The sequence below is a fragment of the Pseudomonas sp. CC6-YY-74 genome, from assembly GCF_002025205.1.
GTDB lineage: Bacteria > Pseudomonadota > Gammaproteobacteria > Pseudomonadales > Pseudomonadaceae > Aquipseudomonas > Aquipseudomonas paeninsulae.
The window spans coordinates 2,986,763-3,214,052 of record NZ_CP019947.1 but is presented as its reverse complement, the minus strand read 5'-3'; the positions used below and the strand labels follow the sequence as shown (position 1 = coordinate 3,214,052).

Genomic DNA, 227,290 nt, shown 5'->3' with positions numbered 1-227,290 from the left:
GGCATCACCCGCAACACCATCCTGGCCCTGGCCGACGAGCTGGGCATCCAGGTGATCGAGAAGCGCATCACCCGCGACGAGGTGTACATCGCCGACGAGGCCTTCTTCACCGGCACCGCCGCCGAAGTCACGCCGATCCGTGAAGTCGATGACCGGCAGATCGGCGCCGGCCGCCGTGGCCCGGTGACCGAGAAACTGCAAAAAGCCTATTTCGACCTGGTGGCCGGCAAGACCAGCAACCATGCCGAATGGCGCACGCTGGTTAAATAAGCAGCAAGCCGCAAGTAGCAAGCTGCAAGCGCTCCGGCTGCTTTAGCTTGCGTCTTGTAGCTTGCGGCTCGAGGCTGCCCCTATGAATATTCTGATTGTCGGCCCCAGCTGGGTCGGTGACATGGTGATGGCGCAGACGCTGTTTCAGTGCCTGCAACAGCGTCATCCTGGTTGCGCGATCGACGTGCTGGCGCCCGAGTGGAGCCGGCCGATTCTCGAGCGCATGCCCGAAGTGCGCCAGGCCCTGAGCTTTCCGCTCGGCCATGGCGTGTTGCAATTGGCGACCCGGCGCAAGATCGGCAAATCCCTGGCGGGTCAGTACGATCAGGCGATTCTGCTGCCTAATTCGCTGAAGTCGGCGCTGGTGCCGTTCTTTGCCGGTATCGGCAAGCGCACCGGCTGGAAGGGCGAGATGCGCTATGGCCTGCTCAACGATGTGCGCGTCCTGGATAAACAACGCTACCCGCTGATGATCGAACGCTTTATGGCGCTCGCCTTTGAACCGGGCGTCGAGCTGCCCACGCCCTATCCGCGGCCGTCCCTGCACATCGACGAAGACAGTCGTGCGGCGGCGCTGGCCAAGTTCGGCCTGAGCCTGGACCGGCCGGTGCTGGCGCTCTGCCCCGGGGCCGAGTTCGGTGAAGCCAAGCGCTGGCCGAGCGAGCATTACGCCCAGGTCGCCGAGGCGAAGATCCGTACCGGCTGGCAGGTCTGGCTGTTCGGCTCGAAGAACGATCACCCGGTGGGTGAAGAAATCCGCCTGCGGCTGATTCCCGGGCTGCGCGAAGAAGCGGTGAATCTGGCCGGCGAGACCAGCCTGGCCGAAGCCATCGACCTGCTGTCCTGTGCTGGCGCCGTGGTCTCCAACGACTCGGGCTTGATGCATGTGGCCGCCGCGCTCAATCGTCCACTGGTGGCGGTCTACGGCTCCACTTCGCCGCAGTTCACCCCGCCGCTGGCCGAGCAGGTGGAGATCGTCCGGTTGGGCATCGAATGCAGTCCCTGCTTCGACCGCACCTGCCGCTTCGGTCACTACAACTGCCTGCGCGAGTTGCCAGCGCGGCCGGTGCTGCAGGCGCTGGATCGCCTGGTGGCCGATCCGATCGAGCCGGTTGAGGTCGAATAGTGCGGGTTCTGTTGATCAAGACGTCCTCGCTCGGCGATGTCATCCATACCTTGCCGGCGCTCACCGACGCGGCGCGGGCGATACCCGGTATCCAGTTCGACTGGGTGGTGGAAGAGGGCTTCGCCGAGATTCCCGTTTGGCACCCCGCGGTGGCCCAGGTGATCCCCGTGGCGATCCGCCGTTGGCGCAAGCACCTCTGGCAGACCCTGAAAAACGGCGAGTGGCGGCGCTTCAAAGAGCGTCTTGGCGAAACCCGTTACGACTTGGTGATCGATGCTCAGGGCTTGCTGAAAAGTGCCTGGCTGAGCCGTTACGTCAAGGCGCCGGTGGCTGGCCTGGCGCCGGACTCCGCACGCGAGCCGCTGGCCAGCCGCTTCTATGACCGCCGTTACAGCGTGCCGCGCGAGCAGCACGCGCTGGAGCGGGTGCGTCAGTTGTTCGCCCAGGCGCTGGGCTATCCGCTGCCAGCGGGTATTGGCGACTATGGGCTGAATCGCGCGCGCCTGGCCGGTGTGGTGGAGCAGCCGTATCTGTTGTTCCTGCACGGCACCACCTGGCCGAGCAAGCATTGGCCAGAGGCCTGCTGGCGCGAACTGGCCGAACGCATGAGCGCGCTCGGCTGGGTGGTGCGTCTGCCGTGGGGCAACGAGGTCGAGAAGGCGCGCGCCGAGCGCATCGTCGCCGGCCTGGACAATGCCGCGTTGCTGCCAAAATTGAATCTGGCCGGCGTGGCCAAGGTCATCGCCGGTGCCAGCGCTTGCGTGGCGGTCGACACCGGGCTCGGTCATCTGGCCGCGGCCCTGGATGTGCCGACCCTCTCGCTCTACGGGCCGACTTTGCCGGGGCGGGTGGGTGCCTATGGCCGTTCCCAGGTTCATCTGTGCGCCACGGGCCCAGGGGCCGGTTCGGGCGACCGCAACACGCCCTGTTTCGAGACGCTGTTGCCGGAGCGGGTGGTCAGCGAGTTGCAGGCGTTGCTGCTGTCCGAGGAAGCCGTCTGATGCAGGTGCCAAGCATTTTTCCCGGGTTGCATCCGGGCTACGCGATTGAAGGGCACGCCTGATGCAATTGGCTTTTATCCTCTACAAATATTTTCCCTTTGGTGGCTTGCAGCGCGATTTCCTGCGCATCGCCCTGGAGTGTCAGCAGCGCGGCCATGCGATTCGCGTGTATACGCCGATCTGGGAAGGCGAAGTGCCTGATGGTTTCGAGGTGGTGGTGGTGCCGGTCAAGGCGCTGTTCAACCATAAGCGCAACGAGAAGCTCACGGCCTGGGTCGAGGCTGACCTGGCCAGGCGCCCGGTAGACCGGGTGATCGGTTTCAACAAGATGCCGGGGTTGGATGTGTATTACGCCGCCGACGGTTGTTTCGAGGACAAGGCGCAAACCCTGCGCAATCCGATTTACCGCATGTGGGGCCGTTACAAGCATTTCGCCGACTACGAGCGGGCGGTGTTCGCGCCGGAATCTGCGACCTCGATTCTGATGATCTCCGAGGTGCAGCAGCCATTGTTCATCAAGCATTACCACACCCCGCTGCAGCGCTTTCACCTGCTGCCGCCGGGCATCGCCCAAGACCGCCGCGCGCCGGCCAATGCCGCCGAGATTCGCGCCGAGTTCCGCCGCGAATTCGGCCTGGCGGATGACCAGCTGTTGCTGGTGCAGATCGGTTCCGGGTTCAAGACCAAGGGGCTGGACCGTAGCCTGAAAGCCGTCGCCGCCCTGCCGCGCGAGCTGCGCAAGCGCACCCGGCTGATCGTCATCGGCCAGGACGACCCCACGGCGTTCCTCCTGCAGATCAAGACCCTGGGGATTTCCGAGCAGGTGCAGATCCTCAAGGGCCGCAGCGATATCCCGCGTTTCCTGCTCGGCGCCGACCTGCTGATCCACCCGGCCTACAACGAAAACACCGGCACCGTGTTGCTCGAAGCGCTGGTCGCAGGCCTGCCGGTACTGGTCACCGATGTCTGCGGTTACGCCCATTACATTTGCGACGCGGATGCCGGGCGGGTGCTGCCGAGCCCCTTCGCGCAGGAACGGCTCAATCACACCCTGGCCGACATGCTGGCCGACGATCAGCGCCGTGCATTCTGGGGGCGTAACGGCCTGGCCTATGCCGACTGCGCTGACCTCTATTCCATGCCGCAGAAGGCCGCCGATGTGATCCTGGCGGGGCGCCCATGAAACTGCTGCTCAGCGAGCCGTTCAAAACCCTGTGGGCCGGCAAGGATGTCTTTACCGCGGTGGAGGCCTTGCAAGGCCAGGTCTATCGCGAGCTGGAGGGCCGCCGCACCTTGCGCACCGAAGTGGCCGGGCGTGGTTACTTCGTCAAGATCCATCGCGGCATCGGTTGGCGCGAGATCGTCAAGAACCTGCTCACCGCCAAGCTGCCGGTACTCGGCGCGGGGCAGGAGTGGCGGGCGATCCAGCGCTTGCATGAAGCCGGCGTGGCGACCATGACCGCGGTGGCCTATGGCGAGCGCGGCAGCAACCCAGCACGGCAGCATTCCTTTATCGTCACCGAGGAGCTGGCGCCGACCGTCAGCCTGGAAGACTTCAGCCTCGACTGGCCGCAGAACCCGCCCGCGCCTGCGCTCAAGCGCGCACTGATCGCCACAGTGGCGCAGATGACCGGCAGCATGCACCGCGCCGGAGTCAATCATCGCGACTGCTATATCTGCCACTTCCTGCTGCACACCGATAAGCCGGTTAGCGCAACCGATTTCCGCCTGTCACTGATCGATCTGCACCGTGCGCAGATCCACGCCAGGTTGCCGTTACGCTGGCGTAACAAAGACCTGGCCGGACTGTACTTCTCGGCCCTGAATATCGGCCTGACCCGGCGCGACAAGCTGCGCTTTCTCAAGGGCTATTTTGCTGCCGTGCAGGGCCAGCAACCCCAGAATCCGCTGCCGCTGCGGCAGATTCTGCGCGATGAGGCGCGGCTGTTGGCCTGGCTGCAGCGCAAAGCGGACCAGTTACTGGCCCGCTATGCGCGCAAATACGCACCAGGTGCCGGTCATGAGTAAGTGGCGGCTGAGCGAAGAGGCGTCGCCGCGAGTGGCGGCTGCCTTTGCCGATCTGGAGACGGTATTCGCCCTGCAAGGCGAGCGCATCACGCGCGACCCGCTGTCCGAGGTGCTTCGCGTCGAGTGCGAGGGCGTGCGCTACTACGTCAAACGCTATCACGGCGCCGGCAAGGGTTTGCGCCGCTTTATCGGGCGGCCGCGGGTCAAGGCCGAATGGCAGAATCTCAAGTATTTTGCCAAGTGGGGCATCGCCACGGCGCCCATCGTCGCCTACGGGCTGGAGCGCAAGGCGGGCGCTTTCGTGCGTGGCGCGCTGATTACCCGCGAGCTGGTCGACACCGAGGACATGGCGCAGTTGGCGCAACGCGATGCGGCCTGCCTGCGCGACCGTACCTGGGTGGCGCGCGTCAGCCAGCAACTGGCCGCCGCGACCCGTGCCCTGCATGACCATCACTTCACCCATAACGACCTGAAGTGGCGCAACGTGCTGGTCAACAATCAGTCCGAGCTGTTTCTCATCGATTGCCCGACGGGTGCCTTCTGGTGGGGGCCGTTGTTGCGTTATCGCATCGTCAAGGACCTGGCCTGCCTGGACAAGGTGGCCAAATACACGTTATCGCGCACCCAGCGCCTGCGTTTTTATCTGCAATACCGCGGTCGACAGCGCCTGAATGCGGCAGACAAGCGCCGTGTGCGGCAGATCGTGGGCTATTTCGAGGGCCGCGAATGAAGGATTTTATCGCTGAGCAGGATCGTGAACTGCTCGAGCGCCACGGCCTGGCCAATTATGACGCGCTCTGGGCGCTCAAGCTGGAGGCGGTGGACGAACCGAATACCGAGCGCGGCGGCTGGAGCAGTGTCTATCGCCTGGACCTGGGCGAGGCTGCGTTCTATCTCAAGCGCCAGAGCAATCACCTGACCCGCCGACTGACCTGTCCGCAGGGGGAGCCGACTTTTACCCGTGAGTTTCGCAATATCCAGCGCTACCAGCAGCTGGGTATTCCGGCATTGCAGGCGGCGTTTTTCGCCGAGCGCCGGGTCGCGGGTGAGCGCCGGGCGATTCTGCTGACCCGCGCCCTGGATGGCTGGCAGGATCTGGAGGCGCTGCTGGGCAGTTGGCAGGAGCGCGCCGAGGGCGAGCGCACGAGCATTCTGCGCAGTTGCGGCGTACTGGCGCGGCGTCTGCATGACGCCGGGCAGATGCATGGCTGCTTCTACCCCAAGCATATTTTCCTCAAGCAAAACGCCGACGCATTCAGTGCGCAATTGATCGACCTGGAAAAGACCCGACCGCTGCTGTTCGGCGAGCGAGATCGGATCAAGGACCTGGAGCCGCTGCTGCGCCGCGCCAGCCTCTGGAGCGAGAGCGAGGCGCGCCAGTTGCTGGCCGCCTACCTGGGGGCGGACGCTGATGTCGAACACTGGTGGCAACGCCTCGGTAGCCGCCGGCGTAACAAGGAGGCACGCCCTTGACCCTTGCTGAGTTGAGTCGGAGCGGACGCAGCCCGCCGTTGCCGCTGCATATCGAGCTGGCGGATGCTGCCGGCCCAGCCACCCTGGGGCTGCAACAACTGCTACGCGTGCTGCCTGGGCAGCGCTATGTCGGCGTGGCCGAATGGCGTGGGCGCAAGGTACTGGCCAAGCTGTTGGTGGGCGACAAGGCGGCGCGCGCCTTCCGCCGTGAGCTCGATGGCGCCCGCCTGTTCGCCGGGCAGGGCTTGCCGACGCCGCTGCTGTTGGCCGATGGTCTACGTGAAGGCGAGGGCGGCTGGCTGTTGTTCGAGTACCTCGATAATGCGCAAAGCCTGGGGAAGCCTGGCGCGCGGTCGAAGGGCAGCCACTGCTGTCCGCTGGCCAGCAAACCGTACTTGGCGAGGCCCTGGAACTGATTGCCCGGTTGCACGGCCAGGGGCTCTGGCAGGCTGACCTGCACCTGGACAACCTGCTGCGTCATGACGGCCAACTGCAGGTGATCGATGGCGGCGGCGTGCGTGGCGAAACGCCCGGCCAGCCACTGTCGCGCAACAAGGTGCTGGAAAATCTCGGGGTATTCTTCGGTCAATTGCCGGCCAGCCTGGATGCCTATATCGAAGAGCTGCTGGTGCATTACCTGCTGGTCAATGGCGAACATGCCCTGCCGGTGGAGGCATTGCTCAAGGAGGTTGGCAAGGTTCGCCGCTGGCGCCTGCGCGACTACCTGCGCAAGATCGGCCGCGACTGCACTCTGTTCAGCGCGCGCCGCGGTGCATCGGTCCTGCGGGTGGTGCGGCGTCAGGATGAAAGCGGATTGGCGGCATTGCTGGCCGATCCAGATGCGGCCATCGCTGCTGGTCAGACGCTCAAGCTGGGTGGCACGTCGACGGTGGCGCTGGTCGAGCAGGCTGGCCGCCAACTGGTGGTCAAGCGCTACAACATCAAGGGCTTCGCCCATTGGCTCAAGCGTTTCTGGCGGCCCAGCCGCGCCTGGCACAGTTGGCGCGCAGGCAATCGCCTGGATTTTCTCGGCATCGCCACGCCAAAACCGCTGGCTCTGCTGGAGCTGCGCACCCTGTGGCTGCGGCGGCGAGCCTATCTGATTACCGAATACGCGGCCGGTGAGGATATAATCGCGCGCTTTAAACCCTGCCTGGACGCGTCGGGCGCGGCCACTTCGCCGCCCGAGGCCGAACTCCAGGCACTGGATCTGCTGTTCGCGGCCCTGCTGCGCGAGCGCATCAGTCATGGCGATTTCAAGGGCAGCAATCTGCTCTGGCAGAACGGTCGCTGGACCCTGATCGATCTGGATGCCATGCAGCAACACCAGAGCACGCAGCGTTTCGCCCGGGCCTATGCTCGTGACCGCGCCCGCTTTCTGCGCAACTGGCCGGCCGACTCAAGGCTGTTCCAGCTGCTTGACGAACGTTTACCGCAGGTGCCCGGCACCTGCCCTGAATAGAGGTTTCACCTGTGGCACTGACGATTCTTGGCCTGTCCGGCGCTCTCAGTCACGATCCTTCCGCCGCCCTGTATATCGACGGCAAGTTGATCGCGGCCGCCGAAGAAGAGCGCTTCGTGCGCGACAAACACGCGAAGAACCGCATGCCCTATGAGTCGGCCAAGTTCTGCCTGGAGCAGGCCGGCATCAAACCGAGCGACGTCGATGTGGTGGCGATTCCCTTCGCCCCGATCAGTCTGTTCGGCGAAGCCCGCTGGAAGTACGCCAAGCGCTACTGGTACGCCCCGGACCGGGCGCTCGACGCCATCCTGATGGGTAATCGCCGCTACAAGCGCTACCGCAACAAGATCGTCTGGTGCCTGGAGCAACTCGGCTTCGATCCGAAGAAGATCAAGATCGAGCCGGTCGAACACCACCTGGCCCACGCCTCCAGCGCCTACCACTGCTCCGGGTTCAAGGAAAAGACTGCGATCCTCGGCATCGACGGCAAGGGCGAGTACGCCACCACCTTCTTCGGCTACGGCGAGAACGGCAAGATCCACAAGATCAAGGAGTTCTTCGATCCGGATTCGCTCGGTGGCCTGTACGGCGCGATCACCGAGTTCCTCGGTTTCGAGATGCTCGATGGCGAGTTCAAGGTCATGGGCATGGCGCCCTACGGCGACGCCAGCAAGTACGACTTCTCCCGGTTGGCCAAGTTCGAGAACGGTGAGCTGATCATTAACACCGAGTACGCCAACGTCATCGGCCTGCGTCGTTATAAAGAGAAGGGCAAGGGCTTCTACTTCTCGCCCAAGTTGATCGAGTGGCTGGGCCCCAAGCGCGAAGGCGACATTGCCGACGATCCCTACATCCACTATGCGGCCAGCATGCAGGCGCTGTTCGAGAAGCTGGCGCTGCAGATGATGGATTACTACCTGGGTGACATCCTCAAGGAAACCGGCAAGCTCGCCTTCGCCGGCGGCTGCGCACTGAACGTCAAGCTCAACCAGAAGATCATCGCCCGCGACGAGGTCAAGGAGCTGTTCGTTCAGCCCGCTTCCGGCGACGCCGGCACTGCGGTGGGCGCTGCCGCCTATGTGTCGCATGCCCGCGGCGTGCCGGTGGAGAAGATGGAGCATGTTTACCTCGGCCCGTCCTTCTCCAATGAAGACGTGATTGCCGCCTGCGCCAAGCACCCGAGCAAGCCTGCATTCAAGCAGATCGACAACATGCCGCAGCGCATCGCCGAGATCATGGTCGCGGGCAACCCGGTGGCCTGGTTTCAGGGGCGCATGGAATTCGGCCCGCGCGCCCTTGGCGGCCGCTCGATCATCGGTTGTCCGAGCATTCCCGGGGTGGCCAATCGGATCAACGAACAGATCAAGTTCCGCGAGCGCTGGCGGCCCTTCTGCCCGTCGATGCTCGACACCGTCGGCCCGCAGATGCTCAAGGTTGATCACCCGTCGCCGTTCATGACCTTCACCTTCGAAGTCAACGAAGAGTGGAAGAGCCGCGTCAGCGAAGTGGTCCACGAAGACGGCACCTCGCGCGCTCAGGTGCTCAAGCGCGAATACAACCCGCGCTACTACGACATGATGCTCGAACTGGAAAAACTCACCGGCAACGGTGTGTCGCTGAACACCTCGCTGAATCGCCGTGGCGAACCGATGATCTGCTCGCCTAAGGATGCGTTAGACATGTTCTATGGCTCGGATCTGCAGTACCTGATCATGGAAGACATCCTGGTGGTGAAGGACGGCATGGACTGGCATGAAAATGTTGGCTAAGCCGCTGCTTAGCGTCGTCATTTCCACGTACAACTACGCGGTGGTGTTACCGCGTGCGGTGGAGTCGGTGCTGGCGCAGCTGGATGAGGCATCTGCCGAACTGGTCGTCATCGATGATGGTTCAACGGATGACACCCAGCAGGTGCTTGCTGAGTCGCTGGCGGCTCAGTCCGGACGTTTTCGCATCGTCCACAAGAGCAACGGTGGTGCCTCCTCGGCGCGCAACCTGGGCCTTCGCGAGACTGCAGGTGACTACCTGATCTTTCTCGATGCCGATGACGAATTGGCCCCCGCAGCCCTGGCGGCGCTGAGCGCGCATCTGGCTGCGCAGCCGCAGACGCGCATGGTGATTGGCGGGCATATCGCCGTGTCTGCTGATGGCAACCGCCGGGAACACAAACCCGCCGCCTTGCCCGAGCAGCCGCTTGCGCGCTTGCGCGCCTATCTGCTGGACAAGCGCCTGGCCCTGTCCAATGGTGCTTGTGCCATGCACCGCGACGTGTTCACGCGCGGTAACTACCCCGAGGCGTTTCGCAGCGCCGAGGATATCCCGGTGTTCGCTCAGGCCCTGGCCAATTACCCCTGTACCCTGCTGGAGCAGCCGCTGGCGCTGATCCACAAGCACGACGACAGCCTGCGCCACCAGTTCAGCCACGCCAAGGCCGGCGGCCTGGCGCTGGTCGATGAGGTGTTTGCCCCGCAGCGGCTGGATGCTCGCTTCCAGTCGCTGAAACCTGAGTTCTATGTACAGCGCTGCCTGTCATTGTTCCGCAGCGCCTACCTGGCCGGCGATGTGACGACGGCCAAGTCTTACTTCACTGCCGCGGTGAAGGTGGATTGGCAGGTGCTGTTCAAGGGCTCTTATGCGCGCAAGGCCTTGCGCCTGTGGTTGGGCGCGGCTAGATGAAGGTCCTGGCGCTGAGCTCGGCCCGCCGAGAACCCGATTTTTCGAGCGTTTTCCAGCACCTGGGGCAGCACGTTGAGCTTGATCTACGGGTGCTGGATAAGCAGGCCCAGCGCGATTTACGCGGTACTCTGCGTGGTATCGACCTCTCTCGTTATCAGCGCATCCTGCTTGACCTGCACTTCAAGCACATCTGTCGCCAGGCCGGGTTTCTCCAGAGCTTGCCCGGCCTGTTGATCTATGAGGAGGACGCCTGCCAGAATTATCTGCATGGCTCTCGTTGGCGCGGCCGCTTCAGTCGCTTTTACCGTGCCCTGCCCAATGCGCGGGTCGTCGTAACCGGCGCTGACGTCGCCGAGCAACTGGCAGCGGAAGGCTTTGCTGTCAGTTTCATCCCTAAGGGCTACGATCCGGCCATGATCTTCGCTGAGGCAGGCGAGCGCGATATCGAGTTGGGCTTTATCGGGCGTACCGGTAGTGCGGCATACACGCAGCGCAAGGCGCTGTTGGAGCAGTTCGCCGCCAATGAGCCATTGCAGGTGCTGCGCACTGAACCGGGTGAGCCCTATCGGAAGATGCTCAATCGGATTAGTTTCTTCGTCAGCGCCGATGTCGGCCTGGGAGAGTACATGGCCAAGAACTTCGAGGCGATGGCCTGTGGTTGTGTCCTGCTGGCCTGGCGTCAGGGGCGCGAGGAAGAGGTCATCGGCTTGCAGGATGGTCATCACCTGTTGCTGTACTCCAGTATCCAGGAGTTGCGTGGCCATTTGCAGCGGCTGCGTCGCGATCCCGCCTGGGCGCAAGGCATCGCGGACAATGGGCGCTGTTTCGTCGAGCAGCATGTAGCACATCCTCAACTGGCCAGGCGACTTGCTGATGAGCTTGGCAAGCCGCCGTTGCCGGTTGCCATTTCAGCCTGGCGGACACTGTGGTCGCGGCTATCACCGTTTTGAGACACTCCCATGTCCAGTAATCAGCAGCCTTTGGTCAGCGTGATCATTGCGTCTTACAACCATGCGCATTACATCGAGGCCAGTATCCTCAGCGTGCTGGCGCAAAGCTATTCCAGTGTTGAACTGCTCGTTGTGGATGATGGCTCCAGCGATGACAGCGTTGCCCGGATCGAGGCTTTACAGCGGGTACATGGCTTTGATTTTCGCGTGCAGGCGAACCAGGGTTTGTCGCGAACCCTGAATGAGGTGATCGCACGGGCGAAAGGCAGTCTGATTGCGCCTTTTGGTTCGGATGACATCATGTTGCCCGAGAGGCTGGCTCTCCAGGTCGCCCACCTGGCGGATCGTCCCGAGGTGGGCATCTGTGCCGGCGCTATCCGCAGCATCGATGCGGCGGGGCTACCGCTGGGGGGGGGCGCGATTTGCCGTCGCGGCGGCTGGATTTCGAGGATGTATTTCTGCATCGAAAACCCGGCGCTCCGGCACCGACCCTGCTGTTCCGGCGCGAAGCGCTTGAGCGGGTAGGCGGTTTCGATCCGGAAGTTCGCCTGGAAGACCTGATGATCGAGCTGAAGATTACCCGCGCCGGCTACGTCATCGACGTGCTGGCGGAGGTACTGGCGCTCTATCGCGTACATGGCAGCAACACCTACAAGAACTACCGCTTCATGGTGGATAACGTGTTACGTACCTATGCGCGCTTCAGCGACCATCCTGCCTATGCCCAAGTCTGCGCCAACTACCGCAATTCGATGTTGCTCAAATGCGCGCGTTTGGACAAGGCGTTGGCGCGTGAGTTATTGGCCGAATTGCCGGTGCGCCATTGGAATCGAAAGACCCTGCGCGGGCTCTGTCGTCTGCTTTTACCGGCTCAGGGGCGTGATCGGGCGTAAGCTAGAAACGCTGCTATGTCGTTGCTGCAGAGCTTTTCGACTATGTGTCGTATTTCTTCTTCTGGCCACTCCCACCAAGCACTCTCGAGCAGCGCGGTGCGCGTATCTTCGTCGAAGCGCCAGCGAACGTGGCGTGCCGGGTTGCCGGCCACTACGGAGTAAGGCGCTATATCTTGAGTGACCACCGCGCTGCTGGCCACCACGGCTCCGTGACCTACGTTCACTCCCGAGAGGATCGTGCAGTTCGAGCACAGCCATACGTCACTGCCGATCACTACATCGCCGCGGGTTCCGCCGAATCCCTCGATATGGGCTGCTTCAGGCAGGTACGCTGGGAAGGGGTAACTACTTACCCAGTCGATTCGATGTTGCCCGCCAAGAAATATCTGCACATTAGCGGCAATGGAGCAGTAGCTGCCGATATGTAGCGTACTGCCCTCGCTCCAGTCGTGTACCACCGGCATACCGTAGCTACCCAAGCCTATCCGGTAGAGCGGATAGCGCTCACGAAAACGGCTTTGGGCGCGATAGAAACGCGGCTCAGCGGATTTGCCGCGCCAGCCTTTCCAGAGCTTTCGCAGGCGTTGTTCAAGTCTTTTCAACAGGCGCATGTGCGGTGCTTCCACTTGGCGAGATGAATAGAGCGGCCGTCAGCAGTGATATGGGGATCCAGATCAGGAACCAGTGCTCATTGGGGCGGGACAGGTAACCTCGGCCCTCGGTCAGGCCGGCTCCCAATCCGTATACCACCAGTGCCGATGCGATCATCACTAAGGGGGTATGGCGGTTGCGCCAGGCGAACAGAAACATGATTGCGTAGAGGCTGATCCACATGAGCAGGCCAGTCAGCCCGCCCGAGAGTAGTACCGCCAGTTCGATATTGTGCGGGTCGTTGAACGTAAGGCTCTTGGTTTGCAGCGCAATGCTCAGGGTGTGGTCGAAACCGTGGCCGAACCAGGGCTATCAGCGGCAAGTTGCAAGGCGCCAAACCAGATTTCAGGGCGGTAGGAAAGACCACGTTGCAGCAGTGACTCCGGGAACAGCAGCAACAATCCGGCGGCCAGCACAATCGCGCAGGCACCCGCGATCAGGCTACGCCGACTGGCATGGGTCGCGGCCAGCCAGATCAAGGTCAGCGACAGTGCCAATAAAGGCGTGCGCGACCCGGTGCTCAGTAGCACCACGCCGAGCACAAGCAGCAGCAGGACTGGCAATGCCGCATTGCTGTGCGCATCCACTCGGGTGAACCAGGTGGCCAGCCAGAATGCAGAAAAGAAGCCATAGACATGGGCGCTTAGCAGTGGGTTGAATAACGCGCCGTATCCGCTGAAGCGTCCCGCACCGCCTGTGCTGTACAAAAAGTAGGCAAATGACAGTGCGCCACTGCCTGCGGCGATGATTCCCGCGAGCAGCAGCAGTGTGCTCAGGCGTTGTGGCGACTTGAGCGCGAGTAGACCGACGCCGAGGAAGAGCATCAGGACGTACAGGGGGCGCTTGACCAGTGAGCTGAATTTGTTATCGGTGTCCGACCACAGCAGGCTGAGCACGGTGTAACAGCCAAAAACGATGAATGTGAGGATCAGCGGGTTGCGCAATAACCTCTTCAGCAGCCTCGGCTGCAGCATCAAGGCGAGCAGGGTCGGTGCGGCCAGCAGGGCGTAGTACAGCTTAGTGTAGAGCGTGCGGTCGCCGCTCCAGAACATGCCGGTCAATAATACCAGCCAACCGATGGGCAGTAGATAAGCGATTATCCAGTCTGACAGGCGTGTGCAATGAGCAGTGGCTGTAGGGTATTGCCGATCATTGCATGGGCTCTTTGGTCACGTGTCTGAGGAGGTCGCCCAGCTTCCAGTTCACTTGGGCATGACGTAGGTAGCTATCGAAAAACGCCTGCCCCTTGTCCACCAGCAACCATTCCTGATCGCGCGGGTCGCGCAGGATGTGCTGGAAGTTACGCATGCGCTTGAACTTGCCGAGGGCGCTACGCTGCGCACGTAGGTCGGCGATATCGATCAGGCCGAGTTGACCCTCGGGCGTCAGGACGATATTGCCCAGGTGCAAGGAACGGAAAAGAACCCCCTTTGCATGCAGTTGAGCTACGAACTCGCCGAGCCGAGGCCGTAGTCTGCTGCGGGTCGGCTCATCATCGATCTGCCGCAAGGTGATACCGGGTAGCGGCGCATAATGCACGGCATCACGCTGGATCTGCGCGATGCGGAATACATTGAGAATCTTGGGGCAGGGTATGCCTCGCTGCTCAAGTGTGTCGGCATTGTTGGCGAAGCGTTGCGCGTAGGGGTACAGCGCAGCGGATGACAGCAAGCGCTTACGGCGGAACAGCTTGAGCATGTTGCCGTCGGCCAGCCGTAGCACTTTCTCGCCATGGTAGTCGGCCTCAAGCACTTCAGCCTTGTTGCGCAGGAGGAGGAATTGCTCGTGGGAAAGTGGCGTCATAAGAACTGGGCAGAATCGGAGAAGGGCGCAGTTTACCTGAAGCCATTTCCGGGCTGGGCTCTTTCTGCAAGCTGTGATGGGGCGATGGGCTGGACCGGCAAGGCTGCAAAGCGGGCAGTCCAGTGCTGGCATGCTAGTATTCGCACTTTTAATCTGGATTAGCTTTCCTGATGAGCACACCCTCTGTAGCCTCTGGCCAGCAGCCATCTAGTCTTAAGATATATCTCCGCCTGCTCGGTTACGTAAAGCCCTACATCGGCTACTTCGCGATCAGCATCCTCGGCTATGTCATCTTCGCGTCCACCCAGCCGATGCTCGCCGGCATCCTCAAGTATTTCGTCGACGGCCTGTCCAACCCCGAAGCCGTGCTCTTCCCGACGGTGCCCTACCTGCGCGACCTGCAACTGCTGCAGGCGGTGCCGTTGCTGATTGTGCTGATCGCTGCCTGGCAGGGGGTGGGGGCCTATCTGGGTAACTACTTCCTGGCCAAGGTTTCGTTGGGGCTGGTGCACGATTTGCGCGTTTCCTTGTTCAACAGCCTGCTGGCGCTGCCCAACCGCTATTTCGATAGTCATAACTCCGGGCATCTGATCTCGCGCATCACCTTCAATGTGACCATGGTCACTAGCGCGGCGACCGATGCGATCAAGGTGGTGATTCGCGAAGGCTTGACGGTGATTTTCCTGTTTGCCTACCTGTTGTGGATGAATTGGCAGCTGACCCTGGTGATGCTGGCCATCCTGCCGGTGATTGCGCTGATGGTCGGCAGCGCGAGCAAGAAATTTCGCAAGCAAAGCAAGAAGATCCAGGTGGCCATGGGCGATGTCACCCATGTTGCCTCCGAGACCATCCAGGGCTATCGGGTGGTGCGCAGTTTTGGCGGCGAGGGTTACGAGTCCAAGCGTTTTGCTGCCGCCAGTCAGGACAACACCAGCAAGCAATTGCGCATGACCAAGACCGGTGCGGTCTACACCCCCATGTTGCAACTGGTGATTTACAGTGCCATGGCGGTATTGATGTTCCTGGTGCTGTTGCTGCGCGGCGATGCCACGGCGGGCGATCTGGTGGCTTACATCACCGCCGCCGGCTTGCTGCCCAAGCCGATTCGCCAGCTCTCCGAGGTCAGCGCCAATATCCAGAAAGGCCTGGCTGCTGCCGAAAGCATCTTCGAACAACTCGATGAAATTCCGGAAGTCGATCATGGCACTGTCGAGCTTGAACGGGTCAGTGGCCGTCTGGAAGTACGCAATCTGAGCTTCCAGTACCCTGGCGCCGAGAAGCCGGTGCTCAGCGATATTTCCTTCAGCGCCGAACCTGGGCAGATGATTGCCCTGGTCGGGCGCTCCGGCAGCGGCAAGTCGACCCTGGCCAGCCTGATTCCGCGCTTCTATCACCATGAGACCGGGCAGATTCTGCTCGACGGTGTGGATGTCGAGGATTACAAGTTGCGCAACCTACGCCGGCATATCGCGCTGGTGACTCAGCAAGTCACCCTGTTCAACGACAGCGTGGCCAATAACATCGCCTACGGCGACTTGGTCGACGCGCCGCGTGAGGCTATCGAGCAGGCGGTCGAGGCGGCCTACGCTAAGGAATTCATCGACAAGCTGCCGCAGGGGTTGGACACCGAGGTCGGCGAGAATGGCGTACTGCTCTCCGGCGGCCAGCGTCAGCGCCTGGCGATTGCCCGGGCCTTGCTCAAGGATGCGCCGATTCTGGTGCTGGATGAGGCGACTTCGGCCCTCGATACCGAATCCGAACGGCATATCCAGGCGGCCCTAGATCGGGTGATGACGGGGCGTACCACGCTGGTCATCGCGCACCGCCTGTCCACCATCGAGAAAGCCGATCTGATTCTGGTAATGGACCAGGGGCGGATCGTCGAGCGTGGCACCCATGCCAGTCTGCTCGAACAGAACGGTTTTTATGCGCGCCTACATGCGCTGGGGCTGGATGAAAGCGCGCCACTGGATATCGCCTGATAAACTACGCGCCCACCACTTGAGGCCACCGGAGTCCCCATGAAATTGTCCATGCCCCGTTTCGACCAGGCCGCCGTATTGGTGGTCGGTGATGTCATGCTCGACCGCTACTGGCATGGCGGCACCTCGCGGATTTCGCCGGAGGCGCCGGTGCCGGTGGTCAAGGTCGAGCAGATCGAAGACCGTCCAGGCGGTGCCGCCAACGTGGCGTTGAACATCGCTGCCCTCGGTGCTCCGGCAGTTTTGGTTGGCGTGACCGGTGCAGACGAAGCGGCCGAGAGCCTGTGCAATAGCCTGGCGGCCGTGGGAGTGAAAACCCGGTTTCAGCGCATCGCCAGCCAGCCGACCATCGTCAAGCTACGGGTCATGAGTCGGCATCAACAACTGCTGCGCATGGACTTCGAAGAACTGTTCAATACCGATGCCGCAGCATTGGCGGTCGAGGTCGAAGCGCTGCTCGCCGGGGTCAAGGTGCTGGTGCTGTCCGACTACGGCAAAGGCGCGCTGAAGAATCATCAGGTGTTGATCCAGGCGGCGCGGGCCAAGGGCATTGCGGTACTGGCCGACCCCAAGGGCAAGGATTTCTCGATTTATCGTGGTGCTAGCCTGATCACGCCAAACCTCAATGAGTTCGAGACTATCGTCGGTCATTGCGTCGACGAGGCCGAACTGGTGGCCAAGGGCGCCCGCATGATGCGCGAGTTAGAGCTGGGCGCGCTGCTGATTACCCGTGGCGAGCACGGCATGACCCTGCTGCGCCCCGAGCATCCAGCGCTGCACCTGCCGGCTCGCGCCCGTGAGGTCTTCGATGTCACCGGTGCCGGCGATACGGTGATCTCGACCCTGGCGGCGTCCCTGGCCGCCGGCGAGGAATTACCCCAGGCCGTGGCGCTGGCCAACCTGGCCGCCGGTATCGTGGTCGGCAAGCTGGGTACCGCCGCCATCAGTGCGCCGGAACTGCGCCGGGCGATCCAGCGCGAGGCCGGTTCCGAGCGCGGCGTGCTGAGTCCGGATCAGCTGTTGCTGGCGATCGAGGACGCCCGCGCCCATGGCGAGAAGATCGTCTTCACCAACGGTTGTTTCGACATTCTGCACGCCGGCCACGTGGCCTACCTGGAGCAGGCCCGTGCCCAGGGTGACCGCCTGGTGCTGGCGGTCAACGACGACGCCTCGGTCAGTCGCCTGAAAGGCCCCGGTCGACCGATCAATTCGGTGGATCGGCGCATGGCCGTGCTCGCCGGCCTTGGCGCAGTGGATTGGGTGGTGAGCTTCAGCGAAGACACCCCGGAGAACCTACTGCGTGAGGTCAAGCCGGACGTGCTGGTCAAGGGCGGCGACTACGGCATCGATCAGGTGGTCGGCGCCGACATCGTCAGCGCCTACGGTGGCGAAGTGCGCGTGCTGGGCCTGGTGGCAAACAGCTCGACCACCGCGATCGTTGAGAAAATTCGCAGCACCTGATCCCACGTATATGCCGTTCAGCCCAGTTGGGCGGCATTCAGCTTGAGTGGCGCAGAGGCAGTCGGCGATCGCGGCTTCGCCGAAGGTTTGACTGGTGCGGCGCTTAGGCTTTGCTGGTTCAGCCAGTCCTTCCAGCGGATGCGCTCGTCGCGCACCAGCCAGCCATCCTGCGGCGCGAAGCTCTCGGCCAGCCACAGGCCACGGGTGCTGGCGGCTTTCAATACACCTTTTTTGAGCGTCAGCAGTTCGGCGGTTGGCCGGCCATGTTGCAGCGGAATCAGGTACAGGTCCGGTCGAGTGCGGTCGAGGCGGGCGACCAGCTTGCCGTCTTCCAGGCGTTCGTCGACGTGGAACAGGCTGGGCTGCCTGGCCTCTTTGGGCAGCGCCAGGCGTAGGTCATAGACCAGTTGCAACGAAGATGTGGGCAGATGCACGTAGGCGCGTGGCCGTTCCAGCAGGGTCAGGTTGCCGCAGTGCACCGGACGTGCCGCGCCGGACAGTGGGCTGAGTTGAAAGTGCAGGGTCTCGCGGTAGCGCAAGGCACCTTGATAGGGCGAGGGCAGCCAGGTTTCGCCGAAGCGGCCACTCAGCCAGCCTTCTGGGGTTTCCAGCAGGCACTCTTCAGCGACCTCTTGAATGGCGGTGAGCAGCGGCAGATTGAGTTCGTGGGCGGGCACGTAGCCGGAGATCAGCTTGAGCACCACGTCGCCACGGTCCAGGCGCCGTTGACGCACCAGTATCCAATACTCCCGGCCTTGCCAGCTCAGGGTCAGGCGTACCGAAACGCCCAGGTTGGCCAGCTCAACGGCGAAGCGTTGGCTGTCGCTCACCTCGATCACGCGGCGGCGTTCAAGCATCTCGCTGAAGTTCAGGGGGCGGCCCTGGCTCTGGTAGCGCAGGCCGTCCGCGCTGGCCTCGACGAGCAAGGGTAGGGTTTTGAAGGCGCTGGGGTCCTGGCGGCTAAGCGTGCGCGACATATCGGCTCCTGCAGTGCGTTGGGGCGGCCCGGCAAGGCCGGGTGAGGTATTGCCCTGCCAGGCATGGTCGCAAGGGCTGAGGTTTGCTGGCGGGCAGTGCTCGAGCACTTGCGCGCAGTGCGTCATGGCGAGTCAGGCAATATCCTGAATGACCGCCGCGGCAGTCGCGACGTTATGGCCCAGGTGTTGCGCATTGATGGTGCCGACAATCGCACAGCTCACCGCCGGGTGGGCGAAAATCAGTTCGAAGCTGGCGCGCACCGGATCTTGCCCTGGGGCCAGGCAGGCATGCCCGCTGGCCAGGGCTTTCTTGATCAGGATGCCTTTGCCGTGCTGCTCAGCGTAGTCCAGTACCGGCAGTTCACCCTGTTCCTTGAGGTTGTAGGTGACCATCCCACAGTCGCCTTGCGCGAGTGCCTGCAGGCCGCCCTCGACGGTTTTGCCGGACAGGCCGAAGCCGCGAATCTTGCCTTCGCGCTTGAGCTCGGCGAGGGTCTCGTAGACCCCGCTGTCATGCAGGATAGAGAGATCGTTGCCGTCCGAATGCACCAGCACTAAGTCGATGAAGTCGGTCTCCAGGCGCTTGAGACTGCGCTCCACCGAGAAGCGCGTGTGGGCTGCAGAGAAGTCGAAACTGGAGTGGCCGTTGACGAATTCTTCGCCGACCTTGCTGACGATCACCCACTGCTGGCGCTGGCCGCGCAACAGCGGACCGAGGCGGCTTTCACTGCTGCCGTAGGCGGGGGCGGTGTCGATCAGGTTGATCCCCAGATCATGGGCCTGGGCGAGCAGCTCAAGTACCGCCGCGTCGTCCGGAATGCTGAAGCCGTTGGGGTACTTCACGCCCTGGTCGCGGCCGATCTTCACCGTGCCGAGGCCCAATGGCGAGACCATCAGCTCGGTCGCACCGAGCGGGCGGTGCAGGTTGTGCAGGGTATGCAAGGCGTGCATTAGAACAATTCCTCCCAGGCTGGGCGCGCTACGGCCGGGCGTGGCAGGGCCGGGAGCGGCGCATGGATGGCGGGTTGGATGCCGTCACGGACGAGAGCCGCCAGTACGCGGTCGGCGAAATCCGGGGCTAATGCCAGTTTAGTCGGCCAACCGACCAGTAGCTGCCCTTGCTCGGCGAGAAAGGCGTTGTCCGGGCGCACCAGGCCGGACTGTGCCGGCTCGGCGCGGTCGACGCGCAGCGTTGTCCAGCGGGCGTTGGAAAGGTCGAGCCAGGGCAGCAGGGCGCTGATTTCCTGCTGCGCGGCTTGGATCTGCGCGGCGGCGTCGCGGGCCACGCCTGCCGCTTCGGCGAGGTCGCCGCCGAGGTACCAGACCCACTCGCCATCGGCTGCCGGATGAGTGGTGACGGTGACTCGCGGCTTCGGTCCGCCGCCGAGGCAGTGGGCATACAGCGGTTTCAGGGTCGGGCCCTTGACCAGCACCATATGCAGCGGCCGCAGTTGCTGCGCGGGCTGAGTGAGGCCCAGCGCGGCGAGCAGTTCGGCATTGCCGCGGCCGGCACTAAGGACGATGCGCTGGGCGCGAATCTCGCGGCCGTCGACGAGCAGGCCGACCAGTTGACCCTGCTCGTGCAGTGGCGCGATGGACTCGGCGGCCAGCAGGCCGTCGGCGGCCAGTTCGGCCAGGCGGGCGATCAGGCTGGGTATGTCGAGCACCAGTTCGGCCAGGCGGTAGACCTTGCCCCTGAATTTCGGATGTTGCAGGGCCGGCGGCAGTTGCTCGCCCTTGACCTGGTCGACGCGGCCGCGCACCGCCTTGCTGGCGAAGAAGCTGGTGATATTGCCGGCCAGGCTACCGGGCGACCACAGGTAATGCGCATCGGACAACAGGCGCACGCCGCTCAGATCCAGCTCGCCGCTGCCAGCCAGCGCTTCGCGCCAGCGTCGCGGCATGTCGGCGATGGCTTCCGAGGCGCCGGTGAGCGCGCCATGCAGGGCGTACTTGGCGCCGCCGTGAATGATGCCTTGCGATTTGACGCTCTGCCCGCCGCCTAGGGTGGCGTTTTCCACCAGCAGGGTGGCAAAGCCCTGGCGGCGCAAGCGCGCATTCAGCCAGAGGCCGGCGATACCTCCGCCGACGATCAGAATGTCAGTGCTCAGAGCCTGGGACATGCGAGGTCCTCATTGGGAATCAGGCCCGCAGTATACCGGCAACTGCTGGTGTCGGGCCTCCAGCCCCAAGCGCCAGCTTGGCGCTTGGCCCAACTCAATGGCCGACGCTGTGCGAGAACAATTGAATCACCACCACGCCGCAGACGATCAGGGCCATGCCGAGCATGGCCGGCAGGTCGAGGCGCTGCTGGTAGAGAAACGCGGCGGCAATGCTCACCAGTACGATCCCCAGGCCCGCCCAGACGGCGTAGGCGACGCCGACCGGAATGGTTTTGACCACCAGGCTGAGCATCCAGAAGGAAATGACGTAGCCGACCACTACCAACAGCAGGGGGAGTGGTTTATTGAAGCCGTCCAGGGCCTTCATCGAGGTAGTCGCGATGACTTCGGCGGTGATGGCGACAGCGAGATAGAGATAGCCGCTCATGGTGGGCCTCCTGTTTGATCTGTCGGCCATTCTAGTCGTTCAGCTGATGGGATAAAGTGATTACCTATCTGGTTTGGAGATTGGTTATGCAGTGGAACCTGGAGCAAATCCGCCTGTTCGTCAGCGTGGCCGAGGGCCAGTCGTTTTCTGCCGTGGCCCGGCAGATGAATCGCGCGCAGTCGGCGGTCAGCAATGCGATTGCCATGCTGGAGGCCGATCTCGGGGTGCTGTTGTTCGAGCGCAGCAGTGGCCGCCAGCCACGCCTGACGGCCGCCGGTGCGTCGCTGCTGGAGGAAGCGCGCGAGGTGCTGCGCCAGTGCGAACGTCTGGAAGGCCGGGCGCTGGGGCTGGTGCGCGGCGAAGAAGTGCGCCTGCGCCTGGCCCAGGACGAGGCCATGCCCTATCAGCCGGTGCTCGACAGTCTCGAGGCCCTGGCCCAGGCCTTTCCGCTGCTGGAGGTACAGCTGGCCAGCGGCGCTCAGGGCGATGTTGCGCGCAAGCTGCTGGAGCGCCGCGCCGACCTCGGTCTGCTGTTTCACCACGAGCAGATGCCTGAAGCCCTGGAGCGCCAGCGGCTGGGCACTATCGAGATGGTCACGGTGTGCGGTGCCGGGCATGCGCTGGCGGGGGCGGGGCATGTCGACCGGCGCGAGTTGGCGCGTCACCGGCAATTACTGATGGCGCCGCAGGACAGTCACTATCCGGGCGGCGAGCAGCTCAGCCCATGGATCTGGCGTGCTGACAGTTTCTACGTCATGGCCGAGCTGTTGATGCGTAATTTAGGCTGGGCCTGGCTACCACGCCATGTGATGCAGTACCCGACCTATCAGAACCAGCTGGTTGAACTGAGCAGCGACTGGACGCCGCCGCCGCTGGTGGTGGAGTTGGTCTGCCGGCGTGATGAAGCCCTGGGGCCGGCAGCACTCTGGCTGGCCGAGTGTTTCGCCGAGCGGCTGCAAGCCATCGGCTGATTGCTGGCAGCCGCTCTGCTAAGCTGCGCGCCCATGAATAGACACCTCTACACCCTGCTGCTGCATCTCGCTCTGCCCCTGGTCGCCGGGCGTCTGGCTTGGCGCGCGTGGCGCGCACCGGCGTATGCCAAACGCATTGGTGAACGCTTCTCCCTCGGCTTGCCGCCTCTGCAAACCGGCGGCATCTGGCTGCATGCCGTGTCGGTGGGCGAGAGCATTGCCGCCGCGCCGCTGATCCGCCAGCTGCTGGCGCGCTACCCGCAGTTACCGATCACCATTACCTGCATGACGCCGACCGGCTCCGAACGGATTCAGGCCATGTTCGCCGGGCCCGATTATGCAGGACGCGTGCAGCACTGCTATCTGCCCTATGACTTGCCGTGGGCCGCGGCGCGCTTTCTCGATCGCGCGCAGCCTCGGCTGGCGGTGGTCATGGAGACCGAATTGTGGCCCAACCACATCCACCAATGTGCCCGCCGTGGCATTCCCGTGGCCCTGGCCAATGCACGGCTATCCGAGCGCTCGGCGCGTGGTTATGCGCGCTTCGCCAAGCTGACCGGGCCCATGCTGGCCGAGTTGAGCCTGATTGCGGTGCAGACCACCGCCGAGGCCGAGCGCTTTCGCAGTTTGGGTGCGCGGCCCGAGTGCGTCGAGGTGACCGGCTCGATTAAGTTCGACCTGACCATCGACCCCGCGTTGCTTGCACGCGCCGCCGAGTTGCGCGAGCAGTGGGGCGCGGTGCGGCGGCCGGTGTGGATCGCCGCCAGCACCCATGCCGGTGAGGATGAAATTGTCCTGGCGGCGCACCGCGAGCTACTCGAACAATGGCCCGAGGCGTTGTTGATTCTGGTGCCGCGACACCCGGAACGCTTTGCCGCGGTGTACGAGCTGTGCCAGCGCCAAGGCTTCGCCACGCGCCAGCGCTCCAGTGGCGAGGCGGTGGTGGCGGGCGACCAGGTGTTGCTCGGCGATACCATGGGCGAGCTGTTGTTGCTCTATGCCCTGGCCGATCTGGCTTTCGTCGGTGGCAGCCTGGTGGGCAATGGTGGGCATAACCTGCTGGAGCCGGCGGCGCTGGGCAAACCGGTACTCAGCGGCCCGCACCTGTTCAACTTTCTCGAGATCGCCGCGCAGTTGCGTGAGGCCGGCGCGCTGCTCGAAGTGGCGGATGCCGAGGGACTGGCGCACCGGGTCGATCAGCTTTGGCGCGAGCCTGCCCTGGCGCAAACAATGCGCGGGGCGGGCCAAGCAGTAATGCAGGCCAACCAGGGCGCGCTGGCGCGCTTGCTGGCGGGGCTGGCGCGCTTGTTACAACACTCATGAACGACATGGCGCACATGGCGCGGTAGCCGCACTCCAGCACGCCGCAGGCACTACGAGCCGTCAGGCAGTACCCCACAAAAAAGCCCGACTCGCGTCGGGCTTTTTTGCTGAACAGGAGGGCTCACTGTGAGCCAATCAATCTAAGCCACCCAATATGTGAGCCACTCAAATCTGAGCGACTCAATGTGAGCCACTCAATAATCCAGATTGCCGCGTAACTGCGCTTCGGCGGCCTTGGCCAGGTCCGGTGGCAGGAAGTCCTGGTCTGGGTCGTAGTCCGACTTGAGGTATTGCTCGAGGGCTTCCAGGTCGGCCGGGCTCAGGGTGCCGGCGGCCTGCTTGAGACGCAGGTTGTTGAGAATGTAGTCGTAGCGCGCGTCGTTATAGGTGCGCACCGAGCTGTACAGCTGGCGCTGCGAGTCGAGCACGTCGACGATGTTGCGGGTGCCGACCTGATAGCCGATTTCCGTGGCTTCCAGGGCGCTCTGGTTGGAGATGATCGACTGTTTGCGCGCCTGCACGGTTTCCACGTCAGTGTTCACCGCGCGGTGCAGGTTGCGGGTGCTTTGCACCACCTGCCGGCGCAGGCTTTCGCGCAGCTGCTCGCTCTGGGTCAGGCGCTGGTAGGCCTCGCGCACCTGGGAGCTGGTCAGACCGCCGCTATAGAGAGGGATATTCAGTTGCAGGCCGATCGAGCGCTGTTCGGCATCACCATTGAAACGAGGTTGACCAGCAAAGCTGGTGCTGGAGTTGCTGAAGCCGAGGCTGTCGTTATCGCCTCTCTGATAGCTGGCCACCGCGTCCAGGGTCGGCGCATGCCCGGACTTGCGCTGGCGCAGGGTTTCTTCGGCGGCGTTCACCGCGTAATTGCTGGCTTGCAGATTGAGGTTCTGCGCGGCGGCGGTATCGACCCAGGCCTTGGCGTCGTTCGGCGTCGGCGCCAGGATCGGCAGGCTGTGTTCGATCCCTTCGAGTGCTACATATTCGCGGTTGGTCAGGGTGATCAGTGCCTGGAAGGCATCCTCGACCTGGCGCTGGGCGATGATCCGGTTGGCCCGTGCCGTATCGAAGCCGGCCTGGGCCTCGAGTACGTCGGTCTTGTCCGACAGGCCGACGTCGAAGCGTTCGTTGGCTTGGTCGAGTTGGCGTTTGAAGGCGGCTTCTTCGGCCTTGGTCGAGGCCAGGGTGTCCTGGGCACGCAGTACCGCGAAGTAGGTTTCCGCACTCTGCAGGATCAGCGTCTGTTCGATCGCGGACAGCTCCAGCGCTGCCTGCTCGCTGCTGGCTTCGGCGGCCTGCAGCTGGAACCAGCGATCGGCGCGGAACAACGGCTGGCTGAGGTTGGCCTGGTAGACCATGCCACTGCGTGAAAGTGACTGCGAGCCGCTCGACGTGTCGACATCTGTCTGGGTGTCGCTCAGGTTGGCACCGGCCGAGAGGTTCGGCAGCAAGCCGGAACGAGCCTGTGGCACCACTTCGCGGCGGGCCTGATAGTCGGCGCGGGCGGCCGCCAGGTCGGCGTTGTTGTTGGCGGCTTCCTGATAGACCGTGACGAGGTTCGTTTTGGTCGATAGCGGGGCCTGTTCGGCCCAGGCCATGCCAACGGAAGCAGCAGCCACAGCAAGAGTCAGGGAGAGTCTGCGCAACATGGGGGGAGATCCTGAATTTGGCGGTAATCGGCAAGGCTAAGGGGCGCTGCCAAGGGGGTCAAGGCATGCTTAATGTGCCTGAGTGTAGTTTGCAACAAGCTATGTTGCCTGTGCGCAACAATCGGCTTGGCTGGGATGGCGTCGTCACTATCCGACGCGTGGGTCAGGCTTTTTTGACTCCCCGGTTGGTTTTATTGCGGAGTCTTGATTAGACTGGCCAGGTTCTTGTCGGGGTGCCCCATATGTGGGCTGAGATTGGCAGCTGCCGGATCCCGTTGAACCTGATCAGGTTAAGACCTGCGTAGGGAACAAGATGGCCTCGTCACCCCCTCGGCGAGTGCTCTCGGCACCACTAGCGGTGCACTCCGTACGCTCATCCGCCCCAGGTTCGCTCCGACATTTCGTCCCAGGAGAGCACCAGCCGATGAGCACACAAGAAAAAAACCTCAACACCACGAATCTGAGTGATTCCGCCCAGGTCGACCAGCAGTCGATCCAGCCGTTTCCGCGTTCGCAGAAAATTTACGTGCAAGGCTCGCGTGTGGACATCCGCGTACCGATGCGCGAGATCAGTCTCGACATCACCCCGACCGAGTACGGTGGCGAGATCAATGCGCCGGTGCTGGTCTATGACACCTCCGGCCCTTACACCGACCCGAGCGTGACCATCGATGTGCGCCAGGGCCTGGGCGACGTCCGTTCGGCCTGGATTGACGACCGTGGTGATACCGAAATGCTCGACGGCCTGTCCTCGCACTTCGGCCAGGAACGCCTGGTCAATCCCGAGCTGACCAAGATGCGCTTCGCCCATGTGCGCAACCCGCGCCGGGCCAAGGCCGGCAACAACGTCAGCCAGATGCACTACGCGCGCCAGGGCATCATCACCCCGGAGATGGAATACGTCGCCATCCGCGAGAACCTCAAACTGGAGGAAGCCCGCGCCGCCGGTCTGCTCGATCAGCAGCACGCCGGCCACAGCTTCGGCGCTTCTGTGCCGAAGGAGATCAGCGCCGAATTCGTCCGCGAGGAAATCGCCCGCGGCCGGGCGATCATCCCCGCCAACATCAACCACACCGAGTTGGAGCCGATGATCATCGGCCGCAACTTCCTGGTGAAGATCAACGGCAACATCGGTAACTCGGCGCTGGGCTCCTCCATCGAAGAAGAAGTGGCCAAGCTGACCTGGGGTATCCGCTGGGGTTCGGACACCGTGATGGACCTGTCCACCGGCAAGCACATCCACGAAACCCGCGAGTGGATCATCCGTAACTCGCCGGTGCCGATCGGCACCGTGCCGATCTACCAGGCGCTGGAGAAGGTCAACGGCGTGGCCGAAGACCTGACCTGGGAGCTGTTCCGCGACACCCTGATCGAGCAGGCCGAGCAGGGCGTGGACTACTTCACCATCCACGCCGGCGTGCTGTTGCGTTATGTGCCGCTGACCGCCAAGCGCGTCACCGGTATCGTCAGCCGCGGCGGCTCGATCATGGCCAAGTGGTGCCTGGCGCATCACCAGGAAAACTTCCTCTACACCCATTTCGAAGACATCTGCCAGATCATGAAGGCCTACGACGTCAGCTTCTCGCTGGGCGACGGCCTGCGTCCGGGTTCGATTGCCGATGCCAACGACGCGGCGCAGTTCGGCGAGCTGGAAACCCTCGGCGAGCTGACCAAGATCGCCTGGAAGCACGACGTGCAGTGCATGATCGAAGGTCCCGGCCACGTGCCGATGCAACTGATCAAGGAGAACATGGACAAGCAGCTGGAGTGCTGCGACGAGGCGCCGTTCTACACCCTCGGCCCGCTGACCACCGACATCGCGCCGGGCTACGACCACATCACCAGCGGCATCGGTGCGGCGATGATCGGCTGGTTCGGCTGCGCCATGCTCTGCTACGTCACGCCCAAGGAGCACCTGGGCCTGCCGAACAAGGATGACGTCAAGACCGGGATCATCACCTACAAGATCGCCGCCCACGCCGCCGACCTGGCCAAGGGTCATCCGGGTGCACAGATCCGTGACAACGCCTTGAGCAAGGCGCGTTTCGAGTTCCGCTGGGAAGACCAGTTCAACCTCGGCCTGGACCCGGACACCGCGCGCAGCTACCACGACGAAACCCTGCCGAAAGATTCGGGCAAGGTCGCGCATTTCTGCTCCATGTGCGGGCCGAAGTTCTGCTCGATGAAGATCACCCAGGAGGTGCGCGACTACGCCAAGCTCAATGGTCTGACCGACGAGCAGAAGGCCATTGAGGCTGGCTTCAAGGAGCAGTCCGGGCGCTTCAAGGACGAAGGCTCGGTGATCTACAAACAGGTCTGACGGCATGACCCTACGCCAGGAGCAAGCAGGCTCCTGGCGTTCCCTATTCAGTTCTTTGAGACCTCCCCCATAGTGAACACCCCAAGTAGTTACTCACCGCATGTGCCGGTGTCGATCGGCCAGCGTGTGTTTGGCGCACGTGACATGTTTTCCCTGTGGTTTTCCTTAGGGATCGGCCTGATGGTGCTGCAACTTGGCGCCTTGCTGGCGCCGGGCCTGGGCCTGAGCGGCGCTTTGCTGGCGATTGCCTGTGGCACCGCCGTCGGCGTGTTGCTGTTGGGCTCGGTCGCGGTGATCGGCAGTGATACCGGGCTGTCGTCCATGGCGGCGCTGAAACTCAGCCTGGGCAGCAAGGGGGCCGTGGTGCCGGCCTTGCTCAACCTGTTGCAACTGGTCGGTTGGGGCGCATTCGAGATCATCGTCATGCGCGATGCCGCCAGCGTGTTGGCGGTGCGGGCCTTCGGCGAGGGCAGCCTATGGAACAGTCCGGGCCTCTGGACTCTGTTGTTTGGCGCCCTGGCGACCCTGCTGGCGGTGGCCGGTCCGCTGACCTTCGTGCGCCGGATCCTGCGCAAATGGGGGATCTGGTTGCTGCTCGGCGCCTGCCTCTGGTTGACCTGGAACCTGTTCGACAAGGCCGACCTCGCGGCGTTGTGGGCGCGCAGCGGTGATGGCTCGATGCCGTTCGCCCTGGGCTTCGACATTGCGATTGCCATGCCGCTGTCCTGGTTGCCGCTGATCGCCGACTACTCGCGCTTCGGCAAGGCGGCCGGCCGGGTGTTCGGTGGCACCGCGCTGGGTTTCTTTGTCGGCAACTTCTGGTTGATGAGCCTGGGCGTGGCCTACACCCTGGCCTTTGCCGACAGCGGCGAAGTCAACGCCTTGCTGCTGGCCCTGGCGGGCGCCGGTTTGGGTATTCCGCTGCTGCTGATCCTGCTCGACGAGTCGGAGAACGCGTTTGCCGACATCCATTCGGCGGCGGTTTCCGTCGGCATTCTGCTGCCATTCAAGGTCGAATTACTGGCGTTGCTGATTGGCGCCTTGTGCACCCTGATCGCCTGGTTCGCGCCGCTGGCCGAGTACCAGAACTTCCTGTTGCTGATCGGCTCGGTGTTCGCCCCGCTGTTCGGTGTGGTGCTGGTCGACCACTTCATCCTGCGTCGCCGTCGTGCCGAGCTGGCGCCGCGCGTGGCGCTGCGTTGGGACACGCTGCTGGCCTGGGCTTGCGGTGCGACCATCTATCATGTGCTGGCGAATTTCTGGCCCGATATCGGTGCGACCCTGCCGGCCTTGTTGCTGGCCGGCGTTCTGCAGTTCGCCTTCGGTTCCTTCAATCGTAGTCGGGAAAGTATTGCGCTTTGAGGATTCCCTTGAGTTGGCTATAGGGGATCGTCAGCTGCGGATGCCCGCTGGAGTAGGGCGCAATGCTGTAGACGTTGTATTTCAGCAGCAGTGCGGCTTGACCGAGGGCGACGTTTTCGCTGCGCTCGAACGGCCAGTTGCTGATGTACTCGGGGTCCTGATCCAGCTGGTTGGCTGTCAGCCAGCGCTGGTGGGCTTGGCCGGCGAGGTCCCAGAATGCGGCCGTCTGCCCGGGCAGTAGCATGTCCTGCAGGCTCAGGGCCTTTTTCAGCGTGCGGTCGTAGTTGATGAAGCCGCGGCCCGGCATACCGTGCGCCCCGCCCGTGGACAGGTAGCTGGAAAATTCGATGATCACCAGTTGATCATGTTGCTCGCGCACCTTGGCTTGCAGGTAGGTGTTCCAGCCGCGCTTGGCACTGTGCAGGAAGTCCTTTTCGTAGGACTGCAGCGAGGCGGGCAGAGGCGCGTCCGGCGAATCATTGGTCATCTGCAGCAGGCGCTGTTCAATCAGTTCGCTGAGCGGCGTTTCGTCGGGAAATATCAGCGTGTCGATATTCACCAGTGGGCAGGCGTCGCCCTGGCAGCCAGGCTGAATACTCTCCCAGGCGACACGTTGCACCGCTAGCGCGCCATCGCCTGAAGGCAGGCTTTGGCAGGCGCTTAGCAGGAGGCCAAGACTGATGGTGACGAGTTTTTTACGTGCAAACATTGAGTTCAGCGCCAGACGGGGAGAGGGTAGGGGTCGCGGGGTTGGACTGCCGGTTATCCCAGTGGTTCGCCAGGGCAGTCAGCCGCAACAGCACTGCATAATCCCAGGCAGCGCCTAATATGCAAAGAGGCTGCGCAAGGCTGGATGCCGGGGTAGGATGCGCGAAAGCCAAGATTATCGGATTGAGAGAGACGTGGATGACCGACACCTTCAAACCTGGCCCGGATGCCGTGCAGATCATTGAGCGAGAAGCCTGTTTTCGCGGGTTTTATAGCCTCGATCGCTTGCGTCTGCGCCATCTGCAGTTTTCTGGCGAAATGGGCCCGACGCTCAGCCGCGAACTGTTTATCCGCCACGATGCCGTATGCGTGCTGCCCTATGACCCGCAGCGCGATGAAGTGGTACTGATCGAGCAGTTCCGCGTTGGCGCCATGGGCAAGTCCGCCAGCCCCTGGCTGCTGGAACTGGTCGCCGGGCTGATCGATACCGACGAGCAGCCGGAAGAAGTGGCGCTGCGTGAGGCGGTGGAGGAGGCCAACCTGGCGCTGACCGCACTGTGGCCTATTACCGAATATTTTCCTTCGCCCGGTGGTTCGGACGAGCGGGTGTACCTGTACCTCGGCCGCTGCAATAGCCTGGGTGCCGGGGGCGTGCATGGTCTGGCCGAAGAGGGAGAGGACATCCGGGTGCATGTCCTGCCGCTGGAAGATGCCCTGGATGCGGTCAAGGACGGGCGGATCAACAATGCGGCGAGCATCATCGCCTTGCAATGGCTGGCGCTGAACCGCGCCGAGGTTAGGGGGTTATGGTCGTGAATCTGTTGCGTGACCGCTATCGGGTTGACTTGATCGAGTTGCAGGCGGCTTGTGAAGTCAACTACGCACGCCTGATGCGCCTGCTGCCGGACATGCGCGAGGCATCATGCGCGCGGCGGGTTGCCCTGACTCAGGGCGAGCAGCTGCTCGGTGTGCTGGCTCTGGAAGTGCTGGAAACCTGTCCCTACACCTCGACCGTGCGGGTGTGCCAAGAACACAGCCTGCCCTGGTTGCCGGTGCCGCAACTGGACGTGCGGGTGTATCACGATGCACGCATGGCCGAGGTGATCGGTGCACAAAGTGCCCGGCGTTTTCGCAGCATCTACCCTTACCCGAATGCCGCCATGCATCAGCCGGATGAAAAGTCCCAGCTCAACCTGTTTCTCGGCGAATGGCTGAGTCATTGCCTGGCCTGTGGCCATGAACTGGAACCAGTGGTTTAAAACGGCGACAAGCACTAAGCCGCAGGCTTCAACAACAGCCTGATTGCGACACCCTCCTGCCTGACTTCGCCTTGTCGCTGCTTTATGTGACCCATGCCCGCTTCTTGGGTTTACCGCTGCCGGGACTAACCACCATAATCCACGCATTCCGCTCAAGGAGACGGCCTTGCCGAGCGCGCTCAATTCCGCTGCTGATTCCTCGGTCCTGCTGGTGCAGTTGTCCGACAGCCATCTATTTGCCGAAGCGGCCGGCAAGCTATTGGGTCTGGATACCCAGGACAGCCTGCAGCAAGTGATCGAGCGGGTGCTGCAAGAGCAGCCGCAGATCGACCTGATGCTCGCCAGCGGCGATCTGTCGCAAGACGGTAGCCTGGCGTCCTATCAGCGCTTTCGACAGATGACCGCGGCGCTTGCGGCGCCAGCCCGCTGGTTTCCCGGCAACCATGACGATGTCCCGACCATGCAGGCCGCCTGCGCCGATAGCGATCTGCTGGAGCCGGTGATCGATCTGGGTAATTGGCGCATCATTCTGCTCGACTCGTCGATTCCCGGCGCGGTGCCGGGCTATCTTGGCGAGCAACAGCTGGCCCTGCTGGAGCGTGCGCTCAGTGAAGCGCCGGAGCGCCATCACCTGATTTGCCTGCACCATCATCCGGTGTCCATCGGTTGCCGCTGGATGGAACCCATCGGCCTGCGCAACCCCGAGGCGCTATTCGCCGTGCTGGAACGCTTCAGTCAGGTGCGCGCGGTGCTCTGGGGGCATATCCATCAGGAGTTCGATCGCCAGCGCAATGCTGTGCGCCTGCTGGCTTCGCCTTCCACCTGTGTGCAGTTCGCCCCGGGCAGTGAAGAATTCCAGGTCGACAGCACTGCGCCCGGCTACCGCTGGCTGCGTCTGCACGCCGACGGTCGGCTGGATACCGGCGTGTCGCGGGTGACCGGGATCGAGTTCGAGGTGGATTACACGGTGAAAGGTTACTAAGAGCGCAGGCGTTCAGCGCGGCAACGCTACTGGCTAGCCGGCCAATGTGACCACTGAGCGATGTCTAGCAAACTCGCGCGGAGCCAAGTGAATCGCCCCGCTTTTTACCCTTGGCTATCTGTTGTTTAATTTGTCTCGGCTCGCGTTCTGCCTGATAAACAACCAGGTCCGGCGATGCTGTTCACGTCATGGATTAGCCCGCGGTACCGCCGACCGAGCGCTTAGCGGCAACTGACCGTTCTCTCCCGCTCAGTATCGTCGCCTGACTCCCGCCGCCCTGGTACAACGCCACGGATAAAAACTGCCTCGCCACGGCCGTAGGCCCACCCTCGGTTCGCGCCGTTCCTCCAGCGCTTGCCAGCCTCCAGCAAAAAACACTTATCATTCAGTCATATACCTCATGCTCCAGGTGGGAATCGTCGAATGTTGTCTGCTGTCGAGCGCTACAAACTGCTCCTCTCCGGTGCCTTGGCCCGTTATTTCCCGCGGACCACGGCCTATCTGCGCGCCGAGCGCGAGGCGGGCTTGCCGCAGAAGAAACCGCGTTCCCGGGCGAAGAAGGCCACCGCCGCGGTAGGTAAGAGCAAGGCGGGCACTGGGAAACAACCTGCCAGGTCGCGTGGCAAACCCGGCCAACCGGCGAGCACGGCCATCTACGGGCCGGCGTTGCTGGCGGTCGATGCGGCGCAGGTCGAGGCCATGCGCGAGCGGGTCGCCCAGGCGGTAGTGGCGGGGGTGATCAATGCGCCTTCGGACGAGCAGTGGGCGATGATCCTCGGTCGCCATCCGCTCACGCGGATCTTTGCCGGGGCGGGTTCGGGCAAGTCCACCACCCTGGTGCTGCGCGTGGTGTTCATGCTCTGTCATCTGGGCATCGAGCCGGGACGCTTGACGGTGATTTCCTTCACCAACGCCTCCTGCGCCGAGCTACGCACGCAGCTGCTCAGGGTGCTGGGTTTCTGGCAATACCCTTTCGACGCCGCCCAGGCCCGCCAGTGCGTGCGCACTTTCCATTCGGCCATGGGCGTGCTGGCCAAGCAGGCGCTGAACAGCCCGCGTTGGTTCGAGCAGCTGGATGATGCGCCCGGCGCGGCCCGTGAGCTGGATAACCCGCTGACGTCCGCGCGTCTGCGTCCGGCCCAGCAGCGCCTGCTCAAGCAGGCCTATCAGAGTTGCTACGCCCAGGAGCCGGTGTTTCGCGAGCGCGTGCACAGCCTGCTGGGGTTGCCGGCGCCGCCGGCTGACACTGGCGAAGGCAAACGGCCGCGGGTGGCCAAGGCGCCGCTGGATGGCTTCAAACTGGCGGGGGAGTTCACTGCATTGCCGCTGTTCGAGGCCTTCTATGTGCAGGCCGGCTTTATCCAGAGCATCGGCATCCGCCCCGACCAGATAGATGTCCAGGCGCTGTCCTGCTCCGCTCGCGAGCGTGATTTTATCGAGGCCCTGGTGTTGTTCTGCAAGGCCTTCGAGGCCTGCCTGCAGGCGCAGGGCTTGATGACCTTCGATGGCGCCTTTCAAACGCTCGGCGAACGTTTGGCCGCCAATGCACCGGGAATCTCGGCCGAGGCGCTGGCGCCGTTCAATCACCTGCTGATCGATGAATTCCAGGATATCTCGCCGCAGATCGTCCAGTGGCTGCAAGCGCTCCACCGCGCGCTGGCGCGTCAGGGCGCGGCGGTCAGCCTGATGGCGATCGGCGACGACTGGCAGTCGATCTATGGTTGGCGCGGCAGTTCTCCGGAGCTGTTCATGGACTTCGACAGGCACTTCCCGGGCAAGGGCAAGGCCAAGAGCAGTGCGCTGCTGATGCTGGCCACCAACTACCGCTCCATCGAGCCGTTGATCCGCGACGGCGAGGCGGTGCTCGCTGGCGTCGCCTGCAAGCAAGCCAAGACCAGCAAGGCGTTCAAGGCCATGCAGCCGGGGGATCACGGGGTCAAGCTGGTGCAGGGCTTCGATATCAAGGCGCGCCTGCCGGAGCTGCTGAAGGTGATCAACGCCGAGTGCGCGCACGTGGCCAGCCGCACAGTGGCCGACCGCAGCGCGGTGCTGCTGCTCAGTCGGCGCAACGCAGACTTGCAGACGATTCAGGCCCAGTTGGACAAGAAGTTGCCGGTCAAGGCCTACACCATCCACCGCGCCAAGGGCCTGCAGGCCGAAGTGGCGATCATCGTTGATGATTGCGCGCCAGCGGAGCCGCACCCGCTGCGCAATGCGCTGTATGCCTACTCGGGATTCTTCCGCAACAGCTACGACCAGGCGATGACCGATGAAAGCCTGCGCCTGGCCTATGTGGCGATCACCCGGGGCGTGAGCCGGGTGCTCTGGTTTACCCGCAAGGCCCAGGGCGCGACCCTGGTGCTGGCGGGGCGCGCCAGTCGGCGCGGCGGAGGGGGCTGAAGCCTGCGCGGCCCGACCCACCCTACAGTGCCGGCTCGGGCTAGCCCAGTTGGCGCTCGGCCCAGACCTCGGCCGCGCTGTGATGGAGGATGCCGTGACGGCGGGCCAGGGCGTGGCGGTCTTTGTCGTAGCCGCCGCCGATCAGGCCGACCACCGGGATGTCGCGGCCCAGGCAGTGGTTGAGCACCGCCTGGTCGCGGGCGGCGACTCCGGCGTCGGTCAGTTGCAGGTAGCCGAGGGCATCGTCCTGGTGCACGTCGACGCCGGCGTCGTACAGCACGATGTCCGGCTGGTACAGCGGCAGCAGGTAGTTCAGCGCATCGTCCACCACCTTCAGATAAGCGGCGTCGCCCATGCCCATCGGCAGGGGAATGTCCCAGTCGCTGGCGGCCTTACGTGCGGGGAAGTTCTTTTCGCAGTGCAGAGAGACGGTGATCGCCTCCGGGATATCGGCGAGCAAGCGGGCGCTGCCGTCGCCCTGGTGCACGTCGCAGTCGAAGATCAGCACCCGTTGCGCCTTGCCGGCTTCGAGCAGGTAACGGGCGATCACCGCCAGGTCATTGAAGATACAGAAGCCAGCCGGGTGATCGTAATGGGCGTGATGGGTGCCGCCGGCCAGATGGCAGGCCAGGCCATGCTGCAAGGCTTGCTCGGCAGCCAATAGCGAACCGCCCACCGCGCGCACGGTGCGCTGCGCCAGGGCCGCGCTCCAGGGCAGGCCGAGGCGGCGCTGGTCTTCGTGGGGCAGTTCGCCGCTCATGTAGCGCTCGATATAAGCGGGGCAGTGGGCCAGGGCCAGTATCTCCGGCGGGCACAGTTGCGGACGCAGCAATTCGGCATCGCGGGTCAGGCCGCTGGCCACCAGGTGATCACGCAGCAGGCGGAATTTTTCCATGGGGAAACGATGGCCGGCCGGGAAGGGCGGGCTGTAGTCGTCGTGATAGACCAGCGGCAGGCGCATACAATGGCACTCTTTAATGCAGCGTCTGAGTATGGCGGCGCTGCCTGGGCCGACTCAAGTGGAGCCGTAATGACCGAGCAGGACGCCGTGCGCGCCTATCACCAACTGAGCAAGCATCAGCCGCAGCGCTTCGCCCCCGGGCCCGGGCAGCTGGACTGGGCGACCCAGCCCGCCGCCTTTCGGCGTTACCGCGGCGCCCGCCTGATCGAACTGTGGCACCGGCCGTTGCTGGAGTCGCCTGACTACGATGCGGTGTTCGCCGCGCCGCTGGGCACGCCGGCGCCGCTGAATCAGGCCAGCCTGTCGCAGCTGCTGTATGACAGCCTGGCGCTGTCGGCGTGGAAGGAGGCCGGCGGCAGCCGTTGGGCGCTGCGGGTCAATCCGTCGTCGGGCAATCTGCACCCGACCGAGGCGTATCTGCTGCTGCCGCCCGGCAGCCTGCAAGACCAGGCTTTGCTGGCCCATTACACCGCCGATGCGCATGCCCTGGAAGTGCGCGCCGAGCTGCCGGCGCCGCTGGCCGCGCAACTGTCCCAGGCGTTGCCGGCGGGCGGCTGCCTGCTGGCGCTGGCCAGCATCCCCTGGCGCGAGGCGTGGAAATATGGCGAGCGGGCCTACCGTTATTGCCAGCATGATCTCGGCCATGCCCTGGCTGGCCTGGCGCTTGCCGCCAGCGCGCTGGGCTGGCAGGTGCGTCTGCTGCGCGGGGTGGCCGAGGCGCGGCTGGACGGCGTGTTCGGCCTGGATCGCCAAGGTTTTGCCGAGGCCGAGCATATCGACTGCCTGCTCTGGATAGGCCCGGCCCAGGCCGCCGAGTTCGCCCTGCCAGAGGATCTGTTAAACGGGCTGGCGGCGCTGGAGCTGCAGGGCACGCCTAATCGCCTGTCGCGCCAGTACCACGACTGGCCGGAGCTGGCGCGGGTGCAGGCGCTGTGCCGTGCCCCGGCCTTGCCCGCTCAGCCCTGGTTGGTCGAAGCCGGCCGCGCGCAGGCGGATAACCCCGGCTTGGCGCTGCGGCCGATTCTGCATCGACGCCGTAGTGCGCAAGCCATGGACGGCAAGAGCGGGATTCACGCCGAGCTGTTGTTTGCCTGGTTGCAGCGGCTGATGCCGGCCAATTCGCCGGTGCCATTCGCCCTGACCGGGGAGGCGGCGCAGGTCGATCTGCTGTTGTTCGTCCATCGCGTGCAGGGCCTGGAACCCGGCTTGTACTGGTTGGCGCGGGTTGATGGCCAGGCGCAACTTGGGCTGCGCGAGGATTTTCTCTGGCAGCGCGCGCACGACCAATTGCCGCTGTACCGCCTGCTTGCAGGCGATGCCCGCGGCTTGGCGGAGTTTCTCTCCTGTGGTCAGGACATCGCCAGCGATGGTTGCGTCGCCCTGGCCATGCTCAGTCGCTTCGACACAGCCCTGGACGCCGGCACCTGGCGCTATCCACGGTTGTACTGGGAGTGCGGGCAAATCGGCCAGTTGCTCTATCTGGAAGCCGAGGCGGCGGGGCTATCGGCCACTGGCATTGGTTGCTATTTCGACGATTCGGTACATGAATTACTAGGACTTGCCGACAGCCGCTGGCAAAGTCTTTACCATTTCACCCTTGGTCGTGCCGTGTGGGATGAGCGCCTCAGCTCACTGCCGGCCTATCCCGAATTACGTTTACCCCGCTCTTAGCGGTTACTGGAGAACAAGCATGAGTCAGGTACTGGACGAATTGGTCGCCCTGTTGAGCCTGGAGGCCATCGAAGAAAACCTCTTTCGCGGTGCCAGTCAGGATCTGGGTTTCCGTCAGCTGTTCGGCGGTCAGGTGCTCGGTCAATGCGTGTCGGCGGCCAGCCAGACGGTCGAGGCGGATCGCCATGTGCACTCCTTGCACGGTTACTTCCTGCGTCCTGGTGACTCGGCCCTGCCGGTGGTCTATCAGGTCGACCGGGTACGCGATGGCGGTAGCTTCAGCACTCGGCGGGTGACGGCGGTGCAGAAGGGCAAGCCGATCTTCACCTGCAGTGCTTCCTTTCAGTACGACGAGGAAGGCTTTCACCATCAGAACCCGATGCCGGATGTGCCGGGGCCTGAAGGGTTGAAATCGGAAACCGAGCTGGCCCGACTGGTCGCCGACTCTCTGCCAGAGCGCATGCGCGAGCGCGCAGTGGCCGACTCGCCAATCGAAATCCGCCCGGTGACGGTCAGCAACCCTTTTGCCCCGCAGCCGAGCGAACCGGTCAAGTACGTGTGGTTCCGCGCCGCCGGTGACCTGCCGGACGACCCGCAGTTGCACAAGTACCTGCTCGGCTATGCCAGCGACTTCAACCTGCTGACCACCTCGATGCTGCCGCATGGGGTGTCGGTGTTCCAGAAGTTCATGCAGGTGGCCAGCCTCGATCACTCGCTGTGGTTTCACAGCAACCTGCGCATGGACGAATGGCTGCTCTACGCCATGGACAGCCCCTGGGCCGGCAACGCCCGTGGCTTCTCGCGCGGCAGCATCTTCAATCGCCAGGGCCAGCTGGTCGCCTCGGTCGCCCAGGAAGGCCTGACCCGAATCCGTGAGGATTGGAAGTGAGCCGCGAGGACTGGCAATGAGGCTGCAAACGGCGCGTCACTGGGTGTTCGACATGGACGGCACCCTGACCCTGGCGGTGCATGACTTCGAGGCGATCAAGCGGGCGCTGGACATCCCCCTGGAGCACGACATCCTCCATCACCTGGCAGCCTTGCCCGAGGATGTAGCGGCCGCCAAGTACCTCTGGCTGCTGGAGCACGAGCGCGAGCTGGCGCTGAGCGCCGAGCCGGCGCCGGGGGCCATCGAGCTGGTTCGCGCCCTGAAAGAGCGCGACTGCCGGCTCGGTATCCTCACCCGCAACGCCCATGAGCTGGCGCTGGTGACGCTGCAGGCGATCGGTCTGGGCGATTGCTTCGCCAGCGGCGACATTCTCGGCCGCGACGAGGCGCCGCCCAAGCCCGATCCCGGCGGTTTGCTGCACCTGGCCGAGCGCTGGCAGGTGACGCCGAATGAGCTGGTGATGGTCGGCGACTACCGCTTCGACCTGGAATGCGCCCGCGCCGCCGGTGCCTGCAGCGTATTGGTCAACCTGGCGCAGAATCCCTGGCCGGAATTGACCGATCACTTCGCCGTGGATTGCGCCGTGCTGCAGCGGTCGCTCGTGCCGTAGGGCGGCTTCGGAGCGCAGCGACAACCCGCCAGTTTTTCTGCCGCGCCGATAAACCAGGGTGCACTGCCTGCGGGTAGGGCGGCTTCGGAGCGCAGCGACAATCCGCCGGCTTTTGTGCTGCGCCGATAAACCATGGTGCACTGCCTGCGGGTAGGGCGGCCTCGGAGCGCAGCGACAGCCCGCCAGCTTGTGTGCCACGCCAAGCAGCCAATGGTGCACTGCCTGCGGCGAGTGACACCCTACGGGTTGCTGACTGTGTGGTTGCTGCCGCCGGACTCCAGATCCTTGAGGATCGGGCAGTCGGGGCGGTCATTGCCCTGGCAGTGCTGCATCAGGTCCTGCAGGGTGTCGCGCAGGCTGCTGAGTTCGGCGATCTTGTGGTTGAGTTCGGCGATATGCCCGGCGGCCAGTGTCTTGACGTCGGCGCTGGCGCGCTGGCGGTCCTGCCACAGGGTCAGCAGTTGGGCGACCTCGGCCAGGGAAAACCCCAGATCCCGCGCACGTTTGATAAAGGCCAGGCGATGCAGGTCCTGCGCGCCGTACTGGCGATAGCCGCTGTCGCTACGTCCGGCGGCCGGTAACAGTTCGATGCTCTCGTAGTAGCGGATCATCTTGGCGCTGAGGCCGGTCTTCTGTGCGGCTTGGCCGATATTCATCGGTCGCTCTCCAGTTGGGGCGTGGGCACAAAATGTAGGAGCGAGGGGGGCGCCGAGCCCCATGCCCGCGAAAGCCGTTCGAGCAAAAGCTTCGTGGGCATGAACTAGGCGTCCCCGCCGCTCCTACGAATTTCATGCAGGCTAGGTGTGGTCCTTGGGTTTCCAAGTCTTGAGCAGCAGCGCATTGCTCACCACGCTGAGGCTGGACAAGGCCATGGCGGCCCCGGCGAGCATCGGGTTGAGCAGGCCAGCGGCGGCCAGGGGGATGCCGATCAGGTTGTAGACGAAGGCCCAGAACAGGTTCTGCCTGATCTTGTTGTAGGTGCGCCGGCTGATGTCCAGCGCCGCCGGCACCAGGCGCGGGTCGCCGCGCATCAGGGTGATGCCGGCGGCATGCATGGCCACATCGGTGCCGCTGCCCATGGCGATGCCGACATCCGCGGCAGCCAGCGCCGGGGCATCGTTGATGCCGTCGCCGACCATCGCCACCACCCCGTTGTTTTTCAGCTCGCCGATAATCGCCGCCTTGTCTGCCGGCAACACTTCGGCATGCACGGCGTCGATGCCCAGGGCGCTGGCTACCGCATTGACGCTGCCGCGGTTGTCGCCGCTGATCAGGTGGCTGCTGATGCCTTGCGCCTTGAGCTGGGCGATGGCCTCGGCGGCGCCGGCTTTGAGGGTGTCGCCGAAGGCAAACAGCCCCAGCACCTGAGGCGTCGGTGCCTGTTCGATCAGCCAGGACAGGGTACGGCCTTCGGCTTCCCAGGCCAGGGCCTCGGCGACCAGGGTCTGGTTGTGCAGCCAGCCCTCCTCGAGCAGGCGTTTGTTGCCCAGGGCCAGCTGGCGTTCGCCGATCTGCCCGGCAATCCCGCGTCCGGCCAGGGCCTGGCTGTTGACCACCTCGGCCAGCGGCAGCTGCTGGGCGGTGCATTCATCCAGCACGGCCTTGGCCAGCGGGTGTTCGCTGCCACGTTGCAGGGCGCCGGCCAGTTGCAGCAGGCTGGCGGTGTCGCCATCGAGCGCGCTCATGTGGGCGATTCGTGGCGTGCCAGAGGTCAGGGTGCCGGTCTTGTCGAACGCCACTGCCGTGACGCCATGGGCCACTTCCAGCGCCTCGGCGTCCTTGATCAGGATGCCGTGGCGCGCGGCCACTCCGGTGCCGGCCATGATCGCCGTTGGCGTGGCCAGGCCGAGGGCGCAGGGGCAGGCGATCACCAGCACGGCGACGGCATTGAGCAGCGCGGTTTGCAGCGTGGCGCCGAACAGCAGCCAGCCCAGCAGGGTGGCCAGGGCGAGCAGCAGCACCGTCGGTACGAATACCCGACTGACCTTATCCACCAGTTTCTGGATCGGTGCCTTGGCCGCCTGGGCGTCCTCGACCAGGCGGATGATCGTGGCCAGCACGGTTTCTGCGCCCAGGGCGGTGGTCTCGATCAACAGGCGGCCCTCGCCGTTGATCGCCCCGGCGGTAACCTTGTCACCCGGCTGCTTGGGCTGCGGCAGGCTCTCGCCGCTGATCAAGGCTTCGTCGGCATGGCTCTGGCCTTGCAACACCTGGCCGTCGACCGGGAAGCGCTCGCCGGGCTTGACCAGCACCTGATCGCCCAGGGTCAGGGCACTCAGTGCCACCCACTGCTCGACGCCATCGCGCAGACGCAGCGCCTGATCCGGGCGCAGTGCCTGCAGGGCACGAATGGCGCTGGTGGTCTGCCGTTTGGCGCGGCTTTCCAGGTATTTGCCGAGCAGGATCAGGCTGATGATCACCGCCGAGGCTTCGAAGTACAGGTGCGGCATCGTGCCGCTCGGGGTGATCGCCCATTGATAGAGGCTCAGGCCATAGGCGGCGCTGGTGCCCAGGGCGACCAGTTGATCCATGTTGCCAGCACCGGCGCGCAGGGCTAGCCAGGCGGCGCGGTAAAAGCGCGCGCCGAGGACGAACTGCACCGGCGTGGCCAGGGCGAACTGGAGCCAGGCCGGCAGCATCCAGTGGGCGCCAAACGGCTCCGCCAGCATCGGGATCAACAGTGGCGCGGTGAGCAGCAAGGCCAGTGCCAGCGCCCAGCGCTCGCGCTGCAAATGACGTTCGGCCTGGGGCTTGGCGGGCGTCTCGCTATCCAGCAGGGTGGCCGTGTAGCCGGCTTTGGCGACTGCCTGCAACAGGCTTTGTGGGTCGAGACCCGCAGTGACCTGTAGCAGCGCGTGCTCGGTGGCCAGGTTGACGCTGGCCGTGAGGACGCCTGGCAGTTGCGCCAGGGCGCGCTCGACGCGGCCGACGCAACTGGCGCAGGTCATGCCGCTGATGGCCAGCTCCAGGCGTTCGCTGGGCACTTCATAGCCGGCGCCGGCGACGGCGGCGAGCAACTGCTCCAGGCTGTCCACTGGCGCCTCGATACGCGCCTGTTCGTTGGCCAGGTTGACCGTGGCGCTGGTGACGTTGGGTACTTTGCGCAAGGCGCGCTCGACGCGGCCGGCGCAACTGGCACAGGTCATGCCGCTGATAGGCAGGTCGAAAGTGGTCAGGCTGGACATGGAGGAGCCTCGGTTAAGTTCCGCTACAGGATCAACCTTGACCCATGGGGAAGGTCAAGTGTTGTTTTATGCCTTGACCTTACCTGTGGGGGAAGACGGACACTGAGCACATCCCGCAAAATGCGGACGTACATTTAATCAGGAGGTTGCACATGCAAGCATCAAAGGTTCACACATTCAGGATCGACGGCATGACATGCGAGCATTGCGTGAAGACGATTACCGAGGCCTTGCAGGCGCGTGATCCGGCTGCCGATGTAAAGGTGAAGTTACAAGGCGGTGAGGCGCGCGTGGTAAGCAGCTTGTCGAGCGATGAGCTGATCATTGCAATTGCCGAGGCGGGTTATGGCGCAGGCCTGGCGTAACCATCGATGCCGTCATGCACCCGCGGCGGTTGACCCGGGAGAGTAGCCCGGCGGCAACCTGGGGCAGGTTGTGCGGGCCATGCGCTTCCCCGGATTGCATCCGGGCTACGAGAGCCGGGCAAGGTGGAGAGGCTTCACCCATCCACCAATAGCGGGGGATGACCAAAGCGTCATCCCCCTTAGCACCTATCCTTGCTGCCAGTCGCGCACCAGGCCGCGAAAGCAGGCGTCGATCATCGGTGCGCTGTCGCTCAACGGGTCGAACAGTGTCGGATCGCGCAGCCAGTCGCTAAACAGGCCGATGATCATCGCGTGCAGTGTGCGGGCCGCCAGGCGTGGGCTCATACCTGGCTGCAGGCGCGGTTTGACGCCGGGCTGGTCGAACTGCTGTTCGCACAGGGCGATGAACTGATTGATAAAGGCGGCGTGGCGCTGCTCCGCCTCACGCAGTTCGTCGGTGAATTCGCAGCGGCGCAGGAGAATGGTGAAGATGCGTTGCTGCTGCGGGTCGCGGGCGAGGTTTTCGATGGCCTCGATACACAGTTCGCGCAACGCCAGCAGGGGATCGCGCCCGGCGCAGGCGCTCAGGCGCATGGCCATTTGCTCGGGTGGCAGGCGCACCTGGCTGAGCAGCTCGTGAAACAGGTGAGCCTTGTTCTCGAAATGCCAATACACCGCCCCACGGGTGACTCCGGCGTGGCGGGCGATATGCTCCAGGCTGGAGTGGGCCACACCTTTTTCCAGAAACAGTGTCTCGGCGGCGGCGAGGATGGCGCAGCGGGTCTGTTCGGCTTGTTCTTTGGTTCTGCGCATGACGGTCGGGTGGATTCTGTCTAGGCTCTGCATTGAGGAACAGAGTGTACTGAATTTGAACACGATGGTTTGTTTACAAGCAGCAGTGTATGTAATTAGCATCGTCACCTTTGTGCGGTACGCATTGTGTTGCTCCGGAGAGCCTTATGTTTTTTGTCCGTCACCTCGCGCTTGTTCTTGGGGCGTTAGCCTATGGCGCGCTGGCGCCCATGACCCAGGCCGCTGAGGCTCCCCCCGCACCTGAAGTGCTGGTGGAGACCGTCAAGGTTGGCCCGCTGCCGCTGGAGCTGGAGTACTCGGCCCGCACCGCGGGCTTTCGTGAGGTACAGGTGCGTGCCCAGGTCAGTGGCATCCTGCAGGAGCGTACCTATCTGGAGGGCAGTGCGGTCAAGCAGGGCCAGGTGATGTTCCGCATCGACCCACGCACCTACCAGGCCGCCCTGGCTCGGGCCAAGGGCGCACTGGCCCAGGAACAGGCGCGTTTTCGGCAGACCGAACGCGACCTCAAGCGGATCCGCGAGCTGCAGAAGAAGGGCTACGCCAGCGAGAGCGAGCTGGACAATGCGATTTCCAACTTCGAGCAGAGCAAGGCCAACATCCAGGCCGCCGAGGCCGAGGTGCAATCCAAGCAGATCGATCTCGATTACACCACGGTGAAGGCGCCGATCTCGGGGATCACCAGCCGCGAAACCGTTTCCGAGGGTAGCCTGATGGTCGCGGGCGATCCGAACGCCAGCTTGCTGACCAACATCACCCAGCTCGACCCGATTTTCGTCAATTTCGCCGCCCCGGACACCGATGTTGCGGTTGTGCGCAGCGGTTTGAAAAGTGGCGCGCTGACCCTGCCTGAAGACCAACACATGCGTGTCGAAATCAAGTTCGGCGATGGCTCGGTCTATCCATTGGCAGGCAAGGTGGACTTCACCGGTAGCCTGATCGACCGCAGCACCAGTACCGTCAGTGCTCGCGCCGTGGTGCCCAACCCGGAACAGAAGCTGCTCCCCGGCCAGTTCGTGCGGGTCGTGGTCAAGGGCATCACCTTGCCCGGCGCCATCACAGTGCCGGAGCGCGCGGTTGCGCAAGGCCCGCGCGGTACCTTCGTGTACGTGGTCGACGCTCAGAACATCGCCCGCACGCGCCAGGTCAGCACCGGGCGCACCGCCAATGGTCGCTGGGTGATCGAGTCCGGCATCAGCGCCGGTGACCGGGTGATCGTCGAGGGGTTGCCCAAGGTGCGCCCGGATACGCCGGTCAAGGTCGCCGAGCCCAGCGACTCATCCGCCAAGCAGTCCTAAGGAGCGTACCCCGTGTTCTCACGCTTCTTTATTGATCGCCCGGTTTTCGCCGCAGTTATCTCCATCATTATCGTACTCGCCGGCCTGATGGCCATGCGCGCGCTGCCGATTGCCCAGTACCCGCAGATTCTGCCGCCGCAGGTGTCGGTCAGCGCCGGTTATTCTGGCGCCAGCGCGCAGGTGATCGCCGAGACCGTGGCCGCGCCGCTGGAGCAGTCGATCAACGGCGTCGAGGGGATGATCTACCAGCAGTCAAACTCCGGCGGCAACGCCATGAGCCTGTCGGTGTATTTCCAGGTCGGCACCGATCCCGATCAGGCCACCATCGACGTCAACAACCGGGTCCAGGCCGCCCTGGCCAAGCTGCCGGAAGAGGTGCGTCGGCAAGGCGTCAAGGTGGAGAAGAAGTCCTCGGACATCCTCCAGGTGGTTGCCCTGTTCTCCCCGGATGGCTCGCGCGACCCGGTGTATATCAGCAACTACGCGCTGATCAACGTGATCGACGAGCTCAAGCGCTTGCCGGGGATCGGTGACGCCCGCCAGTTCGGCTCGAAAGACTACTCGATGCGCATCTGGCTGCGCCCGGACAAACTGGCACAGTACAACCTGACGCCGGCCGATGTGGTCAGCGCCATTCGCGAGCAGAACTCGCAGTTCGCCGCCGGCAGCTTCGGCCAGCAACCGCTGCAACAGGAGCAGGACTTCACCTATACGGTGACCACCCAGGGGCGGTTCACCGATCCGCAAGAGTTCGAGAACGTGATTTTGCGCAGCGACGAGACCGGCGCCAGCCTGCTGTTGAAGGATGTGGCGCGGATCGAGCTGGGCGCCCAGGACTACTCGCTGATGACCTCGCTCAACGGTCAGAAGAACGCCGCCTTCGGCATCTACCTGCAACCGGGTGCCAACGCGCTGGACACCGCCGAAGCGGTGCGGACCACGCTGCAGCGTCTGTCGAAGAACTTCCCCGAGGGCATCACCTACAAGATCCCCTACGACACCACCAAGTTCGTCAAGGTCTCCATCGAGGAGGTGATCTACACCTTCTTCGAGGCTCTGGTGCTGGTGGTGCTGGTGGTGTTCATCTTCCTGCAGAACTGGCGCGCCACGTTGATTCCGTTGCTGGCCATTCCGGTGTCGCTGATCGGCACTTTCGCCGGCATGTACCTGCTCGGTTTCTCGATCAACCTGCTGACCCTGTTCGGCATGGTGCTGGCGATTGGCATCGTGGTGGACGACGCCATCGTGGTGATCGAGAACGTCGAGCGGGTCATGAACGAGGACAAGATCGGCCCGCGCGAGGCGACCATCAAGGCCATGCAGGAGGTCACCGGGCCGATCGTCGCCATCGTCCTGGTGCTCTGCGCGGTGTTTGTGCCGGTGGGCTTTCTCGGCGGCCTGGCGGGTGAGATGTACAAGCAGTTCGCGATCACCATCGCCGTGTCGGTGGTGATCTCCGGCATCGTCGCGCTGACCCTGAGTCCGGCGCTGTGCGCGGTATTGCTCAAGCCGGGCCATCAGCAGCCGGCCGCACCGTTCCGCGCCTTCAACCGCCTGTTCGACCGCCTCACCAACGGTTACACCGCTGGCGTACGCTTCTTCCTCAAGCGTTCGGCGATCGGCCTGCTGCTGTTTGGCGTGATGATCGCACTGATGCTGGCGCTGTTCAGCCGAGTGCCCAGCTCACTGGTGCCGGATGAGGATCAGGGTTATGTGATCAATGCCTACTTCCTGCCACCGGCGGCCTCGCTGACCCGCACCGAGAAGCTGACCAGCGCGGTCACCCAGCAGTTGATGGACCACCCGGCAGTCGCGGATGTGGTGACCTTCGCCGGTTTCGACATTCTCACCTTCGGCACGCGCAGCAACGCCGGGGTGTCCTTCGTGCCGCTGAAGGACTGGAGTGAGCGCACCACGCCGGAACTGGACGCGCGCAACCTGACGAAAACCTTCATGGCCATGGGCGCGGCGCAAAAGGATGGTCTGGTGATGACCTTCAACCCGCCGCCGATTACCGGCATGAGCACCACCGGCGGTTTCGAGGGGTTTATTCAGGATCGCAGTGGTGGCAGCACCGCGCAGTTGGCCAGCAAGGTCACGGCTTTCCTCGAGGCCACGGCCAAACGGCCGGAGCTGGCCGGGGTGCGCACCACCTTCAGTGCCAACGTGCCGCAGTACTACATCGACCTCGATCGGACCAAGGCGAGTGCCCTGGGCGTGTCGATCAGTGATGTGTTCACCGCCATGCAGGCGACGTTCGGCAGTTACTACGTCAACGATTTCAGCCTGTATGGGCGTACCTTTCAGGTCAGCCTGCAATCGGAGTCGGAGTTCCGCAGCAAGCCGGAAGACCTGGCCCAGGTCTATGTACGCTCGTCCAGCGGCGAGCTGGTGCCGTTGTCCAGTCTGGTCAAGGTCGAGCGGATTCTCGGCCCGGACAGCTACGCGCGGTTCAACGTCTACCCGGCGGCGAAGATTCTCGGGGGGCCGGCACCCGGTTACAGTTCCGGTCAGGCCCTGGCGGCAATCCAGCAAGTGGCCGATGAGATGCTGGGCAGCGACTACAGCATCGGCTGGACCGGTTCGGCCTTTCAGGAGCAGGCCACCCAGGGTTCCGGCAGCACTGCGTTTGTTTTCGGTCTGATCATGGTGTTCCTGATTCTCGCGGCGCAGTACGAGCGCTGGACCCTGCCGCTGGCGGTGGTGAGCGCCGTACCGTTCGCGGTGTTCGGGGCGATTCTGGCGGTCTGGCTGCGCGGCATCGAGAACGACGTGTACTTCCAGGTCGGCCTGTTGACTCTGATCGGGCTGGCCTCGAAGAACGCCATCCTGATCGTCGAGTTCGCGGTGATCTGCCGCAAACAGGGCATGGGTATCTTCGAGTCGGCATTGGAGGCTTCGCGCCTGCGCTTTCGGCCGATCATCATGACCTCGCTGGCCTTCATCCTCGGCGTGGTGCCCCTGGTCATCAGCAGTGGCGCCGGCTCAGCCAGCCGCCACTCGATCGGCACCGGGGTGATTGGCGGCATGCTGGCGGCGACCTTCTTGGCGATATTCCTGATCCCGATGTTCTACCTGCTGGTGGAATCCTTGGCGGAAAAACTGCGCAAAGGCCGGAACAAAGCCGAAGAGCCGGCCGGCGAGCCATAGGCGCAGGGCGGTCGAGGACGGCCAGGTTAGCGGCCTGCCCCGATAGCAAATTCACCACGCCCAGCGAAGGCCGCGTACCCGGTAGCGCCGGTACCAACAGCGGAAATGCCGGAAATGCCGGAAACGGTGGGTTACCGCGCGTCAGGCTGCGCACTCCGGGCGGGGATGGAGGCACGCGGCAAACTCCCCTACGTCTGGCGTTGGATTGGTTTATCGGCGCCGGGCCCGCCCCGTCAATATCCACATTCAAACTGCCCTGGAGCTCCATGCCATTACGCCTTTTGCTGATCCTCGGCGCTTTGAGCGCGTTTGGCCCCCTGGCCATCGACTTCTACCTGCCGAGTTTTCCCACCCTGGCGCGGGTTTTCGCCACTGACGTCGAGCATGTGCAGTTGTCGTTGGCCGCCTATTTCATTGGCCTGGCGCTGGGACAACTGATCTATGGGCCGTTGGCCGACCGTTTCGGCCGGCGCAAGCCGCTGCTCGCCGGGGTGCTGCTGTTCAGCCTGGCCTCGCTGGCCTGTGCGCTGGCACCGAGCCTGGAATGGCTGATAGCCGCGCGTTTCGTCCAGGCCCTCGGCGGCTGCGCCGGCATGGTGGTGAACCGCGCCGTGGTGCGCGACCTGTGCGACCCAATTACCTCGGCCAAGGTATTTTCCCAGTTGATGCTGGTCATGGGCCTGGCGCCGATCCTCGCGCCGCTGGCCGGTGGCATGCTCTTGAGTTGGCTCGGCTGGCAGTCGATCTTCGTCTGCCTGTTCGCGTTCGGCGTGCTCAGTTGGCTCGGCGTGGCGCTGTGGCTACCGGAAACCCTGGCTGTCGACGCGCCGAGAGCGCCATTGCGCGGCGCGCTGGGCGAGTACCGGCGGCTGCTCGGCGACTTGCCGTTTCTCGGCCATGCGCTGACCGGCGGCTTGGCCGTCGCCGGAATGTTCGCTTATATCGCCGGTTCGCCCTTCGTCTTCATCGAATTGTACGGCGTACCGGCCGAGCACTACGGCTGGCTGTTCGGCAGCAATGCCCTGGGCTTTATCCTGGTGGCGCAACTCAATGCCTGGCTGGTGGCGCGGCATGGGCCGGGCTATTGGCTGCGGCGCACGGTGTGGTTCTATCTGGCCTGCGGTTTGCTGCTGCTAGCGATTGCGACCTCGCGCCCGACGGCGCTGTGGCCCCTGTTGATTCCCTTGTTCGGCTGCATCGCCTGCCTCGGCATTCTCCTGCCGAATGCCTCGGCCTGCGCCATGGCCGGCCAGGGCACGCATGCCGGCAGCGCCTCGGCATTGCTCGGTTGCCTGCAGTTCGGCATAGCCGCCAGCGCTGCGGCATTGGTCGGTGTGCTGCATGACGGCAGCGCCTGGCCGATGGCGCTGGTGATCTGCGGCTGCGCCGCGCTGGCCGTACTCTGCTCGCGCTTCACCCGCTGGGCGGAGCGGCGTAGTGGCTATCCGGGTTGGTAAGCGGGGTCGTCCCGTCTTCGACGCCGCGCTGTCGCGCAGCAAACGTGGGCACTCAAGGATCAAGACCGTAGATGGGTGAGGCGCCCGCAAATTGACCTGCTGTCAGCAGAACAAACGCGCCGTAACCCATCATCGATATTCGCCCTGTCAGCGGCTACAGGCATAAGCCGCCCGATGGGTATCGCTGCGCTCAGCCTACGCGGCCCGCACATCCTACGGTCTCGGGCTGCATGCCACGTGGACGGTTCGACGCCTCGACGTGGAGACGATCAAGCGATCTCGAGCAATCCGCCCGATCTGGGGCAGTCCACGAACAGGGTGTCACTCGCCGAAGGCAGTGCACCACTGGCCGCTTGGCGCGCCACAAAGGCTGGCGGTTTTTCGCAGCGCTCCGATCGGAACGCCGCCCGGATCTCCCTGCGTTCTGCTGCTCAGCTGGCGGCGCGTTGTATCTGACTCGGCCATTGATGCGGGGCTTACAGGCGCGTTTCAAGGGTGGCGACGAACTGGCGGGCTTCGGCTTCGCTGCGGAAGGTCACGCTATGGCGGGCGAAACGTACTTGCCAGCAGACACCTTCGGCTTGCTGCAGTGACTGAATGCTGATGTTCATGAACGACACCTCCGCGAGTTAGGCGGATCAGTCTAGTCCTGGCAAATGTACGTTTCCTGACAGGGATCAAGTGGCCGACTGGTGGTGGTCGGCCTGCGCCGTTCATCGCTGCCGCTGCAACTGTTGCACGGCCAGGCTGGCCAGGCGGGTGAACTCGGTGACCAGGGCGATATCGCTCTGGCTCGGCCGTTTGGGGTGGTCGTAGTAGATGCCGAAGGTGCCGAGTACCCGCGCGTTGTCGTCCTTGAACGGCAGCGACCAGCAGGCATGTAAACCGGCGGCCAGGGCCTGGGTGCGAAACGCCTGCCAGTAGGGATGAGTATCGAGGTTTTCCGCGATCACCAGTTCGCCGCTGCACGCGGCGTGACCACATGAGCCGAGTTCGAGCCGCGCCGGCAGGCCGTCGATGGCCTGCCGATACAGCTCGGGCAGGCTGGGCGCGGCGACCAGACGCAGGCACTGCTGCTCGTCCAGCAGCATGATCGACACCTGCATGTGCGGATTGAGATCCTGTAAACGCTGGCTGATGCCGTCGAGGATGTGCGCCAGGGGGCGGCGGGCGAGCAATTCATCGAGTACCGCGTTGCGCGCGTGCTGCAGTTGCTGCAATTGCTGGCGGTCATGAATGTCATGCAGGCTGCCGTTGAGCATGCTATTCGATGGGCTGTGGCTTAACTGAATGTCTATCCAGCGCAGTTGGCCCTGGCGGGTGAGCAGGCGGAATTCGCCACGCAGGCCGGTCTGCTGGCCGTTGTCGATGGCACTGAGCTGCTGGTTGAAGCGCGCCGCGTCTGCGCCGTCGAGAAACTGGGTCAACGGTCGACCGAGGCATTCGTAGCCGGCATAGCCGCTAAGCTTTTCCCAGGCCGGGTTGAGAAAGTTCAGGTGGCCGCTGGCGTCCGTCAGCACTATCACTTCGTTCAGCTGTTCGACCAGTTCGCGGTAACGCCCCTCGCTGGCTTGCAGTTCGAGATTGATCTGCTTCTGTTCGCTGAGATCGATGTCGATGCAGTACAACTCCAGTTGGTCGCGGCTGTTGGGCAGCATCGAATGGGTGGAGTACACCCATACCTTGCTGCCGTCCTTGCGCTGCAATTGCAACTCCGCTGCGGCAATCGGCGGGCCACCGAGCAGCCAGCGGTTGATTGCGCTGATGGCCTTGCTGCGCGCGGCGGGCGGGATGATCAGCTCTTCCAGACGCCGGCCCATGGCTTCCTGCAGGCTATAGCCATAGAGCTGGGTGCTGGCCTGGTTCCAATAGATCACCCGACGTTCGCGGTCATAACCCTGCACGGCAATCCGCGGGGTTTGCTCGAACAGTTGGCGGAAACGCTGCTCGCTTTCACGCAGGGCGGTTTCGTCGCGCTTCTGGGGGCTGATGTCCTGCACGGTACCGAGGATCTGCCCATTGGCGTCCGCCTCGCCCCGCAACATCAGCCAGGTGACCTGTTGTTGCGTCGGTTGATGCAGACGCACACTGGTTGCCATCGGCGTGTGCTGTTCGCGCAGACTCTGCAAGGCGCGCTGCAGGGTCGGGCGCTCGGCCGGGTAGAGCCAGCTGAGCAATTGCTCGGTGCTGCTGTATTCACAGCCCGGGTCGCGGCCTAGCAGTTGCAGGGCCTCAGGGCTCCAGTGCATGTGCCCATCATATTCCCAGCTGCCGAGGGCGGCGTTGCGCTGGGTGTGCTGCAGCAGTCGGCTGTTGTGCGCCAGGGCGTTGAGCAACTCATGCCGGGCGCGGCGGTTACGGTAGCTGAGGTAGAAGATCAGCAGGCTGCTGAGCAGTACGAAGAACACGGCCTTGGCGGTTTGCAGCTGGCTGTTCAAGGCTCTGTCGTTGACCATGGCCATCAGTAGGGAGTCGCTGGCGAGAATCCAGACGCTGCTGAACAGGATGTAGACGCCGGCCAGGCGCACTGGGGCTGTTAGCTCGGAACGCATCCTTACCTCCGATGAGTCGCGGGTTCGCGAGAGGCCGCTGGGCATGCCGTAATCTGCCTGGCATGCCTTGAGCGTACTTGTAGTCTAGTCGGCTGTTGGCCGCTTGTTGGGGGAAAGGGCTGCCAGCGCCGCGCTGGCAGCCCGCCTGCCGGCGAATAGCCAGATAGCAGGCGCCAGCGGGGTGAGTGGCGGGGTCAGTCGCTGCTGTCGTGGTGACCCAGTTCCAGGTAGTTGACCTTGTGCAGCTTGCCGTTGCTGTCGAGGAAGGTGATGGTCGCGGGCACCACGCGGACCTTGTTCGAGTTGTCGCTGATCTGGATGACTTTCTGGATATCCAGGGACATGCCGTAGTGATAGTCCACCGCTTGCACGTCTTCAGGGTTTTGGCTGAGAGGGGTTTGGGCCCACGTTGCGCCAACGATGGCGAAGCTCGCGGCGAGGGTGAGGGGGATGAGAGGTTGCATGATGCTGACCTGGTAAGAATGCTCACATCTCAATAGATCGATCAACCGGCATGCCGTTACAGGCTCGACATGCCGTTGCTCGGCGTTGCCGGGGGCCGGCAACGCCACGGTTTCAGAACCCCTCGAGCACCACCTTGCCGCGGGCTTGGCCGCTTTCCAGCAGGGTGTGGGCGCGGCGCAGATTGGTCGCATTGATGGTGCCGAAGTGTTCGCCGAGGGTGGTTTTCAGTACGCCGGCATCAATCAGTTCGGCGACATGATCGAGCAGGCGGTGCTGCTCGATCATGTCGGCGGTTTCGAACAGCGAGCGGGTGAACATCAGCTCCCAATGCAGCGACAGACTCTTGCCCTTGAGCTTCATCACGTCCAGCGGTTGCGCGGGGTCGTCGATCAGCGCCAGGCGCCCTTGCGGAGCCAAGGCTTCGACCAGTTGAGCGAAGTGCTGGTCGGTCTGAGTCAGGCTGGCGACGTGGGTCACCTGATCGATGCCGATGCGCTTGAGTTCTTCGCTCAGGGGCTTGCTGTGGTCGATCACGTGGTGCGCACCCAGCTCGCGCACCCAGGCCTGGGTCTCCGGGCGTGAGGCGGTGCCGATCACGGTCAGCCCGGTGAGTTGACGGGCCAACTGGGTGAGCATCGAGCCGACCCCGCCGGCGGCGCCGACGATCAGCAGGCTCTGGCCCTGATCGGTGTTGCCTTCGGCAATCTGCAAGCGCTCGAACAGCAATTCCCAGGCGGTGATTGCGGTCAACGGCAGCGCCGCGGCCTGGGCGAACGACAAGCTGCTGGGCATGTGACCGACGATGCGTTCGTCCACCACATGCAGCTCGCTGTTGGCGCCGGCGCGGTTGATCGCGCCGGCATAGAACACCTGGTCACCCGGTTGAAACAGGCTGACCTCGCTACCTACGGCTTTGACCACGCCGGCGGCGTCCCAGCCGAGCACCTTGGGTTGCCGATTCTCTGGCGCCACGTTACTGCGGATTTTAGTGTCCACCGGATTCACCGAGATGGCTTTGACCTCGACCAGCAGGTCTCGCGGGCCAGGGCTGGGCGCTGGCAGTTGCAAGTCCTGCAGCGACTCGGGGTGTTCGGCGGGTAGCGATTGCAGGTAGGCGATGGCTTTCATAAGGGTTCCTCGATCTGGGGGCGCAGTCAGATGATGCGTCGCAGGTGGTTGAGTTCGACACTGACGAGTTGCGCGTTGAAGGCCGCGCCGAATGCTCGGTAGTGCGCAGTAGCCTGATGTGCGGCGAGGGCCTCGGCGTCGAGCCATTGCTCGATCATTACCAGGACATTGTCAGCGCTGTGCTGTTGGTGCAGGTCGTACTGCAGGCAACCCGCCTCGGCGCGGCTGGCGTTTACCAGTTTCTCCAGGCCTTCGAGCTGCAGGGCATCGGGAGCCCGGTGCAGGGTCAGGGTGGCGATCAGGGTGATGGGTGTGGGCATGGGGGGACTCCAGGTTAGAGAGCCATGCTCGTCTATTTATTAACCCGAAAAAAGCGTATGGGAGTAGAGTCTCTTTCAATATTTTTTTGAAAATGGCCCGCCATGTTGCGTTTCGATGACTTGCAGCTGTTCGTGCGCACTGCGGAGGCCGGCAGCCTGTCAGCCGCTGCCCGGCTCCTGGATATATCGCCGGCGGTGCGAATCGCGCCCGAATCCAATGCTAGAGTCGCGCCCCATGAACCTGCCCCGTAACGACCGCTCGCTGATCGCCTGGATGCTGTATTTCAGCGTCCTGTTCAGTGCGTTCGCCTGCAGCATCGGCCATGGCCAGATGGCCGGTTTACAGCTCAGCGGCCTGGATGGTCAGTACTGCTCCTTCGAGGGCAATTTCGCTGCCGGAGTGGATCTGACTGGTTCCGGGATACCTGCGGTCAGCCCGGCCACGGGTTCCGGTTGCTCGCTCAGTTCGACCTTCAGTGCCATCATCCTCGCCGCCTTTTTCGGCCTGCTCGGGCTGCTCGCGGCCAGTCGCCCGCCGCTGGCTGCGCCAGCCTTGGTCCCGCGTCCCGTCCGCTATCTCTGGCCCTCGGCCAATCCCCGCGCCTCCCCGTCGCTCGCCTGATTTCGGCAAACCTTCAAGGTTGAATGCTGCCCAGAGCAGCCGGTTGAGTCTGTTGGCACCGCGCCGACGGCCAACCGACCAATGCGTTACCGCGCGCCGCAGCAGATGGCTCGGCGCCGCCACCCCCGATGATTTGGAGAGTCCGCATGTTGAAGAAAACCCTGCTCCTGGCTGCACTGCTCGGCACCAGTCTGCTGGCCAGCGCCCACGACTACCGGGTAGGCGAGCTGCAGATCGAGCACCCCTGGTCGCGCGCGATGCCGCCGGTGGCGCCGACCGCCGCAGCCTATTTCGTGGTGCACAACCAGGGCCCGGAAGCCGACCGCCTGCTCAGCGTACAAACCCCGGTGGCCGCCAAGGCCGAGATGCATGAGCACATGCATGCCGATGGCCTGATGAAGATGCAGCAGGTGCAGAACGTGGCGATTCCGGCCGGTGGTGCAGTGAAGTTCGAGCCCATGGGCTACCACGTGATGCTGTTCGGCCTGCAACAGCAGGCCAAGGAGGGTGAGCGTTTCCCGCTGACGCTGACCTTCGAAAAGGCCGGCAAGGTCGAGGTCCTGGTTGTCGTGCTCACGGAAGCGCCCGCAGCCACGACTGCGCCCGCGACCCAGGACGCCGCCCATCAGCACTGATGATGGCTGTCTTGACCGGGGACAATGAGCGTCCTGCCACACTGGACAATAATTGCGGCAGGACTCACGGGCACTGATCGATGCAGGCACCAGCACAGCTAGTTAACCGTCGCAGGGGGCTGAAGCCAGCATTGCTGGCCATGCTGTTGCTCTGTATCGGCCCGCTGCTGTCGCAGTGGCTGGTGCCCGCGCAACCGCCCGGGCGCGCCGAGCTGGGTTGCAGCGAACACCCGGCCAGCCACTCTGCGGGTGCCAGCGACAGCCATGCGCATGATCCGCTGTGGGCCAAATGCGGCTACTGCACCCTGTTGTTCAGCAGCCCGGCGCTGGCCAGTCCGGCGTTGGTGCTGCTCGGGTCAGCGCTCTTCGCTACGCCCTCTATCCCTGCCGGCGGCTCGCAGCATGTTCCCGCTTCGCCGGTATTCCCCGGTTCGCGCAGTCGCGCGCCGCCGTTGCTTTGCTGATCGTTTTTGTTGCTCTCACGCGCCAGCACCCTCTGTAGGACGGCTGTTGCCGGCGCGCTGGATTGTCTCGATCTTGGAAAAATCATGCCTGCCCTTACCTGTGCTCGTATTCCAGGCGCCTTGCGTCTGCCTGCCCCTTTTCGCCTGGCGCCGCTGTGCGCTGCCGTGTTCTGTAGTTCTCCGGCGCTGGCCGATGACGCGGCCATCGCATTGCCCCCGCTGGTCATCACCGGCGCCAGCCATCACTCACCGCTGACCGTGGTGACCGACCCCAAACAACCGCGCCAGCCGATGCCGGCCAGCGATGGCGCCGACTACCTGAAGACCATTCCGGGTTTCAATGCCATTCGCAACGGTGGCGCCAATGGCGATCCACTGTTTCGCGGCATGTTCGGCTCGCGTCTGAACATCCTCATGGACGGCGGTCAGATGCTCGGCGCCTGCCCCAATCGCATGGATGCGCCGACCTCCTACCTGTCGCCGGAGAATTTCGACCAGCTAACCGTGATCAAGGGGCCGCAGAGCGTGCTCTGGGGGCCGGGCGGTTCGGCCGCGACCATTCTCTTCGAGCGCGACACCGAGCCCTTCAACGAACTGGGCGGGCGTGTCGATGGCAGCATTCTGGCCGGCTCCAACGGCCGCTTCGACCGCCGCATCGATGCCACTGCCGGTGGCCGCCAGGGTTATCTGCGGGTATTGGCGAACAAGGCCCGGGCCGACGATTACCAGGATGGCAACGGCGATACCGTGCCGTCGCGCTGGGACAAATGGAACAGCGATGTGCTGCTTGGCTGGACCCCGGACGACGACAGCCTGATCGAACTCAGTGGTGGCCGTGGCGATGGCGAGGCGCGTTACGCCGGGCGTGGCATGGACGGCAGTCAGTTCCTCCGTGAGAGCCTGGGGCTGCGCTTCAAGAAGGACAACATCGGCGAGCTGTTCAGCGCGCTGGAAGGGCAGGTGTATTACAACTATGCCGACCACGTGATGGACAACTTCAGCCTGCGCACTCCCTCGGGCAGCGGCATGATGGCCAATCCGCTGGCCAGCAATGTCGATCGCCGCACCCTGGGTGGCCGTCTGGTCGGCACCTGGAACTGGCAGCAGGTCGAGCTCAAGAGCGGTATGGATGGCCAGCGCAACGAGCACCGCAAGCGCGCCTCCAGCTTCACTATGATGAACAGCGCTTATACCGACTACGACCAGTTCGCCTGGGACAAGGACGCGGTGTTCCACAATTATGGCCTGTTCGGCGAGCTCACCTGGAATGTCACCCGCGGTCAGCGCTGGATTGCCGGTGCGCGGCTGGATCGCGCCTCGGTCAAGGATTACCGCCAGACCCTGGGCAGCGGCATGACCCTGCGTGCCAACCCGACGGCCGACGAAACCCGCAGCGATACCCTGCCCAGCGGTTTTCTGCGCTATGAGCAGGATCTCGCCGGCGTGCCCGCGACTGTCTATGTCGGTCTTGGTCACGCCCAGCGATTCCCCGATTACTGGGAGTTGTTCTCCGCCAGCCATGGCCCAGTCGGTTTTGTCCAACCGATGGAAAGCCTCGTCCCGGAGAAAACCACCCAGCTCGATTTCGGCGCGCACTACCGGCGCGACAAGCTGGAGGCCTGGGCGTCTGCCTATGTCGGCCAGGTGCGTGACTACATCCTGTTCAGCTACGGTCCAGGGATGATGCCGGGGCATACCCGTTCGCAGGCCAGCAATATCGATGCACGCATCATGGGCGGCGAGTTGGGCGCCAGTTACCGCCTGGACAGCAACTGGAAAACCGATGCCAGCCTGGCTTATGCCTGGGGCAAGAACAGCTCGGACGACCGCCCGCTGGCGCAGACGCCGCCGCTGGAGGCCCGCTTCGGCCTGGGCTATGAGCGCAGCGACTGGAGTGCCGGGGCGTTGTGGCGGGTGGTTGCCGCGCAGAACCGGGTGGATCAGGGCAAGGGTAATGTGGTCGGTAAGGATTTCGGCAAGAGTGGTGGTTTTGCCGTGTTCTCGCTCAATGGCGCTTACCGCATCAGTGCCTCGGTCAAGCTCAGCGCCGGGGTCGACAACCTGTTCGACCGGGACTACGGCGAGCACCTGAATCTGGCGGGCAACGCCGGCTTTGGCTTCTCGGCGGATGATCCGCAAGCGGTCAACGAGCCGGGCCGTATCCTCTGGAGCAAGCTCGACTTCAGCTTCTGAGTGCGCCGGTCCGCCGCGCTGGTCGCTGCCCATACCGGCGGCCAGCACGGCGGTGCCAACTTCGTAGGATGTGGCGGGCCGCGTAGGCTTGAGCGCAGCGCTACTCATAGGCGATTGAAAACGCCCTAGGCAGATGCTGGCTAGCAGCAGGTCTCAGGGCGCAGGCTGGGCGTTCAGCAGTTGCATCAACTGCCCCTCGGCCTTGAGGCTGGCGAACGCGCCGCGGCTACGCGTCACTATCTCGTCGGCCGTCGAATTGCTGTAGGCCATATAGAGGTCGCTGGTGAGCGCGTCCAGGGTGTAAACCTGCTCCAGGCTGGCGTAGTCGACCCCAGTCTCTGCGCACAGCAGGATGACGTCGCGCTTCGGCATGGGGACCAACTGGACCTGCCGATTGAGCAGTCGCTTGAAGTTGTCGCGGTTGTGCGCCGCGACCACCAACTTGGTGAAATCCTCGGCCTGCAGGTACTCATGGCGCACGTCGTCGCGCAATACGCCAATGCTGTAGTTTTTTGCGTCCGCCAGTGAGTGCACTCGAATGTCCGGCTGCTCGCGCAGTTTGTAGAAGTGATATTCGATGCGCGTGACCTCGCCCACCCACTTGAACAGCGGCTCGCGCTCCGGGGTGCGGGCGATCAGGTAGATCAGCACGTCGGGTTGCTGCAACGCCATGTCGTAGGCGCGCGCCCAGGGGTACAGGGCCAGGCTGTAATCATTGAGTCCGGCGCGCTGCAGCATGGCTTCGACCACCCGACTCGCCGGCCCGGCCACTTGGCCGTCTTGCAGGTAGCTGTAGGAGGTGTCTTCGGTGACGGCCTTGATGCTTTCGGCGTGACTGCTGGCGCAGAGCAGTGCCAGCAGCAGGGCGAACCAGATGGTTGGGCGCAATCTCATGAGGGGCCTCGGTGTGGTTATCAAACGGCGATTCGATTGCGCCCCAGATGCTTGGCCCGGTACAGGGCCTGGTCGGCGCGCAGCATGAGCAAATCGAAATGATCCATCGTCTCCGGCTCGAACTGGGCGACGCCGATGCTCAGCGTCACATAGGCGGCCACCGGCGAACTGCTGTGTTCGATCGCCAGCTGCGCCAGCTCCAGACGCAGACGCTCTGCGGCCGTGCGTGCGGCCAGCGCATCGGCGCCCGGCAGCAACACGGCAAATTCTTCGCCGCCGATCCGCGCCACCAGCTCGCCAGCGCGGGCGAAGACCCTGTTCAGGGTGGCGGCCACCGCTTGCAGGCATTGATCGCCGAGGGCGTGACCGTAGGTGTCGTTGTACAGCTTGAAGCAATCCAGGTCGCACATCAGCACCGACAACGGCTGGCCCAGGCGCAAGGCACGGCGAAACTCGACGTCCTTGAGTTCGTCGAAATGCCGGCGGTTGGCCAGTCCGGTCAACGGGTCGCTGCGCGTGAGTTCCTCCAGGCGGCTATTGGCCGCGCGCAACTCGACCGTACGCGCTTCGACCAGCTCGGCCAGGTGGTCGCGGTGCGCCGCCAGGTCGTGTTCGTCCTGGCGTTGCCGCTCGAGGTAGGTCGACAGTTTGTCTTGCAGGCCGTTGACGCCCACCGCCAGCAGGCTCAGTTCATCGTGGCGCGCCTCCGAGCGGCCGAGGCGCAGGGTCTGCTTGAGGTTGGCGGGGGATAACTGGTTCAGGTGGCGGGCGATATGCTGTACGTGCACGGTGACCGAGCGGTTGAACATCCACATGATCAGCCCCGCCAACAGCAGCGACTGGATGATCTGGGTGAGGACGATGCCGGCCACCTCCATTTGCAGGCGCTGCCAGAGCAGCTGCTCATCGCCTTCGAGGGTCAGCTCGCCGACCGTCTCGCTGGCGCCGGGATAGGGCGCGTAGATCAGCATGTGCTGTAGCACGGGCGCCAGTGCTGAGGGTGGGCGCGATCCGCTCTGCTTCTCGAGTATTTCGGCCGGGCGGCCGGCGCGCAGAATGCGCAGCTGCACTCGGCCTACGGGGGCGACCTGGGCGACGCTGTCGAGTTGGGTCTGCAAGGATTCATGATCCACTTCCCAGAGCGCCTTGGCCAGCGTGCGCTGGAACACCTGGTCGATCAGGGTCAATTCGCTGGTCATCGCGGCCAGGTTGCTGTGCCATGCCGACCAGGTGCGCACTGCGACCGTGATCAGGGTGAACACCAGGCAAAACACCAGGGTCGCCAGCACCAGCCGGCGGCCAAGCGAGCCTACTGGCCTGGGGCGCGTCACCTCGCTGGCAGGCAGGCCAAACACGCTACAACCACTTCCTGGCGATGGCGTCGTAGGTGCCGTTGCTGCGGATGGCTTGCAGACCCTGGCGGAAGCGCTCGACGGTGGCGTCCGCGGTCTGCAGGCTGAAGGCCATGTTCAGTCCGTCGTCACCACCGAGGCCGGGCAGGCTCAGCACGGGCACCACCATGCTGGCTGGGTCTTCGCCTGCCTGGCGGATCAGGTACAGGGCGTTTAGCTCGATGGAGATCCACAGATCGACCCGGCCGAGTTTGAATTTTTCGTAGTTATATTGGTACTTGTTGTTCGACTGCAGGTTCTTGCCGACGGTGAACCCCTTGGCTTTCAGGTACTGCTCACCGGCGTCGTCCTTGACCGTGGCGATCTGGTACTGGCGCGCCTCGTCGAGGCTATTGAGGCTGATATTGCGCTCGGGCCGCGCGTACAGGTACCAATGCATCGGCGCGACCACGCCGACCCACTTGAACAGGTGCTCGCGTTGGGCGGTGCGGGTGATCGAGTAGATCAGCACGTTCTCGGCATTCAGCGCGATGTCGTAGGCGCGTGCCCAGGGCATGGACTGGATGCTCGCCTGCTCGCCGATTTCCTGCAGTACCGCCTGTACGACTTCGGTACTCATGCCAGTGAGCTTGCCGTCCTGGGTCATGTTGTAAGGCGGCAGCTCCTCGGTGACGATCTGGATCTGGTCGAGCGCAACGGCCAGCTGCGCGAAGCCGGCCAGCATCACGAAGAGCAGGGCGCGGGCGCTTGGGCAGGTGAACATGGGCAGTTTCATCGGCTCGGCGATCTCGGCGGCGGCAATAGGCAGGTGCGATTGATAGCAATGATAGCCATTATCTGGCCATCATTTTTCGGTCATCTGATCAAGTTACACCTTCTGTGTCGGCGCCGGGCGCGCAAACTTCAGGGTGCTCAGCTTAATCGTGCCTCCAGGCTGTTCTGCGCCAGGCGCTGGGCTTGCTCTTGGGTCATGCCCAGGCTGTCGTGCAGGGCGGCGAAGTTCTCGTTGACGTAGCCACCGAAGTAGGCCGGATCGTCCGAGTTGACCGTGACCTTGACCCCGCGCTCGAGCATCTCGAGGATGTTGTGCTGGCGCATGTCGTCGAACACTCGCAGCTTGGTATTCGACAGCGGGCAGACGGTCAGCGGGATCTGCTCGTCGATGATCCGCTGCATCAGCCGCTCGTCCTCGATGGCGCGCACGCCGTGGTCGATGCGTTCGATCTTCAGCAGGTCCAGCGCCTGCCAGATGTACTCGGGCGGGCCTTCCTCGCCGGCGTGGGCGACGGTCAGATAGCCTTCGCTGCGCGCCTTGGCGAACACCCGCTGGAACTTGCTCGGCGGGTGGCCCAGCTCCGAGCTGTCGAGGCCGACGGCGATAAAGGCATCGCGAAACGGCATGGCCTGCTGCAGGGTGTTGAACGCTTCTTCCTCGGACAGATGACGCAGGAAGCTGAGAATCAGGCCGTGAGTAATTCCAAGCTGTTGCTCGCCATCGACCAGCGCCTGCTTGATCCCGCGCAGCGCCACCTCGAAGGGGATGCCGCGGTCGGTGTGGGTTTGCGGATCGAAGCACGGCTCGGTGTGGATGACGTTCTGCGCCTTGCACTTGAGCAGGTAGGCCCAGGTCAGGTCGTAGAAATCCTGCTCCGTGCGCAACACGTCGGCGCCCTGGTAATACAGGTCGAGAAACTCCTGCAGGTTATTGAAGGCGTAGGCGCCGCGTAGCGCCTCGACATCGTTCCAGGGCAGTTTGATCTTGTTGCGCGCGGCCAGGGCGAACAGCAGTTCGGGCTCCAGTGAACCCTCCAGGTGCAGGTGCAGTTCGGCCTTGGGCAGGGCGTTGAGCCAGTCGTACATGATGAGGTCTCGCTATTGGGCGGGGTCGAGGACGAGTTTAACTGCTGGTATCGATTGGCGCGTGGGTTGTAGTTCGAGGATGGCGGCACAGGCATTGACCGTGGGAGTGGCTTCAGCCGCGATATTCCAACGTTTTCGCGGCTGAAGCGGATCGCCGCCCGACCGCTCCTGCAGGGGGTATCGACTCAGCCGGCGATCAGCTCGCGTGCTGCCTGGCGGTGATCGGCGATCAATTGCGCCACGTCCAGGCCTTCGATCTGTCCGTCGATCACTCGCCACTGACCGCCGATCATCATCCGGTCGGCGCGGTCGGCGCCGCACAGCAGCAGGGCCGAGAGCGGGTCGTGGCTGCCGGAGAAACGCAGCTCATCGAGCTTGAACAGCGCCAGGTCAGCCTGCTTGCCGACCGCCAGCTCGCCGATATCCGTGCGCCCGAGCAGGCGTGCCGAACCTTGCGTGGCCCAGCCCAACACCAGCTGCGGGGTGATCTTTTCGGCGCCGTAGCGCAGGCGCTGCAGGTACAGGGCCTGGCGCGCCTCGAGGATCATGTTGGAGGCGTCGTTGGAGGCCGAGCCATCTACGCCCAGGCCGATCGGTGCGCCGGCCGCCTGCAGGTCGAGGGTCGGGCAGATGCCCGAGGCCAGGCGCATATTCGAGCTCGGGCAGTGGCTGATGCCGGTGCCGGCCGCGCCGAGGCGGGCGATCTCGTCCGGGTTGAAGTGGATGCCGTGGGCCAGCCAGGTGCGCGGGCCGAGCCAGCCGACGCTGTGCAGATAATCCACGGTGCGCAGGCCGAAGCGCTGCAGGCAGAAGTCCTCCTCGTCGAGGGTTTCCGCCAGGTGGGTGTGCAGGCGCACGTCCAGTTCCTCGGCCAGTTCGGCGCTCTGGCGCATGATCTCTGGCGTCACCGAGAACGGCGAGCAGGGCGCCAGGGCGATCTGGATCTGCGCACCTGCAGCGCGCTCATGGTATTGGCGAATCAGGCGCTGGCTGTCGGCCAGGATCACCTCGCCCTGCTGCACCGTCTGCTGCGGCGGCAGGCCGCCGTCGGCCTCGCCCAGGCTCATCGAACCCCGGGTGAGCATGGCGCGCATGCCCAGCTCGCGCACCGCCTCGACTTGCACATCGATGGCGTGCTCCAGACCGTCTGGAAACAGGTAATGATGGTCCGCCGCGGTGCTGCAACCGGACAACAGCAGTTCGGCCAGGGCCACTTTGCTGGCCAGCGCGAGCTTTTGCGGGGTCAGCCGCGCCCATACCGGATAGAGGGTCTGCAGCCAGGGGAACAGCGGCTGGTTGACCACCGGCGCCCAGGCGCGGGTGAGGGTCTGGTAGAAGTGATGATGGGTGTTGATCAGCCCCGGCAGCAGCACATGCTCGCGGGCGTCGAACACCTGATCGCAGGGACGCGAAGGTTGCTCGCCGGCGCCGAGCAGTTCGCTGATCAGGCCATTGTCGATTACCAGACCGCCAGTGGCGTCGAGCTGGTTGGCGGTGAAGACGGCCAGGGGGTTCTTGATCCAGATACGGGTAGCTGCCATGAGCAGGCTCCTCTGAGGGTGAATTCAGGTTAGCCAGCTCAGTGTTGACCCTGTCTGCTGATCCAGGTGCGCCGAACGGCGTGTCGCTGAAGATACCTGTCCTGGCGGTCAGAATCAACGGCAGTCGCGGCTAAAGCGGACCGCCGCCCGGCCCTCTCACAGTGAACCGCAGCGCCTGTGGGAGGGGCTTTAGCCGCGATTAGCAATCCGCCAATTCGGCTGCTATACAGGCTTGAACGAAAATCAGGGAGGCAAAGGAATGCCCCGTTCAGATCAATTGCGCATCGGCCGTTTTTCAGAGCATGAGCGCATCTACCTGCTGACGGCGACTGTCGAGAAGCGTGAGCCGATCTTCGCGAATTGGCGTGTAGGCAGAGTCCTGGTCGATGAGTTGCGTAGTGCTCATGTCGATGGCCTGGTTGAGTCCTTGGCCTGGGTGGTGATGCCCGATCACGTGCACTGGTTGCTGGTTCTGCAGCGCGGATCACTCAGCGCGTTGATGCGTCGGGTGAAAGGACGCAGTGCCAAGCAGATCAATCAGCTCAATGGACGAAGCGGAAAGCTGTGGCAGGACGGTTTTCATGACCGTGCGCTACGCCGCGAAGAGGATGTGTTGCCGGTCGCCCGCTATATCGTTGCCAATCCATTGCGGGCCGGGCTGGTGGCGCGGGTAGGGTGCTACCCGCTGTGGGATGCAGTCTGGGTTTAGGATTTGTCGCGGCTAAAGCCCCTCCCACAGGATTGTGGTGATCCGTGGGAGGGGCCGGGCGGCGATCCGCTTTAGCCGAGATGGTTTTACCGGCGCTGCAATTCAATACGCCCGCGACTGATATCGGCCAGCAGCCGTTGCAGCTCGGCGAAGCGCGCTTCGGGCACCGCCAGGTGCAGTACGGCGCCGCTGGCATCGAAGGTCTCGCTGTCCAGCACCGCGTCCAGTTCGCTCAGGCGCGCCTTGAGCAACGCCAGTTCGGCGAAGCCGCAGTGGCAGGCGCAGCGCGTGCGCGTGACCAGTTCGCGGCGTTGGCCGCCCTGCAAACATTTGTTGGCGCTGCCGCCATAGGCGCGGGCCAGGCCGCCGGTGCCGAGCTGGATGCCGCCGTACCAGCGGATCACCAGCAGCGCGACCTGGTCGCAATCCTGGCTGTCGATGGCGGCGAGGATCGGCCGCCCAGCGGTGCCGCCGGGTTCGCCGTCGTCGCTGAAACGGTACTGCTGGCCGACCTTCCAGGCCCAGCAGTTATGCGAGGCGCCGGGGTCGCTGACGCGGGCGATAAACGCCTGCGCCTCGGCCGCGCTGGCCACCGGCGCGGCGAGGGCGAGAAAACGGCTCTTGCGGATCTCCTCGCGGTAGTCGCAAGGGCCGAGCAGGGTGTAGGGCATCAGGTTGTGGCGGGCGGGGTCAGGCCGCAGCCCTTGAGGATGATGCGCACCAGGTTGTCGCTGGCCACCTCGAAGTCCTGTTTGCTCAGGCGCGTGCGGCCGGTGACCCGGCAGATCTGCGAGGCAAAGTCGGCGTAGTGCTGGGTGCTGCCCCACAGCAGGAAGATCAGGTGCACCGGGTCGACCGGGTCCATCTTGCCGGCGGCGATCCAGGCCTCGAACACGGCGGCGCGGCCACGGAACCAGCTCTGATAGTCCTGGTTGAAGTACTCCGACAGGCACTCGCCGCCGCTGATCACCTCGATGGCGAAGATTCGCGAGGCCTTGGGGTAGCGCCGCGAGAATTCCAGCTTGGCGCGGATGTAGCGGGCCAGGGCCTCGGCCGGATCGTCGTCGACGCTCAGGCTGTTGAAGGTGCTGTCCCAGAGTTCGAGGATGTTGCTCAGCACTGCCAGGTACAGGCCCAGCTTGTTGCTGAAGTAGTAGTGCAGGTTGGCTTTCGGCAGGCCGACGGTCTGCGCGATGGTGTTCATGCTGGTGCCCTTGAAGCCGTGACGGGCGAATTCTTCCTCGGCGGCGGCAAGGATCGCTTCTTCGTTCTTCTGGCGGATGCGCCCGGCCGGTTTGCCGGCGGCATGGGCGCTGTGCGCGGGTACTTCAACGGTCATGGGGCGGTTCCACGGTGGTCAGGTGTTCAACGACTGCACTGATAACCCACTGTCATCGAGGTGACAAGCGCAAGGCGCAGAAAAACCGCAGCGGATGCTCTCCAGCCCAGGCCCTGCACCAAGGTTGTGCGTATAGGTGACGTGGCGAGGTGTTCTCGGGTCTGGCAGTGTGTCTTGGTCGCCCGGATGCAATCCGGGGGAATCTGCCTACTACCAATCGTTCCCGGATTGCATCCGGGCTACAGGGGTGGCTGGTCGCGGGCGCGCGGTTCTGCCTGGGCTTGCTGCGCGCTCTGCTTCCCGCCCAGGTACCAACCGAGCGCGGCCCAGGCGGCGGCGCAGGCGGCGCCGACCAGTGCGGCGAGCAACGCGCCCTGGCTGATCAGGTCGAGCAGCGCCTTGACCCAGGCGCTGACGGCGTCGCCACCGCGGTAGACCACGGTGTCGATGAAGTTCTTGGCTTTGTACTTGGCCTGTGCATCGAGCGGGGCGAAGAGCATTTCCCGGCCGGGGCGGACGAAGGAGTACTCGCCGACCCGGCGCACGATCATCAGCGCCGCGAGCATGGCGAAGGTCGGTGCCAGGGCCAGGCCGAGAAAGCCCAGGCAGACCAGCAGCGGCACCCCGGCCAGCAGCGCGCGCAGGCCGAATTTCTCCGCCACCCGCCCGGTGATGAACAGCTGGGCCAACAGCGACAACGCCTGCACGCTGAAGTCGATCAGGCCGAACACGCGGATCTGCTGGTTGCGCTCTGGGAAGGTCAGCGCCACCAGGCGCGCCTGCTCGAAGTAGAGGAAGGTACTCGCCGTCGCCAGGAGGATGACGAAGGCGCTGATGCCCAGCAGGTAGGGCGAGGCCAGCACCCGGGTCATGCCGCTGAACGGGTTGCCCGTCACCGGCTCGCGCGGGTTCTCGCTGGGCGCTGCGCCGGGGCGGCCGGCACCGCCCTGGGCGCGCCAGGCCATCAGATGGTGCTTGGCCAGCACGGCGCCGCCGAGCAGCAGGGCGGCGCAGAGGATCAGGCCACTCTGGCCGATGGCACCGACCAGCAGGGCGCCGAAAGCCGGCCCGGCCAGACCGCCGCAACTGGCGCCGGCGGCGATAAAGGCGAACAAGCGCTTGGCCTGGGCCGCATCGAAGACATCGGCCATCAGGCTCCAGGCCACCGAGACCACGAACAGGTTGTAGACCGAGATCCACACGTAGAACAGCCGCGCCGCCCAGATATCGTCGCCGACTTGCTGGAACAGTGCGGCGAAGGCCAGCAGGTTGACGATGAAGAAGCCGTACACCCAGTCGATATAGCGTGCTCGCGGCACCCGCGAATTGAGCCAGGCGAACAGCGGTACGGCGGCCAGCATGACCAGGAACGTGCCGCTGAACAGCCACTGCAAGTTCTCCACACCGCCGCGAATGCCCATCGCTTCGCGGATCGGCCGTAGCATGAAATAGCCGCTGAACAGGCAGAAGAACAGGCCGAAGCCACCCAGTGCGGCGAGCAGTTCGGCCGGTTTGGCGTTGATCGCAATGGCCAGACGCTGGGTTGGGCTCATTGATCGTTCCTTCGGCGCGGAGTGAACGGCTTGGGCCACGCATGCACGGGAGAAGCACTATCTCGTGGGAGGGGCTTTAGCCGCGATTTTTTCAACGCACAGCCCAAGCATCGCGGCGAAAACCCCTACCAAGGCACGCGCAAACGTAGGGTGGAGATGCCACCAGGCTTGCCCGCAGCAGGCTTCGCCATGTCCACCCTATGCACGCCTCAGCTGAACGCGCGAACGATCCGCTCGCGCAGCGCCGCATCCGGCAGGCGACCCTGGCCGGCCAGCAGGTTGTCGGTCATATAACGCACCTTGGAGGTAGCCGGGATCACCACGGTCACCGCCGGGTTGGCGAGGATGAACTTGAGCAGCAACTGTGCCCAGGAGGTGGCGTCGACCTCGATCGCCCAATCCGGCAGCGGCTTGCCCTCGACCCGGCGGAACAACTGGCCGCGCTGGAACGGCCGGTTGATCAGGGTGGCGATACCGCGGTCGGCGCAGTAAGGCAGCAGGCGCTTCTCGGCGTTGCGCTCGGCCACCGAATAGTTGAACTGGACGAAATCCACCGGCTCCTTCGCCAGCACCTCGAGCAGGTCGGCGTGGGCCGCTTCGCGGTAATGGGTGATGCCGATGTAGCGCACCTTGCCTTGCTCCTTCAGCTCACGCAGCAGGGCCAGTTGGGTGCGGGTGTCCTGCAGGTTGTGCACCTGGAGCAAATCGAGTGTGTCGGTTTGCAGGGCGCGCAGGCTGGCCGCGACCTGGGCCATGCCGCGCTCGCGGCCGTTGGCGGACACCTTGGTCGCGAGAAACGCCTTGTCCTGGGTATTGGTCCGCCTGAGCAGTTCGCCGCTGACGGCCTCGGCGTTGCCATAGCTGGGTGCGCTGTCGATCAGGCTGCCGCCGCCGTTGATAAAGGTCCGCATCACCTCGTCCAGGGGGTTGAGGCTGGCATCGTCGAGGTTGACGTCGAAGGTGCGTGAGGTGCCCAGGCCGATTACCGGCAGGCGTTCGTCGCTGCCGGGAATCTGCCGCTGCAGCAGTTGCTCGGGGGGCAGGGCGAAGGCATTGCGCGCCAGCCAGGGCGCGGCGGCAATAAGGCTGAGCAGGGCGGCGCTGCGCTGAATGAAGTGGCGACGGCTAGGCATGGCATCCTCCGTGGTGACACCGCGTGGGTATCGAGCATAGTTGTGTGACCGCCCCGCGCGCCACCTGCGCCCGCCCAGTTGTTACCTGGTGTGTCGGCGTTCCGAGGCGCCGTGGGCAGTGCATCCGGACCGCCATCAGGTCCGGGGCAATCGCAATCTGTAGGGTGTCACTCGCCGTAGGCAGTGCACCATTGGCCGCCTGACGCGGCACAAAAGCTGGCGGGCTGTCGCTGCGCTCCGAACGGATCGCCGCCCGAGCCGGCCTACCCGCAGGCAATGCACCATTGGTTCATCGGCGCGGCATAAAAACTGGCGGGCTGTCGCTGCGCTCCGAACGGATCGCCGCCCGGACCGCCCTACGCCCGGAACGCCATCGCCACCCGAGCCGGCCCTACGGCGTCGCCGATCAGCCACTCGCTTCCAGCGCCTCGAGAAAGCTCTCCAGCACCAGGTGCGGGCGGCGGCCCTTGCGGGTGACGGCGGCCAGGTTGACGTCATAAAAGCGCGAGTCCGCTTTCAGTGCGCGCAGGCGGCCCTGCTGGACCCAGGCTGCGGCGTAGTGGTCGGGCAGGTAGCCGATGAAACGGCCGGTGAGAATCAGGAAGGCCATGCCCTCGCGGTCCGAGGCGCTGGCGGTGCAGTTGAGTGCCTGGTAGTGGCTCTGCACGTCGGGCGGCAGGCGGAAGGTCGGCGCGATGGCGTCCTGGGCATTCAAGCGCTGATCCTCAAGCTGCTGGTCGTCGACATAGAACAGCGGATGGCCGACCGCGCAGTAGAGCAGCGAGCGCTCGTCGTACAACGCCTGGTAGTCCAGCCCGGACAGTGCGCCGGCCTGCGGCACCACGCCGATATGCAGGCGGCCGTCGAGCACGCCTTGCTCGACCTCGCTCGGCGGGGTCATGCGGATATGGATGCGCACGTCCGGGCCGCGTTCCTTGAGGCGCGCCAGGGCGTTGGTGATGCGCATATGCGGCACCGTCACCAGGTTGTCGGTCAGGCCGATATTCAGCTCGCCGCGCAGGTGCTGATGCAGGCCGTTGACCTCGGTGCGAAAGCTCTCCAGCGCGGCCAGCAGTTGCTGGGTCGACTGGTACACCTCGCGGCCTTCCTCGGTCAGGGCGAACCCCGCGCGACCGCGCTGGCACAGGCGCAAGCCGAGGCGCTGTTCGAGGTCGCTCATCTGCTGGCTGATTGCCGAGCGGCCAATCCCCAGGACGCTCTCGGCGGCGGAAAAGCCGCCGCATTCCGCCACGCTGCGAAACAGCTTGAGCAGGCGAATATCGAAGTCGCTGACCTGGGCCAGGGGATCGGGGCGGCGTGTGCTCATTGTTTAGCCATCGCTTAACTAAAGATAAGAAGAGTGTGCTTTTACTGACTGTATTCCCGTGGCACCTTGTCTGGCAACAGATTCGCTTTTGCTGGGTGGGAGCGCCGTTCGGCCCCTCCCACAAACTAATCAAGTTGCCCATACGCGAGGCCACCCGATGAACATGCCGCAGACCGCCACCCCGCCATTGGCCAGCCAGCTCAAGCTGGATGCGCACTGGATGCCCTTTACCGCCAATCGCAACTTTCAGCGCGACCCGCGCTTTATCGTCGCCGCCGAAGGCAGCTGGCTGACCGACGAGAGCGGGCGCAAGGTCTACGACAGCCTGTCCGGCCTGTGGACCTGTGGCGCCGGTCATTCGCGCAAGGAAATCCAGGAGGCGGTGGCCAAGCAGCTCGGCACCCTCGACTACTCGCCGGGCTTCCAATACGGCCATCCATTGGCCTTCCAGTTGGCCGAGCAACTGGTCGAGCTGGTGCCGGATGGCTTGAACCATGTGTTCTTCACCAGCTCCGGCTCCGAGTGTGCCGATACCTCGGTGAAGATGGCCAAGGCCTACTGGCGCCTCAAGGGCCAACCGGCCAAGACCAAGTTCATCGGCCGCGCCCGTGGCTACCACGGCGTCAATATCGCCGGCACCAGCCTCGGTGGTATGGGTGGCAACCGCAAGATGTACGGCCAGTTCATGGACGTCGACCACCTGCCGCACACCCTGCAGGCGGGTCTGGAGTACACCATGGGCATGGCCGCGACCGGCGGCGTGGAGCTGGCCAACGAACTGCTCAAGCTGATCGAGTTGCACGACGCCTCGAACATCGCCGCGGTGATAGTCGAGCCGATGTCTGGTTCGGCCGGGGTCATAGTGCCGCCGGTGGGCTACCTGCCGCGACTGCGCGAGATCTGCACGCAGCACAACATCCTGCTGATCTTCGATGAAGTGATCACCGCATTCGGGCGCATGGGCAAATGGAGCGGCGCCGAGTACTTCGGCGTCACCCCGGACATCATGAACACCGCCAAGCAGATCACCAACGGTGCGATCCCCTTGGGCGCGGTCATCGCCTCCAGCGAGATCTACAACACCTTTATGCAGCAGGCTACGCCCGAGCATATGGTCGAGTTCACCCACGGCTACACCTATTCCGCCCACCCGGTGGCCTGCGCCGCCGGCCTGGCTTCGCTGGAGCTGCTCAAGCGCGAGAGCCTGGTGCAGCAAGCCGCCGAGCTGGCGCCGCAGTTCGAGAGCGCCCTGCATGGCCTGAAAGGCAGCAAGCACGTCCTCGACATTCGCAACTGCGGTCTGGCCGGCGCGATCCAGATCGCTCCGCGTGACGGCGACCCGGTAATCCGCCCCTTCGAGGCCGGCATGGCCCTGTGGAAGGCTGGTTTCTACGTGCGCTTCGGCGGCGACAGCCTGCAATTCGGCCCAACCTTCAACGCCAAGATGGAAGACCTCGACCGCGTCTTCAATGCGGTTGGCGAGACCCTGAACAAGCTGGACTGAAGCAACGACAACCTGTAGGAGCGGGCCATGCCCGCGAACACCGCGAACACCGCGAATCGCGGGCGCGGCCCGCTCCTACAACAACACAACTATTTGGCTGGATGCCGCTACCTTCATCCACCCTACAGAATTCGATCACGGAGATTTTTATGAGCCATATCCCGCACCTGATCAACGGCGAGCGCGTTGCCGGCACCGGCCGCCACGCTGATGTATTCAACCCGTCCACCGGCGAGGTGATCCACCAGGTCGCCCTGGCCGACCGCGCGACCATCCAGCAGGCCATCGACGCCGCCAAGGCCGCCTTCCCGGCCTGGCGCAAGACCCCGCCGGCCAAGCGCGCCCAGGTGATGTTCCGCTTCAAGCACCTGCTCGAACAGCACGAAGGCGCCATCGCCAAGCTGATCAGCGAAGAACACGGCAAGACCATCGAGGACGCCACCGGCGAACTCAAGCGCGGAATCGAAAACGTCGAGTTCGCCTGCGCCGCCCCGGAAATCCTCAAGGGTGAATACAGCCGCAACGTCGGCCCGAATATCGACGCCTGGAGCGACATGCAGCCGATCGGCGTGGTGGCGGGGATTACCCCGTTCAACTTCCCGGCCATGGTGCCGTTGTGGATGTACCCGCTGGCCATCGTCTGCGGCAACTGCTTCATCCTCAAGCCGTCCGAGCGTGACCCCAGCTCGACCCTGTACATCGCCGCCCTGCTGATCGAAGCCGGCTTGCCGAATGGCGTGATGAACGTGGTGCACGGCGACAAGGAAGCGGTCGACGCGCTGATCGAAGCCCCGGAAGTCAAGGCCCTGAGCTTCGTCGGCTCGACCCCGATCGCCGAATACATCTACAGCGAAGGCACCAAGCGCGGCAAGCGCGTGCAGGCCCTCGGCGGGGCGAAGAACCACGCGGTGCTGATGCCCGACGCGGATCTGGACAACGCCGTCAGCGCCCTGATGGGCGCGGCCTACGGTTCCTGCGGCGAGCGCTGCATGGCCATCTCGGTCGCCGTGTGCGTGGGTGACCAGATCGCTGATGCCCTGGTGCAGAAGATTACTCCGCAGATTCACGAACTGAAGATCGGCGCCGGCACCTCCTGCGGCCTCGATATGGGCCCGCTGGTCACCAGCGCCGCCCGCGACAAGGTCACAGGCTACATCGACGCTGGCGTCGCCGCCGGTGCCGAGCTGGTGGTCGACGGCCGTGGCCTGAGTGTCAGCGGCAACGAGAACGGCTACTTCCTCGGCGGCACCCTGTTCGACAAGGTCACCTCGGAGATGAGCATCTACACCGACGAGATCTTCGGTCCGGTGTTGTGCATCGTCCGCGTGGGCAGCCTGGAAGAGGCCATGCAGCTGATCAACGACCACGAATACGGCAACGGCACCTGCATCTTCACCCGCGACGGCGAGTCGGCGCGGCTGTTCTGCGACGAGATCGAAGTCGGCATGGTCGGCGTCAACGTGCCCTTGCCGGTGCCGGTGGCCTACCACAGCTTCGGCGGCTGGAAGCGTTCGCTGTTCGGCGATCTGCATGCCTACGGCCCGGACGGTGTGCGTTTCTACACCCGCAAGAAGGCCATCACCCAACGCTGGCCGCAGCGCGCCTCGCATGAAGCCGCGCAGTTCGCGTTCCCCAGCAATGGCTAACAGCGGGTAGGGCGGTACACAAAAAGGCCAGTCGAGAGACTGGCCTTTTTTCTGTGTAAACCATCGGCATCGCTGCGCTCAACCCATCCTTAGGGCCAGCGAGGAGAGTCAACTCGCCAGGCCTACTGCTTACCCTGGCGCGTCTGTGCCGCTAATGGCGGGTGGGGCGCAGGCTTACCTCGCGAACGCTTGCGCCGCGCAAACGTTGGCTGGACCATATGGCTGACAGGCCGTTGCACCCGGTAGCGAGCGAAGGCTAGGCGGACACGTCGGCGATATCAACCGACCCCCCAGTGTCCGCAACGCTGTTCACTTAAGTGACCTTCTCAGGGTGCTTGTCGTAAGTCAGCCCCCGCGCCAGGTGCGGGGCTGTTGTCTGTACGGCCGCTGACGATTGATGCCCATCGTAGGAGCGGGCCACGCCCGCGAAACTGCTGTCGCGCCCATGGGCCGCTCCTACGGGGCCGATACTTCCCCGGATTTCATCCGGGCTACGAAAAATGCTGCTCACTAGGCTTAAGTGAACAGCATTGCCCCAGTGTCCGAGCTGTACAGGCGCAGTTGATGCGCTTCGCTCACCCTGCCTGCGGCGGTTACTCCGCTTCGCGATCTTGCAAGGCCGCTTAGCCGAACGGATAGTTTTCAACCGCCTGCTCATGCCGCGCGAGCGCTAGCCAACGAGTTTACCGCTATCCCCTGTTAAGCCCCCTGTAGTCTCAGACCAGGGCGTTCGCTGTTCCAGGCGCGTTGTATGTTCAATACCAGCTGATCGATCTGCGGCACCAGCAGATTGGCGGCGAGCACGGCGAAGCAGAGACCATCGGCATACAGCCCGAATTCGCGAATCAGCTCGGTCAACGCGCCAATGATCACGCCGAACAGGATGCGGCCGGCAGGCGTATCGGGACTGGTGACCGGATCGGTGGCGATGAAAAAGGCGGTGAACAGAAAACCGCCGAGGCTGAGGCTGTACAGGCTTTCCTGTGGGCTATGGCCGGCGGCCAGGCACAGCACTGCGGCGGTGGCGAGCATCGCCAGCGGAATCTCGATGCGGATCACCTTCAAGATGCCCAGCAGTAAGCCGCCGGCTATATAGCCGACCCCCGACAAATTGGGGGTGGTAGGGCTGAGCTCTCCCAGGGCCAGTTGGGTGGCGCCAGCGAATGCATCGAGGCTGAGGCGTGGCGCCAGTTGCAACTGCTGCAGCAGAACCTCTTTAGCGTCCAGGGTGAAGGTCCAGGGGGCCAGGTTCGATGGCGCGGGGTACAGCAGTTGGTAGAAACCCAGGGCGATGATGCCCAGGCCAACCATGGCGGGGTTGAGGCGGTTGCGGCCAAGGCCGCCACTGCCGTATTTACACAGTACGACGGCGGCAAAGCTGGCCAGCGCGATCATCCACAGCGGCACCAGCAGCGGCAGTGCCCGAGCCAGAATCAGGCCTAATACCAGCCAGCTCAGGTTGCCCAGCCCCGCCCGCACATCAGATCCGCGCAGGCGCAGCACAGCGGCTTCGAAGCCCAAGGCCAGCAGCACGCACCAGAAGGCCTGCAGCCAGACCACGATGCCGAATTGCCAGGCATACAGGGCGGTGCCCGGCAGCAGGCACAGGCTGACCAGCAGCATCAGCGTCCTGAGGCGGTGCGGGGTAGGGCGGAGTATCAGGCTCATTTGCGCAGCTCCGCCTTGCTCTGGCGAAAGCGCTCGCGCAGCGGCAGATTGCTCGGGCAGACGCTGCTGCAGCTGCCGCACTCGATGCAGGCGTCCAGCTGCAGTGTCTGCAATGTCGCGTGGTCAGTGCGCTCAGCCGCGGAGTAGAGATCCAAGGGTCTCAGCGAGATCGGGCAGACATCTACGCAGCGGGTACAGCGGATGCAACTGCTCGCAGGTTCGGCTGCCGGCAGGTAGCGCTCGGCAGCAAATATCAGGCAGCTGCTGGTCTTGCTGATGACTGCGCTGGGGTCCGGTAGTGGCAGTCCCATCATCGGGCCGCCGACCTGGGTCAGACGGCCCGCGGGATCGGCACCGGCAATCTCGCGCAGTGCGCTGACCGGATAACCAAGCGGCACTTCGACATTCCCGGGGTGCTCACAGCCCCCGGTCAGCGTCAACACCCGTGATATCAAAGGCTCGGCGTGGAACACCGCGCGGCCCAGTGCGTAAAGCGTGGCGACATTCAGCGCCAGCACGCCGATCTCGGCCGGCCGGGCACCCGGCGCCAGGTTACGACCGCTCAGGCTCTTGATCATCAGCGGTTGGCCGCCTGCCGGGTAACGCGCCGGTAACGGACAGATCTCGACGTGGGTACGCGCCTGGCGGGCGGCGGCACGCAACGAGGCCATCGCCTCAGGTTTGTTGGTTTCGATACCGAAGCGGGTCTGGGTTATTCCCAGCAGGGTAGCGAGATAGTCGGCAGTCTCGATCAGCGCCTCGGCGCGTTCGCGCATGAGACGGTCATCGCAGGTCAGGAAGGGTTCACATTCGGCGCCGTTGATCAGCAGCAGGTCGGGCTGCTGGGCGCCGGCCAGCTTGAGGGCGGTCGGGAAACCCGCGCCACCCAGCCCAACGATGCCCATCTGCAACGCCCGTTCGACCAGCGCCTCGGACGTGTGGGGTAGCCCCAGCACGGGGCGTTCGATCCACTCATCCAGACTATCGGCGTTCAGCATAACGGCCATAACCGGCTCGGCTGAGTCGGCGGCGAAGGCGAGACCGACCTGTTCCACGATGCCGGAGGTGCTGGCATGCACCCAAGGGGTGTTGCCATCGCCGATGCCGATCACCTCGCCCTTGCGCACATGCTGGCCCGGCTGCACGCAGGGCTGGGCGCATCTGCGACCGCGCTGGAGCGGAATCGCCAACTGTAGTTTGCCGACCGCGACCGGGGCAATCGGCGTGGAATTGGATAACTGCTTGTAGCCTCTGAGCTTGAGTCCGCCGCGCCAGCTGTGCTGAGTGGGCGCGGCAATGGCGAGCAGGCGCCGCCAGAAGGGTTTCTGTTGCGGTTGGCGTTGGGCTCGGATGGGGAGCTGCATGCGTTCGACGCTCTGAAGCGAATGCTTAGACATTATCTGTCCTCCAATTTTTGGACATAAAACACCCCCGTGCACTCATGCACATAAGAGGATTTTGCTTCCGGGTCTTTGAGGGAAAAGCGAGGGGGGACACTCGATCACTCGTGAGGTTCAGAGCGCTCGATGCGTGGGTTGTTCACTTATTGATCAATTCTGCTGATAAACGGTAGGTCAACTGCCGGTCAGTGTGGTGATTGACAGGAGCACTGCCAGGCGTCGCCGCCAGTGGCTGCGGGGTTTCCAGCGCTTGGCCGAGGAGTACGGCCGTGGTGTTTCGCAAGCCTTACTCGATCGGCCTGCGCCGCTGGAATTTCGCGTGCTGAGCTGCATGGCACGTAGGATTCGGTTGAGCGCAGCGATACCCATCGGCTGTTCATTGAGGTTGATACCCAGAAGCTGTCTTCTGGTTACCGTTTCGCCCTGTCGGGCGAGTCACTTCTGGCAGTCGCCCCAGAAGTAACCAAGAGGGCTTGCCCCGCCATCCGGCCCGCCTACGGCGGGTTCCCTCACTCCATCATTGCTCCAGGGGCCGGCGTACAAGGGCCGTCCCTGGCCCTTTACGCCTCTCGGCTTTGGCATCCTGCGTCGCCCTACCTCCTGCATCCATGCAGTCGTCGCCGCATCCATGCGGCTCACTCCCTTGCGCAACGACTCCGTTCGGCCTCCTGAAGGGGCTTTTGGCGTCGCCAGATAGATCTCATCCAATTACTAAACAGATCAAAAACACCGCCCACGCGAAGCGTGGGCGGTGCTTGCTTCCGATTGTGCCCACGCTCAGTTCGTAGGGCGGGTGTAACCCGCCGCGTAGAGATTGATTGTGCCCACGCTCCAGCGTGGGCACACCGCCTGTGACGCTCCGCGTCACGGTTTGCTTTGCCTCTCGCCGAGCAAGGACGCGGAGCGTCCGGTGCTGCGTGCCCACGCGGAGCGTGGGTACGATCAAGTGCTTTTGGCGTGGCCGTCCACAAATCGCCCAGACGACGCGATCCCCGATCCCGTCAGGAGGCCGAGTGGAGGTGCTGTGGAGAGGGGCGTTTGGCATGGATGCCAAACGAGGAGCGATGGGCCAGGGATGGCCCTTCGTGACGACCCTCGGAACAGTGCCGGAGCGAGGGAAGTTGAGCGAAGCGAAACCCGTATGCCGGGCGCGCTTTCTCTTTGGTTACTTTCTCTTTAGCGCGAGCAAAGAGAAAGTAACTCGCCGTAAGGGCGAAACACGTAATTAAGTCCAATAGAGTTGCGGCGGATCAACACCGGATGTTTGGATGGATGCTGGTCAAGAAATTGATGGGTATCGCTGCGCTCAACCCATCCTACAAAGTAGTTTCGCGTCACATTAAAAGTTAGGAGTAAAAACCGGTGGTTGTTTTCAACTGGTCGGAAAAATCGTAGATTTCGTCCAGTGAGTTGATCGGGTGGCGGGTCTCGGTTTTTTCTTGGTCAAAGATACCGATGTACTTTTGCATGCGATTAAAGTGCAGGCGGCAAATCGGTTTACGGTTATTGTCGTCCAGCAAAATTCCGAAGTAACTCTGGGTGTCACGCTGGATAATTCGCTTCGCGTCAACAACCGAACGCACAATCGCTTTAACGATATGGTAGCCCTCAAGCTCTTCAAGCGTGGTCATGATTTTGTCGTCTGCGGGCTCGTCGAGTTGTTCTGCAGAGGCTTCGGTTGCTGTAGGTGCGGCAGTGCTATAGCTGGGTTGAAGCGCACCGCTCATCGCTGACTTCAAGCGATCGTTCACTTGGTCGCTCAAAAATTGAGCAACAGCCTTTCGGGTCAGTTCGGCGAATTGCTCACGCACTTTTTGCGTGATCATTCCGTCATAAACGCGGGAGGCAAAGAACTTTACAAAGTCATCATCAGGTTTGCTGAACTGGGATGCGATCTCTTTTTTTATTTGGCTGACATACTTAAGTTCGCCCGCAGAGTTGACGATGGAGTCAACGTCGAAAGCCGATTTTGTGAGCTTTATTAGTTCAGGTACGGCGTGTTCATCGATGTCGAGTAAATCCAGTTCAAGAAAGGGCTTCTCGTCCATCTTGTTTGGGGCGTCCAGGTCAGTAAAAAATTTGTAGACTTGGCCGTTTGTGAGGATGGAGATACGAGCATTTGTTACATGGAAATAGCGAAACAGTTGGGAGGCGTGATTGACATTCAGTGGCTCGCCAATTTTCTTGCATTCGATCAACATTTGAACTTCGCCATCTTTCAGGATTGCGTAGTCAATCTTTTCACCTTTCTTCGTCCCTACGTCACAGACGAATTCTGGAGTTACTTCCCGAGGATCAAATACGTCGTAGCCAAGCACGCTGTTGATGAATGGCATGACAAAGGCATTTTTTGTAGCTTCTTCCGTTTTTATCGCTGCAGCCTGTTGGCGAATCTTGGCGGAGAGACTGTTAAGTTTTTCGAAGAATTCCATGTCTAATTCCTTGCTGTATTAGCGTCCGTGGTTTGTGTTGGGTTATGCGGTACGCGTGTCACTTCCCCACCTTCCGAGTCCTCACATACAACGCCTCGCCCCCCATCGCACTGCTCCCGCGCACCTGCAACTCGAAGCGCTTGGGATGGCCCTTGATCAAGTCGCTGAGTTTCCTGAAGCCATACAGTCGTGCATCGAACGCCGGGCGTAGTTTGCTGATGGTCGAGCCGAGGGAGCCGAGTTGAATCCAGCCGTCCTCGTCGCTGATGTCTTCGATGACCTTGGCGATAAAGTCCGTCGGCACCTTCTGCGCTTTCGGTTTGGCGGCGGGCTTGGTCGGTTCGTCGGGTTGTTCGCTGGGCGCGTTCGGTTGCGATTTGTCGCCGCTGGCGGCGGGTTCGTCCTGGGTATCGGCGGCGTCGGCGCGCAGCAGTTCGGTGTAGATGAACTTGTCGCAGGCCGAGACAAACGGCTTGGGCGTTTTCTCCTCGCCGAAGCCGTAGACGGTCAGGCCTTCCTCGCGCAGGCGGGCGGCCAGGCGGGTGAAGTCGCTGTCGCTGGAGACCAGGCAGAAGCCGTCGAAGCGCCGGGTGTAGAGCAGGTCCATGGCGTCGATGATCAGCGCGCTGTCGGTGGCGTTCTTGCCGCGGGTGTAGGCGAATTGCTGGATCGGCTGGATCGAGTAGTCCAGCAGCACCTTCTTCCAACTGCCGAGGTTGGGCTGGGTCCAGTCGCCGTAGATGCGCTTGACGCTGGCGACGCCGAACTTGGCGATTTCCTCGAACAGGCCTTCGACGATCGCGGCGGAGGCGTTGTCGGCATCGATCAGCAGCGCCAGAAGCTGTTGCTGACGCTGCGGGTGGGCTTTGCTGGCCATGGGGTCATCCGTGAATAAACGTACCTCGAACATACTGCGGATGCTGGCAGGGCGCCATAGGCAGCAGCCCGCCGCCTGGGTGCAGGCGGCCAAGGGGTAAACAGGGCCTGGAACTTGCTATGGGTCTAGTGTCCGGGCGCCCGTCCGGTCGACCACGACTCGCTAGCCCCACGGGAGCCCGCTCGATGAACACTGCCGCTATTGCCGATTACATGACCAAGGACTTTGCCAGCATTGGCGCCGATATGCCGGTGGTGGAGGCGGCCAGGCAGCTGATGCGTTATCCCATTCTCGGCGGGCCGGTCACCGATGCGCAGGGCCTGCTCTTGGGCTGGATTTCCGAGCAGGAGTGCCTGCAGGTGGCGATCCAGGTGGCTTATTACAACCAGCGAGTGGCCACGGTGCGCGACATCATGCGCACCGACGTGCTCAGCGTGACCACCGCCATGGACGCCGTGGCGCTGGCGCAGCAGATGCTCGGCGACAAGCCGAAGAGTTACCCGGTGGTCGATGCCGGCGGCAAGGTGATCGGGGTAATTACCCGCCGGCACATGCTCAAATTGCTGGATAAGCTGATGGAGTTGCCGCTTTCCCGCTCGGCCTGAACCGCGCTTATGCCCCTTCTGTGTGCATGCGCAGGGCGGCCTGACCGGTGCATGCACCAAAAGCGGCTGATTGCGTCCGGACGCAGGGGGGCATCTTAGGCCTGAGCGCCTCCTCAGCCAGGTTTTGCATCCATGCGGTGCCGCCGCCCAGGCCGCGCGTTGCGCCGCGCTATCTGCCATTTGCTTGACCTGCGCCGGGGTACGGCCGGGTGGTTGCGCCTATAGTCGCCGCCCGTCCTACCAAGCAAACCAGGCAAAGGTCTCCCGCCATGCGCGTACTCACCCTTGTGTTCTTCTGTTGCATCGCCAGCCTGGCCCAGGCCAACGATGAGGCCATGCAACGCTTTACCCGGCTCAACGCCGACCCGGTGTTGCGCGAGCAGGCCTATGCGGCCGGCCAGGAACGGATGCTCTTCTGCGGTAATTGCCACGGCGAGAACGGCAACAGCAAGCGCCCGTACATTCCCAATCTGGCCGAGCAGAACCCGGTGTACCTGTTCAACGCCTTCGAGAAATTCGCCAGCGGCGAGCGCAAGGACTTCGTCATGTCCAAGCTGGCGCCGACCCTGACCCTGGAAGATCGGGTCAACGTCGCCATCTACTTTGGTCAGCAAAAGCTGCTGGCGCATAGCGAGCCGGTCGATGCGGCGTTGCAGCAGCAGGGCGAGGTGACGTTCAAGACCATCTGCACCGGCTGCCACGGCGTGCATGCCGAGGGCCGCGACAACACCCCGCGCCTGGCCGGTCAGCCGGCCGAGTACCTGCGCAAGGCGCTGACGCGGTTTCGCGACAAGGACCCGAGTCGCGCCGGCTCGGTGATGATGTCGATCGCCGCCGACTTCAGCGACGCACAAATCGACGCCCTGGCCGCCTATCTGCAGCAGTTGCAGCCCTGACGCTTAGGCGGCCCGGCGTTCGGTTGTAATGGGTAGCGCTGCGTTCAAGCACATTCCCTAAAGCAACTGCATCCCGCCAAAAAGCGTCCCGTCAGCCGCTGCTGCGGCGTGGCTCGCCGGCGCGCCGCAGCGGGCTGCAGTTGGCCGGGTCGACTGCGCCGATGTAGGGGTTGCCGTGGCCCATCACGCAGCCGACTTTCTGGTTGCGCCAGCGCTCCCACTCGCTGATCGGGTATTGGCGGTTCCAGGCTTCGTAGGTGCGCCGGTCAAGCTTGGACAGGCGCAGCTTGTAGTGGTCGGCCATGTACAGGTAGATGCGCGCCGAGGCGCCGCGTGCCGGCTCGGGTGGCATGGCGGTTTTCTGCTTGAAGTTGACCACCATGGGGCAGGCGCCGTACTGCTGCGGTTTGTCGCTGAGCATGCCGAGGGCGTAGTTGGAGCGGTCGCCATTCACTTCGCCGATGCTCGGCACCAGGTTGTGCAGGTCGGCTTCGGCGGCCTTGAACACCGGGTCGCTGCGCGTGCAGTTCTTGCGTCCGCCGTGCTGCCAGCACTGGCGCTGGTGACCGATCACCCAGGCCGGCACCACGTGCTCCCATTCCAGGCGCTGCGCGCGGCGTTGTTGCTTGCGCACCTTATAGCCGCAACTGGCCAGGTCGACGCGCTTGCCTTGGTAGGCGCAGCCGCAATAGAAGGTGCTTTGTCGGTCGGCGTAGAGCTGCCAGGCAATTTTCTTGGCGGCGGCGAAGTTGTGCGGGGCGTCGGCGTGGATGGAGACGGCAAACAGCAGGCAGAGCAGGGCGATCAGGCGCGGCATGGAGGACTCTAGGCAAAAAGCTGCGCATGATAGTGCTGGAAGAGCTGGCCAGGGGCCTGCAAGACGCTCTAGCCCGGATGTTTCATGAGCAAGGCAGTCTGCTCGAATTATCAGCAGGCAGCCGTTTTTGCTCGTGCGCTGGGTGGCCAGCGTTTGGGCTGCGTGCGGCGCTGCGGGTTGCTGGCGTCATCGCCGGTCGCAGGCGCTCTGATAGATCCGCTGGCGCAGTAGTTCGCCGACGCTGTGCTCGCTATAGGACGGATACCGGCCGTCATGGATGGCTTCCTCCAGGCGGCCGGTCAGCCCACACTGCGATGTGAAGCCGCGTAGCCGCATTGGAGCAAATCGCTTGATCGCTCGGGAGCGCGGCCTTCGCAGTCGGTGCGCACGGTGACAGCGGCGATGGCAGGAAGACCCGCTGGCGCGGGCTAGAATCACCCATAGCGGTCGCGTTTAAGCTCCGTGCGAAGCGTTATTGGCATAACGCCTTTTATATCGAAAGGTTAAATGGGCTTTGCGTCTGCTTGTGAACGGTTCGCGCGAGTGGCGTTATGGCTTTCGCGCCCAGCGCAGGGCGGATGACGCTGCACCTGCATGCCGGGACGCTACGCGAAACTGAATAGTGAATGACGAGGCGTGCCACGCCGGGAGGTTGCAATGGCTAGTGGTTGGGCAAATGACGGTGCGGTGCAAGAACAGATCGACAGCAGCATAGAGGACGCCATTGCTCGCGCCCGCAGCCAGTTGCCGACCGGCGAGAGCCTGGAGCACTGTGAGGAATGCGCTGCGCCGATTCCGCTGGCGCGCCGCGAAGCGATCAGGGGCGTGCGCCTGTGCGTGGCCTGTCAGTCCGAACTGGATAAGCAGCAGAAGGCGGGCGGCGGTTATAACCGTCGCGGCAGCAAGGACAGCCAGCTGCGCTAACCTGTAGGGCGGGTGCAACCCGCCACCTGCGATTTAGCGCGACAAGGACGTTGCCATGCCTGACTACCGTCGAGCCAGCGTACCCGGCGGCAGTTACTTCTTCACCCTGGTAACGGCACGCCGCCAACCGATCCTGACCCGTCGCGATATTCGTCAAGCGCTGCGCGAGGCCATCGAGGTCGTACGCTCAACCCAACCGTTGCGTATCGATGCCTGGGTTCTATTGCCCGATCATCTGCATAGGATCTGGACCTTGCCTCCAGGCCATGCCGATTTCTCCAACCGTTGGCGTCTGCTCAAGCGGCATGTCACCCATGCTTGTGGCGATCGCTACAACCGTGTTGACCGGATGACCAATCGCCGTGCCGGCAAGGGTCAAGGCACCCTTTGGCAGCAGCGTTTCTGGGAACACCTGATTGGCGATGAGGCGGACTTCGCCCGGCATTTCGCTTACCTGCACGGCAACCCGATCAAGCATGGTTTGCTCAAGCGAGTGCAGGATTGGCCCTGGTCATCCTTTCATCGCTGGGTCGGGCCGGGCGTCTATCCGTTGGACTGGGGTGGCGCACCGGCGACGGACGCGCTTGTCGTCGGTGAGTGAGGTGGCGGGTTGCACCCGCCCTACATGGCTGCGCCAGGTAACCCTGAGCGGACTGCAGGCGGAGGCTGTACGTCAGGGTAGAGGCTGCGATAGCTCGCGGTGCTGAAAGGCTACCAGACCGGCTGCTGGGAGACGGTCTGGCCAGAGTCGCTTACTGAACGCTGCTGAGCTTGACCACGTCGCCGGAAACGGTGGTGGTATAACCGGTCAGTACCCAGGCCCAGAACCAGTTTTCCTGAATCTGAGTATTGATCAGCGCATCGCCGCCCTTGGCCTTGATGGCTGCGTTCTGCGCGCGGACGAAGCGGTTGTTCTGCTGGATGGGGATCAGGCCGAACAGCAATAAGCCGGTAGCGCTCGCCTGGCTGTGACCGATTACGGTGTATTGCTGGTTGTCCAGATTCTGGGTTTTCATCGGCGTGCCTGTGCAGCCGGTGATGGCCAGGGCGAACAATAGGGTGGCGATGATTTTGCTAGCGTAGTTCAAAGGTCTTACTCCATAGGGTTGCGATCCTGAGCGTCATTTCTCAGGGGCGAGCAATTTAGCGGCTGCGATACCAAAATGGAATCAGTGCATTGAAAACCAGCCTGCGATCTGGGTTTTCGTGTTCGATTCATCGAAGTGGGCACTTCGCCAGTCTGGGCGGGTCACATGACTCACACCATTTATTGCCAAGGAGGAGGTTTACTCCATGAATATTTTTGAAGCTTTGCGCTTGAGCCACCAGACGCAGCGTGAGCTGTCGACAAAACTGATCGACACCAGTGGCGATACCTCAGCGCGCCAGGCGCTGTTTACTCTGCTGAAGTCGGAGTTGGCGGCGCACTCGGTTGCCGAGGAGCGGCACTTCTATATTCCACTGATGCAGGAGGATCTCGGCGTCGACCTCTCGCGCCATGCGATTGCCGAGCATCACCAGATGGACGAGATGGTGGAAGAGCTCGAGGACACCGACCCCAGCAGCCCGAGCTGGTTGGTGCAAGCCAAGAAGCTGGCGGAAAAGGTGCACCACCATCTGCATGAGGAGGAACAGAAGTTCTTCCAGATGGCCGGCAAGCTGCTCAGCGAGACGCAGAAAGAGCAACTGTCCGGCGACTACCTCAGTACCTATGAAGCACACAAGAAAGCCGAAGCCTAAACTGTCGCGCCGATGGCCACAGGTGACCGTATGGCGCTCGCCAGGGCCAACGCCAGCGCTGCCCCGTGGCGCGTGGTAACGAGCAGTCGCCCCTCAGAATAGGAAATAGCGCTGCGCCATCGGCAACACCTCGGCCGGCTCGCACCAGAGCAACTGGCCATCGGCCTTGACCTGGTAGGTCTGTGGGTCGACCTCGATATTCGGCAAATAGTCGTTGTGGATCAGGTCGGTCTTCTGCACTGAGCGGCAACCCTTGACCACGGCGATCTGCTTTTTCAGCCCTAGCTGTTGCGGTACTCCGGCGTCCAGCGCGGCCTGGCTGATAAAGGTCAGGCTGCTAGCGTGCAGGCTGCCGCCGTAGCTGGCGAACATCGGCCGGTAGTGCACCGGTTGCGGCGTGGGAATCGAGGCGTTGGCGTCGCCCATCAGGCTGGCGGCAATCGCTCCGCCCTTGAGGATCAGACTCGGCTTGACGCCGAAGAATGCCGGACGCCAGAGCACCAGATCGGCCCACTTGCCCACCTCGATCGAGCCCACTTCATGGCTGATGCCGTGGGTGATCGCCGGGTTGATGGTGTACTTGGCGATGTAGCGCTTGGCGCGGAAGTTGTCGTTGCCTTCACCGTCTTGCGGCAGTGGGCCGCGTTGCTTTTTCATCTTGTCCGCGGTCTGCCAGGTGCGCAGGATCACTTCGCCGACCCGGCCCATGGCCTGGCTGTCGGAGCTGATCATCGAGAAGGCGCCGAGGTCATGCAGGATGTCTTCGGCGGCGATGGTCTCGCGGCGGATGCGGCTTTCGGCGAAGGCCACGTCCTCGGCAATCGAGGGGTCGAGGTGGTGGCAGACCATCAGCATGTCCAGGTGCTCGTCGATGGTATTGCGGGTGAACGGCCGGGTCGGGTTGGTCGAGCTGGGCAGCACATTGGCGAAGCCGCAGGCCTTGATGATGTCCGGAGCGTGGCCGCCGCCAGCACCCTCGGTGTGGTAGGTGTGGATGGTGCGGCCCTTGAATGCGGCCAGGGTGGTTTCGACGAAACCAGACTCGTTGAGGGTGTCGGTGTGGATCGCCACCTGCACGTCATACTGGTCGGCCACGTTCAAGCAGTTGTCGATCGCAGCCGGGGTGGTGCCCCAGTCTTCGTGCAGCTTGAGGCCGATGGCGCCGGCCTTTACCTGCTCGATCAGCGGCTCCGGCAGCGAGGCGTTGCCCTTGCCGGTAAAACCCAGGTTCATCGGGAAGGCGTCGGCGGCCTGCAGCATGCGCATCATGTGCCAGGGCCGGGGGTGCAGGTGGTGGCGTTGGTGCCGGTGGCAGGCCCGGTGCCGCCGCCGATCATGGTGGTTACACCGCTCATCAATGCCTCTTCGATCTGCTGCGGGCAGATGAAGTGGATGTGGCTGTCGATGCCGCCGGCGGTGAGGATCATGCCCTCGCCGGCGATCACCTCGGTGCCGGCGCCGATGGCGATGGTCACGTCCGGCTGGATGTCCGGATTGCCGGCCTTGCCGATGGCGGCGATACGCCCGTCCTTGAGGCCGACATCGGCCTTGACGATGCCCCAGTGGTCGAGGATCAGCGCGTTGGTGATCAGGGTGTCGACCACGTCCGCCGCGCAGAGTTGGCTCTGGCCCATGCCGTCGCGGATCACCTTGCCGCCGCCGAACTTCACTTCTTCGCCGTAGTTGGTGAAGTCTTTTTCCACTTCGATCCACAGCTCGGTGTCGGCCAGACGCAGCTTGTCACCGACGGTGGGGCCGAACATGTCGGCGTAGGCTTGGCGGGAAATCTTCATCAATAAAGTCCTGACACAGTGTGTTCGCTGTAGTGCTGTGGGAGGGGCCGGGTGGCGCTCCGCTTTAGCTGCGATACGTTGGCGTCGCGGCTAAAGCCCCTCCCACAGGCCCTCTATACGTGCGTTTAATCCAAGTCGCCCATCACCCGCCCAGCAAAGCCGAACACCCGGCGGTCACCGGCGAGGTCCACCAGCTCCACGTCGCGACTCTGCCCTGGCTCGAAGCGCACCGCCGTGCCTGCGGGAATATTCAGACGCATACCCCGTGTTACAGGCCGATCAAACGTCAGCGCATCGTTGGTTTCGAAGAAGTGGTAGTGCGAGCCAATCTGGATTGGCCGGTCGCCGCTGTTGGCCACGCTCAACGTCAGGGTGCGGCGGCCGACGTTGAGTTCGATCTCACCGTCCTGGATCTGGTATTCGCCGGGAATCATTGGTTTATCACTCCAGGATCAATTGCATAAAGGTCAGGTCGAGCCAGCGGTCGAACTTGCGTCCGACCTGGGACATTTGCCCGCTGATGGTGAAGCCGAGGCGCTCATGCAGGCGGATCGATGCACTGTTTTGCGCCTCGATGGCCGCGACCATGACGTGCAGCCCAGCCGCTTTGGCCCGATCGATCAGCGCCTGCATCAGCAGGGGACCGAGGCCCTGGCCGCGTTGGTCGCTGCGCACATACAGCGAGTGTTCGACGGTGTGGCGAAAGCCCTCGATGCTGCGCCAGGTGCCGTAGCTGGCGTAACCCAGCACCTCGCCGGCAGCATCGTGGGCCACCAGCACCGGGAAGCCGGCGGCATTGCGTTCGGCCAGCCAGGTTTGCCGATTGTCCAGGTCCACCAGGGTTTCGTTCCAGATCGCCGTGGTGTGTTCGACCGCATCGTTGTAGATGGCCAGGATGGCGGGCAGGTCGGTGGCGGTGGCGTCTTCAATCGTCATGGGATGTTCCTGGAGTCCATTCGAGGTCGTGGTGAGCAGGGTCAGGCGATCGGCTGGTGGACGGTAACCAGCTTGGTGCCGTCGGGAAACGTGGCTTCGACCTGGATCTCCGGGATCATCTCCGGGATGCCTTCCATCACCTGATCGCGGGTCAGCAGGGTGGTGCCGACGTGCATCAACTCGGCCACGGTGCGGCCGTCGCGGGCGCCTTCCAGCAGGGCGGCGGAGATATAGGCCATGGCTTCCGGGTAGTTGAGTTTCACCCCACGGGCGAGGCGGCGTTCGGCTACCAGGCCGGCAGTGAAAATCAGCAGTTTATCTTTTTCGCGAGGCGTCAGGTCCATCAGTCAGGTGCTCCAAATTCGTGGGGGTACGGCGTCGCGCCCGAGCAATTCAGGGCGCAGCAGGCGCCACAGGTCGATCAGCCAGGCGCGGGCATGCAGCGCCTCATCGGCCAGGCAGCGGGCCACCAGCAGGCCGGGTAATTGGCTCAGGTCGCCGCGTACGCGGGTGGTCAGATTACGGCAGCGTTCGAGCAACTCGGCGTCGATTTCACCACTGATCAGCAGGGTGGCAAACACCGGTTTGCCGTTCAGGCCGATGGGCGAGTCGAGCAGGCCGTCGCTGCCTTCGATGCGCTGGCGTTCGTGCCAGAGCAGCAGGCCGTCGCGGCGGATATTCAGCTGCGCTTGGAAATGCCCGGTATCGAAGCGCTCGCCACTGGCCGGGCGGCCGAGGGCGACCATGTCCCAGTACAGCAGCTTGGCATCGCCGAGCAGTTCGATCTCGCCGTGCAACTCGGCCTGGGCGCCGGCGTAGACGATGGTTTCCTGGGGCAGCCATTCCAGGGTGGCGCCGGCTTCGACGCGCAACTTGAGGCGTTGATAGGCCGGGCCGGCGGCGCGGTACCACTTGGCGGCGCCGGGGCTGGTCAGTTGCGCCCAGGCGCCGCTGCCGACACTGGCGCTGATGTCCAGGCGATCGCCACCGGCGATGCCGCCGGGCGGGTGGACGATGATGTGCTGGCAGACTTGCGGACCTTCGGCGTACAGGTGCTTCTGCACCCGCAGCGGGCCTGTGTGGCGGCGCAGGGTCGGCCGCGTACAGTCGCCGTCGCGGCCATAGCCCAGCTCCAGCTCGGCGTGCCAACTGGGGGTGAACAGGGCGGTGGGGGCAGGTGCGTTCATGGTTTTTTTTCGTGCTGCTCTGGTTGATGGCTATCGCTGCGCGCAGCGGAGCGCCGCGCGAGCCAAGCTACGGGAAAACTCAAATCGTCACCAGCCCGCGCACGCCGTCGGCTTGCATGGCCTGACCACGGCCTTGCTGGACGATCTCACCGCGGCTCATGACCAGGTATTGGTCGGCCAGTTCGGCGGCAAAGTCATAGAACTGCTCGACCAGCAGAATCGCCATGTCGCCGCGTTCGGCGAGCGTCTTGATCACCACACCGATTTCCTTGATCACCGACGGCTGGATGCCTTCGGTGGGTTCGTCGAGGATCAGCAAGCGCGGCTTGCTCGCCAGGGCGCGGCCGATGGCCAGCTGTTGCTGCTGGCCGCCGGACAGGTCGCCGCCCCGGCGTTGTTTCATCTCTTGCAATACCGGGAACAGCTCGTAGATAGATGCCGGGACGACCTTGGCCTGGCTGCCGGGAAAACGCGACAGGCCGATCAACAGGTTTTCTTCCACCGTCAGGCGGCCGAAAATTTCCCGGCCCTGGGGCACGTAGGCGATGCCGGCATGTACACGCTGGTGCGGCTTGAACGTGGTAATCGGCTGGCCTTCCCAGTTCACCGCGCCTTGTTTGGCCGGCAACAGGCCCATCAGGCATTTCAGCAGGGTGGTCTTGCCCACGCCGTTTCGGCCGAGCAGGCAGGTGACTTCGCCGACCTGGGCCTCGAACGACAGGCCACGCAGGATATGGCTGCCGCCGTAGTATTGATGCAGTTGTTGGACTTGCAGCATGTCGATGTCCTTCAATTCGTTCGGTGGGAGGGGCTTTAGCCGCGACGCTTTTGATCTTTAAGAGCTCGCGGCTAAAGCCCCTCCTACAGGTATGCATTAGCGGCCCAGATAGACCTCGATCACCCGCTCATCGGCCTGGACCTTGTCCAGCGAGCCTTCGGCCAGCACGCTGCCCTGGTGCAGCACGGTGACGTGGTCGGCGATGCTGCCGACGAAGCCCATGTCGTGTTCGACCACCATCAGCGAGTGCTTGCGCGCCAGCGACTTGAACAGCTCGGCGGTGAACTCGGTCTCGGCGTCGGTCATGCCCGCCACCGGCTCGTCGAGCAGCAACAGTTGCGGGTCCTGCACCAAGAGCATGCCGATCTCGAGAAACTGCTTCTGGCCGTGCGACAACAAGCCGGCCGGGCGCAAGCGCGAGCTGTCGAGCTTGATCGTCTGCAGCACTTCATCGATTCGGTCCTTCTGTTCGCCGCTGAGTGTGGCGCGCAGGCTGGCCCATACCGTCTTGCTGGTCTTCTGCGCCAGTTCGAGGTTTTCGAACACGCTGAGGGCCTCGAATACCGTGGGCTTCTGGAACTTGCGGCCGATGCCGGCCTGGGCAATCTCGACTTCGCTCATCTGGGTCAGGTCGAGGGTTTCGCCGAAGTAGGCGACGCCGCTGTCCGGGCGGGTCTTGCCGGTGATCACGTCCATCATGGTGGTCTTGCCAGCGCCATTGGGGCCGATGATGCAACGCAATTCACCGACGCCGATATACAGGCACAGGTTACTCAGGGCCTTGAAGCCATCGAAGCTGACGTTGATATCTTCCAGGGTCAGGATGGTGCCGTGGCGAATATTCAGGCCCTGACCGGCGGCTGTGCTGGCGCCGATGGCATCGCGGCCGCTGCCGGCGGGATCAAAGGCGGGTTCGAGCATAAATTCGGCAATGGGCACGGCTTTCATTGTTCGCCTCTCTTGCGTAGCAGGCCGATCACGCCCTTGGGCAGGAACAGGGTGACGACGATAAACAGCAGGCCCAATGCGAACAGCCAGTACTCCGGGAAGGCCACGGTGAACCAGCTCTTCATGCCGTTGACCAGGCCGGCGCCGAGCAGCGGGCCGATCAGCGTGCCGCGCCCGCCGAGGGCGACCCAGACGGCGGCCTCGATGGAGTTGGTCGGCGACATTTCGCTGGGGTTGATGATGCCCACCTGCGGCACATAGAGCGCGCCGGCCAGGCCACAGAGCACCGCGCTGAGGACCCAGATGAACAGCTTGTAGCCGCGCGGGTCGTAGCCGCAGAACATCAGGCGGTTCTCGGCATCGCGTAGCGCCGTCAGCACCCGGCCGAACTTGCTGCGTGCCAGCCGCCAACCGAGGCACAGGCTGGCCACCAGCAGGGTCACGGTGGCGAGAAACAGCACGGCGCGGGTGTGGGTCGCGGTGATGTCGAAACCGAGGATGGTCTTGAAGTTGGTAAAGCCGTTGTTGCCGCCGAAACCGGTTTCGTTACGAAAGAACAGCAACATGCCGGCGAAGGTCAGTGCCTGGGTCATGATCGAGAAGTACACGCCCTTGATCCGCGAGCGGAAGGCGAAGAAGCCGAACACCAGGGCCAGCAAGCCGGGGCCAGGACCACCAGACACAGCGCCCAGAGGAAATTCGAGGTGCCGTACCAGTACCAGGGCAGCTCGGTCCAGGCGAGAAAGCTCATGAACGCCGGCAGGCCGGTACCTGCGGCTTCGCGCGACAGGTACATGCCCATGGCGTAGCCGCCCAGGGCGAAGAACAGGCCATGGCCGAGCGACAACAGGCCGGCGTAACCCCAGACCAGATCGAGCGCCAACGCGACTATGGCGTAGCAGAGGATCTTGCCGACCAGGGTCAGGCTGTAGGCCGACACGTGCAGGGCGTTATCCGCCGGCAGCAGGTGCAGCAGCGGCAGGGCTATCAGCCCGGCCAGCACCAGCAGGCCGATGGCGAGCGACAGTTGCGGGCCGAGCCTGGCACCGGCGCGGGCCAATAGCGTTTGGTTAATTGGCATAGTCATCAGTCGATCACCTGTCCTGTCGCGGCAAATGATGTTTGGCTTGGAGTGAGCTCGTCAGCCTGTAGGCGCGCGCCATGCGCGCGAACAATGGCGGCGACGCGGGCGCAGGCATGGCCAGCTCCTACGGGCTCAATGCAGTTAATCCGACTCAATCGATCACCCTTCCTTTCAGTGCGAACAGTCCCTGCGGGCGTTTCTGGATAAACAGAATGATCAGCCCGAGGATGAGGATTTTGCCCAGTACGGCGCCGATCTGCGGTTCGAGAATCTTGTTGGCGATGCCTAAGCCAAAGGCCGCCATCACGCTGCCGGCCAACTGGCCGACGCCGCCGAGTACCACCACCAGGAAGGAGTCGATGATGTAGCTCTGGCCCAGGTCCGGGCCGACGTTGCCGATCTGGCTCAGGGCCACGCCGCCGAGGCCGGCGATGCCGGAGCCGAGGCCGAAGGCGAGCATGTCCACCCGCCCGGTCGGTACGCCGCAGCAGGCTGCCATGTTGCGGTTCTGCGTCACGGCGCGAACGTTGAGGCCGAGGCGGGTCTTGTTCAGCAGCAGCCAGGTCAGCACCACCACACACAGGGCGAAGCCGATGATGACGATGCGGTTGTACGGCAGCACCAGGTTCGGCAGGACCTGGATGCCGCCGGACAGCCAGTAGGGATTGGCCACTTCGACGTTCTGCGCGCCGAACAGCACCCGTACCAGTTGGATCAGGATCAGGCTGATGCCCCAGGTCGCGAGCAGGGTTTCCAGCGGCCGGCCGTAGAGGTGGCGAATCACCGTGCGTTCCAGGGCCATGCCGATGGCGGCGGTGACGAAGAAGGCCACCGGCAGCGCCACCAATGGGTAAAGGGCAATGGCTTCGGGGGCGAAGCGCTGGAACAGCACCTGCACCATGTAGGTGGCGTAGGCACCGAGCATCAGCATCTCGCCGTGGGCCATGTTGATCACCCCGAGCAGGCCGAAGGTGATGGCCAGGCCGAGGGCCGCGAGCAGCAGGATCGAGCCGAGCGACAGGCCGCTGAAGGCCTGGCCGAGCAACTCGCCGATCAGCAGCTTGCGCTTGACCTGGGCCAGGCTGGTCTGCGCGGCGGTACGCACGCCGGCATCGTCCTCCACTGCAGGGTCGAGCAGGGTTTCCAGGCGGGTACGCGCCAGCGGATCACCGGTTTCACCAAGCAGGCGCACGGCAGCCAGGCGGATCGCCGGGTCGCGGTCGACCAGTTGCAGGTTGGCCAGGGCCAGCGTCAGGGCCGTGCGCACCTGGGCGTCGGTTTCGCTGGCGGCGCGGGCATTGAGGAGGGCGAGTTGCGCCGGTTTGGCGCGCTTCTGTAGTTCCCTCGCAGCGGCCAGGCGCAGCGCCGGATCTGCGGCGAGCAGTTGATGGCTGGCCATGGCGGTACCGATCAAGCCGCGCAGGCGGTTGTTCAGGCGCAGTTTGCGCGGCGCCTCAGTGGGCGCAACCTCAGCTTCGGCGGACTGATAAACGCCATTCACTTGGATAAACGCATTCTTGCTGCTGTCGGCGGCCAGGCGGCCTTGTTGCAGGGCTTCGAGCAGCGGCAGGCGCGTGGCGTCGGGGGCGGCTGACCAGCTTTCCAGCAGGCTTGCCTGCCTGGACGGGCTGGCCGCGACGAAGTCATTGGCGTCGCCGGCATGGCCGGTGAGCGGCAGCAACACGGTCATAAAGAGGAAAAAGCGGGACCAGGCAGTGGGCATATCAAGAAACCTTGGGAGTACAGCGCAAGCCCCCGCGCCGAGGCGGCAAAGGGGGCGCTCAGCGTAGCCCGGAGGCAATCCGGGGCTAGCTTTTGCCGAATTGCATCCGGACTACGACATCGCTTAGTTCGACTTCACCGCGTAATCCGGCTTCTTGGCGTTGCCTTCGATGTACGGGCTCCACGGCTGGGCGCGGATCGGGCTGCTGGTTTCCCAGACCACCGAGAACTGACCGTCCTCCTGGACTTCACCGATCATCACCGGCTTGTGCAGGTGGTGGTTGCTGGCGTCCATGGTCAGGGTGTAACCGCTCGGCGCGGCGAAGGTCTGGCCGGCGAGGGCGTCACGCACCTTGTCGACGTCGGTGCTGCCGGCTTTCTCGACCGCTTGTGCCCACATATGGATGCCGACGTAGGTGGCTTCCATCGGGTCGTTGGTCACGGCCTTGTCCGCGCCCGGCAGGTTTTTGGCCTTGGCATAGGCCTTCCACTTGTTGACGAACTCGCTGTTGGCCGGGTTTTCCACTGACTGGAAGTAGTTCCAGGCGGCCAGTTGGCCGACCAGCGGCTTGGTGTCGATGCCGCGCAGTTCTTCCTCGCCGACCGAGAAGGCCACCACCGGAATGTCGGTGGCTTCGATGCCCTGGTTGGCCAGCTCTTTGTAGAACGGTACGTTGGAGTCACCGTTGACGGTGGAGATCACCGCGGTCTTGCCGCCGGCGGAGAACTTCTTGATGTTGGCGACGATGGTCTGGTAATCGCTATGGCCGAACGGGGTGTATACCTCTTCGATATCCTTGTCGGCCACGCCTTTGCTGACCAGGAAGGCGCGCAGGATCTTGTTGGTGGTGCGCGGGTAGACGTAGTCGGTGCCGAGCAGGAAGTAGCGCTTGGCGCCGCCGCCGTCTTCGCTCATCAGGTACTCGACCGCGGGGATGGCCTGCTGATTTGGCGCCGCACCGGTATAGAACACGTTCGGCGAGAGTTCTTCGCCTTCGTACTGCACCGGGTAGAACAGCAGGCCGTTGAGCTCCTCGTACACCGGCAGCACGGATTTGCGCGACACCGAGGTCCAGCAGCCGAAGGTCACGTCAACCTTGTCCTGGCTCAGCAGTTGCCGCGCCCGTTCGGCGAACAGCGGCCAGTTGGAGGCCGGGTCGACCACCACCGGTTCGAGTTGCTTGCCGAGTACGCCGCCCTTGGCGTTGATCTCGTCGATGGTCATCAGCGCCATGTCTTTCAACGAGGTCTCGGAAATAGCCATGGTGCCGGACAACGAGTGGAGGATGCCGACCTTGATGGTCTCGGCCGCCTGCACGGTGAACGGGAACAAGCCGCTGAGCAGCAGGGCGCTGGCAGCTAGGGTGGATTTCAGCAGAGGACGACGCTTCATTGTTATGGCTCCATGCGCAGCGATTGGGGTGGGCCCAGGAGGGTCGCCAATCTAATGGCAGCTTCCGTGCCAATGCTCGCAAAGCCTTGTGCCATAAGGGGTCGAGCGGGGTTAATGATTTTTCAGGGGGCAAGGCTGCGCCAGTATGGTGCGCGCGCAGGACCTGGAGCGAACGCCCAGGCGGCCCTGCACCGATTCAGAGCGAGAGGAAGTTCTTCACCCCGGTGAAGATGATTTGCGCGGCCAGGGCGCAGACGAACAGGCCCATCAGCCGACTGACGATCTGCAGACCTTGATCGCCGAGCAGGCGTTCGAACTGGTTGGACAGGTACAGCACCACGCCGACCGTCAGGCTGGCCAGGGCGATGCCGACTACCGCCACCAACTTGTCGTCCCAATGCGGCTGGCTGGCGCCCATCAACAGCAGTGCGCCTATGGTGCCGGGACCAACGGTGAGCGGGATGGTCAGTGGCACTATGGTCACGTCCTGCTGCACGTTGTCGCTTTGCACCGCCGACTTGCCCTGCGCCATGCCCAGTGCCGAGATAAACAACACGCTGCCGGCGCCGATGCGGAAGGCGTCGATGGTGATGCCGAACAGGGTAAAGATGTGCCTGCCGAACAGGTACAGCAGCAGGCTGGAAATCAGTACGCCGAGCGCGACCTTCCAGGCCAGGCGCTTGCGCTCCTTGACCGTGTAGCCACGGCTCAGGGCGATAAAGCAGGACAACACGAAGAATGGGCTGTAGAGCACCAGCAACTTGAGATACAGACTGAACAACTCGGACGCCATGGGTTGGGCTCGTCTCTTGGGTAAAGGGGGCGTGGCCGGCACCATCGGCGCCGCCTGCATGATCCGGGATTGTCGTCCCGATCTCCAGTGCCTGCTGCGGCAATTGCGCGCACAGCAGGCAGCCGTTCGGCAGCCGAGGCGGAGCCGGGCAACGGCGTCGGCTATACCTGTTGGGTGAACCACTGTTGGCAACGGCTGCATGCCGGGAGCGGCGGATGGCACGTATCAGCTTCACCCCCAACCTGCAGCGTCACCTCGATGTGGCGCCGTGCGCGGTGATCGGCGACACAGTCGCTGGCGTGCTGGCCGAGGTATTCGCCGTCAACCCGCGGCTGCGCAGTTACCTGCTGGACGACCAGGGGCAGGTGCGTCGGCATGTGATGATTTTCGTCGATGCCGAGCGGATTGACGACCGCCGGCACCTGAGCGACAGGGTCGGCGTCGACAGCGAAGTCTATGTGGTGCAGGCGCTTTCTGGCGGCTAGCGGGAGATCGATATGGCGGATGTGCTTTATGTGGCTACGCGCAAGGGCCTGCTGACCTTCGCCTGCGCTGGCGGGGGCTGGCGCCTGGCGCGCACCGACTTTCTCGGCGAGCCGGTCAGCATGGTGCTGGTCGATCGCCGCGACGGTTATCTGTATGCGGCCCTGAACCTGGGGCATTTCGGCCCGAAACTATGGCGCTCGACGGATACCGGCCAGCACTGGCAGGAGATCGCCGCGCCGGCCTTCGCCGCCTGCGAGGAGGGCGAAGGGCCGTCAGTGACGATGATCTGGTCGCTGGAAGCTGGCGGCGCCGAGCGACCCGGCAGCCTGTGGGCCGGCACCCTGCCGGGCGCCTTGTTCCACTCGGCAGATCACGGCGACTCCTGGCAGTTGAACGAATCGCTGTGGCAGCGGCCGGAGCGGGCCAAGTGGTTCGGTGGCGGTTACGATCAGCCGGGTATCCACTCGATATGCGTCGACCCGCGCGACAGCGCGCGGCTGCGCGTCGCCGTGTCCTGTGGCGGGGTCTGGTGCAGTGACGACGACGGCGTCAACTGGGCCTGCCGCACCCAGGGCATGCGCGCCGCCTATATGCCGGCGGAACTGGCGCAGACCCCGGAGATCCAGGACCCGCACCGCATGCTGGCGTGCCCGACCGCGCCCGAGACCCTGTGGGTGCAGCACCATAACGGCATCTTCCTGTCCCGTGACGATGCCGCGCACTGGCAGGAGCTGCTCGACGTCGAGCCCTCGAGCTTCGGCTTCGCGTTGGCGGTGCACCCCCGCGAGCCGGAAACGGCCTGGTTCGTGCCGGCGGTGAAGGATGAATGCCGGGTGCCGGTGGGCCAGCGTCTGTTGGTGACCCGCACCCGCGATGGCGGGCGCAGTTTTACCCGCTTGAGTCGCGGCCTGCCGCAAACCGATTGCTTCGATCTGGTCTATCGCCATGCGCTGGAGGTGGACGAGCGCGGCCAGCGCCTGGCGATGGGTTCGACTACCGGTCATCTGTGGCTATCGGACGATCAAGGCGACAGCTGGCAGGCGTTGGCCGGTAACCTGCCGCCGATCCATGCCCTGCGCTTTGCCTGAACCACCGCAGTCAGGAGCCGCCGATGCAGGTGCCTGGTGACTCAGGGCCGGGCCTCGCGCTGTTGGCGGATCTCCCGCTGGGCGATCCAGTATTCGAGCAGTTCACGCAATTGCGAGAGTTCCACCGGCTTGGCCATGTGGCCATCCATGCCGGCCTCACGTGCCCGTTCCTTGTGTTCGTTGAGGATGTGCGCGGTCAGTGCCACCACCGGCGTGCGCGGGCGTTGCTCGGCGGTTTCCCAGGCGCGCAGTTGTTCGGTGGCGGAGAAGCCATCGAGTACCGGCATCTCGCAGTCCATCAGCACCAGGTCATAGTGCTGCGCCTTTATCGCGCTGAGGGCTTCTGCGCCGTTGCTGGCGGTGTCCGGTTGCAGGTTGAGCTTGCCGAGCATGCCGCGGATCACCTTGGTCGAGATGCTGTTGTCTTCGGCGACCAGGATGCGGAAATCGCTCGGCACATTCAGCGGGGTGCTGACCCGGGTCGGGGTGAACACCGGCGAGCTGCCACCGCCGCGCTGGGACAGTTCATCGGCCAGGGTGGTTTTCAGGGTGTAGCCGGCCACCGGCTTGGCGAGGATGCGTTTGATCCCGGCATTACGCGCGATGATCTTGCTCGGCGCATTGCTGATGCCGGTCAGCATGATCAGCAGGATGTCGTGGTTGAGGCTGGGGTCTTCCTTGATCTTCGCCGCCAACTGCATACCGGTCATCCCGGGCATGTCCTGGTCAAGCAGGACCACGTCGAAGTATTCGCGCATATGCGCCTTGGTGCGCAGCAGGGCCAGGGCTGCCTTGCCCGAGGGGACGGCACTGACCTGCAGGCCCCAGCCATTGCATTGCTGCACCAGGACTTTGCGGCAGGTGTCGTTGTCATCCACCACCAGCAGGCGCGCGCCTTGCAGCGGACCATCGAGGTCGGCCGTGGGCTGTTCGAGACGCTGGCTGTCCAGGGGCAGGGTCAGCCACAGGGTCGAGCCCTGAGCGCCGCCGCTCTGGATGCCAAACTCGCCGTGCATCAGGCGCACCAGTTGGCGGGCGATGATCAGGCCGAGGCGGCCGCCGAGCTTGGTCGCCGCGAGGAAGTCCTTGCTGTGCAGTTCGGTATTGAGCAGGGCGTCGCGCTCGCTGGCCTGCAGCGGGCGGCCACTGTCCTGCACGGCGATGCGCAAGCGCGGTTGCTCACCTGCGGTGTCGAGGGCTACGACCAGGAGAATTTCGCCTTCGTCGGTCTGCTTGAAGGCATTGTCGAGCAGGCTCAGCACCGTCTGGCGCAAACGCGTCGGGTCGCCGCTGATCACCCGTGGCACCTGCGGTTGCATGAAACTGATCAGTTCGACCTTCTGCTGCTCGGCCTTTGCGCGGAAGATGTCCAGGCAGTCCTCGATCAGCGCATTGAGGTCGAACTGCACGTCGTCCAGCTCGATCTGCCCGGATTCGAGCTTGGAAATGTCGAGGATCTCGTTGATCAGCGCCAGCAGTTCGTTGCCCGAACTGTGGATGGTCTGCACGTAATCACGCTGCTTGGCCGACAGCGGGGTGCCGAGCAGCAACTCGGTCATGCCCAATACGCCATTCATCGGTGTACGGATTTCGTGACTGATCTTGGCGAGGAAGTCGGCCTTGGCCTTGAGTTCGGCTGCACTGGCGGCCAGCGCGGTGCTTTCGCGGAACCTGGTGCGCTGGATCTGGCGTTGTCGTTCGGCGGGCGAGAGGCTGAGGAAGATGCCGCCGAGCATGGCGATGCCGAAGACGGTGATCACCAGCCAGCCGGGGTTGAGCTGGTCGAGGCCGAGCAGCACCGGGATGCAGGCGCTGAAACCGAGGGTGAATACCAGCATGCCGACGACGATGAAGCGCGCTGGCTGATAACCGCCGTACCAGAGGCGACTGGCCACCAGCAACGCGCTCAGGGCACTGAGCAGCACCAACAAGTAGATCAGCGTGCTGTACCAGAGCAGGCCGGTGCCGGCGATCACCAGCGCGACGGCGAGGATCAGCACGGCGTTGCCTTGCAACAGGTGCTTGAACCGACCCGGTTGGGCCGGGGTGTGCTGCATGAAAGCGAGGCAGAAGGCCTGCAGGCAGAAGGCGGCCAATAGCGCCGACACGTCGGCGACCAGCGATTGGTTGTAGCTCTGGCTGGGCACCCAGACGGCGAAGAGGCCGAGATTGGCCGCCGCACAGACCGCCAGGCTGATATGCAGGGCGCTCAGCCACAGACTGCTGGTGGCGCGGCTGTAGAAAAAACGGATGAGGTTGTACAGGGTGATCAGCAGCAGGCCGCCGAGCAGGGCACCAAACACATAGGCGGGTTTTTCCTGCGCCACCAGTCCGGCTTCGTCGATGACCTTGAACCAGGCCATCAGCGGGTGGTTCGAGGTCATGCGCACATAGGCTTCGCGCGGCTGGCCATCGTTCGGCAGCGCCATCAGGTAGGCGCGGGAGTCGAGCGGTCGCGAACTCATCGGCCTGGATTCGCCGGTCAGGATCTCGCGCTCGAGCGTGCCATCGTGCAACAGGTGGTAGTCGAGGTACTGCACGCGCGGGGCGAAGATCCACAGCCAGCTCGGCTGTTGGTTGCGCGGCAGCTCGACATGCAGCCAAACGGCCTGCTCGCTGAGGGGGAAGGTAAAGGCCTGTTTGCTCAGGGGCTGGAACTGCTGGCGGCGTGCTCGCACATCCTCCAGGGTCAGCGCGGCACTCGGGTCGAGCAGATATGACCAGTGCTCGGACTGACCGCCAGCTGCGCCGGGTACGTTCTCGGCCATGGCTGACGGCAACAGACAGGCCATAAGCAAACCGACGAGTAGTCCTGTGGCAATCCTGAGCCCGCGCACGCTGAATTCCCTTTGAATGATAAATGGCCAGATTATAAGCAAGCCGTTGTTTAGCGGAATATGGCCAGGAAGGCCAGTCCAGACGCGGTGAAAGCGACCACTGGCACTGCGACGCCAGCTGCAGCGTGGCGCCCTCACTGCCTGGTGTTGCCGCGTTTAGCGGTTGCGACACGACCCCCGGGGGAGTGGGCCGTGCCCGATGCCTGCCGCGGCTGAGCGGGTTTGCCGTCCGTTATGCCTCGCCACGTTCGCGGGCAATCGCGCGGTAACCGATGTCCTGGCGGTAGAAACAGCCATTCCAGCGGATTTTTTCCGCCAGGCGATAGGCCTGCTGCTGGGCGTCGGCAACGCTGGCACCAATGGCCGTGGCGCAGAGTACCCGGCCGCCGGCGGTAACCACCTGGCCGTCCTTGAGTGCAGTACCGGCATGGAACACCTTGCCCTCCAGCGCGGCGGCGTCGGCCAGACCTTCGATCACCTCGCCCTTGGCGTAGTCACCTGGGTAGCCGCCGGCGGCCAGTACCACGCCGACGGTTGGGCGCGGGTCCCAGCGGGCCTCGACCTTGTCCAGCGCTTGCGCCAGGGCGGCGTCGATCAGCAGGACCAGCGATGACTCCAGGCGCACCATGATCGGCTGGGTTTCCGGGTCGCCGAAGCGGCAGTTGAATTCGATGACCTTCGGCTGGCCGGCTTTGTCGATCATCAGCCCGGCATAGAGGAAGCCGGTGTAGACGTTGCCTTCGCTGGCCATGCCGTTGACGGTGGGGTAGATCACCTCGTCCATCACCCGCTGGTGCACGGCGGCGGTGACCACCGGCGCGGGCGAGTAGGCGCCCATGCCGCCAGTATTCGGGCCGCTGTCGCCGTCGCCGACGCGCTTGTGGTCCTGGCTGGTGGCCATCGGCAAGACATTCTTGCCGTCGACCATGACGATAAAGCTGGCTTCCTCGCCTTCGAGGAACTCCTCGATCACCACCCGCGAACCGGCTTCACCGAAGGCATTGCCGGCGAGCATGTCGCGCACCGCGTCTTCGGCTTCGCTCAGGGTCATGGCGACGATCACGCCTTTGCCGGCCGCCAGGCCGTCGGCCTTGATCACGATCGGCGCACCGACTTTCTGCAGGTAGGCCAGGGCCGGCTCGACTTCGGTGAAGTTCTGGTAATCGGCGCTGGGGATCTGATGGCGGGCGAGGAAGTCCTTGGTAAAGGCTTTCGAACCTTCCAGTTGGGCAGCGCCGGCCGTCGGGCCGAAGATGTCCAGTTTGCGTGCGCGGAACAGATCGACCACCCCGGCCACCAGCGGCGCTTCCGGGCCGACGATGGTCAGCTGGACGTTGCTGGCCGCGAAATCGGCCAGTTGTTCCAGGGCCAGCACGTCGATGGCGACGTTCTCGCACTTGGCTTCAGTGGCGGTGCCGGCGTTGCCCGGGGCGACGAAGACTTTTTCGATCCGTGGATCCTGGGCGACTTTCCAGGCCAGGGCGTGTTCGCGCCCGCCGCTGCCGATGATCAGTACGTTCATGTCTGTCTCCTTGTGGAGGCGGGCCTGCGGCCCGTTTGGTGGATAAGCAAAGCGTTATCCACCCTACAAAATGATGTTGGGTATCGCTTTGCTCAACCCAACCTACGGTTCAAAACTGGCGACGACTATCGAGGTTGTGATCAAACGGGTGGATGCAAGGCGTGGCTGGCTTCGATAAGCGGAGTTGCCTGGTGGCAATGAGCATTATCGGAGCCAGCCACAACGCAGCAGGCGCCTGTTTGAACGCGACCGTCCTTAGTGCCTAAAGTGGCGCATAGAGGTGAACACCATGGCGATGCCCGCTTCGTCGGCGGCGGCGATCACTTCCGCATCGCGCATCGAACCACCCGGCTGGATCACCGCGGTGATGCCGTTGGCGGCGGCGTTATCCAGGCCGTCGCGGAACGGGAAGAAGGCATCCGAGGCCATAACCGAGCCGGCTACCTGCAGGCCGGCATGCTCGGCCTTGATCGCGGCGATCCGCGCCGAGTTGACCCGGCTCATCTGGCCGGCGCCGACACCGATGGTCTGGCGGTTCTTGGCGTAGACGATGGCGTTGGATTTGACGAACTTGGCCACTTTCCAGGCGAAGATCAGGTCGTGGACTTCCTGCTCGCTGGGCGCGCGCTGGGTGACGATCTTCAGGTCTTCTGCCTTGATCATGCCGATGTCGCGGCTCTGTACCAGCAGGCCGCCGTTGACCCGCTTGAAGTCCCAGCCAGCGCTGCGCTCGGCTGGCCATTCGCCGCACTCGAGCAGGCGTATGTTGGCCTTGGCCGCCACCACATCGCGGGCCGCCTGGGAAATCTTCGGGGCGATGATCACTTCGACGAACTGACGCTCGACGATGGCCTGGGCGGTGGCGCCATCCAGTTCGCGGTTGAAGGCGATGATGCCGCCGAAGGCCGATTCGGTGTCGGTGGCGTAGGCCAGTTCGTAGGCCTGACGGATGCCGCCTTGCTCGTCCAGCGCCACGGCTACGCCGCAGGGGTTGGCATGCTTGACGATGACGCAGGCCGGCTTGACGAAGCTCTTCACGCATTCAAGGGCGGCATCGGTGTCGGCGACGTTGTTGAACGACAGCTCTTTGCCCTGCAGCTGCACGGCGCTGGAAATGCTCGCTTCGCCTTTCTTCGCCTCGACATAGAAGGCCGCGCTCTGGTGCGGGTTCTCGCCGTAACGCATTTCCTGGGCCTTGACGAACTGGCTGTTGAAGGTGCGCGGGAAGGTGCCGCGGGCTTCGGTGCTGAGGGTTTCGCCGCTCTGGTCGATGGTGCCCAGGTAGTTGGCGATCATGCCGTCGTAGGCGGCGGTGTGCTCGAAGGCCTTGAGCGCCAGGTCGAAGCGCTGGGCATAGCTCAGGCCGCCGCCTTTCAGGCTGTCGAGGATGCCGGCGTAGTCGCCAGCCGAGACCACGATAGCCACGTCTTTGTGGTTCTTGGCTGCCGAGCGAACCATGGTCGGGCCGCCAATATCGATATTTTCGATGGCGTCGGCCAGGTCGCAGTCAGGCTTGGCGACCGTGGCTTCGAAGGGGTAGAGATTGACCGCGACCAGGTCGATCGATTTGATCCCGTGCTGCTCCATGACCGCGCCGTCGAGGGCGCGACGACCGAGAATGCCGCCGTGGATTTTCGGGTGCAGGGTCTTCACCCGGCCGTCCATCATCTCCGGGAAACCGGTGTAGTCGGCGACTTCCACGGCGGCCACGCCGTTGTCCTTGAGCAGCTTGTAGGTGCCGCCGGTGGAGAGGATTTCCACGTTGAGGGCGACGAGCTCGCGGGCGAATTCAAGGATGCCGGTCTTGTCGGAAACACTGATCAGCGCACGGCGGACGGGGAGGCGGGTAGTCTGGTCGGTCATCAATCGGATCCGGTTGCGTAATAGAAAATTGGCTTGAAGCCGCGGCGGCCAGCTTCAAGAAAAAGCCGTTTGCCCGGCCTGCAGCTTCAGAGCAGGTCGTACTGCTTGAGCTTCTTGCGCAGGGTGCCGCGATTCAGGCCGAGCAGTTCGGAGGCCTTGGTCTGGTTGCCCTTGACGTAATTCATCACGGTTTCCAGCAGTGGCGCTTCCACTTCGCTGAGCACCAGGTTGTAGACATCGGTGACGTCAGCGCCCTCAAGGTGGGCGAAATAGTTATGCAGGGCTTTCTCGACACTTCCGCGCAGGGTTTGCCCTTCTTCGCTCGGTGTACTGAGGTGCTGTTTCAAGCTTGTACTGTCGCTCACGGGAGCCATTCCAGTTCCTAAAGTGTCGGTCAACATCGTCATGCGGCCACCCCATCTCCATCATTATGCCGTTCGCCGAAGAACTGGCGAACGTTGGTGCACTGCGCGTCCGTACTTTCCAGACGATTGAATTGGGCGCGAAACTCCCTGGCGCCTGGCAGGGTAGCGAGGTACCAGCTGACATGCTTGCGGGCGATGCGCACCCCCATCACCTCGCCATAGAACAGGTACAGCTCGGCCATGTGCCCTAGCAGAATACGTTCCACCTCGAACAGGCTCGGCGCCGCCAGCTTCTGGCCGGTGCGCAGGTAGTGCTCGATCTCGCGGAAAATCCACGGCCGGCCCTGGGCTGCCCGGCCAATCAGCAGGCCGTCGGCACCGGAGGCGGCCAATACCGCCTTGGCCTTTTCCGGCGAATCGATGTCGCCATTGGCCAGCACCGGAATCGACACCGCCTGCTTGATCGCGGCGACGGTGTCGTACTCGGCTTCGCCGGTGTAGAGGTCGGCCCGGGTGCGACCATGCACGGCCAATGCCACTATTCCCGCCTGTTCGGCAATCTTCGCTACCGCGATGCCGTTCTTGTTCTGTCTGTCCCAGCCGGTGCGGATTTTCAGGGTCACCGGCACATCTACCGCAGCGACCACCGCCTGAAGAATCTCGCGCACCAGAGCCTCGTCCTTGAGCAGGGCGGAACCGGCTGCCTTGTTGCAGACCTTCTTGGCTGGGCAGCCCATATTGATGTCAATAATCTGCGCGCCCAGTTCAACGTTGCGCTGAGCCGCCTCGGCGAGCATCTGCGGGTCACCACCGGCGATCTGCACCGAACGCGGCTCGGCATCGTCCTGGTGGATCAAGCGCAGGCTCGACTTGCGGGTATTCCACAGACGCACATCGCTGGTGACCATTTCCGATACCACCATGCCCGCCCCCATACGGTGGCAGAGCTGGCGGAACGGCCGGTCGGTGACTCCCGCCATGGGCGCGAGTATCAGCGAATTGGGCAATGTGTAGGGGCCGATACATAACGCCGACATGGGGCTTCCCTGCTCAAGAGACGTACTGTTGAGACCAATAGGAGACAGCGAAAAAGGGTGGGAATCATACCCGCTCTGGATGACCGGATAAAGGCTGTTTTGAACAAATTCTGAACAGCTATGGGCTTATCGCCAAGGGTTAGATACGTTCCCGGAAAACCTCAAAGAACGTGTGGGGCCGGCTAGGCGCGAGAGGGGAGAGGGTTGTGGTGGTCTTGATCGCGATTGCTCATGCCTTACTCCGGCGAGTGGAAACTCAGGCTGTAGTTCACCGCCTGGGTGCCTGGGTCGAGGATATCCAGGGACACATGAATGGGTGTCTGCGGCGGCATTTCCGCCTGTCCGGCCAATTCGCCGGCGAGGTACTCGCTGGGCTTGAAGCGGCGACTGGCCAGTAGTCGACCATTGATGTCGGCAAAACGCATTTCCAGCAAGGGGAATGGCTGGGCGAAGGGCGCACGGTTATAGAGGATTGCATCGACTATCAGGGCGCCGCTGAAATCGGGATGACTACGCACCACCAGATTGCTGCTCTTGATCTGGCTGATATCGACCTTGGACGGCAAGCTGCAGCCCATGACTGGGCAGAGCTGCTCGAACCAGGGGCGGTATTGATCCTGGCGAGCCAGGTCGTCGAAGTTGTAATGGATGTGCTGACCGATCAGGGCGGCCGCGGCTAACAGGTTCAGCAGGCCCCAGCCGAGCCAGCGGCCCCAGGGCTTGCGCGGTGGTTGCCAGTCATCCAGTTGCAGCGGTTCGTCGTCCAGCTCGAACAGGTGTTCGTCGCGCAGGCTTGGCTCGCTACGCGCCGTTCTTCTATCGAATGGGTGCGGCTCGGCGGGGTCTTCCTGTTCCTCGTCCGGCGTGTCGAGGATGTCCGCGTCAATACTGGGATCGTCGCGGCGGGCGCTCAGGCTAGGCTCGTCCAGTGCGGATTCCTGGTCGTCTATCTCCAGTGCGTTGAGCGTGAACGGCGGTACGTCACGAACAGGGGGGGCTGCCACTTGCACCGCGCCTGGGGGCGTTGGCGCAGGTGTATCGTTCGATGAGGCAAGTGCCTGGGGCGCATCGCTGGGGGCTGCGGGGGTGATGCTCAGTGGCGGCTGGGGCGAGTCCTCTTGCAGGAGGGCCTCGGCCCAGTCTTCGTCATGGTCCCCGGTATCCGCGGCTGGACGGAAGGTCTCAGCATGCGCGGGGGCGGAGTTCAGCGCGAGGAACTGCTGCGAGAGTTGCTGTTCCTGCTCCTCCAGCTTGGCCAGCTCCTCGTCGAGATCGAGGCTGTCGAGGTCCAGGTCGTCGTGAATCCACAGCGTATCGCTGTCACTCTTGTGCCGTGCAACAGTCTGCTCGGGCTCGGGCTCGGGCTCGGGCTCGGTCTGGGGCGCTGGCGCGCCGACCGTGCTAGTCGCTACAGGCGTCAAGGGCGCTGCCTGGGGCGCGGTTCCGGGCAGCGGTTGGCCCTGATCGAGCAGTTGCTGCGCGGCATTGAATACGTGCAGGCAGGCTCCGCAGCGCACGGCGCCACGGGCGGCGCCGAGTTGCATGAGGCTCACGCGAAAGCTTGTGCGGCAATGGGGGCACTGAGTGACGAAACTTTCGGTCATGCGACGATCCGTCGGCCTGCGATCAGGGGAGTCAAGGCGATTAGTCTAACGCAAGTGCCTGAACAAGCGGCAGTGCCTGGGTTAGCGACGAGTACCGCTGATGCGTACCCAGCCGTCCTTCTCCTCGGTCGGGTCAAGCGCGAAGGCCTCGGCGTAGGCTGCGCGCACTTCCTCGGCTTGCTCGGCGAGAATGCCCGACAGGGCCAGGCGTCCGCCGGTCTTGGCCAGGCTGGTGATCTGCGCTGCCAGGGCCACCAGCGGCCCGGCGAGGATATTGGCAACCACCACGTCGGCCTGCTGCGGCGGCAGGTCGGCGGGCAGGTAGAGCGGGAAGCGGTCTGGGTCGATGCCATTACGCCCGGCATTGTCGCGCGACGCTTCCAGGGCTTGCGGGTCGATGTCGGTGCCAACTGCCTGCGGTGCGCCCAGCAGCAGGGCGGCGATGGCCAGGATGCCCGAGCCACAGCCGAAATCCAGTACCTCGCAATGGCTCAGGTCCTGGCTGTCGAGCCATTCCAGGCACAGTGCGGTGGTTGGATGGGTGCCAGTGCCGAATGCCAGGCCCGGGTCGAGCAGCAGATTGACTGCGTCTGGTTCGGGCGCCGCATGCCAGCTTGGCACTATCCACAGACGCTGGCCGAAGCGCATGGGGTGGAAGTTGTCCATCCAGCTGCGTTCCCAGTCCTGATCGGCGATCACTTCGGCGTGATGTTCCGGTAGCGCGGTACCTGTCAGCAATTGCAGGTGGGCAAACACGGCGTCGGCCGAGGTATCGGCTTCGAACAGGGCGAGCAGGTGGGTGTGCGACCACAGCGGAGTGGTGCCCAGGTCCGGCTCGAAAATCGGCTGATCTTCGGCGTCCATGAAGGTTACCGACACGGCGCCGACCTCGAGCAGGGCGTCTTCGTAGGTTTCAGCCTGATCCGGAGTGATGGCGAGACGGACTTGTAACCAGGGCATGGGAAACCTCGTGAGCGCTGTGGGCTGATGGTGCAATTGGCCGCGCAGCTTACTTGAAGCGATGGCCCGGCTGCCACCGCCGCGCCGCGCAGACACGACAAGGGCCGCCCAATGGCAGCCCTTGTCGAGACTTTAAGCATGACCTGGCGAGCTAGAGCGAGGCTGTTTTTAACCCAGTATCGCCAGCGCGCAGCAGGTCATGGGGTCAGTGCTTATCCATACCCAGTTTCTTTTCCAGGTAATGGATATTCACGCCACCTTTGCAGAAGCCCTTGTCGCGTACCAGGACGCGGTGCAGCGGCACGTTGGTCTTGATGCCGTCGACGACGATTTCGTCCAAGGCATTGCGCATGCGCGCCATGGCCTCGTCGCGGGTCGCGCCGTAGGTGATCAGCTTGCCGATCAGCGAGTCATAGTGCGGTGGCACGGTGTAGCCACTGTACAGGTGCGAATCGACCCGTACGCCGTTGCCGCCGGGGGCGTGGAAGTGCTTGACCTTGCCGGGGCAGGGCATGAAGTTGTCCGGGTCTTCGGCGTTGATTCGGCATTCCAGGGCGTGGCCGCGGATCACCACGTCCTCCTGGGTGAACGACAGCTTGTTGCCAGCGGCGATGCTGAGCATCTCCTTGACGATGTCGATGCCGGTGACCATCTCGCTGACCGGGTGCTCGACCTGGACGCGGGTGTTCATCTCGATGAAGTAGAAGTTGCCGTCTTCATAGAGGAACTCGAAGGTGCCAGCGCCGCGATAACCGATCTCGATGCAGGCATCGACGCAGCGCTTGAACACTTCGGCGCGGGACTTCTCGTTGATGAACGGCGCCGGCGCTTCTTCCAGTACTTCTGGTGGCGGCGCTGCAGCGAGCAGTCGCGGTCACCCAGGTGGATGGCGTTGCCCTGGCCGTCGGACAGCACCTGGACTTCCACGTGACGTGGATTACCAAGGAATTTTTCCAGGTAGACCATCGGGTTGCCGAACACCGAACCGGCTTCGCTGCGCGTCAGCTTGGCCGATTTGATCAGGTCTTCTTCCTTGTGCACCACGCGCATGCCGCGACCACCGCCGCCGCCAGCGGCCTTGATGATCACCGGGTAGCCGACTTCACGGGCAATCGCCAGGGCGGTTTCCTCGTCTTCCGGCAGCGGGCCGTCGGAGCCGGGTACCACCGGCACGCCGGCGCGCTTCATGGCGTCCTTGGCCGATACCTTGTCGCCCATCAGGCGAATGGTTGCAGCTGTTGGGCCGATAAAGGCGAAGCCGGAGTTTTCCACCTGTTCGGCGAAATCGGCGTTTTCCGCGAGGAAGCCGTAGCCTGGGTGGATAGCGGTGGCGCCGGTGACTTCGGCGGCGCTGATGATCGCCGGAATGTTCAGGTAGGACAGGGCGCCGGACGCCGGGCCGATACACACCGATTCGTCGGCCAGGCCCAAGTGCATCAGTTCGCGGTCAGCAGTGGAGTGCACCGCGACGGTCTTGATGCCCAGCTCTTTACAGGCGCGCAAGATGCGCAGGGCGATCTCGCCGCGGTTGGCGATCAGGACTTTTTCCAACATCGGAGGCTCTCCGCGGTTCAAACGATGGTGAACAGGGGCTGATCGTATTCCACCGGCTGGCCGTTCTCGCCCAGGATGGACTCGATGGTGCCGCTGCTCTCTGCCTCGATGTGGTTCATCATCTTCATCGCTTCGACGATGCAGAGGATGTCGCCTTTCTTCACGCTCGTACCGACTTCAACGAAGTTGCCCGAGGTCGGCGAGGAGGCGCGGAAGAATGTCCCGACCATTGGTGAGCGGACCACGGTGCCATTCAGCTTGGCGGCGGCCGGGGCGGTCGCTTCGGCGGCGGCAACAGGAGCGGCAGGGGCTGCCGGTGCTGGCTGCGGAGCGTACATGGGTTGCTGGGCGTAGGTCGGTTGCTTGCCATGACGGCTGATGCGCACGGACTCTTCGCCTTCGCGAATTTCCAACTCGTCGATGCCGGACTCTTCCAGCAGTTCGATCAGTTTTTTGACTTTACGTATATCCATAGTGGCTCAACTCCCAGTGAGGTCAGGGCTGTTCAAGTTGTTCAAGTGCGGCCTCCAGGGCCAGCCGATATCCGCTGGCGCCAAGACCGCAGATCACCCCTACTGCGACATCGGAAAAGTAGGAGTGATGGCGGAAAGCTTCGCGTTTATGCACGTTGGACAGGTGCACTTCGATGAATGGGATGCTCACCGCCAGCAATGCGTCACGTAATGCGACGCTGGTATGGGTGAAAGCGGCGGGATTGATCAGGATAAAGTCGACACCTTCGCCTTTTGCGGCGTGAATGCGCTCAATCAGCTCGTACTCGGCATTGCTTTGCAGGTAGAGCAGATGATGGCCAGCCTCGCGGGCGCGGCGCTCCAGGTCGAGATTGATCTGTTCCAGGGTGGTGGCGCCATAGACGCCCGGTTCGCGGGTACCGAGCAAATTGAGATTGGGGCCGTGCAGCACCAGTAGGGTGGCCATGATCCGGTGTTCCTTGTTGTTTGCACTGGCGGACTATGCCGGAGACGGCGCAAGGCTGTCCAGTTACCAGCAGTAGTCGACACGATGGCGGTAGTTTGCGTCATTCATGCGGCGGTGGGCGTTAGAAACGTTCGCTTGCCTGGTTGAGGCGAGTGGCGAAGTCTGCCGCGTCGATTTCACCGACCACGCGCAGGTCCTGCCATTCGTCACCCTTGGCATCGAACAACAGGATCGCCGGGGGGCCAAACAGTTGGTAGCGATCGAGCAGGGCGCGCTGGGCCGGGCTGCTCTCGGTGATGTCGAAGCGCACCAGGCGGTAGTCGCCCAGTTGGCTGGCGACTTGCGCGGCGGTTAGCACTTCGCGCTCGATTACCTTGCAGCTGATGCACCAGTCGGCGTACCAGTCGAGCATCAGCGGTTTCCCTGCGCTTTGCGCGGCGGTAAAGGCCGCGTCCAACTCGGCCGGGCTGCTGATGGTCTGCCAGCTGCTTGGTTCCAGTCGTTCGCTTGAGTTGCTGGCCAGTGGCATGCGTCCGAGTGGGCGCAATGGATCGTTCTGGCCTTGCAGGGCGCCGGTCCAGGCGGCCAGGGCGTAGACCAGCAGCGCCAGGCCGGCCAGCTGGCCGAGTTTCTGCTTGTGGGTTTTCGGCCCGAGTTCCAGGGCGCCGAGAAACAGCGCCACGCCGCCGGCGAGCAGGCCCCAGAGTGCCAGGGACAGCTGGCCGGGCAGCACCCGTTCGAGCAGCCAGATGGCCACGCCGAGCAGTAGGACGCCGAAAGCGTTGCGCACGCCGACCATCCAGGTGCCTGACTTTGGCAGCAGGGCGCCACCTCCGGTGGCGAACAGCACCAGTGGGGCGCCCATGCCCAAGCCCAGGGCGAACAGTTTCAAGCCGCCGCCCAGCGCGTCGCCGCTGGCACTGATATAGAGCAGGGCGCCGACCAGGGGGGCCGACACGCAGGGCGACACCAGCAGGCTGGAGAGCACGCCAAGCACCGCAGCGTTAGCGTGGGAGCCGCCGCGGGTCTTGCCGGCCAGGCGGTCCAATGGTTCGCTGAAACGGCGTGGCAGGCGCAGTTCGTAGACGCCGAACATGGCCAGGGCGAACAGGGCGAAGAAGGCGGCGAAGGGCACCAGAATCCAGGCCGACTGCAGGCGCGCCTGCAGGTTGAGGCCGGCGCCGAAGACCCCCATCAGGGCGCCAAGCACGGCGAAGCAGGCCGCCATCGGTAGCACGTAGGCCAGCGACAGGCTGAAGCTGCGCAGGCCGCCAACCTGGCCGCGCAACACCACGCCGGAGAGGATCGGCAGCATCGGCAAGACGCACGGGGTAAAGGTCAGGCCCAGCCCCGCCAAGAAGAACAGGGCCAGATCGCTCCAGCTCCAGCTGTTGCCTGTGGCGTCGGGTGTGCCCGGCGTGGCGCTGGGGGCAGGCACGCCGCCGGCAATCTTCAGCTGCTCGGTTTCCGGCGGGTAACACAGGCCCTGGTCGGCGCAGCCCTGGTAGCTGACGTTGAGATTGAATGGGCGGTTGTCCGGATTATCCAGTGGCAGCTCGACATCCAGCACGCCGTAGTACACCTCGACATCGCCGAAGTATTCGTCGACCTTGGCCTTGCCGGCCGGCAGTTGCGCGGCGGCCAGGTCAATATCGGCCGGCTCACTGCTGAATTGGAAGCGGTGTTTGTAGAGGTAGTAGCCCTCGGCAGCGACGAAGCGCAGTTTGATCGAGTCGCTCGAGCTGTCGATCAGGCTGAGCCTGAACGCCTCGCGTACGGGGAGGAAATCTGCGCTGTTATTCAGCGCCGCGCCCAGCGGCGCCGGGGCGGGGCGGTTATCGAACAGGCCAGCGCCGGCGGGCAGGGCAACCAGCAGCAGGATCAGGTAGAGCAAGCGGCGCATGGCGGTCTCGCGGGTCGGAAGTGAGTGCATCATAACCAAGCTGGCGCCCCAGCGTCAGGGCCAGGCTGTAAGCGGTCTTGTCAGGCGCCTCAATGGCCGGCAATCACGCTGGTATGGCGCGCCTGCGACAGATGGTCGCGGCTAGTCGGTCGGGCGCCTTGCCTGGTCTGTTACAGGCGAAACGCCTGGACCGCGGTGTGCAACTGGTCACCCACCTGCAGCAGCCGATCGCCTTGCTGACGGCCTTCGCCGATGCGCACCAGGTTGTCGCCGCCGAGTTGGTGGATGCGCTCGCTGTGGCCGCGAATCTCGCTGACCGCGCCGCTCTGCTGGGCGGTGGCGTCGGCGATGCGCTCGGCCATGCTGGCGATGGTACGAATCGCCGCGATGATTTCGTCCAGCGCACCATCGGCCGCCTCGGCCTGGCCGGCGCTGGCCTGGGCGTGTTCGACCTGGGTCCGCATGGCGCTGACCGATTGTCGGGCGGCCAGTTGCAGGCGGCCGATCAGTTCCTGGATTTCTGCTGTGGCACCGCTGGTGCGCTGCGACAGGGAGCGCACCTCGTCGGCGACCACGGCGAAACCGCGTCCAGCCTCGCCGGCGCGGGCCGCTTCGATGGCGGCGTTGAGGGCCAGCAGGTTGGTTTGCTCGGCGATGCTGCGGATCACCGTCAGCACATTGCCGATGGTTGCGGTTTCCTCGGCCAGGCGTTCGATGGCCTGGGCGTTGTCCTGCACTTCGCCGACCAGCGCATGCAGCCCGCTGAGACTCTGGCCGATCACCTGCTGGCCTTGTTCCAGAGCGCGGTCGGCATCGCGGCTGGCATCGGCTGCCTGACTGGCATCGCCGGCGACTTGCTGGATGGTCGCCTGCAGATCACCGAGGGCATCGCGAATCTGGGCGGTATCGCCGGCCTGGCGTTCGGCGCCGGCATGCAGGCCGCCGCTGAGGTCGGCCAGGGTGCGGCTGGAGCCGGCAACCTGTTCGGCATGCAGGCGGATGCTGCCGACCAGGCCGACCAGATAGGCGCGCAGGCGATTCAGCGATGCCTCGATGTCGCACAGTTCGCGGGTGCGTGAGCCGAGCGTGATGTCCTCGGCGAAATTGCCCTGGGCCCAGGCCGACAGAGCCGGTACCAGAAGGTTGAGAACTCGGGTCAGGCGCCGTTGAATGGTATCGATGGTCAGCGCAATCAGCAGAATCAGGCCGATCATCAGGCCCTGGAGCAGGCGCACTTCAGCCTGGATCCGCCCATGTTCGGCGCGCACGGCTGGCTCCAGGGTGGCGAGGGCCTGTTGCACGCCATCGACCTGGCTGCGGGTGGCGCTGGCCAGGGCGGCGCGCTGTTCGATCAGGCGCCGGGTGCGTTGCAGTTCGCTCGGGTAGCGACTGATCAGGCTGGCCAGGTCGCGCTTGAGGGCGATGCCGCGATCTTCTGCTGGCGTGCTGTCACTGTCGCCGGCGAGGCCCAGCAGGGCGGAAAAGGCATCGCTGCCAGAGCGGCTGTCATCGGCCACGCCGAGCAAGGGCAGGGCCTCCAGGGTTTGAGCCTGCAGGCCGAGTGCAGCCAGTTCGCGTTCGACGTCGCGGGCCAGTTCGCTGCGCCCACTGCTGACCAGCTTGTCGCGGGCGTGGGCCAAACGGGTCAGGTGCTGGGCCGCGGCAAACAATGGCTGGCGGTATGTGCTCGCCGCATTGCTGGTGCCGCTATCGGCATAGTCCGCCAGTTGCTCCAGGGCGCTGCCCATCTCGCGCTCGGCCTGCAGCAGCAAGCCCTGAGGGTCGCCGGCCAGCTTGCCGGCGGCGAGCAGTTGGTTGGCGCTGAAACTTTGCAGCTCGGCCAGGCTGGGGCGCACCCCCTCGGCCAGCTGTGGCGGCAGCTCGGCAATGGCGGGAGCCAGATTGGCCAAGGCCTGGAGCGCCGCGCTGTGCTGCAGGGCGTCACCGCTGCCGAGATAGCCGAGGATGTTGCGCGCCGCCTCCCGCTGGAACTGCTGGGACAGGCTCAGATAGCGCTCCATCAGCAGATAAGGGCGCTCCAGGGCGCGTTGCGACCACCAGAGGGTGGCGGCCAGCGCCACGCACACGGTGACCAGCAGCAGGGTATTGAGGTTGGTAAGTGATTTCAGGCGCATAGGACTCGACCGCAGACGGAAGGGTGCTGGCGTGCACCCGATGACGTCTGGGCACAACCGCTATGTCGCTGAAGTTATTGCGTTTTCATGACAGGGTTATGACGGCGCAGGTAACCCAGGGATTATTTTGGCGCAGAGATTGTGGAAATATCGAGCGCCGTCGCGAGAGCGTCTCCAGGCGTTCGCGGCAAGGCGCGCAACGCCGCTGCGGCCGTTGGGAAACGGCCGCAGTAGGCGACAGTTTTTCACAGCTTCTCAGTCAGGGTTGAACACTTCGACCCGATTGCGCCCGCCGTGCTTGGCCACGTAGAGCGCCTCGTCGGCGTGCTGGGTCAGGGTTTGGCTGCTCATCTCGCCCTGCAGTTGAGCGATGCCGCCGCTGAAGGTGCAGGACAGATCGAGCGGCTGCGCCGGGTAGTGGATCTCGGCGAAGCGCCGGCGAATCTCGTCGAGCACCTGGTAGGCGGCTTGGGCGTTGGTGTTGGGCATGACCACGGCGAACTCTTCGCCGCCGTAGCGGCCGATGTGGTCGCTCTTGCGCAGGCGCTGCTTGAGGAACAGGGCCAGGCTCTTGATCACCCGGTCGCCCATGGGGTGGCCATAGTTGTCGTTGACCTTCTTGAAGAAGTCGATATCGAGCATGGCGAAGCTCAGCGGCTGCTGATCACGCTGGGCGCGGCAGCGCGCATCTTCGAGCAATTGCAGGCAGTGGGTGTGGTTGTACAGGCCGGTGAGGCTGTCGCGCACCATGCGCGCCTTGAGGTTGCGCGCGCGGGCGGCGCGGTTGCGCACGGTGGCGATCAGGTGACGCGGCTTGATCGGTTTGGTGAGGAAGTCGTCGCCGCCCTCACTCATGGCGTCGAGCTGCTTGTCGAGGTCGTCTTCGGCAGACAGGTAGATGATCGGCACGCTGACGTAGCGGTCGTTGTGGCGGATCACCTTGGCCAGTTCGGTGCCGTTGCAGTCCGGCATGTACATGTCGAGAATGATCAGGTCTGGCTGGAATTCGGCCAGCTCGGTCATCGTCTGGATCGGTTCGATCAGCGTGCGGGTGAGGATTCCGGCGCTGTTGAGCGCCCGTTCGGTATAGGTGGCCTGGGCGCGCGAGTCGTCGACGATCAGCACTTTGTAGGGTTCGTACTGCGCCACATGGGCGAGCACTTCGATGCGTTCGAGCAGGCTGGAGGCGTCCAGGGTGCCGGTGAAAAACTCCTGGCCGCCAGCGCGCACCGCCGCCAGGCGGGCCGGCATGTCGGTGTCCAGGTGGCTGTAGAACAACAGGGGAATCTTCTCTTCCAGGTCTTGCTGCACCGCTTGGGCCAGTTGCAAGCCGGCTCCGGGGCCGGAGAAGTCCACGTCCATGAGGATGGCGGCCGGGTGACGCTCGAGCATCGCCGCGCGAAAGGCGTTGGCGCTGTCCAGTGGTAGCGCGGTCATGCCGAAGTACCCCAGCTGCTGCGCCAGGCGCTCGGCCCGCTCGAGATGTTGCAGGGCCAGGTACACCGGTTTGCGCAGCGGCGGCAGCACGGTTTGCCCGAAGCTGTCACCGTGACGCAGTCCGGTGCGCGACAGGCGTTGCATAAGCTGGTTGAGTTCGCTGATCAGTTCGCTGTTGAGGCGGCCACGATTGTTCGTGATCGCCTGCAGGCAATTGCCAATGCTCCGGGCCAGTTGGCGGTGCTCGGCCTGCTCGAAACGCTCGGCGTAGCGTTGCAGCAGCAGGGTGGCATCGCGCAGTTCGTGCATGCCGCGCTCGTTCCACTCATTGCGTTGCAGGCGTTGCCAGATTTCCAGGGTCTGTCGCGCCTGATGAATCACGCGCTGGGCAAAGTGCTGCTTGAGTCGGTCGAGACTGGGGTCTTCGTGCTCGGTCATGGCCCGGATTCCGGTGGAGGGCGGAGGAAACAGTCTTCCTTGGTGGCTCCATGCTATCACTGCTGTTTTGCTCGGCAGTACCACCGATCTATCAGCGTGAGCCTTCGGTCACATTGATCGTCACGCGGGCCGGGAGTTTCAGCGACGGCAAGTTTACTGCCCAGCGCTGCGCATCGGCCTACGCTTCATTTATAGTGCGAGGCGATTGCGCAACCTTGGGTGTAGGGTTGTGGTCGAACAGCCAAATGCCGTAGATAAAGGACATTGCCATGCTGGACTGGAAAAAACGCACTGCAGGCGCGCGCGACAGCGTCGATGACTCTGTGGATAACGTGCGCAGTTACCTGGGAGGTGGCTGGCTCAGCCGCACCATAGGCGGCTTGCTCGGCCTCTACCTGTTGCTGGCGCTGGTGGTCGGCTGGTACTGGAGTCAGGAACCGGAGCAATTTCCGGTGCAGCAGCGCGCCCAGGCCGCGGCACAAGGCGCGCAGCACCAGATGGTCAATGGCTACACCACGGCGGCCACCCTGAAGCATGTCGCCAGCACCTTGCTGGATAAGCCGGGCGGTTACCTGTCCAACGATCTCGCCCCGCCGGGGCTGTGGCTGGACAATATGCCGAGCTGGGAATTTGGTGTGCTGGTGCAGGTGCGTGACATGGCGCGCGCCCTGCGCAAGGACTTCACCCGCTCGCAGTCGCAGTCCACCGAAGATCCGGACCTGGCCAAGGCCGAGCCACGCTTCCACTTCGACAACAAGAGCTGGGCACTGCCGGCATCCGAGGCGGAGTATCGCGAAGCGATCAAATCACTCGATCGCTATTTGACCCGGCTGGGCGACCCAAGCAAGTCGAACGCGCAGTTCTATACCCGTGCCGATAACCTCAACGCCTGGCTGGGCGATGCCGCGACCCGTCTGGGCTCGCTGTCGCAGCGCTTGTCTGCCAGCGTCGGTCAGGTGCGCCTGAACACCGAAACCGGTCTGAAAGATGCGGTTGAAGGCCAGGCGGTGCATGTCAACGAGGGTGCTTACGAGACGCCGTGGATGCAGATCGACAACGTGTTCTACGAAGCCCGTGGCCAGGCCTGGGCGCTGTCGCATCTGCTGCGCGCCATCGAAGTGGATTTCGCCGATGTCCTGGTGAAGAAGAACGCCACCGTCAGCCTGCGTCAGGTGATCCGCGAGCTGGAGGCCGCGCAGGAAACCCTGTGGAGTCCGATGATCCTCAATGGCAGTGGCTATGGTCTGCTGGCCAACCATTCGTTGGTGATGGCCAACTATATTTCGCGGGCCAACGCCGGGCTCATCGATCTGCGTCAACTGCTGTCGCAGGGCTAGGTAATGGCTATTACCGCCGCCGAGGTGGCGCACCGCGCCGCCTCCGATGCCGAGCTGATCGCCTGGGTCGACGAACAGGATCGGCCGCTGGGTGGTGTCTTGCGCGCCGAGTTGCGCGAACGCCGGTTGATTGGTCGTGGCACCTACATCCTGCTGTTCAACTCGGCCGGTGAGTTGTGTGTGCACCGGCGTACCCTGAGCAAGGCGTTGTACCCGGGCTATTGGGATGTGGCCGCCGGTGGCATGGTGCTGGAGGGGGAGCGTTACGCCGAGTCTGCTGCTCGCGAGCTGGCCGAAGAGCTGGGTATCGAGGATGTGGTGCTGGTCGAGCATGCACATTTTCTCTACGACGCACCGGAAAGCCGTTTGTGGTGCCGGGCTTACTCGGCGGTGTCCGATGCCGCGCTGGTGTTGCAACCGGAGGAAGTGCTGGAGGCGCGTTTCATGTCGATCGACGCGGCCTTGGCTGATACCCAGTGCAAGCCCTACTGTCCCGATTCGCTGGCGGCGCTCGAGCGCTACTTGGCCACCAGGGCGTAGAACCTAGGGTGGGTGGAACGTAGCGATACCCATGCGCTTTGGGCGTTGCCTGAATCGCGGTGTTGATAGGTTATGCCTGCGGCCAACCCATCCTAGGTCGCGCCTTGTCAGGTATTTCGAGCGTTGCCGTGGAGGATCCCGAACGGCGTCGCCAATCCACCGATTAATGACGCATCTTTGCTCTTAGCATTCGCCAACTTTGCCGTTACACTGCGCGCCCTTCAAGCCCGAGCCGTCCAGCTCGGGTGCGCCGCCCCTGCCAGAGTGGGGCTTCGCGGTCGATGCATATCGGCCAGTCGCTATCCTGACCCCACATGAGGAAAAGCCGGTGGTCAAGAAAGCTTCGTCATTCGCCGCCCTCAGCGGCCTGGTGTATTCCACCGACAGCGGCCGGCATTGCCCGGACTGCAGTCAGCCGGTGGATGCCTGTATCTGCAAGCACTCCCTGATTCCTGCCGGTGACGGCATCGCCCGCGTGCGCCGCGAAACCAAAGGCCGTGGCGGCAAGACGGTGACCACCGTCAGTGGCGTGGCCCTGGCCGAAGAACCGTTGAAAGAATTGGCCAGCGCCCTGAAGAAACGCTGTGGTTGCGGCGGCTCGTTGAAGGATGGGGTGATCGAGATTCAGGGCGATCACGTCGAACTGTTGCTTGAAGAACTGCTCAAACATGGCTTCAAAGCCAAAAAATCCGGCGGCTGACCCCCAGGTTTTCTAAACTTCCCCGGCAGATGGCCAGTCCATCGCCGGGTAATCGTCATTTCCAGACTTTAATCTGCACGGGCCCCGCTTGATCCGGGGCTTCAATCGCCAGCAAGGGAGACCTCGATGTCTGCACGACGCACACGCAAAGATGACGGCAGCCAGTGGACAGTAGCGGACAGTCGCAGCGTCTACGGTATCCGCCATTGGGGCGCGGGTTATTTCGCGATCAATGACCAGGGCCGCGTCGAAGTTCGCCCGAATGGCCCCGACAGCACGCCCTTCGACCTGTCGGCACAGATCGATGAGTTGCGCCAGACTGGCCTCAGCCTGCCGCTGTTGGTGCGCTTTCCGGACATCCTGCAGGACCGCGTGCGCCAGTTGACCGGTGCCTTCGACGCCAACATCGCGCGGCTGGACTACCAGAGCTGCTACACCGCCCTGTACCCGATCAAGGTCAACCAGCAGGAAGCGGTGATCGAGAACATCATCGCCACGCAGAACGTCTCCATCGGCCTGGAAGCCGGCTCCAAGCCCGAGCTGATGGCCGTATTAGCGTTAGCGCCTAAGGGCGGCACTATCGTCTGCAATGGCTACAAGGACCGCGAGTTCATCAAGCTGGCGCTGATGGGGCAGAAGCTCGGCCACAACGTGTTTATCGTCATCGAGAAAGAATCCGAGGTGCAGTTGGTTATCGAGGAGGCGGCCGAGCTCAAGGTCGCCCCGCAGATCGGCCTGCGCGTGCGCCTGTCATCGCTGGCCTCTTCCAAGTGGGCCGACACCGGCGGCGAGAAGTCCAAGTTCGGTCTGTCGGCGGCGCAGTTGCTGTCGGTGGTCGAGCGCTTCCGCGCGGCCAAGCTGGATCAGGGCATCCGCCTGCTGCACTTCCACATGGGCTCGCAGATCGCCAACCTGGCCGACTACCAGCACGGCTTCAAGGAAGCCATTCGTTATTACGGCGAGCTGCGTGGCCTGGGTCTGCCGGTCGATCATATCGATGTCGGCGGCGGCCTGGGGGTCGACTACGACGGCACCCACTCGCGCAACGCCAGCTCGATCAACTACGACATGGACGACTACGCCGGTGTGGTGGTCGGCATGTTGAAAGAGTTCTGCGACGCCCAGGAGCTGCCGCACCCGCACATCTTCTCCGAGAGCGGCCGCTCGCTGACCGCGCACCACGCCATGCTGGTAGTGCAGGTCACCGACGTGGAGAAACACAACGACCAGATCCCGCAGATCGAAGATGTCACCAGCCTGCCGGAAACCGTGCAATACCTGGTCGAGCTGCTTGGCCCGACCGATATCGAGATGGTCACCGAGACCTACTGGCGCGCCACTCACTACATGAGCGATATCGCCAGCCAGTATGCCGATGGCAAGATCAGCCTGGTCGAGAAGGCCCTGGGCGAACAGTGCTATTTCGCCCTGTGCCGGCGCCTGCACAACTCGCTCAAGGCGCGTCAGCGCTCGCACCGTCAGGTGCTCGACGAGCTCAACGACAAGCTGGCGGACAAGTACATCTGCAACTTCTCGGTGTTCCAGAGTCTGCCCGACACCTGGGCCATCGGCCAGGTGCTGCCGATCCTGCCGCTTAACCGCCTGGACGAAGAACCCATGCGCCGTGCGGTGCTGCAAGACCTGACCTGCGACTCAGACGGCAAGATCCGTCAGTACGTCGACGAGCAGAGCATCGAAACCAGCCTGCCGGTGCACGAAGTGCGCGAGGGTGAGGATTATCTGCTGGGGATCTTCCTGGTCGGTGCCTACCAGGAAATTCTCGGCGACATGCACAACCTGTTCGGCGACACCGACTCGGTGAACATCTACCAGAACCAGGATGGCAGCGTGTACCACGCCGGGATCGAGACCCACGACACCATCGAGGACATGCTGCGCTACGTGCACCTGTCGCCGGAGGAGTTGATGACTCACTACCGTGACAAGGTTGCCAGCGCCAAGATCAGCCCCCGCGAGCGCACCCAGTTCCTTGACGCCCTGCGCCTGGGCCTGACTCGCTCGTCCTACCTGTCATCCTGAAGCGCAGCTCCCGAGTCGCGCAACTTTCGTAGCCCGGATGAAATCCGGGCTACGAAGCTGGTTCGGCGGCGCTTCACCAAGCTGGCAGGCTATCGCTGCGCTCCTGGGCGGCCGGTGTCCCGGGCCGTCCTACAATCTGGAGCAATCCGCAATCTGTAGGGTGTCACTCGCCGCAGGCAGTGCACCATGGTTGCTCGGCGCGGCACAACGCTGGCGGGTTGTCGCTGCGCTCCGAAGCCGCCCTACGATCCGAACGGAACGCTGTCCGGGCGGCCCTATCCAATCACGCCAAAGCCGCGGGCCATCAGCGTTGCCAGTAACGGCAGGATCAGCAGCAACAGCAACTCCAGGCGAATGGTCATGATCACCAGCGTGCCCAGGCGAGCGCTGATCTGCGGCACCTGGCCGGCCTTCAGGTCGTTGCGCCAGTTGAGGAAAACCACGGTCGGCAGGATCGACAGCAAAGCAATCAGGATGAACAGGCCGAGCTTGGCGTGGAACAGGCTGTTGTGCAGGTAGTAGGCCAGCCCTTTGCCATACCAGACCAGGCGCGCGGCGCCGCTGGCCAATACCAGGCCCGCCGACAGGGCATAGGCAATGTCGACGCGGATCAGGCTGCGCGCACGCGGCAGATCCAGTGGCCGTTTGAACAGTTGGTGCTCCAGGGTCAGCAGGGCAAACAGCAGAAAGATCGACAGGTAGTGCAGGTAGGCGGCTATGGCTTCGCCCATGGTGGATTCCTTTCAGGTTGCTGCGTGAGTCGGTTGCCGTCAGCCGGTGGGACGCGCGCATCGCGCCGGAACTGCGGCGAACCACCGATCGTCGCGCGTCAGTTGGTAAGCATAGGTGCCCAGGCAGAGGCTGCGCAGCAGCATAAAACAGAGGAAGGTCAGCCACAGACCGTGATTACCGAAGGCTTGCAGCAACCAGGCCAGTGGCACGCTCAAGCCGAGAGCCAGGAGCATGGCGTTGCGCATTTCGCGGGCGCGGGTGGCGCCGATGAACAGGCCGTCGAGCAGGTAGCTCCACACCGCCAGCAGTGGCAGCAGGGCCAGGTATGGCAGGTAGTCGAGGGCCAGGGCGCGCACCGGGGCGATATCGGTTTGCAGGCCGATGAACCAGTGGCCAGCGAACAGGAAGAACAGGGCAAAGCCGAGGCTGGCCAGCAACGACCAGCCGCCTGCGACGATCAGACTGCGGCGCAAGCTCTGGCGGTCGCGGGCGCCGAGGGCATGGCCGCACAACGCTTCCACCGCATGGGCGAGACCGTCGAGTGCGTGGGCAGTGAGCAGCAGGCCGTTGAGCAGCAAGGCATTGGCCGCCACCGTGACGTCGCCCAAACGCGAGCCCTGCACGGTGATCAGGAAGAACACCGCCTGCAGCGCCAGGGTGCGGATAAAAATGTCGCGATTGACCGCCAGCAGCGGTCGCCAGTTCAGCCAGCGGCGCAGCGCCGACCAATCGATCTGCCCGGCATAGGCGCGCAAGGCCTGGCGCGCCAGGTACAAACCCAGCAGCGCGCCACTCCACTCGGCGATCACCGAGGCCCAGGCGGCGCCGGCCACGCCCCAGTGCAGACCGAGTACGAAAAGCAGGTCGAGGGCGACGTTGAGCAGGTTGGTGGTCAGCAGGATCGCCAGTGGCCCGCGGGCGTTCTGGGTCCCGAGTAGCCAGCCGATCAGGGCATAGGTGGCCAGCGCCGCCGGCAGGCCGAGCAGGCGGATCTGGAAATAACTGCGGGCCAGCGCATCCAACTCCGCCGAGGGTTGCATCAGACTCAGTGCGGCGGCACTGAACGGCAGCGCCAGCAGGATCAAGAGCAACGCCAGCAGCCCGCCGAGCAGCAGGCCTTGCAGCAACACCTGGCGCAATGCGCTGCCGTCTTCCCGGCCGGCGGCCTGGGCGGCGAAACCGGTGGTGCCCATGCGCAGAAAGCCCACGGCCCAGGTCAGCAGGGTATACAGGCTGCCGCCGATCGCCACTGCCGCCAGTTGATGGGCATGCGGCAGATGGCCGACCACTGCGCTGTCGACCAGCGCCACCAGCGGCACCGACAGGTTGGACAAAATCATCGGCGCAGCCAGGGCCCAGACCCGTTTGTGGGTGGGCGCGTGCTGCCAGGCATCGAGCAGTGCGGACATGGCGACTCCGGGAAAATGCCGATTATAGGGGCAGTGCCGGCGGCTTGCGGATTCGATAGTGCTTTTTCGACTATGCCTGCCGCGCTATAGCAGCAAGCGTTTCTTGGCTGCGGCGTCGTAGGCATCCAGGCTGACTAAACTTGCTAAGGGGAATCAGCAATTACCGCGAAGCTAGCGGTCGAGGAGGTGGCTCATGCATATGGCACAAACTCTGGAGCGCAGCCTGCAGCGGGCGCACTGTCAGTTCCAGCTGGTCGAGCACATGCCCTCGGCGACCAGCCTGGAGTCGGCGCGCAAGGCCGGGATTCCCGCTTCACGAATGGCTAAATCGGTGATTCTCGATGATAGGCGCGGGCATTATCTGATGGCCGTGTTACCGGCCAATCGGCAATTGGATCTGAGCAAGGTGCACAAGGGCACGCGGCGTTGGCAGCTCAGTGGCGAGCAGGCGCTGGTGAACCTGTTCAAGGATTGCGAGCGCGGCGCGATACCGGCGCTGGGTGAGGTCTATGGCCTCGACATGCTGATCGATCCGATGCTGGTGCGCCAGCAGGACATCTACCTGGAAGCCGGGGATCACGAAAACTTGCTACATATGCCGGTCGACGAGTTCTTCAAACTGGCGCCCAACGCCAAGGTGTGCGACCTCTGCGTCTGAGCGCTGGTGAAAAAATCCCGCCTACCGCGGCCGCTGCTGAGGTTGTGCTGCGCAAAAAATGGGGTCATTTAGCTCACAACATCCCTCCGTTTTTTGCGCAGCGTGTCTTGCGGCGAACAGCTGGAGACAGCCTCGTAACGGTGTTCGATAGCTTCACAACCGCTGTGCTCGAGCCTATGACCCGGTTGGCCACTGCGACCGTGCCGCATGTGCAGTTTTGCTGCGCCGGTCTCGTCGCTCCAGGGCGGCTCGGCTATAGTGATTGGCCTCTGCGCCTGCCATTTTGTTGGAGCCTGCAATGCCGAACAAAGGACTGTTTCTGGCACTTGTCCTGAGCCTGCTCAGCGCCTGTGACTCCTCCGCCCCCGAGCCCGCCAACGTCAACCCGAACGCCGCCGCGGTGAGTCGCGAGCCGACCACGCCGGTCAGCGACCGCGCGGCGTTGGCCGAGCGCTATGCTGGGCGCGAGCTGAGCGTGGTGGATGTTTCCGAGGTTCAGGTAGATGGCGCCAGCGCGTTGTCCGTGAGCTTTTCCGTGCCGCTCGAGCCGCAGCAGAAATTCGCCGAACGCGTGCACCTGGTCGACAGTAAAAGCGGCAAGGTCGACGGCGCCTGGGAACTGAGCGACAACCTGATGGAGCTGCGCCTGCGCCATCTGCAGCCCAAGCGCAAGCTGGTGCTGACGGTGGATGGCGGGCTGCAGGCGCTGACCGGCAAGCAATTGGCGGGTGAGCATGTCAGCCGTCTGCAGACCCGCGACCTGCAAGCCAGTGTCGGCTTTGCCAGCCGCGGTTCGCTGTTGCCGACCCGTCTGGCCGAAGGGTTGCCGGTGATCGCGCTGAACGTCGACAAGGTCAACGTCGAGTTCTTTCGCATCAAACCCGAGTCCTTGCCGAGTTTTCTCAGCCGTTGGGGCAACAGCAGCACTCTCGACACCTGGGAGGCACGCTCGCTGCTACCGATGGCCGAGCTGGTCTACGGCGGGCGCTTCGACCTCGATCCGCCGCGCAACACGCGCGAAACCCTGCTCCTGCCGATTGCCGGTCTGCCGCCGTTCAAGCAGCCCGGGGTGTACCTGGCGGTGATGCGCGAAGCCGGCAACTACAGCTATTCGCAGCCAGCCACCCTGTTCACCCTGAGCGACATCGGCCTGTCCGCCCACCGTTACCGCAATCGCCTGGACGTGTTCACCCAGGCCCTGGCTGGCGGCCTGGCGTTGGCCGAGGTCGAGCTGGAGTTGCTCGATGGCAAGGGTCAGTTGCTGGCCGAGGGCAAGACCGACAGCGCCGGGCATGCCGAGCTGCCGCTGCCGGCCAAGGCCGAGGTGTTGCTGGCGCACCTGGGTGAGCAGACCAGTCTGCTGCGCTTGAACGGCCCGGCGCTGGACCTGGCCGAGTTCGACATCAGCGGCCCGCAGGCGCATCCGCTGCAGTTCTTCGTGTTCGGTCCGCGTGACCTCTATCGCCCCGGCGAAACCGTGCTGCTTAACGCCTTGCTGCGCGATGCCGACGGCCGCGCGCTCAAGGCGCAGCCGGTGCATGTCGAGGTGCGCCGGCCGGACGCACAGGTCAGCCGCAAGTTCGTCTGGCAGGCCGACGCTTCGGGGCTCTATCAATACCCGTTGCAGCTGGCCGAGGAGGCGCCGACCGGGCGCTGGCAGTTGCTCTTCGACCTCGGCGACGGCAAGCCGCAGCTGTATGAATTTGCGGTCGAAGACTTCCTGCCCGAACGCCTGGCCTTGGAACTCACGGGCAGCGAGCTGCCGTTCAAGCCAAGCGCCAGTGCGCGTTTCGCCGTGAGCGGGCACTACCTGTATGGCGCGCCTGCCGCCGGCAATCGCCTCAGCGGTCAGCTCTACGTACGGCCGCTGCGCGAGGCGGTGGCCAGCCTGCCGGGTTATCAGTTCGGTTCGCTCACCGAGGAGGAACTCAACCAGGACATCGAGCTGGACGAGGTCAAGCTCGATGAGCAAGGCCAGGCCAGCCTGAGCATCGACAGCCGCTGGGCTGAGACCAAGTCGCCACTGCAGCTGATCCTGCAAACCAGTCTGCAGGAGTCTGGTGGCCGCGCCATTACCCGTCGACTGATCCAGCCGGTATGGCCGGCAGAACGTTTGCCGGGCGTGCGCGGGCTGTTCGATGGCGAGCAGGTCGACGCCGACAGCCTGGCCGAGTTCGAGGTGTTGGTGGCCGATGCCGCCGGCAACAAACTGGCCGCCGAGCAACTGCGCGTGCGCTTGATTCGCGAACGCCGCGACTACTACTGGAACTTCTCCGATAGCGATGGCTGGAGCCATAACTACAACGAGAAATTCCTCACCCTCAACCAAGAAACCCTCAAGGTCGCAGCTGGCGGCACGGCCAGGATCAGCTTCCCGGTGGAGTGGGGGCCTTATCGTATCGAAGTGATCGACGCCCAGACCGGCCTGCTCAGCAGCCTGCGCTTCTGGGCCGGCTACCGCTGGCAGGACAACGCCGACGGCGGCGCGGTACGCCCGGATCAGGTCAAGCTGGCGCTGGACAAACCGGCCTATGGCGACGGTGAAACCGCCACGGTCACGGTGACGCCGCCGGCCGGCGGCAGCGGTTATCTGCTGGTCGAGTCCAGCGACGGCCCGCTGTGGTGGCAGGCAATCGAAGTGCCGGCCGAGGGCAAGGCCTTCGCGATTCCGCTCGCCAAGGACTGGGCGCGCCACGATCTGTACGTCAGCGCCCTGGTGATCCGCCCCGGCGAGCGCAAGAGCAACGCTACGCCCAAGCGCGCGGTCGGCCTGCTGCATCTGCCGCTGCAGCGTGCGCCGCGCAAGCTGGCGCTGAGCCTGCACGCCGCGGAGCAGATGCGGCCGAACCAGCCGCTCAAGGTCAAGGTGCGCGCGCGCAATGCCGATGGCAGTGTGCCAGAACGGGTGCAGGTGTTGGTCGCCGCGGTGGATGCCGGCATCCTTAACATCACCGACTACCCCACGCCTGACCCATTTGTCAGCCTGTTCGGCCGCAAGGCCTACGGCGCCGACCAGCTGGACGTCTACGGGCAACTGATCGAAGCCGGCCAGGGTCGGCTGGCCAAGCTGGCCTTCGGCGGTGACGCGGCCCTGGCGGGCGGCGGCAAACGCCCGGACACCAGCGTGCTGATCGTTGCGTTACAGAGTCAGCCGTTGCAGCTCAATGAGCAGGGTGAGGGCGAAGTCAGCCTGGACATCCCCGACTTCAATGGCGAGCTGCGCCTGATGGCGCAAGCCTGGAGCGACGAGCGCTACGGCATGGTCGAGGGCAAGACCCTGGTCGCTGCGCCGCTGATTGCGCAGTTGTCGGCACCGCGGTTCCTCGCTGGTGGCGACGAAACCAGCCTGGCCCTGGACGTGAACAACCTGTCTGGCCAGGCCCAGCAACTGCAGGTGAACTTCGGTGTCGAGGGCCAATTGAGCCTGATCGAGCCGGGCGCGGCAGCGACTACCCTCAACCTGGCCGATGGTGAGCGGCGCATCCTGCGCATTCCTGTGCGCGCCCTCGGTGGCTTCGGTCAGGGGCGACTCAAGGTGACGGTGCAGGGGTTGACTCTGCCCGGCGAAGACCTGCCGCCGTTCAGTCGCGAGTGGAGCCTGGGCGTTCGCCCGGCCTATCCGGCGCAGCTGCAACACTTTCGCGCAGTGCTCAAGGATCAGGCCTGGAACCTGCCGGCCGGCGCGCTGGAGGCCTTCGAACCGGCCGGGCTGGAGGCGCGTCTGGCGATTTCCAGTCGTCCGCCGCTCAACCTCGGCGAGCAGATCCGTGCGCTCAAGGCCTATCCCTACGGCTGTCTGGAACAGACCGTCAGCGGCCTGTATCCGTCACTGTATGCCGATGCGGCGACCCTCAAGCGCCTGGGCCTGGAGGGCGAATCGGACGAGCAGCGCCGGCGCGCCATCGAACTGGGCATCGAACGGCTGCTGAGCATGCAGCGGCACAACGGCAGCTTCGGTTTGTGGGGCGCTGACGGTGACGAGGAATACTGGCTGAGCGCCTATGTCAGCGACTTCCTCCTGCGCGCCCGCGAACAGGGTTTCGGCGTGCCGAACGAGGCACTGAAAAAGGCCAGCGAGCGGCTGCTGCGCTATGTGCAGGAGCGCAATCTGATCGAGGTCGACTACAGCGACAACGCCAATCACAGCCGTTTCGCCGTGCAGGCTTATGCCGGATACGTGCTGGCGCGCAGCCAACAGGCGCCGCTCGGTGCCTTGCGCAGCCTCTACGAGCGGCGCAGCGACGCGCTGTCCGGCTTGCCGCTGGTGCATCTGGCCGTCGCCTTGCAGAAAATGGGCGATCAACCTCGCGCCGACGATGCCCTGGCCGCTGGCCTGGCGCGCAGCCGGAAGCGTGACAACTGGCTGGCCGACTACGGCAGCCCGCTGCGCGATCAGGCGCTGATCCTGGCCTTGCTGGAGGAGCATGAGCTGGCGGCGAGCAGTCGCGAGGCGCGGCTGTTCGCCTTGGCCGACGAAGTGGCCGGCCAGCAATGGCTGTCGACCCAAGAGCGCAATTCGCTGTACCTGGCCGGGCGTAATCTGCTCGGTAAGCCGGAGCCGAACTGGCATGCCGGCCTGCGCAGCGGTGCGTTCGAGTTCGAGCTGAGCAATAGCCGGCCCGGTCTCAAGCTGGACGCTAGCGAACTGGCCGCGGCCATGAGCATCAGTAACCCGGGCAGTGAAGCGCTGTATCAGCAGCTGACCCTTTCCGGCTACCCGGCCAAGGCGCCAGCGGCAGGCGGCGACAACCTCAGTATCTACCGCGAGTACTTGGCTATGGACGGCAGTCCGCTGGATCTCTCCGCGCTGCAAAGTGGCGAACTGGTGCTGGTGCATCTGGCCGTGGCGGCCAAGCAGCGGGTGCCGGATGCCTTGGTGGTCGACCTGCTGCCCGCCGGCCTGGAACTGGAAAACCAGAACCTCGCGCTAAGCGCCGCCAGCCTGGAAGACGCTGGCAGCGCGGTGCAGGAATGGCAAAAGGCGATGCACGACGCCAGCATCAAACACCAGGAATTCCGTGGCGACCGCTATGTCGCGGCCGTGGATGTGCAGGCTTACGGCACTACCCACCTGCTCTACCTGGCCCGCGCCGTCACCCCCGGCAGCTACCGCGTGCCGCCACCGCAGGTGGAGTCCATGTACCGGCCGAACTGGCAGGCCCTGGGCGATACTCCGGGGCGGATGGTGGTCAAACCGCGCTAAACAGCCAGGGCCCGCCAGCGCAGTGGCGGGCCCTGGCCTCGATGAGCGGGACGCTTGGCCCTTGGCTGCGCGAGCCTCAGCTGATCAGACCACCGAGCAGCCACAGACCGAAGAACAACCAGATCAGCCCGGCGATAAATTGGCGTTTGAGCAAGGCCCGCACCGCGGCATAGAGCAGCAGCAGGCCGATGATCAGCACGAGGAAGCCGAGCAAGGACGGGGTAATGTCCAGGGCCTTGGACATGCCGTTGATAAAGCCGCTGAAGGCGCTGCCGAACAGGCCGAGGAAGCTGCTGAGGGCCTCGATTATAAAGCGGATAACAGTGCCGAAGGCCTGCCCCAGCCATTCGAAAAAACTTTCTACCTGCATTCAACGGTTCCTTTCAGCCGAGCGGCGCAGTGGATTGTTGCCGGCGATCACCGGCGGCAAGGGGCGTTAGTGTGCCATCCCTCGGTCGGTCCCGCAGGCGTATCGGTCGGACGCTCGACGTCGATCTTGCTAGCGCGCAGAACAAGCCCACGCGACCAAGGACTCCTCCGGCCGGCATAGCCTCAATGCAATCCGGTGAACGCGTCGACCGTACGGAGGATTCGCGGCAGTTTTTTTGGCGGGTGCTTGCACGCGAGGCGGTTTGGCATTTGGCCCTGGTTCTTTGTCGGGGTGAAACGCAAGACGCAAGGGGGATAGCGGGGTATCGGCAGAAACGGATGTTCGGGTATCTGGAGGGTGGGAAATTGGCGTGCTCCCGGATGGCAGATATGCCAGCCGGGAGCATGTTGCGGGGGTTACTTGCCGTTGAGCAGATCGGCGGCGTTGATCAGCATGGATTGTCCCACCGACACATAGTCCGGCTCGAGCATCAGTGAGCCTAACTCTGCACTGGCCATCGCCAGTTCTTCATTACGGCAGGCCTCGAGGGCTGCGGGGACCAGGGCTTCGACCGCGCCCAGCACATTGGGCTGGGCGGAGGTCGCCTGGTTGGCTGCGTTCTGCACATTGGTGAGGTCTGCAGCACAATGATTTGCCAAGGCTGGCCCGGTTAAGAGAGTCCCGATAGCTGCCCATGCATAAAGTGAGAGTTTGTTCATGGCTAAATCTCCAGTGGTGCCGGGCTAGTTAGTTGGCAGATTGATTCGTGCACATATCGCGTATACCTTCATTGGCTCCGCAGACTTTAGCGTCACGGTCCAGCTCCCGGAGTTCGGGTAGCTCTGAATGATTGTCGGATTTGTGGCTGTGATGCTCACACCACCGCCGAGAATGCTATTCCCTGAAGAGCAGACTGCTGTGCACGTGGTGTTTGTTGGGTTCCCGGTGCAGTCTTTGATGACTGTTTCCCACAGAGACAGGCCTGTATTACCCGCTGGTCCCTGTGGTCCGGTGTCGCCCTTGTCGCCCTTGTCGCCCTTCAGGCCGATGTCGCCTTTGTCGCCCTTCAGGCCGATAGGGCCGATATCACCGGTTTCGCCCTTGTCGCCTTTGTCGCCCTTGTCGCCCTTCAGGCCGATAGGGCCGATGTCGCCGGTTTCGCCTTTGTCGCCTTTGTCGCCCTTCAGGCCGATAGGGCCGATAGGGCCGATATCACCGGTTTCGCCCTTGTCGCCTTTGTCGCCCTTCAGGCCGATAGGGCCGATGTCGCCGGTTTCGCCTTTGTCGCCTTTGTCGCCCTTCAGGCCGATAGGGCCGATGTCGCCGGTTTCGCCTTTGTCGCCTTTGTCGCCCTTCAGGCCGATAGGGCCGATGTCGCCGGTTTCGCCCTTGTCGCCTTTGTCGCCCTTCAGGCCGATAGGGCCGATGTCGCCGATTTCGCCTTTGTCGCCTTTGTCGCCTTTGTCGCCCTTCAGGCCGATAGGGCCGATGTCGCCGATTTCGCCTTTGTCGCCTTTGTCGCCCTTCAGGCCGATAGGGCCGGTGTCACCGGTTTCGCCCTTGTCGCCTTTGTCGCCCTTCAGGCCGATAGGACCGATGTCGCCGTTTTCGCCCTTATCGCCCTTGGCACGGGCGCAGCCTCCGCGACCATTTTCGCAATCCCAGACACGTTGTTCGAGGGCGCCTACCCCGCCCTTGAGATTGGCTACGGTATGAGTGACATCGTGGTCGGCCAGCGCCGTGCCGCTGATGCCGAGCAGCGTGATTGATATAAGGGCTGCCGGCATAGCCGCTGCAGATCTGTGGACAAGCCTGGCCAGTGCCGATCTCGCCACCGGGTACTGCGAATCAACCGGATAACTTTTTTCCATGATCAATGTCCTGTCGTAAATTTTGGGGGGCAACCGTTCCACTCGAACCTGCCGAGCTCGCCACCGATCTCCCTGATCAGCCTTCCGTGAGGCGAAGTCGTACCTAGGGCTGCCGCCTTCGCGGTAACCTCTGCTGTCGCGTGCTGAGAGTGATGCCTGTGTTTGCGTGGCAACTGATTCAGGTGAGCGGCCTACTTGCCCTGATGTCAGTGTGATATTGGTTTAGGTGGGCGCCGAGGTCTTGTAAAGGCGCGAGCTGAGCGAAAAATCACTTTGTGACAGTAATCCGACGATCGGTTGATTTTCGCTTTTAGGCTGTGTACTGGCGTCATTTTTATGGCTTTCTGTGGTGGCGGCTAATTGCTACTAAAAGGTGGATAAACATTTTTATTTCAAGGGGTTAGCCTGTTGAACAAGTGGCCGGCATGGAGCCAGGCGGCACCGCTTGGCAAGACGCGTCGCCGAATCTGGCTGGTGGCCACATTGGTGCTGTTGCCGGCACTGCTGTGGCTGGCCGACCGCCTGTATCCCTTGTCGTTGCCCGAAGACGACCTGGCTCGCGTAGTACTGGCCGAGGACGGTACGCCGCTGTGGCGTTTCGCCGACCGCGACGGGGTGTGGCGCTATCCAGTCAGCCCCTCTGGGGTCTCGCCTTATTATCTGGAGGCGCTGCTGACCTATGAGGATCGCTGGTTCTATCGGCATCCGGGGGTGAATCCCTTGGCGTTGGGCCGCGCACTCTGGCAGAACCTCAGTGGCGGACGGCTGGTCTCCGGCGGCAGCACCTTGTCGATGCAGGTGGCGCGACTACTCGATCCGCATACGCGCAGTTACGCCGGCAAGCTCAAGCAACTGTGGCGCACGGCGCAGTTGGAGTGGTACCTGTCCAAGGACGAGATCCTCGGCCTGTACCTCAACCGTGCGCCTTTCGGCGGCACTCTGCAGGGGGTGGCTGCGGCCAGTTGGGCCTATCTGGGCAAACCGCCGAGCCAGTTGACCCGCGCCGAGGCGGCGTTGCTCGCGGTCTTGCCGCAGGCGCCCAGCCGCCTGCGTCCGGATCGTCACCCCGCACGCGCCCAGGTCGCGCGCGACAAGGTGCTCAAGCGCTTGGCGAGTTTCGAGGTATGGCCGCAGTCGGCGATCAATGATGCACTGCAGGAACCGGTGCTGCTGGCGCCGCGCCAGGAACCGCGCCTGGCACCGTTGCTGGCGCGGCGGCTGAACCGGCCCGGCAGCCCGCCGCTGATTCGCACGACCCTGGATGCGGCGCTGCAGCGACGCCTGGAAGACCTGCTGCTGGGCTGGCGCGCACGCTTGCCGGAGCGCACCTCGGCGGCGATCCTGGTGGTCGAGCAGCCGAGCATGGCGGTGCGCGCCTACCTCGGCTCGGTGGATATCGGCGATGGCAAACGCTTCGGCCATGTCGACATGATCAGTGCCGTGCGCTCGCCCGGCTCGACGCTCAAACCCTTCCTGTATGGCCTGGCCCTGGATGACGGGCTGATTCATTCCGAATCCTTGCTGCAGGACGTGCCGCGGCGCTACGGCGATTACCGTCCGGGCAACTTCGCCGCCGGTTTCAGCGGCGCGGTGTCGGCCAGCGAGGCGCTGGCCCGCTCGCTCAACCTGCCGGCGGTGCAACTGCTGGAAGCCTACGGGCCGAAGCGCTTCGCCGGCGAACTGCGCAGCGCCGGCGTGCCCCTGGCCTTGCCGCCGCTGGCCGAGCCGAACCTGGCGTTGATCCTCGGCGGCGCCGGCAGCCGCCTGGAAGATCTGGTCAGCGGCTACAGCGCCTTCGCCCGTGGCGGCAAGGCCGCACGCCTGCGTTTCCAGCCGCAGGATGCGCTGCGGGAGCGGCGCCTGCTGTCGCCCGGAGCGGCCTGGATCGTGCGGCGCATTCTCAGCGGCCAGGCCCGGCCGGATCGCGATCCGCACGCGCAGTTGGTGCAACGCCCCGGCCTGGCCTGGAAGACCGGTACCAGCTACGGCTTTCGCGATGCCTGGGCGATCGGCGTGGCGCCGCGCTATGTCATTGGCATCTGGGTCGGGCGGCCGGACGGTACCCCGGTGCCCGGTCAATTCGGCCTGGCCTCGGCCGCGCCGCTGCTGCTGCAGGTGCACGATCTGCTGGTCAACCGCGACAGCCAGCACGGTCTCGCTGTACCGGCCGATCCGCAACCGGCCGCGGTCGGTGTGGCGGCGATCTGCTGGCCGCTGGGCCAGCCATTGGCCAAGGCCGACCCCAACTGCCGCCGTCAGCGCTTCGCCTGGACCCTGGCGGGCACCACGCCGCCGACTTTGCAGGCGCTCGATCAGCCGCTCGGCTTGGGCTTGCGCGAACCGCTCTGGTTGAACGCGGCGGGGCTGCGCGTCGCGGCCAACTGCCCGGGGGCCAAGCCACACGCGCTGCTGCTGTGGCCGGCCGCCCTGGAGCCCTGGCTGCCGCGTGCCGAACGGCGCAGTGCGCGCTTGCCTGCTAGCGACCCGGCTTGCCCGCCGCACGGGGCAAGCCGGGTCGCGCCGCTGTCGATTGTCGGGGTGCGCCAGGGTGATCGCCTGCGTCGCCCGGCGGGCAGTGCCGAGCCGCTGCGTCTGCGCCTTGCGACCCTCGGTGGCGCGGGCCGGCGCTGGTGGTTCGTCAATGGCCAGCCGCTGGGTGAGACGGCGGCCGCGGCCGACTTCAACCACGCCTTCAGCCGCAGTGGCCGTTACCAGCTCAGTGTGCTGGACGAGAGCGGCCAGACCGCGCGCCTGGAGTTCAGTGTGGGTCAGTAGGCGATTGCCTGGAGCGTCCGGCGGCCGGCGGCCGGCTGAGCTATCTTCAAAGCTCAGGGCTGGCACGATGCTATTGCAGGCCTGTTGCTATGGGAGCGTCGGCTTTGCCGGATAAGTTCGCGAGTGCTGGTCTTTGGGCCTGTCTGCGTCTGTTGGCTTGCATGCTGGTTCTGGCCAGCCCTGTTGGTGCGGCCGAGCCGCAAGTGTTGATCGTCGATGGCAGCCAGTCAGACATCGCTCTGCAGCCTTACATCCGCTATCTGCGCGACCCGGAGCGCAGCCTGCAGATCGAGCAGGTTCTGCAGCAGACCGAGCAGTTCCGCCCGGCCAGTGAGCGCCGCGATCTGAATTTCGGCTATACCCAAGATCATCTCTGGCTGACCCTCGACCTGGTCTCCGCGGCCGACGAACTCACCGATTGGCTGATCGAGATGCGCTATGCCTCGCTTGATCGGGTCAGCCTCTACAGCGTCGGCGCGGACGGCATCCAGGTCCAGCATTCTGGCGATACCCTGGCCTACAGTGAGCGCAGCATCGGCCATCGCAATCCTATCTTCGCCCTGCGCCTGGCGCCCGGCGAGCAGCGCCGGCTGTTCATTCTCGCCCATTCCGAAGGCAGTCTGACCCTGGATAGCCAGCTATGGTCGGCGGCGGGCTTTCAGCAATACAGCCAGAAGGGCTATGTGCTGCTGGCCCTGTATTTCGGCGCGTTGCTGGCATTAGGCAGCTATAACCTGTTGCTGTTCGCGGTGTTGCGCGAGCGCTCGTTCATTCTGTATGTGTGTTTTGTCGCCAGCTTCGGGGTTGGCGTGCTGGCCATCAACGGCCTGGGTGCCCAGTACCTGTGGCCCAATCTGGGCACGCCGGGCAATCGGCTGCTGCCCTTGGGCATCAGTCTGGCGGCCACGCTCGGGGTGCTGTTTGCCCAGGCGTTTTTGTGTACCGCCCGGCGGGCGCCAAGGCTCGATCGTTGCTTGGGCGTGTGGGCCTTTCTGGCCGCTCTAGCGACCCTGGTCACGCTATTGATCGACGTGCAACGAGCCCTGCAACTGATGTCTATCGTCGGCCTGATCACCTGTTTGGTGCTGTTGGTCAGCGGGCTCATCTGTGTGGCCAAGCGAGTGCCGGGAGCGCGGATCTTCGTACTGGCCTGGCTGGCGCTGCTGGTCGGCGGGACCCTGCTGGCGCTGCGTAATTTCGCTCTGATCCCGTCCAACTTCGTTACCCTCAACGCCATGCAGGTTGGCTCGGCCATGGAGATGCTGCTGCTCTCACTCGGGTTGGCGGCGCGCTTCAATCAACTCAAGCGGCTGCAGGAAGAGACGCAGAGGCTGGCGCTGGCTGCCGCGCTGCACCAGGAACAGGTGCTGGAACAACGCGTTACCGAACGCACCGAAGCGCTGGCCGAAGCCAATGCCAGGCTGGAAGCGCAAGCCATGCAGGATCCGCTGACCGGACTGGCCAACAGGGCCGCCCTGGCCAGCCATATGCAGCAGGCGATGTTGCGCACCAGGCGGCGCGGCGAGTTGCTGGCGCTGGTGTTGATTGATCTGGATGGCTTCAAGGACATCAACGACGAATGGGGGCATGCGGCTGGGGATCGGGTGTTGATCGAGGTTGCCGCGCGGCTGCAGGCGTTTGCCCGCGGCAGCGATCTGGTCGCCCGGCTGGGCGGCGATGAATTCATTTTGCTCAGCGAAGGCATCCACAGCCGGCAGGAAGTCCTGGGGCTGGCAGAGCGCCTGCTGCAGGTCATCAGTTTGCCGGTGGCGCTGCAGAATCAAAGCGTCAGGGTTGGTGCCAGCATCGGCATCAGTTTCAGCGACGGCATCGAGCCGGATATCGAAATCCTGATGCGTCAGGCCGATCAGGCCATGTATCAGCGCAAACGCAGTGGTAAGCAGGGGGTGCTGCTGTATTCGTCGTGAGTTGGCTGATCATCCGGCTGTTGTGACGGGTACTCGATAATTGCTAATGGCTGTCACAGTCTTTAAAAGTGTGCACAATGCTGTATGCAATTTTCCGGCTACTCACAACAATAAAACGGCAGGCTTTCCATGCATCTCTGGCAGCGCAGCATTCAGTGGCAACTGATCCTCAGTATGGGCGCGGCGTTGCTCGCCAGCATCCTGATCGTGGTGGGCATCTATTCGGCAGTGGTCAACCGTCTGGCCGAGCGCTATTTGGTCGAGGAGGCGTTGCCGGCAAGTATCCTGGCCATCCGCAACGATCTCGAGCGAGTGCTGACCGAACCCTTGACCGCGGCCCGTGGCATTGCCGAGAACAGCCTGGTGGTGGATTGGCTGGAGCAAGGCGAGGACGCCGCCCAACAGGCCGCGTTCGTGCGCTACCTGAGCGCTGTGCAAACGCAGCAAAAAGCCCTGACGACCTTTATTGTTGGCCTGGATAGCGGTCACTACTTCACCGGCAAGGGCCTCGATCGCAGCCTGGCGCGTGGGCCGGCCGAGAATAACTGGTTCTACGGTTTCGTCGATGGCGGCCAGGCACGCTCGCTGGATATCGACATCGACCAGACCACTCGCGAACCGACCCTGTTCATCAATCAGCGTGTTGTCGCCGCAGGCAAGACGCTTGGGGTGGCCGGTCTGGGGTTCAGCCTGAGCGCGATGTCCGAGATGATTCGCAACTTCCATTTTGGCGAGGCTGGCCGGGTCTATCTGGTCAGCGCGGACGGCAAGGTCAAGGTGCACCCACAGTCCGAGTTCAATAACAGCCGCGACCTCGGCCAACTAGTCGGTGGCCAGGCGGCGACCGAGTTGCTGGCCAAAGGCCGTGATGCGGTGTCCTTCCAGCGTGATGGCGAGGACTTCCTGGCCATCGCCCAGCCGCTGCAGACCCTTGATTGGCTGCTGGTGAGCGAGATACCCGAGGCGGAAATCTATGCCGAGGCGCGACAGGCACTGCTGCTGAGCAGCCTGATCGGCGGCGGCGTGGCGGTGTTTTTCCTCGGCCTGGTGGTGTTGCTGGCGCGCGGCCTAGTGCGGCCAATTCGCCAGGTCACGGCGGCACTGGTGGAGATCGGTGGCGGCGGCGGTGACCTGACCCGCCGCCTGGATGAGTCGCGCGCCGACGAATTGGGCGATCTGGCCCGCGGTTTCAACAGTTTCATCGGCAGTCAGCGCAGCCTGATTGCCGATGTCCTGGCCACCAGCGAACGCCTGCGTAGCTCGGTCGGGCAGGTCGCCCGGGTGGTGGAGAACACCGCCGGGCGCGCCGGCCAGCAGCGGGAGATGACCGACATGGTCGCCACCGCGGTGCATGAGATGGGCCTGACCGTGCAGGAAATCGCGCGCAATGCCAACCGCGCCGCCCAGGCCTCGCACGGGGCCCGTGACGAGGCGCAGCAGGCGCGTGTGGTGGTCGGTCAATCGATCGAACATATCGAACGGATGTCCGCCGACATTGGCGGTGCGGCCGCGGCGGTGGGCGAGTTGGCGCAACAGGTGGGGTCCATCGACCAGGTGCTGGCGGTGATCCGCGGGATTTCCGAGCAGACCAACCTGCTGGCGCTGAATGCCGCGATTGAGGCGGCGCGCGCCGGAGAAATGGGCCGCGGCTTTGCCGTGGTGGCCGACGAGGTGCGCACCCTGGCCAGCCGTACCCAGCGTTCCACCGACGAAATCCAGCAGATTATCCAGCGCCTCAAACAGGGCGCGGATACCGCGGTCATCTCCATGCATGCCGGACAGGCGGCGACGGGCACCGGGGTCGAGGCCAGTCAGCGCACCGGCCAATCGCTGGGGGCGATCACCGAACAGGTGGAAACCATCAGCGACATGAATACTCAGGTGGCGGCGGCGACCGAGGAGCAGTCGGCGGTCACCGAGGAAATCACCCGTAACGTTCAGGGCATCGCCGACCTGGCACATGCCACCGCCGACGAAGTGCGCAGTTGTCGTGAGGACTGCCAGGCCCTGAGTGGCCTGGCCGATGATCTGGCCCGGCAGATGGGCAGTTTCAGGCTCTAGTAACGCACGACCCGCGGCGATAGCGGGCGTAGTTCGCGCAACAAGCAAAAGCATTGCGCCGGGGTCTGCCCTCCTACCAAGAGCGGCGGACAACGGATTTGCACGCCGCTGCGCGGCGGTCGCAGCAGGCGGGAGTGGTTTCACCGCCTCTCAGGCCAGTTCGAGGCGATTGCGGCCCCCGGCCTTGGCCCGATAGAGGGCGTCGTCGACCCGTTTGTAGAAGCTTTCCGCCGAGTCGTCGCAGAGTGGCAGGAACTGGCCGATGCCGAGGCTACAGGTCAATGGCAGCTCCTGCGCCTCGACTTGCAGCGGTTGCGCGGCCAGCGCCGCGCGAAAACGCTCGGCCAGCGGGATGGCCTGCACCAGCGCGGTGTCGGGCATCAGCACGGCGAACTCCTCACCACCCAGGCGCAGCAGGGTATCGCTGTCGCGGCGGAATCCCTGGCGCATGCGTTCGGCGAAGGCTTGCAGACAGAGGTCGCCGGTGCGGTGGCCGTACTGGTCGTTGACCCTCTTGAAGAAATCGATATCCAGCAGCACCAGGGTCAGCTGGCTGTTTTGTCGGCGTGCGTTGGCCAGCCAGCCGGGCAGCAGCGCGTTGAACTGATAACGATTGCCCAGTTCGGTCAGGGCGTCGGTGCGACTCAACCGGTCCAGCTGTTCGCCGTGCAGCAGCAGGCGCAGTTCGCGTTCGAGGCCGATGCAGTACTCGCGGTTCCAGCGATAGAGGAACAGAGCCAGATAGCCCAGGTAGGCCACCAATGCCACGGATTCGCCGATGTCGCCGATGCCCAGGTGGAACTTGACCGCAGTACTGGGCAGGTAGGTCAGCAGGATGGCCAGTGCGCAACGGCCCATGCGCATCGGGAAGGTAAACGCCAGGGCGGTGCCGAACACCACCGCGCTGAGCATGATCAACAGGTGCGAGGCGACTATCTCGGGGTGCAGCTGGAGGCCCGCCAGCATCAGGCCCCAGGTCATCGACTGGAGAAGGATGGCCAGCCAGTGTAAATCCAGCCAGCGCTGCAGTTGCGTCGGGTCGAGTTGTGCGGATGGGCGATGGCGACTGCGCAAAGCGAAGAACAGCAGCAACAACAGGCTGCCGCCACCCCACACCCAGAGGTTCTCCCAGGGGGCGCTGCTGGTGAACCAGAGCAGGCCCCAGGCGAGCAGGTAGTAATAGCCGGCAAACCTGGAGCGGACATGGGTATCGCTGGCTTCCCGCCACAAGCTGAGGCGGGTGCTGGAGGCCGCAGGTTCAGGCTTCATCGACGCGGTACTCGAAAGGTACAGTTTCAGCCTAGTCGAACGATGGCCATTTGCCTTGGTCGGCTCGCTGACCGCTGAGCCGGGCAACACGCTCGATGAGCGGTCGACAGTTGCGTGGCCCAGATAAGCGCCGGCGCTAGCCGGGAGGGTGTGCCGCCGTAACAGCATCTCCGGGCTGCATCCGGACTACGGGGGGGGGGGGGGGGGGTGACCCGCTCGCTGTGGGGAGGCGCGGGGCTGAAGAACGTAGCCGATCAGCGTCGGTTCTGTTCAGGCCTGGACCAGGCGGTTGCGGCCCGTACGCTTGGCTTTGTAGAGCGCATCGTCGACGCGCTTGAAGAAGGCTTCGGCGTTGTCGTCGCGCTGTGGATCGAAACAGCCGACGCCGAGGCTGGCGGTCAGTGGCAGGCTGTTGCCCTGCACGTTGAAGCCTTGTTGGGTGAGTTCCAGGCGAAAGCTCTCCGCCAGCAGGCAGGCCTGTTCCAGCGTGGTATTGGGCATCAGCACGCCGAACTCCTCACCACCCAGGCGCAGCAGGGCATCGCTGCGGCGGCGGAATACCTGGCGCATGCGTTCGGCAAAGGCGCTGAGGCAGGCGTCGCCGCAGGTATGGCCGTGTTCGTCGTTGACCCGCTTGAAGAAGTCGATGTCCAGCAGCACCAGCGACATCGACGCACTCTGGTGTTGGGCGTTGGCGACCATCACCGGAAACAGGCTGTTGAACTGATAGCGGTTGCCCAGTTGGGTCAAGCTGTCGGTGCGGCTGAGTTGTTCCAGGCTTTGCTGTTGTTCCAGCATCTCGAGTTCGAGCGCCAGATGGTTGCGATATACCTCACGGTTGCGGCCGAGGGCGAGGATCAGGTAACTGAAGTAGACGATCAGGGCGATGAAGAGCCCCCGCTGCGCCTGCCAGTCCAGCATCAGGGCCAGCAACCCCGGCAGGTAGAGCAGTGGCAGGATGAGTAGCGACAGGTGCTTGCGCATGGCCAGGTGATAGATGCTGGCGGTGCTGAAGGCGATGGTGGCCATGATCGCGATGACCCGTGAATTCTCTAACTCCGGACTGGACAGTGCCCAGCCCAACGTCAGGCCCCAGCCCAGGGCGCCCAGCAGGATCAGTGTCCACTGCCGGTTGAGCCAGCCCTGCAGCAGCGCCTCGGTGTGCTGCGCCGGCAAGCGGTGCGCCAGGCGCAGGAACATTAGCGCCGCGAAGAAGGCGGTGCCGGTCAGGCCGATGACCAGCTGCGGCCCGGGCTCGCCGACCATTGTCCAAACCAGCAGCCAGGCGATCAGGTAATAGACACCAGCCAGGTGCGAGCGCGCATGAATGTCCTGAGCTTCGCGCCAGAGGGCGAAGGCCGCAGGGTCTTGAGGGAGTTCGCTATGGGTCATGGCAAGAAATCACTAATGCGTCGAGGTAGAGCATAGCGCTTCTAACGCAGCAGCAGTGATTGGTGGCTATATAGTGGCTCGCTGGCGTTGGTGCCCTTGGAAAAGCGAGCTGCGCGGCCGAACCTGGGCGGTTCGGCCAGATCGGCTGGCGCGAGGGAGAGCCGCGCTGCGCCTGGCTCAGCGCAGGATCAGCAGCGGGCTGACGCTGGTGCGCAGCAAGTGGCCGGTGGTGCTGTCGACCAGGTGCACCTCGCTGGCCGAACCCTGCAATACGCGTTCGGCGGACTTGAGCTGGTCCCAGGCATCTACCCGATAGAGGGCGTCGTCGACCCGTTTGTAGAAAGTTTCCGCCGAGTCATCGCAGAGTGGCAGGAAGTGGCCGATGCCAGGCTGCAGGTCAGTGGCAGCTCCTGCGCCTCTACTTGCCGCGGTTGCGCGGCCAAGGACGCGCGAAAACGCTCGGCCAGCGGGATGGCCTGCACCAACGCGGTGCTGGGCAGGTAGGTCAGCAGAATCGCCAGTGCGCAACGACCCACGCGGATCGGGTAGGTAAACGCCAGGGCGGTGCCGAACATCACCTCACTGAGCATGATCAACAGGTGCGAGGCGGCTATCTCGGGGTGCAACTGGATAGCCGCCAGCATCAGGCCTCAGGTCATCGACTGGAGGAAGATGGCCATTTGCCTTGGCCGGCTCGCTGGCCGCTGTGCCGGGCAACACGCTCGACAGATGCGTGGCCCAGATCAGCGTCGGCGCAATCCGCGCGAGCGCGCCGCCGTAACGGCATCACCGGATTGCCTCCGGGTTACGGGACGGGGGCGGCTCGCGGTGGGGATGCGTGGGGCTGAAGAGCGTCGCCGATCAGCGGCGCTTCTGCTCAAGCCTGGACCAGACGGTTGCGGCCCGTACCCTTGGCCATGTAGAGCGCATCGTCGACGCGCTTGAAGAAGGCTTCGGCGTTGTCGTCGCGCTGCGGATCGAAGCAGCCGACGCCGAGGCTGGAGGTCAGGGGCAGGGTGATGCCCTGCACGTTGAAGCCTTGTTGGGTGAGTTCCAGGCGAAAGCTCTCCGCCAGCACGCTGGCCTGCTCCAGCGTGGTATTGGGCATCAGTACGCCGAACTCCTCACCACCCAGGCGCAGCAGGGCATCGCTGCCGCGGCGGAATACCTGGCGCATGCGTTCGGCAAAGGCGCTGAGGCAGGCGTCGCCGCAGGTATGGCCGTGTTCGTCATTGACCCGCTTGAAGAAGTCGATGTCCAGCAGCACCAGCGACATCGGCTCGCCCTGGCGTTGAGCGTTGGCGAGCATCGCCGGAAACAGGCTGTTGAACAGATAGCGGTTGCCCAGTTGGGTCAGGCTGTCGGTGCGGCTGAGTTGTTCCAGGCTTTGCTGTTGTTCGCGCAGTTCGAGTTCGAGCGTCAGGGTGTTGTGGTACTCGCGGTGGCTGCGGTTGAGCGCCAGGACCAGGTAGCTCAAGTAGAGGGCCAGGGTGGTCAGGATCGCGTGTTGTTCGTGCCAATCCAGGGCCAGGGCGATCAGGCCGGGTAGATAGAGCAGGAGCAGGGCGACGATGGCGCGGCCCTTGCGCATCGAGAAATTGAAGGTCAGCGCCGTGCTGAAGGCGATGGTGCTGAGGGTGGCGACCAGCCAGGAACTGGCAAATGCCGGATCGTTGAGGGCCCAGGCATGCACCAGGCCCCAGGCCAGCGCGGTCAGCAGAACTAATCCCCAATGGCGGTCGAGCCAGGTGCGCAGCGTTTGCGGTGTCTTCTGCGCGGGCAGGTGATGGAGCAGGCGCAGCGCGAACAGCAGGGCGAACAAGCCGACCCCGGCCAATCCCCATGCCAGCAGCTGAGTCGGGTTGTCGCTGAACAGCCAGGTCAGCAGCCACGCCAGCAGGTAGTAGATACCGCCCAGGCGCGTACGGATGCGTGTGTCCTGGGCTTCGCGCCAAAGGACAAAGGTCTGGGGTTCACGGGGTACTTCGGCGTTGCTCATAGTGTGTGACCACAAAAACCGCTGGGCCCGGCTATAGTGCGTCAGTCAGGCTTGGCGCGCCACTTTGCCAACACGTAGGCTGTCGTTCATTGACCGTGGCGCAGCGAATACACAGCAACCTCGCAGCGTCGAGCTTCAAGGCGTGTAATTGATTAGCCGTAGCCGTAGCGCTCGTGCAGGCGGGTGCTCTCATGCTGCGCGCGCGCGGGCGTGGGTAGCATCGAGCATGGCCTGTTGCTGCAGGGCATCCATGCGCGCCAGGCGGCCGACCTTGCTCTGATCCAGTTCGACTGCCTGCGCGCAGGATTCTTCGCCTAGGATCAGCCGTTGCAGCGCATCCAGGCGTTGCTGCACAGGCGACGACAGTGTGCGAGATCCAGCTCCTCGCCCATATAGCTACCTCCGAGGGTGTGAAAAACCGAGCGCTACAGGCGACTCAGCGCAGAATCAGCAGCGGACTGACGCTGGTGCGCAGCAGGTGGCTGGTGGTGCTGCCGACCAGGAACTGGCGAATCCGCGAGTGGCCGTAGGCGCCCATGGCCAGCAGGTCGATGGCGTGCTCGGCCTGGTAGGCGTGCAGGGTCGGTTCGACTTCGCCGGCGCGGATCGCCAGGTGCACCTCGCTGGCCGCGCCCTGCAGCACGCGTTCGGCGGACTTGAGCTGTTCCCAGGCATCGGCGGTATCGGCGCCGACCATCAGCAGGTGACACGGCAGGCCCTTGAGCAGCGGGCTGGCGGCGATCATCTCGATGCTTTTGCGCGCCGTGGCACTGCCGTCATAGGCGAACAGGTAGCTCTGCGGCGCCTTGAACTCGCCGCAGCTGACCAGGATCGGCCGCTGCACGGTGCGGATCACGTTCTCCAGGTGGCTGCCGACCAGTTGGCTGAGGTTGTCGCTGGTTTCGCCCTGACGGCCGATCACCAGCAGGCGGATGTCCGCTTGCAGTTCGGCGAGGCTCTCCACCAGGTCGCCATGCCGTTGGCGCAGTTGCGGGTTGCTCACGCCATCGGCAATGGCCCGGGCTTTGGCCGCTTCGAGCAGGTGATGGCCCTGCTCCAGGGCCAGCTTGCCGCGTTTTTCGTCGAGTGCCGCCAGTTCTGCCAGCAGGTGTTCGCGGCTGCCCAGGCCAATGTTGCCGGACAGGTCGCTTGGCTGCGGGTATTGCACCTGATCCAGGACATGCAGGAAGCACAGCGGTGCGTCGAGGCGCTGACTGGCCCAGGCGGCGTAGTCGCAGACACCGGTGGCGGATTGCGAACCATCGATACAAGCCATTACGTGGGTCATGCGGTGCTCCTTTAGTGGCCCATCAGTTGGTCGACGGCATCGGGTTTGTCATGCACGCCGAAGCGGTCGACGATGGTGGCGCTGGCTTCGTTGAGGCCGAGGACTTCGACGTCGGTGCCTTCGCGGCGGAACTTGAGTACCACCTTGTCCAAGGCGGAGACGGCGGTGATGTCCCAGAAGTGGGCAGGGGACAGGTCGATGCTCACCTTGTCGACCGCCTCCTTGAAGTCAAAGGCGGCGACGAACTTGTCGGCAGAGCTGAAAAACACCTGGCCGACCACCTTGTAGCGGCGCTGGCTGCCGTCGTTGTCGGCCTCCGAGCTGATGTACATGAAGTGGCCGATCTTGTTGGCGAAGAACATCGCCGCCAGCAGCACGCCGACCAGCACGCCATAGGCCAGGTTATGGGTGAAGACCACCACCACCACGGTGGCGAGCATGACGATGTTGGTGGACAGCGGGAACTGCTTGAGGTTGCGCAGCGAGTCCCAGCTGAAGGTGCCGATCGACACCATGATCATCACCGCGACCAACGCGGCCATGGGATCTGGCTGACCCAGTCGCTGAGAAAGACCACCATCAGCAGCAAGACCACGCCGGCGGTCAGGCAGGACAGGCGGCCGCGGCCGCCGGATTTCACGTTGATCACCGACTGACCGATCATCGCGCAGCCAGCCATGCCGCCGAGCAGGCCGGAGGCGATATTGGCCACGCCCTGGCCCTTGCACTCGCGGTTCTTGTCGCTGCTGGTGTCGGTCAGGTCATCGACAATGGTCGCGGTCATCATCGACTCCAGCAGGCCGACCACGGCCAGGGCCGCAGCGTAGGGGAAGATGATCGTCAGGGTCTCGAAGGTCAGCGGCACGTTCGGCCAGAGGAAGATCGGCAGGGTGTCGGGCAGCTCGCCCATGTCGCCGACGCTGCGGATATCCATGCCGGTATAGATGTAGACGCCGGTCAGCACCAGGATGCACACCAGCGGCGAGGGCAGGATCTTGCCGATTTTCGGCACATAGGGGAACAGGTAGATGATGCCCAGGCCGGCGGCGGTCATGGCGTAGACGTGCCAGCTGACGTTGGTCAACTCCGGCAGCTGGGCCATGAAGATCAGGATCGCCAGGGCGTTGACGAAGCCGGTGACTACCGAGCGCGAGACGAAGCGCATCAGCGAGCCCAGCTTGAGGTAACCCGCGCCGATCTGCAGCACCCCGGTCAACAGGGTAGCGGCCAGCAGGTACTCCAGACCATGATTCTTCACCAGGGTCACCATCAGCAGGGCCATGGCACCGGTGGCGGCGGAGATCATCCCCGGACGGCCGCCGACGAAGGCGATCACCACGGCGATACAGAAGGACGCATAGAGGCCGACCTTGGGGTCGACCCCGGCGATGATCGAGAAGGCGATGGCTTCGGGGATCAGCGCCAGCGCCACCACCAGACCGGCGAGCACGTCGCCGCGGATGTTGAACAACCAGGTGTTTTTCAGGCTTTGCAGCATGGCTTATTCCCAAAGGGCTGGGTTCCGCTGGTGCGCGCAAAGCGCTGGGCGGACTGGGTGAATGGCAGATTTAAAAAGTAAAACAGGTGCATGACCGAGCAGTGTTCGGCTACGCAAGAGCGCACAGCTAAGCGACCGGGAAACCGGCGAGGCAATGCAGGAGGGGCGTAACGCTAAGGCGGCTTAGGCAGCCAGCGTAATGGTTGGGCCAGCGTCATGACGACCTGTCTCTATCCATGCAAGCAAAAAGGGCGTGCACTTTAACATAACCGGAAGTCATGGGCGCATCCCGCCAGGCGATCTGCGGCATGAGGCGGAACTTGCCCGGTGCGGCATGTTCGAATCCTACGCGCCTGCGGGCTTCTGCGAGGTTGTGAAAAAACTCTCGCCTACTGCGAGCGTCTGCAGGCGCCCGCTGCGGACGTTGCGCGACACAAAAATCGGAGTCATTTGGCTGACTAAACTCCCCCGGTTTTTGCTTGCCGCACCTTGCCGCAAACGCCCGGAGGCGCTCTCGTGACGGCGCTCGATATTTCCACCACCTATGAGCCGCGCGGATTGCAACAATTGCGGGGCAGACTGCCTCTTCCCATCTGCACGCGAGAGTGACCGTCGATGATGTCAACTGCCAAGGGGATGCTAGGACGGCTGTCTGCCTTAAGCCCATGGCAATGGGCGCTGCTGCTGGTCCTGCTGAGCCTGGTTTACCAGGTGCGCAGCTTGCACCTGGATGATCGCTTGTACTTCTGGATCCAGACCTCCTGGCACGCAAGCGAGTGGCAAGACCACAGCCTGTGGTTGCCGAAATACCAGGTGCGGATCGACGCCAAGGCCGTACCGGGTGTCAGCGATAACCTCTCCGGCTTGACCTATGACGAGCGCCGCAACCAGCTTTGGGCGGTAGTCAACAACCCGGAAGAGCTGCTCGCCCTGAGCACGGACGGCGAGGTCCTGGCCCGTTATCCGCTGAGTGGTTTCAGCGATGTGGAGGGCATCACCTACCTGGGTGACAACCTGCTGTTGTTGGCCGAGGAGCGTAACCAGGCGCTGGTGGTGGTCGAGGTGCCGGACCAGCCCGGGGCCTTGTTTCGCCAGGATTACCAGGCGCTGACCTTGGGGGTCGAGGCGGGCGACAATCAGGGTTTCGAGGGTGCCGGCTACGACCGCGGCGGTGACCGGCTGTTCGTGGTCAAGGAGCGGTCGCCGCGCAAGCTCTATGAAATCCGCGGGCTGAAAGCGAGCATCGAGGGCGACTTCAACCTCGAAGTGATCGACCGCGAGGAATGGCTCAAGAATATCTTCGCCACCGACCTGTCCTCGGTGCATTACGACGAGCAGACCGGCCATCTGGTCTTGCTCAGCGATGAGTCTAAGGTGTTGATGGAGCTTGACGACCAGGGCAAGCTGATCAGCTTCCGCTCGCTGCTCGGCGGCTTCGCCGGCCTGCAAGACAGCGTGCCGCAGGGCGAAGGCATGACCCTGGACGACCGCGGCAACCTGTATCTGGTCAGTGAGCCCAATCTGTTCTACAAATTCGAGCGCAAGTGATTGCGGCGGCCGTTTAGCCGCGCCTGATCAGCCAGATGCCGGCCACGATCAGCAGCAAACCGCCGATCTTGCCGAGGCTGACCGGTGCTTCGCGAAAACCGGCCCAACCGAAATGATCCAGGGTCAGGGCCATGCTCAGCTGGCCGACCAGGACCAGCGCCATCAGCAGCAGGGCGCCGATACGCGGCCCGGCGAAGGCGGCGATGAAGATGAAGAAGGCGCCGAGCAGGCCGCCGCTCCAATGCCACCAGGTCAGCCCCTTGAGGGCGCTGAGGCTGGGTGCTTCGCGCTGGAGCAGGACCATCAGCAACAGGGCCAGGCTGCCGACCAGAAAGGAGATCAAGGCGGCGCTGAGTGTGCTGGACACGTGCTTGGCCAACTGGCCGTTGATCCCTGCTTGCAGCGGCAGGCAGGCGCCGGCGAGAAAGGGCAGGGCGAGTAACCACCAGATCGGGGCGGGCATGGGTATCTCCAAGGCGCGGGCAGGCAAGTATGCCGGAAAAGCTGTCTGTTCCGTCAGGGTGAACGAGCCCGGGTTTTGCCTTACAGCGCCTTGCCGAATTGAATCAAGGCCACCCGCGCGCCTTGCGCATCGCGGCGCTCGACCACACCGCTGAGTTGATAGCCGTGCTTGGGGTAGAGCAGTAGCCCGGCGCTGTTGGCGTTGAAGCAGGACACCTGCATGCGCGTGGCCTGGTAGTGGTCGCGCGCCAACTGCTCCATCACTGTCAGCAGATAGCTCGCCACGCCCTGGCCACGCGCCCAGGGTGCGACCATCAGGTTGCCGAGGGCGCAGAAGTCGCCATGCTGCCACTGGTAGAAATTGGCGAAACCGGCCACTTGACCATTCAGCAGCACCACGGTGCTGTCGCGGCGCTCGGCCATGGCTGCGGCCAACTGACCGACGCTGAGTGGCCAGCCAGCCTTCGGGTAGGCAAAGAACAGCTCCTGCGCGCTCTGCGGGAACGCGACTATGGCGCTCAGGTCGGCGGCGCTGGCGGAGCGGTGGCTAAGCGTTGCGGGCTGATTCATCGGGCGTCCTGGTGAGCGGGGCATAGCGTTAAGGTAGCTTGATTGCGCAGAGCCAAAGCGTGTCTGGAGGAGCGCGCCTCGACAGGCGCGGCCATGGCCAAACCGGTCGGAGGCACTGTTAACGCGGTGGGTATTGGCTGAGTACCTTGACCACCGTCTCACGCAGCGCTGCGCTGCGTTCAGTCGGGCTCGCCTGGCTACGGCGCAGGGTTTGTTCGGCGCTGCCACGCCATACCAGCTTGCCGTCCTTGCCGTCGAACAGGTCGATCTGCAGGGTGCCGACTTGATAATCCACGGTGCGGGTTTCGACATAGGCCGGGCCGCCCCAGACACCGCCCCACTGATTGCCCCAGCCAGCCCCCCAACCGCCGCCGTAGCCGCTGCTGATCTGCTGCTGGCGGTTATCGACGATCACCCAGGCCTGTACCTTGAGGTCGGCCGGGGTGTTGTCGGGGCCGGGCGCAGGCCGTGTTGATCGAGCTGTTCGCTGACCGCCGTGCGCAGGCGCTGTTCGGTCAGGTCGCTGTTGATCCGCGGGTCGTCGGGGCGGTATTGCACGGCCGGTTCCTGCCAGCTCCAGCTGCGGTAGGCGGCGAAGTCGCGATTGGGGTCGAAGTCGCGATTGAGCTGGGTGGTTTGGCAGGCGCCGAGCAAGAGCAGCGCGGGAATCAGCAACAGGTGCAAACGCATGATCTAACCTCCGAAGCCCTCGGTTGAATGCACGCCGGTGCGTGAGCCCAGAGCCGTTGTGTGGGTGTATCAGCTGGGCGGGTAATTCTCCAGAGCCCGTTGCAGGGCCTCACGTAGCGCGGTGGCGCGCTCGGCCTGGCTGCCAGCGCTGAGCACTTGCGCGCTGCCGCTCCACACTGGCTGGCCGTCCTGAGCGTCGAACAGGTCGATGCGTACTATCAGCACTTCTTCCTCATAGGTGCGCACCAGCGGCGCGCTGCCCTGCAGGCCGTAGCCGTCCCAGTGGCGGCCGTGGCCGTAGTAGCCGCCGTAGTCCTCGCGGACCTGACGCATGCGCCGCTCCAGCCGCAGCTCGGAGCTGACTTCAAGGTCGCCGGCGCTGCCAGGTTGGGCCGGGCGCAGGCCGCGCTGATCGAGGGCATTGCTCAGCGCCTCCTGCACCAGAGCCGAACTGGCCCAGGCGCTGCCTGCCGGCTGCCGACCATCGCGCCAGGCCCAATTGCGGTAGCGCGCATAATCGCGCGCAGGCGCCGGGTAGGCGCTGAGATCCACCCGGCTGGCGGCCTGCGCAGGGGCCGGCGGCAGCGGATTGGACTGCGCCGTATAGGGGTTCTGGCTCTGGCAGGCGGCCAGGCCCAGGCACATCAGCAGCGCCATGCGGTTCATCGATACCTCCCTTCAGCGCGGTCGGCAGATCCAGTGCAGGTAGCGACCCAGGCCGGCAAAGCTTGGGTGGCGGCGGTAGGCCAGCTCCATTTCCAGCAGGTCGATCAGCTCGGCCTTGAGCTGAAAATCACGGGGCATGTAGTCATGGAACACGCGGATGCCACTGTGACTTTCGACCTGCCAAGACGCCTCGAGTTGCGTCGCCAGCTCGCGCGGATCGATCGGTCGCTGTGGCGTCAGGCTCTGCTTCTCGCCGGCGAACTCGGCCTTGCGCAGCTTGCGGAAGTGGCCCTTGAGCAGGTTGCGGTAGATCAGCGCGTCCTTGTTGTAAAAGGCCAGCGACAACCAGCCGCCCGGTGCGCAGAGTTGGTGCAGCACGGGCAGAATGGCCGACGGTTCAGCCAGCCACTCCAGCACCGCGTGACAGATCACCAGGTCGTAGGGTTGCTCGAGCTGGCCGAGCAGTTCCTGCCAGGGCGCCTGGATGAAGGTCGCCGCTTGTCCGGCGGCGGCGAAGCGCTCGCGGGCGCCGGCCAGCATCGGCTCGGCCGGCTCGGCCAGGGTCACTTGATGGCCGCGTTCGGCCAGCCACAGCGACATATGACCGAGCCCGGCGCCGATATCCAGCACCCGTAGCGGTCGATCCGGCAGGGCTTCGGCGAGGTCGGCTTGGAGCACCGCCAGGCGAATCGCGCCCTTGGCCCCGCCGTAAATCTTCTCGGCGAAGCGGGTCGCCAGTTCGTCGAAATGTCGATCGGTCATTTGCTGAAACGCCGTTCGCTATCGGCCAGCTTGGCCCGTACCGCCTGCTGCATGTCGATCCCCAGTTCGCTGCACATCAGCAGCAGGTAGAGCACGATGTCGCCGACCTCCTGGCCGGCATGCGCCAGTTGTTCCGGGGTGAGCTGGCGCGACTGCTCTTCGCTCAGCCACTGGAAAATTTCCACCAGCTCGGCCATCTCCACGCTGGCGGCCATGGCCAGGTTCTTCGGGCTGTGGAATTGTCGCCAGTCGTTCTGGTCGCGGATGGTGTGCAGGCGGGCGGTGAGTTCGGTGAGGTTCATGGGCAGCTCCTTCAAGCCGCATAGCTTCGGCTGGAAGTCGCCACCGTGCAAGCCGGCGCAGCGCCGATCCGCGCGGCATGCCGGCGAAACCCGCGGCGGATGGCTAGACCAGCGCTCGCCAGCTGCCGGCCATATGCGCCAAGTCGTCCTGACCGCGCAGTTGAAACTGGCCACTGGGCGCCTTGGCGCTGGCCAGCAAGCTGAGCGAGCTGGGCAGCAGTACCGGCTTGTGAAAGCGCACCTGCACCTGATAACCGGCGCTGGGCAGGCGTTCGCCCAGCTCGGCCAGGGTGCGGCCCTTGTTCCATAAGCCGTGGGCGATGGCGCGGGGGAAACCGAACAGCTTGGCGGTCACGCCGAACAGGTGGATCGGGTTGTAGTCGCCGGCGATTTTCGCGTAACGCCGGCCGATGTCGCTGGGCGCCTGCCAGTGGGCGATGGTGGTCAGCGGCAGTTCGCCCTGCTCCTCGCGGGTGGCCACCGGGCCATCGAGGTGCACGGCGCGACAGAGGATGCGGCTATCGCCTTGCCAGAGCAGGCCGAGCTGGTCTTCCAGGCGGGTGATCAGGCTGAACTGCGCGCCTTTTTCATGGGCCTGCAGGTTCTCCACCTGCACGCTGACATTGAACGGTCCCAGGCCGCCCAGCGGGCGCAGCACACGAATCTGATTCTCCAGGTGAACCAGGCCGAGCAGGGGGAAGGGGAAGCGCTTGTCGGTCAGCAACTGCAGCTGCAGGGCGAAGGCCAGCAGGTGCGGATAGGTCGGCGGCAGCAGACCATTGTCGGCGAAGCCGCAGATCTGCCGGTAAGCCGTCAGGTGTTCGGGGTCGACGCTGATCTGGCAGCGCAGACCATGGCTCGGCAGGGTTTTACCGGTGACGCCGCGGCGCAACAGGGCGCGCGCGAACAGGCCAGGCAGGGCCGATGGGGCGAGCAGATCGTGCCAGTCGTGGGTCATGCGTGAACTCCTCTGCGTGAGCAATCCCAGTGGGCAAGCGCTGGGGCGGATGAGCAGCGCATCAGGCCCCCAGCAGGCTTTGCCCACAGACCCGCAGCACTTGTCCGCTCAGTGCGCCGGAGCCGGGTTGGGCTAACCAGGCCACGGCTTCGGCGACGTCCTGGGGCAGGCCGCCCTGGCCCATGGAATTCATCCGCCGGCCGGCCTCGCGTAGGGTGAAGGGGATTGCGGCGGTCATCTGGGTTTCGATGAAACCGGGCGCCACCGCGTTGATGCTGATGCCTCGCTTGCCCAGTGCCGGTGCCAGGGCCTGAGCCAGGCCGATCACCCCGGCCTTGCTGGTGGCGTAATTGCTCTGGCCGAGGTTGCCGGCGATGCCGCTGATCGAAGCGATCAGCACTACGCGGCCGTTGTCCTGCAGGGTGCCGGCATCCAGCAGCGCCCGGGTCAGCAGTTGCGGGGCCTTGAGATTGACGTCGATCACCGCGTTCCAGAAGCCCTCGCTCATCTTCGCCAGGGTCTTGTCGCGGGTGATGCCGGCGTTATGCACGACGATGTCCACGCCATCGGCCAGGGCCGCGACCAGTTGCGCAGGCGCGTCCTCGGCGCAGATGTCCAGCGCCACGCCGCGCCCGCCCAGGCGTGCGGCCAGCGCATCGAGGGCGTCCTTGACCGCCGGCACGTCCAGCAGCACGACCTCGGCGCCGTCGCGCGCCAGGGTCTCGGCAATCGCCGCGCCTATGCCGCGTGAGGCGCCGGTGACCAGGGCCTTCTTGCCGGCGAGTGGGCGGGTCCAGTCCTTGACCTGTTCGCTGCAGCGGCCGAGGCGCACCACCTGGCCGGACACGTAGGCACTCTTGGGTGAGAGGAAGAAGCGCAATGCGCCTTCCAGTTGATCCTCGGCGCCCTTGCCGACATAGATCAGCTGGACGCTGCCGCCGTGGCGGATCTCCTTGCCCAGCGAGCGGCTGAAGCCTTCCAGCGAGCGCTGCACGCTGGCCGCTATCGGGTCTTTCAACGACTCCGGGGCGCGTCCCAGCAGTACCACGCGTGGGCAATTCGCCAGGCCCTTGAAGGTCGGCTGGAAGAAGTCGCGCAGCGCGATCAGCTGTTCGAAACGGGTCAGGCCGCTGGCATCGAACAGCAGCGCCTTGAGCGTTGGCCCATGCTCGGCGGTCCAGCGCGGCAGCGCGTGCTGGCCTTCGTGGGCGGCGTACAGCGCATCGGTGAGTTTATCGGCGAACGGCACTACGGCCTCGTTCAACGTCCCCTCGCCGCCGAGTAGCAGGGCGCCGTCGATCGGCCGAGTGCGCCCGCCGCGCCAACGCTCTAGGGGCAGGGGCGCGGGCAGGCCGAGCGTGGCGACCAGACGGCGGCCGGCTGTGGTGTTGGCGAAGGCAAGATATCGATCGGACATGGAACGGGCTCCAGGTGGCTGACTCCAATAGTGGACCACAGGACTCGGCCGCGGGTTGCATGGCTCGGCTGGCTGGCGAGCCGGCCCCTGTGGTTTATAGGCGCTAGTGGCCGCTACGGCCAGTGGCTTCGCTCACGTTCGGATGAACTAAGTTCCGATGGCTTATGTTTCGAGCCAAGGCGCCGTAATTGATCATTGAGCTAGTTGCACCGGCCACTAAGCTAGCCTTGTGCCTAGCTCATTCATTTTGCAAGGAGTCCAGCATGACCCAGCTGCGTCGGGTCGCCATCGTCGGCGGCAACCGTATTCCCTTCGCCCGCTCCAATGCGGCCTACGCCACGGCAAGCAATCAGGAGATGCTGACCAGCGCCCTGGAAGGCCTGATCGAGCGCTTCAACCTGCATGGCGAGCGCATGGGCGAGGTAGTCGCCGGCGCGGTGCTCAAGCATTCGCGCGATTTCAACCTGACGCGCGAATGCGTGCTCGGTTCGCGTCTGGCGGCGCAAACCCCGGCCTATGACCTGCAGCAAGCCTGTGGCACCGGTCTGGAGGCGGCCTTGCTGGTGGCCAACAAGATCGCCCTCGGGCAGATCGAGTGCGGCATCGCCGGCGGGGTGGACACCACCTCCGACGCGCCGATCGGGGTCAGCGAAGGGTTGCGGCAGGTTCTCCTGGAGGCCAATCGCGGCAAGACCACCGGTGACAAGCTGAAGACCCTGCTCAAGCTGCGTCCGCGTCATCTGCTACCGTCGCTGCCGCGCAACAGCGAACCGCGCACCGGGTTGTCGATGGGCGAGCACTGCGAACTGATGGCGCAAACCTGGGCCATCCCGCGTGACGAACAGGACCTGCTGGCCGTCGCCAGCCACCAGAAGCTGGCCGCGGCCTATGCCGAAGGCTGGCACAGCGACCTGATCACGCCCTTCAATGGCCTGACCCGCGACCAGAACCTGCGCCCAGACATCGATCTCGCCAAGCTGGCCAGCCTCAAGCCGGTGTTCGAGCGGGGTCCGCGCGGCACCCTGACCGCCGCCAATTCCACCCCGCTGACCGATGGTGCCTCGCTGGTGCTGCTGGCCAGCGAAGACTGGGCCAAGGCCCGTGGCCTGCCGGTTCTCGCCTACCTCAAGGATGGCGAAGCGGCGGCGGTGGACTTCGTCAACGGCGCCGAAGGCCTGCTAATGGCGCCGGTCTATGCCGTGCCGCGCCTGCTGGCGCGCAATAACCTGAGCCTGCAGGATTTCGACTACTACGAGATCCACGAAGCCTTCGCCGCGCAAGTGCTCTGCACCCTCAAGGCCTGGGAAGACGCCGAGTACTGCAAGACCCGCCTGGGCCTGAGCAAACCGCTGGGCGCCATCGACCGCAGCAAGATGAACGTCAAGGGCAGCTCGCTGGCCGCCGGCCACCCGTTCGCCGCCACCGGTGGGCGCATCGTCGCCAACCTGGCCAAGCTGCTTGCGGTGGCAGGTGAGGGGCGCGGGCTGATCTCAATCTGCGCCGCCGGCGGTCAGGGAGTGACGGCTATCCTGGAGCGCTGAAACCGGTAAGTACGACGGGTTGTGGGGGCGCATTGATTCGCGATCGAAGGGCCAGCCCATCACCCTATTGCGAACGAATGTGCTCCGGCAGGCCCACGCGCCGCTCGATACGCAGGATGCCGTCGAGCGAAGCGATGCCTCTCGGCTTACGCAGGTGGGAGTTTTTTCATACGCTTTTAGTCGAGGAGGTGGATGTGGATATCGCTGAGGCCCACTTCATCGGCCCGGCGATCCAGGCTGGAGCGCAGGTTCTGCTCCCAGGGGGCGTCTTCCACCATGCGTAGCTCGTCGGTGTGCTTGTGCAGCAGATGTAGGCGCACCTGGTCGAAGGTGGGTTCGTTGAATTCGTCGAGAGTGAGGGCGGCGGGGTGACCGTTGATGTGATAGTCGACCTGGTAGTGCTTCAATTCATGCATGGCGGGATTCTCCAAGGGCCTGTTTAAGCTCAGACAACCGAATCGGCTGCGATTTCCCCGGATGATTCAGCTCGCCGCGGGTTCGGGCGTGTGGCCGCCGGCCCGTTCGCCTTCCAGCAGCGCTGCCTTGCGCTCCACGCCCCAGCGATAGCCGCCCAGGGCGCCGGTGGCGGCGACCACTCGATGGCACGGTATCAGCAGGCCCAGTGGATTGCTCGCGCAGGCCCGCGCCACGGCGCGTGGGTGGCTGCCGATGCTGGCGGCCAGTTCGCCATAGCCGCGGGTCTGGCCGACGGGGATTTGTCGCAGCGCGCGCCACACCTGTTGCTGAAACACCGTGCCGCGCAAGTCCAGTGGCAGCTGTGCGGCGCGCTGGGGGGTTTCGATTTGGTTGATGATCTGCTGCAGCCAGTTGCCCAGGCCGGCATCGTCGCGTTGCAGGTGGGCGGCGGCGAAGCGCTGGCGCAACTCGCTTTCCACGTCCTCGGGGCTGTCGCCAAACAGCAGGGCGCAGACGCCCTTGGCGCTGCTGGCCAGCAGTAGCTGGCCGAGCGGGCAGGCGGCGATGGCATAACGCAGGGTTTCGCCGGCGGCCTGGCGGCGGCGTTGCGCGGGGCTCAAGCCGTCGCGGTGTTGATACAGCGCCCTGGTGTCGGAGTAACCGGCGGCCAGCGCGGCATCCAGCACCGACTCGGCCTGCGCCAAGTTGGCCTCCAGCTGCGCGCGACGCTGGGCATTGGCCCAGGCCTTTGGCGTCAGTCCGGTGCGCGCCTTGAACGCGCGAGCCAGGTGCGAGGACGATAGGCCGATGCGCGCGGCGAGCTGTTCGAGGGTGGGCGTTTTGTCCTGTTCGACCAGCAGGCGGCAGGCGGCGGCGACCAGTTGATCGAGCTGTTCGGCCGGACTGATGCCCTGCGGGGAGCAGCGTTTGCACGGGCGAAACCCTGCCGCTTCGGCGCTCGCCGGGGTGACATGAAAGCTGACGTTGTCGCGACGCGGCCGCCGCGCCGGGCAGCTCGGTCGGCAGTAGATACCGGTGGAGCGCACGGCGAAGACGAACTGGTTATCGCGTGCGGCATCGCGCGCGCAGACGGCTTGCCAGCAAAGGTCGGTGTCGAGCATGGCGCGGCTCCGCAGGATGATGAGTCGATTGTCGACCCTTGCGCCGCGCAGGCCAAGGCGAATTGCGCTTTCAAATCTGCCGTTGGATGCCTGGATGCTGAGTGTCTGCGCCAACATTTATTGATTCGCTAATGGACACATGGCGCTCCATGGGCTGGGCGCTGCCCGAGGATTGCCGTATAACGGGCGGTATATGCGAATAGGGCAACACAGGACCCCAGATTAAAGCTAATGAAGACGCCAAAACGTATTGAACCCCTGGTCGAGGCTGGTCTGGTCGACGAAGTGATGCGCCCACTGATGAGTGGCAAGGAAGCCGAAGTGTACGTGGTGCGCTGCGGTGATGAACTGCGCTGCGCCAAGGTCTACAAAGAGGCCAATAAGCGGAGTTTCCGGCAGGCAGCGGTCTATCAGGAAGGCCGTAAAGTGCGCAGCAGCCGTGATACGCGGGCCATGACCAAAGGCACCAAGTACGGCCGCAAGGGCCAGGAAGACTCCTGGCAGAACGCCGAAGTGGCCGCCTTGTTCCATCTGGCCGGCGCCGGGGTGCGGGTGCCCAAGCCTTACGACTTTCTCGAGGGTGTGCTGCTCATGGAGCTGGTCCTCGACTATGACGGCGCCGTTGCACCGCGCCTCAATGATGTCGACCTGCACCCGGATGATGCCCGCGAATACCATGCCTTCATGATCGGTGAAGTGGTCAAGATGCTCTGCGCCGGCCTGGTGCATGGCGACTTGTCCGAGTTCAACGTACTGCTAGGTCCTGAAGGCCCGGTGATCATCGACCTGCCCCAGGCAGTCGATGCCGCCGCCAATAGCCATGCCTTCAGCATGCTCGAGCGCGATGTCGGCAACATGTCCGCCTACTTCGGCCAGTTCGCCCCGGAACTCAAGTTCAGCAAGTACGCCAAGGAAATGTGGGCATTGTACGAGGTCGGCGAGCTGACTCCAGACAGCCTGTTGACCGGCGAGTTCGACGACCCGGAAGAGGCCGCCGATATCGATGCGGTGATGCGCGAGATCAAGGCCACCCTGGCCGAAGAAGCGCGTCGGCTGGCGCTGCTCGATGCCGAAGACGCCCCCTCCGGAGAGGAACCGCCGCCGCCCTGGGCGCAGTAGTCGCCGCACGCTAGGCGAGGGTTGAGGCGCGAGCCGTTGCAACCCGACTTCTTCCATCCAGCATGGCGATCACCGCCATGCTGGCTGGAAATAGCGCCCCTACAGACGTGCCACCTGGAAGGTATCGCAACGGCCGATCTGGCCTTGTTCGAAGCCGAGCGTGAACCAGCGCACGCGCTGCGCCGAGGTACCGTGGGTGAAGGAGTCCGGCACCACCTGGCCGCGCGCCTGTTTCTGCAAGCGGTCATCGCCGATGGCATTGGCGGCGTTCAATGCTTCTTCCAGGTCGCCCGGCTGCAGCCAGTCGAGGCGGCGCTGGGCGTGATGGGCCCAGATCCCGGCCAGGCAATCGGCCTGCAGTTCCTGACGCACCAGCAGGCCGTTGTCGCCCTCCATGCGTTCACCGCGTTGCCGTGCCGCATTAACTTTGGCCGAGACACCGAGCAGGGTCTGCACGTGATGCCCCACTTCATGGGCGATCACATAGGCCTGGGCGAAGTCGCCAGCTGCGCCGAAGCGTTGTTCCAGTTCACGGAAGAACGCCATGTCCAGGTAGACCCGCTGATCGCCGGGGCAGTAGAAAGGGCCAGCCGCCGAACTGGCGAAGCCACAGGCCGAATTGATCCCGCCACGAAACAGCACCAGGGTTGGGTCGCGGTATTGGCGCTTGGCGCTCTGGAAGATTTCGCGCCAGGTGTCCTCGGTGTCGCCGAGGACGGCGCGGACGAACTCCGCCTGTTCGTCGTTGGCGGCCGGCGGTGCGCTGCGCTGCTGGTCGAGCGAACTGGTCTGGGTGGCCTGGCCGGCCAGTCGGCCGAGGATCTGCAGCGGGTCCTGGCCCATCAGCAAACCGATGATCACCACGGCGGCGATGCCGCCGAGGCTCAAGCCCTTGGCTCCGCCAAACCGCGTGCCGCCACTGCGCCCGCGCGCATCCACTACGTTGTCACTGCGTCTTGCCCGTTTCCAGCGCATTGCCCGGCTCCCTTGGCCATCTGCAGGGCTTCAGTGTCGTTGCTCATCGGGGCGGGCGCCAGTGGCGCCGTCAGTTGCCTGGGTAGGTGCTGAGCGTGCGTTGCTTGCCCTGCTGGTCCAGGCCGATGACTTGATAGGCCTGTTGGCGGTCACCCATCTCCATACCCGGTGAGCCGGTCGGCATGCCCGGTACGGCGGCGCCGAGCAGATCAGGCTGCTGGCGCAGTTTGAGGATGTCGGCCGCGGGCACGTGGCCCTCGACGAACTTGCCGTCGATCACCCCGGTGTGGCACGAGGCCAGGCGTGGCGGGACGCCGAGGCGCTGCTTGACCGCGCTCATGTCGCTTTCGACGTGGTCGATGACGTTGAAGCCGTTCTCCTGCAGATGGCTGATCCAGGCCTTGCAGCAGCCGCAATTGGCGTCGCGGTGCACGTCGATGTCGATCGGCTCGGCGGCCTGGGCCAGGCCGGCGAACAGGCCGGCGATAAGGATTAACGGACGCATGCAGGAACTCCCCTGTGGATTGTTGGCCGAGCATAACGCTGTCCAGGCAGGGGGCCAAATCAGCGGCTGTATCCGGATCTGTCCTGGGCAGCCTATGCTGCGCGGACGATTATTGGGGAAAGGGAGCTGGCGATGCTGTTTGCACGGGTGATTCTGGTTATTCAGATGGTGGCGCTGGCCGGTTTGGGCCTGGCCTATTTCGTCCGTCCCCATGAGATGGCCAACCTCAGTGGCATGCTGCTGATGGCGCCTGCCGCGGCGACCGATGTGCGCGCCTATTACGGCGGCCTGCAGATCGGCCTGGCGGCATTCCTCGCGTTGGCCCTCAGTCGCCTCGATCTGACCCGCGCCGCGTTGACCCTGATGGTGCTGCTGTACAGCTCGCTGGCGCTGGCGCGCATCGGCGGCCTGTGGCTGGACGGCGGCGCCCAGCAGACCTTCAACTTGCTGGCATTGCTGGTCGAGGTAGTGTCCGCCGGACTGGCTTTCTGGGCATTGCGCGGGCTGGCGCGGCTATAGCGCGAGGCCGGCGATGTGCTCTGGCGCTGCGCGGTTGCACGGTGAACAGGTTACCTTCGCGCCGCGCGAGCGGGCTGCAAGGGCGCCGCTGCCCTCATTACCTGATGGACCCCTAAGGATAAGCAATGCTTGAGTTGGCTGCGGCATTCATCTGCCTGACGACGCTGATGACATACGTCAGCTATCGCTTCACCAATCTACCGCCGGCGATCGGGGTCATGGCGACTGCCTTGATCTTCTCGCTGGTGCTGCATGGGGTGACCCTCGCAGGCTACCCGGTGCTTGAGGATCAGGTTGGCGACATGCTCCGGCAGATGTCATTCCAGAGCCTGTTGATGGACTGGATGCTGTCGTTCCTGCTGTTCGCCGGTGCCCTGCATGTCAAACTTGACGACCTGCACAGCTATAAGTGGCCGATCGGCTTGCTGGCCACCGTGGGAGTGCTGCTCTCGACGCTGATGATTGCCGGCATGGCCTACTGGATGTTGGCGCTGTTTGGTTGGTCGGTGAGTTTCCTCTATTGCCTGCTGTTCGGTGCGCTGATCTCGCCAACCGACCCGATTGCGGTGCTGGGCATCCTGCGCAGCGCGGGGGCGCCGAAGCCGCTGGAAACCACCATCGTCGGCGAGTCGCTGTTCAACGACGGTATCGCCGTGGTGCTGTTCACCGTGCTGCTGACCGTCGCCCTGCAGGGGCAGGCGCCTTCGGCGCTGGGCATTGTCGAACTGTTCGCCACCGAGGCGCTGGGTGGCATCGCTCTGGGGCTGCTGCTGGGCTACGGCGTCTATCTGATGATGCGTTCGATCGACCAGTATCAGGTCGAGGTGATGTTGTCGTTGGCCCTGGTCATTGGCGGTTCCGCACTGGCGGCGGGCGCCCATGTCTCGGCGCCGATCGCCATGGTCGTAGCCGGGCTGATCATCGGCAACATGGGTCGCAGCTATGCCATGTCCGATCAGACCCGGCTGTATGTCGACAAATTCTGGGAATTGATCGACGAGATGCTTAACGCCTTCCTGTTTGCCTTGATGGGCCTGGAAATCCTGTTGTTGCCCTTCTCCTGGCTGAATGTCGCGGCGGGCATCTTGATGGCCCTGCTGGTGCTGGGCGCGCGCATCGTGACCATCGCCCCGGCCATCCTCCTGCTGCGCCGCCTGCCGAAATCAGGTGACGGCATTCCCGCGGGGGCGATTCGCATCCTCTCCTGGGGCGGGTTGCGCGGTGGCATCTCGGTCGCCTTGGCGCTGTCCCTGCCGGTTGGCCCTGAGCGCGACCTGCTGTTGAGCATCACCTACGTCATCGTCCTCGGTTCGATCCTGATCCAGGGGCTGACCATCGGGCCGCTGGTGAAGAAGATCTACCACGACAAGACGACTGCCGCAGACGATTGAAGTGGCTGGCCGCAGCTAGGTCGGACGCCGCTCCAGCAGCACACCCGACTCCATATGATGGGTGTAGGGAAACTGGTCGAACAGTGCCGAGCGCGTGACCTGGTGGGTATCGCTGAGCTGGGCGATGTTGGCGGCCAGGGTCTCGGGGTTGCAGGAGATGTAGAGGATGCGCTCGAAGCGCCGGGTCAGTTCGCAGGTGTCCGGGTCCATGCCCGCGCGCGGCGGGTCGACAAACACGCTGCCGAACTGGTAGCTCTTCAGATCGATGCCGGCCAGGCGACGGAACGGCCGCACGTCGTTGAGGGCTTCGGTCAGCTCCTCGGCGGACAGGCGCACCAGGGTGACGTTGTCTACGGTGTTGTCGGCCAGGTTGGCCAGGGCGGCATTTACCGAGGATTTGCTGATCTCGGTGGCCAGCACCTTGCGCACCCGGGTGGCCAGCGGCAGGGTGAAGTTGCCGTTGCCGCAATACAGCTCCAGCAGGTCGTCGTCGCGCTGGCCCAATGCGTCGTAAGCCCAGCCGAGCATCTTCTGATTGACCGCGCCGTTGGGCTGGGTGAAGGCGCCTTCCGGCTGGCGGTAGCGGAAGCGGCGACCTGCGACCTGCATTTCTTCCTCGACAAAATCCTTGCCGATGACAATACGCTTGCCGCGCGAACGGCCGACGATATTAACCTGCAGTTCGGCGGCCAACTGTTCCGCCGCAACCTGCCAGGCCGCGTCCAGCGGGCGGTGGTAACACAGGGTGATCAGCGCATCGCCACTCAGGGTGGTGAGAAACTCGACCTGGAACAGCTTGAAACTCAGCACCTCGCTGGCCTGCCAGGCCGCTTTCAGCTTCGGCATCAGCGCGTTGATCTGCAGGCTGGCGATGGGGAAGTCTTCGAAGAAGATCGGCGTGTACTTGTCGCCGGCCTCGAACATCGCGTAATGGCGGGTGCCGTCTTCGCGCCACAGGCGAAATTCTGCGCGCAGGCGGTACTGCTCGCGTGGCGATTCGAACACCTCCGGTTCGGGAGCCTCGAAGGGCGCCAGCAGCTCGACTAAACGGGCCTTCTTGTCGGCGAGCTGAGCGGCATAGGTGCGGGGATCGAACTGGGGACGGCTCATGGATTGCTTGGGACTCGTATGAATTACGGCACTTGTAAGAGCTGCGGGGGCGCCTAGCCCATGCCCGCGAAACATGATCGCGGGCATGGCCCGCTCCCACGGGGTTGTCGTTAGGCGTTAAACCAGCCCAGCTTGATCACGAACAACACCGACAACACCACCAACGCCGGGTTGAGGTCGCGCCAGCGTCCGGCCAGCAGCTTTACCACTGTCCAGCTGATGAAGCCGAAGGCGATGCCGTTGGCGATGGAGAAGGTCAGCGGCATGGCCAGCGCGGCCACCACTACCGGCGCGGCGACGGTTAGATCGTCCCAGTCTATCTGGGCCAGGCTGCTCATCATTAATACGGCGACGAACAGCAGCGCCGGGGCGGTAGCAAAGGCCGGGATGGCCCCGGCCAGTGGGGCGAAGAACAGGCTGAGGAGAAACAGCAGGGCGACCACGCAGGCGGTCAGGCCAGTGCGCCCGCCGGCGCTGATGCCCGCCGCGGATTCGATGTAGCTGGTGGTGGTGCTGGTACCCAGCGCGGCGCCGGCCATGGTCGCGGTGCTGTCGGCCAGCAGGGCGCGGCCGAGCTTAGGCATCTTGCCATCCTTATCCAGCAGGTCGGCCTTCTGCGCGACCCCAACCAGGGTGCCGGAGGTGTCGAACAGGTCAACGAAGAGGAAGGCAAAGATCACGCTGAGCAGGCCGATGTCCAGGGCGCCGGCGATGTCCAGCTGGAGCAGGGTCGGCAGCAGCGACGGCGGCATCGATACCACGCCGTCGAGCTGTGAAAAGCCGAAGGCAACGGACAGGCCGGTGACCAGCAGGATGCCGATCATCACCGCGCCCGTGACCTTGCGGTAGGCCAAGGCGGCGATCACGAAAAAACCCAGGCAGGCCAGCAGTACGCTGCCTTGGCTCATGTCGCCGAGGCCGACCAGGGTGGCCGGATTGTCCACCACGATGCCGGCGTTCTTCAGCGCGATGATCGCCAGGAACAGGCCGATGCCGGCGGCAATCCCGGCGCGCAGGGCCATGGGGATGCTGTTGATGATCCACTCGCGGATCCTGAAGATCGACAGCAGGAAGAAAATCACCCCGGAGAGAAACACCGCACCCAGCGCCACCTGCCAGGTGTGGCCCATGGTCAGCACCACGGTGTAGGTGAAGAAGGCGTTGAGGCCCATGCCCGGCGCCAGGGCAATCGGGTAATTGGCCACCAGGCCCATGATCGCCGAGCCGATGGCGGCGGCCAGGCAAGTGGCGACGAATACCGCGCCCTTGTCCATGCCGGTTTCGGCCAGAATATTGGGGTTGACGAAGAGGATGTAGGCCATGGTCAGGAAGGTGGTGAGGCCGGCCAGCAGCTCGGTGCGTACCGTGGTGTGATGCGCTTTGAGGTGGAAGATTCGTTCCAGCATGCAGGGCTCCCTATGGCGTGGCTGACGCCTTCAATGTGCAGATCGAAAGCAAATCACCTGTGCACGATTTTGCTGGCGATCTGGAAAAAGGCGCGCATCATAACAGCTCGTCCGCATGCGGTGCAGACATGGCCCTGGGGACGCTTTTCGTTGGGTTTTCCGAGGAGGCAAACATGACTTCACGTGCCCTTATCACCATTGCCGATGGCGTCGAAGACATCGAATGCGTGACCCTGATCGACGTGCTGCGCCGCTCCGAGGTCGAGGTGGTGGTCGCCAGCATCGAAGGCCGGCGCATGATCACCTGCGCCCGCGGCACCCGACTGACTGCCGACACCATGCTGGTCGACGTCCTGGCCCAGGAGTTCGACCTGATCGTACTGCCCGGCGGCATGCCCGGTGCGCAACGTCTGGCCGAGCATGAGCCGCTGGCGGAGCGGGTGCGCCAGCAAGCCAAGGCCGGCAAATGGTTCGCCGGGATCTGTGCCGCGCCAGCGGTGGCCTTGCAGGCGTTCGGTGTACTCAAGCAGCGGCAGATGACCTGCTACCCGAGCTTCAGCGAGCGCCTCAGCGGTTGCACCTTCATCGACCAGTCGGTGGTAGTCGACGGTAACTGCATCACCAGTCAGGGCCCGGGCACCGCGCTCGAGTTTGCCCTGACTCTGGTCGAGCAACTGCGCGGCAAAGGCACGCGCAAGCAGGTGGCCGAGGCCATGCTGGTCGGTTAAGGACGCCGTGCTAGGTTGACGGGTGGGGTGCCAGCGCGGGTTCGCGCGTGTCCAGTTGCCCAAGCAGGCGCGCCAACTGGCTGTCGCGGCGAGCGAGGAACTGCCACAGGCGCTCGGCATAATCCGCCGGCGCTGCGGCAATTACCGACGGTCGCTGGGACAGTGCCTGACGCCAGGGCGTCAGTTTTTCCAGGCCATTGAATAGATCGAAGTCGGCGATCCGGTCGAAGGCTAGCCAGTAGCGAAATACCGGGGCGAAGGCTGCATCCACCAGGGAGAAATGCGCGCCGGCGAACCAGGGGCCGAGCGTTAAGGCGTTCTCCAGCTGCTCGAAGCGCTGGCGCAAGACTTGCCGTTGGGTGTCCAGGGCCTGAGCATCGGCGGCGTTATACAAGCGCGCGATGTCAGTCAGCAGCGCCGAGGCGAATTCGATCCACGACCGATGGCGGGCGCGGGCGAAGGCATCTTGCGGGTGCAGCGCTGGTGCCTGGGTCTCGTCGAGGAACTCGGCGATTACCGCCGATTCGAACAGCACGCCCTGTTCGGTGCGCAGTACCGGTACCCGCCCCAGTGGTGACAGGGCAATAAACCAGTCCGGTTTGTCCGCCAGGTCGATGTCACGCCGCTCGAAGGGCACGCGCTTTTCCGCCAGCACTATGGCGGCGCGCTGTACATAGGGGCAGAGCGGATGGCTGATCAGTTCGAGGCTGGCGGTCATGGCGTGACTCCTTCGGGTTTAACGGCCCACTGGCCGTCGCCGAGCAGCAGGTGCACCAGCGACATCAGGGCGAGGAACAAGGGGTATTCCCAGCCACCATTGGGGTTGGAAAATACCCAGCCGTTGCCGGCATGCACCAGCAGCGCGCCGAGCAGGATCGGCAGCAGCGCCAGAGATACCCAGCGGCCATGCCAGCCGAGCAGAATCAACAGGCCGCCGGCGCTTTCGGCGATGATCAGTGGCAGGGCCAGGGCCCCTGGCAGGCCGATGCTGACCAGCCAGGCGGCCAACCCGGCGACACCGAAGGTGAGCAGTTTGAGGATCAGGCCGTGGCTGATCCACATGCTGGCCAGGGCGACGCGCAGCAATAGGCTGGCGCTGGCCGGGTAATGGGTGTTGGCGAAGCGAGGCATGGTGAGTTCTCCACACGGGGCAGTGGTGCCGTTGAAGTCAGCCTATGCTTTGCAATTTGGCGGATAAATTCGCAATATCTGCGAAACGGTTATGCGGATTTGCATAGGATGGATTGGAGCGACCTGCAGTACTTTCTCGCTGTCGCCCAGGGCGGTTCGGTCAGCCAGGCCGCGCGCGCGTTGAAGGTCAACCACAGCACTGTGCTGCGGCGCCTGCAGCGGCTCGAGCAGCAGCTCGGCGCCGCCCTGTTCCAGCGCCTGCCGGGGGGCTATGTGCTGACTTCGGCGGGGGAAGAGCTGGTCGGGCGCCTGGCCCCGGTCGGCGAGCAGATCGAAAGTGCCGAGCGCCAGCTGCTTGGCCAGGATCTGCATATCCGTGGCAGTATTCGTCTGACCTCCACCGACACCCTGTTCGCAAGCCTATTGATGCCATTGCTGGCCGAGTTCAGACGGCTGCATCCGGGGGTGTCGCTGCAGCTGGTGAGCAATAACAGCTTCCTCAGCCTGACCCAGCGCGAGGCGGATATTGCCGTGCGCGGCAGCAACACGCCGCCGGAAAACCTGATCGGTCGACGCCTTGGGCGCATTCAGACCGCGCTCTATGGCGCGTCCGCGTATCTGGCAGAGCAGCCCGCGCACCTGGCCCTGAGCGAGCATCTCTGGGTGGGTCCGGATGAGAGCCTGGCCCACCTCGAGCAGGCCGCCTGGTTGGCCGCGCGGATACCGGCGGCGCAGGTGGTGGCGCGCAGCGACAGCTTGGTGGGTATGCTCGAGTGCGTGCGCCAGGGGATGGGCGTCGGTTTGCTGCTTTGTCCGTTGGCCGAGGCGCATGCCGAACTAGAGCGCTTGGCCGAACCAGAGCCGGCCCTGGATACTCAGGTATGGCTGCTCAGTCACCCGGATCTGCGCAAGGTGGCGCGAATTCGCGCGCTAAGTGACTTCCTCTACCAGCGCCTGAGTGAGGATCCTCGCCTGCTGCACTGAAAGGGCTGGATCAGCCCTGGTTGACCTGCTGTTCGCTGGGTAAATGCAGGTGATCGCGCTGCGCCAGGGCGGGGAACAGTTTGATCCAGGCGCCGGTGACCAGCAGGGCACCGACGCCGCCGATCAGCACCGCCGGCACGCTGCCGAACCAGGCCGCGCTGACCCCGGCACGGAACTCGCCGAGCTGGTTCGACGCGCCGATGAACAGGCCATTCACCGCGCCGACCCGGCCGCGCATTTCGTCTGGTGTTTGCAGTTGCACGAAGGCGCCACGGATGACCATGCTGACCATGTCCGCCGCGCCCAGCACCACCAGCGTCGCCAGGCTGAACCACAGTGAGGTGGACAGGCCAAAGCCGATGGTCGCCACGCCGAAGATCGCCACCGAGGTGAAGATCACCGGGCCGACCCGGCGTTCGATGGGGAAGTGCGCCAGCCACAGTGACATCAGCAGCGCGCCCACCGCCGGCGCCGAACGCAGCAAGCCGAGGCCCCAGGGGCCGGTGAGCAGGATGTCCTTGGCAAATACCGGCAGTAGCGCAGTGGCGCCGCCGAGCAGCACCGCGAACATGTCCATGGAGATCGCGCCGAACACTGCGGGGCGGCTGCGAATAAAGCGAAAGCCGGCCAGCAGCGACTCCAGCGAAGCCTTCTGTTTCAGCGGCACTTGGCGCGACGGCAGGCTGAGCATCAGGCTCAGAGCAGTGATATAGAGCACTGCGGCGGGGCCGTAGACCCAGCCCGCATCCACCGCATAGAGCAGGCCGCCGAGCGCCGGCGCGACTATGGTCGCGGTCTGCATCGCCGAAGCGGAGGCGGCCACGGCGGCGGGAAACAGCGCCGGTGGCACTATGTTGGGCAGCAGCGCCTGGGTGGTCGGCATCTCGAAAGCGCGGGCGCTGCCGAGCAGAAAGGCGATCAGGAAAATCATCTCGCGGGTGAGGCCGCCGGCGCTGCTGCCAAGCAGTAGGCCCAGAGCGGTCAGGCCTTGGGCGCCCTGGCACAACGCGGCGACCTTGCGCCGGTCGAAGCGATCCGCCACATGGCCGGTGAGGAGGATGAACAGTACCCGCGGGAGAAACTCGACCAGGCCGACCAAGCCCAGGTCGAGTACGTTGCCGGTCAGCGTGTACATCTGCCAGCCGATGGCCACGGTGAGCATCTGGAAACCGCTGGCGGTGCCGACCCGCGCCAGCCAGAAGGCGATGAAGGGGCGCTGGTGACGCAGGAGTAGCTTGGCGTGGGCGCTCATGATTTATTTAGATAGCTAACTACTGAAGAGGCGCCAGCCTAGCATGGCAGGTGTGTTGGGCGAGCGGCGTGCGCGACAAATAACCACAGCGGCAAGCGTCGGGCGAGGCGTTACTCTCTAGCCAATACTTGATTCAGATCAACGTTTGGGTTGGGTTTTACTGAGGCTACCTTGGCCCAGTACGCAGTGTCACCCCGTAATAACAAGAACAATCGCACCCTTTTGCGTTCCCATATCGATAGGAGTGCGCACACGGTTGTGCCCCGATTAACCTGAGTGAGGATGCTCCATGTTCGGCTTAGAGGCTCTCGACCTGGCGCGAATCCAGTTCGGCTTCACTATTTCCTTCCATATCATTTTTCCGGCCATCACCATTGGCCTGGCCAGCTATCTGGCGGTATTGGAAGGCTTGTGGCTGAAGACCAGGCAAGAGGTCTACCGCGATCTGTACCACTTCTGGTCGAAAATATTCGCCGTCAACTTCGGCATGGGCGTGGTCTCCGGCCTGGTCATGGCCTATCAGTTCGGCACCAACTGGAGCGCCTTCTCGGATTTTGCCGGGGCTGTCACCGGGCCGTTGCTGACCTATGAAGTGCTCACCGCATTCTTCCTCGAGGCGGGCTTTCTTGGGGTGATGCTGTTCGGCTGGCAGCGCGTCGGCCCGGGTCTGCACTTTTTCTCCACCCTGATGGTTGCCATCGGCACCCTGATCTCGACCTTCTGGATCCTCGCCTCCAACAGCTGGATGCACACCCCCCAGGGCTTCGAGATCATCGACGGGCGGGTGATTCCGGTGGACTGGTTCGCCGTGGTGTTCAATCCGTCCTTCCCCTATCGTCTGGCCCATATGGCCACGGCGGCGTTCCTCGCCACGGCGTTTTTCGTCGCTGCTTCGGCGGCCTGGCATCTGCTGCGCGACCGCGATAATCCGGCGCTGCGCAAGATGTTGTCGATGGCCATGTGGATGGCCCTGCTGGTCGCGCCGATCCAGGCGGTGATCGGCGACCTGCATGGCCTCAACACCCTCAAGTACCAGCCGGCCAAGATCGCCGCGATCGAGGGCCACTGGGAAAACCACGGTGATGAGCCGACTCCGCTGATCCTGTTCGGCTGGCCGGACATGGACGCCGAAGAAACCCGCTTCAAGCTGGAAATTCCGGCGCTCGGCAGCCTGATCCTGACCCACAGCCTGGACCAGCAGGTGCCGGCACTGAAAGAGTTCGCCAAGGAGGATCGGCCCAACGCGACCGTGGTGTTCTGGACCTTCAGGGTAATGGTCGGGATCGGCATGCTGATGATCCTCACCGGTCTCTGGAGCCTGTGGCTGCGCGCCCGTAGTCGCCTCTTCCAGTCGCGGGCGTTCCTCCATCTGGTGGTGTGGATGGGGCCCTCGGGGCTCATCGCCTTGCTGGCTGGCTGGTACACCACCGAGATCGGCCGCCAACCGTGGATTATCCAGGGGCTGATGCGCACCGCCGATGCTTCCTCTGGGCATAGCTTCGCGCAGATGAGCCTGACCCTGGCATTGTTCGTGGTGGTGTATTTCGCCCTGTTCGGCGCCGGGCTCGGTTACATGATGCGCCTGGTGCGCAATGGGCCGGTCACCGGCGAAGGCCAGCAAGCCATCGAAGGCGGGCCTGGGCAGCAGCGCACGCCATCACGTCCGTTGTCCGCTGCGGATGAGGGGCTGGACGATAACGACACCCAGAGAGGAAGGAGTTGAATATGGGCATCGATCTTTCGCTGATCTGGGCCGCGATAATCGCCTTCGGCGTAATGATGTACGTGGTCATGGACGGTTTCGACTTAGGAATAGGCATCCTCTTTCCCTTCGTCAAAAGCAAAGGCGAGCGCGATGTGATGATGAACACCGTGGCACCGGTCTGGGACGGCAACGAGACCTGGCTGGTGCTCGGCGGTGCGGCGTTGTTCGGCGCCTTCCCGCTGGCCTATGCGGTGGTCTTGAGCGCGCTCTACCTGCCACTGGTGTTCATGTTACTGGGGCTGATTTTTCGCGGCGTAGCCTTCGAGTTTCGCTTCAAGGCCAAGGCGCACAAGCGCCATCTGTGGGACAAGGCCTTCATCGGTGGCTCGCTGACCGCGACCTTCTTCCAGGGAGTGGCCCTGGGCGCTTATATCGACGGCTTCGAGGTGGTGGACAGGGTCTATGTCGGCGGTTCGCTGGGCTGGCTGACGCCGTTCTCGTTGTTCTGCGGGCTGGCGCTGATCGCCGCCTACGCCTTGCTCGGCTGCACCTGGCTGATCATGAAAACCGAAGGCCGCCTGCAGCAGCAGATGCACGACCTGGCGCGGCCGCTGGTGCTCGTGGTGCTGGCGGTGACCGGCATGGTCAGCCTGTGGACGCCGCTGGCGCACGCCGAGATCGCCGCGCGCTGGTTCAGCCTGCCGAATCTGTTCTGGTTCATCCCGGTGCCCTTGCTGGTGCTGCTGTGCACCTGGGCGCTGCTGCGTGCGGTGGCTAACAACGCCCACTATTCGCCGTTCCTGCTGACCCTGGCGTTGATCTTCCTCGGCTACAGCGGCCTGGGCATCAGCCTGTGGCCGAACATCATCCCGCCGTCGATCAGCATCTGGCAGGCCGCCGCGCCGCCACAGAGCCAGGGCTTCATCCTGGTCGGCGCGCTGTTCATCATCCCCTTTATCCTGATGTACACAGCCTGGAGCTACTACGTGTTCCGCGGCAAGGTGACCGAGGAAGACGGCTATCACTGAGGAACCCGCCATGCAGGACGAGCAGGACGAGCAGGAGAAGAAACCGCTCTGGCAGCGCCTCGGCTGGCTGCTGGCGATCTGGGCCGCCAGCGTGCTGGCCTTGGGCGTGGTAGCCGGGCTGCTACGCCTGTTTATGAGCGCGGCGGGGATGGGGACGCCCTGATCGCAGCCGATGTGCGAGGTTCTCGTAGGGAGGGTAGGCGCATGTCCTGGTTGCCGGTGTTGCGCCAATCGTTGTTGCGCCGTAACTCACCATGGCGGCGACGCTGATCTTGATCTGGCGGGTTACGCGGCACCCAATCAGGCTTGTAGCCTTCGCGTCTGGTGTCTGTGCCGCTAACCCACCCTACGCTGCGCGGTTATTTGATCGCTTTCAGCACCACGAACTTCGGCGTCGCCGCCACCTGCTCGACGCCGCGGAACAGGCGCTTGAGCTTGGCGTGGTAGCCCAGGTGGCGGTTGCCGACTATCCATAGCTCGCGGCCTGTGACCAGCGCGGCGCGGGCTTGCTGGAACATGCGCCAGGCGAGGAAGTCGCCGACCACCTGTTGCTGGTGGAACGGCGGATTGCACAGCACCAGGTCCAGCGAATCCGCCGGCTGCTCGGCCAGGCCATCGCCGGCGCGTATTTCCACCGGGCGTTCGCCCAGGGCCGCACGCCAGTTTTCCCGCGCCGATTGCACCGCCATATAGGATTCGTCGACCAGGCACAGTTCCGCTTGCGGACTGCCCAGCGCATAGGCGATGCCCAGCACACCATTGCCACAGCCGAGATCCGCTACGCGCATGCGACTGAGGTGTTTGGGCAAATGGGGCAGGAAGGCGCGGGTGCCGATATCGAGGTCTTCGCGGCAAAACACATTGGCGTGGTTGAGCAGTTCGATGGCCGGCTTGTCCAGGCGATAGCGGCTCGGGTAAGGCGACACCGGGACCGGTTTGTCGGTCGGTGTGGCCAATAACAGGCGCGCTTTCTTCACCGCCAGCGAGGCCTGTACCGGGCCGATATAACGCTCCAGCAGATCGCCCGCCGCGCGCGGCAGGTGTTTGACCATGGCGGCGGCGATCACCTGGGCGCCGGGCGCCAGTTGGCCGTGCAGGCGGATCAGTTGTTCTTCCAGCAGCGCCAGGGTCTTGGGGATGCGGATCACGACCCGGTCGAACGGGCCCTGGATCGTTGCGTTGGCTGGCACGAAGCTGGCCGCGTCTGCCGGCAAGTGATTGCGCGCCAGGTTGGCCTGCAGGCCGAGGTAGCCCAGGTGCGAGTCGCCGCTGCTGGTGACCTGGGCCTGGCCGGCCAAATTGGCCGCCAGGGCGCCGAAGCTGTCGTTGAACAGCAGCACGCGCGCATCCACGGGCAAGCCCTGCTCATGCAGATGGTTGAGCAGGTATTCGTCGGCGGCATCGAAGGCCTGCAGGGGTTCGGCCTGCTGTTCGGGCTGGCGGATCAGGTCGAGTTGGGCAAAGGGCGTAACGAATATAGGCATATGGACTGCTGGTGTTTGTTATGGGCGCTTTGCGCGACACTGTGACAGGCCGTTGAAAAACTACTGCGCTCGGCTATGCCGCGTTGAAGTTAGCCTCGGACTGCTCATGTACAACTCGTACACTCCGCGTCCTCGGCTTACTTCGCCTTAACTAGGCGTCCCCGCCTAGTCTTCGCTCGCTACGTTTTTTAACGGCCGGCCAGATCTTCGGCACAGCAGAGGGCGTGAAGTATGACCGCCAGTGAAGACAAGTTCACCCGGCAGATCTTGAGTGACGTGCATGTGTGGTCGCCGAGTCTGTTCAGCCTGCGTTGTTCGCGCGATTCCGGGTTCCGCTTCCGCGCCGGACAGTTCGCTCGGCTTGGCGTGCAGAAGGCCGACGGCACTATAGTCTGGCGTGCCTATTCGATGGTTTCGGCGCCGCATGACGAGTTTCTCGAATTCTTCTCCATCGTCGTGCCCGGCGGCGAGTTCACCTCCGAGTTGAGTCGCCTCAAGGCTGGCGACAGCTTGCTGGTGGACAAGCAGGCTTTCGGTTTTCTGACCCTCGACCGTTTTATCGATGGCCGCGATCTCTGGCTGCTGGCCAGCGGCACCGGCCTGGCGCCCTTTCTGTCGATTCTCCAGGACTTCGAGGTCTGGCAGCGGTTCGAGCGCATCGTCCTGGTCTACAGTGCGCGCACCGTCAGCGAACTGGCCTATCAGCCGTTGATTCACGGACTCAAGGAGCTGGAACACCTGGCCGAGTACGCCGACAAGCTGACCTACCTGCCGCTGGTGACCCGCGAGCAGGCGTCAGGCTGTCTGCCTGGGCGCATCACCACGCTACTGACCGACGGCGGCCTGGAGCACGCCGCCGACCTGGCCCTGAGCCCCGCGCACTCGCGATTGATGCTCTGTGGCAATCCGCAAATGATCGACGACACGCGCAAGCTCCTGAAACAGCGCGACTTGCAGCTGAGCCTGAGCCGTCGGCCGGGCCAGGTGGCGGTCGAGAATTACTGGTGAGGATGAGGCGGCGCGGGACGCCAACCGATCAGGAGTGCAGCGCCAACCCGCCATCCGCAACCAATGCGGCACTGCCTGGGCGAGTGACGGCCTACGGATTGTGGGTTGCTTCAACTCCGCCGCTCCACTCTATTCCTTGCTTTGCTGGGTCTTGAGCAGGTCGCGAATCTCGGTCAGCAGGGTTTCTTCCGGGCTTGGTGTCTGCGGCAGGCTCGGGGCTACGGCTTCCTCGCGCTTGAGCCGATTGATCACCTTGACGGCCATGAAAATGGCGAGGGCTACGATCACAAAATCCAGCAGGGTCTGGATAAACTTGCCGTAGCTGAGGATCACTGCCGGCAGGTCGCCCTCGGCAGCCTTGAGGGTAATCGCCAGGTCGGAGAAATCGATGCCGCCGATCAGAAGGCCGATAGGCGGCATGACTACATCGCCGACGAAGGACGAGACAATCTTGCCGAAGGCCACACCGATGATGATGCCCACGGCCATGTCGACCACATTGCCCTTGACCGCGAAGGCCTTGAATTCGCTGACGATACTCATGTGTCACTCCCTGATTTGGTGGATGTGCAGAGTGTAATGCAGTGCGCCGCACTTGCCAGGCGAGCGCTCAGCGTGGGTGAAAAACTCAGTAGGGAAAGCGTACGTCGGGCAGGCTCTCGAAACCCGGCTTGGCGAACAGGTAACCCTGAAACAGTTCCACCCCCATGTCGCGCAGCGCATCGAGCTCGCCAGTGCTTTCAATGCCTTCGGCGATCACGCGGATATTCAGCTTGCGGCACATCTGCAGGGTTGCCTCGACCAGGATCTGCCGCACGCTGTCCTGGTCGATGTTGCGGATCAGCGCCATGTCCAATTTGATCAGGTCGGGCTGGAAGTCGGCCAGCAGGTTGAGGCCAGCATAGCCCGCACCGAAGTCGTCGATGGCAGTCATGAAGCCCTGCTTGCGGTAGGCCCTGAGGATATTGGTGAGGTGAGCGATATCCAGCACCTGCTCCTGCTCGGTGACCTCGAAGATGATCCGCTCGAGCGGGAAATTGCAGCGCCGAGCCGCTTCCAGGGTGGCGCGGATACAGGTTTCCGCGCGGTACACGGCATTCGGCATGAAATTGATCGAAACCATGGCCGGCACCCGCAACTTTGCCGCCCATTCCACTGCCTTGATCCGGCAGCTCTGGTCGAAGGCATAGCGGTTGTCGGTATTGACCCGGGCTAGCAGGCTGCCGGCTGACTCCCCCGTTGTGCCGCGCACCAGGGCCTCGTGGGCAAATATTTCTTGTTTGGCCAGGTCGAGAATCGGTTGGAAGGCCATGGTAATGGGGAACTCCAGCTTTTCCCCGTCTAGGCAGGCGGAACAGTTTGAAGGCGTGTTCATGGGCATTATCTCGTGTGGGGCACGCCAACCAAGCTAAGCAATAAATGCCGCGCGTGTTCTGCAAGTTCGCCAGTGGTCTAGGATATCGGTGTGAGGCATCGGGCTGAACTAGTCTGATACATACATTCGGAGGGTGCTGCCATGCCATTGCAATATCATCCACTCAGCCGCGAGTTTCCACAGTTTGAACCGCAAATGCGCGCCTTGTTGCAGGTTGATGGTCATTTCGCCCGTATGGCCGAGGAGTACGAACAGCTGGATAAACGTATCTATGAGGTGCTTGGTGGCCGGATGGCAATGGACGAGTTGCAGCTACAGGGCCTGAAAATGCAGAGGGTTATCCTCAAGGACGAAATCGAAACCTTGCTGCGCAACGGTGCGGTGGGTTGATCCGGGTCAAGGGGCGAGCCGGAGCAGGGGCATATGCTGAATCCAGTCTTTCCTTGGAGTATCAGCATGCATATCGAACATCACCCCTTGATTCATGATTTCCCCGAACTACGTGCCGAGTTGCACGATTTGCGTCAGGCCGACCCGGACTTCTCACGTCTGGCCGATGAATACGAGACGCTGGATAAGCGTATTTGCCGCGTCGAAGAGGGTATCGAGCTGCTGGCCGATGCCGCCTTGGCCGTGTTGAAGCGCGAACGTGTTGACCTCAAAGATCAGGTGGCCAAGCGCCTCGCCCCCCTGCCGCTCAGTGCTGCGGTTGCTGCAAGGGCTGATCCGGCTTCCCGATTGACTGCTGGTAAAGGCTATGATGCGGGCTTTCGTTTGAGGGAGTCCGCTCCATGGCCAAGGCCAAGCGCATGTACGGCTGCACCGAGTGTGGCGCCACCTTTCCCAAGTGGGCCGGGCAATGCGGCGAATGCAGCACCTGGAACACTCTGACCGAAACCATGATCGAAGCCCATGCGGTTGCGCCCAGCGGACGCAGCGGCTGGACGGGGCAGCAGACGCAGCTGAAAACCCTGGCTGAAGTCAGTGTCGAGGAAATGCCGCGTTTTTCCACCGCATCCGGCGAACTGGATCGGGTGCTCGGTGGCGGTCTGGTAGACGGCTCGGTAGTGCTGATCGGCGGTGATCCAGGGATCGGCAAGTCGACCATCCTGTTGCAGACCCTGTGCAATATCGCCACGCGCTTTCCCGCGCTCTATGTCACTGGTGAGGAATCCCAGCAGCAGGTAGCCATGCGCGCCCGCCGCCTGGGCCTGCCGCAAGACAAACTCAAGGTGATGACCGAAACCTGCATCGAAAGCATCATCGCCACCGCGCGCCTGGAACAGCCCAAGGTCATGGTGATCGACTCGATCCAGACCATCTTCACCGAGCAATTGCAGTCGGCCCCCGGTGGGGTGTCCCAGGTGCGCGAGAGTGCGGCCTTGCTGGTGCGATACGCCAAGCAGAGCGGCACGGCGATCTTCCTGGTCGGTCACGTGACCAAGGATGGCTCGCTGGCTGGTCCGCGAGTGCTCGAACACATGGTCGATACCGTGCTGTATTTCGAGGGCGAGTCCGATGGCCGCCTGCGCCTGCTGCGGGCGGTGAAGAACCGCTTCGGCGCGATCAACGAGCTGGGCGTGTTCGGCATGACCGACAAGGGCCTCAAGGAAGTCACCAACCCGTCGGCGATCTTCCTCACCCGCGCCCGGGAAGAAGTGCCGGGCAGCGTGGTGATGGCCACCTGGGAAGGCACCCGGCCGATGCTGGTGGAGGTGCAGGCGCTGGTCGACACCAGCCATATGGCCAACCCGCGGCGCGTCACCCTGGGCCTGGATCAGAACCGTCTGGCCATGCTGCTGGCCGTGCTGCACCGCCACGGTGGCATCCCCACCCATGACCAGGACGTGTTCATCAATGTGGTCGGCGGGGTCAAGGTGCTGGAAACAGCGTCCGACCTGGCGTTGATGGCGGCGGTGATCTCCAGCCTGCGCAACAAGCCGCTGGCCCATGATTTGCTGGTGTTCGGTGAGGTTGGCCTGTCCGGCGAGGTGCGGCCGGTACCGAGCGGTCAGGAGCGCCTGAAGGAAGCCGCCAAGCACGGCTTCAAACGCGCCATCGTGCCCAAGGGCAATGCCCCAAGGAGGCGCCGGCAGGGTTGCAGGTGATCGCGGTAACCCGTCTGGAACAGGCGCTTGATGCGTTGTTTGAATAGACGTTGAACCGCACGCTGCTAACGGCCAATAGGAGCAGAAGCTGACGCCGGGATTCTTCTCCAGGCGTCAGCGCAATCAGGGATCGTTCCCCCTCAGTCCCTTTCGCCCAGCGCCGCCAGTTCGCGTTCCAGCAGGGTCTCATCACCGAGGTTGAGCTCCACCAGGCGCCGCAGGTGGCTGATCGAGTCGAGGTCGATATGCCGGCAGATGAAGCCGAGCAGCTCGCCATGGGTGCGGGTCAGGACCACTTCCATCTCCACGCGGGCGTCCTCGGCGAGCTGGATACTGGCGATGAAGGGGTGATTGGGATCGCCATTCCACTGTTGCGGACGTTTGATCAGCAGCCCCTTGAGCGATACGTCATGCAGTTCGACAACCCAGCGGCGCTCCCCCTGAACGAGCTCGGTGGGGGCGTCGAAGGCGATGCGCTGAAAGCGTCTACGCTCGTTGCTCGTGTCGCTCATACAAATAAACTCCTGCACGGTTTTGTCCACTATAGCCAAGGCCGGTGCGGCGGGCTTGGCTTTATGCGGCGCACTTGGGGGGCACGAGGCCCAATGCCTGGTCGGGTGGTCTGAGTAATTGTCAGTCGGCAGCCATCCGACGCTTGTTGCCACGCCACTAAAAAGCCCGCCAAGTGGCGGGCTTTTTAGTGCTGCGCTTGAGCTTAGTTGCCGTAGACCGGGAACCTGGCGCAGAGCGCTTTGACTTGCTCGCGGATGCGCGCTTCGACCGACTCGTCGCCCAGGTTGGCGAGGATCTCGCAGATCCAGCCGGCCAGTTGGCGGCACTCGTCTTCCTTGAAACCGCGGGTGGTCACAGCCGGGGTACCGATGCGCAGGCCCGAGGTGACGAAGGGCGAGCGTGGGTCGTTGGGCACGCTGTTCTTGTTCACGGTGATGAAGGCGCGACCCAGGGCGGCGTCGGCGTCTTTACCGGTGATGTCCTGCTTGATCAGGCTGAGCAGGAACAGGTGGTTCTCGGTGCCGCCGGAGACCACGTCATAGCCGTTGTCGATAAACACGCTGGCCATGGTCTGGGCGTTCTTCACCACTTGCTGCTGGTAGACCTTGAACTCGGGTTGCAGGGCTTCCTTGAAGCACACTGCCTTGGCCGCGATCACGTGCTCCAGCGGGCCGCCCTGGCCGCCTGGGAACACGGCTGAGTTGAATTTCTTCTCCAGCGCTTCGTTGGCGCGGGCCAGGATCAGGCCGCCGCGCGGGCCGCGCAGGGTCTTGTGGGTGGTGGTGGTGACCACGTCGGCGAACGGCAGCGGATTCGGGTACACACCCGCGGCAACCAGACCGGCGACGTGAGCCATGTCGACGAACAGGTAGGCCCCGACCTTGTCGGCGATGGCGCGGAAACGTGGGAAATCCAGGACCTGGGAGTAGGCGGAGAAGCCGGCGATGATCATCTTCGGCTGGTGCTCGACGGCCAGGCGCTCGACTTCGTCGTAGTCGATCAGGCCGGAAACGTTGTCGATGCCGTACTGCACGGCATGATAGATCTTGCCGGAAAAGCTGACGCTGGCGCCGTGGGTCAGGTGGCCGCCATGCGCCAGGCTCATGCCCAGCACGGTGTCGCCCGGGTTGAGCAGGGCCATGTACACGGCGGCGTTGGCCTGGCTGCCGGAGTGCGGCTGAACGTTGGCGTAGTCGGCGCCGAACAGCTGCTTGGCCCGATCTATTGCAAGCTGCTCGACCACATCGACGTATTCGCAGCCGCCGTAATAGCGCTTGCCCGGATAGCCCTCGGCATACTTGTTGGTCAACACGCTGCCCTGGGCTTCCATCACCGCTGAACTGCAGTAGTTTTCCGAGGCGATCAGCTCGATATGTTCTTCCTGGCGCTGGGCTTCTTGCTCCATCGCGGTAAACAGTTCGGCGTCAAAACGAGCAAGATTCAAATCACGGCTGAACATGGCAAATCCCTGAGAAAATCAGCTGGGCGGTAGAAAGAGGGGGCGAATTCTACCCCATCTCGGTTAAGCAGGGGTATGCAGCGCAGTCATGTGGCGGACAAGTGGGGTTCATGCTGGCGGCAGGCATAAGTTACCAGCGGGTAGGTTGGGCTCGCGGCGGCCGCACTCCTGTGCGAGCTGCAGGTTCAAGGCGCGGCGTAAGCCGACATGGCGTCAACAGGCACGCCGCAATGATCGGTTACGCCGTGCAGAAAATGCGCTCTTGCCGCGCATCGCCTTGGCGGCAACCCATCCTTTGTGCGTCGATGCACCGCGAAAAGCTTCGCGGCTGAAACGGATCGCTGCCCGCAACAGTATCCCCGGATTACAGTGGGCTACGGGACTGGATGTGCGCCACGCCCTACGGGCTCGATCCCGGTTGCCTCTCCGTTAGCTGAGCATAAACAGTGCGGCACCGCTGAACTGGGCGGCGAACTGGTGAGCGGGCATGGGTCGGCCGAGCAGGTAGCCTTGCACTTCGTCGCAACCGTGGGTGCGCAGGAAGTCGAGTTGCGCCTGGGTCTCCACGCCTTCGGCGATTACCGAAAGGTTCAGGCTGTGGGCCATGGCAATGATGGCGCGGGCGATTTGCGCGTCCTGTTCGCCTTGCGGCAGGCCGTCGACGAAGCTGCGGTCGATCTTCAACACGTCGATGGGAAACTGCTTGAGGTAGTTCAGCGACGAGTAGCCGGTGCCGAAGTCGTCGATGGCGATGCACAGGCCAAGGCTTTTCAGGTCGTTGAGGGTGCGCAGGGCGCTCGCCACGTCCTGCATCAGGATGCTTTCGGTCAGTTCCAGTTCCACGCAAGCCGGGGCGACGCCGCTGTCTTCGAGTATCGCGGCGATGCGCTGAGCCAGCGCGCCCTCGCTGAACTGCCGGGCCGACAGGTTGACCGAGATCTTCGGCACCCGGATCTTCGCCGCGTGCCAGCTCTTCAGTTGCCGGCAGGACTCGGCCAGGACCCAGTCGCCGACTTGCACCACCAGACCAAGCTCTTCCAGCACCGGGATAAAGTCATCCGGCGGCACCAGGCCGCGCACTGGATGCTGCCAGCGCAACAGGGCTTCGACGCCGGTCAGGCGTTGGCCGTTGCCGGAGAACTGCGGTTGGTAGTAAAGAATGAATTCCTGCTGTTCGAGGGCATGACGCAGGTCACTCTCCAGCTCCAGGCGTTCCAGGGCGCTGGCGTTCATTTCCGCCTGATAGAACTGGAAGTTGTTCTTGCCGTGTTCCTTGGCGTGGTACATCGCCGTGTCGGCGTTCTTCATCAGCTGGCTCAGCTCGTTGCCGTCCTGTGGGCTGAGGGCGATGCCAATGCTGGCGGTGACGAAGAATTCGCGGCCTTCGAGGACGAACGGCTGAGCCAGGCAGGCAAGAATCTGCTCGGCCACATGAATCGCCCGGTTCAGTGCACCTTCGCGAGTGGCGCACGACTGCAGCAGCAGGGTGAATTCGTCGCCGCCCATGCGGGCCACGGTGTCGTCGCTGTCTACGCAGGCCTCCAGGCGCACGGCGACGTCCTTGAGCATGCGGTCGCCGGCGGCGTGGCCGAGGGAATCGTTGATCGGCTTGAAACGGTCGAGGTCGAGGAACATCAGTACCACCCATTCCTGATGCCGTTCGCCGTGTTGCAGGGCGGTGTGCAGGCGATCCTGGAACAGCGTGCGGTTGGGCAGCAGGGTCAGGGCGTCGTAGTAGGCCAGGCGATGGATGCGTTGTTCGCTGGCCTTGCGCTCGCTGATGTCGCTGAAGAAGCACACGTAACTGACCAGGTCGCCCTCTTCGTCGTGCACCGCGGTGATCCCCACCCAGGACGGGAAACTCTCGCCGTCGCGGCGCTTGAGCCAGATTTCACCTTCCCAGCTACCGCGCTGATGGAGTTGGTTGAGGACATAATTCAGGTGGCTGGCCTGCTGGCGATCGGCAGTGAGCATGCCCGGCAACTGGTCGAGAACCTGGGCCGAGGAATAACCGCTGACTCGACTGAAGGCCTTGTTGACCTGGACGATGTAGCCGGCCGGGTCGGTGACCAGGATCGCCGCGGTGGAATGTTCGAATACCGTGGCGGCCATGCGCAGGTCTTTTTCCGCACGGCGCTGCTGGCTGATGTCGCGGCCCACACCGAGCAGGCCTTCGAAATGGCTGTTCTCATCCCACATTGGCACCAGGCGCAACTCGACCGGGATTTTCCGTCCATCGGCGCGCAGGCAGTCGAAGACGAACAGTTGCGGCTGGAACTGCTCACGCAACTCGATCATGCGCAGGGGGCTGCCGAGCGCTGCGCGTATCCGCTCGAGCAATATCGACAGGCCGGCCAATTGCTGGGGGTTGGCAGCCAGGCTGTCGAAGCTGTTGGCCAGAATCCATTCCGGTGGATGGCCGAGCACCGGTTCCACCGAGGGGCTGACGTAGTTGAGGTGCAGGTTGCTGTCGGTGGAAAAAATCACATCGCTGGTGCTCTCGGCCAGCAGCCGGTAGCGCTGCTCGCTGTTGCGCAGCGATTCGCTGCTTTCGATCTGCTCGGTGACGTCTTTGGCCACCCCGATCAGGCGGCTGACACGGCCGCGGGCATCGCGGGCCAGGGCCTGCTCGCGGATGCTGAACCAGCGCCAGGTGCCGTTGCGATGGCGCCAGCGCAGCTGGGATTCGAGCAGCACGCCGTCGCCGATTACCTGCTGCAGGTTGCGGATGCGCCAGTAATAGTCGCTGTCGTCCGGATGCAGGATGTGCTCCCAGAAGCGCTCGCCCAGGGCTTTCAGCTCAAGCGTGCTGTAGCCCAGTTGCAGGCCCAGGTGGTGGTTGCTGAACAGCACGCTTTTGCTCAGCAGGTCGTGCACGTAGAGGGTGTCCGGTACCGCGCGCACCACATCCGCCCAGAAGCGCTCGCGCTCGATCAACGACAGCTCGATGCGTTTGCGACTGGTGATGTCGCTGATGCTCAGGGTTACTGCATTCAGTTCCTGCGCGCTTTCCGGCAGGCGCAGCAGCAGCCACAGGTGACGCTCGTGGCCTTGCGGAGTGCTGATCTGGCATTCCAGTTCGAGCTGGCCGGCACCCTCGAGCAGGGCCGTGAGCAGTTGCACGCGGAAGCCCTCGGGGCGCAGCGGGCCGCTGTCGATCAGGTGCTGCCAGGCGTGTTCGACGGAGTCGACGCCGAGCAGGCGCAGGGCGACCTGGTTGGCCTCGGTGAAACGCAGCAGTTGCAGCAGCTCAGCATGCCGCTGCGGCTGGGCGAGCAGCCAGCACCTCAGGCTCGCACCGTCATGTATCTGTTGCTGTTGCAGGTACTCCGGCAGCGCGGCCAGGTCCAGTACGCAGAGCGCGGTGCCGGTGCCTTCGAAGATATCCTGGTAGCGTCGGCGGGTTTCCTGCAACACGCGGGTGGCATGCTGTTGCTCGGTGACGTCGCGCAACACCCAGACGAAGCCCAGGCGCTTGGCCGGCTCAGCGAGTTCGCTGCGGCTTATCGCGAACAGGCGGAGCATGCCATCCTGCTGGATCTCGACCAGGTCGGCGCCAGGGTTGTTAGGCAAGGCGCCGTCGTGCAAGCGCAGCGGATCGAGGCGTGGCAGCAGTTGCAGCAGGTGCCAGTTATGCGCCTCGGTGCTGCGTAAACCGAACAATTCCTCGGCCTGGGAGTTGAGGTAACTCAGTTGGCCATTACTGTCGGTGACCAGCACGCGCTCCTCGATAGCCCCCAGAACACTGGCCGCCTGGCGCAGCGAGCGGCGCGAGGCCGTATTGAGTTCATGCAGGCTGCGCTGTTCGCGCAGCAGGCGGTACAGGGCGAGCAGGGTTAGCACGGCGCAGAGGATGAATAACAGGAGTTTGCTGGTCAGCGCGGGTAACAATTGTGCGCGGGCACTGCGTTCGTCGAACAGGGCGCGCAGTTGCCAGTCGCTGCCGTTGAGCGGCGCCAGGAGAATGCTCTGCTGCCGATCGGCAGCGCTTATCGGCGCCACGCTCGCGTTGTCGGTGGTCGAGTCGGCCTGTTGGCTGGCAAGCGTAAGTTGCGCCTGGTGGTCTTCCAGTTGCCAGCGATAGGGGCTCTGGTGGTGTTGATACATCCAGTTGCGCAATGCGTCGGCGGTCAGACGCAAGACCCAGTAACCGCTCGGGCTGCCACCCTCGTTCTGACGCAGCAGTAGGTAGATCAGCCCGCCATCGCGGGTGTTGAACGCATAGTGATAAGCCGAGCCGTTGCTGCGCTGGATCAGGCCAGCCAGGTATTGCGGGTCATCCGCCTGGACTTGGGTATCTGTCTGGATATCGCCGCGCGGGCCGAGCCAGGCCAGGCTGTGTAGGCTGCTAAAGACTCCTTGCAGGCTGCGCAGCAGGTTCTCGTCGATCTCGCCTGGGCCTGGCGCGGCGGTGTTTTGTTGCAGCATCACCATGCCGGCCTGAGCCTTCAGTTCCATGCTCAGGCTGATGTTATTGGCCAGTTGCACGTTGAATGCATGGTTGAGTTGGCGCTGGTTGTCGAGAAAATGCTGCGACTCCAACTGCAGTTGCCACAGCAGCAACGCCAGCATGCCCAGCACCAGCGCGACCAGAGCACCCTTGATGGAGCTGCGCCGGGAAGGCGTCAACGGTTCGTCTGGTGCGTGTGGTAACGGCGGTGATGGGTGGCTTGGCACTTGATAACGATCCTGCAATTACGGCTGGATGAAAGCAGGGCGTGTCCATGTCTTCAGGCAATACGGGCGCGCGCGAGGGCCGCTAGCATGCCATAACCGTGGCGAAGTGCCAGTGGCGCCGACCAGCGTCGTTTGCCCTGCACGGCGCATTCCGGTAGCTTTGCCGCACGCGCGCGGGAGCTTTTATCGGCGTTTTCGATAAGCCAGGTGGTGTGTGGTACCGGGTGTGTAGCCTGGCAGAAGTCGTCACCCATGCCCTGCGTTTGTTGCGCGACAAACCGCTGCCATTTTCAGTTTTCTGTCTTAGAACCAAGGTTATTCATGGCCCAATACGTTTACACCATGCACCGGCTGAGCAAAGTAGTGCCGCCGAAGCGGGAAATCCTCAAGAACATTTCCCTGTCGTTTTTTCCTGGCGCCAAGATCGGCGTGCTTGGCCTCAACGGTTCGGGCAAATCCACCCTGTTGAAAATCATGGCGGGTGTCGACAGCGAGTTTGATGGCGAAGCCCGGCCGATGCCCGACCTTAATGTCGGTTACCTGCCGCAGGAACCGCAACTCGACCCGAACAAGACCGTGCGCGAAGTGGTCGAAGAAGCCGTCAGCGTGATCAAGGACGCCCAGGCGCGCCTCGATCAGGTCTACGCCGAATACGCCGAGCCGGATGCCGACTTCGACAAGCTGGCCGCCGAACAGGCGAAGCTGGAAGCCATCCTGCAAGCCAGCGACGGCCACAACCTCGAGCGCCAGCTGGAAGTCGCCGCCGATGCGCTGCGTCTGCCAGCCTGGGATGCCAAGGTCGGCGTGCTTTCCGGTGGTGAAAAACGCCGCGTCGCGCTGTGCCGCCTGCTGCTGTCGGCGCCGGACATGCTCCTGCTCGACGAGCCGACCAACCACCTGGACGCCGACTCGGTGGCCTGGCTGGAGCATTTTCTCCACGACTTCCCCGGCACCGTGGTGGCGATCACCCACGATCGGTACTTCCTCGACAACGTCGCCGGCTGGATTCTCGAGCTCGACCGCGGCGCCGGTATCCCCTACGAGGGCAACTATTCCGGCTGGCTGGAGGCCAAGTCGGATCGCCTGGCCCAGGAATCCAAGCAGCAATCGGCCCACGAAAAGGCCATGAAGGAAGAGCTGGAGTGGGTGCGTAAAGGCGCCAAGGCGCGCCAGTCGAAATCCAAGGCGCGTCTGCAACGCTTCGAGGAACTGCAGTCGCAGGAATTCCAGAAGCGCAGCGAAACCAACGAGATCTATATTCCGGCCGGCCCGCGCCTGGGCGACAAGGTCATCGACTTCGTCAACGTGAGCAAGGCTTACGGCGACCGTGCACTGATCGACAACCTGTCGTTCAGCATGCCCAAGGGCGCTATCGTCGGGGTGATCGGCGGCAACGGCGCCGGTAAGTCGACCCTGTTCCGCATGCTCATGGGCAAGGAGCAGCCGGACTCGGGCAGTATCGAGATCGGCGAAACCGTGCAGCTGGCCTGCGTCGACCAGAGTCGCGATGACCTCGATGGCAGCAAGTCTGTGTTCCAGATGATTTCCGACGGTTCCGACCAGATTCGCATCGGCAACTACGAGATTCCCGCGCGTACCTACGTCGGCCGCTTCAATTTCAAGGGCGGCGACCAGCAGAAGTTCGTCAAGGATCTCTCCGGTGGTGAGCGTGGCCGTCTGCACCTGGCCCTGACCCTGAAAGAGGGCGCCAACGTCCTGCTGCTCGACGAACCGTCCAACGACCTCGACGTGGAAACCCTGCGTTCGCTGGAAGAAGCGCTGCTCGACTTCCCTGGCGCGGCCATCGTCATCTCTCACGATCGCTGGTTCCTCGACCGCGTCGCCACCCACATCCTGGCGTACGAGGACGACTCGCACATCGAGTTCTTCGAGGGCAACTACACCGAGTACGAGGCCGATCGCAAGAAACGCCTCGGCGACGCCGCCTCCCAGCCGCACCGCGTACGCCATAAGAAACTGGCGTAGTAACCCGTTGGCAAAAAGAGCCTGCACATAGCCTGTGCAGGCTCTTTTTTATGGCTGTTTTCCGGCAATGCGCTGCCCGGGTGTCTGTTTTCCCGTAGGCGCGGATTTATCCGCGAAGCTTTATCGGCGTTTCGAAGACCTTTCCGGTTGGTCTGCCGCCGCCACGGCAGTGGCCGATGTCATTAGTTAGCCAGCCAGGATCGATTGGCTATTCATGCATGTAGTGATTGATCTCAGTGCAAGTCGGCCAGGAACGTCCACACTTTAAAGACTCAGGTTCCTCTGGAGTTTTCCCTATGTCTGCTTTCGATCCTCAAGCAGCGCTTGATGCCCTGTTCGTCGAGTACAGCGCTCGGGCCAAAGCCACTCGGCGGGACTTGGCCCGCAGCCACTCGCCGGACTTCGCCGAACAGGCCCTGCAACGACAGAACGATGAGGTGCTGGAAGCCCTGCAAGCTGAGGCCGAGGCGGGCATGCGGCAGGTGGGCATGGCCAAGCTGAGGCTGGCCGAAGGCACTTATGGTGACTGCCTGCGTTGTGGCGAACCGATTGAGGTCGCGCGCTTGCAGGTGTTGCCGGCTGCCGAATATTGCCTGGCCTGTGCCGATCACGTAGGTGCCGGCTAGCAGGGCTGCATCGGCTCTATTTCAGTTGCCCTGCCAGTGGCGGGCGTGGATAGCGCCAGGAGGATGGCGGCTTCCTGGCGCAGGCTCATGCGTAAGGCTGCTGATCTGACGTATGCCGGCATCTTTTCACGAGCCTGGGATCAACCATACGGCTTGTGGATGACGGCCGATGCGGCCATGATTTCACCAGCCCCCCGTTCAAGGATTTCCAATGCCAGACTCCGTTGCAGCCCATTTGCGATTGGCACCTGAAGCACTCACCCGTCCGTTCTCTCCCGCGCAGTTCAACTTCACCAGCACCGATGATCTGGAGCCTTTTCGTGGCGTGCTGGGCCAGGACCGCGCGGTCGAAGCCTTGCAGTTCGGCGTGGCGATGCCGCGTCCCGGTTACAACGTATTTGTCATGGGCGAGCCCGGTACCGGGCGCTTCTCTTTCGTCAAACGTTACCTCAAGGCAGAAGCCAAGCGCCTGGCGACCCCTGCAGATCACGTCTACGTCAATCACTTCGACGAACCGCGCGAGCCGCGTGCGCTGGAACTGGTGTCGGGTAGCGCCGGGGCGTTCATCAGCGACATCAACCTGCTGATCGACAACCTGCTGGCGACCTTTCCCGCGGTATTCGAACACCCGTCCTATCAGCAGAAGAAAAGCGCCATCGATCGTGCGTTCAACAAGCGTTACGACCAGGCGCTCGCGGTGATCGAGAAGCTGGCCCTGGAAAAGAGTGTGGCGCTGTACCGCGACAGCAGCAACATCGCCTTCACCCCGATGCTCGAGGGCAAGGCGCTGGATGAGGCCGAATTCGCCCAGTTGCCGGAAGCCGAGCGCGAGCGCTTCCATGTCGACATCTCCACCCTGGAAGAACGGCTCAACGAAGAGTTGGCCAGCCTGCCGCAGTGGAAGCGCGAGTCGAGCAACCAGCTACGCCAGCTCAATGAAGACACCATCACCGTGGCGCTGCAGCCATTGCTGGCACCGTTGTCGGAAAAATACGCGGAAAATGCCGGCGTCGGTGCCTATCTGCAAGCGGTGCAGGTCAACCTGCTGAAAACCGTGGTTGATCAATTGGTCGAGGGGGAAAAGGCCGATGCACAAACCCGCATGTTGCTCGAGGAGCAGTACTGCCCGAGCCTGGTGGTTGGTCATCAGGTGAATGGCGGCGCACCTGTGGTGTTCGAGCCGCACCCGACCTACGACAACCTGTTCGGGCGCATCGAGTACAACACCGACCAGGGCGCGCTCTATACCAGCTACCGGCAACTGCGCCCTGGAGCCTTGCACCGCGCCAACGGCGGTTTCTTGATTCTCGAAGCGGAGAAGATGCTCGGTGAGCCGTTCGTCTGGGATGCGCTCAAGCGTGCCCTGCATTCACGCCAGCTGAAGATGGAGTCGCCGCTCGGCGACCTCGGCCGCATTGCCACCGTGACCCTCAGTCCGCAGGTCATTCCGTTGCAGGTCAAGGTGATCATCATCGGTGCGCGCCCGCTGTATTACGCCTTGCAGGACCATGATCCGGATTTCCAGGAGATGTTCCGCGTACTGGTCGACTTCGACGAGGACATTCCCCTCGGTGACGAGAGCCTGGAGCAGTTCGCCCAGTTGATGAAGACCCGCACCATGGAGGAGGGCATGGCGCCGCTGACCGCCGCGGCGGTAGCACGTCTGGCGACCTTCAGCGCGCGCCTGGCCGAGCACCAGGGACGTCTGTCTGCGCGGATCGGCGACCTGTTCCAGTTGGTCAGTGAGGCCGATTTCATCCGCCAGCTGGCCAATGAGGCTGTGACCGACGTCGGCCATATCGAGCGCGCGCTGAAAGCCAAGGCGACCCGCACCGGGCGCGTCTCGGCGCGGATCATTGACGACATGCTGGCCGGTATCATCCTGATCGACACCGCGGGTGCCGCAGTCGGCAAGTGCAACGGCTTGACCGTGCTGGAAGTCGGCGACTCGGCCTTCGGCGTACCGGCGCGGATTTCCGCCACCGTCTACCCAGGCGGTTCGGGCATCGTCGACATCGAGCGCGAGGTCAACCTCGGCCAGCCGATTCACTCCAAGGGCGTGATGATCCTCACCGGCTACCTGGGCAGCCGCTACGCCCAGGAGTTTCCCCTGGAAATTTCCGCGAGCATCGCCCTGGAGCAGTCCTATGGCTACGTCGACGGCGACAGTGCCTCGCTCGGCGAGGTCTGTACCCTGATCTCGGCCTTGTCGCGCCGACCGCTCAAGCAGTGTTTCGCCATTACCGGTTCGATCAACCAGTTCGGCGAAGTGCAGGCGGTCGGCGGTGCCAACGAGAAGATCGAAGGCTTCTTCCGCCTGTGCGAGGCCCGCGGTCTGACGGGCGAGCAGGGGGCAATCATTCCGCACTCCAACATTGCCACCCTGATGCTCGACGAGCGCGTGCTGCAGGCGGTGCGGGCCGGGCAATTCCATATCTACGCGGTGCGCCAGGTCGACGAGGCGTTGAGCCTGCTGGTCGGCGAAGATGCCGGCACGCCAGGGGCCGACGGTAAGTTTCCGCCTGGCAGCGTCAATGCGCGGGTGGTCGAGCGCTTGCGCGAGATCGCCGAAATCGGCATGACCGAGGATGACAAGGAGGTGAAGAGCGACGTGCTGGTGGCGCTGCCCAAGGAGAAAAAGCCGCGAGTGAAGAAGCCGGCCGCCTGAACCCGCCATGCGTCCGCAGCCTGGCGGGCTGCGGGCGCAACCGGCGGGTTGGGCGAGGTTTCGGCGCGGCCCTGCAGGCCGCTGCCTGAGGATTTCATCCACACAGTTATCCACAGATGACCGAGCTGACTGGCGGCTTCCCAGCGCCGCCTGTGCGGGTGTAGGCTGAAGACCTGATCACATGAGGGTCGCCGCCATGCCGCGCAGCCTCTGTCTCACCCGTCAATGTCTGGGTCTGATTACCCGTATCGAGTGCGTGGTATTGCCATTGGCTGGCGATAAGGGCCTCTGGACACTGATCTGTGCCGCCGGCTTGTCCGGCGCCCAACCCTCTGCGATCAAGGCACAAGGCCCATTCTGCGGACCTGTTGTGGCCGAGGGGGTGCTTGCCGAGATTGCCGAAAGCCTGTTCATCCAAGGTTACGAGGAATGCCCCGAGCTGCCGATCTGGCGTCTGCATATCCAGGCCGAGCTGCGCCGTTTGAACGGCGACCGCTACGGCCATCCAGGCTGCTTCCAGTTTCAGCCGGATAGCTGAGTACGACTTGGTGGGCTTTGAGCAGCTGCCAGCATGGCTTCTCGTCGCTGGCGTGGCGGCTTTAAACCCGAGCATGCCCACAAGGTTATCCACAGTTGCGGGGGAGAGCCGAAATGCTCGGTAGCGACTTGCGCCTTTGTCTGCCGGGGAACGCTGGGTATACTCGCTGGCAGTTTTATCGGCCACTTGCGAGACCCCATGGAACGCTTTATCGAAAACACGATGTACGCCTCGCGCTGGTTGCTGGCGCCAATTTACTTCGGGCTGTCGTTGGCAGTGCTGTCGTTGTCGATCAAGTTCTTTCAAGAGGTCTACCACATCCTGCCGCAGATCTTCGCCCTGAGCGAAGCGGATCTGATCTTGCGTCTGTTGTCCTTGATCGACATGGCCCTGGTTGGCGGCTTGCTGGTCATGGTGATGCTGTCGGGCTATGAGAACTTCGTCTCCCAGTTGAATATCAACGAGGGCACCGAAAAACTCAGCTGGCTGGGCAAGATGGATTCCAGCTCGCTGAAGATGAAGGTGGCGGCCTCGATAGTGGCGATTTCCTCGATTCATCTGCTCAAGGTGTTCATGGATGCGAAGAACTATGAGGTCGAACACCTCAAGTGGTACGTGATCATTCACCTGACTTTCGTCGGATCGGCGTTCGCCATGGGTTATCTGGATAAGCTGACCAAAAAACAAGCGGACTGATCCCCGCCTAGGCTTGAGCCGCCGCCCGGCCGTTGCAAAACGGACGGGCGGTTTGCTTTCTGCCTTGTGCTTCTTGGCTCCTGTGCAACGACTATCCTTATGGAGTCTGTACGAGTCGTTAGCACGAGGTAGCCTCATGAACCTGCACGACCTTTCCGGTCATGCCCGCGCCGGGCATGTCGATGAGTTGAACCTGATCTCCCTCGAAGGGGGCAACTATTACTTGCTGGAAGCGCGCGTGAGCGGTCAGCCATTCACGCTGGAAGATGGCCACGGCCATATCCTCCATCTGCGCTCGCTGGAGCATGCCCGTGAGGTGCTGCAGCCCTTGCCGCAATTGCCATCGCTCCACCTGGTGCAGGCGCAAGTGCATGACGAAATGTGCGGCATGCCCGATGAGCCAGGGATAAAGCCGGGGTCGACTTCATCGCACTGAAAGCTGGACCTGTCACCCCCCGGGCTTCGCGGCGGCACTCGCGCGGGGCGTGGCAGCGGTAGGGTGACCGGCGCAGCTGTGCTAGGCTGGTCGCCCTTTTTTCAGCACCAGCGGAGCCTTCGCATGTCCGAACTCAATTTTTCCACTGACGAAACCCGCGTCAGCTACGGCATCGGTCTTCAACTTGGCGGCCAGCTGCGCGACAACCCGCCGCCGGGTGCCAGCCTGGAAGCCATCATCGCCGGCATCTCCGATGCATTCGCCGGGCAGCCGAGTCGCGTCAGCGAGGCCGAGCTGTCGGCCAGCTTCAAGGTGATCCGCGATGTCATGCAGGCCGACGCTCAGGCCAAGGCCGAAGCTGCGGCAGGCGCCGGCCTGGCCTTCCTCGCCGAGAACGCCGCGCGTGATGGCATCAGCGTATTGGCTTCCGGTCTGCAGTACGAAGTGCTGAGCGCTGGCGCCGGCGCGATGCCGACGCGCGAAGACACCATTCGCGCTCACTACCATGGCACCCTGATCGACGGCACTGTCTTCGACAGCTCCTATGATCGTGGCCAGCCGGCCGAATTTCCGGTTGGTGGCGTCATCGCCGGCTGGACCGAGGCCCTGCAGCTGATGAATGCCGGTAGCAAATGGCGTCTGTACGTGCCGAGCGAGCTGGCCTACGGCGAGCAAGGCGTTGGCAGTATCCCGCCGCACAGCGTGCTGGTGTTTGACGTCGAGCTGTTGGACGTCCTCTAAGCGGCGCTTACCTAGGGTGGATTGCGCTCTGTGCATCCGCCTACGGCTGTCCCGTCGCCCGGATGCAATCCGGGGGCGAGATAGGCCGTGTGTCACGGGCGCAATGCCCGTGCATAGCAGTACAGAAACAGGCTGCGGACCAATTCCTTGAGCACCAGCGGCTCGCTCGAATTCAGCTCATGCAAATCCAGATCGCCCTGATCGCGCAGTTCATCCAGTGCTTGTTCTTCCAGTACCGCGCAGACTTCGCCGGTGTTGCGATTGAGAATGCGCAGGTAAGGCTGTGGTCGGTCCAGCCAGGCATCGATCAAGTAGGTCATGACTCATCTCCCATTCAAGTGGTTAGATGAGAATAATTCCTATTAATTTAATAGCAAGTATTAATCGCGGCCTTTGGTCGAGCAATAAAAAGCCCGTCGCATGGACGGGCTCTGCTTGTCGCGTCAAGCGTCAGTGGGTGCGGGCGACGGCGAAGCGGCTCAGTTCGACCAGGGCGTCGCGGTATTCGCTGGCGGGCAGGGCGTCCAGGCAGGCGATGGCGCGCTCGGCGTAGTCACGGGCTTGTTGGGCGGTGTAGTCCAGGGCGCCGGCGGCTTCTACGGCATTGCGAATGCTTTCCAGGTCCGCGATGCCGCCTTTCTGGATCGCCTGGCGCACCAGGGCGGCCTGTTCGGCAGTGCCTTCGCGCATGCAGTAGATCAGCGGCAGGGTCGGTTTGCCCTCGGCCAGGTCGTCGCCGACATTCTTGCCCAGGGTCGTGGCATCGCCGCGGTAGTCGAGCAGGTCGTCGACCAGTTGGAAGGCCACGCCGAGGTTGTCGCCAAAGGTACGCAGGGCTTCGGTCTGTTCGGCCGAGGCGCCGGCCAGGACCGCCGCGCTGTGGGTCGAGGCCTCAAACAGCATCGCGGTCTTGCCGCGGATGACTTCCATGTAGGTTTCTTCGGTGGTGCTGGCGTCGCGAATCTTCGACAGTTGCAGCACTTCGCCTTCGGCGATGACCCGGGTGGCGCGGGAGAGGATCTTCATCACCGGCATCGAGCCGAGTTCGACCATCATTTCGAAGGAGCGCGAATAGAGGAAGTCGCCCACCAGTACGCTAGGGGCGTTGCCCCACTGGGCGTTGGCGGTGCTGCGGCCGCGGCGCATGTCGGACATGTCGACTACGTCGTCGTGCAGCAGGGTGGCGGTATGCAGGAACTCGATAGTGGCGGCGAGTAGGCGCAGCCTGTCGTCCTGCAGGCCCAGGGCCTTGCCGCTGAGCAGCACCAGCAACGGGCGCAGGCGTTTGCCGCCCGCGGAGATGATGTAGTCGCCGATCTTACCCACCAGCGGCACGCGCGAGACGAGTTGTTGACGGATGATGCCGTCGACGGCGGTAAAGTCATCCGCCACCACATGGTAGAAAGCCTGGGGTTGCATCAGCGGCACGTGCTCCTCAAAGGTTGCGCGGCATGCTATGGGGCGGGGTAGGGGCTGTCAAGGCGAGTGGTAGAGGGGCTTGCGTCGTGACGGTGGCTTGCGTAGAATCGCGCACCCTGAACTTCCCCCTGGGTATTTCCCTGACTTACGCAATTGCAAGGGCGTCATATCCGGCCCCGAGCAGCCATGCCAGCTAATAACTATTTCTATAAAGCGCTGGGTGAGCAGGATTAACGGAGATTTACCATGTACGCAGTGATTGTTACTGGTGGCAAGCAATACAAGGTCACCGAAGGCGAATTCCTCAAGGTCGAAAAGCTTGAAATCGCCACTGGCGAGGCCATTACTTTCGATCGCGTGTTGTTGATCGGCAACGGCGACGACGTGCAAATCGGCGCTCCAGTTGTTGAAGGTGCCAAGGTTGTGGCTGAGGTCGTTGCACAAGGCCGTCACGACAAGGTCACCATCATCAAGTTCCGCCGTCGTAAGCACCATATGAAGCGTCAGGGCCACCGTCAGTGGTACACCGAGATCAAAATCACCGGTATTCAAGCCTAATTCGTTTCGGCCTGATCCCTTAATAGGAGTATTGAACTCATGGCACACAAAAAAGCTGGCGGTAGTACCCGCAACGGTCGCGACTCAGAAGCTAAACGCCTTGGCGTGAAGATGTATGGCGGCCAGAAAATCATTCCTGGCAACATCATCGTGCGTCAGCGCGGTACCCAATTCCATGCCGGTTACGGCGTGGGCATGGGTAAAGATCACACCCTCTTCGCGAAAATCGAAGGCGTGATCAAGTTTGAAGTAAAAGGCGCGTTCAACCGCCGTTACGTGAGCGTCGTTGCGGCCTAATCGCGCGACTGCTGGGAAAGCCTCGTCCTTGCGACGGGGCTTTTTTGTTTCTGTATTCTAGGGTTCTTGCCAAACTGTCCTGGCTGTCGCGCTTGTGCTTTGAGCGGATCCGGCGCAGGTCAATTTTGCAAGAACCTGGTGTCCCTTGGTTTAGATAACCCGCGTTTACTGCGGGAGGCGTACCCATGAAATTCGTCGATGAAGTATCGATTTTTGTAAAAGCTGGTGATGGTGGCAACGGTTGCATGAGCTTCCGGCGTGAGAAGTTCATCGAAAATGGTGGGCCGAACGGTGGTGATGGTGGCGATGGCGGCTCCGTGTATATGGTGGCCGACGAAAACCTCAACACCCTGGTCGACTATCGCTACACCCGGCGTTTCGATGCCGAGCGCGGGGCCAATGGTGGCAGCACCGATTGCACTGGGCGCAAGGGCGAGGAGATGGTCTTGCGCGTGCCGGTCGGCACGACGGTGATCGATGCCGGTACCCAGGAGGTCATTGGTGACCTGACTCGCGCCGGTCAGCGCCTGATGGTCGCCCAGGGCGGCTGGCATGGCCTGGGTAACACGCGCTTCAAGTCCAGCACCAACCGGGCGCCGCGGCAGACTACCCCGGGCAAGCCGGGTGATGCGCGCGACCTCAAGCTGGAGCTGAAGGTGTTGGCGGATGTCGGTCTGCTCGGTTTGCCGAATGCCGGCAAGAGCACCTTTATTCGATCGGTGTCGGCGGCCAAGCCGAAAGTTGCCGATTATCCGTTCACCACCCTGATTCCCAATCTTGGGGTGGTCAGTGTCGATCGCTACAAGAGCTTCGTCATCGCCGATATTCCCGGGCTGATCGAAGGTGCTTCCAATGGCGCCGGTCTGGGTATTCGCTTTCTCAAGCACCTGGCACGCACCCGTCTGTTGCTGCACCTGGTGGACATGGCGCCGCTGGATCTGACCGATCCGGCGGAGTCGGCGGCAACCATCGTCGATGAGCTGACCAAGTTCAGTCCTTCGCTGGCTGAGCGCGAGCGCTGGTTGGTGCTGAACAAAGCCGACCAGATGCTCGATGAGGAGCAGGAGGCGCGCGTCGCCGAAATCGTCGCGCGGATTGACTGGAAGGGGCCTGTCTATGTGATTTCCGCCCTGGCTCGCCAAGGCACCGATCAGCTGTGCTACGACATGATGGATTTCCTCGAGGCGCGCGCTGAGCGTATTCAGGAGAACCCTGAGTTTGCCGCTGAGCTGGCTGAGTTGGATACGCGCATCGAGGATGAGGCGCGTGCTCAATTGCAGGCGCTGGATGACAAGCGTACGTTGCGTCGTACCGGGGTCAAGGCTGTCGGTGATGTTGAGGAAGATGACAGCTTCTGGGATGAAGAAGATGATGAGGATGGCCCGGAAATCATTTACGTCCGGGATTAAGCAACTTGTTGAACGCCGCTTAATTGCGGCGTTCTTGTCTTGTAGCGAGTGATTGGGGGCTGCGAGCGCAGTGGCTTCCATTCCGTTGGGCGCTTTCTGGCTGAGGTTGGATGATCATGCGTGACAAGGTAACCAGTGCGCGGCGCTGGGTGGTGAAGATCGGCAGTGCATTGCTCACCGCCGATGGGCGGGGCCTGGATCGTGCGGCCATGGCGGTGTGGGTCGAGCAGATGGTGGCCTTGCGTGCGCAAGGCGTGGAGCTGGTGCTGGTGTCCTCTGGTGCGGTGGCGGCGGGCATGAGTCGCCTCGGCTGGACCGCGCGGCCGAAGGCCATGCATGAGTTGCAGGCTGCGGCGGCGATTGGTCAGATGGTGCTGATTCAGGCCTGGGAATCGAGTTTCGGTGAGCATGCGCGGCGCACGGCGCAGATTCTCCTGACCCATGACGACCTGTCGGATCGCAAGCGCTACCTCAATGCGCGGAGCACCTTGCGTACCCTGGTCGACCTGGATGTGATTCCGGTGATCAACGAGAACGATACGGTGGTCACCGACGAGATTCGCTTTGGCGACAACGATACCTTGGCGGCGCTGGTGGCCAATCTGGTCGAGGCTGATCTGCTGGTAATCCTGACTGATCGCGACGGTATGTATACCGCCGACCCGCGGCATAATCCCGATGCCGAATTGATTTACGAGGCGCGCGCGGATGATCCGGCGCTGGATGCCGTGGCCAGTGGTGTGGGTGGGGCGCTGGGGCGTGGCGGCATGCAGACCAAGCTGCGCGCAGCGCGGCTGGCGGCCCGTTCCGGAGCGCATACGGTGATTGTCGGTGGCGCCATCGAGCAGGTGCTGGCGCGGCTCAAGGCGGGTGAGCGGTTGGGTACTCTGCTGGCGCCCGAGCGGGGCTTGCTGGCGGCGCGCAAACAATGGCTGGCCGGACATCTGCAGACCCGGGGCACCCTGGTGCTGGATGCGGGGGCGGTCAAGGCCTTGGCGAGCGGACGCAAGAGTCTGTTGCCGGTCGGGGTCCGGGCGCTCCAGGGGAGTTTCCGGCGTGGCGAGATGGTGATCTGTGTCGATCCGGATGGGCGTGAAATCGCCCGTGGTCTGGCCAACTACAGTGCCCTCGAGGCGCAAAAAATCATCGGTCAGTCGTCGGATGCCATCGAAAGGTTGCTCGGTTACGTCGATGAACCCGAATTGATCCATCGAGATAATCTGATTCTGGTTTGAGGTGTGCTGATGCAGGTGATCAATATATTGCTGTGGGCGCTGCTGGTGTTGCCGATGTTTGCGTCGGCTGAGCAGATAGCTGAGGTGTCCACGGTATTCAAGTGGATGGGGCCGAACGACAAGATCGTGATCGAGGCCTTCGATGACCCCAAGGTGGCGGGTGTTACGTGCTACCTGTCGCGTGCCAAGACTGGCGGGATTAAGGGTGGTCTGGGCTTGGCTGAGGACCGTGCCGAAGCCTCAATTGCCTGCCGCCAGGTGGGGCCGGTCAGCTTCAAGAGCGAGCTGAAAGACGGTGAGGAGGTGTTTCGCGAGCGCACGTCCCTAGTGTTCAAGACAATGCAGGTGGTGCGTTTCTTCGATGAAAAGCGCAATACCCTGGTTTATTTGGTGTACAGCGATCGCTTCATCGAAGGCAGTCCGCAGAATGCGGTAACCGCTATCCCGATCCTGCCCTGGCCGGAACAGCGCTGAGCCTGCTCATTTCTCCGTTCGGCGACGCCTCGTAGGGCGGCCTCGGCGCGCAGCGACAGCCCGCAAGTTGTGTGTCGAACGGCCGAACCATCGGTGCACTGCCTGCGGCGAGTGACTCCCTGCGGATTGCGGCTTGTTCCAGGTCGTGTGTTCAGCGGCGGCCCATAGGGCGGCCTCGGCGCGCAGCGACAGCCCGCCAGATGTGTGCCACGCCGCCGAACCATTGGTGCACTGCCTGCGGCGAGGGACACCCTGCGGATTGCGGCTTGTTCCAGGTCGTGCGTTCGGCGACGCTCCGTAGGGCGGCCTCGGTGTGTAGCGACAGCCTGCCGGATTTGCGCTGCACTGGTGCTCTGTGCTGTCTGTCTGTGGCGATTCCGTCCTGCACTCTTGATGCCCGCGCAGTCTGCGGCCAAGGTAATCCACGGATTACGCCTTTGACCCATTCGGGCGACAACTTTTGGCTTTGTGCGGGCAATAAAAAACCGACCCTAAGGTCGGTTTTTTAAGAACTAGCAGTAAAGCAAGAAGCGCTTATTAAGCGGCTTTGGCTTCACTGAGGGCCTTGATGTGGCCATTCAGGCGGCTTTTATGACGCGCTGCTTTGTTCTTGTGGATGATGCCTTTATCGGCCATACGGTCGATGATTGGCACAGCCAGGGTGTAAGCGGTTTTTGCTACGTCAAGATCTTTGGCGTCAATAGCCTTGACCACGTTCTTGATGTAGGTACGGACCATGGAGCGCTGGCTGGCGTTATGGCTACGACGCTTCTCAGCCTGTTTGGCGCGTTTTTTGGCAGAAGGTGTATTGGCCACCGTCAAGCTCCTCGAAATCTGGGTTACTAACAAATAAGGCCGCGAATCATGCCGAGGCCTTCGCTTATTGTCAAGCCTGTTGGCTTGGATCTACTTGCTGTCTGTCGGCTGGTCGCCAACAATCGACGGCACACCGCTTGCTCTACCCAGTATCCATACGGGTCGGTAAACTCGGCGACCTTATTCTAAGGGGTTACATATGTCCGAGCGTACCGGGAAGGGCGGCTTGTTACGTTCCAGCGCGGTGGTCAGTGTAATGACCCTGTTATCGCGTGTGTTGGGCATGATACGCGATATGGTGGTTGCCGCCTATTTCGGTTCGGGTTCGGCGGCCGATGCGTTCTTCATTGCCTTCAAGATTCCCAACTTTCTGCGCCGGTTATTTGCCGAGGGTGCCTTCGCTCAGGCGTTTGTCCCGGTACTTTCGGAATACCGGACGCATCGCAGTCTGGCCGAGGTCAAGCAGCTGGTCGACCGCACCGCGGGCTACCTGGGGCTGACGCTGACCGCTCTGACCGCTCTGGGAGTGGTTGGCTCGCCCTATTTGATCATGCTGTTCGCGCCCGGCTTTCACAGTGATCCGGCCAAGCTCGAACTGGCGGGGGATCTGCTACGGATTACCTTTCCCTATCTGCTGCTGATCTCGCTTACGGCCTTTTCTGGCGGGATCTTGAACGCCTACGGGCGTTTCGCCGTGCCCTCATTTACCCCGGTACTGCTGAATGTCTGCATGATCGGGGCGGCAATTTACCTGACGCCGTATTTCGATCAGCCGATCATGGCTCTGGCCTGGGGCGTGCTGATTGCCGGGTTTGCCCAGTTGCTGTTCCAGCTGCCGTTTCTGGCCCGGATCAAGCTGCTGCCCACGCCCAAGGTGCACCGCGACGAGGGCGTACGGCGGATCATGCTGTTGATGGTGCCGGCGCTGTTCGGGGTGTCGGTCAGCCAGATCAACCTGCTGCTCGATACCGTGCTCGCCTCGTTGCTGCAGACCGGCAGCGTGTCCTGGCTGTATTACGCCGACCGTCTGTCTGAATTGCCCCTGGGGGCGTTCGGGATCGCCATTGGTACGGTGATTCTGCCGAGCCTGTCGCGCCAGCATGCCAGCGATGATCCCAAGGCGTTTTCGGCCACCATCGACTGGGCCTTGCGCATGGTGTTGCTGCTCGGGGTGCCGGCGGCGCTGGCCCTGGCGATCCTCGCCGAGCCGTTGATCGCCACGTTGTTTCACTATGGGGCGATGACCGAGCGTGACGTGCTGCAGTCGGCCGCCGCGCTGCGGGCCTATTCGCTCGGCGTGCTGGCCTTCATGTTGATCAAGGTGCTGGCGCCAGCGTTCTTCGCCCGGCAGGACCTGAGAACCCCGGTGCGGATTGCGATCATCTGCATGGTGGCGAACATGGTGTTCAACCTGATTTTGATCTGGCCCTTGCAGCATGCCGGTCTGGCGCTGGCGACCTCGCTGTCGTCGTTACTCAATACCGTCCTGCTGTTCTGGGGCCTGTACAAGATCGGCGTGTATCGCCCCGCGCCGGGCTGGGGGTTGTACGGCCTGCGCCTGCTGGGCGCCTGTGCAGCCATGGTGGCGCTGGTCTGGTGGTTGAATGTGGCGCCGGCCGAGTGGTTCGTCTGGGGTTGGCAGCAGCGCGTGCTCTGGCTGAGCTTGCTGGTCGGCGGCGGTCTGCTGGCGTTTGTCGCGGCCTTGCTGGTGCTGGGGCTGCGCATGCGTCATCTGCGTCATTGATTGCTGCGTGGCCCGCTGTGGCTGGGTTTGAGCGCGGCATTGTGCTTGTCTGCCGATCGAGTCTACGCCCGAGGGCCGAGCATGGGTATAATCGGCCACTTTATGAGCAAGAAGCGCGTTATGCAGCTGGTTCGAGGCCTACACAACTTGCGGCCCCAGCATCGGGGCTGTGTCGCCACTATTGGCAATTTCGACGGCGTCCATCGTGGCCATCAGGCCATTCTGGCGCGTTTGCGTGAGCGCGCGGCCGAGTTGGCGCTGCCCAGTTGCGTGGTGATTTTCGAGCCACAACCGCGCGAGTTCTTTGGCCCCGACACGGCGCCCGCCCGCCTGACGCGTCTGCGCGACAAGCTCGCGTTGCTGGCCGCCGAAGGTGTCGATCGGGTGCTGTGCCTGAGCTTCAATCCGCGTTTGCGCGAGTTGAGCGCCGCCGAGTTCGTGCAGAAAGTCCTGATCGACGGGCTGGATGTGCGGCATCTGGAGGTCGGTGATGACTTCCGCTTCGGTTGCGACCGGGTCGGCGACTTCGCCTTTCTGGAACAAGCCGGTGAGCGCCAAGGCTTTACCGTCGAGGCTGCCGCCACGGTCGAACTGGATGGAGCGCGCGTCAGCAGTACCCGAGTGCGCGAGGCCCTGGCTGCAGGTGACTTCGCCCTGGCCGAACACCTGCTCGGTCGACCGTTCCAGATCGCCGGGCGCGTGCTGCACGGGCAGAAATTGGGTCGCCAGCTGGATGCGCCGACCGCCAATGTGCAGCTCAAGCGCAAGCGCGTACCACTGACTGGGGTGTACCTGGTCAGCACCGAGGTGGACGGTCAGCCGTGGCCGGGAGTCGCCAATATCGGCGTACGGCCGAGCGTGGCGAGTGATGGCAGTGCCCACCTCGAAGTGCATTTGTTGGATTTTGCCGGTGATTTGTATGGCCGGCGTTTGACGGTGGCATTCCACCACAAGCTGCGTGAAGAGCAGCGTTTCGCCTCCCTCGAGGCACTGAAGACGGCAATTGCTGCCGATATTGCCGCCGCCCGTGCCCATTGGCAGGGTCAACCGCTTAAGTGAAGAGCCTGAAATGACCGACTACAAAGCCACGCTAAATCTGCCTGATACCCAGTTTCCGATGAAGGCCGGCCTGCCGCAGCGCGAGCCGCAGATTCTGCAGCGTTGGCACGACATGGGTCTGTATCAGAAGCTGCGGCAGCTGGGCGAAGGCCGGCCGAAATTCGTCCTGCACGACGGCCCGCCTTATGCCAACGGCAGCATTCATATCGGTCATGCGGTCAACAAGATCCTCAAAGACATCATTACCCGCTCCAAGACCCTGTCCGGGTATGACGCCCCCTATGTGCCGGGCTGGGATTGTCACGGCCTGCCGATCGAGCACAAGGTCGAAACCACTTTCGGCAAGAATCAGCCGTCCGACCTGACCCGCGAGCGCTGCCGCACCTATGCCGGCGAGCAGATCGAAGGGCAGAAGGCCGACTTCATCCGCCTCGGTGTGCTCGGCGACTGGGACAACCCGTACAAGACCATGGACTTCGCCAACGAGGCCGGCGAGATCCGCGTCCTGGCCGAGATGGTCAAGCAGGGCTTTGTGTTCAAGGGCCTGAAGCCGATCAACTGGTGTTTCGACTGCGGCTCGGCGCTGGCCGAAGCCGAAGTCGAATACCAGGACAAGAAATCCGATGCCATCGACGTCGCCTTCCCGGTCGAAGATGCCGACAAGCTGGCCGCCGCCTTCGGCCTGGCCAGCCTGAGCAAGCCTGCGAGCATCGTCATCTGGACCACCACGCCCTGGACCATTCCGGCCAACCAGGCGCTCAACGTGCATCCCGAATTCAACTACGCCCTGGTCGATACCGGCGACAAGCTCCTGCTGCTGGCCGAAGAGCTGGTCGAAAGCAGCCTGCAGCGCTATGGCCTACAGGGCGAGGTGATCGCCATCGCCAAGGGCGAAGCGCTGGAACTGATCCGTTTCCGCCATCCGTTCTATGAGCGTTTCGCGCCTGTGTACCTGGCCGATTACGTCGAATTGGGCGCGGGCACCGGCATCGTCCATTCGGCCCCGGCCTACGGCGAGGACGACTTCCGCTCCTGCAAGGGCTACGGCATGAGCAATGACGACATTATCAGCCCGGTGCAGAGCCATGGCGTCTACGTCGAGTCGCTGCCATTCTTCGGTGGCCAGTTCATCTGGAAGGCCAACCCGAATATCGTCGCCAAACTCGACGAAGTCGGTTGCCTGCTCAAGCACGAAGTCATCCAGCACAGCTACATGCACTGCTGGCGGCACAAGACCCCGCTGATCTACCGCGCCACCGCGCAGTGGTTCGTCGGCATGGACAAGCAGCCTAACGAAGGCGACACCTTGCGCGAACGCGCGCTGGCCGCCATCGAGCAAACTGCATTCGTCCCGGCCTGGGGCCAGGCGCGCCTGCACAGCATGATCGCCGGCCGGCCGGACTGGTGTATCTCGCGCCAGCGCAACTGGGGCGTACCGATCCCGTTCTTCCTGCACAAGGAAAGCGGCGAGCTGCACCCGCGCACCGCCGAACTGATGGAGGCCGTAGCGCTGCGCGTCGAGCAGGCGGGCATCGAAGCCTGGTTCAAGCTGGATGCTGCCGAGTTGCTCGGTGACGAGGCCGCGCAGTACGACAAGATCAGCGATACCCTGGACGTCTGGTTCGACTCCGGCACCACTCACTGGCACGTGCTGCGCGGTTCCCATCCACTTGGCCATGCCACTGGCCCGCGCGCCGATCTCTATCTGGAGGGTTCCGACCAGCACCGTGGCTGGTTCCATTCCTCCCTGCTGACCGGCAGCGCCATCGATGGTCACGCGCCCTACAAGGAGCTGTTGACCCACGGTTTCGTGGTCGACGAGAACGGCCGCAAGATGTCCAAGTCGATGGGCAACGTGGTCGCGCCGCAGGAAGTGAATGACAGCCTGGGCGCCGACATTCTGCGTCTGTGGGTCTCGTCCACCGACTACTCCGGCGAAATGGCCGTGTCCAAGGTGATCCTGCAGCGCAGCGCCGACTCCTACCGGCGGATTCGCAACACCGCGCGTTTCCTGCTTTCCAACCTCAGCGGTTTCGACCCGGTGCAGCATGTGCTGCCTGCCGCGGACATGCTCGCCCTGGATCGCTGGGCGGTGGATCGCGCCCTGCTGCTGCAGCGCGAGATCGAGGAAGCCTACGGCAGCTATCGCTTCTGGAACGTCTACCAGAAGGTGCACAATTTCTGTGTGCAGGAGCTGGGTGGCTTCTACCTCGACATCATCAAGGACCGCCAGTACACCACCGCCGCCGACAGCGTGGCGCGGCGTTCCTGCCAGACCGCGTTGTTCCATATCGCCGAGGCGCTGGTGCGCTGGATCGCGCCGGTGCTGGCGTTCACCGCCGACGAGCTGTGGCAGTACCTGCCGGGCGAGCGCAACGAATCGGTGATGCTCAACGGCTGGTATCAGGGCCTGAGCGAGCTGCCAGAGGACTTCGAGCTGAGCCGCGAGTTCTGGGAGCGGGTCATGGCGGTCAAGGTCGCGGTCAACAAAGAGATGGAAAACCTGCGTGCGGCCAAGGCCATCGGCGGCAACCTGCAGGCCGAGGTGACCCTCTACGCCGAAGACAGCCTGATTGCCGACCTGAGCAAACTCGGCAACGAGCTGCGCTTCGTATTGATCACCTCGACTGCCAGCCTGGCGCCGCTAAGCAGTGCGCCGAGCGATGCGGTGGAAACCGAAGTGCCGGGCCTCAAGCTGAAAGTGCTCAAGTCCGGCCACGCCAAGTGCGCCCGTTGCTGGCATCACCGTGAAGATGTCGGGGTCAATCCGGCGCATCCGGAAATCTGCGTCCGCTGTGTGGACAACATCGAAGGCGCCGGCGAGGTTCGTCACTATGCGTGATGCCCCGCGCACTGTTGTGTCGGTATCCGTAGGCGCCAGCTTGCTGCGGTCCGGCGTCCCGGCGATTCGCGGTATACCGCGAGCAAGCGGGCTCCTGCAGGAAGGCCGAGTATGAGCGCCCGCTTCGGTAGGTTGCCCTGGTTGTGGCTGAGCCTGCTGGTGTTCGTGATCGATCAGGCCAGCAAGTTCTACTTCGACAACGCGCTGACCCTGTACCAGCAGATCGTGGTGATCCCCGATTACTTCAGCTGGACCCTGGCCTACAACACCGGCGCGGCGTTCAGCTTCCTGGCCGGCGCCTCGGGCTGGCAGCGCTGGCTGTTTGCCTTGATCGCCATAGTCGTCAGCGCTGTGCTGGTGGTCTGGCTCAAGCGCTTGAAACCGGACGAAACCTGGCTGGCCATGGCGCTGGCGCTGGTACTCGGCGGCGCGCTGGGCAATCTGCTCGACCGCGTGGTGTTCGGCCATGTGGTCGACTTCATCCTGGTGCACTGGCAGCACCGCTGGTACTTCCCCGCCTTCAATGTCGCGGACGCCGCTATTTCCCTCGGCGCTATCTTCTTGGCGCTGGATATGTTCAAAAGCAACAAATCCGGAGAAACCACCCCATGACTGATGTACGTATCGGCCCGGACAGGGAAGTCACCCTGAATTTCGCCCTCAAGCTGGACAACGGCGACGTGGTCGACAGCACTTTCGACAAGCAGCCCGCCACCTTCAAAGTCGGCGACGGCAATCTGTTGCCCGGTTTCGAGTCCGCATTGTTCGGCTTCAAGGCCGGCGACAAGCGCACTGTGCAGGTGTTGCCTGAGCATGGTTTCGGCCAGCCCAACCCGCAGAACGTGCAGGTCATGCCGCGCAGCCAGTTCAAGGACATGGAGCTCTCCGATGGTTTGCTGGTGATCTTCAATGACGCCGCTAAAGCCGAGCTGCCGGGCGTGGTCAAGGCATTCGACGACAACCAGGTGACCATCGACTTCAACCACCCGCTGGCCGGCAAGACCCTGAGCTTCGATGTCGAGATCATCGCGGTCAAAGCGCTTTGACGCCGTTGTAGATCCTATCCGATGGTTCCCACACTCGGCGTGGTAACCCCGCCAGGGACGCTCCGCGTCCCGCTGTGAGGCGGACGCAGAACGTCCAGGCTGCATGCCCACGCGGACGGTTCGACGCCTCGATGTGGGAACGATCAAAGGCGCGAGGCAACCCTGCGAAGGACGCCCCTAGTGTCGATTCGAACCCGTAGCCTGGGATCGTGCAGGCGTCTCGCGTTACACTCTTCATCCTCAAGTTTCCGCGCGCCGAGAGTCACCATGCATATCAAACTCGCCAATCCCCGCGGCTTCTGCGCCGGTGTCGATCGCGCCATCGAAATCGTCAACCGCGCCCTGGAAGTCTTCGGCCCGCCGATCTATGTACGCCATGAGGTGGTGCACAACAAATTCGTGGTCGAAGACCTGCGCGCACGCGGCGCCATCTTCGTCGAAGAGCTGGATCAGATCCCCGACGACGTCATCGTCATCTTCAGCGCCCATGGCGTGTCCCAGGCTGTACGCAACGAAGCCGAGCGGCGCGGCCTGAAGATCTTCGACGCTACCTGCCCGTTGGTGACCAAGGTGCACATGGAAGTGGTGCGCTACAGCCGCGAGGGGCGCGAATGCATCCTGATCGGCCATGCCGGCCACCCGGAAGTCGAAGGCACCATGGGCCAGTACGATACGGCCAACGGTGGCGCCATCTACCTGGTGGAAGACGAGGCCGATGTGGCCCGGCTCAAGGTGCGCAACCCCGAGACCCTGGCATTCGTCACCCAGACCACCCTGTCAATGGACGACACCAGTAAAGTCATCGACGCCCTGCGCAACAAATTCCCCAGCATCGGCGGGCCGCGCAAGGACGACATCTGCTACGCCACCCAGAACCGCCAGGACGCGGTCAAGCTACTGGCGGCCGAGAGCGACGTGCTGCTGGTGGTCGGCAGTCCGAACAGCTCCAACTCCAATCGCCTGCGCGAACTGGCCGAGCGCATGGGCACCCCGGCCTACCTGATCGATGGCGCCGAAGACCTCAAGCGCGAGTGGTTCGATGGCGTTAGCGGCATCGGCATCACCGCCGGTGCATCGGCGCCGGAAGTGCTGGTGCGCGGGGTGATCAGTCAGCTCCAGGCGTGGGGCGCAACAGGGGAGAGCGAGCTGGCCGGAAGGCCGGAAAATGTGACGTTCTCGATGCCCAAGGAATTGCGGGTGACGCGTCTCGATTAAATATTCTAGTGCAGATTAAATAAAACCAAGCCCGACATAACCGGGCTTGGTTTTATTGGGGTTCTGTACCAGTTATGTGTTGAGGAGGGTGGGTCAGCGCTCGGCCCTCCCTACAAAATCGATGTAAACAGCTAACGCGTACATAGCCTTTATTGGCTTAGCGCCAGCATTGTTCAATAGTTTTTCCGGTTCCGCTTCTTCCTTTTACGCCCAAGGCATTCAGTGTGAGGTTTCCGCACTGGTTGTCGCCAATTGTCTGGTTGGCCGTCAGCGTGTATCCCCCATCGCTAGCCACCGCACTGACCGCGACCTCGTAATAACCATTCTCCGAAATGATTCTGTTGTTGGCGGCTTTAGGGAAGGCCAAATTCGCAATATTGGCTGGGTTGGTAACGTAATTGGTGTTTTGGGCATAAAAGCGCTCTTGGCGTGCGGAAACGTCACTCAGCAGCGCTTGCCCCTCTGCGCGTTTCGAGCGGGTCATGTATTCCGTGTAATTAGGTAACGCGATAGCCGCCAGTACACCAATAATTGCCACGGCTATCATCAGTTCAATCAGGGTGAAGCCAGCGCTGTATCTGCTGTGGGCTTTCATTGGAATTCCTCCGGGACGATATGCCAGCTCTGGCGACCTGCGGTGTTCGGGTCATCGCCAACTGTACCTGGATCATTCGCGCCGTCACTGCCATAAATTTTGTTGCCGGGTGCCAGGGTGAAGCCACCAATAGCCGGGAAGCGGACGCCTGAAACAACGTCCTTTGCCGATCCGTAGGTATCTTTCGAGTTGACGATTTGGTCATTGTTGAGGTCGAGGACGTTGTACTTGGTTCTGCCCCCCGTGTATGCACTGATGCCATATAACCATGTGTCGGCGCCAGCCTTGCAAGGGTCTTGGTTGGGGGTCAGGCTGGTCACGAATAAAGTCTGGCCTCGCGCCGCCATGTTGTTGACGATCATCTCACCCGTCAGACTGTTATTCACTGCAAGGTTTAGCTTCCAGCCCCAGCGGTCGACTGAAGTGTCATCAACAAGGTCGGTAGCAGTATCTTTATACCATTTGATCTGGTTTTGACTCAGCAGTCTGATGGCATTGACCTCTATCTGATCTTCGTTAGCAAACTCTGCGCTATCGTCTTGGCTTGTGAATTGCTGAGCCCCCAACTTAGTGCGATCTGTCGCGCGCGCAGTACCGGCGATCGTGGCTTGCCGTTTGGTTTTCCGATCCCACACCCCGTAGAGTGTCATGGCACGACTGGTATCGACATTGGCATCGCTGTTTTCAAAGTATTTGCCTGTGCCAATCAACACCAAGTACCCATAACCGCTAGGGTGGCGGACAAGAGACGGCTGAATGGTAATGGCTTGACGCTTGGCTGTTATGGGATCCGCGTCTCTGGCGGTAAACAGCGGATTGCCACCGTAGGCAATCTTGAAATCAGAATTGATGTTGGTAGTGACACTGCTTCGTGCGAACGGATCACCCGCTATACCCTCGGCGGCTCCCGCCTTGATCAGGTCGAAGCGCCACAGGTTGCCCTGCAGGTCTCCTGCGTAGGCATAGTCGACCAAGCCATCGCCGTTATTATCTGCACCACGGACGCTGGACAAGCCGTTGCTGAGGGTTACGCCAGCTTCGACCACATTGGGTGCGACCAGCTTCTTGAGTAGATTGCCCGTTTTGATATCGATGATCAGTAAGGCTGCGCGGTCATTGATGCTGTTGTAACCATTGCCCATCAATACGGCCCACTGACCGGTATGCAGTCGGGTAATTTCCGGTTGGGCAAAGGTATTGCCAAGGTCACTGTCGATAGATGAGTCGAACTCCCAGAGCAGCTTGATGTTCGCTGGGTCAGTGATGTCCAGGGCGAACAGTGCTTTACCCCCCGCCCGGAGTGTTCCAATCAAGATGGTATGCCAGCCCTCATTTTCGGCATCGCCGAAATACACATCTCTGACAATCGGTGAGCCATCAACGTAATAGTGATGTGCGCCACCTTTATAATTCTGGCCAGTGAGGCGGTACAGGTTTTTGATGACCTCGGTGGGGATAAAGGCGAATTCTTCTTTGCCGGTTTTGGCATTGAAACCATGCAGCATGCCGTCGTTACCGCCCACATATATCATTTCTTTACGAATGGTCTTCACGTTAGCCGTACGGAAAGCCGCATAACTTTTATAGTTGGGGTTTGTGCCATTTGGGTTTTCTATTTGATCGGCCAGGTATGCCAGGTAGGCGGGGGTGCCGACGACGACCGGGCTGGAGTTGATAATATCGCCGATGACAGTGCTGCGCTTCCTGAAGGTGGTGCTTTCAGTACCCTCTTGGCTTCTGTCACCGCGAATATAAGCGACGCGATCTGCTCCTTTGCTATCGATTCCGCTATTCAGGCTAGCGGGGTCACGATTAAGCCAGCCTTGTTGAAGGCTATCCAAGTTGCCCCAAGTGAAATTCTTGAGTTTGCTTGTCGAGTTGGTGGAGTCTTTGATCATGACTTTTCGAGTGGAGGCTACTATGTTCTGGTTTTCACTTTTGGCACTCCACTGAAGAGTCTGTACGCCATTGCTGTTGATCAGCGTTTTGGTCAGTTCACCACTCCAGTCTTCGCTGGAAAACTGGGTTGCATATACATTGCTTTGAATACTGTTGTCGGTTGCATCAGAAACAAATGACGCGGATACGGCGGGGCGCGCTGCCGATGTGGTGCGGTCAGCGATGCGGTTGAGAATGTCCTTGAACGCCTTGACCATATCGTCGGGGCTTTCAACGCTAAAGAACTCCCCGCGCGAGTTGACTGCGGCGTGCCAGAGATCATAGACGTTGTTGTTGGAGCTGACGCCCGCTTCGGGCCAACTCTGCGCGCCGCTAACGAGGTTTCCGTAACCCGCGCCGGCGAAGGTGTCACCTGACCATTCAATGCCGGGTGTGGTCAACGAACTGGTCAGCGCCAGGCCCATGGTGAAGTTGACCATATGCTGCCAGGAAGCGGGGTCGTTCTTCGGGTTCCAGTACTGCTTGGTCAGGTCGCTATTGGGCGCCCGCGTATAGGGTTTCAGATCATTGGCAAGTGTAGGCCTCAGGTCCGTTGCCCAATAGTGCATGGCCAAGTCGGCCAGGGTATTGGTGGCGGCGTCGGCAAAGGGTTTCAGGCTATTGGAGTAGCTCTTGCCGTCTGGCAGGGTGAAGTTGCTATGGTCAGCTCTCAGCGTACCTGACGGTGAACCATCGGCGCCGTTCCACATACCGTCAGTCATCATCACATGGTAGCTAGGGCGGCAGGCGTGAACCGGGTTGGTCACTGTGCTGCCTAGACCCCCACTGGTTGTGACCGGATTGGGTGTGCTGGCCCAAGCAGTATCCGTCTGTAGAAACTTGCCAGCCCGATCCATTGCTACGCGAAGCGGGGTGCTTTGATTAAAGTCGATACTGCCGAGCCAGTTGAAAAAATTCCCCTTATGCTGCGTGCCGAACTCGCGCAAATAGTTTTTGCTGCAATTGTTTGAGTTAAGTGACGTACAGCCACCAAGGCTCTGCCAGGTCAAGCGAACTGACGGAGAAAGTTCGTTGAACGCGAGGTTTGCGGCGCTGAGTGTGGCCAGTGCACGAGTTCTGTAGAACGAATACCAAATTGCAAAATTTTGTCGTTCGTCTACTCCATCGAGCGGTGCATCTTGTCGCGACTGGCCGGAGGTGCTTGATACCACTCTCAATGTGTAGCAGTTGTCTTCGATTTTTCTGTTGGCTACAGTGGGGCAGCTTGGTTGCGTCTGGTCGTATACATAATAGTACGCCCCGGTGGCACTTGTTCTCAGGTCGTTGGATGTAATGGTGTAGTCGGAATTTGATCGACTGCAGGAAAGGCTGGTTAGCACGGTTGGGGTTGTGATGGTTGCCGTGCAGTTGGTGTTGCTTACTCGTTTGATGGTAAAGGTGATGTTGTTGACTGTAATGGGAGCCGAGGTATTACCGTTGCTCAGAGAGAGCGACTCTGTTCTATTGAGGCGGAAGTCAGGTTCTGGTTCTGTGCGAGATTGTAAATTTGACCAGTTGGGGCAGAGTAGTTGGTGCTATTGGTATAGGAGTAGTTCATGGCTCCGTCAGGGCTGTAGTTCCAGGAAACCTTGTAGCTAGTGCTCAGGTTAACTGTGCCTTGTTCTGTTTTGAAACCATTTTGGTAGGCGTTGGTAAAACTGGTGGTATAACCTGTTGCTGGCGTAGAGCCATCGGTGTTGAGTTTTACGGGTAGCCGATAGGTTACGCTCGGGTTGTAATACATCGGGTTCTCTGTAGAGGATTTGGCCCGACGCGTATTGCGTATATTGAGTGAGCTGGCCTCCCGGCCCGCATCATCTGGTCCGAACGCCCAGCGCATACTGCCGGAGTCATCCAGGGTGAAAATTAGGTTAGGCGCAACGGTTTCGCTGAGAATAAGCGGTTTCTGGCTGACATCCAGGGTCGCGGCGGACGCAGAGAGCATGCCGCTGAAGTAAACAGTAAAGCCGAGGGCGCTAAGCAATGTTTTGCACGTGGTGTTCAGCGTTTTCATGAGTTTCTCCCTGAAAACAGCATTGCGTATGTTTTTTATATACGCAACGTAGGTTATTCGGTTTCGATCCGGCCTTTTGAATTCAGGGCAACTGTGGATCTTATTGCTGTTTTCATGTTTTGGCTTTCTGCAACACCGTTGACTTCATAACGGAAGATGCCAATGCCCAGCATCATGTTGCCGTATTCGGGGTTTTCGCTTTGACCCAGGTTATCGCCAGCCGGTGCAATCAATGCGTACCACTCCGCACTGTTTTTCTGGGTGGTTCCGTCGTTGGGTGAGTACATCTGCATATCTGCCGCGCTAACTGAATAGGTCGGGTCGTCACCGAGCAGGCAAAGCTTTTTGGGGTCAATGCCTGTGCAATTCGTCATGGGTTCTTGGGGGCCGCGCTCGACAGTGCGGCGCTCTCCGTCACGCAGGGCTGACTCGGCCTCGCCCATCAAGCGTTTGTTCTCAACTACATTGCCAGTGATACGCGCTTCAAGTGCAACCTCACGCATGCTGGAAATAGCCAGTACAGTAATAATCAAGAGGAAAACCAGGGCTAGCAACAGGGTCACGCCTTGCTGGCAGTTTCTGTGAGAGAGGATGTTGTAGTTATTCGCTCTCATGGCATGCGGTTCCTCATGCTGATGCTACTCGATAGCATGTTGTAAAGTTTCTTATCGCCTGGCTCTGTGCCAAACCAGTAGGTATACACGGCACTGCTAGGTTCTTTGGTGATTTCGGTGCTGCTGGAGACAAGCGTTGAAAATCTCACAGCGCGTACTTCGTTGTCGCTAGGGTCTTTGGCATAGCGGGATACGATTTTTTCTTCATTGGTATTGAAACCGTATTCGAAACTCATGGCGGTAATGTTGGATGCGATTTGTTGGGCGCCAACACCTGTTGCCGTTGTGGCCGAATAGCTTCTGCAGGTCAGATTGAGCGATGTGTTGTCAGTGTCCGATACGGTCAGCTCATAGACGGAGGTTATGACGTCAGCATCCGTATAAGGCTCGGGCGGTATTCCGGTTATTGTGTTGCCTTCGCAGGTTCTGGCGTTGGCAAACGCGGGTTGGTAGCGCAGGCAGAATTTAGTGTCGCTGACACGGCGCACCACCTGGCCTGGGTTGAAAGTTCCGCAGCCCGGTATCGGCGCGCTAGGGAACGCGTTAGCAGGTTCTTCATCGGGGCGTCTGCGGTAGCCGGTTTTGGCAAACTCCTGCTCTAGCAGCAGAATGGCAAAACGACCATTTTCGATGTTATTGCTCTGGCCTTGCTGAAAGAGATAGCTTTGTTTGTTGTCCAGGTAGACCTGAGTGATGCCCAAAATCAGAAAGCTGCTGATAAGAAGCGCAACCAGCAACTCGATGATGGAAATGCCATGTTGTTTGTTCATGCTTAAAGTTCTCCGCGGATGCTGAGGCGGCATATGCTGGTGTCTGCATTTGCGGCAGCGTTGGCATCCAGGCAGCCTTCACCGACAGCGCGCCATGCGAGCTGGATTTCGATGGCGGAGCCCGCCGCGCAGGTGCCTGGGGTCTTGGAGCGGCAGGCATGGAATTCGCTTTTAAGGGTCGCAGCATCGGGTAACAGCAGGTGTACATTGTTTGCCCAGCACTTCAGTTGCTTTTCAACGTCGGAGTTCTCAGTCGTTGCTGAGCCGTCACAGGAAATATTGTCATCTTTGGCGGGTAGTTCGGTCAGGAGATACTCGCTGCTGTCATCGGGGTTGGCGCGAATCATTTCCATCAGTTCGGTGGCGAGCATCGCCGCGTTGTTCCGCTGTGCTGAGTCTTGGGTGTACTGAATGCTGCGGCCTTGCATTGCGACCAATCCAAGCATGCCAATGGTGAGTAGCACCAGGGTCACCATGACTTCGATCAGACTGAAGCCTTTATTGCTAAATAGTTGATTGTTCATAGCGTGCAATCCGTCAACGCGACGTTATCTGCATCCTTGCCGCGTGGGTTGATGCGAGTGCTTCCGCTGGGTTGCACGGTAATTTGATAGGCGGTTTCGGGCTTGGCGTCGCGGCAGACCATAACGTTCAGCGCCGTTGCGCTGCCATTGGCAAAGTAAGTCAGTGCCACGGGACTTGGCACGGTCGTTATCGTTGCTTGCGCGGTATTGAATGTTTCCTGGCGGATTGGTTGTCCGCCCAGGCTGATGGTCCAAACATTGTTGTTATTGGTGACGAGAATCGAGGTGCGTCTAACCACTGCCTCACTGCGTGCGAACTGCAGCAGACTGTTGAGTGACTGCGTTTGTGCCTCGAGCTGATTGTTGCGGATCAGCCCGGTAAAATTTGGGATGGCAATGCCGATGACAATCGCCAGCAACGCGATCGTGATCATCAGTTCGATCAGGGTGAATCCAAGCATGTCGGTACGGCGTGACATGGTGCGCTCCATCAAAATTCTTGAGCGGATAGTGGTATGGCGCTGGCACTTTGTCCGCAGTGCCGGGACCACTGGTATCTTTGAGTGGATGGCCGGTTGACGGTGTGGTTGGTTGGGTTGTGCGGGGGCCGCATGGAGCTCCTAGCCAAGCGTTGCCATATGCTCCGGCATTACGTCGGTTGCCAATTCAGGCGCTGCAGCGCGCGGCCTCGGCTGAGTTTTCCGCAGGGCTGCCGACTCTCAGTCGTCCTTGCCGGTTGAGGATCAATTGCCAGGCGAGTTTTTGCTTGTGGCATTGATAAAAACGACCGTTGCTGGCTGCGGTGGTGCCGTTGGCGTGAAAGCGGATACTTTTACTAAAGCCACTCCAGCGCAGTTCGCCGGGGGTAGGGAGTTGCACGACACTCAGTACATTTTGTGTTGCCATTACCTGGGTGAGCCAGCCATTTGCCCAGTTTGCATTGCATGTGCGGGTGTCGCTGGATCCGCATAACTCGACAGCCTTGCGCTGCATGATTGCAGTTACTCGGGCGTTTTGTATGGCGTGCTGTACATGGTCGCGCAGGGTTTGCTGGCGGTTGCTGGCGATCAGCTCGGCGAAGGCTGGTACGGCCATTGAGCTGGCGATGGCGATCAGGGCGAGGGTGGTCAGCAGTTCGATCAGGGTAAAACCTTGAGGTCGGTTGCAGGGCATGTTGCGCTTCCTTTGCACGTATTATGGGCAGCCATCCTGGCTGTCTACGGTCTTACCTTGCTCGTCCGATCAGTAGTGGACGCAGACGATATCCACAGATCGCGCCTTGCTGGCAACAATCGGGCGTAGGAATTCTTTTAGTCCAGCAGGCCTGTATGTCAAGGCGATGGCAGTAGCCGTGTTACCCAGAATTGGAGGGAGTGTGAGTAAAGAGACAGTTGTTGTCGGTGCTGGCGTTATAGGTTTGTTGTCAGTCTATGGCTTGGCCGTTAACGGCGTGAAGGTGACGTTGCTGGATCGCCAGCAGGTTGGCCAGGAGTCGTCCTGGGCCGGTGGCGGCATCGTCTCGCCGCTTTATCCCTGGCGTTACAGCCCAGCGGTGACGGCGCTGGCGCACTGGTCGCAGGATTTCTACCCGCAGCTGGGAGCGCAGTTGCTCGAGGACACTGGCATCGATCCCGAGGTGTATGTCACCGGCCTGTACTGGCTCGATCAGGAGCAAGCCGCGCCCCTGGCCTGGGCCGCGCGTGAGCAGCGGCCGATGCAGGCTGTGCCTGTCGAGGCGGTGTATCGAGCGGTGCCGGCGTTGGCCAAGGGCTTCTCGCAGGCGCTGCACATGCCGGATGTGGCCAATGTGCGCAACCCGCGGCTGGTCAAGGCCTTGCGGGCGGCGCTTGCACAAATGCCGAATGTGACCGTGCATGAGCAGTGTGCGGTAACCGGGTTTATCCGCGCAGGCGAGCGGATTTGTGGCGTGCATACTTCGCTGGGGGAGATGCATGCCGATCAAGTCGTGGTCGCCGCCGGGGCATGGAGTGGCGAGTTGTTGCGCAGCCTGGGCATCGAGTTGCCGGTCGAGCCGGTGAAGGGACAGATGATCCTCTACCAGTGCGCCGAGGATTTCCTCACCAGTATCGTGCTGGCCAACGGGCGTTACGCGATTCCGCGGCGTGATGGCCATATCCTGATTGGCAGTACCCTCGAGCATGTGGGGTTCGACAAGACGCCTACCGAGGAAGCCCTGGCCAGCCTCAAGGCGTCGGCGGTCGGACTGTTGCCGGCGTTGGCTGATGCCGACGTAGTGGGCCATTGGGCAGGATTGCGCCCCGGGTCACCCAAAGGCCTGCCCTTTATCGGCCCGGTGCCGGGGCATGCAGGCCTCTGGTTGAACTGCGGCCATTTCCGCAATGGCCTGGTGCTGGCGCCGGCCTCCTGCCAATTGCTGACAGACCTGCTGCTCGGGAATGAACCGATCATCGATCCGGCGCCTTACGCGCCAGAAGGGCGTTTGGGTTGAGAATTTAGGCGGCAGCTTGCTGGGGTGCGCTCCGCTCGGAGCGCGGCGACAGCCTGCCAGCTTAGCGCTGCGCCGATGAACCAAGGTGCACTGCCTACGGCGAGTGGCACCCTGATATGGAGTGCGGATTGTTCAAAATTTTGCGGTTTGTCCGTAGGGCGGCTTCGGAGCGCAGCGACAACCCGCCAGGATTTGCGCCGCGCCGATGAACCATGGCGCACTGCCTGCGGCGAGTGACACCCTACAAGAGCATCAGGATCGCTCGCTCAATCGATCCCCAGTTTCTTCAGCCGGTAGCGCATCGAGCGAAAGCTCAGGCCCAGGCGTTGGGCGGCGGCGGTGCGGTTCCAGCGGGTTTCTTCGAGGGCTTGCATGATCAGCTTGCGCTCGATGTCTTCCAGGTGGTCTTCCAGGTTGTCGATCTGCGCCAGGCTGGCGTCGCCGGTTTCGCTGGAGCCACAGGCGTCGGCCAGGCGCAGGTCACTGGCGGTGATGCGGTCGTCTTCGCACAGGGTGTAGGCGCGCTCGAGCATGTTCTCCAGTTCGCGCACGTTGCCGGGGAAGCGATAGCTCTTGAGTTTGTCCAGCGCGTCGGAGTCCAGTCTGACCGGGCTCAGGCCGGGGCCTTCGGCCAGGCGCTTGAGCATGACCTCGGTCAGGTGGGCGATGTCTTCGCGTCGCTCGCGCAACGGTGGCACGCGCAGTTCGATGACGTTCAGGCGGTAGTAGAGATCCTGACGGAAGCGTCCTGCGGCGACCTCTGCGGCCAGGTCTTTGTGAGTGGCGCAGAGAATGCGCACATCGACCACCAGCTCCTGTTGGCCGCCGACCGCGCGTACGGCTTTCTCCTGAATCGAGCGCAGCAGCTTGACCTGCATGGGCAAGGGCAGATCGGCGACTTCGTCGAGAAACAGGGTGCCGCCATTGGCCGCCTGAAACAGCCCCTGCTTGTCTTCGATAGCGCCGGTGAAGCTACCCTTCTTGTGGCCGAAAAATTCGCTTTCCATCAGCTCCGACGGGATCGCGCCGCAGTTCACCGGCACGAACGGCTGTTCGCTGCGACCGCCCTGTTCGTGGATCAGGCGAGCGACCAGTTCCTTGCCGCTGCCGGACTCGCCGCTGATATACACCGGCGCCTGGCTGCGCGCGAGTTTGAGGATCTGTTTGCGCAGCGCCTTCATCGGCGGCGACTCGCCGAGCAGGCGGCTATCGACCGGCAGCTCTGCGCCGTCCGTCGAGCGCAGGCGCAGAGCGGTGGCCACCAGTTCGCGCAGGCGGCCGAGGTCGACCGGCTTGGTCAGGAAGTCAAAGGCGCCGGCTTTCAGCGCGTTGATCGCGGTGTCCAGGCTGCCGTAGGCGGTGATCATGGCCACCGGCACCTGCGGATGACGTTGCAGGATATGCTGCACCAGGTCCAGGCCGGTGCCATCGGGCAGGCGCATGTCGGTCAGGCACAGGTCGAACGGCTCCTTGGCCAGCCATTCGCGCGCTTCCTTGACGTTGCGGGCGCTGCGGGTGTCGAGCTTCATGCGGCCTAGGGTGATTTCCAGGAGTTCGCGGATATCGGGCTCATCGTCGACGATCAGGGCTCTCTGGCGGGTCATGGTCAGCTCAGTTTGCGTGGATGGGCGAAGGTGATACGAAAGCAGCTGCCGCCGCCCTCGCGCGGTTTGTAGTCGAGTCGCGCCTGGTTGCTTTCGCACAGCTCGCGGGAAATATACAGGCCGAGGCCGGTGCCTTTGTTTTCCGTGGTGAAGAACGGTTCGAAGATGTGCTGCAGTTGCTCGGGCGCCACGCCAGGACCGTCGTCGAGTATTTCCAGCGCCGGCAGATCGCTGCTCTTATCGCGGAACAGTTTCAGCCAGACCTGACCCTGCGGGTTGTTCTGCGCGCTGTAGCGCAGGCCGTTTTGTACCAGATTGGTCAGTACCTGGGTGAGTTGGTGCGGGTCCATGCGGGTTTGCACGGTGCCGCTCTGGGTCTCCAGGTGGAGTGTCTGGCCAGGCGCAGCCGAGCTGCGGAACTCGCTGGCGAAGCGGTGCATCCAGTATTTCAGGTCCAGCAGTTGCGGCTCGGCCTGGCGTCGGCGCGACAGCTGCAGGACGTTTTCGATCACCAGGTTCATCCGCCGCGAGTGATCCTGAATGATTTGCGCCAGACGCTGGTCCGGGCCATGTAGGTCTTCCGACTCCTGCAGCAGTTGCGCGGCATGACTGATCGCGCCGAGCGGGTTGCGGATCTCATGGGCGATGCCGGCGGTCAGGCGACCGAGGGAGGCGAGCTTGAGCTGCTGGGCCTGCTGGGCAATCTGCGAGATGTCATCGAGAAACACCAGGATGTGCCGCTGGCCGCCGCGCTGCAGGGCGATAAAGCTCGGTTGTAGTGTCGGGCCATCGGCAAAGGCCTGCAGGCTCGAGGGGCGTAACGTCGGGTTGTGCAACCATTGCTGCAGGCGCTTGACCAGTTCGGGGCAGTGCGGGTCGAGGATCTTGCCGGTCAGTGCATCATGGCCGAGCAGGTGCAGTGCGCCCTGGTTGGCCAGCAGTACCCGATGCTGCGCGTCGAGCACCAGGATGCCGGTACGCATGCGCTGTAGGATCAGGGCGTTCAGGGCTTCCAGGCTGGCGACGTCTGCCGCGCGCTGTTCGGCCAGGCTTTCGCTGTCTTGCAGGCGCCGGGTCAGCCCTTGCACGAGCAGGGCGGCGGCAAAACACAGAGTGCCGAGCGCCCCAGCTTGCACGTACTGCGCGCTGGCTTCCGGGCGACTGAGGCTAAGGTAGAAGGTCAAGTAGATCAGGCCGATGGTGGCGACAGCGGCGATCAGCAGGCCGATGCGTCCGCGCAGCAGAATATTGGCGATGGCCACCGCAACGATCAGCAGGTTGCCGATCCCGCTGGGCGTGCCGCCGGCCGCATAGAACAGGGCGGACAGCAGGATCACATCGACCATGGCCAGGCTGAAGATCTGCACCACGTTGCGGGGGCGCTGCACCAGCACGGCCACCAGCATATTCAGGATCAGGTAAAACCAGCTGCCGTAACGGAACAACTCGACCTGGGCCAGGTTCAGTAGCTGTGTGTCCATGTCGCTGGAAATCAACAGGACCAGGGCCAAACCGATGGTCAGACGATACAGGTGGTAGAGCCGCAGCACGCGGCGGCCCTGGGTACCGGTGAGCGCTAGCGCTTCAACGCTCACCGGTTTTTGGGCCCTGCTCGAGATGGCCCTGGCTGCAATACCACTGGTCGGCCCTGGTCAGTGCCTCTTCGCGGGGCAGATAAACCCCGCAATGGGCGCAACGGACCATGGGCGCGGGGTCTGGCCGGTTTGGCCCGGAGCGCCGCGCGGGGCGGGTAAAGCGCCGCCAGAGCCAGAAGGCGGCGGCGATAATGGCTATCCAGAACAGCAGGCGGAACAGGCCCATAACGCTCTCTTCTTGTTGGAAAGGCAGATTGATGGAAAGCCTGGCAGTTTAGCCAAGGAAGCGGCGTCAGCACAGCGGCTATTCTGCTTCCTGGTTGGCAACCATCGAAACCGCGCGCCCCTGTAGGAGGACCGCGCCCGTTCCTGACGGGCTTTGCGGCATTCCCCTCATCCATAACGTCCGCCCAACAATCAAGAGCATCGCGCCGGGGTCGGCCCTCCTACAAAAGCGGCAGACACCGCGTTGATCGTTCCCACGCTCCGCGTGGGCATGCCACCCGAGACGCTCCGCGTCCCGGCAGAGCGTCCTGGCCGGGGTTGCCACGCAGAGTGTGGGAACCATCGAATGGCGCGCTGCCTGCGGGTAGGGCGGCCTCGGAGCGCAGTGACAGCCCGCCAGATGTACGCCGCACCGATCAACTACGGTGCACTGCCGGCGAGTGACACCTTACGGATCGCGGACTACCCCCAGGTCGGACGGTTCTCCTTGCGGCTTGGGGTTTGTAGATAATCAGGTGCTGCGTCTGTGGTTGCGCTCGCGACATGCTTACCCGCCGATTAAACCCTATGCTGAGGAATGGACGATGCAATGTTACGACTGAGCCGCCGGGTGCAGTCGAAAGTGGCACTTATGAGGTGGAGGCAGTCATGAGCCAAACCCTGCGGGTCGTGATGGCCCAGTTGAATTTGCGTGCGGGTGATGTGCACGACAACGTCGAGAGCATCATTGAGGCGGCATGCAACGCCCGTGATCAGTGGCTGGCGGATGTCATTGTGTTCCCCGAGTTGGCGCTTTGCGGCTATCCGCCAGAGGATCTGCTGCTGCGTTCGAGCATGCAGCGGCGCATCGAGCAGGGCTTGCAGCGCCTGCAGGACGACGTCAGCGGCATCTATCTGGTGGTTGGCTATCCCTGGCTGGAGGATGAACTGCGCTACAACGCCTGCGCGGTGATCGCCGACGGCCAACTGCTGGCCAGCTACTACAAACAAAAATTGCCGAATTACCGGGTGTTCGACGAAAAGCGCTATTTCGAGCCCGGCAACCAGCCCTGCGTGGTCGACATCAAGGGCGTGGTCGTGGCGCTGAGCATCTGCGAGGACATCTGGTTCGCCGAGCCGATGGCGCAGGCCCGTGCCGCCGGGGCGCAAGTGATGCTGAGCCTGAACGCCTCGCCGTTCCACCTCGACAAGCAGCGCGAGCGCGAGGAAGCACTTGCCGAGCGTGCGCGCGAAGGGGCGATGCCGATTGTCTACGTCAACCAGGTTGGCGGCCAGGACGAGCTGGTATTCGACGGTGGCAGCTGCGTGGTCGATGCTGACGGCCAGGTCTGTCAGCGCATGGCCGCCTTCGCCGAGGGCCTGTACCCGGTTGACCTGGTGTGCGATGGCGAGCGAGTCAGCCCGCGGCCGGCCAACTGCGTGCCCTTGCCGGAGCTGGAAGCCAGCGTGTATCAGGCTCTGGTCGTGGGCGTGCGCGACTATGTGGGCAAAAACGGCTTCAAGGGCGTGCTCATCGGGCTGTCCGGCGGCATCGACGCGGCCCTGACCCTGGCGGTGGCGGTCGATGCGCTGGGCGCCAAACGGGTAGAAGCGGTGATGATGCCGTACCGCTACACCGCGCAGATCAGCCTGGAGGACGCCGAGCTCGAAGCCCGTGCGCTGGGCGTGACTTATCGGGTGCTGCCGATCGGGCCCATGGTCGAAGCGTTCATGGGCACCCTGGCCCCGGTGTTCAAGGGCCTGGCCCGCGATGCCACCGAGGAAAACCTGCAGGCACGCTGCCGTGGCACGCTGTTGATGGCCCTCTCCAACAAGCAGGGCTACCTGGTGCTGACCACCGGTAACAAGAGCGAAATGGCGGTCGGCTACGCCACCCTCTATGGCGACATGGCCGGCGGTTTCGATGTGCTCAAGGATGTGCCCAAGACCCTGGTGTTCCGCCTCTGCGAGTACCGCAACAGCCGGGGGGTGGTGATTCCGCAGCGGGTCATCGACCGGCCGCCTTCAGCCGAACTGGCGCCGGATCAGCAGGACGAAGATTCGCTGCCGCCGTACCCGGTGCTCGACGAGATCCTCAAGCTGTACATCGAGTACGACCTGTCGGCTGATGCGATCATCGCCGAGGGCTTCGATGCGGATACGGTCAAGCGCGTGCTGCGCCTGGTCGATCTCAACGAGTACAAACGCCGCCAGGCCGCAGTCGGCGTGCGGGTCACCCAGCGCGGCTTCGGTCGCGACCGGCGCTACCCGATCACCTCGGGTTGGCAGATTGGCGATTGAGGTGCAAAGGCAGGCCCGCGTTCCGATTGGAGGTAGGGCGGCTCGGGCGGCGATCTGCTCGGAGTGCAGCGACATTCCGCCGGATATGCGCTGCGCCGATGAGCCTTGGTGCACTGCCTGCGGCGAGTACACCCTACGGTGTTGCGGCTTGCTCGAGGTTGTAGGGCGGCCTCGGAGCGCAGCGACAGCCCGCCAGATATGCGGCGCACCGATGAGCCTTGGTGCACCGCCTGCGGCGCGTGACGTCCGATGCGAGCACAAGGAGTAGGCGGTGTTGCTGCTGTAAGCTTTGGGCTCGGTTGCACAGGCGTCAGATATCCCCGATTTTATCTTGCCCATAAAAAATGCCGCGCACTCGTCTCAAGTGCGCGGCATTTTCTCTGAACCTCGCTGTTTAGGCGGTTCAGTTTTTCAGTCGAACAGGCCGAAGGTCATGTAGCTGAACCAGGAGCGTTTGCGGCCCTGGGTTTCCTGGCGGGGTTCGTCTGCGGTTGCCGATTTCAGCTCTTCGGGGATCTCCTCCGCGGCGTCTTCGTACTGGCGGATCACGTCCTGGCCGGCGCGGGTTTCGCCCGGCGGCAGCGGCGTGTCGCTTTCGATCAGGCCGAGAGTAGCCTTGGCCAGCCAGGAGCGGGTGTCGGCTTCTTCTTCACGGGGCACGAATTCGCCACCGGCCAGGCTTGGGTGCTCCGGGTAGTTGAGCTTGAGGGTTTCCAGGCTGGTCGCGGCCAGATCATCCAGGGTCAGGCGCTGATAAGCCTCGGTCATCACCGCCAGGCCGTCGCCGACTGCCGGGGTTTCCTGGAAGTTTTCCACCACGTAGCGGCCACGGTTGGCGGCGGCGACATAAGCCTGACGGGTCAGGTAGTAGTGAGCTACATGGATTTCGTAAGCGGCCAGCAGGTTGCGCAGGTAGATCATGCGCTGCTTGGCATCCGGCGAGTACCGGCTGTTCGGATAGCGGCTGGTGAGCTGGGCGAACTCGTTGTAGGAGTCGCGAGCGGCACCGGGGTCGCGCTTGGTCATGTCCAGCGGTAGGAAGCGGGCGATCAGGCCACGGTCCTGGTCGAAAGAAGCCAGGCCCTTGACGTAATAGGCGTAGTCGACGTTCGGATGCTGCGGATGCAGGCGGATGAAGCGCTCGGCGGCGGATCTCGAAGCTTCCGGCTCGGCATTCTTGTAGTAAGCGTAGATCAGCTCCAGCTGGGCTTGTTCGGCATAACGGCCGAACGGATAACGCGACTCCAGAGCCTTGAGCTTGGTCACCGCACTGGTGTAGCTCTTGTTGTCCAGATCGCTTTGAGCCTGCTGGTACAGCTCGGTCTCGCTCAGGTTCTCGTCGAGTACGTCTTTGGACGAGCAGGCAGCGGTAAGGGCGAGGATGGCGATCAGCAGCAGGTGTCTCACTTGCATGGCGGCTTGCGTCCCTGTGACGGCGGCTGTCTTGAGCAAAGCCGTCCTGTTATGATGAGCGCCCCCGGTGACCCTGGGGCAAAGACGCCGTATTTAACCACAAGCGCGTAGCCGAAACCAAAAGTAGGGCCTGTTGACGTTGCATTTTCACCGCAGCCCTTGGGGTTGTGCGGCAAAAGCAGCCAGGTCGTAGTGCGGGTCGTGCCAAGTTAGCGACCATTCAGCGATGTCCCACGCCTTGCCTGGCCTGATTGGCCACGGCAATGCGGCGTGCAATGAACCATCAACCGACCCTCAGGTCCCCCACTGTTGCCGAGCATGTCCTCTATTAATAAGCAGACCATTGAACTGAACGCCGAGGTGCCCATTGATATGGGCGGTCAACGCCTCGACCAAGTCGCCGCCCAACTGTTCGCCGAGCACTCGCGTTCGCGCCTGTCTGCCTGGATCAAAGAGGGGCTGCTGACTGTCGATGGTGCCGTGGTACGCCCGCGTGACATCGTGCATGGCGGAGCGTTACTGGCGCTGCGCGCCGAGCAGGAGGCTCAGGGCGAGTGGATCGCCCAGGATATCGCCCTGGACATCGTCTTTGAGGACGACCAGATACTGGTGATCAATAAGCCGGCGGGGCTGGTGGTGCATCCGGCCGCGGGGCATGCCGATGGCACTCTGCTCAACGCCTTGCTGCACCACGTGCCGGATATCGTCAACGTGCCGCGTTGCGGCATCGTTCATCGCCTGGACAAGGACACCACCGGACTGATGGTGGTGGCCAAGACCATTGAGGCGCAGACGCGCCTGGTCGATCAACTGCAGAAGCGTACGGTCAGCCGGATCTACGAGTGCATCGTGATCGGCGTGATCACCGCCGGCGGCAAGATCAACGCGCCCATTGGCCGCAGTTCGGCGCAGCGCCAGCGTATGGCCGTCAGCGACGGCGGCAAGCCGGCGGTCAGCCATTACCGGGTGCTGGAGCGCTTCCGCTCGCACACCCATGCGCGGGTCAAGCTGGAAACCGGGCGTACTCACCAGATTCGCGTGCACATGAGCCATGTCGGTTATCCGCTGGTCGGCGACCCGGTCTACGGTGGGCGTTTCCGCATTCCGCCTGCGGCCAGCCTGACCATGGTGCAGAGCCTCAAGGAGTTCCCGCGTCAGGCCCTGCATGCGCGCTTCCTCGAACTGGATCACCCGATTACCGGGAAACGGATGAAGTGGCAGTCGCCGCTGCCGGATGATTTCGTCTGGTTGCTGACGCTATTGCGTCAGGATCGCGAGGCGTTTATTGGGTGAGCAGCTGGGCCCATGACTGGTTGACGCCAGATTGGCCTGCGCCCGCCTGGGTCAAGGCCTGTATCACGACGCGCAGCGGTGGTCTCAGCGCCGCGCCGTTCGACAGCTTCAATCTCGGCGAGCATGTCGAGGACGACCCTGTTGCCGTGATCAAGAACCGCCAGCGCCTGATCAGCCAGCTGGGCTGCAAGCCGGCCTGGTTGCGTCAGGTGCATGGCGTTGCCGTCGTGCCTGCCGAGCCGGGTGAAGTAGCCGAAGCCGATGCCAGTTGGACCACCACGCCGGGGGTCGCCTGTACCGTGATGACCGCCGATTGTCTGCCAGTGCTGTTTTGTGATCGTGCCGGCAGTCGGGTCGCCGCCGCCCATGCGGGGTGGCGTGGGCTGGCTGGCGGCGTGCTGGAGGCGACGCTGGATGCGCTGGCTGTGCAGTCGGAGGACGTACTGGTCTGGCTCGGGCCAGCGATTGGCCCGCAAGCCTTCGAAGTCGGCGCCGAGGTGCGCGAAGCGTTCATGGCCGTGCACCCGCAGGCAGCCGAAGCCTTCGTTGCCAGCGTCAACCCGGATCGTTATATGGCCGATATCTATCAGTTGGCGCGGATCCGCCTGGCGGCGCGAGGGGTTACGGCCGTCTTCGGCGGCGGCTTGTGCACCTATAGCGACCCGCGCTTCTACTCCTACCGCCGCGCCGCCCGTACCGGTCGCTTCGCTTCGTTGATCTGGCTGGTCAGCTGATCCTTTCTCTCTAGGGTGTCACTCGCCGCAGCCAGTGCGCCGCGGCTCGTGGGCGCGGCACATAACTGGCGGGCTTGTCGCTGCGCTCCACGCGAACGCCTGAGTGTGCTCGGCATGACCCAGATCAACGCTTGCGCGCTTGAAACTCGCACAATCGACCTCATCTAGTCTTCATCTCGGCAGGCTTTCAATATAGGGGTGTCCATCGCGCCGGCCTGCTCTTAAAGGAAGGATGACGCAATGCGAATCGACCGTTTAACCAGCAAGCTGCAACTTGCCTTATCCGACGCCCAATCACTGGCCGTCGGCCTCGATCATGCCGCTATCGAGCCGCTGCACCTGATGCAGGCGTTGCTCGACCAGCAGGGCGGTTCGATCAAGCCGCTGCTGAGGCAGGTTGGCTTCGACGTCAACAACCTGCGCCAGGGGTTGAGTCAGGAGCTCGATCGTCTGGGCAAGATTCAGAACCCTACCGGTGATATCAACCTGTCCCAGGATCTGGCGCGCCTGCTCAATCAGGCCGATCGCCTGTCCCAGCAGAAGGGTGACCAGTTCATCTCCAGTGAGTTGGTGCTGTTGGCTGCCCTAGACGATGGCACCAAACTGGGCAAGTTGCTGCTCGGCCAGGGCGTGAGCAAGAAAGCCCTGGAAAACGCTATCAGCAACCTGCGCGGCGGCGACGCGGTGAACGACCCGAATGCCGAGGAAGCTCGTCAGGCTCTGGATAAATACACCGTCGACCTGACCAAGCTCGCCGAAGAGGGCAAGCTGGATCCGGTGATCGGCCGTGACGACGAGATCCGCCGCACCATCCAGGTGTTGCAGCGCCGCACCAAGAACAATCCGGTGCTGATCGGCGAGCCGGGCGTGGGCAAGACCGCGATTGTCGAAGGCCTGGCCCAGCGTATCGTCAACGGCGAGGTACCGGATGGCCTGAAGGACAAGCGCGTGCTGTCGCTGGACATGGGCGCGCTGATTGCCGGGGCGAAATTCCGCGGTGAGTTTGAGGAGCGCCTGAAGGCGGTGCTCAACGAACTGGGCAAGCAGGAAGGGCGGATCATCCTGTTTATCGACGAAATCCACACCATGGTTGGCGCCGGCAAGGCCGAGGGCTCGATGGACGCCGGCAATATGCTCAAGCCGGCCTTGGCGCGTGGCGAACTGCACTGCGTCGGCGCCACCACCCTCAACGAGTACCGTCAGTACATCGAGAAGGACGCCGCTCTGGAGCGACGCTTCCAGAAGGTGCTAGTGGATGAGCCGAGCGAGGAAGACACCATCGCCATCCTGCGTGGCCTCAAGGAGCGTTACGAGGTGCACCACAAGGTGGCGATCACCGACGGTGCGATCATCGCCGCGGCCAAGCTCAGCCACCGCTACATCACCGACCGCCAGCTGCCGGACAAGGCCATCGACCTGATCGACGAGGCCGCCAGTCGTATCCGCATGGAGATCGACTCCAAGCCGGAAGTGCTCGACCGTTTGGAGCGCCGGCTGATCCAGCTCAAAGTCGAAGCCCAGGCGTTGAAGAAAGAGGACGACGAGGCGGCGATCAAGCGCCTGGAAAAACTCAAGGAAGACATCGCCCGGCTGGAGCGCGAGTACGCCGATCTTGAAGAGATCTGGAAGGCGGAAAAGGCCGAGGTGCAAGGCTCCGCGCAGATCCAGCAGAAAATCGAGCAGTCGCGCCAGGAGCTTGAGGCCGCGCGGCGCAAGGGCGATCTCAGCCGCATGGCCGAACTGCAGTACGGCATCATTCCGGATCTGGAGCGCAGCCTGCAGATGGTCGACCAGCACGGCAAGACCGAGAACCAGCTGCTGCGCAGCAAGGTCACCGAGGAAGAAATTGCCGAGGTGGTGTCCAAGTGGACCGGCATCCCGGTATCGAAGATGCTCGAAGGCGAGCGCGACAAGCTGCTGAAGATGGAAGGCCTGCTGCACCAGCGGGTGATCGGCCAGAACGAAGCGGTGGTCGCCGTGGCCAATGCGGTACGCCGATCCCGCGCCGGGTTGTCCGATCCAAATCGGCCCAGCGGCTCCTTCCTGTTCCTCGGCCCGACCGGGGTGGGCAAGACCGAGCTGTGCAAGGCCTTGGCCGAGTTCCTCTTCGACACCGAGGAGGCGCTGGTGCGCATCGACATGTCCGAGTTCATGGAGAAACATTCCGTGTCGCGGCTGATCGGTGCGCCGCCAGGCTACGTCGGCTACGAAGAGGGCGGTTACCTGACCGAGGCGGTACGCCGCAAGCCCTACTCGGTGGTGCTGCTTGACGAGGTGGAGAAAGCTCACCCGGATGTGTTCAACATTCTGCTGCAGGTCATGGAAGACGGTCGCCTGACCGACAGTCATGGGCGCACCGTCGACTTCAAGAACACCGTGATCGTGATGACCTCCAACCTGGGCTCAGCGCAAATCCAGGAGCTGGTCGGTGACCGCGAGGCGCAGCTAGCTGCGGTGATGGATGCAGTGAACACGCATTTCCGTCCGGAGTTCGTCAACCGTATCGATGAAGTGGTGGTGTTCGAGCCACTGGCCCGCGAGCAGATCGCTGGCATCGCGAAAATCCAGCTGAGCCGCTTGCGCCTGCGTCTGGCTGAGCGCGAGCTGAGCCTGGAGCTGAGCGACGAGGCCTTGGACAAGCTGGTTGCCATCGGTTACGACCCGGTCTACGGCGCGCGGCCGCTGAAGCGGGCGATTCAGCGCTGGATCGAAAACCCGCTGGCGCAGTTGATCCTCGCCGGCAAGTTCGGCCCTGGCAGCACCGTCAATGGCACAGTCGAAAACGACGAAATCGTCTTCGTCTAAGCCTGCTGCAATAACAACGCCCCGCACGGCCAGGCTGTGCGGGGCGTTTTTTATACGGTGCGACAGCTCTCATGCGTGGTCGCGAGTAACTAGGTACGGCTTTCGTAGGGTGCGCTCGGCCTACGCGACCCGCACCATCCTACGGATCACTGGATCACTGGATCACTGGATCACTGGGTCATCGGCATGATCGGCTAGCGCTTAAAGATGCTTGAGCAGCATGTCCAGTGCTGCGGCCTGGTCTGGTTCTAGGTCAATGATATGAAAACCGGCCCAGCAGTGTTGGCCATCGGCGCCGGGGCGGCTCCATAAACAGTCGGCGCTTAACTGGATCTCGCCGACCCCGTCGATCACCTGCTCGCTGACCAAGCGGCATTCGACCAGGTTATCCGCGAGGTGCGGCTTGTCGCTGAACAGCATGAAGCCGTCGGCAGAGAGGTCTGCCACACGGCCGAGGCGCTGTCCGGTATGCAGTTCGAAGACTTCCAGCTGCAGTTCGGTACTGTGACGGCTGTGCTGGCGACGATCTTCCATGGAGGCTCCTTGGCGGGTTAGCGTGGGTTGGTGGGTTTGCTCGTGTGGCCGCTAAAGCGCTGCAGTGCACGATAAATGGCATTGAGGGCGCGATCCACCAGTGGCGCATCGCTTTCGGGCGGAACGATGCGGGCCAGGCCCTGTTCCATTTCAGTGGCCAGTAGGGTCAGGGGTTTGATCGCCGCCCGCTGGCCACTGTGATCGACAAACATGTAATTGCGCGTGGTCGGACTGAACCAGGAGAGCTTGAGCAGGTGGGGTTGGTTGTCCGTGAGGAATTCGAACCAGGTGCCGAACTGGATTTGCATCAGCTCCTGGGCGAATGTCTGTGCGCGTGCAGACAGGCCGGATTCGCGCGGCGCCAGGGAAGCGAGCATGGCGTCCTCGCCGAGCATGGCGCCGAGTGTGCTCGGCGGCAGCTGCGGCGCGAAGGTGTCGGCGAGTTGCGGTTGCTTGGCTTGTGCAGCGTACTGGCAGGCGACCAGGTCCTGCAGCAAACGGCGAATGCCGTCGTCGTGGTAGCCACCGAGCAGTTGCAGGCCTTTGCGCAAATCATCCAGCAGCGCCACGCGCAGCCCTTGCAGTTGCTGGCGGCCGCTTTCATCAAGTGGTGTGCCGCTCCAGGCCAGTTGTTCAGCCACTTCACAGGCGCGTTGCCATTCCCTGCTGTTCTCGCCATGGCGGAGCAGGACGAAGACCAGAACATCGGCCCAGGTCAGTTTAAGGAAGCTGCGAATGATCCCTGGCGTCTGGCGTTGGTTCAGGCTGCGGGCAATCACGTTGACGGCCTGCTGGCGGGCGCCCAGCAGTTTGTCGCGGCCCTTGGCGGCTTCCACGGCGCGGTGTTCGCGCAGTTCGACCTTGTGCTTGAGGGTGGCGGTGTATTCGTCAAACTGCTCGAGTAGCGCCTCGAACAGCGATTGATCGCCGCTGACTGCACCGACCACCCGCTCCACCACCCATTGCATCTTGGCCAGCAGGGCGGGTTCATTGGTTTCGCCGCCATAGAGCACGCCAGCCTGGGCCATGCTGTTGAGCAGGCGTCGCGCCGGGTGCTTGTGTTGGGTGAACAGTGCCTTGTCTTGCAACGCCACTTTCAGATAAGGGGTGTGCAGGTGGGAGAGGAGGCTCTTGTAGCTGTCGTTCAGACAGGTGTCGTCGAGGACGAAGTCGAACAGCATGCCGACCAGGTCGATCACATCGGCTTCCTGGTCCGCCAGTTTCTGTTGGCCCGGGTGCTGACTGGAGGTCTCCAGTTGTCGCTGCAAATCGGCTTTCAAGCCTTCGACCTGCTGTGGATGCTGTAGGCGCTGCGCCAGTTCATCGGCAGCCTGACGTTGCATGTGGTTGAGGGCGTCGAGCAAATCGCTGGCGCTGTAAGTGCTGGTGGCATCGCGCGGGGCATAGCTGGCGATACTGCGGGTGCCGCCGAGCAGGGGGGCGTCAATATTGCGTTGGCGATGTTCGCCAAGCAGGGCGGTCAGGCCCTGTAGCAGCGCTAGCGGATTGCTGGGGGGCGGGCCATCGAGATCGAGCGGCTGTGCCGGGGCTGAGCGGTGAGTCGCGTTGGTCGAGGGGCTGGCGGTGGCCTGGGGATTGCTGTCCGCCGGCAGCTCCTCCCTGGCGTCGGGCGTGTTCTCGGTTCTGCTTGGTCGCTCTGGGTTGGCGACGCGCTGGGCGCTGTATTTGAGGTTGGGCAGTACGCCCGCGTCCACCAGTCGCTGATTCAGTGCGCTATATATAGTGTCCAGACTGAGCATCACGTGCTTGTCGAACAAGCTGTAGAGGATGGCTTTGATCCGCAGCGGAAACGGGCTGGGCGCCAAGGCCTGACGAAAAGCTAGAGCAATCATTTGCGGGCCGAAGGGATTGTTCTCCTCGCCCAGTTGTTGCCCATTGCTGAGCAGGACCAGGCGTTGCTCCAGGGCAAATAGCTGTTGCGCGCAGCGTGATTTGACCTGGTTGACCATGGTGGTGATCAGCAGGCTTTCCTCATACTCCTCGTTCTGTACCAGAGCGAGCTGTTCGGCATCCAGTTCAGCGGTGCTGGGCACAGGTTTGAGCTTGCCATCAAGAAAGTCGGAGAAATTCTGCGAGATTTTCTGGTGGTAGCTTCGCTCGATCAGCGATCGCTGTTTGCGAATCTCGCGCATGCTGTCGAAGAACAGGGTTTGCACCTGATTATTCTCGGCTTTTTCCGCGCACTCGAACAAAGTGTCATCGACCTGAGCGAAAACGCCCGTCAGTTGCTCCGCCAGCCGGTTCATCACCAGCTTGCGACTGCTTTGCACCAGCTCGCCAAAACGAGGCTGGATGCCACGGCTGGCAAGGGTTGGCGCTGGTTTTTGCGTGCTTGGTGGTATGTCCTGGTTGCTCATGGACGTTCCTGATTGAGGCCTTGTGGCTAGCGCATCCTGCGCGGAGCACACTCAATGAAGATATAGCAGGCCATCAGCCACGTGCAAAGCATTGTCATAAAAGCAATTTAAGGGGTTGACAGGCGGCCGCGGAAACGTAAAATGGCGCGCCTCAGACACGGGAATAGGTTCACGCCAAAGCCTAGTAGAAGAGACCTGAAAGCACGAAGTTCCGCGATAGCTCAGTCGGTAGAGCAAATGACTGTTAATCATTGGGTCCCAGGTTCGAGTCCTGGTCGCGGAGCCAATCTTTCAATCGGGGTATAGCGCAGTCCGGTAGCGCGCCTGCTTTGGGAGCAGGATGTCGGGAGTTCGAATCCCCCTACCCCGACCATTTTTGGGTCGTTAGCTCAGTTGGTAGAGCAGTTGGCTTTTAACCAATTGGTCGTAGGTTCGAATCCCACACGACCCACCATTTTCACCTGCAGCTGTTTGCAGCGTTGAATCTTAAGGTTGCGATGAGATGTTCATCAGCAACCATAAAAGAAGCGCCCCCCGGGGCGCTTTTTTTATGCGCGTGATTTGTAGTCGGTCTCGCGACGATAGCAGGCTTGAGGTGGCGATCCGTTCGGAGCGCAGCGACAACCCGCCAGCTTTTGTGCCGCGCCGATTGAACCAATGGTGCACTGCCTGCGGCGAGCGACACCCTGCGGGTTGTGGATGGCCCCAGATTCGGCGGTCCGTATGTAGGGCGGCCTCGGAGCGCCGCGACAGCCCGCCAGCTTTTGTGCCGCGCCGATTAAACCAATGGTGCACTGCCTGCGGCGAGCGACACCCTGCGGGTTGTGGATGGCCCCAGATTCGGCGGTCCGTATGTAGGGCGGCCTCGGAGCGCAGCGACAGCCCGCCAGCATTTGTGCTGCGCCGATAAAACCAATGGTGCACTGCCTGCGGCGAGTAACACCATACGGGAGCGCAGGGCCAGCGAATGCATCTGCCCCTGCGTCCCGTATATCGCTCAGTGCAGTTTCAGGCGAGGCTCGGTGCTGCGGCCGATGCGGTCGCTGAGCATCAGCAGCAGGGTGCGCAGCGGGCCGTACAGCGCCATTTGGTGCATGCGGTAGAGCGAGACATAGAACACCCGCGCCAGCCAACCTTCGAGCATCACGCTGCCGGTGAGGTTGCCCATCAGGTTGCCGATCGCCGAAAAGGTCGACAGCGAGATCAACGAACCGTAATCGCGGTAGCGGTATTCCGGCAGGGTCTGGGCTTGGTCGTCGATGCGCAGTTTCAGCGACTTGGCCAGCAGCGAAGCCTGCTGGTGAGCGGCCTGGGCGCGTGGCGGCACATTGCGGCCTTCGCTGCCGGGTTGCGGGCAGGCGGCGCAGTCGCCGAAGGCGAAGATATTGTCGTCGCGGGTGGTTTGCAGGGTAGGGCGCACCTGTAGCTGGTTGATCCGGTTGCTTTCCAGGCCGTCGAGGTCCTTGAGGAAGCCGGGCGCGCGAATCCCCGCGGCCCAGACCTTGATGCTGGCGGTGATGATGTCGCCTTGGGCGGTGTGCAGGGCGTCGCGGGTCACCTGGCTGACCGAGGCGTTGGTCATGACCGTCACGCCGAGGTTTTCCAGGGTCTTGTGCACCGGTTTGCC

General features: G+C 63.2%; 191 protein-coding genes, 3 tRNA genes, 13 pseudogenes and 1 riboswitch (2 of these 208 cut by a window edge). Of the genes and pseudogenes, 95 read left to right on the top strand and 112 right to left on the bottom strand.

What is annotated here, in order from left to right; all coding sequences use genetic code 11:
• The 12 genes and pseudogenes from B2D37_RS14650 to B2D37_RS14595 form a co-directional block, all read left to right on the top strand.
• Positions 1-270 carry the end of a branched-chain amino acid transaminase gene (locus B2D37_RS14650; protein ID WP_079203375.1) on the top strand. It extends 654 nt beyond the left edge of the window, so the window shows 270 of its 924 coding nt (coding positions 655-924); its start codon lies beyond the left edge, outside the window; its stop codon occupies positions 268-270.
• Positions 271-352: 82 nt separating this feature from the next.
• Complete coding sequence (gene waaF, locus B2D37_RS14645) at positions 353-1,396, top strand: lipopolysaccharide heptosyltransferase II (RefSeq protein WP_079203374.1); 1,044 nt, start codon at positions 353-355, stop codon at positions 1,394-1,396.
• Entirely contained in the window at positions 1,396-2,397 is a 1,002-nt protein-coding gene (gene waaC, locus B2D37_RS14640) for a lipopolysaccharide heptosyltransferase I (RefSeq protein WP_079203373.1), read from the top strand. Before waaF ends, waaC begins: the two co-directional genes overlap by 1 nt.
• Before the next feature lie 61 nt (positions 2,398-2,458).
• Complete coding sequence (locus B2D37_RS14635) at positions 2,459-3,580, top strand: glycosyltransferase family 4 protein (protein ID WP_079203372.1); 1,122 nt, start codon at positions 2,459-2,461, stop codon at positions 3,578-3,580.
• Complete coding sequence (gene rfaP / locus B2D37_RS14630) at positions 3,577-4,425, top strand: lipopolysaccharide core heptose(I) kinase RfaP (RefSeq protein ID WP_079203371.1); 849 nt, start codon at positions 3,577-3,579, stop codon at positions 4,423-4,425. The genes B2D37_RS14635 and rfaP overlap by 4 nt, the downstream gene beginning before the upstream one ends.
• Positions 4,418-5,155 (top strand): lipopolysaccharide kinase InaA family protein, encoded by a 738-nt coding sequence (locus tag B2D37_RS14625; RefSeq protein ID WP_079203370.1) that lies wholly within the window; start codon positions 4,418-4,420, stop codon positions 5,153-5,155. The genes rfaP and B2D37_RS14625 overlap by 8 nt, the downstream gene beginning before the upstream one ends.
• Positions 5,152-5,898, top strand: a complete 747-nt coding sequence (locus tag B2D37_RS14620) for a lipopolysaccharide kinase InaA family protein (protein ID WP_079203369.1) — start codon at positions 5,152-5,154, stop codon at positions 5,896-5,898. Before B2D37_RS14625 ends, B2D37_RS14620 begins: the two co-directional genes overlap by 4 nt.
• Positions 5,895-7,360, top strand: a pseudogene (locus B2D37_RS14615) (lipopolysaccharide kinase InaA family protein). The gene B2D37_RS14620 and the pseudogene B2D37_RS14615 overlap by 4 nt, the downstream one beginning before the upstream one ends.
• Before the next feature lie 11 nt (positions 7,361-7,371).
• Complete coding sequence (locus B2D37_RS14610; RefSeq protein WP_079203368.1) at positions 7,372-9,129, top strand: carbamoyltransferase; 1,758 nt, start codon at positions 7,372-7,374, stop codon at positions 9,127-9,129.
• Complete coding sequence (locus tag B2D37_RS14605) at positions 9,113-10,036, top strand: glycosyltransferase family 2 protein (RefSeq protein ID WP_079203367.1); 924 nt, start codon at positions 9,113-9,115, stop codon at positions 10,034-10,036. Before B2D37_RS14610 ends, B2D37_RS14605 begins: the two co-directional genes overlap by 17 nt.
• Complete coding sequence (locus B2D37_RS14600) at positions 10,033-10,986, top strand: glycosyltransferase (RefSeq protein WP_079203366.1); 954 nt, start codon at positions 10,033-10,035, stop codon at positions 10,984-10,986. The genes B2D37_RS14605 and B2D37_RS14600 overlap by 4 nt, the downstream gene beginning before the upstream one ends.
• A gap of 9 nt (positions 10,987-10,995) precedes the next feature.
• Positions 10,996-11,879 (top strand): annotated as a pseudogene (locus B2D37_RS14595) (glycosyltransferase).
• Here B2D37_RS14595 and B2D37_RS14590 read toward each other — a convergent pair.
• From B2D37_RS14590 to B2D37_RS14580, 4 genes are all read right to left on the bottom strand, one after another.
• Complete coding sequence (locus tag B2D37_RS14590; protein WP_079203365.1) at positions 11,858-12,490, bottom strand: CatB-related O-acetyltransferase; 633 nt, start codon at positions 12,488-12,490, stop codon at positions 11,858-11,860. The pseudogene B2D37_RS14595 and the gene B2D37_RS14590 overlap by 22 nt on opposite strands.
• Positions 12,468-12,713 (bottom strand): hypothetical protein, encoded by a 246-nt coding sequence (locus B2D37_RS23750; protein WP_256573085.1) that lies wholly within the window; start codon positions 12,711-12,713, stop codon positions 12,468-12,470. Before B2D37_RS23750 ends, B2D37_RS14590 begins: the two co-directional genes overlap by 23 nt.
• 92 nt (positions 12,714-12,805) lie before the next feature.
• The gene (locus B2D37_RS14585; RefSeq protein WP_256573084.1) at positions 12,806-13,591 is read right to left on the bottom strand and encodes a hypothetical protein; all 786 of its coding nucleotides are present in this window, start codon (positions 13,589-13,591) and stop codon (positions 12,806-12,808) included.
• Between the two features lie 88 nt (positions 13,592-13,679).
• Positions 13,680-14,333 (bottom strand): toluene tolerance protein, encoded by a 654-nt coding sequence (locus tag B2D37_RS14580; protein WP_079203364.1) that lies wholly within the window; start codon positions 14,331-14,333, stop codon positions 13,680-13,682.
• 170 nt (positions 14,334-14,503) lie between these two features.
• Here B2D37_RS14580 and msbA point away from each other — a divergent pair, with 170 nt between their 5' ends.
• Positions 14,504-16,315: a lipid A export permease/ATP-binding protein MsbA gene (msbA, locus tag B2D37_RS14575; RefSeq protein WP_079203363.1), complete on the top strand. Its 1,812-nt coding sequence runs from the start codon at positions 14,504-14,506 to the stop codon at positions 16,313-16,315.
• Between the two features lie 39 nt (positions 16,316-16,354).
• Positions 16,355-17,776: a bifunctional D-glycero-beta-D-manno-heptose-7-phosphate kinase/D-glycero-beta-D-manno-heptose 1-phosphate adenylyltransferase HldE gene (hldE, locus tag B2D37_RS14570; protein ID WP_079203362.1), complete on the top strand. Its 1,422-nt coding sequence runs from the start codon at positions 16,355-16,357 to the stop codon at positions 17,774-17,776.
• Between the two features lie 17 nt (positions 17,777-17,793).
• On the opposite strand, the gene B2D37_RS14565 is transcribed toward hldE, so the two are convergent.
• The 4 genes from B2D37_RS14565 to B2D37_RS14550 all read right to left on the bottom strand — a co-directional run bounded on the left by B2D37_RS14565 (position 17,794) and on the right by B2D37_RS14550 (position 21,303).
• A complete protein-coding gene (locus tag B2D37_RS14565; protein ID WP_079203361.1) occupies positions 17,794-18,753 on the bottom strand; it encodes a metal ABC transporter ATPase in 960 nt (319 codons plus the stop codon).
• A gap of 132 nt (positions 18,754-18,885) precedes the next feature.
• Complete coding sequence (locus tag B2D37_RS14560) at positions 18,886-19,704, bottom strand: aldo/keto reductase (RefSeq protein WP_079203360.1); 819 nt, start codon at positions 19,702-19,704, stop codon at positions 18,886-18,888.
• On the bottom strand, positions 19,704-20,876 hold the full coding sequence (locus B2D37_RS14555) for an FAD-dependent oxidoreductase (protein WP_079203359.1): 1,173 nt from the start codon (positions 20,874-20,876) through the stop codon (positions 19,704-19,706). The genes B2D37_RS14560 and B2D37_RS14555 overlap by 1 nt, the downstream gene beginning before the upstream one ends.
• Before the next feature lie 94 nt (positions 20,877-20,970).
• Positions 20,971-21,303 (bottom strand): multidrug efflux SMR transporter, encoded by a 333-nt coding sequence (locus B2D37_RS14550; protein ID WP_079203358.1) that lies wholly within the window; start codon positions 21,301-21,303, stop codon positions 20,971-20,973.
• A gap of 86 nt (positions 21,304-21,389) precedes the next feature.
• On the opposite strand from B2D37_RS14550, the gene B2D37_RS14545 reads away from it, so the two are divergent.
• Complete coding sequence (locus tag B2D37_RS14545) at positions 21,390-22,274, top strand: LysR family transcriptional regulator (RefSeq protein WP_079203357.1); 885 nt, start codon at positions 21,390-21,392, stop codon at positions 22,272-22,274.
• Between the two features lie 33 nt (positions 22,275-22,307).
• On the top strand, positions 22,308-23,597 hold the full coding sequence (gene waaA, locus B2D37_RS14540) for a lipid IV(A) 3-deoxy-D-manno-octulosonic acid transferase (RefSeq protein WP_079203356.1): 1,290 nt from the start codon (positions 22,308-22,310) through the stop codon (positions 23,595-23,597).
• Positions 23,598-23,791: 194 nt separating this feature from the next.
• Here waaA and B2D37_RS14535 read toward each other — a convergent pair whose 3' ends face one another.
• Positions 23,792-25,246 (bottom strand): TolC family outer membrane protein, encoded by a 1,455-nt coding sequence (locus tag B2D37_RS14535; protein WP_079203355.1) that lies wholly within the window; start codon positions 25,244-25,246, stop codon positions 23,792-23,794.
• 219 nt (positions 25,247-25,465) lie between these two features.
• Positions 25,466-25,571, top strand: a riboswitch (TPP riboswitch).
• A 99-nt stretch (positions 25,572-25,670) separates the two neighbouring features.
• Here B2D37_RS14535 and thiC point away from each other — a divergent pair.
• Positions 25,671-27,566, top strand: coding sequence for a phosphomethylpyrimidine synthase ThiC (thiC, locus tag B2D37_RS14530; RefSeq protein ID WP_079203354.1), 1,896 nt, complete (start codon positions 25,671-25,673; stop codon positions 27,564-27,566).
• 72 nt (positions 27,567-27,638) lie between these two features.
• A complete protein-coding gene (gene cytX, locus B2D37_RS14525) occupies positions 27,639-28,928 on the top strand; it encodes a putative hydroxymethylpyrimidine transporter CytX (protein WP_079203353.1) in 1,290 nt (429 codons plus the stop codon).
• On the opposite strand, the gene B2D37_RS14520 is transcribed toward cytX, so the two are convergent.
• Positions 28,897-29,637 carry an RsiV family protein gene (locus tag B2D37_RS14520; protein ID WP_079203352.1) on the bottom strand — a complete coding sequence of 247 codons (741 nt, stop codon included), beginning with the start codon at positions 29,635-29,637 and terminating at the stop codon, positions 28,897-28,899. The two genes, cytX and B2D37_RS14520, sit on opposite strands and share 32 nt — an antisense overlap.
• 197 nt (positions 29,638-29,834) lie before the next feature.
• Between B2D37_RS14520 and B2D37_RS14515 the strand changes: the two genes are divergently transcribed.
• The 4 genes from B2D37_RS14515 to B2D37_RS14500 all read left to right on the top strand — a co-directional run bounded on the left by B2D37_RS14515 (position 29,835) and on the right by B2D37_RS14500 (position 34,277).
• Entirely contained in the window at positions 29,835-30,452 is a 618-nt protein-coding gene (locus tag B2D37_RS14515; RefSeq protein ID WP_079203351.1) for an NUDIX domain-containing protein, read from the top strand.
• Entirely contained in the window at positions 30,443-30,895 is a 453-nt protein-coding gene (locus tag B2D37_RS14510) for a DUF1249 domain-containing protein (protein ID WP_079203350.1), read from the top strand. The genes B2D37_RS14515 and B2D37_RS14510 overlap by 10 nt, the downstream gene beginning before the upstream one ends.
• A 166-nt stretch (positions 30,896-31,061) precedes the next feature.
• Positions 31,062-31,877 carry a 3',5'-cyclic-AMP phosphodiesterase gene (cpdA, locus tag B2D37_RS14505; RefSeq protein ID WP_079203349.1) on the top strand — a complete coding sequence of 272 codons (816 nt, stop codon included), beginning with the start codon at positions 31,062-31,064 and terminating at the stop codon, positions 31,875-31,877.
• A gap of 423 nt (positions 31,878-32,300) precedes the next feature.
• On the top strand, positions 32,301-34,277 hold the full coding sequence (locus tag B2D37_RS14500) for a DEAD/DEAH box helicase (protein WP_079203348.1): 1,977 nt from the start codon (positions 32,301-32,303) through the stop codon (positions 34,275-34,277).
• Between the two features lie 40 nt (positions 34,278-34,317).
• On the opposite strand, the gene B2D37_RS14495 is transcribed toward B2D37_RS14500, so the two are convergent.
• The gene (locus B2D37_RS14495) at positions 34,318-35,238 is read right to left on the bottom strand and encodes a histone deacetylase (RefSeq protein ID WP_079203347.1); all 921 of its coding nucleotides are present in this window, start codon (positions 35,236-35,238) and stop codon (positions 34,318-34,320) included.
• A gap of 69 nt (positions 35,239-35,307) precedes the next feature.
• Between B2D37_RS14495 and B2D37_RS14490 the strand changes: the two genes are divergently transcribed.
• From B2D37_RS14490 to B2D37_RS14480, 3 genes are read left to right on the top strand one after another with little or no spacing between them, the layout of a single operon-like run.
• Complete coding sequence (locus B2D37_RS14490) at positions 35,308-36,909, top strand: nitroreductase family protein (RefSeq protein WP_079203346.1); 1,602 nt, start codon at positions 35,308-35,310, stop codon at positions 36,907-36,909.
• Positions 36,910-36,928: 19 nt separating this feature from the next.
• On the top strand, positions 36,929-37,798 hold the full coding sequence (gene tesB / locus B2D37_RS14485; protein WP_079203345.1) for an acyl-CoA thioesterase II: 870 nt from the start codon (positions 36,929-36,931) through the stop codon (positions 37,796-37,798).
• Positions 37,799-37,814: 16 nt separating this feature from the next.
• Entirely contained in the window at positions 37,815-38,408 is a 594-nt protein-coding gene (locus B2D37_RS14480) for an HAD family hydrolase (RefSeq protein ID WP_079203344.1), read from the top strand.
• Positions 38,409-38,647: 239 nt separating this feature from the next.
• Here the strand turns inward: B2D37_RS14480 and cueR are convergent, their stop codons facing one another.
• The gene (gene cueR, locus B2D37_RS14475) at positions 38,648-39,064 is read right to left on the bottom strand and encodes a Cu(I)-responsive transcriptional regulator (RefSeq protein ID WP_079203343.1); all 417 of its coding nucleotides are present in this window, start codon (positions 39,062-39,064) and stop codon (positions 38,648-38,650) included.
• 141 nt (positions 39,065-39,205) lie between these two features.
• Entirely contained in the window at positions 39,206-41,593 is a 2,388-nt protein-coding gene (locus B2D37_RS14470) for a heavy metal translocating P-type ATPase (protein WP_079203342.1), read from the bottom strand.
• Positions 41,594-41,745: 152 nt separating this feature from the next.
• On the opposite strand from B2D37_RS14470, the gene B2D37_RS14465 reads away from it, so the two are divergent.
• Positions 41,746-41,958, top strand: a complete 213-nt coding sequence (locus B2D37_RS14465; RefSeq protein WP_079203341.1) for a heavy-metal-associated domain-containing protein — start codon at positions 41,746-41,748, stop codon at positions 41,956-41,958.
• A 186-nt stretch (positions 41,959-42,144) separates the two neighbouring features.
• On the opposite strand, the gene B2D37_RS14460 is transcribed toward B2D37_RS14465, so the two are convergent.
• Positions 42,145-42,771, bottom strand: a complete 627-nt coding sequence (locus B2D37_RS14460) for a TetR family transcriptional regulator (protein WP_079203340.1) — start codon at positions 42,769-42,771, stop codon at positions 42,145-42,147.
• Between the two features lie 209 nt (positions 42,772-42,980).
• Between B2D37_RS14460 and B2D37_RS14455 the strand changes: the two genes are divergently transcribed.
• The 3 genes from B2D37_RS14455 to B2D37_RS14445 all read left to right on the top strand — a co-directional run bounded on the left by B2D37_RS14455 (position 42,981) and on the right by B2D37_RS14445 (position 48,673).
• Positions 42,981-44,066, top strand: a complete 1,086-nt coding sequence (locus B2D37_RS14455; RefSeq protein ID WP_256573083.1) for an efflux RND transporter periplasmic adaptor subunit — start codon at positions 42,981-42,983, stop codon at positions 44,064-44,066.
• 12 nt (positions 44,067-44,078) lie between these two features.
• On the top strand, positions 44,079-47,216 hold the full coding sequence (locus tag B2D37_RS14450; RefSeq protein WP_079203338.1) for an efflux RND transporter permease subunit: 3,138 nt from the start codon (positions 44,079-44,081) through the stop codon (positions 47,214-47,216).
• 266 nt (positions 47,217-47,482) lie between these two features.
• Complete coding sequence (locus B2D37_RS14445; RefSeq protein WP_079203337.1) at positions 47,483-48,673, top strand: Bcr/CflA family multidrug efflux MFS transporter; 1,191 nt, start codon at positions 47,483-47,485, stop codon at positions 48,671-48,673.
• A gap of 476 nt (positions 48,674-49,149) precedes the next feature.
• Here B2D37_RS14445 and B2D37_RS23745 read toward each other — a convergent pair whose 3' ends face one another.
• The 5 genes from B2D37_RS23745 to B2D37_RS14425 form a co-directional block, all read right to left on the bottom strand.
• A complete protein-coding gene (locus tag B2D37_RS23745) occupies positions 49,150-49,284 on the bottom strand; it encodes a hypothetical protein (protein WP_256573082.1) in 135 nt (44 codons plus the stop codon).
• 102 nt (positions 49,285-49,386) lie between these two features.
• Positions 49,387-51,225 (bottom strand): bifunctional diguanylate cyclase/phosphodiesterase, encoded by a 1,839-nt coding sequence (locus tag B2D37_RS14440; protein ID WP_177345229.1) that lies wholly within the window; start codon positions 51,223-51,225, stop codon positions 49,387-49,389.
• Between the two features lie 194 nt (positions 51,226-51,419).
• Positions 51,420-51,689: a DUF2790 domain-containing protein gene (locus B2D37_RS23355; protein WP_177345228.1), complete on the bottom strand. Its 270-nt coding sequence runs from the start codon at positions 51,687-51,689 to the stop codon at positions 51,420-51,422.
• Between the two features lie 112 nt (positions 51,690-51,801).
• Positions 51,802-52,818 (bottom strand): zinc-binding alcohol dehydrogenase family protein, encoded by a 1,017-nt coding sequence (locus tag B2D37_RS14430; protein ID WP_079203334.1) that lies wholly within the window; start codon positions 52,816-52,818, stop codon positions 51,802-51,804.
• Positions 52,819-52,844: 26 nt separating this feature from the next.
• Positions 52,845-53,138, bottom strand: a complete 294-nt coding sequence (locus B2D37_RS14425) for a putative quinol monooxygenase (protein WP_079203333.1) — start codon at positions 53,136-53,138, stop codon at positions 52,845-52,847.
• Between the two features lie 102 nt (positions 53,139-53,240).
• Here B2D37_RS14425 and B2D37_RS23130 point away from each other — a divergent pair.
• From B2D37_RS23130 to B2D37_RS14405, 5 genes and pseudogenes are all read left to right on the top strand, one after another.
• Positions 53,241-53,345: pseudogene (locus B2D37_RS23130) on the top strand (LysR family transcriptional regulator); the annotation flags it as partial.
• A gap of 28 nt (positions 53,346-53,373) precedes the next feature.
• Positions 53,374-53,760 (top strand): DUF2946 domain-containing protein, encoded by a 387-nt coding sequence (locus B2D37_RS14420; RefSeq protein WP_079203332.1) that lies wholly within the window; start codon positions 53,374-53,376, stop codon positions 53,758-53,760.
• Positions 53,761-53,906: 146 nt separating this feature from the next.
• Positions 53,907-54,395 carry a copper chaperone PCu(A)C gene (locus B2D37_RS14415; RefSeq protein ID WP_079203331.1) on the top strand — a complete coding sequence of 163 codons (489 nt, stop codon included), beginning with the start codon at positions 53,907-53,909 and terminating at the stop codon, positions 54,393-54,395.
• A gap of 140 nt (positions 54,396-54,535) precedes the next feature.
• Entirely contained in the window at positions 54,536-54,859 is a 324-nt protein-coding gene (locus B2D37_RS14410) for a DUF2946 domain-containing protein (RefSeq protein WP_256573081.1), read from the top strand.
• Between the two features lie 84 nt (positions 54,860-54,943).
• A complete protein-coding gene (locus B2D37_RS14405; protein WP_079203329.1) occupies positions 54,944-57,052 on the top strand; it encodes a TonB-dependent copper receptor in 2,109 nt (702 codons plus the stop codon).
• Positions 57,053-57,205: 153 nt separating this feature from the next.
• On the opposite strand, the gene B2D37_RS14400 is transcribed toward B2D37_RS14405, so the two are convergent.
• The 5 genes from B2D37_RS14400 to B2D37_RS14380 form a co-directional block, all read right to left on the bottom strand.
• The gene (locus B2D37_RS14400; RefSeq protein ID WP_079203328.1) at positions 57,206-57,946 is read right to left on the bottom strand and encodes an ABC transporter substrate-binding protein; all 741 of its coding nucleotides are present in this window, start codon (positions 57,944-57,946) and stop codon (positions 57,206-57,208) included.
• A gap of 20 nt (positions 57,947-57,966) precedes the next feature.
• Entirely contained in the window at positions 57,967-59,301 is a 1,335-nt protein-coding gene (locus tag B2D37_RS14395; protein ID WP_218190325.1) for a GGDEF domain-containing protein, read from the bottom strand.
• A 1-nt stretch (position 59,302) separates the two neighbouring features.
• Positions 59,303-60,061, bottom strand: a complete 759-nt coding sequence (locus B2D37_RS14390) for a transporter substrate-binding domain-containing protein (protein ID WP_154067097.1) — start codon at positions 60,059-60,061, stop codon at positions 59,303-59,305.
• Positions 60,062-60,210: 149 nt separating this feature from the next.
• Positions 60,211-61,158, bottom strand: a complete 948-nt coding sequence (locus tag B2D37_RS14385) for an adenosine deaminase (protein WP_079203326.1) — start codon at positions 61,156-61,158, stop codon at positions 60,211-60,213.
• 185 nt (positions 61,159-61,343) lie between these two features.
• Positions 61,344-62,699, bottom strand: coding sequence for an 8-oxoguanine deaminase (locus B2D37_RS14380; protein ID WP_079203325.1), 1,356 nt, complete (start codon positions 62,697-62,699; stop codon positions 61,344-61,346).
• Positions 62,700-62,958: 259 nt separating this feature from the next.
• Between B2D37_RS14380 and B2D37_RS14375 the strand changes: the two genes are divergently transcribed.
• Positions 62,959-63,408, top strand: a complete 450-nt coding sequence (locus B2D37_RS14375) for a transposase (RefSeq protein ID WP_079203324.1) — start codon at positions 62,959-62,961, stop codon at positions 63,406-63,408.
• Between the two features lie 86 nt (positions 63,409-63,494).
• Here B2D37_RS14375 and B2D37_RS14370 read toward each other — a convergent pair whose 3' ends face one another.
• From B2D37_RS14370 to B2D37_RS14350, 5 genes are all read right to left on the bottom strand, one after another.
• Positions 63,495-64,079, bottom strand: coding sequence for a YigZ family protein (locus B2D37_RS14370; RefSeq protein ID WP_079203323.1), 585 nt, complete (start codon positions 64,077-64,079; stop codon positions 63,495-63,497).
• The gene (locus B2D37_RS14365; RefSeq protein WP_079203322.1) at positions 64,079-64,747 is read right to left on the bottom strand and encodes a TetR/AcrR family transcriptional regulator; all 669 of its coding nucleotides are present in this window, start codon (positions 64,745-64,747) and stop codon (positions 64,079-64,081) included. The genes B2D37_RS14370 and B2D37_RS14365 overlap by 1 nt, the downstream gene beginning before the upstream one ends.
• Positions 64,748-64,986: 239 nt before the next feature.
• Positions 64,987-66,300, bottom strand: coding sequence for an NTP/NDP exchange transporter (locus tag B2D37_RS14360; protein WP_079203321.1), 1,314 nt, complete (start codon positions 66,298-66,300; stop codon positions 64,987-64,989).
• Positions 66,301-66,509: 209 nt separating this feature from the next.
• Positions 66,510-67,433 (bottom strand): aldo/keto reductase, encoded by a 924-nt coding sequence (locus B2D37_RS14355; protein ID WP_079203320.1) that lies wholly within the window; start codon positions 67,431-67,433, stop codon positions 66,510-66,512.
• A 406-nt stretch (positions 67,434-67,839) separates the two neighbouring features.
• Positions 67,840-68,760: a LysR family transcriptional regulator gene (locus B2D37_RS14350; protein WP_079203319.1), complete on the bottom strand. Its 921-nt coding sequence runs from the start codon at positions 68,758-68,760 to the stop codon at positions 67,840-67,842.
• A 157-nt stretch (positions 68,761-68,917) separates the two neighbouring features.
• On the opposite strand from B2D37_RS14350, the gene B2D37_RS14345 reads away from it, so the two are divergent.
• On the top strand, positions 68,918-70,264 hold the full coding sequence (locus B2D37_RS14345; RefSeq protein ID WP_079203318.1) for an aspartate aminotransferase family protein: 1,347 nt from the start codon (positions 68,918-68,920) through the stop codon (positions 70,262-70,264).
• A gap of 149 nt (positions 70,265-70,413) precedes the next feature.
• Positions 70,414-71,910, top strand: a complete 1,497-nt coding sequence (locus B2D37_RS14340) for a CoA-acylating methylmalonate-semialdehyde dehydrogenase (protein ID WP_079203317.1) — start codon at positions 70,414-70,416, stop codon at positions 71,908-71,910.
• Between the two features lie 699 nt (positions 71,911-72,609).
• Here the strand turns inward: B2D37_RS14340 and B2D37_RS14335 are convergent.
• The 4 genes from B2D37_RS14335 to B2D37_RS14315 all read right to left on the bottom strand — a co-directional run bounded on the left by B2D37_RS14335 (position 72,610) and on the right by B2D37_RS14315 (position 78,287).
• Positions 72,610-73,578 carry an RnfABCDGE type electron transport complex subunit D gene (locus B2D37_RS14335; protein ID WP_079203316.1) on the bottom strand — a complete coding sequence of 323 codons (969 nt, stop codon included), beginning with the start codon at positions 73,576-73,578 and terminating at the stop codon, positions 72,610-72,612.
• A complete protein-coding gene (rsxC, locus tag B2D37_RS14330; protein ID WP_079203315.1) occupies positions 73,575-74,975 on the bottom strand; it encodes an electron transport complex subunit RsxC in 1,401 nt (466 codons plus the stop codon). The genes B2D37_RS14335 and rsxC overlap by 4 nt, the downstream gene beginning before the upstream one ends.
• A 1,349-nt stretch (positions 74,976-76,324) precedes the next feature.
• Positions 76,325-77,410 (bottom strand): type I restriction endonuclease, encoded by a 1,086-nt coding sequence (locus B2D37_RS14320; protein WP_079203313.1) that lies wholly within the window; start codon positions 77,408-77,410, stop codon positions 76,325-76,327.
• Between the two features lie 58 nt (positions 77,411-77,468).
• Positions 77,469-78,287, bottom strand: a complete 819-nt coding sequence (locus B2D37_RS14315) for an NYN domain-containing protein (protein WP_079204989.1) — start codon at positions 78,285-78,287, stop codon at positions 77,469-77,471.
• Positions 78,288-78,472: 185 nt separating this feature from the next.
• On the opposite strand from B2D37_RS14315, the gene B2D37_RS14310 reads away from it, so the two are divergent.
• On the top strand, positions 78,473-78,892 hold the full coding sequence (locus B2D37_RS14310) for a CBS domain-containing protein (protein WP_079203312.1): 420 nt from the start codon (positions 78,473-78,475) through the stop codon (positions 78,890-78,892).
• A gap of 269 nt (positions 78,893-79,161) precedes the next feature.
• Complete coding sequence (locus tag B2D37_RS14305) at positions 79,162-79,788, top strand: c-type cytochrome (RefSeq protein WP_079203311.1); 627 nt, start codon at positions 79,162-79,164, stop codon at positions 79,786-79,788.
• A gap of 91 nt (positions 79,789-79,879) precedes the next feature.
• On the opposite strand, the gene B2D37_RS14300 is transcribed toward B2D37_RS14305, so the two are convergent.
• Both B2D37_RS14300 and B2D37_RS23740 read right to left on the bottom strand, forming a co-directional pair.
• Entirely contained in the window at positions 79,880-80,605 is a 726-nt protein-coding gene (locus B2D37_RS14300) for an endonuclease (RefSeq protein ID WP_079203310.1), read from the bottom strand.
• A 198-nt stretch (positions 80,606-80,803) separates the two neighbouring features.
• Positions 80,804-81,009, bottom strand: a pseudogene (locus tag B2D37_RS23740) (IS1380 family transposase); the annotation flags it as partial.
• A 253-nt stretch (positions 81,010-81,262) separates the two neighbouring features.
• Between B2D37_RS23740 and B2D37_RS14295 the strand changes: the two are divergent.
• Together B2D37_RS14295 and B2D37_RS14290 are read left to right on the top strand one after the other, a co-directional pair.
• Positions 81,263-81,529, top strand: coding sequence for a DksA/TraR family C4-type zinc finger protein (locus B2D37_RS14295; RefSeq protein ID WP_079203309.1), 267 nt, complete (start codon positions 81,263-81,265; stop codon positions 81,527-81,529).
• 55 nt (positions 81,530-81,584) lie between these two features.
• Positions 81,585-82,130, top strand: coding sequence for a transposase (locus tag B2D37_RS14290; protein ID WP_079203308.1), 546 nt, complete (start codon positions 81,585-81,587; stop codon positions 82,128-82,130).
• 151 nt (positions 82,131-82,281) lie between these two features.
• Here the strand turns inward: B2D37_RS14290 and B2D37_RS14285 are convergent, their stop codons facing one another.
• Positions 82,282-82,617 (bottom strand): hypothetical protein, encoded by a 336-nt coding sequence (locus B2D37_RS14285; protein ID WP_079203307.1) that lies wholly within the window; start codon positions 82,615-82,617, stop codon positions 82,282-82,284.
• A gap of 205 nt (positions 82,618-82,822) precedes the next feature.
• Between B2D37_RS14285 and B2D37_RS14280 the strand changes: the two genes are divergently transcribed.
• Positions 82,823-83,269 (top strand): hemerythrin domain-containing protein, encoded by a 447-nt coding sequence (locus B2D37_RS14280; protein ID WP_079203306.1) that lies wholly within the window; start codon positions 82,823-82,825, stop codon positions 83,267-83,269.
• A gap of 93 nt (positions 83,270-83,362) precedes the next feature.
• Here the strand turns inward: B2D37_RS14280 and ureC are convergent.
• The 11 genes and pseudogenes from ureC to B2D37_RS14225 form a co-directional block, all read right to left on the bottom strand.
• A pseudogene (gene ureC, locus B2D37_RS14275) lies at positions 83,363-85,062 on the bottom strand (urease subunit alpha).
• Positions 85,063-85,187: 125 nt separating this feature from the next.
• The gene (locus B2D37_RS14270) at positions 85,188-85,496 is read right to left on the bottom strand and encodes an urease subunit beta (protein ID WP_079203305.1); all 309 of its coding nucleotides are present in this window, start codon (positions 85,494-85,496) and stop codon (positions 85,188-85,190) included.
• A gap of 7 nt (positions 85,497-85,503) precedes the next feature.
• The gene (locus tag B2D37_RS14265; protein ID WP_079203304.1) at positions 85,504-85,998 is read right to left on the bottom strand and encodes a GNAT family N-acetyltransferase; all 495 of its coding nucleotides are present in this window, start codon (positions 85,996-85,998) and stop codon (positions 85,504-85,506) included.
• A gap of 41 nt (positions 85,999-86,039) precedes the next feature.
• A complete protein-coding gene (gene ureA, locus B2D37_RS14260) occupies positions 86,040-86,342 on the bottom strand; it encodes an urease subunit gamma (protein ID WP_079203303.1) in 303 nt (100 codons plus the stop codon).
• A gap of 3 nt (positions 86,343-86,345) precedes the next feature.
• On the bottom strand, positions 86,346-87,185 hold the full coding sequence (locus B2D37_RS14255; RefSeq protein WP_079203302.1) for an urease accessory protein UreD: 840 nt from the start codon (positions 87,183-87,185) through the stop codon (positions 86,346-86,348).
• A gap of 79 nt (positions 87,186-87,264) precedes the next feature.
• Positions 87,265-87,963, bottom strand: a complete 699-nt coding sequence (gene urtE / locus B2D37_RS14250; RefSeq protein WP_079203301.1) for an urea ABC transporter ATP-binding subunit UrtE — start codon at positions 87,961-87,963, stop codon at positions 87,265-87,267.
• 96 nt (positions 87,964-88,059) lie between these two features.
• Positions 88,060-88,911, bottom strand: a complete 852-nt coding sequence (gene urtD / locus B2D37_RS14245) for an urea ABC transporter ATP-binding protein UrtD (protein WP_079203300.1) — start codon at positions 88,909-88,911, stop codon at positions 88,060-88,062.
• Positions 88,908-89,998 (bottom strand): annotated as a pseudogene (gene urtC, locus B2D37_RS14240) (urea ABC transporter permease subunit UrtC). Before urtC ends, urtD begins: the two are co-directional and overlap by 4 nt.
• Positions 89,999-90,146: 148 nt before the next feature.
• Complete coding sequence (gene urtB / locus B2D37_RS14235; RefSeq protein WP_079203299.1) at positions 90,147-91,718, bottom strand: urea ABC transporter permease subunit UrtB; 1,572 nt, start codon at positions 91,716-91,718, stop codon at positions 90,147-90,149.
• A 123-nt stretch (positions 91,719-91,841) separates the two neighbouring features.
• Positions 91,842-93,110 (bottom strand): urea ABC transporter substrate-binding protein, encoded by a 1,269-nt coding sequence (gene urtA / locus B2D37_RS14230; RefSeq protein ID WP_079203298.1) that lies wholly within the window; start codon positions 93,108-93,110, stop codon positions 91,842-91,844.
• A gap of 196 nt (positions 93,111-93,306) precedes the next feature.
• Complete coding sequence (locus tag B2D37_RS14225) at positions 93,307-93,903, bottom strand: MarC family protein (RefSeq protein WP_079203297.1); 597 nt, start codon at positions 93,901-93,903, stop codon at positions 93,307-93,309.
• Between the two features lie 215 nt (positions 93,904-94,118).
• On the opposite strand from B2D37_RS14225, the gene B2D37_RS14220 reads away from it, so the two are divergent.
• Both B2D37_RS14220 and B2D37_RS14215 read left to right on the top strand, forming a co-directional pair.
• On the top strand, positions 94,119-94,388 hold the full coding sequence (locus tag B2D37_RS14220) for a thiamine biosynthesis protein ThiS (RefSeq protein ID WP_079203296.1): 270 nt from the start codon (positions 94,119-94,121) through the stop codon (positions 94,386-94,388).
• A 12-nt stretch (positions 94,389-94,400) separates the two neighbouring features.
• Positions 94,401-95,477 carry a sialidase gene (locus B2D37_RS14215; RefSeq protein WP_079203295.1) on the top strand — a complete coding sequence of 359 codons (1,077 nt, stop codon included), beginning with the start codon at positions 94,401-94,403 and terminating at the stop codon, positions 95,475-95,477.
• A 41-nt stretch (positions 95,478-95,518) separates the two neighbouring features.
• Here the strand turns inward: B2D37_RS14215 and B2D37_RS14210 are convergent, their stop codons facing one another.
• The 13 genes and pseudogenes from B2D37_RS14210 to B2D37_RS14150 all read right to left on the bottom strand — a co-directional run bounded on the left by B2D37_RS14210 (position 95,519) and on the right by B2D37_RS14150 (position 114,071).
• A complete protein-coding gene (locus B2D37_RS14210) occupies positions 95,519-98,269 on the bottom strand; it encodes a hybrid sensor histidine kinase/response regulator (RefSeq protein ID WP_079203294.1) in 2,751 nt (916 codons plus the stop codon).
• Between the two features lie 277 nt (positions 98,270-98,546).
• The gene (purD, locus tag B2D37_RS14205; RefSeq protein WP_079203293.1) at positions 98,547-99,836 is read right to left on the bottom strand and encodes a phosphoribosylamine--glycine ligase; all 1,290 of its coding nucleotides are present in this window, start codon (positions 99,834-99,836) and stop codon (positions 98,547-98,549) included.
• Between the two features lie 255 nt (positions 99,837-100,091).
• Positions 100,092-101,699 carry a bifunctional phosphoribosylaminoimidazolecarboxamide formyltransferase/IMP cyclohydrolase gene (purH, locus tag B2D37_RS14200; RefSeq protein WP_079203292.1) on the bottom strand — a complete coding sequence of 536 codons (1,608 nt, stop codon included), beginning with the start codon at positions 101,697-101,699 and terminating at the stop codon, positions 100,092-100,094.
• A gap of 86 nt (positions 101,700-101,785) precedes the next feature.
• The gene (gene fis / locus B2D37_RS14195) at positions 101,786-102,106 is read right to left on the bottom strand and encodes a DNA-binding transcriptional regulator Fis (RefSeq protein ID WP_079203291.1); all 321 of its coding nucleotides are present in this window, start codon (positions 102,104-102,106) and stop codon (positions 101,786-101,788) included.
• On the bottom strand, positions 102,103-103,101 hold the full coding sequence (dusB, locus tag B2D37_RS14190; RefSeq protein WP_079203290.1) for a tRNA dihydrouridine synthase DusB: 999 nt from the start codon (positions 103,099-103,101) through the stop codon (positions 102,103-102,105). Before dusB ends, fis begins: the two co-directional genes overlap by 4 nt.
• A 236-nt stretch (positions 103,102-103,337) precedes the next feature.
• Positions 103,338-104,705 carry a DUF3426 domain-containing protein gene (locus tag B2D37_RS14185; RefSeq protein ID WP_079203289.1) on the bottom strand — a complete coding sequence of 456 codons (1,368 nt, stop codon included), beginning with the start codon at positions 104,703-104,705 and terminating at the stop codon, positions 103,338-103,340.
• Between the two features lie 81 nt (positions 104,706-104,786).
• On the bottom strand, positions 104,787-105,665 hold the full coding sequence (gene prmA / locus B2D37_RS14180; protein ID WP_079203288.1) for a 50S ribosomal protein L11 methyltransferase: 879 nt from the start codon (positions 105,663-105,665) through the stop codon (positions 104,787-104,789).
• 205 nt (positions 105,666-105,870) lie between these two features.
• A pseudogene (gene accC / locus B2D37_RS14175) lies at positions 105,871-107,219 on the bottom strand (acetyl-CoA carboxylase biotin carboxylase subunit).
• A 17-nt stretch (positions 107,220-107,236) separates the two neighbouring features.
• The gene (accB, locus tag B2D37_RS14170; RefSeq protein ID WP_079203287.1) at positions 107,237-107,692 is read right to left on the bottom strand and encodes an acetyl-CoA carboxylase biotin carboxyl carrier protein; all 456 of its coding nucleotides are present in this window, start codon (positions 107,690-107,692) and stop codon (positions 107,237-107,239) included.
• A 22-nt stretch (positions 107,693-107,714) separates the two neighbouring features.
• A complete protein-coding gene (gene aroQ, locus B2D37_RS14165) occupies positions 107,715-108,158 on the bottom strand; it encodes a type II 3-dehydroquinate dehydratase (protein ID WP_079203286.1) in 444 nt (147 codons plus the stop codon).
• Positions 108,159-108,279: 121 nt separating this feature from the next.
• Complete coding sequence (locus B2D37_RS14160; protein ID WP_079203285.1) at positions 108,280-110,061, bottom strand: protein-disulfide reductase DsbD; 1,782 nt, start codon at positions 110,059-110,061, stop codon at positions 108,280-108,282.
• Between the two features lie 170 nt (positions 110,062-110,231).
• Positions 110,232-110,741, bottom strand: a pseudogene (locus B2D37_RS24210) (methyl-accepting chemotaxis protein); the annotation flags it as partial.
• 1,710 nt (positions 110,742-112,451) lie between these two features.
• The gene (locus tag B2D37_RS14150; protein ID WP_079203283.1) at positions 112,452-114,071 is read right to left on the bottom strand and encodes a PleD family two-component system response regulator; all 1,620 of its coding nucleotides are present in this window, start codon (positions 114,069-114,071) and stop codon (positions 112,452-112,454) included.
• A gap of 269 nt (positions 114,072-114,340) precedes the next feature.
• On the opposite strand from B2D37_RS14150, the gene B2D37_RS14145 reads away from it, so the two are divergent.
• The 4 genes from B2D37_RS14145 (at position 114,341) to speA (ending at position 118,688) form a co-directional block, all read left to right on the top strand.
• Positions 114,341-115,408 carry a DUF2333 family protein gene (locus B2D37_RS14145; protein WP_079203282.1) on the top strand — a complete coding sequence of 356 codons (1,068 nt, stop codon included), beginning with the start codon at positions 114,341-114,343 and terminating at the stop codon, positions 115,406-115,408.
• Between the two features lie 3 nt (positions 115,409-115,411).
• Positions 115,412-115,948 carry an NUDIX hydrolase gene (locus B2D37_RS14140; protein WP_079203281.1) on the top strand — a complete coding sequence of 179 codons (537 nt, stop codon included), beginning with the start codon at positions 115,412-115,414 and terminating at the stop codon, positions 115,946-115,948.
• Between the two features lie 328 nt (positions 115,949-116,276).
• Positions 116,277-116,648, top strand: a complete 372-nt coding sequence (locus tag B2D37_RS14135; protein WP_079203280.1) for a translation initiation factor Sui1 — start codon at positions 116,277-116,279, stop codon at positions 116,646-116,648.
• A gap of 126 nt (positions 116,649-116,774) precedes the next feature.
• Positions 116,775-118,688 carry an arginine decarboxylase gene (gene speA, locus B2D37_RS14130; protein WP_079203279.1) on the top strand — a complete coding sequence of 638 codons (1,914 nt, stop codon included), beginning with the start codon at positions 116,775-116,777 and terminating at the stop codon, positions 118,686-118,688.
• A 275-nt stretch (positions 118,689-118,963) separates the two neighbouring features.
• Here speA and B2D37_RS14125 read toward each other — a convergent pair whose 3' ends face one another.
• On the bottom strand, positions 118,964-119,419 hold the full coding sequence (locus B2D37_RS14125) for a DUF2214 family protein (protein ID WP_079203278.1): 456 nt from the start codon (positions 119,417-119,419) through the stop codon (positions 118,964-118,966).
• A 39-nt stretch (positions 119,420-119,458) separates the two neighbouring features.
• Positions 119,459-120,829 (bottom strand): MATE family efflux transporter, encoded by a 1,371-nt coding sequence (locus tag B2D37_RS14120; protein ID WP_079203277.1) that lies wholly within the window; start codon positions 120,827-120,829, stop codon positions 119,459-119,461.
• 193 nt (positions 120,830-121,022) lie between these two features.
• Between B2D37_RS14120 and B2D37_RS14115 the strand changes: the two genes are divergently transcribed.
• Entirely contained in the window at positions 121,023-121,487 is a 465-nt protein-coding gene (locus tag B2D37_RS14115; protein ID WP_079203276.1) for an aminoacyl-tRNA deacylase, read from the top strand.
• Positions 121,488-121,785: 298 nt separating this feature from the next.
• Positions 121,786-126,690, top strand: coding sequence for an alpha-2-macroglobulin (locus B2D37_RS14110; RefSeq protein ID WP_079203275.1), 4,905 nt, complete (start codon positions 121,786-121,788; stop codon positions 126,688-126,690).
• Positions 126,691-126,766: 76 nt separating this feature from the next.
• On the opposite strand, the gene B2D37_RS14105 is transcribed toward B2D37_RS14110, so the two are convergent.
• Both B2D37_RS14105 and B2D37_RS14100 read right to left on the bottom strand, forming a co-directional pair.
• Positions 126,767-127,060 carry a hypothetical protein gene (locus B2D37_RS14105; RefSeq protein WP_079203274.1) on the bottom strand — a complete coding sequence of 98 codons (294 nt, stop codon included), beginning with the start codon at positions 127,058-127,060 and terminating at the stop codon, positions 126,767-126,769.
• A gap of 416 nt (positions 127,061-127,476) precedes the next feature.
• Positions 127,477-127,779, bottom strand: coding sequence for a hypothetical protein (locus B2D37_RS14100; RefSeq protein WP_154067094.1), 303 nt, complete (start codon positions 127,777-127,779; stop codon positions 127,477-127,479).
• Positions 127,780-127,906: 127 nt separating this feature from the next.
• On the opposite strand from B2D37_RS14100, the gene B2D37_RS24205 reads away from it, so the two are divergent.
• The 5 genes and pseudogenes from B2D37_RS24205 to B2D37_RS24195 all read left to right on the top strand — a co-directional run bounded on the left by B2D37_RS24205 (position 127,907) and on the right by B2D37_RS24195 (position 135,695).
• Positions 127,907-128,776: a DUF4573 domain-containing protein gene (locus tag B2D37_RS24205; protein ID WP_218190394.1), complete on the top strand. Its 870-nt coding sequence runs from the start codon at positions 127,907-127,909 to the stop codon at positions 128,774-128,776.
• Between the two features lie 563 nt (positions 128,777-129,339).
• Entirely contained in the window at positions 129,340-131,706 is a 2,367-nt protein-coding gene (gene pbpC / locus B2D37_RS14090) for a peptidoglycan glycosyltransferase PbpC (protein ID WP_079203271.1), read from the top strand.
• 161 nt (positions 131,707-131,867) lie between these two features.
• Positions 131,868-133,634 (top strand): diguanylate cyclase, encoded by a 1,767-nt coding sequence (locus B2D37_RS14085; protein ID WP_177345227.1) that lies wholly within the window; start codon positions 131,868-131,870, stop codon positions 133,632-133,634.
• A gap of 129 nt (positions 133,635-133,763) precedes the next feature.
• Positions 133,764-134,828 (top strand): annotated as a pseudogene (locus B2D37_RS24200) (cache domain-containing protein); the annotation flags it as partial.
• A gap of 129 nt (positions 134,829-134,957) precedes the next feature.
• Positions 134,958-135,695 carry a methyl-accepting chemotaxis protein gene (locus B2D37_RS24195; protein WP_371915455.1) on the top strand — a complete coding sequence of 246 codons (738 nt, stop codon included), beginning with the start codon at positions 134,958-134,960 and terminating at the stop codon, positions 135,693-135,695.
• 150 nt (positions 135,696-135,845) lie between these two features.
• On the opposite strand, the gene B2D37_RS14075 is transcribed toward B2D37_RS24195, so the two are convergent.
• The 7 genes and pseudogenes from B2D37_RS14075 to B2D37_RS14045 all read right to left on the bottom strand — a co-directional run bounded on the left by B2D37_RS14075 (position 135,846) and on the right by B2D37_RS14045 (position 143,141).
• Positions 135,846-136,964, bottom strand: a complete 1,119-nt coding sequence (locus tag B2D37_RS14075) for a diguanylate cyclase (protein WP_079203268.1) — start codon at positions 136,962-136,964, stop codon at positions 135,846-135,848.
• Between the two features lie 270 nt (positions 136,965-137,234).
• Positions 137,235-138,356, bottom strand: coding sequence for a GGDEF domain-containing protein (locus B2D37_RS14070; RefSeq protein ID WP_079203267.1), 1,122 nt, complete (start codon positions 138,354-138,356; stop codon positions 137,235-137,237).
• A gap of 305 nt (positions 138,357-138,661) precedes the next feature.
• Entirely contained in the window at positions 138,662-139,000 is a 339-nt protein-coding gene (locus tag B2D37_RS14065; RefSeq protein ID WP_079203266.1) for a hypothetical protein, read from the bottom strand.
• Between the two features lie 233 nt (positions 139,001-139,233).
• Positions 139,234-140,355: a GGDEF domain-containing protein gene (locus tag B2D37_RS14060; protein ID WP_079203265.1), complete on the bottom strand. Its 1,122-nt coding sequence runs from the start codon at positions 140,353-140,355 to the stop codon at positions 139,234-139,236.
• A gap of 189 nt (positions 140,356-140,544) precedes the next feature.
• Positions 140,545-140,709: a hypothetical protein gene (locus tag B2D37_RS14055; protein ID WP_177345226.1), complete on the bottom strand. Its 165-nt coding sequence runs from the start codon at positions 140,707-140,709 to the stop codon at positions 140,545-140,547.
• Between the two features lie 82 nt (positions 140,710-140,791).
• On the bottom strand, positions 140,792-141,643 hold the full coding sequence (locus B2D37_RS14050; protein WP_079203264.1) for a universal stress protein: 852 nt from the start codon (positions 141,641-141,643) through the stop codon (positions 140,792-140,794).
• A gap of 11 nt (positions 141,644-141,654) precedes the next feature.
• A pseudogene (locus B2D37_RS14045) lies at positions 141,655-143,141 on the bottom strand (SulP family inorganic anion transporter).
• A gap of 615 nt (positions 143,142-143,756) precedes the next feature.
• Here B2D37_RS14045 and B2D37_RS14040 point away from each other — a divergent pair.
• Positions 143,757-144,689, top strand: coding sequence for an SdiA-regulated domain-containing protein (locus tag B2D37_RS14040; protein ID WP_079203263.1), 933 nt, complete (start codon positions 143,757-143,759; stop codon positions 144,687-144,689).
• A gap of 13 nt (positions 144,690-144,702) precedes the next feature.
• On the opposite strand, the gene B2D37_RS14035 is transcribed toward B2D37_RS14040, so the two are convergent.
• The 8 genes and pseudogenes from B2D37_RS14035 to B2D37_RS14000 all read right to left on the bottom strand — a co-directional run bounded on the left by B2D37_RS14035 (position 144,703) and on the right by B2D37_RS14000 (position 150,516).
• Positions 144,703-145,152, bottom strand: coding sequence for a DMT family transporter (locus B2D37_RS14035; protein ID WP_079203262.1), 450 nt, complete (start codon positions 145,150-145,152; stop codon positions 144,703-144,705).
• Between the two features lie 80 nt (positions 145,153-145,232).
• Positions 145,233-145,721: a GNAT family N-acetyltransferase gene (locus tag B2D37_RS14030; RefSeq protein ID WP_079203261.1), complete on the bottom strand. Its 489-nt coding sequence runs from the start codon at positions 145,719-145,721 to the stop codon at positions 145,233-145,235.
• Between the two features lie 118 nt (positions 145,722-145,839).
• Positions 145,840-146,411, bottom strand: a pseudogene (locus tag B2D37_RS14025) (DUF4136 domain-containing protein).
• A gap of 69 nt (positions 146,412-146,480) precedes the next feature.
• Entirely contained in the window at positions 146,481-147,077 is a 597-nt protein-coding gene (locus B2D37_RS14020; RefSeq protein WP_079203260.1) for a DUF4136 domain-containing protein, read from the bottom strand.
• 12 nt (positions 147,078-147,089) lie between these two features.
• Positions 147,090-147,839: a methyltransferase gene (locus B2D37_RS14015; protein ID WP_079203259.1), complete on the bottom strand. Its 750-nt coding sequence runs from the start codon at positions 147,837-147,839 to the stop codon at positions 147,090-147,092.
• Positions 147,836-148,141, bottom strand: coding sequence for a nucleotide pyrophosphohydrolase (locus B2D37_RS14010; RefSeq protein ID WP_079203258.1), 306 nt, complete (start codon positions 148,139-148,141; stop codon positions 147,836-147,838). Before B2D37_RS14010 ends, B2D37_RS14015 begins: the two co-directional genes overlap by 4 nt.
• Positions 148,142-148,244: 103 nt before the next feature.
• A complete protein-coding gene (locus B2D37_RS14005; RefSeq protein WP_079203257.1) occupies positions 148,245-149,099 on the bottom strand; it encodes a MaoC/PaaZ C-terminal domain-containing protein in 855 nt (284 codons plus the stop codon).
• Positions 149,100-149,160: 61 nt separating this feature from the next.
• Entirely contained in the window at positions 149,161-150,516 is a 1,356-nt protein-coding gene (locus tag B2D37_RS14000; RefSeq protein WP_079203256.1) for a 3-oxoacyl-ACP reductase, read from the bottom strand.
• Positions 150,517-150,779: 263 nt separating this feature from the next.
• On the opposite strand from B2D37_RS14000, the gene B2D37_RS13995 reads away from it, so the two are divergent.
• Positions 150,780-152,057, top strand: coding sequence for an acetyl-CoA C-acetyltransferase (locus tag B2D37_RS13995; protein WP_079203255.1), 1,278 nt, complete (start codon positions 150,780-150,782; stop codon positions 152,055-152,057).
• A 176-nt stretch (positions 152,058-152,233) separates the two neighbouring features.
• Here the strand turns inward: B2D37_RS13995 and B2D37_RS13990 are convergent, their stop codons facing one another.
• Entirely contained in the window at positions 152,234-152,473 is a 240-nt protein-coding gene (locus tag B2D37_RS13990; RefSeq protein WP_079203254.1) for a hypothetical protein, read from the bottom strand.
• 66 nt (positions 152,474-152,539) lie between these two features.
• The gene (gene ada, locus B2D37_RS13985; RefSeq protein WP_079204988.1) at positions 152,540-153,595 is read right to left on the bottom strand and encodes a bifunctional DNA-binding transcriptional regulator/O6-methylguanine-DNA methyltransferase Ada; all 1,056 of its coding nucleotides are present in this window, start codon (positions 153,593-153,595) and stop codon (positions 152,540-152,542) included.
• A 231-nt stretch (positions 153,596-153,826) separates the two neighbouring features.
• On the opposite strand from ada, the gene B2D37_RS13980 reads away from it, so the two are divergent.
• On the top strand, positions 153,827-154,714 hold the full coding sequence (locus B2D37_RS13980; RefSeq protein WP_079203253.1) for a PA4780 family RIO1-like protein kinase: 888 nt from the start codon (positions 153,827-153,829) through the stop codon (positions 154,712-154,714).
• Positions 154,715-154,813: 99 nt separating this feature from the next.
• On the opposite strand, the gene B2D37_RS13975 is transcribed toward B2D37_RS13980, so the two are convergent.
• Both B2D37_RS13975 and B2D37_RS13970 read right to left on the bottom strand, forming a co-directional pair.
• Positions 154,814-155,689, bottom strand: a complete 876-nt coding sequence (locus tag B2D37_RS13975; RefSeq protein WP_079203252.1) for a neutral zinc metallopeptidase — start codon at positions 155,687-155,689, stop codon at positions 154,814-154,816.
• Between the two features lie 70 nt (positions 155,690-155,759).
• The gene (locus tag B2D37_RS13970) at positions 155,760-156,194 is read right to left on the bottom strand and encodes a DUF411 domain-containing protein (RefSeq protein ID WP_079203251.1); all 435 of its coding nucleotides are present in this window, start codon (positions 156,192-156,194) and stop codon (positions 155,760-155,762) included.
• 132 nt (positions 156,195-156,326) lie between these two features.
• Between B2D37_RS13970 and B2D37_RS13965 the strand changes: the two genes are divergently transcribed.
• Together B2D37_RS13965 and B2D37_RS13960 are read left to right on the top strand one after the other, a co-directional pair.
• Positions 156,327-156,713, top strand: coding sequence for a DUF4345 domain-containing protein (locus tag B2D37_RS13965; protein WP_079203250.1), 387 nt, complete (start codon positions 156,327-156,329; stop codon positions 156,711-156,713).
• A 125-nt stretch (positions 156,714-156,838) separates the two neighbouring features.
• A complete protein-coding gene (locus tag B2D37_RS13960; protein WP_079203249.1) occupies positions 156,839-158,104 on the top strand; it encodes a sodium:proton antiporter in 1,266 nt (421 codons plus the stop codon).
• Between the two features lie 15 nt (positions 158,105-158,119).
• Here B2D37_RS13960 and trmA read toward each other — a convergent pair whose 3' ends face one another.
• Both trmA and B2D37_RS13950 read right to left on the bottom strand, forming a co-directional pair.
• Positions 158,120-159,214: a tRNA (uridine(54)-C5)-methyltransferase TrmA gene (gene trmA / locus B2D37_RS13955; RefSeq protein WP_079203248.1), complete on the bottom strand. Its 1,095-nt coding sequence runs from the start codon at positions 159,212-159,214 to the stop codon at positions 158,120-158,122.
• Positions 159,215-159,324: 110 nt separating this feature from the next.
• The gene (locus B2D37_RS13950) at positions 159,325-160,620 is read right to left on the bottom strand and encodes an NCS2 family permease (protein WP_079203247.1); all 1,296 of its coding nucleotides are present in this window, start codon (positions 160,618-160,620) and stop codon (positions 159,325-159,327) included.
• Positions 160,621-160,793: 173 nt separating this feature from the next.
• Between B2D37_RS13950 and B2D37_RS13945 the strand changes: the two genes are divergently transcribed.
• Positions 160,794-161,348, top strand: coding sequence for a DJ-1 family glyoxalase III (locus tag B2D37_RS13945; protein WP_079203246.1), 555 nt, complete (start codon positions 160,794-160,796; stop codon positions 161,346-161,348).
• A gap of 10 nt (positions 161,349-161,358) precedes the next feature.
• On the opposite strand, the gene B2D37_RS13940 is transcribed toward B2D37_RS13945, so the two are convergent.
• Positions 161,359-162,066, bottom strand: coding sequence for a glutathione S-transferase family protein (locus B2D37_RS13940; RefSeq protein ID WP_079203245.1), 708 nt, complete (start codon positions 162,064-162,066; stop codon positions 161,359-161,361).
• Positions 162,063-162,479, bottom strand: a complete 417-nt coding sequence (locus B2D37_RS13935) for a DoxX family protein (RefSeq protein WP_079203244.1) — start codon at positions 162,477-162,479, stop codon at positions 162,063-162,065. The genes B2D37_RS13940 and B2D37_RS13935 overlap by 4 nt, the downstream gene beginning before the upstream one ends.
• A 108-nt stretch (positions 162,480-162,587) precedes the next feature.
• On the opposite strand from B2D37_RS13935, the gene B2D37_RS13930 reads away from it, so the two are divergent.
• Complete coding sequence (locus B2D37_RS13930) at positions 162,588-163,463, top strand: LysR family transcriptional regulator (RefSeq protein WP_079203243.1); 876 nt, start codon at positions 162,588-162,590, stop codon at positions 163,461-163,463.
• A 10-nt stretch (positions 163,464-163,473) separates the two neighbouring features.
• Here the strand turns inward: B2D37_RS13930 and B2D37_RS13925 are convergent, their stop codons facing one another.
• Complete coding sequence (locus tag B2D37_RS13925) at positions 163,474-164,715, bottom strand: MFS transporter (protein WP_079203242.1); 1,242 nt, start codon at positions 164,713-164,715, stop codon at positions 163,474-163,476.
• A 289-nt stretch (positions 164,716-165,004) separates the two neighbouring features.
• On the opposite strand from B2D37_RS13925, the gene B2D37_RS13920 reads away from it, so the two are divergent.
• The 3 genes from B2D37_RS13920 to B2D37_RS13910 are packed head-to-tail and all read left to right on the top strand — an operon-like array spanning position 165,005 to position 167,611.
• Positions 165,005-166,438, top strand: a complete 1,434-nt coding sequence (locus tag B2D37_RS13920; RefSeq protein WP_079203241.1) for a cytochrome ubiquinol oxidase subunit I — start codon at positions 165,005-165,007, stop codon at positions 166,436-166,438.
• A 2-nt stretch (positions 166,439-166,440) separates the two neighbouring features.
• The gene (gene cydB / locus B2D37_RS13915; RefSeq protein WP_079203240.1) at positions 166,441-167,448 is read left to right on the top strand and encodes a cytochrome d ubiquinol oxidase subunit II; all 1,008 of its coding nucleotides are present in this window, start codon (positions 166,441-166,443) and stop codon (positions 167,446-167,448) included.
• 10 nt (positions 167,449-167,458) lie between these two features.
• Positions 167,459-167,611 carry a DUF2474 domain-containing protein gene (locus B2D37_RS13910; protein ID WP_079203239.1) on the top strand — a complete coding sequence of 51 codons (153 nt, stop codon included), beginning with the start codon at positions 167,459-167,461 and terminating at the stop codon, positions 167,609-167,611.
• Positions 167,612-167,807: 196 nt separating this feature from the next.
• Here B2D37_RS13910 and B2D37_RS13905 read toward each other — a convergent pair whose 3' ends face one another.
• Positions 167,808-168,932 (bottom strand): class I SAM-dependent methyltransferase, encoded by a 1,125-nt coding sequence (locus tag B2D37_RS13905; RefSeq protein WP_079203238.1) that lies wholly within the window; start codon positions 168,930-168,932, stop codon positions 167,808-167,810.
• Between the two features lie 231 nt (positions 168,933-169,163).
• On the opposite strand from B2D37_RS13905, the gene B2D37_RS13900 reads away from it, so the two are divergent.
• A complete protein-coding gene (locus tag B2D37_RS13900; protein ID WP_079203237.1) occupies positions 169,164-169,940 on the top strand; it encodes a ferredoxin--NADP reductase in 777 nt (258 codons plus the stop codon).
• A gap of 129 nt (positions 169,941-170,069) precedes the next feature.
• Here B2D37_RS13900 and mscL read toward each other — a convergent pair whose 3' ends face one another.
• Positions 170,070-170,483 (bottom strand): large-conductance mechanosensitive channel protein MscL, encoded by a 414-nt coding sequence (gene mscL / locus B2D37_RS13895; RefSeq protein WP_079203236.1) that lies wholly within the window; start codon positions 170,481-170,483, stop codon positions 170,070-170,072.
• An 85-nt stretch (positions 170,484-170,568) separates the two neighbouring features.
• Positions 170,569-171,315: an EAL domain-containing protein gene (locus tag B2D37_RS13890; protein ID WP_079203235.1), complete on the bottom strand. Its 747-nt coding sequence runs from the start codon at positions 171,313-171,315 to the stop codon at positions 170,569-170,571.
• 141 nt (positions 171,316-171,456) lie between these two features.
• Here B2D37_RS13890 and B2D37_RS13885 point away from each other — a divergent pair, with 141 nt between their 5' ends.
• The 3 genes and pseudogenes from B2D37_RS13885 to radA all read left to right on the top strand — a co-directional run bounded on the left by B2D37_RS13885 (position 171,457) and on the right by radA (position 173,470).
• Positions 171,457-171,705: a YdcH family protein gene (locus B2D37_RS13885; RefSeq protein ID WP_079203234.1), complete on the top strand. Its 249-nt coding sequence runs from the start codon at positions 171,457-171,459 to the stop codon at positions 171,703-171,705.
• Between the two features lie 66 nt (positions 171,706-171,771).
• Positions 171,772-172,040: pseudogene (locus B2D37_RS23730) on the top strand (YdcH family protein).
• A gap of 66 nt (positions 172,041-172,106) precedes the next feature.
• Positions 172,107-173,470 (top strand): annotated as a pseudogene (radA, locus tag B2D37_RS13875) (DNA repair protein RadA).
• A 93-nt stretch (positions 173,471-173,563) separates the two neighbouring features.
• On the opposite strand, the gene B2D37_RS13870 reads toward radA, so the two are convergent.
• From B2D37_RS13870 to B2D37_RS13860, 3 genes are all read right to left on the bottom strand, one after another.
• Entirely contained in the window at positions 173,564-173,935 is a 372-nt protein-coding gene (locus tag B2D37_RS13870; RefSeq protein WP_079203233.1) for a PilZ domain-containing protein, read from the bottom strand.
• A 203-nt stretch (positions 173,936-174,138) separates the two neighbouring features.
• Entirely contained in the window at positions 174,139-175,395 is a 1,257-nt protein-coding gene (gene glyA, locus B2D37_RS13865; RefSeq protein ID WP_079203232.1) for a serine hydroxymethyltransferase, read from the bottom strand.
• A 429-nt stretch (positions 175,396-175,824) separates the two neighbouring features.
• Positions 175,825-179,967 carry an EAL domain-containing protein gene (locus tag B2D37_RS13860; RefSeq protein WP_079204987.1) on the bottom strand — a complete coding sequence of 1,381 codons (4,143 nt, stop codon included), beginning with the start codon at positions 179,965-179,967 and terminating at the stop codon, positions 175,825-175,827.
• A 426-nt stretch (positions 179,968-180,393) separates the two neighbouring features.
• Here B2D37_RS13860 and ettA point away from each other — a divergent pair, with 426 nt between their 5' ends.
• The 7 genes from ettA (at position 180,394) to B2D37_RS13825 (ending at position 187,763) form a co-directional block, all read left to right on the top strand.
• Complete coding sequence (ettA, locus tag B2D37_RS13855; protein ID WP_079203231.1) at positions 180,394-182,058, top strand: energy-dependent translational throttle protein EttA; 1,665 nt, start codon at positions 180,394-180,396, stop codon at positions 182,056-182,058.
• Between the two features lie 296 nt (positions 182,059-182,354).
• Positions 182,355-182,684: a TraR/DksA family transcriptional regulator gene (locus tag B2D37_RS13850; protein WP_079203230.1), complete on the top strand. Its 330-nt coding sequence runs from the start codon at positions 182,355-182,357 to the stop codon at positions 182,682-182,684.
• Positions 182,685-182,895: 211 nt separating this feature from the next.
• On the top strand, positions 182,896-185,352 hold the full coding sequence (locus tag B2D37_RS13845) for a Lon protease family protein (RefSeq protein ID WP_079203229.1): 2,457 nt from the start codon (positions 182,896-182,898) through the stop codon (positions 185,350-185,352).
• A 196-nt stretch (positions 185,353-185,548) separates the two neighbouring features.
• Positions 185,549-185,890, top strand: a complete 342-nt coding sequence (locus B2D37_RS13840; RefSeq protein ID WP_079203228.1) for a hypothetical protein — start codon at positions 185,549-185,551, stop codon at positions 185,888-185,890.
• Between the two features lie 198 nt (positions 185,891-186,088).
• Entirely contained in the window at positions 186,089-186,586 is a 498-nt protein-coding gene (locus B2D37_RS13835) for a TIGR00645 family protein (RefSeq protein ID WP_079203227.1), read from the top strand.
• Positions 186,587-186,722: 136 nt separating this feature from the next.
• Positions 186,723-187,022, top strand: coding sequence for a DUF6482 family protein (locus B2D37_RS13830; RefSeq protein ID WP_079203226.1), 300 nt, complete (start codon positions 186,723-186,725; stop codon positions 187,020-187,022).
• Between the two features lie 123 nt (positions 187,023-187,145).
• The gene (locus tag B2D37_RS13825) at positions 187,146-187,763 is read left to right on the top strand and encodes an FKBP-type peptidyl-prolyl cis-trans isomerase (RefSeq protein ID WP_079203225.1); all 618 of its coding nucleotides are present in this window, start codon (positions 187,146-187,148) and stop codon (positions 187,761-187,763) included.
• Between the two features lie 92 nt (positions 187,764-187,855).
• Here B2D37_RS13825 and B2D37_RS13820 read toward each other — a convergent pair whose 3' ends face one another.
• On the bottom strand, positions 187,856-188,083 hold the full coding sequence (locus B2D37_RS13820) for a hypothetical protein (protein WP_079203224.1): 228 nt from the start codon (positions 188,081-188,083) through the stop codon (positions 187,856-187,858).
• Positions 188,084-188,213: 130 nt separating this feature from the next.
• The gene (locus B2D37_RS13815; RefSeq protein WP_079204986.1) at positions 188,214-189,182 is read right to left on the bottom strand and encodes a polyprenyl synthetase family protein; all 969 of its coding nucleotides are present in this window, start codon (positions 189,180-189,182) and stop codon (positions 188,214-188,216) included.
• A gap of 246 nt (positions 189,183-189,428) precedes the next feature.
• On the opposite strand from B2D37_RS13815, the gene rplU reads away from it, so the two are divergent.
• From rplU to B2D37_RS13790, 5 genes are all read left to right on the top strand, one after another.
• Positions 189,429-189,740: a 50S ribosomal protein L21 gene (gene rplU, locus B2D37_RS13810; protein ID WP_079203223.1), complete on the top strand. Its 312-nt coding sequence runs from the start codon at positions 189,429-189,431 to the stop codon at positions 189,738-189,740.
• 39 nt (positions 189,741-189,779) lie between these two features.
• On the top strand, positions 189,780-190,037 hold the full coding sequence (gene rpmA / locus B2D37_RS13805) for a 50S ribosomal protein L27 (RefSeq protein ID WP_003176049.1): 258 nt from the start codon (positions 189,780-189,782) through the stop codon (positions 190,035-190,037).
• Positions 190,038-190,222: 185 nt separating this feature from the next.
• The gene (gene cgtA, locus B2D37_RS13800) at positions 190,223-191,446 is read left to right on the top strand and encodes an Obg family GTPase CgtA (RefSeq protein WP_079203222.1); all 1,224 of its coding nucleotides are present in this window, start codon (positions 190,223-190,225) and stop codon (positions 191,444-191,446) included.
• 116 nt (positions 191,447-191,562) lie between these two features.
• On the top strand, positions 191,563-192,681 hold the full coding sequence (gene proB / locus B2D37_RS13795) for a glutamate 5-kinase (RefSeq protein ID WP_079204985.1): 1,119 nt from the start codon (positions 191,563-191,565) through the stop codon (positions 192,679-192,681).
• A gap of 9 nt (positions 192,682-192,690) precedes the next feature.
• Entirely contained in the window at positions 192,691-193,155 is a 465-nt protein-coding gene (locus B2D37_RS13790; RefSeq protein WP_079203221.1) for a CreA family protein, read from the top strand.
• Positions 193,156-193,692: 537 nt separating this feature from the next.
• Here the strand turns inward: B2D37_RS13790 and rpsT are convergent.
• On the bottom strand, positions 193,693-193,971 hold the full coding sequence (gene rpsT / locus B2D37_RS13785) for a 30S ribosomal protein S20 (protein ID WP_079203220.1): 279 nt from the start codon (positions 193,969-193,971) through the stop codon (positions 193,693-193,695).
• A 199-nt stretch (positions 193,972-194,170) separates the two neighbouring features.
• Between rpsT and murJ the strand changes: the two genes are divergently transcribed.
• The 6 genes from murJ (at position 194,171) to ispH (ending at position 201,877) form a co-directional block, all read left to right on the top strand.
• Complete coding sequence (gene murJ, locus B2D37_RS13780; protein ID WP_079203219.1) at positions 194,171-195,715, top strand: murein biosynthesis integral membrane protein MurJ; 1,545 nt, start codon at positions 194,171-194,173, stop codon at positions 195,713-195,715.
• Between the two features lie 120 nt (positions 195,716-195,835).
• On the top strand, positions 195,836-196,774 hold the full coding sequence (ribF, locus tag B2D37_RS13775; protein ID WP_079203218.1) for a bifunctional riboflavin kinase/FAD synthetase: 939 nt from the start codon (positions 195,836-195,838) through the stop codon (positions 196,772-196,774).
• A 10-nt stretch (positions 196,775-196,784) separates the two neighbouring features.
• Entirely contained in the window at positions 196,785-199,616 is a 2,832-nt protein-coding gene (ileS, locus tag B2D37_RS13770) for an isoleucine--tRNA ligase (protein WP_079203217.1), read from the top strand.
• Positions 199,617-199,727: 111 nt separating this feature from the next.
• Entirely contained in the window at positions 199,728-200,228 is a 501-nt protein-coding gene (lspA, locus tag B2D37_RS13765; RefSeq protein WP_079203216.1) for a signal peptidase II, read from the top strand.
• The gene (locus B2D37_RS13760; protein WP_079203215.1) at positions 200,225-200,662 is read left to right on the top strand and encodes a peptidylprolyl isomerase; all 438 of its coding nucleotides are present in this window, start codon (positions 200,225-200,227) and stop codon (positions 200,660-200,662) included. Before lspA ends, B2D37_RS13760 begins: the two co-directional genes overlap by 4 nt.
• Before the next feature lie 267 nt (positions 200,663-200,929).
• Complete coding sequence (ispH, locus tag B2D37_RS13755; RefSeq protein WP_079203214.1) at positions 200,930-201,877, top strand: 4-hydroxy-3-methylbut-2-enyl diphosphate reductase; 948 nt, start codon at positions 200,930-200,932, stop codon at positions 201,875-201,877.
• 157 nt (positions 201,878-202,034) lie between these two features.
• On the opposite strand, the gene B2D37_RS13750 is transcribed toward ispH, so the two are convergent.
• The 8 genes from B2D37_RS13750 to B2D37_RS13715 form a co-directional block, all read right to left on the bottom strand.
• A complete protein-coding gene (locus B2D37_RS13750; protein ID WP_079203213.1) occupies positions 202,035-202,472 on the bottom strand; it encodes a type IV pilin protein in 438 nt (145 codons plus the stop codon).
• On the bottom strand, positions 202,469-205,750 hold the full coding sequence (locus B2D37_RS13745) for a pilus assembly protein (protein WP_154067092.1): 3,282 nt from the start codon (positions 205,748-205,750) through the stop codon (positions 202,469-202,471). Before B2D37_RS13745 ends, B2D37_RS13750 begins: the two co-directional genes overlap by 4 nt.
• A 101-nt stretch (positions 205,751-205,851) precedes the next feature.
• Positions 205,852-206,424, bottom strand: a complete 573-nt coding sequence (locus B2D37_RS13740) for a hypothetical protein (RefSeq protein WP_079203212.1) — start codon at positions 206,422-206,424, stop codon at positions 205,852-205,854.
• A gap of 53 nt (positions 206,425-206,477) precedes the next feature.
• Positions 206,478-207,038: a PilX N-terminal domain-containing pilus assembly protein gene (locus B2D37_RS13735; RefSeq protein ID WP_079203211.1), complete on the bottom strand. Its 561-nt coding sequence runs from the start codon at positions 207,036-207,038 to the stop codon at positions 206,478-206,480.
• The gene (locus B2D37_RS13730) at positions 207,035-207,808 is read right to left on the bottom strand and encodes a PilW family protein (RefSeq protein ID WP_079203210.1); all 774 of its coding nucleotides are present in this window, start codon (positions 207,806-207,808) and stop codon (positions 207,035-207,037) included. Before B2D37_RS13730 ends, B2D37_RS13735 begins: the two co-directional genes overlap by 4 nt.
• Before the next feature lie 2 nt (positions 207,809-207,810).
• Positions 207,811-208,332, bottom strand: a complete 522-nt coding sequence (gene pilV / locus B2D37_RS13725; RefSeq protein ID WP_079203209.1) for a type IV pilus modification protein PilV — start codon at positions 208,330-208,332, stop codon at positions 207,811-207,813.
• The gene (locus tag B2D37_RS13720; RefSeq protein WP_079203208.1) at positions 208,329-208,811 is read right to left on the bottom strand and encodes a GspH/FimT family pseudopilin; all 483 of its coding nucleotides are present in this window, start codon (positions 208,809-208,811) and stop codon (positions 208,329-208,331) included. Before B2D37_RS13720 ends, pilV begins: the two co-directional genes overlap by 4 nt.
• 187 nt (positions 208,812-208,998) lie before the next feature.
• On the bottom strand, positions 208,999-209,505 hold the full coding sequence (locus tag B2D37_RS13715; RefSeq protein ID WP_079203207.1) for a GspH/FimT family pseudopilin: 507 nt from the start codon (positions 209,503-209,505) through the stop codon (positions 208,999-209,001).
• Between the two features lie 166 nt (positions 209,506-209,671).
• Between B2D37_RS13715 and thiO the strand changes: the two genes are divergently transcribed.
• Positions 209,672-210,802 (top strand): glycine oxidase ThiO, encoded by a 1,131-nt coding sequence (gene thiO / locus B2D37_RS13710; RefSeq protein ID WP_079203206.1) that lies wholly within the window; start codon positions 209,672-209,674, stop codon positions 210,800-210,802.
• A gap of 266 nt (positions 210,803-211,068) precedes the next feature.
• Here thiO and B2D37_RS13705 read toward each other — a convergent pair whose 3' ends face one another.
• The 3 genes from B2D37_RS13705 to B2D37_RS13695 are packed head-to-tail and all read right to left on the bottom strand — an operon-like array spanning position 211,069 to position 214,227.
• On the bottom strand, positions 211,069-212,406 hold the full coding sequence (locus B2D37_RS13705; RefSeq protein ID WP_079203205.1) for a sigma-54 dependent transcriptional regulator: 1,338 nt from the start codon (positions 212,404-212,406) through the stop codon (positions 211,069-211,071).
• Between the two features lie 2 nt (positions 212,407-212,408).
• Positions 212,409-214,001, bottom strand: coding sequence for a PAS domain-containing sensor histidine kinase (locus B2D37_RS13700; RefSeq protein ID WP_079203204.1), 1,593 nt, complete (start codon positions 213,999-214,001; stop codon positions 212,409-212,411).
• Positions 213,991-214,227 (bottom strand): PP0621 family protein, encoded by a 237-nt coding sequence (locus tag B2D37_RS13695; RefSeq protein WP_079203203.1) that lies wholly within the window; start codon positions 214,225-214,227, stop codon positions 213,991-213,993. Before B2D37_RS13695 ends, B2D37_RS13700 begins: the two co-directional genes overlap by 11 nt.
• Positions 214,228-214,874: 647 nt before the next feature.
• Between B2D37_RS13695 and B2D37_RS13690 the strand changes: the two genes are divergently transcribed.
• Complete coding sequence (locus tag B2D37_RS13690; RefSeq protein WP_079203202.1) at positions 214,875-216,506, top strand: NAD+ synthase; 1,632 nt, start codon at positions 214,875-214,877, stop codon at positions 216,504-216,506.
• Positions 216,507-216,917: 411 nt separating this feature from the next.
• On the opposite strand, the gene B2D37_RS13685 is transcribed toward B2D37_RS13690, so the two are convergent.
• Positions 216,918-217,919 carry an outer membrane protein assembly factor BamD gene (locus B2D37_RS13685; RefSeq protein ID WP_079203201.1) on the bottom strand — a complete coding sequence of 334 codons (1,002 nt, stop codon included), beginning with the start codon at positions 217,917-217,919 and terminating at the stop codon, positions 216,918-216,920.
• A gap of 318 nt (positions 217,920-218,237) precedes the next feature.
• Between B2D37_RS13685 and rluD the strand changes: the two genes are divergently transcribed.
• The 3 genes from rluD to clpB all read left to right on the top strand — a co-directional run bounded on the left by rluD (position 218,238) and on the right by clpB (position 222,751).
• Entirely contained in the window at positions 218,238-219,212 is a 975-nt protein-coding gene (gene rluD, locus B2D37_RS13680) for a 23S rRNA pseudouridine(1911/1915/1917) synthase RluD (protein WP_079203200.1), read from the top strand.
• Positions 219,209-219,946, top strand: coding sequence for a peptidoglycan editing factor PgeF (gene pgeF, locus B2D37_RS13675; protein WP_079203199.1), 738 nt, complete (start codon positions 219,209-219,211; stop codon positions 219,944-219,946). The genes rluD and pgeF overlap by 4 nt, the downstream gene beginning before the upstream one ends.
• A gap of 240 nt (positions 219,947-220,186) precedes the next feature.
• A complete protein-coding gene (gene clpB, locus B2D37_RS13670) occupies positions 220,187-222,751 on the top strand; it encodes an ATP-dependent chaperone ClpB (protein ID WP_079203198.1) in 2,565 nt (854 codons plus the stop codon).
• A 201-nt stretch (positions 222,752-222,952) separates the two neighbouring features.
• Here clpB and B2D37_RS13665 read toward each other — a convergent pair whose 3' ends face one another.
• Both B2D37_RS13665 and B2D37_RS13660 read right to left on the bottom strand, forming a co-directional pair.
• On the bottom strand, positions 222,953-223,285 hold the full coding sequence (locus tag B2D37_RS13665; RefSeq protein ID WP_079203197.1) for a PilZ domain-containing protein: 333 nt from the start codon (positions 223,283-223,285) through the stop codon (positions 222,953-222,955).
• A gap of 17 nt (positions 223,286-223,302) precedes the next feature.
• Positions 223,303-225,663: a DUF1631 domain-containing protein gene (locus tag B2D37_RS13660; RefSeq protein WP_079203196.1), complete on the bottom strand. Its 2,361-nt coding sequence runs from the start codon at positions 225,661-225,663 to the stop codon at positions 223,303-223,305.
• A gap of 210 nt (positions 225,664-225,873) precedes the next feature.
• Between B2D37_RS13660 and B2D37_RS13655 the strand changes: the two genes are divergently transcribed.
• The 3 genes from B2D37_RS13655 to B2D37_RS13645 all read left to right on the top strand — a co-directional run bounded on the left by B2D37_RS13655 (position 225,874) and on the right by B2D37_RS13645 (position 226,117).
• Positions 225,874-225,949: transfer RNA gene (locus B2D37_RS13655), tRNA-Asn, on the top strand.
• Positions 225,950-225,959: 10 nt separating this feature from the next.
• Positions 225,960-226,036 (top strand) — tRNA-Pro (locus B2D37_RS13650).
• A gap of 5 nt (positions 226,037-226,041) precedes the next feature.
• Positions 226,042-226,117, top strand: a tRNA-Lys gene (locus tag B2D37_RS13645).
• 543 nt (positions 226,118-226,660) lie between these two features.
• On the opposite strand, the gene B2D37_RS13640 is transcribed toward B2D37_RS13645, so the two are convergent.
• Positions 226,661-227,290, bottom strand: the 3' end of a protein-coding gene (locus B2D37_RS13640; protein WP_079203195.1) for an NAD(P)/FAD-dependent oxidoreductase. Its footprint extends 678 nt past the window's final position; only the last 630 of its 1,308 coding nucleotides appear in the window; its start codon lies beyond the right edge, outside the window; the stop codon is at positions 226,661-226,663.

What these genes read in the sequence shown, in the direction of transcription:
- B2D37_RS13970 (WP_079203251.1), bottom strand. Translation starts at nt 156,194, where the DNA reads ATGCGTCCGTTAATCCTTATCGCCGGCCTGTTCGCCGGCCTGGCCCAG.
- ispH (WP_079203214.1), top strand. Translation starts at nt 200,930, where the DNA reads ATGCATATCAAACTCGCCAATCCCCGCGGCTTCTGCGCCGGTGTCGAT.
- B2D37_RS13995 (WP_079203255.1), top strand. Translation starts at nt 150,780, where the DNA reads ATGACCCAGCTGCGTCGGGTCGCCATCGTCGGCGGCAACCGTATTCCC.
- B2D37_RS14320 (WP_079203313.1), bottom strand. Translation starts at nt 77,410, where the DNA reads ATGGAATTCTTCGAAAAACTTAACAGTCTCTCCGCCAAGATTCGCCAA.
- rsxC (WP_079203315.1), bottom strand. Translation starts at nt 74,975, where the DNA reads ATGTCTAAGCATTCGCTTCAGAGCGTCGAACGCATGCAGCTCCCCATC.
- B2D37_RS14280 (WP_079203306.1), top strand. Translation starts at nt 82,823, where the DNA reads ATGAATATTTTTGAAGCTTTGCGCTTGAGCCACCAGACGCAGCGTGAG.
- B2D37_RS13940 (WP_079203245.1), bottom strand. Translation starts at nt 162,066, where the DNA reads ATGACCGCCAGCCTCGAACTGATCAGCCATCCGCTCTGCCCCTATGTA.
- B2D37_RS14015 (WP_079203259.1), bottom strand. Translation starts at nt 147,839, where the DNA reads ATGACCGATCGACATTTCGACGAACTGGCGACCCGCTTCGCCGAGAAG.
- B2D37_RS14050 (WP_079203264.1), bottom strand. Translation starts at nt 141,643, where the DNA reads ATGACCCACGTAATGGCTTGTATCGATGGTTCGCAATCCGCCACCGGT.
- hldE (WP_079203362.1), top strand. Translation starts at nt 16,355, where the DNA reads ATGAAATTGTCCATGCCCCGTTTCGACCAGGCCGCCGTATTGGTGGTC.
- B2D37_RS14220 (WP_079203296.1), top strand. Translation starts at nt 94,119, where the DNA reads ATGGCACGTATCAGCTTCACCCCCAACCTGCAGCGTCACCTCGATGTG.
- proB (WP_079204985.1), top strand. Translation starts at nt 191,563, where the DNA reads ATGCGTGACAAGGTAACCAGTGCGCGGCGCTGGGTGGTGAAGATCGGC.
- B2D37_RS14215 (WP_079203295.1), top strand. Translation starts at nt 94,401, where the DNA reads ATGGCGGATGTGCTTTATGTGGCTACGCGCAAGGGCCTGCTGACCTTC.
- B2D37_RS24205 (WP_218190394.1), top strand. Translation starts at nt 127,907, where the DNA reads ATGATTGTCGGATTTGTGGCTGTGATGCTCACACCACCGCCGAGAATG.
- thiC (WP_079203354.1), top strand. Translation starts at nt 25,671, where the DNA reads ATGAGCACACAAGAAAAAAACCTCAACACCACGAATCTGAGTGATTCC.
- B2D37_RS14565 (WP_079203361.1), bottom strand. Translation starts at nt 18,753, where the DNA reads ATGTCGCGCACGCTTAGCCGCCAGGACCCCAGCGCCTTCAAAACCCTA.
- msbA (WP_079203363.1), top strand. Translation starts at nt 14,504, where the DNA reads ATGAGCACACCCTCTGTAGCCTCTGGCCAGCAGCCATCTAGTCTTAAG.
- B2D37_RS14445 (WP_079203337.1), top strand. Translation starts at nt 47,483, where the DNA reads ATGCCATTACGCCTTTTGCTGATCCTCGGCGCTTTGAGCGCGTTTGGC.
- prmA (WP_079203288.1), bottom strand. Translation starts at nt 105,665, where the DNA reads ATGCCCTGGTTACAAGTCCGTCTCGCCATCACTCCGGATCAGGCTGAA.
- B2D37_RS14425 (WP_079203333.1), bottom strand. Translation starts at nt 53,138, where the DNA reads ATGCCCACACCCATCACCCTGATCGCCACCCTGACCCTGCACCGGGCT.
- B2D37_RS14520 (WP_079203352.1), bottom strand. Translation starts at nt 29,637, where the DNA reads ATGTTTGCACGTAAAAAACTCGTCACCATCAGTCTTGGCCTCCTGCTA.
- B2D37_RS14365 (WP_079203322.1), bottom strand. Translation starts at nt 64,747, where the DNA reads ATGACCGTTGAAGTACCCGCGCACAGCGCCCATGCCGCCGGCAAACCG.
- B2D37_RS13825 (WP_079203225.1), top strand. Translation starts at nt 187,146, where the DNA reads ATGTCCGAACTCAATTTTTCCACTGACGAAACCCGCGTCAGCTACGGC.
- B2D37_RS14460 (WP_079203340.1), bottom strand. Translation starts at nt 42,771, where the DNA reads ATGCGCAGAACCAAAGAACAAGCCGAACAGACCCGCTGCGCCATCCTC.
- B2D37_RS14105 (WP_079203274.1), bottom strand. Translation starts at nt 127,060, where the DNA reads ATGCAGGTAGAAAGTTTTTTCGAATGGCTGGGGCAGGCCTTCGGCACT.
- lspA (WP_079203216.1), top strand. Translation starts at nt 199,728, where the DNA reads ATGAGCGCCCGCTTCGGTAGGTTGCCCTGGTTGTGGCTGAGCCTGCTG.
- B2D37_RS13910 (WP_079203239.1), top strand. Translation starts at nt 167,459, where the DNA reads ATGCAGGACGAGCAGGACGAGCAGGAGAAGAAACCGCTCTGGCAGCGC.
- urtB (WP_079203299.1), bottom strand. Translation starts at nt 91,718, where the DNA reads ATGCCCACTGCCTGGTCCCGCTTTTTCCTCTTTATGACCGTGTTGCTG.
- B2D37_RS14350 (WP_079203319.1), bottom strand. Translation starts at nt 68,760, where the DNA reads ATGAGCACACGCCGCCCCGATCCCCTGGCCCAGGTCAGCGACTTCGAT.
- B2D37_RS14040 (WP_079203263.1), top strand. Translation starts at nt 143,757, where the DNA reads ATGATGTCAACTGCCAAGGGGATGCTAGGACGGCTGTCTGCCTTAAGC.
- tesB (WP_079203345.1), top strand. Translation starts at nt 36,929, where the DNA reads ATGAGTCAGGTACTGGACGAATTGGTCGCCCTGTTGAGCCTGGAGGCC.
- B2D37_RS14550 (WP_079203358.1), bottom strand. Translation starts at nt 21,303, where the DNA reads ATGAGCGGCTATCTCTATCTCGCTGTCGCCATCACCGCCGAAGTCATC.
- rluD (WP_079203200.1), top strand. Translation starts at nt 218,238, where the DNA reads ATGTCCTCTATTAATAAGCAGACCATTGAACTGAACGCCGAGGTGCCC.
- B2D37_RS14115 (WP_079203276.1), top strand. Translation starts at nt 121,023, where the DNA reads ATGCATATGGCACAAACTCTGGAGCGCAGCCTGCAGCGGGCGCACTGT.
- B2D37_RS14315 (WP_079204989.1), bottom strand. Translation starts at nt 78,287, where the DNA reads ATGGCCAGCAAAGCCCACCCGCAGCGTCAGCAACAGCTTCTGGCGCTG.
- B2D37_RS14310 (WP_079203312.1), top strand. Translation starts at nt 78,473, where the DNA reads ATGAACACTGCCGCTATTGCCGATTACATGACCAAGGACTTTGCCAGC.
- B2D37_RS14305 (WP_079203311.1), top strand. Translation starts at nt 79,162, where the DNA reads ATGCGCGTACTCACCCTTGTGTTCTTCTGTTGCATCGCCAGCCTGGCC.
- B2D37_RS13685 (WP_079203201.1), bottom strand. Translation starts at nt 217,919, where the DNA reads ATGCAAGTGAGACACCTGCTGCTGATCGCCATCCTCGCCCTTACCGCT.
- B2D37_RS14150 (WP_079203283.1), bottom strand. Translation starts at nt 114,071, where the DNA reads ATGACCGAGCACGAAGACCCCAGTCTCGACCGACTCAAGCAGCACTTT.
- B2D37_RS13815 (WP_079204986.1), bottom strand. Translation starts at nt 189,182, where the DNA reads ATGCAACCCCAGGCTTTCTACCATGTGGTGGCGGATGACTTTACCGCC.
- B2D37_RS13830 (WP_079203226.1), top strand. Translation starts at nt 186,723, where the DNA reads ATGAACCTGCACGACCTTTCCGGTCATGCCCGCGCCGGGCATGTCGAT.
- B2D37_RS14385 (WP_079203326.1), bottom strand. Translation starts at nt 61,158, where the DNA reads ATGTACGACTGGCTCAACGCCCTGCCCAAGGCCGAACTGCACCTGCAC.
- B2D37_RS14000 (WP_079203256.1), bottom strand. Translation starts at nt 150,516, where the DNA reads ATGTCCGATCGATATCTTGCCTTCGCCAACACCACAGCCGGCCGCCGT.
- B2D37_RS13960 (WP_079203249.1), top strand. Translation starts at nt 156,839, where the DNA reads ATGCTTGAGTTGGCTGCGGCATTCATCTGCCTGACGACGCTGATGACA.
- B2D37_RS13740 (WP_079203212.1), bottom strand. Translation starts at nt 206,424, where the DNA reads ATGAAAACGCTGAACACCACGTGCAAAACATTGCTTAGCGCCCTCGGC.
- rplU (WP_079203223.1), top strand. Translation starts at nt 189,429, where the DNA reads ATGTACGCAGTGATTGTTACTGGTGGCAAGCAATACAAGGTCACCGAA.
- B2D37_RS13900 (WP_079203237.1), top strand. Translation starts at nt 169,164, where the DNA reads ATGACCGCCAGTGAAGACAAGTTCACCCGGCAGATCTTGAGTGACGTG.
- B2D37_RS14600 (WP_079203366.1), top strand. Translation starts at nt 10,033, where the DNA reads ATGAAGGTCCTGGCGCTGAGCTCGGCCCGCCGAGAACCCGATTTTTCG.
- B2D37_RS14210 (WP_079203294.1), bottom strand. Translation starts at nt 98,269, where the DNA reads ATGGCCTGTCTGTTGCCGTCAGCCATGGCCGAGAACGTACCCGGCGCA.
- B2D37_RS14635 (WP_079203372.1), top strand. Translation starts at nt 2,459, where the DNA reads ATGCAATTGGCTTTTATCCTCTACAAATATTTTCCCTTTGGTGGCTTG.
- B2D37_RS13835 (WP_079203227.1), top strand. Translation starts at nt 186,089, where the DNA reads ATGGAACGCTTTATCGAAAACACGATGTACGCCTCGCGCTGGTTGCTG.
- B2D37_RS14290 (WP_079203308.1), top strand. Translation starts at nt 81,585, where the DNA reads ATGCCTGACTACCGTCGAGCCAGCGTACCCGGCGGCAGTTACTTCTTC.
- ribF (WP_079203218.1), top strand. Translation starts at nt 195,836, where the DNA reads ATGCAGCTGGTTCGAGGCCTACACAACTTGCGGCCCCAGCATCGGGGC.
- B2D37_RS13705 (WP_079203205.1), bottom strand. Translation starts at nt 212,406, where the DNA reads ATGACCCGCCAGAGAGCCCTGATCGTCGACGATGAGCCCGATATCCGC.
- ada (WP_079204988.1), bottom strand. Translation starts at nt 153,595, where the DNA reads ATGCTCGACACCGACCTTTGCTGGCAAGCCGTCTGCGCGCGCGATGCC.
- ureA (WP_079203303.1), bottom strand. Translation starts at nt 86,342, where the DNA reads ATGGACCTGACGCCTCGCGAAAAAGATAAACTGCTGATTTTCACTGCC.
- B2D37_RS13870 (WP_079203233.1), bottom strand. Translation starts at nt 173,935, where the DNA reads ATGAGCGACACGAGCAACGAGCGTAGACGCTTTCAGCGCATCGCCTTC.
- B2D37_RS14410 (WP_256573081.1), top strand. Translation starts at nt 54,536, where the DNA reads ATGCTGTTGCTCTGTATCGGCCCGCTGCTGTCGCAGTGGCTGGTGCCC.
- urtA (WP_079203298.1), bottom strand. Translation starts at nt 93,110, where the DNA reads ATGAAGCGTCGTCCTCTGCTGAAATCCACCCTAGCTGCCAGCGCCCTG.
- B2D37_RS13850 (WP_079203230.1), top strand. Translation starts at nt 182,355, where the DNA reads ATGTCTGCTTTCGATCCTCAAGCAGCGCTTGATGCCCTGTTCGTCGAG.
- B2D37_RS14160 (WP_079203285.1), bottom strand. Translation starts at nt 110,061, where the DNA reads ATGCGCCGCTTGCTCTACCTGATCCTGCTGCTGGTTGCCCTGCCCGCC.
- urtE (WP_079203301.1), bottom strand. Translation starts at nt 87,963, where the DNA reads ATGCTGCAAGTCCAACAACTGCATCAATACTACGGCGGCAGCCATATC.
- B2D37_RS14125 (WP_079203278.1), bottom strand. Translation starts at nt 119,419, where the DNA reads ATGGGCGAAGCCATAGCCGCCTACCTGCACTACCTGTCGATCTTTCTG.
- B2D37_RS14225 (WP_079203297.1), bottom strand. Translation starts at nt 93,903, where the DNA reads ATGGCGTCCGAGTTGTTCAGTCTGTATCTCAAGTTGCTGGTGCTCTAC.
- B2D37_RS14120 (WP_079203277.1), bottom strand. Translation starts at nt 120,829, where the DNA reads ATGTCCGCACTGCTCGATGCCTGGCAGCACGCGCCCACCCACAAACGG.
- B2D37_RS13980 (WP_079203253.1), top strand. Translation starts at nt 153,827, where the DNA reads ATGAAGACGCCAAAACGTATTGAACCCCTGGTCGAGGCTGGTCTGGTC.
- cueR (WP_079203343.1), bottom strand. Translation starts at nt 39,064, where the DNA reads ATGAATATCGGCCAAGCCGCACAGAAGACCGGCCTCAGCGCCAAGATG.
- waaF (WP_079203374.1), top strand. Translation starts at nt 353, where the DNA reads ATGAATATTCTGATTGTCGGCCCCAGCTGGGTCGGTGACATGGTGATG.
- B2D37_RS14560 (WP_079203360.1), bottom strand. Translation starts at nt 19,704, where the DNA reads ATGCACGCCTTGCATACCCTGCACAACCTGCACCGCCCGCTCGGTGCG.
- cydB (WP_079203240.1), top strand. Translation starts at nt 166,441, where the DNA reads ATGGGCATCGATCTTTCGCTGATCTGGGCCGCGATAATCGCCTTCGGC.
- B2D37_RS14415 (WP_079203331.1), top strand. Translation starts at nt 53,907, where the DNA reads ATGTTGAAGAAAACCCTGCTCCTGGCTGCACTGCTCGGCACCAGTCTG.
- clpB (WP_079203198.1), top strand. Translation starts at nt 220,187, where the DNA reads ATGCGAATCGACCGTTTAACCAGCAAGCTGCAACTTGCCTTATCCGAC.
- B2D37_RS14430 (WP_079203334.1), bottom strand. Translation starts at nt 52,818, where the DNA reads ATGAAAGCCATCGCCTACCTGCAATCGCTACCCGCCGAACACCCCGAG.
- pilV (WP_079203209.1), bottom strand. Translation starts at nt 208,332, where the DNA reads ATGAACAATCAACTATTTAGCAATAAAGGCTTCAGTCTGATCGAAGTC.
- B2D37_RS14455 (WP_256573083.1), top strand. Translation starts at nt 42,981, where the DNA reads ATGACCCAGGCCGCTGAGGCTCCCCCCGCACCTGAAGTGCTGGTGGAG.
- B2D37_RS13990 (WP_079203254.1), bottom strand. Translation starts at nt 152,473, where the DNA reads ATGCATGAATTGAAGCACTACCAGGTCGACTATCACATCAACGGTCAC.
- B2D37_RS14625 (WP_079203370.1), top strand. Translation starts at nt 4,418, where the DNA reads ATGAGTAAGTGGCGGCTGAGCGAAGAGGCGTCGCCGCGAGTGGCGGCT.
- B2D37_RS14075 (WP_079203268.1), bottom strand. Translation starts at nt 136,964, where the DNA reads ATGAAGCCTGAACCTGCGGCCTCCAGCACCCGCCTCAGCTTGTGGCGG.
- B2D37_RS13790 (WP_079203221.1), top strand. Translation starts at nt 192,691, where the DNA reads ATGCAGGTGATCAATATATTGCTGTGGGCGCTGCTGGTGTTGCCGATG.
- B2D37_RS13715 (WP_079203207.1), bottom strand. Translation starts at nt 209,505, where the DNA reads ATGCCCTGCAACCGACCTCAAGGTTTTACCCTGATCGAACTGCTGACC.
- B2D37_RS14555 (WP_079203359.1), bottom strand. Translation starts at nt 20,876, where the DNA reads ATGTCCCAGGCTCTGAGCACTGACATTCTGATCGTCGGCGGAGGTATC.
- B2D37_RS14300 (WP_079203310.1), bottom strand. Translation starts at nt 80,605, where the DNA reads ATGCCGCGCCTGATCGCCCTGCTCTGCCTGCTGTTTGCCGTCTCCATC.
- B2D37_RS14590 (WP_079203365.1), bottom strand. Translation starts at nt 12,490, where the DNA reads ATGCGCCTGTTGAAAAGACTTGAACAACGCCTGCGAAAGCTCTGGAAA.
- B2D37_RS13925 (WP_079203242.1), bottom strand. Translation starts at nt 164,715, where the DNA reads ATGAGCGCCCACGCCAAGCTACTCCTGCGTCACCAGCGCCCCTTCATC.
- purH (WP_079203292.1), bottom strand. Translation starts at nt 101,699, where the DNA reads ATGACCGACCAGACTACCCGCCTCCCCGTCCGCCGTGCGCTGATCAGT.
- B2D37_RS13690 (WP_079203202.1), top strand. Translation starts at nt 214,875, where the DNA reads ATGAGCCAAACCCTGCGGGTCGTGATGGCCCAGTTGAATTTGCGTGCG.
- B2D37_RS14070 (WP_079203267.1), bottom strand. Translation starts at nt 138,356, where the DNA reads ATGACCCATAGCGAACTCCCTCAAGACCCTGCGGCCTTCGCCCTCTGG.
- B2D37_RS14265 (WP_079203304.1), bottom strand. Translation starts at nt 85,998, where the DNA reads ATGACGATTGAAGACGCCACCGCCACCGACCTGCCCGCCATCCTGGCC.
- B2D37_RS13845 (WP_079203229.1), top strand. Translation starts at nt 182,896, where the DNA reads ATGCCAGACTCCGTTGCAGCCCATTTGCGATTGGCACCTGAAGCACTC.
- B2D37_RS14140 (WP_079203281.1), top strand. Translation starts at nt 115,412, where the DNA reads ATGGCTATTACCGCCGCCGAGGTGGCGCACCGCGCCGCCTCCGATGCC.
- B2D37_RS14335 (WP_079203316.1), bottom strand. Translation starts at nt 73,578, where the DNA reads ATGAGCCTGATACTCCGCCCTACCCCGCACCGCCTCAGGACGCTGATG.
- B2D37_RS14390 (WP_154067097.1), bottom strand. Translation starts at nt 60,061, where the DNA reads ATGTTCACCTGCCCAAGCGCCCGCGCCCTGCTCTTCGTGATGCTGGCC.
- B2D37_RS14470 (WP_079203342.1), bottom strand. Translation starts at nt 41,593, where the DNA reads ATGTCCAGCCTGACCACTTTCGACCTGCCTATCAGCGGCATGACCTGT.
- dusB (WP_079203290.1), bottom strand. Translation starts at nt 103,101, where the DNA reads ATGTCGGCGTTATGTATCGGCCCCTACACATTGCCCAATTCGCTGATA.
- B2D37_RS14360 (WP_079203321.1), bottom strand. Translation starts at nt 66,300, where the DNA reads ATGAGCCCAACCCAGCGTCTGGCCATTGCGATCAACGCCAAACCGGCC.
- B2D37_RS14370 (WP_079203323.1), bottom strand. Translation starts at nt 64,079, where the DNA reads ATGCCCTACACCCTGCTCGGCCCTTGCGACTACCGCGAGGAGATCCGC.
- B2D37_RS13950 (WP_079203247.1), bottom strand. Translation starts at nt 160,620, where the DNA reads ATGCTGGAACGAATCTTCCACCTCAAAGCGCATCACACCACGGTACGC.
- B2D37_RS14185 (WP_079203289.1), bottom strand. Translation starts at nt 104,705, where the DNA reads ATGACCGAAAGTTTCGTCACTCAGTGCCCCCATTGCCGCACAAGCTTT.
- B2D37_RS14545 (WP_079203357.1), top strand. Translation starts at nt 21,390, where the DNA reads ATGCAGTGGAACCTGGAGCAAATCCGCCTGTTCGTCAGCGTGGCCGAG.
- B2D37_RS13820 (WP_079203224.1), bottom strand. Translation starts at nt 188,083, where the DNA reads ATGACCTACTTGATCGATGCCTGGCTGGACCGACCACAGCCTTACCTG.
- trmA (WP_079203248.1), bottom strand. Translation starts at nt 159,214, where the DNA reads ATGAGCCGTCCCCAGTTCGATCCCCGCACCTATGCCGCTCAGCTCGCC.
- ettA (WP_079203231.1), top strand. Translation starts at nt 180,394, where the DNA reads ATGGCCCAATACGTTTACACCATGCACCGGCTGAGCAAAGTAGTGCCG.
- speA (WP_079203279.1), top strand. Translation starts at nt 116,775, where the DNA reads ATGTCTGCACGACGCACACGCAAAGATGACGGCAGCCAGTGGACAGTA.
- B2D37_RS14030 (WP_079203261.1), bottom strand. Translation starts at nt 145,721, where the DNA reads ATGAATCAGCCCGCAACGCTTAGCCACCGCTCCGCCAGCGCCGCCGAC.
- urtD (WP_079203300.1), bottom strand. Translation starts at nt 88,911, where the DNA reads ATGAAAGCCGTGCCCATTGCCGAATTTATGCTCGAACCCGCCTTTGAT.
- B2D37_RS14255 (WP_079203302.1), bottom strand. Translation starts at nt 87,185, where the DNA reads ATGAACGCACCTGCCCCCACCGCCCTGTTCACCCCCAGTTGGCACGCC.
- B2D37_RS13930 (WP_079203243.1), top strand. Translation starts at nt 162,588, where the DNA reads ATGGATTGGAGCGACCTGCAGTACTTTCTCGCTGTCGCCCAGGGCGGT.
- glyA (WP_079203232.1), bottom strand. Translation starts at nt 175,395, where the DNA reads ATGTTCAGCCGTGATTTGAATCTTGCTCGTTTTGACGCCGAACTGTTT.
- B2D37_RS13730 (WP_079203210.1), bottom strand. Translation starts at nt 207,808, where the DNA reads ATGAACAAACAACATGGCATTTCCATCATCGAGTTGCTGGTTGCGCTT.
- B2D37_RS13860 (WP_079204987.1), bottom strand. Translation starts at nt 179,967, where the DNA reads ATGCTGGCGTTGCTGCTGTGGCAACTGCAGTTGGAGTCGCAGCATTTT.
- B2D37_RS14440 (WP_177345229.1), bottom strand. Translation starts at nt 51,225, where the DNA reads ATGCGTTCCGAGCTAACAGCCCCAGTGCGCCTGGCCGGCGTCTACATC.
- B2D37_RS14515 (WP_079203351.1), top strand. Translation starts at nt 29,835, where the DNA reads ATGACCGACACCTTCAAACCTGGCCCGGATGCCGTGCAGATCATTGAG.
- B2D37_RS13975 (WP_079203252.1), bottom strand. Translation starts at nt 155,689, where the DNA reads ATGCGCTGGAAACGGGCAAGACGCAGTGACAACGTAGTGGATGCGCGC.
- B2D37_RS14500 (WP_079203348.1), top strand. Translation starts at nt 32,301, where the DNA reads ATGTTGTCTGCTGTCGAGCGCTACAAACTGCTCCTCTCCGGTGCCTTG.
- accB (WP_079203287.1), bottom strand. Translation starts at nt 107,692, where the DNA reads ATGGATATACGTAAAGTCAAAAAACTGATCGAACTGCTGGAAGAGTCC.
- thiO (WP_079203206.1), top strand. Translation starts at nt 209,672, where the DNA reads ATGGCAGTAGCCGTGTTACCCAGAATTGGAGGGAGTGTGAGTAAAGAG.
- B2D37_RS13885 (WP_079203234.1), top strand. Translation starts at nt 171,457, where the DNA reads ATGCCATTGCAATATCATCCACTCAGCCGCGAGTTTCCACAGTTTGAA.
- B2D37_RS14580 (WP_079203364.1), bottom strand. Translation starts at nt 14,333, where the DNA reads ATGACGCCACTTTCCCACGAGCAATTCCTCCTCCTGCGCAACAAGGCT.
- B2D37_RS14005 (WP_079203257.1), bottom strand. Translation starts at nt 149,099, where the DNA reads ATGACCCACGACTGGCACGATCTGCTCGCCCCATCGGCCCTGCCTGGC.
- B2D37_RS24195 (WP_371915455.1), top strand. Translation starts at nt 134,958, where the DNA reads ATGACCGACATGGTCGCCACCGCGGTGCATGAGATGGGCCTGACCGTG.
- B2D37_RS14295 (WP_079203309.1), top strand. Translation starts at nt 81,263, where the DNA reads ATGGCTAGTGGTTGGGCAAATGACGGTGCGGTGCAAGAACAGATCGAC.
- aroQ (WP_079203286.1), bottom strand. Translation starts at nt 108,158, where the DNA reads ATGGCCACCCTACTGGTGCTGCACGGCCCCAATCTCAATTTGCTCGGT.
- B2D37_RS14110 (WP_079203275.1), top strand. Translation starts at nt 121,786, where the DNA reads ATGCCGAACAAAGGACTGTTTCTGGCACTTGTCCTGAGCCTGCTCAGC.
- B2D37_RS14355 (WP_079203320.1), bottom strand. Translation starts at nt 67,433, where the DNA reads ATGCCTAGCCGTCGCCACTTCATTCAGCGCAGCGCCGCCCTGCTCAGC.
- B2D37_RS14010 (WP_079203258.1), bottom strand. Translation starts at nt 148,141, where the DNA reads ATGAACCTCACCGAACTCACCGCCCGCCTGCACACCATCCGCGACCAG.
- B2D37_RS14400 (WP_079203328.1), bottom strand. Translation starts at nt 57,946, where the DNA reads ATGAGATTGCGCCCAACCATCTGGTTCGCCCTGCTGCTGGCACTGCTC.
- mscL (WP_079203236.1), bottom strand. Translation starts at nt 170,483, where the DNA reads ATGAGTATCGTCAGCGAATTCAAGGCCTTCGCGGTCAAGGGCAATGTG.
- B2D37_RS14035 (WP_079203262.1), bottom strand. Translation starts at nt 145,152, where the DNA reads ATGCCCGCCCCGATCTGGTGGTTACTCGCCCTGCCCTTTCTCGCCGGC.
- B2D37_RS14495 (WP_079203347.1), bottom strand. Translation starts at nt 35,238, where the DNA reads ATGCGCCTGCCGCTGGTCTATCACGACGACTACAGCCCGCCCTTCCCG.
- B2D37_RS14380 (WP_079203325.1), bottom strand. Translation starts at nt 62,699, where the DNA reads ATGGCAGCTACCCGTATCTGGATCAAGAACCCCCTGGCCGTCTTCACC.
- fis (WP_079203291.1), bottom strand. Translation starts at nt 102,106, where the DNA reads ATGACGATGTTGACCGACACTTTAGGAACTGGAATGGCTCCCGTGAGC.
- B2D37_RS14270 (WP_079203305.1), bottom strand. Translation starts at nt 85,496, where the DNA reads ATGATTCCCGGCGAATACCAGATCCAGGACGGTGAGATCGAACTCAAC.
- B2D37_RS13905 (WP_079203238.1), bottom strand. Translation starts at nt 168,932, where the DNA reads ATGCCTATATTCGTTACGCCCTTTGCCCAACTCGACCTGATCCGCCAG.
- B2D37_RS14345 (WP_079203318.1), top strand. Translation starts at nt 68,918, where the DNA reads ATGAACATGCCGCAGACCGCCACCCCGCCATTGGCCAGCCAGCTCAAG.
- purD (WP_079203293.1), bottom strand. Translation starts at nt 99,836, where the DNA reads ATGAACGTACTGATCATCGGCAGCGGCGGGCGCGAACACGCCCTGGCC.
- B2D37_RS13735 (WP_079203211.1), bottom strand. Translation starts at nt 207,038, where the DNA reads ATGAGAGCGAATAACTACAACATCCTCTCTCACAGAAACTGCCAGCAA.
- B2D37_RS13750 (WP_079203213.1), bottom strand. Translation starts at nt 202,472, where the DNA reads ATGAAAGCCCACAGCAGATACAGCGCTGGCTTCACCCTGATTGAACTG.
- B2D37_RS13760 (WP_079203215.1), top strand. Translation starts at nt 200,225, where the DNA reads ATGACTGATGTACGTATCGGCCCGGACAGGGAAGTCACCCTGAATTTC.
- B2D37_RS14145 (WP_079203282.1), top strand. Translation starts at nt 114,341, where the DNA reads ATGCTGGACTGGAAAAAACGCACTGCAGGCGCGCGCGACAGCGTCGAT.
- B2D37_RS14065 (WP_079203266.1), bottom strand. Translation starts at nt 139,000, where the DNA reads ATGCTGGCGGCTATCCAGTTGCACCCCGAGATAGCCGCCTCGCACCTG.
- B2D37_RS14060 (WP_079203265.1), bottom strand. Translation starts at nt 140,355, where the DNA reads ATGAGCAACGCCGAAGTACCCCGTGAACCCCAGACCTTTGTCCTTTGG.
- B2D37_RS14490 (WP_079203346.1), top strand. Translation starts at nt 35,308, where the DNA reads ATGACCGAGCAGGACGCCGTGCGCGCCTATCACCAACTGAGCAAGCAT.
- B2D37_RS14085 (WP_177345227.1), top strand. Translation starts at nt 131,868, where the DNA reads ATGCTGGTTCTGGCCAGCCCTGTTGGTGCGGCCGAGCCGCAAGTGTTG.
- B2D37_RS14420 (WP_079203332.1), top strand. Translation starts at nt 53,374, where the DNA reads ATGAACCTGCCCCGTAACGACCGCTCGCTGATCGCCTGGATGCTGTAT.
- B2D37_RS14465 (WP_079203341.1), top strand. Translation starts at nt 41,746, where the DNA reads ATGCAAGCATCAAAGGTTCACACATTCAGGATCGACGGCATGACATGC.
- B2D37_RS13720 (WP_079203208.1), bottom strand. Translation starts at nt 208,811, where the DNA reads ATGTCACGCCGTACCGACATGCTTGGATTCACCCTGATCGAACTGATG.
- B2D37_RS13890 (WP_079203235.1), bottom strand. Translation starts at nt 171,315, where the DNA reads ATGAACACGCCTTCAAACTGTTCCGCCTGCCTAGACGGGGAAAAGCTG.
- B2D37_RS13660 (WP_079203196.1), bottom strand. Translation starts at nt 225,663, where the DNA reads ATGAGCAACCAGGACATACCACCAAGCACGCAAAAACCAGCGCCAACC.
- B2D37_RS14605 (WP_079203367.1), top strand. Translation starts at nt 9,113, where the DNA reads ATGAAAATGTTGGCTAAGCCGCTGCTTAGCGTCGTCATTTCCACGTAC.
- B2D37_RS14405 (WP_079203329.1), top strand. Translation starts at nt 54,944, where the DNA reads ATGCCTGCCCTTACCTGTGCTCGTATTCCAGGCGCCTTGCGTCTGCCT.
- rfaP (WP_079203371.1), top strand. Translation starts at nt 3,577, where the DNA reads ATGAAACTGCTGCTCAGCGAGCCGTTCAAAACCCTGTGGGCCGGCAAG.
- B2D37_RS14620 (WP_079203369.1), top strand. Translation starts at nt 5,152, where the DNA reads ATGAAGGATTTTATCGCTGAGCAGGATCGTGAACTGCTCGAGCGCCAC.
- B2D37_RS13695 (WP_079203203.1), bottom strand. Translation starts at nt 214,227, where the DNA reads ATGGGCCTGTTCCGCCTGCTGTTCTGGATAGCCATTATCGCCGCCGCC.
- waaA (WP_079203356.1), top strand. Translation starts at nt 22,308, where the DNA reads ATGAATAGACACCTCTACACCCTGCTGCTGCATCTCGCTCTGCCCCTG.
- B2D37_RS14375 (WP_079203324.1), top strand. Translation starts at nt 62,959, where the DNA reads ATGCCCCGTTCAGATCAATTGCGCATCGGCCGTTTTTCAGAGCATGAG.
- B2D37_RS23355 (WP_177345228.1), bottom strand. Translation starts at nt 51,689, where the DNA reads ATGCAACCTCTCATCCCCCTCACCCTCGCCGCGAGCTTCGCCATCGTT.
- B2D37_RS13840 (WP_079203228.1), top strand. Translation starts at nt 185,549, where the DNA reads ATGCCGCGCAGCCTCTGTCTCACCCGTCAATGTCTGGGTCTGATTACC.
- B2D37_RS14020 (WP_079203260.1), bottom strand. Translation starts at nt 147,077, where the DNA reads ATGAACCGCATGGCGCTGCTGATGTGCCTGGGCCTGGCCGCCTGCCAG.
- B2D37_RS13665 (WP_079203197.1), bottom strand. Translation starts at nt 223,285, where the DNA reads ATGGAAGATCGTCGCCAGCACAGCCGTCACAGTACCGAACTGCAGCTG.
- cgtA (WP_079203222.1), top strand. Translation starts at nt 190,223, where the DNA reads ATGAAATTCGTCGATGAAGTATCGATTTTTGTAAAAGCTGGTGATGGT.
- murJ (WP_079203219.1), top strand. Translation starts at nt 194,171, where the DNA reads ATGTCCGAGCGTACCGGGAAGGGCGGCTTGTTACGTTCCAGCGCGGTG.
- ileS (WP_079203217.1), top strand. Translation starts at nt 196,785, where the DNA reads ATGACCGACTACAAAGCCACGCTAAATCTGCCTGATACCCAGTTTCCG.
- B2D37_RS14480 (WP_079203344.1), top strand. Translation starts at nt 37,815, where the DNA reads ATGAGGCTGCAAACGGCGCGTCACTGGGTGTTCGACATGGACGGCACC.
- B2D37_RS13920 (WP_079203241.1), top strand. Translation starts at nt 165,005, where the DNA reads ATGTTCGGCTTAGAGGCTCTCGACCTGGCGCGAATCCAGTTCGGCTTC.
- B2D37_RS14510 (WP_079203350.1), top strand. Translation starts at nt 30,443, where the DNA reads ATGGTCGTGAATCTGTTGCGTGACCGCTATCGGGTTGACTTGATCGAG.
- B2D37_RS13965 (WP_079203250.1), top strand. Translation starts at nt 156,327, where the DNA reads ATGCTGTTTGCACGGGTGATTCTGGTTATTCAGATGGTGGCGCTGGCC.
- B2D37_RS23745 (WP_256573082.1), bottom strand. Translation starts at nt 49,284, where the DNA reads ATGAACATCAGCATTCAGTCACTGCAGCAAGCCGAAGGTGTCTGCTGG.
- B2D37_RS14100 (WP_154067094.1), bottom strand. Translation starts at nt 127,779, where the DNA reads ATGAACAAACTCTCACTTTATGCATGGGCAGCTATCGGGACTCTCTTA.
- B2D37_RS13945 (WP_079203246.1), top strand. Translation starts at nt 160,794, where the DNA reads ATGACTTCACGTGCCCTTATCACCATTGCCGATGGCGTCGAAGACATC.
- B2D37_RS13935 (WP_079203244.1), bottom strand. Translation starts at nt 162,479, where the DNA reads ATGCCTCGCTTCGCCAACACCCATTACCCGGCCAGCGCCAGCCTATTG.
- rpmA (WP_003176049.1), top strand. Translation starts at nt 189,780, where the DNA reads ATGGCACACAAAAAAGCTGGCGGTAGTACCCGCAACGGTCGCGACTCA.
- B2D37_RS23750 (WP_256573085.1), bottom strand. Translation starts at nt 12,713, where the DNA reads ATGTGGATCAGCCTCTACGCAATCATGTTTCTGTTCGCCTGGCGCAAC.
- B2D37_RS14340 (WP_079203317.1), top strand. Translation starts at nt 70,414, where the DNA reads ATGAGCCATATCCCGCACCTGATCAACGGCGAGCGCGTTGCCGGCACC.
- B2D37_RS14535 (WP_079203355.1), bottom strand. Translation starts at nt 25,246, where the DNA reads ATGTTGCGCAGACTCTCCCTGACTCTTGCTGTGGCTGCTGCTTCCGTT.